Annotated in this window: 216 protein-coding genes, 10 pseudogenes and 1 riboswitch (2 of these 227 running past the window's edge); of the genes and pseudogenes, 87 read left to right on the top strand and 139 right to left on the bottom strand. The window is 58.7% G+C overall.

The genetic code is table 11. From position 1 onward, the window contains the following. The 7 genes from P3T18_RS05885 to P3T18_RS05855 form a co-directional block, all read right to left on the bottom strand. On the bottom strand, positions 1-597 hold the 5' portion of the coding sequence (locus P3T18_RS05885; protein ID WP_429298959.1) for a glycosyltransferase family 2 protein. It extends 225 nt beyond the left edge of the window; the window shows 597 of its 822 coding nt (coding positions 1-597); the start codon lies at positions 595-597; its stop codon lies beyond the left edge, outside the window. Beyond that, the gene (locus P3T18_RS05880; protein WP_429298958.1) at positions 598-1,665 is read right to left on the bottom strand and encodes a hypothetical protein; all 1,068 of its coding nucleotides are present in this window, start codon (positions 1,663-1,665) and stop codon (positions 598-600) included. Next, positions 1,658-2,752 (bottom strand): glycosyltransferase, encoded by a 1,095-nt coding sequence (locus P3T18_RS05875; protein ID WP_429298957.1) that lies wholly within the window; start codon positions 2,750-2,752, stop codon positions 1,658-1,660. Before P3T18_RS05875 ends, P3T18_RS05880 begins: the two co-directional genes overlap by 8 nt. Before the next feature lie 31 nt (positions 2,753-2,783). Further along, on the bottom strand, positions 2,784-3,173 hold the full coding sequence (locus P3T18_RS05870; RefSeq protein ID WP_429298956.1) for a hypothetical protein: 390 nt from the start codon (positions 3,171-3,173) through the stop codon (positions 2,784-2,786). 946 nt (positions 3,174-4,119) lie between these two features. Further along, entirely contained in the window at positions 4,120-4,668 is a 549-nt protein-coding gene (locus P3T18_RS05865; protein ID WP_429298955.1) for a hemerythrin domain-containing protein, read from the bottom strand. Between the two features lie 44 nt (positions 4,669-4,712). After that, positions 4,713-5,222 carry a ferritin-like domain-containing protein gene (locus tag P3T18_RS05860; protein ID WP_429298954.1) on the bottom strand — a complete coding sequence of 170 codons (510 nt, stop codon included), beginning with the start codon at positions 5,220-5,222 and terminating at the stop codon, positions 4,713-4,715. A 103-nt stretch (positions 5,223-5,325) separates the two neighbouring features. Next, the gene (locus tag P3T18_RS05855) at positions 5,326-6,204 is read right to left on the bottom strand and encodes a manganese catalase family protein (protein WP_429298953.1); all 879 of its coding nucleotides are present in this window, start codon (positions 6,202-6,204) and stop codon (positions 5,326-5,328) included. A gap of 290 nt (positions 6,205-6,494) precedes the next feature. On the opposite strand from P3T18_RS05855, the gene P3T18_RS05850 reads away from it, so the two are divergent. Both P3T18_RS05850 and P3T18_RS05845 read left to right on the top strand, forming a co-directional pair. Next, entirely contained in the window at positions 6,495-6,752 is a 258-nt protein-coding gene (locus tag P3T18_RS05850; protein WP_429298952.1) for a hypothetical protein, read from the top strand. Positions 6,753-6,831: 79 nt separating this feature from the next. Further along, complete coding sequence (locus P3T18_RS05845; protein ID WP_429298951.1) at positions 6,832-7,089, top strand: hypothetical protein; 258 nt, start codon at positions 6,832-6,834, stop codon at positions 7,087-7,089. Between the two features lie 303 nt (positions 7,090-7,392). Here the strand turns inward: P3T18_RS05845 and P3T18_RS05840 are convergent, their stop codons facing one another. Then, positions 7,393-7,569 carry a DUF2934 domain-containing protein gene (locus P3T18_RS05840; RefSeq protein ID WP_429298950.1) on the bottom strand — a complete coding sequence of 59 codons (177 nt, stop codon included), beginning with the start codon at positions 7,567-7,569 and terminating at the stop codon, positions 7,393-7,395. 1,270 nt (positions 7,570-8,839) lie between these two features. Here P3T18_RS05840 and P3T18_RS05835 point away from each other — a divergent pair. The 6 genes and pseudogenes from P3T18_RS05835 to P3T18_RS05810 all read left to right on the top strand — a co-directional run bounded on the left by P3T18_RS05835 (position 8,840) and on the right by P3T18_RS05810 (position 15,551). Continuing rightward, on the top strand, positions 8,840-9,604 hold the full coding sequence (locus P3T18_RS05835) for a glycosyltransferase (RefSeq protein WP_429298949.1): 765 nt from the start codon (positions 8,840-8,842) through the stop codon (positions 9,602-9,604). 410 nt (positions 9,605-10,014) lie between these two features. Then, positions 10,015-10,236, top strand: coding sequence for a hypothetical protein (locus tag P3T18_RS05830; RefSeq protein WP_429298948.1), 222 nt, complete (start codon positions 10,015-10,017; stop codon positions 10,234-10,236). 118 nt (positions 10,237-10,354) lie between these two features. After that, positions 10,355-12,862 (top strand): DNA ligase D, encoded by a 2,508-nt coding sequence (ligD, locus tag P3T18_RS05825; RefSeq protein ID WP_429298947.1) that lies wholly within the window; start codon positions 10,355-10,357, stop codon positions 12,860-12,862. Between the two features lie 148 nt (positions 12,863-13,010). After that, positions 13,011-13,945: pseudogene (locus P3T18_RS05820) on the top strand (Ku protein). After that, positions 13,942-14,784: a tetratricopeptide repeat protein gene (locus P3T18_RS05815; RefSeq protein WP_429298946.1), complete on the top strand. Its 843-nt coding sequence runs from the start codon at positions 13,942-13,944 to the stop codon at positions 14,782-14,784. Before P3T18_RS05820 ends, P3T18_RS05815 begins: the two are co-directional and overlap by 4 nt. Positions 14,785-14,990: 206 nt before the next feature. Further along, on the top strand, positions 14,991-15,551 hold the full coding sequence (locus P3T18_RS05810) for a lipocalin family protein (protein ID WP_429298945.1): 561 nt from the start codon (positions 14,991-14,993) through the stop codon (positions 15,549-15,551). Positions 15,552-16,257: 706 nt separating this feature from the next. Here the strand turns inward: P3T18_RS05810 and P3T18_RS05805 are convergent. The 6 genes from P3T18_RS05805 to P3T18_RS05780 form a co-directional block, all read right to left on the bottom strand. After that, entirely contained in the window at positions 16,258-16,521 is a 264-nt protein-coding gene (locus P3T18_RS05805) for a hypothetical protein (RefSeq protein WP_429298944.1), read from the bottom strand. A 559-nt stretch (positions 16,522-17,080) separates the two neighbouring features. Continuing rightward, positions 17,081-17,500 carry a hypothetical protein gene (locus P3T18_RS05800; protein WP_429298943.1) on the bottom strand — a complete coding sequence of 140 codons (420 nt, stop codon included), beginning with the start codon at positions 17,498-17,500 and terminating at the stop codon, positions 17,081-17,083. Further along, entirely contained in the window at positions 17,484-17,888 is a 405-nt protein-coding gene (locus P3T18_RS05795) for an NUDIX hydrolase (protein ID WP_429298942.1), read from the bottom strand. The genes P3T18_RS05800 and P3T18_RS05795 overlap by 17 nt, the downstream gene beginning before the upstream one ends. Before the next feature lie 642 nt (positions 17,889-18,530). Then, the gene (locus P3T18_RS05790) at positions 18,531-19,862 is read right to left on the bottom strand and encodes a Gfo/Idh/MocA family protein (protein WP_429298941.1); all 1,332 of its coding nucleotides are present in this window, start codon (positions 19,860-19,862) and stop codon (positions 18,531-18,533) included. Between the two features lie 326 nt (positions 19,863-20,188). After that, the gene (locus P3T18_RS05785; RefSeq protein ID WP_429298940.1) at positions 20,189-21,091 is read right to left on the bottom strand and encodes an SDR family oxidoreductase; all 903 of its coding nucleotides are present in this window, start codon (positions 21,089-21,091) and stop codon (positions 20,189-20,191) included. Between the two features lie 1,394 nt (positions 21,092-22,485). Continuing rightward, positions 22,486-22,830: a response regulator gene (locus P3T18_RS05780; RefSeq protein WP_429298939.1), complete on the bottom strand. Its 345-nt coding sequence runs from the start codon at positions 22,828-22,830 to the stop codon at positions 22,486-22,488. A 261-nt stretch (positions 22,831-23,091) separates the two neighbouring features. Here P3T18_RS05780 and P3T18_RS05775 point away from each other — a divergent pair, with 261 nt between their 5' ends. The 3 genes from P3T18_RS05775 to P3T18_RS05765 all read left to right on the top strand — a co-directional run bounded on the left by P3T18_RS05775 (position 23,092) and on the right by P3T18_RS05765 (position 26,841). Beyond that, positions 23,092-23,607 carry a hypothetical protein gene (locus P3T18_RS05775; RefSeq protein WP_429298938.1) on the top strand — a complete coding sequence of 172 codons (516 nt, stop codon included), beginning with the start codon at positions 23,092-23,094 and terminating at the stop codon, positions 23,605-23,607. 378 nt (positions 23,608-23,985) lie between these two features. Further along, a complete protein-coding gene (locus P3T18_RS05770; RefSeq protein WP_429298937.1) occupies positions 23,986-25,785 on the top strand; it encodes a RecQ family ATP-dependent DNA helicase in 1,800 nt (599 codons plus the stop codon). A 573-nt stretch (positions 25,786-26,358) separates the two neighbouring features. After that, positions 26,359-26,841 carry a phasin family protein gene (locus P3T18_RS05765; protein ID WP_429298936.1) on the top strand — a complete coding sequence of 161 codons (483 nt, stop codon included), beginning with the start codon at positions 26,359-26,361 and terminating at the stop codon, positions 26,839-26,841. Positions 26,842-27,405: 564 nt separating this feature from the next. Here P3T18_RS05765 and P3T18_RS05760 read toward each other — a convergent pair. From P3T18_RS05760 to P3T18_RS05750, 3 genes are all read right to left on the bottom strand, one after another. Next, positions 27,406-27,852, bottom strand: a complete 447-nt coding sequence (locus P3T18_RS05760; RefSeq protein ID WP_429298935.1) for a response regulator — start codon at positions 27,850-27,852, stop codon at positions 27,406-27,408. Between the two features lie 157 nt (positions 27,853-28,009). After that, complete coding sequence (locus P3T18_RS05755; protein ID WP_429298934.1) at positions 28,010-28,288, bottom strand: GlsB/YeaQ/YmgE family stress response membrane protein; 279 nt, start codon at positions 28,286-28,288, stop codon at positions 28,010-28,012. A gap of 24 nt (positions 28,289-28,312) precedes the next feature. Continuing rightward, positions 28,313-28,867: a DUF4142 domain-containing protein gene (locus P3T18_RS05750; protein WP_429298933.1), complete on the bottom strand. Its 555-nt coding sequence runs from the start codon at positions 28,865-28,867 to the stop codon at positions 28,313-28,315. Positions 28,868-29,367: 500 nt separating this feature from the next. Between P3T18_RS05750 and P3T18_RS05745 the strand changes: the two are divergent. Then, positions 29,368-29,704 (top strand): annotated as a pseudogene (locus tag P3T18_RS05745) (manganese catalase family protein); the annotation flags it as partial. Between the two features lie 132 nt (positions 29,705-29,836). Beyond that, positions 29,837-30,094 carry a hypothetical protein gene (locus tag P3T18_RS05740; RefSeq protein WP_429298932.1) on the top strand — a complete coding sequence of 86 codons (258 nt, stop codon included), beginning with the start codon at positions 29,837-29,839 and terminating at the stop codon, positions 30,092-30,094. A gap of 75 nt (positions 30,095-30,169) precedes the next feature. On the opposite strand, the gene P3T18_RS05735 is transcribed toward P3T18_RS05740, so the two are convergent. The 4 genes from P3T18_RS05735 to P3T18_RS05720 all read right to left on the bottom strand — a co-directional run bounded on the left by P3T18_RS05735 (position 30,170) and on the right by P3T18_RS05720 (position 34,095). Then, the gene (locus tag P3T18_RS05735) at positions 30,170-31,720 is read right to left on the bottom strand and encodes an ATP-binding protein (protein WP_429298931.1); all 1,551 of its coding nucleotides are present in this window, start codon (positions 31,718-31,720) and stop codon (positions 30,170-30,172) included. Between the two features lie 88 nt (positions 31,721-31,808). Then, on the bottom strand, positions 31,809-32,147 hold the full coding sequence (locus P3T18_RS05730) for a response regulator (RefSeq protein ID WP_429298930.1): 339 nt from the start codon (positions 32,145-32,147) through the stop codon (positions 31,809-31,811). 130 nt (positions 32,148-32,277) lie between these two features. Further along, positions 32,278-32,634: a response regulator gene (locus P3T18_RS05725; protein ID WP_429298929.1), complete on the bottom strand. Its 357-nt coding sequence runs from the start codon at positions 32,632-32,634 to the stop codon at positions 32,278-32,280. A 12-nt stretch (positions 32,635-32,646) separates the two neighbouring features. Next, positions 32,647-34,095 carry an RAD55 family ATPase gene (locus tag P3T18_RS05720; protein ID WP_429298928.1) on the bottom strand — a complete coding sequence of 483 codons (1,449 nt, stop codon included), beginning with the start codon at positions 34,093-34,095 and terminating at the stop codon, positions 32,647-32,649. Positions 34,096-34,432: 337 nt separating this feature from the next. On the opposite strand from P3T18_RS05720, the gene P3T18_RS05715 reads away from it, so the two are divergent. From P3T18_RS05715 to P3T18_RS05705, 3 genes are all read left to right on the top strand, one after another. Then, on the top strand, positions 34,433-35,971 hold the full coding sequence (locus tag P3T18_RS05715) for a PAS domain S-box protein (protein ID WP_429298927.1): 1,539 nt from the start codon (positions 34,433-34,435) through the stop codon (positions 35,969-35,971). An 84-nt stretch (positions 35,972-36,055) separates the two neighbouring features. Continuing rightward, complete coding sequence (locus P3T18_RS05710) at positions 36,056-36,721, top strand: HAD family hydrolase (protein WP_429298926.1); 666 nt, start codon at positions 36,056-36,058, stop codon at positions 36,719-36,721. Positions 36,722-37,191: 470 nt separating this feature from the next. Next, positions 37,192-37,437 (top strand): RNA chaperone Hfq, encoded by a 246-nt coding sequence (locus P3T18_RS05705; RefSeq protein WP_429298925.1) that lies wholly within the window; start codon positions 37,192-37,194, stop codon positions 37,435-37,437. Positions 37,438-37,786: 349 nt separating this feature from the next. On the opposite strand, the pseudogene P3T18_RS05700 reads toward P3T18_RS05705, so the two are convergent. After that, a pseudogene (locus P3T18_RS05700) lies at positions 37,787-38,230 on the bottom strand (low affinity iron permease family protein); the annotation flags it as partial. Positions 38,231-38,651: 421 nt separating this feature from the next. Here P3T18_RS05700 and P3T18_RS05695 point away from each other — a divergent pair. Beyond that, on the top strand, positions 38,652-39,134 hold the full coding sequence (locus P3T18_RS05695; RefSeq protein WP_429298924.1) for a hypothetical protein: 483 nt from the start codon (positions 38,652-38,654) through the stop codon (positions 39,132-39,134). A gap of 217 nt (positions 39,135-39,351) precedes the next feature. Here P3T18_RS05695 and P3T18_RS05690 read toward each other — a convergent pair whose 3' ends face one another. Beyond that, on the bottom strand, positions 39,352-39,753 hold the full coding sequence (locus tag P3T18_RS05690; RefSeq protein ID WP_429298923.1) for a hypothetical protein: 402 nt from the start codon (positions 39,751-39,753) through the stop codon (positions 39,352-39,354). Positions 39,754-39,997: 244 nt separating this feature from the next. Here P3T18_RS05690 and P3T18_RS05685 point away from each other — a divergent pair, with 244 nt between their 5' ends. Then, positions 39,998-40,438 (top strand): Hsp20/alpha crystallin family protein, encoded by a 441-nt coding sequence (locus tag P3T18_RS05685; RefSeq protein WP_429298922.1) that lies wholly within the window; start codon positions 39,998-40,000, stop codon positions 40,436-40,438. A gap of 23 nt (positions 40,439-40,461) precedes the next feature. Then, a complete protein-coding gene (locus tag P3T18_RS05680; protein ID WP_429298921.1) occupies positions 40,462-40,869 on the top strand; it encodes an Hsp20/alpha crystallin family protein in 408 nt (135 codons plus the stop codon). Positions 40,870-41,092: 223 nt separating this feature from the next. Here the strand turns inward: P3T18_RS05680 and P3T18_RS05675 are convergent, their stop codons facing one another. After that, complete coding sequence (locus tag P3T18_RS05675) at positions 41,093-42,262, bottom strand: zinc-dependent alcohol dehydrogenase (RefSeq protein ID WP_429298920.1); 1,170 nt, start codon at positions 42,260-42,262, stop codon at positions 41,093-41,095. Positions 42,263-44,155: 1,893 nt separating this feature from the next. On the opposite strand from P3T18_RS05675, the pseudogene P3T18_RS05670 reads away from it, so the two are divergent. Further along, positions 44,156-45,192 (top strand): annotated as a pseudogene (locus P3T18_RS05670) (PDDEXK nuclease domain-containing protein). Between the two features lie 557 nt (positions 45,193-45,749). Here P3T18_RS05670 and P3T18_RS05665 read toward each other — a convergent pair. From P3T18_RS05665 to P3T18_RS05635, 7 genes are all read right to left on the bottom strand, one after another. Continuing rightward, positions 45,750-47,414: an ATP-binding response regulator gene (locus tag P3T18_RS05665; protein WP_429298919.1), complete on the bottom strand. Its 1,665-nt coding sequence runs from the start codon at positions 47,412-47,414 to the stop codon at positions 45,750-45,752. 1 nt (position 47,415) lies between these two features. Further along, positions 47,416-48,408: an ATP-binding SpoIIE family protein phosphatase gene (locus tag P3T18_RS05660; RefSeq protein WP_429298918.1), complete on the bottom strand. Its 993-nt coding sequence runs from the start codon at positions 48,406-48,408 to the stop codon at positions 47,416-47,418. Beyond that, complete coding sequence (locus P3T18_RS05655; RefSeq protein WP_429299047.1) at positions 48,393-48,803, bottom strand: anti-sigma regulatory factor; 411 nt, start codon at positions 48,801-48,803, stop codon at positions 48,393-48,395. The genes P3T18_RS05660 and P3T18_RS05655 overlap by 16 nt, the downstream gene beginning before the upstream one ends. Next, a complete protein-coding gene (locus P3T18_RS05650; RefSeq protein ID WP_429298917.1) occupies positions 48,791-49,174 on the bottom strand; it encodes an STAS domain-containing protein in 384 nt (127 codons plus the stop codon). Before P3T18_RS05650 ends, P3T18_RS05655 begins: the two co-directional genes overlap by 13 nt. A 1-nt stretch (position 49,175) precedes the next feature. Continuing rightward, positions 49,176-50,045, bottom strand: coding sequence for an STAS domain-containing protein (locus P3T18_RS05645; protein WP_429298916.1), 870 nt, complete (start codon positions 50,043-50,045; stop codon positions 49,176-49,178). A 513-nt stretch (positions 50,046-50,558) separates the two neighbouring features. Continuing rightward, a complete protein-coding gene (locus P3T18_RS05640; RefSeq protein WP_429298915.1) occupies positions 50,559-50,906 on the bottom strand; it encodes a phasin family protein in 348 nt (115 codons plus the stop codon). A gap of 14 nt (positions 50,907-50,920) precedes the next feature. After that, a complete protein-coding gene (locus tag P3T18_RS05635; RefSeq protein ID WP_429298914.1) occupies positions 50,921-51,283 on the bottom strand; it encodes a hypothetical protein in 363 nt (120 codons plus the stop codon). Between the two features lie 128 nt (positions 51,284-51,411). On the opposite strand from P3T18_RS05635, the gene P3T18_RS05630 reads away from it, so the two are divergent. Further along, positions 51,412-51,711, top strand: a complete 300-nt coding sequence (locus P3T18_RS05630) for a hypothetical protein (protein WP_429298913.1) — start codon at positions 51,412-51,414, stop codon at positions 51,709-51,711. Between the two features lie 245 nt (positions 51,712-51,956). Next, complete coding sequence (locus tag P3T18_RS05625) at positions 51,957-52,802, top strand: formate/nitrite transporter family protein (RefSeq protein ID WP_429298912.1); 846 nt, start codon at positions 51,957-51,959, stop codon at positions 52,800-52,802. A 98-nt stretch (positions 52,803-52,900) separates the two neighbouring features. Here the strand turns inward: P3T18_RS05625 and P3T18_RS05620 are convergent, their stop codons facing one another. The 3 genes from P3T18_RS05620 to P3T18_RS05610 form a co-directional block, all read right to left on the bottom strand. Continuing rightward, a complete protein-coding gene (locus tag P3T18_RS05620; RefSeq protein ID WP_429298911.1) occupies positions 52,901-53,755 on the bottom strand; it encodes a Gfo/Idh/MocA family oxidoreductase in 855 nt (284 codons plus the stop codon). A gap of 709 nt (positions 53,756-54,464) precedes the next feature. Further along, positions 54,465-54,803, bottom strand: coding sequence for a type II toxin-antitoxin system RelE/ParE family toxin (locus P3T18_RS05615; protein WP_429298910.1), 339 nt, complete (start codon positions 54,801-54,803; stop codon positions 54,465-54,467). Beyond that, a complete protein-coding gene (locus P3T18_RS05610) occupies positions 54,800-55,036 on the bottom strand; it encodes a type II toxin-antitoxin system ParD family antitoxin (protein WP_429298909.1) in 237 nt (78 codons plus the stop codon). Before P3T18_RS05610 ends, P3T18_RS05615 begins: the two co-directional genes overlap by 4 nt. A gap of 323 nt (positions 55,037-55,359) precedes the next feature. On the opposite strand from P3T18_RS05610, the gene P3T18_RS05605 reads away from it, so the two are divergent. Together P3T18_RS05605 and P3T18_RS05600 are read left to right on the top strand one after the other, a co-directional pair. Continuing rightward, positions 55,360-55,767 (top strand): DUF2384 domain-containing protein, encoded by a 408-nt coding sequence (locus P3T18_RS05605; RefSeq protein ID WP_429298908.1) that lies wholly within the window; start codon positions 55,360-55,362, stop codon positions 55,765-55,767. Further along, positions 55,764-56,285 carry an RES family NAD+ phosphorylase gene (locus tag P3T18_RS05600; protein ID WP_429298907.1) on the top strand — a complete coding sequence of 174 codons (522 nt, stop codon included), beginning with the start codon at positions 55,764-55,766 and terminating at the stop codon, positions 56,283-56,285. The genes P3T18_RS05605 and P3T18_RS05600 overlap by 4 nt, the downstream gene beginning before the upstream one ends. A gap of 55 nt (positions 56,286-56,340) precedes the next feature. On the opposite strand, the gene P3T18_RS05595 is transcribed toward P3T18_RS05600, so the two are convergent. The 3 genes from P3T18_RS05595 to P3T18_RS05585 form a co-directional block, all read right to left on the bottom strand. Further along, positions 56,341-56,610 carry a DUF1488 family protein gene (locus P3T18_RS05595; protein ID WP_429298906.1) on the bottom strand — a complete coding sequence of 90 codons (270 nt, stop codon included), beginning with the start codon at positions 56,608-56,610 and terminating at the stop codon, positions 56,341-56,343. 613 nt (positions 56,611-57,223) lie between these two features. Beyond that, positions 57,224-57,394: a hypothetical protein gene (locus P3T18_RS05590; RefSeq protein ID WP_429298905.1), complete on the bottom strand. Its 171-nt coding sequence runs from the start codon at positions 57,392-57,394 to the stop codon at positions 57,224-57,226. 37 nt (positions 57,395-57,431) lie between these two features. Next, positions 57,432-58,151 carry a Crp/Fnr family transcriptional regulator gene (locus P3T18_RS05585; protein ID WP_429298904.1) on the bottom strand — a complete coding sequence of 240 codons (720 nt, stop codon included), beginning with the start codon at positions 58,149-58,151 and terminating at the stop codon, positions 57,432-57,434. Between the two features lie 578 nt (positions 58,152-58,729). Here P3T18_RS05585 and P3T18_RS05580 point away from each other — a divergent pair. From P3T18_RS05580 to P3T18_RS05570, 3 genes are all read left to right on the top strand, one after another. Beyond that, complete coding sequence (locus P3T18_RS05580) at positions 58,730-59,032, top strand: hypothetical protein (RefSeq protein WP_429298903.1); 303 nt, start codon at positions 58,730-58,732, stop codon at positions 59,030-59,032. Between the two features lie 79 nt (positions 59,033-59,111). Then, positions 59,112-59,663, top strand: coding sequence for a general stress protein (locus tag P3T18_RS05575; protein ID WP_429298902.1), 552 nt, complete (start codon positions 59,112-59,114; stop codon positions 59,661-59,663). Between the two features lie 41 nt (positions 59,664-59,704). After that, positions 59,705-60,994 carry an NRAMP family divalent metal transporter gene (locus P3T18_RS05570; protein ID WP_429298901.1) on the top strand — a complete coding sequence of 430 codons (1,290 nt, stop codon included), beginning with the start codon at positions 59,705-59,707 and terminating at the stop codon, positions 60,992-60,994. Positions 60,995-61,011: 17 nt separating this feature from the next. Here P3T18_RS05570 and P3T18_RS05565 read toward each other — a convergent pair whose 3' ends face one another. The 4 genes from P3T18_RS05565 to P3T18_RS05550 are packed head-to-tail and all read right to left on the bottom strand — an operon-like array spanning position 61,012 to position 65,324. Next, positions 61,012-61,317: a chaperone modulator CbpM gene (locus tag P3T18_RS05565; protein ID WP_429298900.1), complete on the bottom strand. Its 306-nt coding sequence runs from the start codon at positions 61,315-61,317 to the stop codon at positions 61,012-61,014. Next, a complete protein-coding gene (locus P3T18_RS05560) occupies positions 61,314-62,357 on the bottom strand; it encodes a DnaJ C-terminal domain-containing protein (RefSeq protein WP_429298899.1) in 1,044 nt (347 codons plus the stop codon). The genes P3T18_RS05565 and P3T18_RS05560 overlap by 4 nt, the downstream gene beginning before the upstream one ends. Positions 62,358-62,390: 33 nt before the next feature. Next, on the bottom strand, positions 62,391-63,911 hold the full coding sequence (locus P3T18_RS05555) for an amino acid permease (protein ID WP_429298898.1): 1,521 nt from the start codon (positions 63,909-63,911) through the stop codon (positions 62,391-62,393). Between the two features lie 27 nt (positions 63,912-63,938). Beyond that, positions 63,939-65,324 (bottom strand): glutamate decarboxylase, encoded by a 1,386-nt coding sequence (locus P3T18_RS05550; RefSeq protein ID WP_429298897.1) that lies wholly within the window; start codon positions 65,322-65,324, stop codon positions 63,939-63,941. A 298-nt stretch (positions 65,325-65,622) separates the two neighbouring features. Between P3T18_RS05550 and P3T18_RS05545 the strand changes: the two genes are divergently transcribed. Beyond that, complete coding sequence (locus P3T18_RS05545) at positions 65,623-65,895, top strand: hypothetical protein (RefSeq protein ID WP_429298896.1); 273 nt, start codon at positions 65,623-65,625, stop codon at positions 65,893-65,895. 59 nt (positions 65,896-65,954) lie between these two features. Beyond that, on the top strand, positions 65,955-66,479 hold the full coding sequence (locus tag P3T18_RS05540) for a universal stress protein (RefSeq protein WP_429298895.1): 525 nt from the start codon (positions 65,955-65,957) through the stop codon (positions 66,477-66,479). Positions 66,480-66,504: 25 nt separating this feature from the next. On the opposite strand, the gene P3T18_RS05535 is transcribed toward P3T18_RS05540, so the two are convergent. From P3T18_RS05535 to P3T18_RS05505, 7 genes are all read right to left on the bottom strand, one after another. Continuing rightward, positions 66,505-67,542, bottom strand: a complete 1,038-nt coding sequence (locus tag P3T18_RS05535) for a zinc-dependent alcohol dehydrogenase family protein (protein ID WP_429298894.1) — start codon at positions 67,540-67,542, stop codon at positions 66,505-66,507. A gap of 165 nt (positions 67,543-67,707) precedes the next feature. Beyond that, a complete protein-coding gene (locus P3T18_RS05530; protein ID WP_429298893.1) occupies positions 67,708-67,947 on the bottom strand; it encodes a hypothetical protein in 240 nt (79 codons plus the stop codon). A 255-nt stretch (positions 67,948-68,202) separates the two neighbouring features. Continuing rightward, complete coding sequence (locus P3T18_RS05525) at positions 68,203-68,802, bottom strand: acetate uptake transporter (RefSeq protein WP_429298892.1); 600 nt, start codon at positions 68,800-68,802, stop codon at positions 68,203-68,205. A gap of 54 nt (positions 68,803-68,856) precedes the next feature. Beyond that, positions 68,857-70,830, bottom strand: a complete 1,974-nt coding sequence (gene acs, locus P3T18_RS05520; protein ID WP_429298891.1) for an acetate--CoA ligase — start codon at positions 70,828-70,830, stop codon at positions 68,857-68,859. 1,216 nt (positions 70,831-72,046) lie between these two features. Beyond that, on the bottom strand, positions 72,047-72,466 hold the full coding sequence (locus P3T18_RS05515; protein WP_429298890.1) for a hypothetical protein: 420 nt from the start codon (positions 72,464-72,466) through the stop codon (positions 72,047-72,049). Between the two features lie 46 nt (positions 72,467-72,512). Beyond that, positions 72,513-72,788 carry a hypothetical protein gene (locus P3T18_RS05510; RefSeq protein WP_429298889.1) on the bottom strand — a complete coding sequence of 92 codons (276 nt, stop codon included), beginning with the start codon at positions 72,786-72,788 and terminating at the stop codon, positions 72,513-72,515. Next, positions 72,785-73,009 carry a hypothetical protein gene (locus P3T18_RS05505; RefSeq protein ID WP_429298888.1) on the bottom strand — a complete coding sequence of 75 codons (225 nt, stop codon included), beginning with the start codon at positions 73,007-73,009 and terminating at the stop codon, positions 72,785-72,787. Before P3T18_RS05505 ends, P3T18_RS05510 begins: the two co-directional genes overlap by 4 nt. A 531-nt stretch (positions 73,010-73,540) precedes the next feature. Here P3T18_RS05505 and P3T18_RS05500 point away from each other — a divergent pair. From P3T18_RS05500 to P3T18_RS05490, 3 genes are all read left to right on the top strand, one after another. Then, entirely contained in the window at positions 73,541-74,410 is an 870-nt protein-coding gene (locus P3T18_RS05500) for a fumarylacetoacetate hydrolase family protein (RefSeq protein ID WP_429298887.1), read from the top strand. Between the two features lie 248 nt (positions 74,411-74,658). Then, positions 74,659-75,243, top strand: coding sequence for a winged helix-turn-helix domain-containing protein (locus P3T18_RS05495; protein ID WP_429298886.1), 585 nt, complete (start codon positions 74,659-74,661; stop codon positions 75,241-75,243). 946 nt (positions 75,244-76,189) lie between these two features. Beyond that, positions 76,190-76,594, top strand: a complete 405-nt coding sequence (locus P3T18_RS05490; protein WP_429298885.1) for an NUDIX hydrolase — start codon at positions 76,190-76,192, stop codon at positions 76,592-76,594. A gap of 41 nt (positions 76,595-76,635) precedes the next feature. Here the strand turns inward: P3T18_RS05490 and P3T18_RS05485 are convergent, their stop codons facing one another. Beyond that, positions 76,636-76,920, bottom strand: a complete 285-nt coding sequence (locus P3T18_RS05485) for a hypothetical protein (RefSeq protein WP_429298884.1) — start codon at positions 76,918-76,920, stop codon at positions 76,636-76,638. A 362-nt stretch (positions 76,921-77,282) separates the two neighbouring features. On the opposite strand from P3T18_RS05485, the gene P3T18_RS05480 reads away from it, so the two are divergent. Then, a complete protein-coding gene (locus P3T18_RS05480; protein ID WP_429298883.1) occupies positions 77,283-77,672 on the top strand; it encodes a response regulator in 390 nt (129 codons plus the stop codon). Between the two features lie 849 nt (positions 77,673-78,521). Here P3T18_RS05480 and cysS read toward each other — a convergent pair. Beyond that, a complete protein-coding gene (gene cysS / locus P3T18_RS05475) occupies positions 78,522-79,928 on the bottom strand; it encodes a cysteine--tRNA ligase (protein WP_429298882.1) in 1,407 nt (468 codons plus the stop codon). Positions 79,929-80,656: 728 nt separating this feature from the next. Continuing rightward, a complete protein-coding gene (locus tag P3T18_RS05470; protein ID WP_429298881.1) occupies positions 80,657-80,941 on the bottom strand; it encodes a hypothetical protein in 285 nt (94 codons plus the stop codon). 86 nt (positions 80,942-81,027) lie between these two features. On the opposite strand from P3T18_RS05470, the gene imuA reads away from it, so the two are divergent. From imuA to P3T18_RS05445, 5 genes are all read left to right on the top strand, one after another. Further along, entirely contained in the window at positions 81,028-81,735 is a 708-nt protein-coding gene (gene imuA, locus P3T18_RS05465) for a translesion DNA synthesis-associated protein ImuA (protein WP_429298880.1), read from the top strand. Further along, the gene (locus P3T18_RS05460; protein WP_429298879.1) at positions 81,665-83,134 is read left to right on the top strand and encodes a Y-family DNA polymerase; all 1,470 of its coding nucleotides are present in this window, start codon (positions 81,665-81,667) and stop codon (positions 83,132-83,134) included. The genes imuA and P3T18_RS05460 overlap by 71 nt, the downstream gene beginning before the upstream one ends. Before the next feature lie 6 nt (positions 83,135-83,140). Continuing rightward, on the top strand, positions 83,141-86,290 hold the full coding sequence (locus P3T18_RS05455) for an error-prone DNA polymerase (RefSeq protein ID WP_429298878.1): 3,150 nt from the start codon (positions 83,141-83,143) through the stop codon (positions 86,288-86,290). A gap of 132 nt (positions 86,291-86,422) precedes the next feature. Beyond that, the gene (locus tag P3T18_RS05450) at positions 86,423-87,385 is read left to right on the top strand and encodes an SOS response-associated peptidase family protein (RefSeq protein WP_429299046.1); all 963 of its coding nucleotides are present in this window, start codon (positions 86,423-86,425) and stop codon (positions 87,383-87,385) included. 113 nt (positions 87,386-87,498) lie between these two features. Beyond that, the gene (locus P3T18_RS05445; protein WP_429298877.1) at positions 87,499-87,825 is read left to right on the top strand and encodes a DUF2471 family protein; all 327 of its coding nucleotides are present in this window, start codon (positions 87,499-87,501) and stop codon (positions 87,823-87,825) included. A gap of 140 nt (positions 87,826-87,965) precedes the next feature. Here the strand turns inward: P3T18_RS05445 and P3T18_RS05440 are convergent, their stop codons facing one another. Beyond that, positions 87,966-88,136, bottom strand: a complete 171-nt coding sequence (locus P3T18_RS05440; protein WP_429298876.1) for a hypothetical protein — start codon at positions 88,134-88,136, stop codon at positions 87,966-87,968. A gap of 445 nt (positions 88,137-88,581) precedes the next feature. Between P3T18_RS05440 and P3T18_RS05435 the strand changes: the two genes are divergently transcribed. Next, the gene (locus tag P3T18_RS05435; protein WP_429298875.1) at positions 88,582-89,499 is read left to right on the top strand and encodes a tyrosine-type recombinase/integrase; all 918 of its coding nucleotides are present in this window, start codon (positions 88,582-88,584) and stop codon (positions 89,497-89,499) included. 74 nt (positions 89,500-89,573) lie between these two features. Next, on the top strand, positions 89,574-90,041 hold the full coding sequence (locus P3T18_RS05430; RefSeq protein ID WP_429298874.1) for a hypothetical protein: 468 nt from the start codon (positions 89,574-89,576) through the stop codon (positions 90,039-90,041). Between the two features lie 219 nt (positions 90,042-90,260). On the opposite strand, the gene P3T18_RS05425 is transcribed toward P3T18_RS05430, so the two are convergent. The 3 genes and pseudogenes from P3T18_RS05425 to P3T18_RS05415 form a co-directional block, all read right to left on the bottom strand. Beyond that, a complete protein-coding gene (locus tag P3T18_RS05425) occupies positions 90,261-90,614 on the bottom strand; it encodes a hypothetical protein (RefSeq protein WP_429298873.1) in 354 nt (117 codons plus the stop codon). A 971-nt stretch (positions 90,615-91,585) separates the two neighbouring features. Further along, positions 91,586-92,075 (bottom strand): annotated as a pseudogene (locus P3T18_RS05420) (transposase); the annotation flags it as partial. A gap of 18 nt (positions 92,076-92,093) precedes the next feature. After that, entirely contained in the window at positions 92,094-92,294 is a 201-nt protein-coding gene (locus P3T18_RS05415) for a hypothetical protein (protein ID WP_429298872.1), read from the bottom strand. 493 nt (positions 92,295-92,787) lie between these two features. On the opposite strand from P3T18_RS05415, the gene P3T18_RS05410 reads away from it, so the two are divergent. The 13 genes from P3T18_RS05410 (at position 92,788) to P3T18_RS05350 (ending at position 105,748) form a co-directional block, all read left to right on the top strand. Next, positions 92,788-92,913 (top strand): hypothetical protein, encoded by a 126-nt coding sequence (locus tag P3T18_RS05410; RefSeq protein ID WP_429298871.1) that lies wholly within the window; start codon positions 92,788-92,790, stop codon positions 92,911-92,913. Positions 92,914-93,081: 168 nt separating this feature from the next. Next, a complete protein-coding gene (gene moeB / locus P3T18_RS05405) occupies positions 93,082-94,242 on the top strand; it encodes a molybdopterin-synthase adenylyltransferase MoeB (RefSeq protein WP_429298870.1) in 1,161 nt (386 codons plus the stop codon). Next, positions 94,239-94,868 carry a DUF6445 family protein gene (locus P3T18_RS05400; protein ID WP_429298869.1) on the top strand — a complete coding sequence of 210 codons (630 nt, stop codon included), beginning with the start codon at positions 94,239-94,241 and terminating at the stop codon, positions 94,866-94,868. The genes moeB and P3T18_RS05400 overlap by 4 nt, the downstream gene beginning before the upstream one ends. After that, positions 94,869-95,135 carry a hypothetical protein gene (locus P3T18_RS05395; RefSeq protein WP_429298868.1) on the top strand — a complete coding sequence of 89 codons (267 nt, stop codon included), beginning with the start codon at positions 94,869-94,871 and terminating at the stop codon, positions 95,133-95,135. Positions 95,136-95,137: 2 nt separating this feature from the next. Continuing rightward, a complete protein-coding gene (locus P3T18_RS05390; RefSeq protein WP_429298867.1) occupies positions 95,138-95,713 on the top strand; it encodes a hypothetical protein in 576 nt (191 codons plus the stop codon). 3 nt (positions 95,714-95,716) lie between these two features. Beyond that, entirely contained in the window at positions 95,717-96,562 is an 846-nt protein-coding gene (locus tag P3T18_RS05385; RefSeq protein WP_429298866.1) for a multinuclear nonheme iron-dependent oxidase, read from the top strand. A 2-nt stretch (positions 96,563-96,564) separates the two neighbouring features. Further along, entirely contained in the window at positions 96,565-99,627 is a 3,063-nt protein-coding gene (locus P3T18_RS05380; protein WP_429298865.1) for a carbamoyltransferase C-terminal domain-containing protein, read from the top strand. Continuing rightward, positions 99,624-100,775 carry a YcaO-like family protein gene (locus P3T18_RS05375; protein WP_429298864.1) on the top strand — a complete coding sequence of 384 codons (1,152 nt, stop codon included), beginning with the start codon at positions 99,624-99,626 and terminating at the stop codon, positions 100,773-100,775. Before P3T18_RS05380 ends, P3T18_RS05375 begins: the two co-directional genes overlap by 4 nt. Then, a complete protein-coding gene (locus tag P3T18_RS05370) occupies positions 100,756-101,439 on the top strand; it encodes a TfuA-like protein (RefSeq protein ID WP_429298863.1) in 684 nt (227 codons plus the stop codon). The genes P3T18_RS05375 and P3T18_RS05370 overlap by 20 nt, the downstream gene beginning before the upstream one ends. 14 nt (positions 101,440-101,453) lie before the next feature. Further along, on the top strand, positions 101,454-102,794 hold the full coding sequence (locus P3T18_RS05365) for an MFS transporter (RefSeq protein WP_429298862.1): 1,341 nt from the start codon (positions 101,454-101,456) through the stop codon (positions 102,792-102,794). Between the two features lie 35 nt (positions 102,795-102,829). Continuing rightward, the gene (locus P3T18_RS05360; protein WP_429298861.1) at positions 102,830-103,408 is read left to right on the top strand and encodes a GNAT family N-acetyltransferase; all 579 of its coding nucleotides are present in this window, start codon (positions 102,830-102,832) and stop codon (positions 103,406-103,408) included. Between the two features lie 59 nt (positions 103,409-103,467). Next, on the top strand, positions 103,468-104,544 hold the full coding sequence (locus P3T18_RS05355) for a sugar-transfer associated ATP-grasp domain-containing protein (protein ID WP_429298860.1): 1,077 nt from the start codon (positions 103,468-103,470) through the stop codon (positions 104,542-104,544). A gap of 562 nt (positions 104,545-105,106) precedes the next feature. Further along, positions 105,107-105,748 carry a JmjC domain-containing protein gene (locus P3T18_RS05350; protein WP_429298859.1) on the top strand — a complete coding sequence of 214 codons (642 nt, stop codon included), beginning with the start codon at positions 105,107-105,109 and terminating at the stop codon, positions 105,746-105,748. 366 nt (positions 105,749-106,114) lie between these two features. Here P3T18_RS05350 and P3T18_RS05345 read toward each other — a convergent pair whose 3' ends face one another. The 7 genes from P3T18_RS05345 to P3T18_RS05315 all read right to left on the bottom strand — a co-directional run bounded on the left by P3T18_RS05345 (position 106,115) and on the right by P3T18_RS05315 (position 113,414). Then, positions 106,115-106,336 carry a hypothetical protein gene (locus P3T18_RS05345; RefSeq protein WP_429298858.1) on the bottom strand — a complete coding sequence of 74 codons (222 nt, stop codon included), beginning with the start codon at positions 106,334-106,336 and terminating at the stop codon, positions 106,115-106,117. Positions 106,337-106,411: 75 nt separating this feature from the next. Further along, a complete protein-coding gene (locus P3T18_RS05340; protein ID WP_429298857.1) occupies positions 106,412-108,736 on the bottom strand; it encodes an SMC family ATPase in 2,325 nt (774 codons plus the stop codon). Then, on the bottom strand, positions 108,724-109,311 hold the full coding sequence (locus P3T18_RS05335; RefSeq protein WP_429298856.1) for a hypothetical protein: 588 nt from the start codon (positions 109,309-109,311) through the stop codon (positions 108,724-108,726). Before P3T18_RS05335 ends, P3T18_RS05340 begins: the two co-directional genes overlap by 13 nt. A gap of 209 nt (positions 109,312-109,520) precedes the next feature. Next, positions 109,521-110,912: a metallophosphoesterase family protein gene (locus P3T18_RS05330; protein WP_429298855.1), complete on the bottom strand. Its 1,392-nt coding sequence runs from the start codon at positions 110,910-110,912 to the stop codon at positions 109,521-109,523. A 225-nt stretch (positions 110,913-111,137) separates the two neighbouring features. Next, on the bottom strand, positions 111,138-111,569 hold the full coding sequence (locus P3T18_RS05325) for a hypothetical protein (protein WP_429298854.1): 432 nt from the start codon (positions 111,567-111,569) through the stop codon (positions 111,138-111,140). Between the two features lie 181 nt (positions 111,570-111,750). After that, positions 111,751-113,151: a hypothetical protein gene (locus P3T18_RS05320; protein WP_429298853.1), complete on the bottom strand. Its 1,401-nt coding sequence runs from the start codon at positions 113,149-113,151 to the stop codon at positions 111,751-111,753. Continuing rightward, complete coding sequence (locus P3T18_RS05315) at positions 113,148-113,414, bottom strand: DUF7696 family protein (RefSeq protein ID WP_429298852.1); 267 nt, start codon at positions 113,412-113,414, stop codon at positions 113,148-113,150. Before P3T18_RS05315 ends, P3T18_RS05320 begins: the two co-directional genes overlap by 4 nt. A 630-nt stretch (positions 113,415-114,044) precedes the next feature. Between P3T18_RS05315 and P3T18_RS05310 the strand changes: the two genes are divergently transcribed. The 3 genes from P3T18_RS05310 (at position 114,045) to P3T18_RS05300 (ending at position 116,035) form a co-directional block, all read left to right on the top strand. Continuing rightward, on the top strand, positions 114,045-114,575 hold the full coding sequence (locus P3T18_RS05310) for a DUF1845 domain-containing protein (protein ID WP_429298851.1): 531 nt from the start codon (positions 114,045-114,047) through the stop codon (positions 114,573-114,575). Between the two features lie 162 nt (positions 114,576-114,737). Beyond that, positions 114,738-115,628, top strand: coding sequence for a hypothetical protein (locus tag P3T18_RS05305; protein ID WP_429298850.1), 891 nt, complete (start codon positions 114,738-114,740; stop codon positions 115,626-115,628). A 14-nt stretch (positions 115,629-115,642) separates the two neighbouring features. After that, complete coding sequence (locus tag P3T18_RS05300) at positions 115,643-116,035, top strand: bactofilin family protein (RefSeq protein ID WP_429298849.1); 393 nt, start codon at positions 115,643-115,645, stop codon at positions 116,033-116,035. Between the two features lie 96 nt (positions 116,036-116,131). On the opposite strand, the gene P3T18_RS05295 is transcribed toward P3T18_RS05300, so the two are convergent. The 14 genes from P3T18_RS05295 to P3T18_RS05230 form a co-directional block, all read right to left on the bottom strand. Beyond that, positions 116,132-116,851, bottom strand: coding sequence for a hypothetical protein (locus P3T18_RS05295; protein ID WP_429298848.1), 720 nt, complete (start codon positions 116,849-116,851; stop codon positions 116,132-116,134). Positions 116,852-116,914: 63 nt separating this feature from the next. Continuing rightward, the gene (locus P3T18_RS05290; protein WP_429298847.1) at positions 116,915-118,606 is read right to left on the bottom strand and encodes an ATP-dependent helicase; all 1,692 of its coding nucleotides are present in this window, start codon (positions 118,604-118,606) and stop codon (positions 116,915-116,917) included. Between the two features lie 14 nt (positions 118,607-118,620). Beyond that, a complete protein-coding gene (locus P3T18_RS05285; RefSeq protein WP_429298846.1) occupies positions 118,621-119,490 on the bottom strand; it encodes an ATPase in 870 nt (289 codons plus the stop codon). A gap of 333 nt (positions 119,491-119,823) precedes the next feature. Then, positions 119,824-120,429: a DUF4400 domain-containing protein gene (locus P3T18_RS05280; protein WP_429298845.1), complete on the bottom strand. Its 606-nt coding sequence runs from the start codon at positions 120,427-120,429 to the stop codon at positions 119,824-119,826. Next, complete coding sequence (locus tag P3T18_RS05275) at positions 120,419-120,703, bottom strand: hypothetical protein (protein WP_429298844.1); 285 nt, start codon at positions 120,701-120,703, stop codon at positions 120,419-120,421. Before P3T18_RS05275 ends, P3T18_RS05280 begins: the two co-directional genes overlap by 11 nt. Beyond that, the gene (locus tag P3T18_RS05270; protein ID WP_429298843.1) at positions 120,660-121,178 is read right to left on the bottom strand and encodes a hypothetical protein; all 519 of its coding nucleotides are present in this window, start codon (positions 121,176-121,178) and stop codon (positions 120,660-120,662) included. Before P3T18_RS05270 ends, P3T18_RS05275 begins: the two co-directional genes overlap by 44 nt. A 10-nt stretch (positions 121,179-121,188) precedes the next feature. Further along, positions 121,189-123,060: a conjugative transfer system coupling protein TraD gene (traD, locus tag P3T18_RS05265; protein ID WP_429299045.1), complete on the bottom strand. Its 1,872-nt coding sequence runs from the start codon at positions 123,058-123,060 to the stop codon at positions 121,189-121,191. Next, a complete protein-coding gene (locus P3T18_RS05260) occupies positions 123,060-124,406 on the bottom strand; it encodes a TraI domain-containing protein (RefSeq protein ID WP_429298842.1) in 1,347 nt (448 codons plus the stop codon). Before P3T18_RS05260 ends, traD begins: the two co-directional genes overlap by 1 nt. Continuing rightward, positions 124,403-125,356 carry a type IV secretion system protein gene (locus tag P3T18_RS05255; RefSeq protein ID WP_429298841.1) on the bottom strand — a complete coding sequence of 318 codons (954 nt, stop codon included), beginning with the start codon at positions 125,354-125,356 and terminating at the stop codon, positions 124,403-124,405. The genes P3T18_RS05260 and P3T18_RS05255 overlap by 4 nt, the downstream gene beginning before the upstream one ends. A gap of 78 nt (positions 125,357-125,434) precedes the next feature. After that, positions 125,435-126,169: a type VI secretion protein gene (locus P3T18_RS05250; protein ID WP_429298840.1), complete on the bottom strand. Its 735-nt coding sequence runs from the start codon at positions 126,167-126,169 to the stop codon at positions 125,435-125,437. An 18-nt stretch (positions 126,170-126,187) separates the two neighbouring features. After that, positions 126,188-128,647, bottom strand: a complete 2,460-nt coding sequence (locus P3T18_RS05245) for a VirB4 family type IV secretion system protein (RefSeq protein WP_429298839.1) — start codon at positions 128,645-128,647, stop codon at positions 126,188-126,190. Beyond that, positions 128,641-128,952 (bottom strand): VirB3 family type IV secretion system protein, encoded by a 312-nt coding sequence (locus P3T18_RS05240; protein WP_429298838.1) that lies wholly within the window; start codon positions 128,950-128,952, stop codon positions 128,641-128,643. The genes P3T18_RS05245 and P3T18_RS05240 overlap by 7 nt, the downstream gene beginning before the upstream one ends. After that, positions 128,945-129,322 (bottom strand): TrbC/VirB2 family protein, encoded by a 378-nt coding sequence (locus P3T18_RS05235; protein ID WP_429298837.1) that lies wholly within the window; start codon positions 129,320-129,322, stop codon positions 128,945-128,947. The genes P3T18_RS05240 and P3T18_RS05235 overlap by 8 nt, the downstream gene beginning before the upstream one ends. A gap of 19 nt (positions 129,323-129,341) precedes the next feature. Beyond that, a complete protein-coding gene (locus tag P3T18_RS05230; protein WP_429298836.1) occupies positions 129,342-130,391 on the bottom strand; it encodes a CpaF family protein in 1,050 nt (349 codons plus the stop codon). 256 nt (positions 130,392-130,647) lie between these two features. Here P3T18_RS05230 and P3T18_RS05225 point away from each other — a divergent pair, with 256 nt between their 5' ends. Together P3T18_RS05225 and P3T18_RS05220 are read left to right on the top strand one after the other, a co-directional pair. Continuing rightward, entirely contained in the window at positions 130,648-131,112 is a 465-nt protein-coding gene (locus P3T18_RS05225) for a hypothetical protein (RefSeq protein ID WP_429298835.1), read from the top strand. 99 nt (positions 131,113-131,211) lie between these two features. Beyond that, positions 131,212-131,532 carry a hypothetical protein gene (locus P3T18_RS05220; protein WP_429298834.1) on the top strand — a complete coding sequence of 107 codons (321 nt, stop codon included), beginning with the start codon at positions 131,212-131,214 and terminating at the stop codon, positions 131,530-131,532. Positions 131,533-131,920: 388 nt separating this feature from the next. Here the strand turns inward: P3T18_RS05220 and P3T18_RS05215 are convergent, their stop codons facing one another. The 13 genes from P3T18_RS05215 to P3T18_RS05155 all read right to left on the bottom strand — a co-directional run bounded on the left by P3T18_RS05215 (position 131,921) and on the right by P3T18_RS05155 (position 142,599). Next, entirely contained in the window at positions 131,921-133,201 is a 1,281-nt protein-coding gene (locus tag P3T18_RS05215; RefSeq protein WP_429298833.1) for a vWA domain-containing protein, read from the bottom strand. Between the two features lie 7 nt (positions 133,202-133,208). Then, on the bottom strand, positions 133,209-134,159 hold the full coding sequence (locus P3T18_RS05210) for a hypothetical protein (protein ID WP_429298832.1): 951 nt from the start codon (positions 134,157-134,159) through the stop codon (positions 133,209-133,211). 109 nt (positions 134,160-134,268) lie between these two features. Further along, a complete protein-coding gene (locus tag P3T18_RS05205) occupies positions 134,269-135,294 on the bottom strand; it encodes an ATP-binding protein (protein ID WP_429298831.1) in 1,026 nt (341 codons plus the stop codon). Between the two features lie 124 nt (positions 135,295-135,418). After that, on the bottom strand, positions 135,419-135,664 hold the full coding sequence (locus P3T18_RS05200; RefSeq protein ID WP_429298830.1) for a DUF3717 domain-containing protein: 246 nt from the start codon (positions 135,662-135,664) through the stop codon (positions 135,419-135,421). Positions 135,665-135,917: 253 nt separating this feature from the next. Then, positions 135,918-136,376: a hypothetical protein gene (locus P3T18_RS05195; RefSeq protein WP_429298829.1), complete on the bottom strand. Its 459-nt coding sequence runs from the start codon at positions 136,374-136,376 to the stop codon at positions 135,918-135,920. Positions 136,377-136,386: 10 nt separating this feature from the next. Further along, positions 136,387-137,901, bottom strand: coding sequence for a hypothetical protein (locus P3T18_RS05190; protein ID WP_429298828.1), 1,515 nt, complete (start codon positions 137,899-137,901; stop codon positions 136,387-136,389). A 90-nt stretch (positions 137,902-137,991) separates the two neighbouring features. After that, on the bottom strand, positions 137,992-138,399 hold the full coding sequence (locus P3T18_RS05185) for a hypothetical protein (RefSeq protein WP_429298827.1): 408 nt from the start codon (positions 138,397-138,399) through the stop codon (positions 137,992-137,994). Between the two features lie 215 nt (positions 138,400-138,614). Beyond that, positions 138,615-139,088, bottom strand: coding sequence for a hypothetical protein (locus P3T18_RS05180; protein WP_429298826.1), 474 nt, complete (start codon positions 139,086-139,088; stop codon positions 138,615-138,617). A gap of 8 nt (positions 139,089-139,096) precedes the next feature. Then, positions 139,097-139,489 carry a hypothetical protein gene (locus tag P3T18_RS05175; RefSeq protein ID WP_429298825.1) on the bottom strand — a complete coding sequence of 131 codons (393 nt, stop codon included), beginning with the start codon at positions 139,487-139,489 and terminating at the stop codon, positions 139,097-139,099. Positions 139,490-139,579: 90 nt separating this feature from the next. Continuing rightward, positions 139,580-140,041, bottom strand: coding sequence for a glycine zipper 2TM domain-containing protein (locus P3T18_RS05170; RefSeq protein WP_429298824.1), 462 nt, complete (start codon positions 140,039-140,041; stop codon positions 139,580-139,582). 73 nt (positions 140,042-140,114) lie between these two features. Then, entirely contained in the window at positions 140,115-140,504 is a 390-nt protein-coding gene (locus tag P3T18_RS05165; protein ID WP_429298823.1) for a hypothetical protein, read from the bottom strand. Between the two features lie 106 nt (positions 140,505-140,610). After that, positions 140,611-140,895: a hypothetical protein gene (locus P3T18_RS05160; RefSeq protein ID WP_429298822.1), complete on the bottom strand. Its 285-nt coding sequence runs from the start codon at positions 140,893-140,895 to the stop codon at positions 140,611-140,613. 813 nt (positions 140,896-141,708) lie between these two features. After that, positions 141,709-142,599, bottom strand: coding sequence for a LysR family transcriptional regulator (locus P3T18_RS05155; protein ID WP_429298821.1), 891 nt, complete (start codon positions 142,597-142,599; stop codon positions 141,709-141,711). A gap of 140 nt (positions 142,600-142,739) precedes the next feature. On the opposite strand from P3T18_RS05155, the gene P3T18_RS05150 reads away from it, so the two are divergent. The 15 genes and pseudogenes from P3T18_RS05150 to P3T18_RS05080 all read left to right on the top strand — a co-directional run bounded on the left by P3T18_RS05150 (position 142,740) and on the right by P3T18_RS05080 (position 161,153). Beyond that, positions 142,740-143,711, top strand: coding sequence for an ABC transporter permease (locus tag P3T18_RS05150; protein ID WP_429298820.1), 972 nt, complete (start codon positions 142,740-142,742; stop codon positions 143,709-143,711). After that, entirely contained in the window at positions 143,708-144,619 is a 912-nt protein-coding gene (locus P3T18_RS05145) for an ABC transporter permease (RefSeq protein ID WP_429298819.1), read from the top strand. Before P3T18_RS05150 ends, P3T18_RS05145 begins: the two co-directional genes overlap by 4 nt. Before the next feature lie 8 nt (positions 144,620-144,627). Continuing rightward, the gene (locus tag P3T18_RS05140) at positions 144,628-145,605 is read left to right on the top strand and encodes an ABC transporter ATP-binding protein (RefSeq protein WP_429298818.1); all 978 of its coding nucleotides are present in this window, start codon (positions 144,628-144,630) and stop codon (positions 145,603-145,605) included. Then, the gene (locus P3T18_RS05135; RefSeq protein WP_429298817.1) at positions 145,602-146,645 is read left to right on the top strand and encodes an ABC transporter ATP-binding protein; all 1,044 of its coding nucleotides are present in this window, start codon (positions 145,602-145,604) and stop codon (positions 146,643-146,645) included. Before P3T18_RS05140 ends, P3T18_RS05135 begins: the two co-directional genes overlap by 4 nt. Further along, positions 146,642-148,255: an ABC transporter substrate-binding protein gene (locus P3T18_RS05130; RefSeq protein ID WP_429298816.1), complete on the top strand. Its 1,614-nt coding sequence runs from the start codon at positions 146,642-146,644 to the stop codon at positions 148,253-148,255. Before P3T18_RS05135 ends, P3T18_RS05130 begins: the two co-directional genes overlap by 4 nt. After that, the gene (locus P3T18_RS05125) at positions 148,252-150,195 is read left to right on the top strand and encodes a CocE/NonD family hydrolase (protein ID WP_429298815.1); all 1,944 of its coding nucleotides are present in this window, start codon (positions 148,252-148,254) and stop codon (positions 150,193-150,195) included. Before P3T18_RS05130 ends, P3T18_RS05125 begins: the two co-directional genes overlap by 4 nt. A 183-nt stretch (positions 150,196-150,378) precedes the next feature. Next, positions 150,379-151,479: a porin gene (locus tag P3T18_RS05120; RefSeq protein WP_429298814.1), complete on the top strand. Its 1,101-nt coding sequence runs from the start codon at positions 150,379-150,381 to the stop codon at positions 151,477-151,479. Positions 151,480-151,637: 158 nt separating this feature from the next. After that, positions 151,638-151,730, top strand: a riboswitch (glycine riboswitch). Positions 151,731-151,903: 173 nt separating this feature from the next. Further along, positions 151,904-152,324, top strand: a pseudogene (locus P3T18_RS05115) (FAD-dependent oxidoreductase); the annotation flags it as partial. A 725-nt stretch (positions 152,325-153,049) separates the two neighbouring features. Then, on the top strand, positions 153,050-153,421 hold the full coding sequence (locus tag P3T18_RS05110) for a hypothetical protein (protein ID WP_429298813.1): 372 nt from the start codon (positions 153,050-153,052) through the stop codon (positions 153,419-153,421). 220 nt (positions 153,422-153,641) lie between these two features. Then, positions 153,642-154,106, top strand: a complete 465-nt coding sequence (locus P3T18_RS05105) for a GFA family protein (RefSeq protein WP_429298812.1) — start codon at positions 153,642-153,644, stop codon at positions 154,104-154,106. Between the two features lie 173 nt (positions 154,107-154,279). Beyond that, positions 154,280-155,731, top strand: coding sequence for an IS1182 family transposase (locus P3T18_RS05100; protein ID WP_429298811.1), 1,452 nt, complete (start codon positions 154,280-154,282; stop codon positions 155,729-155,731). 222 nt (positions 155,732-155,953) lie between these two features. After that, positions 155,954-156,433, top strand: coding sequence for an ASCH domain-containing protein (locus tag P3T18_RS05095; RefSeq protein ID WP_429298810.1), 480 nt, complete (start codon positions 155,954-155,956; stop codon positions 156,431-156,433). Between the two features lie 560 nt (positions 156,434-156,993). Continuing rightward, positions 156,994-158,679 carry an arylsulfatase gene (locus tag P3T18_RS05090; protein WP_429298809.1) on the top strand — a complete coding sequence of 562 codons (1,686 nt, stop codon included), beginning with the start codon at positions 156,994-156,996 and terminating at the stop codon, positions 158,677-158,679. 96 nt (positions 158,680-158,775) lie between these two features. Then, the gene (locus tag P3T18_RS05085) at positions 158,776-159,855 is read left to right on the top strand and encodes an HAD family hydrolase (protein WP_429298808.1); all 1,080 of its coding nucleotides are present in this window, start codon (positions 158,776-158,778) and stop codon (positions 159,853-159,855) included. Positions 159,856-159,869: 14 nt separating this feature from the next. Then, on the top strand, positions 159,870-161,153 hold the full coding sequence (locus P3T18_RS05080) for an anaerobic sulfatase maturase (RefSeq protein ID WP_429298807.1): 1,284 nt from the start codon (positions 159,870-159,872) through the stop codon (positions 161,151-161,153). 353 nt (positions 161,154-161,506) lie between these two features. Here the strand turns inward: P3T18_RS05080 and P3T18_RS05075 are convergent, their stop codons facing one another. Continuing rightward, positions 161,507-162,418 carry a LysR family transcriptional regulator gene (locus tag P3T18_RS05075; protein WP_429298806.1) on the bottom strand — a complete coding sequence of 304 codons (912 nt, stop codon included), beginning with the start codon at positions 162,416-162,418 and terminating at the stop codon, positions 161,507-161,509. A 383-nt stretch (positions 162,419-162,801) separates the two neighbouring features. Here P3T18_RS05075 and P3T18_RS05070 point away from each other — a divergent pair, with 383 nt between their 5' ends. Further along, positions 162,802-163,455, top strand: a complete 654-nt coding sequence (locus P3T18_RS05070; RefSeq protein ID WP_429298805.1) for an enoyl-CoA hydratase/isomerase family protein — start codon at positions 162,802-162,804, stop codon at positions 163,453-163,455. Between the two features lie 420 nt (positions 163,456-163,875). Here the strand turns inward: P3T18_RS05070 and P3T18_RS05065 are convergent, their stop codons facing one another. Both P3T18_RS05065 and P3T18_RS05060 read right to left on the bottom strand, forming a co-directional pair. Further along, on the bottom strand, positions 163,876-165,189 hold the full coding sequence (locus tag P3T18_RS05065) for an MFS transporter (protein ID WP_429298804.1): 1,314 nt from the start codon (positions 165,187-165,189) through the stop codon (positions 163,876-163,878). Between the two features lie 170 nt (positions 165,190-165,359). After that, positions 165,360-166,619: a sensor histidine kinase gene (locus tag P3T18_RS05060; protein ID WP_429298803.1), complete on the bottom strand. Its 1,260-nt coding sequence runs from the start codon at positions 166,617-166,619 to the stop codon at positions 165,360-165,362. 412 nt (positions 166,620-167,031) lie between these two features. Between P3T18_RS05060 and P3T18_RS05055 the strand changes: the two genes are divergently transcribed. After that, a complete protein-coding gene (locus P3T18_RS05055) occupies positions 167,032-167,535 on the top strand; it encodes a cupin domain-containing protein (protein WP_429298802.1) in 504 nt (167 codons plus the stop codon). Between the two features lie 57 nt (positions 167,536-167,592). Here P3T18_RS05055 and P3T18_RS05050 read toward each other — a convergent pair whose 3' ends face one another. Together P3T18_RS05050 and hmpA are read right to left on the bottom strand one after the other, a co-directional pair. Further along, positions 167,593-167,961 carry a hypothetical protein gene (locus tag P3T18_RS05050; protein ID WP_429298801.1) on the bottom strand — a complete coding sequence of 123 codons (369 nt, stop codon included), beginning with the start codon at positions 167,959-167,961 and terminating at the stop codon, positions 167,593-167,595. A gap of 266 nt (positions 167,962-168,227) precedes the next feature. Further along, the gene (gene hmpA, locus P3T18_RS05045; RefSeq protein ID WP_429298800.1) at positions 168,228-169,439 is read right to left on the bottom strand and encodes an NO-inducible flavohemoprotein; all 1,212 of its coding nucleotides are present in this window, start codon (positions 169,437-169,439) and stop codon (positions 168,228-168,230) included. Positions 169,440-170,734: 1,295 nt separating this feature from the next. On the opposite strand from hmpA, the gene P3T18_RS05040 reads away from it, so the two are divergent. Then, on the top strand, positions 170,735-171,499 hold the full coding sequence (locus tag P3T18_RS05040) for a hypothetical protein (protein WP_429298799.1): 765 nt from the start codon (positions 170,735-170,737) through the stop codon (positions 171,497-171,499). Positions 171,500-172,098: 599 nt separating this feature from the next. On the opposite strand, the gene P3T18_RS05035 is transcribed toward P3T18_RS05040, so the two are convergent. From P3T18_RS05035 to P3T18_RS04985, 11 genes are all read right to left on the bottom strand, one after another. After that, on the bottom strand, positions 172,099-172,902 hold the full coding sequence (locus P3T18_RS05035) for a PRTRC system ThiF family protein (protein ID WP_429298798.1): 804 nt from the start codon (positions 172,900-172,902) through the stop codon (positions 172,099-172,101). Beyond that, the gene (locus P3T18_RS05030; RefSeq protein ID WP_429298797.1) at positions 172,899-173,534 is read right to left on the bottom strand and encodes a PRTRC system protein A; all 636 of its coding nucleotides are present in this window, start codon (positions 173,532-173,534) and stop codon (positions 172,899-172,901) included. Before P3T18_RS05030 ends, P3T18_RS05035 begins: the two co-directional genes overlap by 4 nt. Next, the gene (locus P3T18_RS05025) at positions 173,531-174,259 is read right to left on the bottom strand and encodes a PRTRC system protein B (protein WP_429298796.1); all 729 of its coding nucleotides are present in this window, start codon (positions 174,257-174,259) and stop codon (positions 173,531-173,533) included. Before P3T18_RS05025 ends, P3T18_RS05030 begins: the two co-directional genes overlap by 4 nt. Before the next feature lie 13 nt (positions 174,260-174,272). Beyond that, entirely contained in the window at positions 174,273-175,415 is a 1,143-nt protein-coding gene (locus P3T18_RS05020) for a PRTRC system protein F (protein ID WP_429298795.1), read from the bottom strand. Positions 175,416-175,511: 96 nt separating this feature from the next. Beyond that, a complete protein-coding gene (locus P3T18_RS05015) occupies positions 175,512-175,730 on the bottom strand; it encodes a PRTRC system protein C (RefSeq protein WP_429298794.1) in 219 nt (72 codons plus the stop codon). A gap of 10 nt (positions 175,731-175,740) precedes the next feature. After that, positions 175,741-176,199, bottom strand: coding sequence for a PRTRC system protein E (locus P3T18_RS05010; protein ID WP_429298793.1), 459 nt, complete (start codon positions 176,197-176,199; stop codon positions 175,741-175,743). Positions 176,200-176,284: 85 nt separating this feature from the next. Next, positions 176,285-177,967 (bottom strand): PRTRC system ParB family protein, encoded by a 1,683-nt coding sequence (locus tag P3T18_RS05005; RefSeq protein ID WP_429298792.1) that lies wholly within the window; start codon positions 177,965-177,967, stop codon positions 176,285-176,287. 256 nt (positions 177,968-178,223) lie between these two features. Next, positions 178,224-179,276, bottom strand: coding sequence for an N-6 DNA methylase (locus tag P3T18_RS05000; RefSeq protein ID WP_429298791.1), 1,053 nt, complete (start codon positions 179,274-179,276; stop codon positions 178,224-178,226). Further along, the gene (locus P3T18_RS04995; RefSeq protein ID WP_429298790.1) at positions 179,273-179,653 is read right to left on the bottom strand and encodes a hypothetical protein; all 381 of its coding nucleotides are present in this window, start codon (positions 179,651-179,653) and stop codon (positions 179,273-179,275) included. Before P3T18_RS04995 ends, P3T18_RS05000 begins: the two co-directional genes overlap by 4 nt. 70 nt (positions 179,654-179,723) lie before the next feature. After that, positions 179,724-179,945 (bottom strand): hypothetical protein, encoded by a 222-nt coding sequence (locus P3T18_RS04990; protein WP_429298789.1) that lies wholly within the window; start codon positions 179,943-179,945, stop codon positions 179,724-179,726. Between the two features lie 650 nt (positions 179,946-180,595). Continuing rightward, a complete protein-coding gene (locus P3T18_RS04985) occupies positions 180,596-181,630 on the bottom strand; it encodes a PDDEXK nuclease domain-containing protein (RefSeq protein ID WP_429298788.1) in 1,035 nt (344 codons plus the stop codon). 363 nt (positions 181,631-181,993) lie between these two features. Here P3T18_RS04985 and P3T18_RS04980 point away from each other — a divergent pair, with 363 nt between their 5' ends. Beyond that, positions 181,994-182,665, top strand: a complete 672-nt coding sequence (locus P3T18_RS04980; RefSeq protein WP_429298787.1) for a Lar family restriction alleviation protein — start codon at positions 181,994-181,996, stop codon at positions 182,663-182,665. Positions 182,666-182,992: 327 nt separating this feature from the next. Here the strand turns inward: P3T18_RS04980 and P3T18_RS04975 are convergent, their stop codons facing one another. The 6 genes and pseudogenes from P3T18_RS04975 to P3T18_RS04950 all read right to left on the bottom strand — a co-directional run. After that, on the bottom strand, positions 182,993-184,135 hold the full coding sequence (locus P3T18_RS04975; protein ID WP_429298786.1) for an integrase domain-containing protein: 1,143 nt from the start codon (positions 184,133-184,135) through the stop codon (positions 182,993-182,995). 1,123 nt (positions 184,136-185,258) lie between these two features. Next, a complete protein-coding gene (locus P3T18_RS04970) occupies positions 185,259-186,563 on the bottom strand; it encodes a TrbI/VirB10 family protein (RefSeq protein WP_429298785.1) in 1,305 nt (434 codons plus the stop codon). An 8-nt stretch (positions 186,564-186,571) separates the two neighbouring features. Then, positions 186,572-187,468 carry a TrbG/VirB9 family P-type conjugative transfer protein gene (locus tag P3T18_RS04965; RefSeq protein ID WP_429298784.1) on the bottom strand — a complete coding sequence of 299 codons (897 nt, stop codon included), beginning with the start codon at positions 187,466-187,468 and terminating at the stop codon, positions 186,572-186,574. Continuing rightward, complete coding sequence (locus P3T18_RS04960; RefSeq protein WP_429299044.1) at positions 187,465-188,166, bottom strand: type IV secretion system protein; 702 nt, start codon at positions 188,164-188,166, stop codon at positions 187,465-187,467. The genes P3T18_RS04965 and P3T18_RS04960 overlap by 4 nt, the downstream gene beginning before the upstream one ends. 1,126 nt (positions 188,167-189,292) lie before the next feature. Then, positions 189,293-189,766 (bottom strand): annotated as a pseudogene (locus tag P3T18_RS04955) (RES family NAD+ phosphorylase). After that, positions 189,763-190,048, bottom strand: a pseudogene (locus P3T18_RS04950) (antitoxin Xre/MbcA/ParS toxin-binding domain-containing protein); the annotation flags it as partial. The pseudogenes P3T18_RS04955 and P3T18_RS04950, both read right to left, overlap by 4 nt. Before the next feature lie 274 nt (positions 190,049-190,322). On the opposite strand from P3T18_RS04950, the gene P3T18_RS04945 reads away from it, so the two are divergent. Together P3T18_RS04945 and P3T18_RS04940 are read left to right on the top strand one after the other, a co-directional pair. Next, complete coding sequence (locus P3T18_RS04945) at positions 190,323-190,478, top strand: hypothetical protein (protein ID WP_429298783.1); 156 nt, start codon at positions 190,323-190,325, stop codon at positions 190,476-190,478. Between the two features lie 662 nt (positions 190,479-191,140). After that, positions 191,141-191,719 carry a hypothetical protein gene (locus tag P3T18_RS04940; RefSeq protein WP_429298782.1) on the top strand — a complete coding sequence of 193 codons (579 nt, stop codon included), beginning with the start codon at positions 191,141-191,143 and terminating at the stop codon, positions 191,717-191,719. A gap of 69 nt (positions 191,720-191,788) precedes the next feature. Here P3T18_RS04940 and P3T18_RS04935 read toward each other — a convergent pair whose 3' ends face one another. Continuing rightward, on the bottom strand, positions 191,789-192,178 hold the full coding sequence (locus P3T18_RS04935; RefSeq protein ID WP_429298781.1) for a DUF3455 domain-containing protein: 390 nt from the start codon (positions 192,176-192,178) through the stop codon (positions 191,789-191,791). Positions 192,179-192,203: 25 nt separating this feature from the next. On the opposite strand from P3T18_RS04935, the gene P3T18_RS04930 reads away from it, so the two are divergent. Continuing rightward, entirely contained in the window at positions 192,204-192,416 is a 213-nt protein-coding gene (locus P3T18_RS04930; RefSeq protein ID WP_429298780.1) for a hypothetical protein, read from the top strand. Positions 192,417-192,418: 2 nt separating this feature from the next. Here P3T18_RS04930 and P3T18_RS04925 read toward each other — a convergent pair whose 3' ends face one another. Further along, a complete protein-coding gene (locus P3T18_RS04925) occupies positions 192,419-193,030 on the bottom strand; it encodes a superoxide dismutase (protein ID WP_429299043.1) in 612 nt (203 codons plus the stop codon). Positions 193,031-193,323: 293 nt separating this feature from the next. Here P3T18_RS04925 and P3T18_RS04920 point away from each other — a divergent pair, with 293 nt between their 5' ends. Next, positions 193,324-193,548 carry a hypothetical protein gene (locus tag P3T18_RS04920; protein ID WP_429298779.1) on the top strand — a complete coding sequence of 75 codons (225 nt, stop codon included), beginning with the start codon at positions 193,324-193,326 and terminating at the stop codon, positions 193,546-193,548. On the opposite strand, the gene P3T18_RS04915 is transcribed toward P3T18_RS04920, so the two are convergent. The 4 genes from P3T18_RS04915 to P3T18_RS04900 form a co-directional block, all read right to left on the bottom strand. Further along, entirely contained in the window at positions 193,545-194,837 is a 1,293-nt protein-coding gene (locus P3T18_RS04915; protein WP_429298778.1) for a HipA domain-containing protein, read from the bottom strand. The two genes, P3T18_RS04920 and P3T18_RS04915, sit on opposite strands and share 4 nt — an antisense overlap. Next, entirely contained in the window at positions 194,827-195,114 is a 288-nt protein-coding gene (locus P3T18_RS04910) for a helix-turn-helix domain-containing protein (protein WP_429298777.1), read from the bottom strand. The genes P3T18_RS04915 and P3T18_RS04910 overlap by 11 nt, the downstream gene beginning before the upstream one ends. A gap of 395 nt (positions 195,115-195,509) precedes the next feature. Beyond that, positions 195,510-196,382 carry a hypothetical protein gene (locus P3T18_RS04905; protein ID WP_429298776.1) on the bottom strand — a complete coding sequence of 291 codons (873 nt, stop codon included), beginning with the start codon at positions 196,380-196,382 and terminating at the stop codon, positions 195,510-195,512. Between the two features lie 304 nt (positions 196,383-196,686). After that, a complete protein-coding gene (locus P3T18_RS04900; protein WP_429298775.1) occupies positions 196,687-197,103 on the bottom strand; it encodes a nuclear transport factor 2 family protein in 417 nt (138 codons plus the stop codon). A gap of 253 nt (positions 197,104-197,356) precedes the next feature. On the opposite strand from P3T18_RS04900, the gene P3T18_RS04895 reads away from it, so the two are divergent. Both P3T18_RS04895 and P3T18_RS04890 read left to right on the top strand, forming a co-directional pair. Then, positions 197,357-198,298, top strand: a complete 942-nt coding sequence (locus P3T18_RS04895; protein ID WP_429299042.1) for a LysR family transcriptional regulator — start codon at positions 197,357-197,359, stop codon at positions 198,296-198,298. Positions 198,299-198,771: 473 nt separating this feature from the next. Further along, positions 198,772-199,403, top strand: a pseudogene (locus tag P3T18_RS04890) (LysE family translocator). A gap of 128 nt (positions 199,404-199,531) precedes the next feature. On the opposite strand, the gene P3T18_RS04885 reads toward P3T18_RS04890, so the two are convergent. The 3 genes from P3T18_RS04885 to P3T18_RS04875 all read right to left on the bottom strand — a co-directional run bounded on the left by P3T18_RS04885 (position 199,532) and on the right by P3T18_RS04875 (position 203,051). Further along, positions 199,532-200,254: an alpha/beta fold hydrolase gene (locus P3T18_RS04885; protein ID WP_429298774.1), complete on the bottom strand. Its 723-nt coding sequence runs from the start codon at positions 200,252-200,254 to the stop codon at positions 199,532-199,534. Positions 200,255-200,706: 452 nt separating this feature from the next. Continuing rightward, the gene (locus tag P3T18_RS04880; RefSeq protein ID WP_429298773.1) at positions 200,707-201,885 is read right to left on the bottom strand and encodes a M24 family metallopeptidase; all 1,179 of its coding nucleotides are present in this window, start codon (positions 201,883-201,885) and stop codon (positions 200,707-200,709) included. A gap of 8 nt (positions 201,886-201,893) precedes the next feature. After that, positions 201,894-203,051: a branched-chain amino acid ABC transporter substrate-binding protein gene (locus P3T18_RS04875; protein ID WP_429298772.1), complete on the bottom strand. Its 1,158-nt coding sequence runs from the start codon at positions 203,049-203,051 to the stop codon at positions 201,894-201,896. A gap of 232 nt (positions 203,052-203,283) precedes the next feature. Here P3T18_RS04875 and P3T18_RS04870 point away from each other — a divergent pair, with 232 nt between their 5' ends. Continuing rightward, the gene (locus P3T18_RS04870) at positions 203,284-204,213 is read left to right on the top strand and encodes a LysR family transcriptional regulator (protein WP_429298771.1); all 930 of its coding nucleotides are present in this window, start codon (positions 203,284-203,286) and stop codon (positions 204,211-204,213) included. A 352-nt stretch (positions 204,214-204,565) separates the two neighbouring features. Here P3T18_RS04870 and P3T18_RS04865 read toward each other — a convergent pair whose 3' ends face one another. Next, on the bottom strand, positions 204,566-205,738 hold the full coding sequence (locus tag P3T18_RS04865) for an MFS transporter (RefSeq protein ID WP_429298770.1): 1,173 nt from the start codon (positions 205,736-205,738) through the stop codon (positions 204,566-204,568). A gap of 900 nt (positions 205,739-206,638) precedes the next feature. On the opposite strand from P3T18_RS04865, the gene P3T18_RS04860 reads away from it, so the two are divergent. Beyond that, a complete protein-coding gene (locus P3T18_RS04860) occupies positions 206,639-207,334 on the top strand; it encodes a mobilization protein (RefSeq protein ID WP_429298769.1) in 696 nt (231 codons plus the stop codon). Positions 207,335-207,403: 69 nt separating this feature from the next. Here the strand turns inward: P3T18_RS04860 and P3T18_RS04855 are convergent. From P3T18_RS04855 to P3T18_RS04840, 4 genes and pseudogenes are all read right to left on the bottom strand, one after another. Continuing rightward, positions 207,404-207,607, bottom strand: a pseudogene (locus P3T18_RS04855) (integrase); the annotation flags it as partial. A 520-nt stretch (positions 207,608-208,127) separates the two neighbouring features. Beyond that, the gene (locus P3T18_RS04850) at positions 208,128-208,967 is read right to left on the bottom strand and encodes a phytanoyl-CoA dioxygenase family protein (protein ID WP_429298768.1); all 840 of its coding nucleotides are present in this window, start codon (positions 208,965-208,967) and stop codon (positions 208,128-208,130) included. A 36-nt stretch (positions 208,968-209,003) separates the two neighbouring features. Continuing rightward, positions 209,004-209,780: an ABC transporter substrate-binding protein gene (locus tag P3T18_RS04845; RefSeq protein WP_429298767.1), complete on the bottom strand. Its 777-nt coding sequence runs from the start codon at positions 209,778-209,780 to the stop codon at positions 209,004-209,006. A gap of 101 nt (positions 209,781-209,881) precedes the next feature. Further along, positions 209,882-211,045, bottom strand: coding sequence for a M20 aminoacylase family protein (locus P3T18_RS04840; protein ID WP_429298766.1), 1,164 nt, complete (start codon positions 211,043-211,045; stop codon positions 209,882-209,884). A gap of 181 nt (positions 211,046-211,226) precedes the next feature. On the opposite strand from P3T18_RS04840, the gene P3T18_RS04835 reads away from it, so the two are divergent. Beyond that, positions 211,227-212,177 (top strand): LysR family transcriptional regulator, encoded by a 951-nt coding sequence (locus P3T18_RS04835; RefSeq protein ID WP_429298765.1) that lies wholly within the window; start codon positions 211,227-211,229, stop codon positions 212,175-212,177. Positions 212,178-212,322: 145 nt separating this feature from the next. On the opposite strand, the gene P3T18_RS04830 is transcribed toward P3T18_RS04835, so the two are convergent. The 14 genes from P3T18_RS04830 to P3T18_RS04765 form a co-directional block, all read right to left on the bottom strand. Further along, entirely contained in the window at positions 212,323-213,330 is a 1,008-nt protein-coding gene (locus tag P3T18_RS04830) for a GlxA family transcriptional regulator (protein WP_429298764.1), read from the bottom strand. Positions 213,331-213,423: 93 nt separating this feature from the next. Beyond that, on the bottom strand, positions 213,424-214,185 hold the full coding sequence (locus tag P3T18_RS04825; RefSeq protein WP_429298763.1) for a CbtA family protein: 762 nt from the start codon (positions 214,183-214,185) through the stop codon (positions 213,424-213,426). A gap of 11 nt (positions 214,186-214,196) precedes the next feature. Continuing rightward, positions 214,197-214,406: a CbtB domain-containing protein gene (locus P3T18_RS04820; RefSeq protein WP_429298762.1), complete on the bottom strand. Its 210-nt coding sequence runs from the start codon at positions 214,404-214,406 to the stop codon at positions 214,197-214,199. Between the two features lie 35 nt (positions 214,407-214,441). Beyond that, positions 214,442-214,783: a nitrile hydratase accessory protein gene (locus P3T18_RS04815; protein ID WP_429298761.1), complete on the bottom strand. Its 342-nt coding sequence runs from the start codon at positions 214,781-214,783 to the stop codon at positions 214,442-214,444. 10 nt (positions 214,784-214,793) lie between these two features. Next, positions 214,794-215,417, bottom strand: coding sequence for a nitrile hydratase subunit alpha (gene nthA / locus P3T18_RS04810; protein WP_429298760.1), 624 nt, complete (start codon positions 215,415-215,417; stop codon positions 214,794-214,796). An 18-nt stretch (positions 215,418-215,435) separates the two neighbouring features. Beyond that, the gene (gene nthB, locus P3T18_RS04805) at positions 215,436-216,179 is read right to left on the bottom strand and encodes a nitrile hydratase subunit beta (protein WP_429298759.1); all 744 of its coding nucleotides are present in this window, start codon (positions 216,177-216,179) and stop codon (positions 215,436-215,438) included. Positions 216,180-216,209: 30 nt separating this feature from the next. After that, complete coding sequence (locus tag P3T18_RS04800; protein WP_429298758.1) at positions 216,210-216,713, bottom strand: DUF1097 domain-containing protein; 504 nt, start codon at positions 216,711-216,713, stop codon at positions 216,210-216,212. Positions 216,714-216,745: 32 nt separating this feature from the next. After that, positions 216,746-217,714: a CobW family GTP-binding protein gene (locus tag P3T18_RS04795; protein ID WP_429298757.1), complete on the bottom strand. Its 969-nt coding sequence runs from the start codon at positions 217,712-217,714 to the stop codon at positions 216,746-216,748. Between the two features lie 1,166 nt (positions 217,715-218,880). Next, positions 218,881-219,558 (bottom strand): type 1 glutamine amidotransferase domain-containing protein, encoded by a 678-nt coding sequence (locus tag P3T18_RS04790; protein WP_429298756.1) that lies wholly within the window; start codon positions 219,556-219,558, stop codon positions 218,881-218,883. Between the two features lie 557 nt (positions 219,559-220,115). Further along, entirely contained in the window at positions 220,116-220,994 is an 879-nt protein-coding gene (locus P3T18_RS04785) for an alpha/beta fold hydrolase (RefSeq protein ID WP_429298755.1), read from the bottom strand. A gap of 719 nt (positions 220,995-221,713) precedes the next feature. Further along, entirely contained in the window at positions 221,714-222,817 is a 1,104-nt protein-coding gene (locus P3T18_RS04780; protein ID WP_429298754.1) for a LacI family DNA-binding transcriptional regulator, read from the bottom strand. 70 nt (positions 222,818-222,887) lie between these two features. Continuing rightward, positions 222,888-224,324, bottom strand: coding sequence for an alpha-glucosidase/alpha-galactosidase (locus tag P3T18_RS04775; protein ID WP_429298753.1), 1,437 nt, complete (start codon positions 224,322-224,324; stop codon positions 222,888-222,890). Positions 224,325-224,379: 55 nt separating this feature from the next. Beyond that, positions 224,380-225,663 carry an ABC transporter substrate-binding protein gene (locus tag P3T18_RS04770; protein ID WP_429298752.1) on the bottom strand — a complete coding sequence of 428 codons (1,284 nt, stop codon included), beginning with the start codon at positions 225,661-225,663 and terminating at the stop codon, positions 224,380-224,382. Positions 225,664-225,782: 119 nt separating this feature from the next. After that, entirely contained in the window at positions 225,783-227,546 is a 1,764-nt protein-coding gene (locus P3T18_RS04765; protein WP_429298751.1) for an ABC transporter permease subunit, read from the bottom strand. Positions 227,547-228,122: 576 nt separating this feature from the next. Between P3T18_RS04765 and P3T18_RS04760 the strand changes: the two genes are divergently transcribed. Further along, positions 228,123-228,812 carry the 5' portion of an enoyl-CoA hydratase/isomerase family protein gene (locus P3T18_RS04760; RefSeq protein WP_429298750.1) on the top strand. 51 nt of this gene lie beyond the right edge of the window, so the window shows 690 of its 741 coding nt (coding positions 1-690); it begins with the start codon at positions 228,123-228,125; the stop codon falls past the right edge of the window.

Raw genomic sequence — 228,812 nt, 5'->3', positions numbered from 1 at the left:
AACAAGTCGTATATCTATTCCTTTTGCTTGCGCTCGAAAGGAAAAGTCGGTGTCCTCACCGCCATATCCAATATACGCTTCGTCAAATCCTTCGATACTGGTGAACGTGACGCGACTGCACGCGAAGTTCAGTGACCAGAATAGTTCGTGCGGAAGTACAAAGCCTGCGGCACGATCCACGAATACCGGATGAATTTGGCCGATGCGGTCCAGATGAGCCTCATCCCAGTCGCGCAGATCAGTAGCCGGAAGATATTGGACGCGGCCCTGCAGCAGGCTGTTCGCGTTCTGTGCCAAGCCTTCCTGATAGCTAGAGAGGAGGGACCGGGAAGGAATGCAGTCGACGTCGAGAAAAACCAGCTGCGCAGCTACGGACGAAGCGACGGCCAGATTACGTGCGCGCGCGAGTGGAAGCGCATCATCAGTTGTCTGCACAGAAACATTGATGATGGGAAACGAATCGCTGTGCCAGGGATGAACCGCCTGATTCATTTGCACGATAACCAGATGTTCAGGCAGGATGAGGGAACGCTCCAGCCCAGTTATGAGATTCGTAAGATGATCGGCTCGCCCATGTACCAGTGTCAACACGTCCATTCATATCACTCCGGAAGGTCGCGGGCGAAACTCTTCGCTGGCAGTCCGTTGGATCTGGGTCGCCGCCAACGCAGCGCCACCCTGATCGACGTCGATCCATCTGTCCGGGGTAAGTCGCATGGCACGATGTAGCAAACCTTCCCACTCCCCAAATGCAGGAAACGCGTTGCAGACGATAGCCTGACCTGTTTTGGCAAGCAGCCTGGCGGTGGCCTCCTGTTCGCCAAACGGTCGTTCCTCGGGAATACAGACAAAGCGCGAGCGCAAATGTGCAACTTCGCTCACCACGCTATCGCCTGCGGATCCCACAACGACGTCAGAACGCAGAAGAGGACCGCGAGGGTTCTCTACCAGTCCCATGAATGTGATGTTGCCCGCATCGGTTACCACTGCGGAATCCTCAATTGGACCCAGAACAATCCACGTCCAGTCCGGACATGCCCGCGCCGCCTCTCGAAGTCCTGCTTCGGAGAAACGGGTGCCGCCCGAGCCGACTATGACGGTGACGATTTTCCGGGCGTCTGCAAATTTTTTGCGTTCGGTGGTGAGGGTGCTTCCGTAGCGGGAAATCAGGCCCGCGTAGTCGGTTTTTAGCTTCCAGCTCTTGGGTACATCGGGCAACTCCCAGCTTTCCGGGTAGGGCGCAAGTAGCTTGCTTGCGGTTTCATAAGCACACTCATGCGCGGTATCGGACCGAATTCCGCGTTGTCGAACATAGACGACCGGAACTCCGCACAACCGGGCAAACGCAGCTATCTCTACGGACACGTCGACGACGAGTAAGCATGGCCAATGCTGTTCGAACCAGTGGGACAGTATCGCCATGCGCTTCCTGATGCCGCTGGAACGTAGGGGCGCATAGTGAAAATGCGAAAACCGCGCGGGCACGGTGTTTTCGTCGTGATCGGCCGGCAGTGCTCGATAACTCACTCCGTTATTCTGCCGATCGCTCACCAGAGAACTGAAAATCGTAACGGGACCCTTGATGTGCGATGCGATGGCTTGCGCACGTCGGAGATGTCCACTGCCATGGTGGTGAACATAGAACGCCACGTTTGTCTCAGGCATTCAGATTACCTGCGAAGGTTTCTGCACGACTGCAGCTGATCCGCTCAAGAAGCGCCTCATACTGCGTTACCATGTTTTCAATGTCCCAGAGCATTTCGGCCCGAACCCGGCATTCCCACCGCGACATGCTCATTGCGATCCTGATCGCGTCTGCGAGCGCATCGACGTTGTCGGGCTCCGCAAGCGCGACGGTTTCCGGCGATGCGAGCTCTTTGATCGCTCCGCGAGCAAACGCTGCGACGGGGGTCCCGCACGCCAGCGATTCCGCAACCACGAGCCCGAATGGTTCGTCCCAGCAGGGCGTCACCACGCTGACCGCCGCGTGACGAACGTGCCGGGCCAGCTCATCGCGGGAAAGATGTCCAAGATATTGAACCTGCGCATTGAGGCGCGGTTTTATCTGGTCGTTGAAGTAACCTTCGTCCGTAACGAGTCCGGCGAGTCGAAGCGGCACACCGGCCCGGATTGCCGCGTCGATGGCATGATGCGCACCTTTCTCCGGGACGAACCGGCCGCTCCAGATCGCGTATGAACGGTCAGGCGTGTCCGTGGGAGTCCAGACATCCAGTGCAATGCCGTTCGGTATGATGCTGCACTCTGGAACCTGTTCGCGCCAGGCGTGTGCATTGAATCGGGAAACCGAGCAGTAGTGACCGCCACCTCGCTCATGCTGCGCAGTTGTGGCATTAATGAGTTCAAAAAACGGGGGTGTGTGAATAACGGTTAGCATCGGCGTACGAATCATCCCGCCCATTGTGATCGGCACATAGTGCAGGGAGTTGTTGAAAATTACGTCGAACTGCAGGTTGTCGATCGCCTGCATGCAATTCATGTAGGCGTGATGCTCAGCGATGTATTCCGCGCTTAGCTGATCGTGCATCTGGCGGGGTGAATTCGTACGAGTGGGAAACCGGATTGTTATCGGCTCGACCGGAAGGCGACCGTCCGTCCCTGCAAGCGCGAAAAGGCGCACATCGTTGTCCCGTGCCGCGAGGCGATGAGTGATCTCGTAGGTGAAGGCTTCCAGACCGCCGGCGAACGGCTGAGCGATGGGATGCTTTAGATGCGCGAGTATGGCTATTTTCATTTGGTGTGCTCATTCGATTGAACCGACGCGTTTATCCGGCGTTTCCTTTGAAATCAGACCTGCAACGCGAAAAACTAAGTTCCTCATTGGCGGTCGGACGATCCATTTTCGTGCCCGGATCGTCCTCAGGAGAGAGTTGCGTAAAGTAGAAGCACGAAGTCCCCAGTTCGCCTTGAAGGCCGCGAAACCGTTCACGAAGAAGGTTCGCCAGGCGTGAATTTGGCGTGTTTACGCGAACCGTATCGCAAAAGCTGCTTATGGGACGATATAACTCTCCGTTTTTTGAGGCTAAGCGTTCTTTTGTGCGCGGCGTTCCGGTCGGACGGTCAATCGCCTCGCATTGCGGAAACGCCGCCCCGGCAGTTGGATGTCCAGGAATCCAAGCAAGAAACTGGCGGCGGACTCCGTCGAGCCCTGCCAAACCTCCGCCTCCCGTCGGTCGGGCTGAAAAGTGGCGCGACGCTGTGCCATTCGTCGTCGGTCAAAGGCTCGTAGGGCATGGTACGTGGGTGTGAGAAAACTGCAGGTTTTTATGTCCCATCATTTAACTGCACGCTCCCTTTTTATTGCAAGTCCTCCGCGACTATTACGCAGGCGCGTCGCCGCCCTGCCACTCAGAAGACTCACCATTGGTTCCCGCCTACGGCCGAGCGCTAGCGTTCAACGTGCTTCGCAGGCACCGTTATAGTCGACCGGCGTAACCGCGTCGGCATTAGGGCACGGAGTGGCCGGCTGGGTTGTGCTCGCGGCGGTTTTAGATGCCGTTCAATGCCACGCGGTGGCCGGTCCAGGGGCGGGGTGCGGGTGAAAATTTACTCTGGCGATAGCATGGAAGTACCCTCCTGTGCAGCATCGAGCACGGCACTTGCCCCCAGACACAGGGGCGTGAAAGGGAGAAACGCTGGCTCGCGGGACATTGCCCGGGCAACCCGGAGAAGGATTGGCCAGAGTCGCGGCAAACCAGACCTGTTTGCCGGGCAGACAGTTCAATGCGGATCAGCCTCTATTTGCGCCATGTGCGCCCGCCAGCCGTTTGTGAAGCATCCGGAGTGAAATCAGTGACGTGATCAGCCGGTCCATGTCCGCATCGTCTTCGCTATGTCCAGTGCCCGGCTTCATCACGCGGCGCATCAGATCCGGATAGGTGTGCCGGATTCTGAGTTCGCTCTGACGCGGAACCTCCCGGTCTATCCAGAGCATCCGCTCTTTCGGATCATCGTTGTTCTGCGTGACGTTTTTCGGGAACTGTGTATGGAGCTAGGCAGAAGAATCCGGTGTTTGCCAGGCACGTTCTAGCCGTAGTTGATCGCGTTGCCGTCCGGGCCGGCGTCATCCGCCGGCCGGCCATCGTTACGTGCTACATCCGGCTAATGGAGCCGCGTCGTGCGATCACCGACGTCTTTCGAGAGCTTTGCTTCAAGCGCAGTTTTACGCTTTTCAATCTCTGCTCCAAGGGTCTCTAGGTCGGCCTTGGACTTTCGCAGTTCCGGAAAAAGTTCCGACTCTTCTTCCTCGATATGGTGGTTCACCATTTCCGTAAGGACCTTGAAGGTTGCGTCGAACCCCTTATCGCCCGGTTTAAGTGTGGTGAACTTGTCGATCAGTACCTTAACGAGGTAATGCTCGACATACGCTTCTTCCACGTCCGGGCGTTGATCCTCATCGAGTGCTTCCTGAGCGGCGGGGTAAAGCAGCTCTTCTTCGAGAATGGTATGGATACTCAACTCTTCGCACGCCCGCCGGACCAGCGTGCCCTTGCGATCCAGATCATCGTCGCCGGCTCTTTTGAAGGCATCAAAAAGACCCTGCACTGTACGATGATCGGCGACGAGAATGCTGAGCGCGTCTTTTGACGCCGGAGCGGCTTGGCGCGTGGAGACATTTTCCTGCTGGGACACTTTATTCTCGGATTTCATTTTAGTACTCCTTCTTTAAAGAAGCGTTGTCGGGATCTGCTTGCTTACCGTTTGGCATCATCGCGTTCGCTGGCCGAACGCAGCAGAAACTTCGAGACCGTCTGCGGGAGGTTTTCGTACAGCCACGTGGCCATTGCCTGCTCCTCAACCAGTGTCGACTCGCACGCCCGGACGGTTTCCTGATCGCCGACCGTCTGCGCAGCAGCGATGAGGGTGCGATACATTGCAATCTCCGTATGCTCGAACACGTAACCCGCCAGGCCGCCCTTGACCACTTCGTCGGACATGACCATTCCACCGGCGCCCTGGCCGAAGGCCGCCATCCTGCCCATCAGATCCTTCATAGCCGATGGACTGGCGTCATACCGGTTCAGGCACTGCTCAAGTAACAGCTGCTGGCCCATCGTCTCCTGAAGATGCTGCTCGATGCGGAGCTTCAGATCGGGATAGTGTTCCAGCCTGCCCGCCTGTGCTTTAAGCATCGTTTCAGCCTGCTTTTCCATGGCGTACGCGTCGCGCAGCCAGTCAACCAGATGTTCCTGTGGGGTCGTCATGGCGTTACTCCCTGGCCGCCCAGCGGCCTGATCGATCAAGATGTAAGTTGGCGGGATCACACCGGCCGTCTGGCCGTCTGCCCCAGACGGCCGGCGGATCGCACTAGATCTTGCTGGTTGCCTGGCCCGAGCCGAGATCGGCGCCCGTCGTGGGATCGATATCCGTCGCCGATGCCGTGCGGGCCGCCATGCCTTTCAGCACCTCAAGATCCTGCGTATCTACGTTGACCTGGGCGGTGCCGTCTCCGCCGTCAACAGCCGGTTGCGGCGATCCGTCAAACTGCCATTCAGGCCCTTCGTTCCACGGGCCGCGCATGTCGTCACCCTTCGACAGGTCGTAGTAGACGCTGGTGAAGCGCGGATCGCCCGGCAGTTTCCCCTGCGGGAAATTCGGTTGAATGGAGTGCAGCGCCTTTTCAAACGACTTCTGATGCGCGATTTCCCGCGTCATCAGAAAGCCCAGCGCTTCCTTGATGCCCGGATCGTCGGTGACGTTGATGAGCCGCTCATACACGATCTTCGCGCGGGCCTCGGCAGCAATATTGGAGCGCAGATCGGCAGTCGGTTCGCCGATCGTATCGATGTAGGCGGAAGTCCACGGTACGCCTGCCGAATTGGTCAATGCCGGACCGCCGCCATAGAGCAGCGCAGTGGTATGCGAGTCATTGCCGCCCGCAGTCAGCGACCGATAGAGCTCCGCTTCCTCTTCGACCGCTTCGGCTAACTGACCTTTGGCACCCTTGTTCAGCATGGCGACGATTGAGCCGATGATCTCAAGGTGACTGAGCTCTTCGGTGGCGATATCGAACAGCATGTCCTTCCGGCCGGGGTCATCCTCAGCTACCGCCTGGGTGAAATAGCGGCACGCAGCCGCCAGTTCCCCCTGGGGGCCGCCAAACTGTTCGAGCAGAAGATTCGCGAGGCCCGGGTTCGGTGCGGCGACGCGGACCGTGTACTGCAAACGCTTGTTGTGGGTAAACATAAAATCTCCTTTTTCGAGGCAAAACGTTCTCCCGGTGCGCAGCGCACCCGGTCAAACAGTTGGTTTCCCGGACATGGCACGTGCAGGAGGTGCCCCCGCCATTCGGGTGTCCGGGTCTCGAAGCCAGCGATTCGTGGACTTCGGCCAGAAAGCGGTGCGACGTACCGCGGAAGAGAAATGCTCGCGTTGACGATTCAGCATGGAGCGTGCCGCGGACTGGGGCTCTCTGCAAATGCTTTGGGTTCACTCCTTGCTGCACCTATCGAACACGACCCACCAAAGGAGGCCTTATGCCTGATCCGACCACCAGCAACAATCATCCTGACCCCGAGGACAGTAATACGCCGGAGGAGCATTACGCGCCCACGAAGCGGGTGTCGGACGAAGACGCCCAACACGCGCTGGATGGGGGCGATAAAGAAAAGATTGACCGTGCGCTCGACGAGCTTGACGTATCGACTACCAAGTCTGGCGCGGACCAGTCGGCGATGCCAGACACGGAAGGTTCCAATTCATCCAGCAAGAATCTGGACAAACAGGATGACTAATTGACGGATGCGCTTACGAACAGGGCTATCCATATCGGCGAAAGCTGGAAATGATTTACAACTGATTGCTGGAGACTTTATGAACCCTGAACCGTCAGATCCCGTTGAGCGGGCCGATCAGCGCAGACAGGCGTCGGTTAACGCCGACGTGAAAGAAAAACCCGATGGCACCGTCGAACAGCAACCACACGGCAACATGGATGAAACGCGCGTGCCGAAGGGCAAGGACCACCCTGAATCGGGACCTTACGTGCCGGAACATGATCTCGTCGATCCGGATAGCAGCCCCGACGCCGGCAGTGATCATCCGCGGGGCAAGCCGGATTCTGAGGCATGATACGTGTGTGCTCCATCTTCATGGCGCCGTGGCGAAATAACCGTGGCAACCGGGACACAGGTTGCCAGGCGGAAACAAAATTGCTGCCCGTCGCACGCTGATCCGCGCAAACACACGCGCTACAGAGAAAGGGAATCTATTAATTTCGAAAAGTGTAGACGTTAGCGAATGGCAGGCTGCGAAGCACGGTCGACATCTGAGTGATCGATCATCTTCGCAAATCGATCATTGCTAGGGCGCTTGTTGACAGCCGTTGGCGTTAATGACGCGCCAGCGGCCTGCTGTGACCGTACAGGAGGTCAATCACGGAAGTTGCCGATCACCGTCATCAGAAGGATCGTCGGATGAGTTCCCCTCGACGCCAAGCTGCTGGCGGGCCTTTTCCCAGAATTCGTCCGCCTTGCCTTCCGGACTTCCAGCTTCTTCCCAGAGCGAAAATGCCAGGGTACGGATCTGTTCTTCACTTAACGGTGTGTTCATTCTGACCTCCAAGGTCATACGGGAAAACGGCGTGGTTAGTAAAACACAAGTGCTCGGGCGAGGCCCGCAGATTATTGCTCCTCATAGCTACCCCTTCTGGAAAAAAATAGCTCGATGAAACTGTCACTGACATAGATCCTGTGCCCTGCCAATTCCGAGATCCGTGGGGTCTTGCGCCTGATCGCAGGTCGGAACGGGATCGTTGTCCAAGATCCCCGCTCAAGATGTCAGATCAACGAACAATGCGGGCGTCTCCTTGTCGGGCACCCGCAGATTCCCCGTCCTCATCGTCTCATTGTTGATCATTGTTGCCAGCGCAAAATCGGCCTTGTGCGAAGCGTGCGGCACAGAATACAAACGGACCGTAAAAAGCGGCTGGCCTCGCGATATGGTTGCGGATCGGCCCTTACCTAAACCCTTCCTGTTGCCGGCTTAAAAAACCATGTCAGCACATGCAAAGATGTCGAAACATTTTTAATATCCTCACGCTCCCGGTCTGCGTTTGATCTGCCCGGTAAAGCTGCCATAGAACACACCAATAGACCCGCCGATGCCGGCCATAGCGGAATGCTGGCCGATCCCGGACATTTCGCCGGAATGCGTCCAGCTTGATGTTAAGGGACATAACTGGCGTGCAGCATCCGGTATGCTGAGCTGGTTCGTCACACGCGGGAGGAAAGCAGGATTGAAGCGTTCCACTCCTGCGACTGTATCGTACCAGGCCCCTCGGACACCTTCCCCGCTGTAAGTGCCTATGAAGGCGACCAAGTTCGGTTTTGTCGACGCTAAGCGTCCCGCCCGGTGACCACTGCCAGCTTTCCAAATCCACAGCAGTCGCGCCTTGAAATGCTTTCGACGGTTCAGGCAGTCTCAGAAAGCAAAACGAGAGTTATAGATCAGCCGATCAGCTCAGCAGATAGGTTGCAACCTGACGCAGCAATACACCGGATCCCACCGCGACAATCGTCAAACCGCAGATCCTCCTGAGCTGTTTCGCCAGACCCCCGCGGACTTCTGGAAAGCATGTCAGCTGTCGCATTTTCATTGAAGCCTCCTGAGCTTGAAAAGGGAAGCGACATTTGCAGCACGCCATCCCGCCCCTGCCAGTTAGCATGACGCATGCCGTGCGTCGTTGCAGGGATAAAAATGTCCGCCGGAGCCCTTCTTCTTTTCGAGAGAGGCGTCTTCGTCCCGCTTGGGGGCCAACTCCGCTTTTTTGTCATGGGGAACATGTCGTGCCGCATAACTGGGCGGAGAGAGGTCGTTTTGCATGGTCCGGGACTTGCTGACGCGCTTCTTATCCAGAACCGACAGGGTGTGCGCTATGCTTGCAATAATAATCCCCGCTCACAACGAAGAGGCGCTGTTGGACGCGTGCCTAACGTCGGCCCTCCGGGCAGCGGGGGACCCTGCGCTGGCGGGCGAACACGTGCAGATCATCGTCGTCGCTGATAACTGCACAGATGGCACCGAGGCTGTCGCGGAACAGTTTCCCGTCATTACCCTTGTTATTTTCGACCGTAATGTCGGCGCCGCGCGCGCTGCCGGCGCGGACTACGCTCTGGCGCTGGGAGCACGCTGGCTCGCTTTTACAGATGCTGACACGACCGTGCCGTGTGACTGGCTGTCCCAACAACTTGCGTGCGACGCCGAGGTTGTCTGTGGCGTGATTAACGTTGATGACTGGATGCAGGAGGACACGGCTGTCCACCGGCACTTCGACGAAACATATACTCCCGTCGACGGGCACCGGCATATCCATGGTGCAAACCTGGCTATATCAGCGGATGCCTACCGGCGCGTCGGCGGCTTTACTCACCTGCAGAGCGATGAAGATGTGGACCTGGTCGGCCGACTGGAGCGAATCGGCGCTTCGATATGCTGGTCCGCGCAGACTCGCGTGTGGACCAGTTCGCGATCGGAATATCGGGCGCCCAATGGCTTTGGCGCGACCCTTGCGAAGGTGCGTTCTGTGATTGCGGACTCGTTCCGGGTGGACGAAGATACGACAGCGCTTTCCCAGAAATTAGCCTGACACGCATAGTGGCCGACAGCCGCGCGGCTTCAGATCATGGACGCGTCCCACCGTCGGTCACCCCGCCTCCCTGATCGATCGGCGGTCACTACATTGAACGGCGGTGACGAGATGGGCATCTTGCGGCTCGCGTTGCGAACCCGTAATCCGGCGCTAACCGCAACGAGTTTTGCTCCATCCTGGATGAGATGAGGCGGGAAGTTCACTTGCCTTGCGTTATCGAGAATCGGTCCCGTCCACTTCGCCGGACGCAGCTAGAAACCTTTCACTGTTTCGCGGTGCCCCCGCAACGAGGTCGGGTCAATCTGACGCGCGGTATTGGTCCAATGGAATACAAGTGCCGCGCGTTTTCCTGGCGCCGGAACGCCGCTTGCTGCAGGACTTTTTCGCACATCTCACAGGGGAAAATTATGGCAGGCGATACCGCGTACAAACCGGGAGAAATCGTAAAGGTTTCTGGCATCTATTCCGTCGTTCACGATGATGGGAAGGACACTTTTGAGGTCACCTGCGTCGAAGGCGAGCATTTCCCGCCTACGCGCAGCGGCAAAGGCGCACACTTTGAACTGAAATATGCAGCGACCCACGCGCATACGCACGCAGAGCTACAAGGCTCCGAGGCCCGGACATGATTCTTGAGGCGATACAGACAGAAGGGCCAAGCTGAGAGCAGGGCGGCCCAGAGTGCTCGATGACGGTCAGGACGCCATCTGTCGCCGCCTTACCTTCGGAGTCGCACCGACCAGTGTTATGGCAAATAAACCCGCCGCAGCAGCCCCGGCACTTTCCCGGTATAGGTCAAAGCGTAGCTTTGATGTTACCCCTGAACCAAGGCCGGTCTACCAGCCAGCCACCGCAGCCGCGGATTCATTAGGCTTCGTCATCCAGAAACACTGGGCGAGCCGGCTGCATTACGACTTCAGGCTCGAGCTTGACGGTGTGTTGCTGTCATGGGCGGTCCCGAAAGGACCCTGCTGCGACCCGAAGGAAAAAAGGATGGCCGTCCATGTGGAAGACCATCCGGTCGAGTATTCGACATTCGAAGGCACTATCCCACCGAAGCAGTACGGCGCCGGCACCGTCATTGTCTGGGACCGCGGGACATGGGAGCCCGTCGGCGATGCACGGAAGGCAATGGTGGCCGGCAAGCTGGTGTTTCGCCTCCATGGCGAAAAGCTCGCGGGTCTGTGGGAGCTCGTGCGGATCTCTAAACCCGGCGACAGACAGGACCAGTGGATACTCTTCAAGAAAAGGGATGAGTGGGCGCAACCGCTCGCCAGGTACGACGTTATCAAGGCGCTTCCCGACAGCATTACGGTCAAGCCGCTTGGGCTGATTGAAGACCGGGAGCGCAAAGCCGAACCGGGGCCGAGGGGGAATGGGCTGAAGCTGGACCTGTCCGCTGCAGTCAGGGCTCCGCTTCCCGCGAAGCTAGAGCCTCAAAAAGCTATTCTCGCGGCCACGCTACCTTCGGGCGGCGACTGGATAACTGAAGCGAAGCTCGATGGATACCGCATGCTCGCTCGGCTCGAAAAAGGCCGCGCAAGGCTATTCACGAGCGGCGGTCACGACTGGACAAAGAAGCTGACCAGCCTGGCAGGCGAGGTTGAGCGGCTTCCCGTTGCCAACGCGTGGCTGGACGGCGAGATCGTTGTGCTCCGGGATGGCCTGCCCGATTTTGCCTTGTTGCAGAACGCGATCGACGCCCGTAACAACCGGAGCATCGTATTTTTCATGTTTGACGTGCCGTTTCTGGATGGCAAAGACCTGAGGGGCGTACCACTCTGGACCAGACGAGCGTTGCTCGCGCAGCTCCTGGAAAGCGGAGGTGACCGGATTCGTTTCAGCCAAAGCTTTGAGGCACCCGCGGCGCAGATGTTCGAAGCCGCAGCGGAGCTCGGGCTCGAAGGGCTGATGCTCAAGCGTCGGGACGCGCCATACGAGTCGGGCAGGACGCAAACCTGGTTAAAGGCGAAATGCCGCCTTCGGCAGGAGTTCTTCGTATGTGGCTTCACCGCGCGAGGAGGCAAGGATGGCGAGGTCGGCAGTTTGCTGCTTGGCTATTACGACGCCGCCAGACTTCATGACGCTGGCAGTGTCGGCACCGGCTGGAACGCGCGAACTGCTCGTGAACTGTGGAGCCGTCTCGCGCCGCTTGAAGCCGGCGTTGCGCCTTTCGACGTTGTCGTGTCTAAGTCACGTCGATGGTCGCGGCGTGCCGCTGGCAGCGAGCGGTGGGTTACGCCAAAGCTGGTCGTCGAGGTCGAGTTTGCCGAGTGGACCGGCGATGGCGTGATCCGTCAGGCGTCGTTCAAGGGACTGCGCGTCGACAAACCAGCTCGCCGGGTCATCCGGGAAGGCGGCCCAGCGCTCAGGCCCATCCCGTCATCTAGCCTCAAGCTCACTCACCCTGAGCGGGTCGTTGACTCCGATAGCGGCATTACAAAGCTCGAGCTAGCCCGATACTACGAGAGCGTCGTGGACTGGATGCTGCCTCACCTGAAGGACCGGCCGCTTGCGATGGTTCGGGCGCCCTCGGGCATTGCAGGCGAACTGTTCTTCCAGAAGCACGCGGAGAAAGCCGGCATGCCCGGTCTGAAGGCGCACGACCGAAGCCTTTGGCTCGATCATCCGCCGGTACTGACCATCGACACCGTGGACGCGCTAATGTCGGCGGCGCAAATGAATGTCGTCGAGTTTCATACGTGGAATTCGACCGTTCGCAAAATCGACATGCCGGACCGCGTCATATTCGACCTCGATCCGGGCGATGGCGTTAAATGGCAGGAAGTTCAGGAAGCCGCGCTCCTCGTGCGCGCGCTACTTCAAGAACTTGAGCTGCAGGCCTGGCTGAAGACTAGCGGCGGCAAGGGACTACATGTGGTTGTGCCGCTGACGCCGCGACTGGACTATAAAAGTGTGAAGGACTTTTCGCAGCTGTTTGTCCGGCATCTGGCGAAGACAATCCCGGACCGGTTTTCGGCGAAATCGGGCGCAGCGAACAGGATTGGCAAGGTCTTTGTGGACTATCTTCGCAACGGGAAGGCGCAGACCACCGCGACCGCTTTCTCGGCCCGGGCACGCCCGGGCATCGGCGTCTCGATGCCGGTTTCATGGGAACAACTGCCGGACGTAAGGAGCGGCGCACAGTGGACCGTGCAAACGGCCCGGGAATATCTGAGTTTTCAGGCGCATGCCCCCTGGAGTACATACTGGTCGACAGGCCAGTCGTTGACGGCGGCAATCAGCCGCCTCTGATGAGTCCGAGCATGCTTCGAAGCCTATTCGCGGTCGGTGGGTCCACAGGCATACGGCATGCTACAACCGCAGCGGGACTCCTCATCCCTCGGGCATCTCACTCGGCGGTACGCGACGTGCCCTCGTCGCCGGCAATCAGGAGAATTCCATGGCAGCGCGCTCAATTGCATCCCTGACCCTCTCTTCGGCCTCGTCTCGATACCCGTCAAGCTGTATTCTGCGACGGATAGCGCAGCCGGCGTTGGCTTCAATCTGCTCACACCCGAGGGCGGCCGGGTAAAGCAGCAGTACATCTCGGAAGCCAGCGGGGAAGTCGTCGCGCGCACTGATATGAAGAAAGGCTATGAGTTTGAGAAAGGTCGCTTCGTGGTCTTCGAGCCGGACGAGCTGAAAGCGCTTGAAGAAAGCGCGAGTCATGTTGTGGAAATTGTGTCATTCGTTCCGGAGCAGTCCATCGACCCGCTTTTCTATGACAAGGCGTACTTTATCGCCCCCGACAAACGCGGCGGCAAGCCGTACAGCCTGCTTCAGCAGGCGATGCGGGAAAGCGGTCGATGTGCGCTCGCAAAGTGGTCCTACAAAGGCAAGACGCGCATTGTTCAGGTCCGGCCAGCGGAAGATGGCATGGTCTTCCAGCAGCTTCTTTTTGCAGACGAAGTGCACGCGCTCAGCGAGCTGCACATCGAACCGGTGACCGTCACCAAAAGTGAGTTGCAGCTTGCGCTTCAGATCATCGAGCAGGTATCTGACGACGCATATGACCCGGCGGCGTACGAAGACGAAGAGAAGAAACGGATTCTCGAGGCCATCGACCGGAAAATCGCCGGCAAGCAGATTGTTTCGCCACAAGAGCCCGCCGAAGAATCAGGAGGCCAGGTTATCGACCTCATGGAAGCGCTGCGGGCGAGCCTGAAGGCCAATAAGACCAAACGGGCCTCTACAACGAATGCGACAGCGGCGAAGAAGGCAACGCCCACTGCCGGAGAGGTCCTCGCGACGAAGCCACGGCGCCCTGTTAAACGGGCTGCGCCTCGCCCGCAGGTCGAGGAAGCACCGCCGGCGAGGGCTCGGGCACGCAAGTGACAAGACGCGCTCACTCTCACGACTACTCGCTGCGCAGCCTTCAGTCGCTGCTGGGCGTCTCTCGCCGGGTGGTGACAGGGCTGATAGATGCTGGCTTCGTGCAGCCCGCGCGCGGGCGCCGCAACGAGTTGCGATTTTCATTTCAGGACGTTGTGGTTTTACGCACTGCGTTCCAGTTGCAAACAGCAAAAATCGCGTCGCGCAAGATTCTTCGTGCCATCGCCAAACTGAAAAAAGAACTTCCGCAGGAGCTTCCGCTTTCGGGTATCCGCATCACCGCTGTTGGCGACAACGTTGCCGTGAGGTCGGGACCTGCACAATGGGACGCCGCATCTGGTCAGCACCTGCTCGACTTCGAGGTGGCTCCCGTGCAGGGAGAGGTCGCGTTCCTCGACGCGGCTCCGCAAAACTTGAGGAATCGCGAGCAGCAGGCGGACGAGTGGTTCGCGCTCGCTGAGCAGCTGTTAGAAACGGATGTTGTAGGCGCCGAGCAGGCTTACCGGAAGGCGGTGGCGTTAGCCCCCCGATCGCATTACGACGCATCTATCAACCTCGGCGTACTGCTATGTGAGGCCGAGACGCGGTGCGAGGAGGCCCTGGACGTCTTCGACAATGCACTGACGCATTTTCCCGACGATGCGCTGCTGCATTTCAATCGTGCCGTCGTTCTCGAAGAACTCAAACGGTACGACGCGGCATTCGACGCTTACGGCCGATGCATTGAGTTAGATCCAACACATGCCGATGCTCATTTCAACATGGCCCGACTCAGCGAAATTTGCGGTGACAATGAGGGGCTGCTTCGGCATCTAAGCGCTTATCGCAGGCTCATCGGATAGTCAGCTGATTTTACGGCCAGCTGCTGACAACGCGAAATACCGAAATTGCGAATATCTAGCCGGTTCATTTTCACGCTTCGCCAATGTGGTAACGAAGACATCAATCGGTCTCTCTCTTTGGGACACCTCGTTGACCGTCGCATGATCTGCTGCCTGTGCAATGAAGCAAATGCCTAAATTCGCCGCCTGTTCAAGGATACCCAACCATGCAAAATAAGATTATCGTCGCCGCGCTAACAGGGACAGCGTTACTTTTGGGCGCCTGCGCTTATGTCTCTCGCCCCGGGCCGGTCGGCAATCACGCCGTGCCTCAACCGGCCAGAACAGTCGACCTGAGCAAATACATGGGTCGATGGTACGAGCAATTTCGCTATGAGGCGTCGTTCGAAAGGGACATGGATGACGTTACAGCGGAGTATTTTCTCAACGACGATGGCTCGGTACGGGTTATCAATCGCGGCCGCAAATCGGGCGGCTCTGCCGAGTTCAGGCAGGCGGTTGGTAAAGCGAAAATCGCTGATGCCACCACGAACGCAAAACTGAAAGTCTCTTTCTTTGGGCCATTCTATGCAAATTACTGGATCCTGGACCATGGCGACAACTACGACTGGACGATCGTCGGCGAGCCGTCAGGTCGCTACCTGTGGGTACTGACGCGCACCGCACACCCGGCCGCTGAAGTCCTGGGCAGTCTGGAGGCTCGCGTGCGAGCACTTGGTTACGATTGGTCGCTTGTCAGAGTGACAAAGCAGAGCAATTTGGATTGAAGATGATGATCCGGTGACCGCGTGGCACCGGACGCTCATATCGGTTGGACATTTGCCGACCATCGTCGAGCAGTAGCGCACGGTTTTCAATCCTGCAACGACACTGATTTTAATTTCGAGCGGGCCCGATGGTCCTTCACGGTGAACAGCTATGACAGTCAGTTGCAGTCAATGGTCCCGTGACCCATCTGTGTGAACCACTCGCCGGTTGCTTACGTTAGCTCACGAAGACAACCTGGCTTGTCAAAAGATCGGAATAGCAAAAAAAAGCGACTTGACCGCGCCGAAGCTCGCGTAAGATTTCTTGAATTCCCGCGAGTTCGACGCCGTCTTTTCGACGCCCGGTGACGTCGAGAAGATTGCTCTCGCTTCGTTCCCCCCGGATTCGGATGAGACGGCGTAACGCGCCTTCTCGCGTAGTGAAATGTCGATCCATATCTGGTCCTCGCGCTTCCCATTTGGCTGACGTTCTGAGCCCGGCCGCCATGAGACCGCTCTGTTTCCGCGCGGACACACCAATGCCCCGCGATGTCTTCCGGTTTTTTCACTGCAGTATCGCAGTGTAAGTTTGGCGTAGCTGGCACCGATCCCGCATCAACCCTGCATGCTGGTGGCGCTATCTACTGATCGGGCCGTAGACCAATGGCAAGGGACTGGAAGTTTTGAACCAGTGAGCGAGCCCAGAACGGTTCGGCGCAGAGACCGCCTACGCAGCCAGCGGCAATCCTTTGACAGCGGACTCTGCATTCGCCGGGTGATACTCGATCCGCGTCGCGACGACCTCGCGCTGATGTTGCCAGTAGGTCATTTCGCGGACGATCGGGGCGAGCTCGGCTTCGAGCGTCTGAGTGTCGGTGCCGAGCCTTGCCAGCAGATCGATTACGCCGCATTGGATGCGAACGTCGTTGTCGAGCAGAGCGATCCGGCGCTGGATTGAGTCGAGTCGGGAATGCAATTGGGCGATTTTCACGATAGCTCCTTCAAGGTCGGGGCAGATAAGCAAACCGTGGGCCTGACAGACGAGCCCAATGAAAATGGCGGTGGCGTGAGTTCTCAGGCTGCTGACGACGGCCATCATAAGGGCAAGCCTTTAACGCGTGCCTCCGCATTTGCAGTCCAGTGAGAGGATTCCGGCGTTCCTGCTGCGGGCGAATCTGCATTCGGACCCGCGTCTTCGTCGGTTAAGGTTTTATGGCTTGAGCCGAAGCCTTTGGCTTCCGCCCGTCATGGGACGACAGGCGGCCATTACCCGCCGGTCGCTGTCGACCGTCCAAGTTGAACAGCCGTGGTGTCGTCCGCCCTCGCTTAATGGCCCGTTCCCGGCGAGCGGATAGACGGTGGCGCAGCCTCGTCGCGACCCGTCCACCGGTCGGATGCTCGGCCGGTCGCACGCTCAGGTTTCAGCTCACGTTCAGAGGGGGCGCTCATCGGCTCTCAGCTTGGGTCGCCGCAGTCGTGACGGTGGTTTGGCCGGCAAGCGCAGATGGAAAAATTTCAACTGACGGTCAACCAACTTCATCAGGCGGTGCTTACGGAGTGAATCTGTTGTAGGGTTTTTGGAGGCACGCAACGACGATTGCCGAATTAGAACCTGAGAGAATCTTGCGGACCGGCTTTACCCGATAGGGGATCGCCATCGTTCTCGCGTTTGCGCACGGCATCAGAATTGGAAGAGGGCTAATCAGACGGCTGGTTGAAATATCATCAACGATTTTTTTAGTCGCGCTGTAGCCTCCCATTAGGGCGTCAGCTTCCGTGATAAAAGGGCGCCCCCCGGTATCGCCAAATCTTAGCGGAGAAAAAAGAGCGACCGCCTGACCGGCCTGGAATACTCTCGCCGTCGCAACAAAGCCGGTCCGTCTCGCAGGCGCGGGGACTTGCTGCCAACTGAGGTCGGATTCCACACCGACCTCGAGGGAAAATCCCTCATATTCATACGTGCGATTCATGCGCTGCTTCCTGATCCTTGCGATGACTCCCGATCTGCACGAACAGATCCACGATCGCACGCGTGGGCACGCTGGCCGAAAGGGTCGCCACCTTGGTTGGGCTAAACCAGCGACATTGCGAGATTTCATTACCGGGCTCGGGCAGGGCCTCTGGCGAAAGCTCCACGGAAAAGACGTGATGCTGCTTGTTAAGTCCACCAAACCGGAACAGATAAGTCAGGTCCGTCACAGCGAGGTTCGTTTCCTCTATCAGTTCGCGTCGCGCTGCATCTAATGGTGACTCAGTCGCCTTGATTGTGCCGCCGGGCAACGACCAGCGGGAGCGTGCGCGAGCGACCAGCAGCACCTTTCCACTCTGGATGCATACGATTGTGGACCGATCTTTCATGCCTTGTGCGTAAAGAATACGGCTTCAGGGGCGAACGCCAGATTATGAACCAGCGAAGTAATTGAAGCGCAGCATAGCCTGCGCCTACGCAACATAGGCAGCAGGTCAAAAAATGTTCTAGGCTGAAGAAATAGAAATGACGCCACGGGGTCGACAAAAATATGAAAGCTCGCTCGCCCGTTACGATCTGCCTGCCGCTGACGCTGTTCGTTGGGGCCTGCCTGTTATCCCTTCCAACGTTTGTGCTGGCGGTTGTCTGGATGACCATTGGCGTGATGACCCTGGGGCATCGACCGCTGGAGAGTTTTCCTCCCGCCGGTATTCCTCGAGGATGGCTCCGCGGCTACCGATCAGCGTGCGTGTGGTTCTTTCATCTGGCGTGGTGGCCGTGGTACATGCGCTCGTCTTTCAGTAACATCGCGAGCAGAATCAAAGGCGCAGGGCGAGAAGCAAAGGAAGCTTGGACCGGGCGACGCAGAGAGGACCGTGATCGACCTTGTTGTCAAAATTTGCGTTAAAACGTTTGATTTGTTGTGGTCAGTTCTTGAATTTGCGAACAGTAGCAGGACGCCTGAGTTCAGCTTTGCAAACGCCTGACTAAGTTTATGTGCGGCGACGCCACGCGTTTGACCCGCAAACCATTCAGAATTCCTCTTCCTCGGGTTCCGGCCCACGCGTTGGACCCGGGGGCGCCGCGATCTTGACAGTACGGCCCGTGCGCGCCGATTCATAGATCGCTTCTACAATCCGCTGATCCTGCAGACCCTCTTCGCCAGGCGTGTGAGGCGTCTGTCCTCGTACTACGCATAGCGACATGTGGTCGATCTCTCTGGCGAATTGGTTCACTGGGTCGATCGTGATTTGCGTTATGGCGTTTTTTCCGTCGAACAGTTCGCCCCTGCGCAACTGCAATCCGTTGTAGCCGAATGCCGGATTCATTTCGGCCCAGCCATGTGCGCCTTGCAGGCGGAAAAAGCGCGACTCGTGACTCGCGTAACTCGACATGCAGGTGGCCGTAAAGCCGCTCGGAAAACGTAGAACGAACTGCACGGACTGTTCGACTTCCGTGAAACGCGGATCATCCTTCGGCTGCACTGTCATCGCTGTGACTTCGAACGGCTCTTCGCCACTGAGGAAGCGTGCTGCGTTCAGGCAGTAGATACCGACGTCGGGCATCGGTCCGCCTCCCGCCAGAGCCCGTTCTAGACGCCACTGCTTGGGGTCGCCCGCGTTCTGCGAGTTGCCCGCGATAAATTCGTGCAGTTTGCCAAGCTGGTTCTCGCGCACCCACTTGGCGATCATTCGATCCATCGGCTCATACTGGCTACGATAGGCGATCATCAACAGGCGTCGCGCGCGCCTGCATGCGTCGATCATCTTCTGGCACTCGGCGCTGCTAATCGCCATCGGTTTTTCGCACAGAACGTGTTTGCCGATGGACGCCGCGCGCATTGTGTATTCAGCATGCATTCCATTGGGAAGCACGATATATACGACCTGCGCGTCCGGATTGTCGGCGAGTTTCTCGAAGGACGAGTAATCGTAGATGGCCGTCTGGCGCACGCCATACTGACGCGCGATCTTCCTTGCCTTGTCTGCGTCGCCGCTAACCAGTGCCACCACTTTCGAGTATTTGCAGGCCGACAACGCAGGCAGGATCTGATTCAAGGTGAGACGTCCGAGCCCGACAATCGCATAGCCGACACGCCGATCCGGTTCAGCGTTAGGATCGGGCGTGTTTTCAGCCTGCTCGGTGGTCGTGTCCTGAATCAAGGGCAGTTTGACGCTGTTCGGCGTGCCGGGCGTTGAGGCTGTGGCCCATGCCGTGCCGCTGGCTCCAGCCATGAATACAGCAGCGACGCCGGAACCAGTTTGTTGCAGAAAGCCGCGTCGGCTTCTGGCCACAGTGGGCGAGCCGCTCTCGCTGTTTTCGCTTGAAGAATCGGCGCTGCTTTCAATGATTTTGGTAGTCATAGAAATCGCTCCGTGCAGATAGGGTGTTTGCTTATAGGCCAACCGGAAAGGTCACGACACGCCGCGAAGTTTCGTCGGGAACCGGCTGAGTTGCACAGCGTCGCACTGTCCGATAACGCGCCGCGACTGCACCCGCCGAACACAACGCGTTGCTGAGTGCGCCCGACATCCCGGCTTTACTGCACCTGCTCGTCGGATGCGGTAAAGAGTTTCCGTTAGGCAGGAAAAGGTAGCTGCGCTAAGGTCGCATCAGACGACCGTAGCGCTGCTGTGTCCATCATCCATTCGACCAGTGGCCCGCTGCGCTTTCCACCGCACGGCTGCCGTCAAGGCAGATGGTTACCGCCCGTCACGCCATACACTTCGCCGGTGACGAAGCTCGATTCCTGCGAAGCCAGCAGAACATATATGGGCGCCAGTTCCGCCGGCTGACCGGGCCGTTTCATTGGTGCTTCAGAACCAAACTTTTCGACTTTCTCCTGCGGCTGACCTCCGCTCGGCTGAAGCGGCGTCCACACAGGTCCCGGCGCGACCGCATTCACACGAACGCCCTTACTGATAACCTGCTTCGCGAAGGCGTGGGTGAACGCAGTGATCGCGGCTTTGGTGGAGGCGTAGTCGAGCAGCCCGGGACTCGGCTGATAGCTCTGGATCGACGTGGTGTTGATGATGGTCGCGCCGGGCGGCAGGTGAGGAAGGGCAGCCTTGCACAACCAGAACATCGCAAATACGTTGGTACGGAAGGTCGCTTCGAGCTGCTCTGTCGTCAGATCGGCGATCTCTTCGACGTAAGTCTGCTTGCCTGCGACATTAACGAGAATATCCAGACCGCCGAGCTTTTTCACGGACTCGCTAACGAGCTGCTTGCAGAACGCTTCATTGCCGATATCGCCCGGCAGCGCAATGGCTTTGCGACCGGCGTCCTCGACGAGCTTGACGACCTGACGGGCGTCGGCTTCTTCGCTCTCCAGATAATTCAGCGCCACATCTGCGCCTTCCCGGGCGAACGCGATCGCAACCGCGCGGCCGATGCCGCTGTCGGCGCCCGTAATCAACGCGCGTCGACCATCTAAACGTCCAAAACCCTTGTAGCTTGACTCACCGTGATCCGGCTGCGGCGTCATGTCCTTCGCGAGGCCCGGCGCCGACTGTGGCTGCTTTTCGAAGTCCGGCTGCGGGTACTGCGTACGGGGATCACGCATTGAAAACTGATTATCTGCATTGCTCATCGCTTGTCTTCCTCGAAATTGTGTGGAGCGGGGCGCTGGCCCAGGCGGCGTATCTGGTATGAGCAAGGGATATGCCTCGCAAACGTCGATCACGCCACCATTCGCGCGGATCAATACGGATACGGGTAACACAGCCGGCAACAGCGATTAGCCATTCAATTTACTGGCTTACAGGAAAAATCTGCTCGTCCTAGGCTATCTGTCTCAGCCGTGAAATCAACGACACATGTCGATGCGAAGCGAGGGACCGGATGTCGTACGGGGCAACTGGCTGCCGTGCGGAGGCGCATCTCGCGAAATTTCGTATCGAGGTTGCCGCGAAGGCCACGACGCGTGCCAAAAAACTGCCTATGACAGACAGCCGTTGTCCGGGAGCTTTCGATAGTCTTTCAGGGCGACGTTGTTCGCAGGATGAATCTCACGGGAGTGGTCGACGAGGCACATGATGCGGGCTTTGTCCTCGGCGATCAGACGAACGACGAACTCATGGTTATCGTGCTCGCGAGGCGGCGCCGTGCAACACTGAGCACGGTGCAAAGGCGCACCATATGCTCTGGGTCAGGTCGCAGCCTCATTCGTTGCAGGACATTTTCCAGCGAACCGTTCTGATGGTTTAGCACGTTTTCTCGGTGGGTCCATCTGTCAAGCTTTTCTCGGCGCGTTTTACTATCATCGCTGGCACGCGTCGATAGCCGATGTCATAACCGACGCGTATGTTGTTGATGGCAGCTATTGCTCGGACGCCAAAGCGGAGCGCGAAGGAACGAAGGGACTTAACAACCCGCCGGGCTACATCACGGTCTGGTAAGTTGGGCAATTGTGGTGATCTAAAACCATAATCCTGCCATCGGTCACATGACGTGTGCATTCGTGCGAATGGCGGGCGTGTCGTCCTGTGTCATCGTGACGTTGCCTGACATTACCTGAACAACGGCGACGAGCCAGGTCTATTTCAGTACGGCTGCTGACGTGCAACCTGTATTTCGAAGGGGACGTAATCATGCAGTTTTTGCCGAATCCGCCGTTCGACGATTATGCTGCGCCAGTAAGGGTGGATAGCCAGATTGCCGCTGCGCGCTGGTCGCCCTGAAACGCCGCTCCTAACGGGTCGCGGCCGGTCACGAATGGAGTCGCAGGTCCGGTATGCTGACCTGCAGAGCGGACGTAACACCTGTCGCCCGTCTTACTGAGCGGCCGTCCGTCTGCGGCATGACGTCGGGTAGCGCACATCCATGAGTAGCCTTTCCACCGCGAGCGCCAAGCCACAGGCAATCGAGACATTTGCACTGCCGCAGCGATAGGGCGATCAATCACGAAGCAAGCGGCACTGACGTTGGGCCTGCAGCCTGATCTCCCCCTGGCATGCCGGGGATAGTATCGACCACACTTCCGGATCAAGACGTTAGCAGCTCTTCGAGGCGATCAAATTGCAAAGGCTTTAGCACATAACCGTTGAAGTCGCCCAGGCTAACGGTTTGTTCCAGCCCGACGAACCCCGTCATTGCGACAATGTGCGCGTTTTTTGAACGTCCTTCAAGCCTGATTTCCGCACACACAACCCGGCCGTCGCGGTCACCGAGCTGAAGGTCAAGGAGTATGAGATCAAAAACCGTCGCGCGTGCCAGTGAAACCGCAGTATGTCCATCATATGCCACGGAAGCCTCGTGACCCAGCGACGTTGCAAGAAGGGTCAATGCATCTGCGGCGTCTACGTCGTCGTCCACGAATAAGACGTTCAAGAAATGTCTCCTCTGCCTGGGCTAAGAGCCCTATTTTAGACACAAGACTCGCCCCCTTGGATTCGCCGATATATATAGCTGCCTGGAGTGCAACGAGACGCGTCTTCCAACGCCTGTTTGCTGAGAATCGCGAGCCCGGAGGATGGGGCATCATTCACCGGGAGCTTTGCCTGCCACCCTCTACGCCTGGCGGGCGGTCGGTCCGTGATCGACCGTTCTTTGCAGCAGATGCGGGGACCATTGTAATCACGGGGAATCTTCATGTCCAAACGCGCAGCGTACCCATCTTTCCGAATTGCCGAGCGCGCGGTGATCAGTCTTTATGACGGCGGAGTCCTGTCACCCGCGGTGCACGAACGAGTGATTGGCGCGTTCGTGCCGGCCGGTGTCGACTGGAGGAGCACGCCGAAGTTGCGTTCCGTTGACGACCGTTCGCTCCACGAAATTGTCGTGTCGACGATGCTCCCCGGTGCCTCGCCGGATTCAATGCTAGATTCGTTCCTTGCCGTTGTGACGCAACTCAGCGGGACCGCTGAACGCGATATGCGTGACCAACGCGCTGTGGCGGGCGGAGTTGCAGATGACGACGATAACGAACTTCTGGCCCAGTTGTCCGGCAACGCAAAGCCGCGAGCGTGTCGGCAAGCGAAGGAGGCGTCTGCCAGACGCACCGTGACGTCCCCGGCGTTCAATCCATTCCTGAACGCCGCGCTGCCCCGGAAAAAACGACACTGCTGCTGTAGCCGCAGCCCAGCAGGTATTGCCCGACAGCGATAAGGTCGACGTTGAGGAATGCGACTGACCGTGAACCCGTCAAGCGCCGATCGGCGCCTGACGGGACGCGCAGCGACTCTACACCGCGGTCTGCCAGTATTGATCTGAACGACGCGATGGGTGCGCGGACCGTCGGCACATCGGCTACGTACGTTCCTGTCAGCCGAGCAGAAATGAAGCGTCTGCCGGCAATAGCCGACTGGTCGGCCGTAAAGGCAAAACCGGACCGGCAACGGCGGGGCCGGTACGGCCTTCGCTGTGCGCCCATGTTGCAGCACACCTGCGGCATGGCGGTTGCTTTTGAGACGGCACGGTCGTCCACAGTCCTCAACACGAAGCTGTGCTCGACTCAACTCACTCCTTCTTCCGTTTCTGCAACGTATGACCGTCGACCAGCGAATTCGAAGCATGCGCAAGACCATGCGTGATATGTTCGGCATCACGCGACTGCGCGCCGGGCAGGAAGATATCATTCGCAGTGTCCTCGCTCGGCACGACACGCTAGCCACGATGCCTACCGGCGCGGGCAAGTCGCTCTGTTATCAGCTACCGGCCTTGCATCTCGACGGGACGACACTGGTTGTGTCGCCGCTGATCGCATTGATGAAAGACCAAGCGGACAAACTTCTCGCCGCCGGCATCGACTGTACGCTGGTCAACAGCACACTGCGCAGCCGCGCGGAACGCGCGGCGCTGCAACGCGTCGCGGCGGGCGAGGCCGGTATTGTTTTCGTCACCCCGGAACGCCTCGCCCAAGCAACGTTTCTCGACATACTGCGCTCGCATGGGGAGCACCGTGTCGGGCTTGTGGTGGTGGACGAGGCGCATTGTGTCTCGCAATGGGGACATGATTTCCGCCCCGCTTTCCTCGAAATCGGCAGCGCGGTGAAGTTGCTTGGACAGCCTCCCGTGCTGGCCCTGACCGCGACGGCGACTGCTCACGTCCTTGACGACATCATCCGTTCGCTGGGTCTGCGGGAGCCTCGCGTAGTCCGCACCGGCACGCTGCGCGACAATCTTCGCTACCGTGTCGCCCAGGTCAGTACTGCTGGCGGCAGGGACGGCAAAAAGCGCGCGACCGAAATCAAGCGTGAACAACTGCGGGAGCTGATAGCGTCGCTGGTCGGCACCGGCATCGTGTATGCCGCGACGATTGCGGACGTCGAGCGCATTTATGGCTGGCTTGTCGAGGCAGGTGAGTCGGTGTCGCGCTATCACGGGCGCCTCTCTCCAGCCGCGCGTGAGCAGTCGCAGGAGGAATTCATGTCCGGTGCGACCCGTTTGATGGTCGCCACCAACGCGTTCGGAATGGGGATCGACAAGGCGGACATCCGATTCGTTATTCACTATCAGATGCCGGGCAGCCTGGACGCCTACTACCAGGAGACGGGGCGCGCCGGTCGCGACGGCAAACCAGCTGATTGCGTGCTGCTGTTCGATCTGAATGACAGGCGTATCCAGCAGTTCTTTCAGGCTGGCCGCTATCCCACCCTTGAGCTCGCACAACGCGTTTACAGGGTTCTCGAGACGCAGTGCGACACGAACGTCCAGGGCGTAACACTCGCGGCTCTCAGGCCACACCTTTCCGATGTCGGAAGCGGCAAACTGGAGGTCGCATTGACGATGCTGGTTGACGCGCATCTTGCAGGACGGGACCGCCAGCGGCGGTACCGGTTGCTTGGACGGACTGCGGTCGCCGGGCCGACAGCCGTCTCGGACAAGGCCTACGAGCAGGTGGAGAAGGCCGCTGCGCGGTTTGAGGGGATGAGTGCGCACGACAGGGAAACACTGCAACAGATGATCGATTATGCGCAAACCGGCGGTTGTCGCTGGCGCGCGATCCTGGATTACTACGGCGACACACCGGAAATGGAACGCTGCGGCGTGTGCGACAACTGCCTGCACCCGCCGCGGATCACTCTCGAGCGCGATAACAGACCGGACGACGACATCAACGTCACAGCGTTTGACGCGCCGGGTCGCCATTGCGTGGGTGCGCGCGCGCCGAAAACGCCGGAGCCGCACCGATGGTCGGCCGGCGACCCGGTGGTGGTGCCGCGCTACGGCGCGGGGGAAATTGCACTGGCAAACGGCGAACAGGTAGCCGTAATTTTCCCCGACGGCCGCACCCGGAATTTCATGTCGAGCTACGTGCGATCGCCGCGGCGCAGTCAGAAATAGCGATACCTGATCGGGTCATGTGCTCCTGTTGTTCAAGACATCACGCCGTGGCTCCCCTCGACGGGGTCGGCGACGAGGTCCTGAAACTTTACGGCACGCGACTGGACGAACCGCTGGAACTGTTCTTTTTCCCGATCATCCAGAACCCTCGGTCAAAATCCAGGCTTCTTTTGCAATGGCGCCCGTCTGGCCATTCAGACGGCAGTAGACGACACGATGGCTGTGCCAGCGCGATTAGGTTGTCTGTCAGGTCGGTGGCTACACCCCGCATCAGCTCGCAGACAATTCTTGTAATGCTCTCGGATCGTCATTCGCATACACCTTGTTGCGTGTGGGCATGTAATTCCGCTTGCAGTGAATGCAGTGCCAGGCATGCGGCATGCGCCAGCAGCGATGGAGATGATTTTTACGGGCATTTCTCCGTGCCCATTCGCCCCAATGCACACCCTTCGCCTGCGCGGGTATGTAGTGCATAGGTCTGCATCGCCGCGCGGTTTCTTTACGGGTAGCGGTGGCGAACCGGCTGGCATATTCTCGCAGGCACGAGCTAAGCAATCACAGACGGAGTTCCTGATGGATTCAACCCTCGACTCAATCCCGACTCGCCCGAACTACACTTCAATCGACGTCGCCCACAAGTGCATCAGTGAGGCCTTTGCCGGTTTGGAGGCGCTCGTCCAACTGAACATCCAGACCGTGAAGACGACGTTATCAGAGCAGCAAGCACTGGTGCATGCTGCTCTTTCCGCACAAACACTTTCAGAAGTCATCGATCTTCAGACGCGACAGCTTCCGGCCGCGACTACGAAGACTTTCGCGTACTGGCGGCATGTGGAAGACATTGCTGCTCAAACCGGAAGCAACACCTTTTCGGTAATGCACGAGCAGGCCGGAAGTCCGCTTCACTCGGCACCCACAAGCCTACACGTTGCGAATGGCCGGCTTGATGCGTGGGACCGATCGAGCTCAAGCCAGCCATCCGGTTCGCAAGCGGCTGCCGGCAACGCGACGGCCCCGGCAATCGTGGACAGCGCTGGCAACCCTGTGGCGTCCTGAGGCGTTGCTCGAAACGGCGCGCGTCTAATTGCGCGCGCCCTGTCGCTGCTGGACGTCACGTCCGCGAAGGAAAATGCAGGACGGAGCAAGGTTGCGCCAGCCCGTCGAGGCCCCGGCTGTTGACGCTGCTCAGATCCTGCGTCCCTGAAGGGACCACGTAGAGGGGAAGGGGCTCTGGAATGTACAGTTGACTCATTTGTCCAATGTCAGAGTTTTCGCGACCGTAGGTGAGGGGGGCAACTCGCGGCGGCGAAGCTGTACCCGGTCAGCGTGCGAGGTGCCGACACCCGCTGGTCACAGGCGATCAATGTCTGGATCGATCCGTATCGCCTGCGAGCCTTCGATCAGATGAGAATTTTTTGGGCGGCTTATACATTGCAGGAGGTGCTGGCAAGCAAGAGGCCAGAGTCTCGTGATCAAGCTGAGCTCCGGATTTCCAGACCGCTGCTGACCCGCACGCTCGCCAGTTAGCGAAATACGCTCGGGGCTGGGTTTGGCGCAATGCCTTACTGCCGTCGGTCGGGCCAGAAATCAAATTGGCGGAAATGTTTCACTGTTGCGCCGTTAGCGATTCCCAGCCAGGCGCAGTATCCATGCTTCGACTAGCAGGAATTCGTCTGGTTTCCGGAAGATTGCATCGAACCCTACCGACGCCATCTCATCAATGTGATCGGTGGCATCAAAGGCGGTGTACGCGAGCACCGCGGCGTCCGCTGCCAAGCCCGTCCGGCGTAGGGTCGCTGCGACGCCAACACCGGAGAGGCCTGGCATCGCAATGTCAAGCACGATGCAATCTGGTGCCCACGTTCTCACCTCCCGCAGCGCGTCCGAGCCGTTATAGACGGCGCGCACGGTAAGCCCGCCCGCCGCAAGGTAGGCACACAGCCCGTCAGCGGATAATCGATTGTCGTCGACAACGAGCACGCGGAAGTGTGTCAAATTGCCGGGGTTGGCGGCCTTTGCCGCGAAGAGGGACCCAGCCGGTACTGGCTTGCGGTTGTAGTAGGTCATGAGGTGTCTGCCATACAGAGTCGGCCGTGACTGCGCAATCTGGGAACCCTGTACACAATGGTTCGACGTTCAAGCGAGCCTGCCGCGCCACGCGCTCGGACTGGCGGGCAGAGGGGGGCGAAGCCCCCGGACATGGCTTGGCAGGGCGTGCAATGGATCAGAGTGGGCCTCCGGCCCTGCCCCTTCCGATCAGCCGGACGATAGCCAGGAGGATGATCGCACCGAACAACGCAGTGAGGAGCGAGCCGATGATCCCACTCCCAAGATGAAGCCCGAGCACGCCGCCTAACCAGCCTCCGATAAAGGCCCCGACAATTCCTACAATGATGTCCACGACGATGCCGAACCCGCCACCGTCGACAATGCGGCCCGCGAGTGCGCCGGCGACACCGCCGATCACGAGCCAGAAAATAATTCCATGCGATACCGGATCCATATCATTCTCCCTAGAAAAATGCTCTCACTTGACGATGCCTTTCCTGGTGGCCAGTTGCTGGGCCATCTGGTAATGTTGCCTGATGGTCGGTAGCGCTTTTTGTGCTGCTTTTTTCAGATCGGCGTTCTGCCCGTCCGTAATCTCTTTCTCGAAAGCCGCGACTGCCTGATGGTGACCTTCCACACCGACCTTCGTTATGTAGGCCTTGTCGAACTCCGCACCCTTAAGATTCTTCAGCGAATCGATCACTGAGGCATCCGAATTGTCTTTTGGCACGACGACACCGTGCGGCGCTGCCATTTTCAGCTGGAGGGTCAGCTTCGTATGGTCGACCATCATGTGATACGCAAAGGCTTTCACGTCGTTATCCGTCGAGTTACTGCTCGCCAGTTTTGACGCATCGATCTCGGTCGAAGATGACATGGATGCAGCCTGTACGAAATCCTTATCCACTTGCGCCAGTGGATTCGCGGCTGTGGTCGACGCGGCCTGCGTCTGCGCGCTCGCGCCCGGAAAGAAAGCCGTTAATCCCGCTAGAACAGCGCTGAACGCCGTCAGTTTTTTCACGATGTCTGCCATCGTCAGGTTCCTCCATGTGGTGAGTGTCGGCGTCAGGATGCACATTGAAAAGCTGGGGCAAACGTCGGCCTCGCGATTGGGGGCGACTGGCAAAAAGACGGCCCGCAGTTGCGGGCCGCAACGAAAACCCCACAGTCCCCTGCGCCGGGGACCCGTACACCAGAGCAAGGCGTGTGCCGCATTACTGGACCGTTGGCGACGACAGAGGGATAGCGTCCTGGGTTCCTACAGTGCACCGGAGTCGGCCCGACGGGTGCCCAGGGAGAACATCAAAATATCAGGTGGGAAGGCGGGCACGTTGCTGCGGCGCGCCGACGACAGGTGTCGTTCAGTGCCTTCTGCGCGCACCACGATACGCCGGATCACTCGCTCCGAGACCCGAAGCCCGCGACATTCCGCGCAAGCGTTCGTCATCCTCCTCAGCCTGTAATCCGTCGAAACGATCCGGCCTGATATCTCTCCCGCGGGGCAGAGCGGCGTCGGGCGGAAACTCACCTTTTTCTCACCAGAAGTCATTTGAGAAGCACTGCATTCCATCCAGCCGCACTTCCCCAAGGCAAGCTCCCTGGCGTTCCAGAATTTACAAACATGTACTACAAAATGTCGGACGACGATGACGCGCCGCGCGGTCGGTGGAATGAGGGGCCGGGCTGAGGTTTCGTTGAGGACCCCCAACCTGCTGTAGATGGCGGCGATGGTCTGGCGAGCGTTCGAGTCTCCGGGCAGGATGTTTCGGTGCTCCGCGCGATGGCGTCGCGCACGGCTTCCGCGCTGGATACAGATTCCGTCGCCGGCGCCAACCTCGGCGCGGGTCGGCAAGCTGCGGTGGCGAAGTAGAGCAGCGGCAGCGGGCGGCGTAGGGCGGCTGACGATATCGCTGAGTGCACGGTCGCAGGCGCAGGAGGTCGTAGTGGCAACGCGCCTGCTCACTCAAGTATCAATGTTAAGCAACGAAGTCTGGAGATAGAAATGAACAGCGGGCCGTCTGATCAAGTGGAGCGTGCTGACGATCGTCGTGCGACGCTTGGCAATGGTGACGTCAAGGAAGAGTCCGACGGCATCATTCGGCAGCGTCCACACGGCAACATGGACGAGACCCTTGTGCCAAGGGGGAAGAGCTACCCTGAGCAGCAGCCGTATGTGCCGGAGCACGATGTCGTTGGTCCGGATTCAAGCCCGGACGCAAGCATCGAACATCCTCATGGAAAGGAGGATATCGGTCTCTGACAGAGTCGAGGCAGCTCTGCCGGCGGTCGGCCGCCGACTTCGGTTTCGCCGTGCAGTGCCCGCACCTACAGCCCGTTACAGAAGAGGAAGAGATACTGTGAAGGTCGCTCCGCAACCCGCCCCCTCGCTCTTCGCGGTGATAGTCCCTTCATGTCCGGCGACGATATGTTTTGCGAGCCACAGTCCGAGTCCCAGACCCCCGACTCGGCCACTGGACTGGGGGGCAATCTGCTGGAACCGGTCGAACAGAAGGGGGAGCGCCTCAGGTTCAATGCCCCGCCCGGTGTCGCGGACCGACAGTATCGCGCGATCTTCGAGGACAGTGACCAGCAGCTCGACGACGCCTGCGTCAGTGAATTTGATAGCGTTGGCCAGCAGGTTCCAGACGACCTGTTTCAACCTGCTTTCATCTCCCATGATACGGCAGGGTGCGATACTGCTGCTGACCAGATGAAGGCCTTTGCCCTGTGCGGTTTTGCGTACATCCTCTGCTACCAGCGCTGCGAGCGCGCCGAGATCCACCGGCTGGCGGTTCATCGACAGTTTTCCTGTCGCCAATGCCCCACTGTCGAGCAGATCGTCGACCATGTGTGCGAGCTGCCGCCCGTTGCGTCGGATGGCCTCGCCGGCCCTTGCGATGTGAGTAGGCTCTGTCGCGAGCTGAAGAAGTTCACCCCACGAAATTATTGCGTTCAAGGGGGAGCGGAGCTCGTGACTGACTGCGGCGACAAACTGGTCCACCGTTCGCGCAAGCGCTTCACTACGTTGCCTCGCCGAGCGTTCGTTCTGTACGAGGGCGTCCAGCTCCAGCTCGTGAACCTTGCGCGATGTGATGTCCAGGGTAATGCCCGCCACGGACCGGAGTGCGTTTCCTTGATCCGGGTATCCCAGCCCTTTAATGAGAATCCAGCGGGTTCCTACCGCGCCGACAACCTGCAGCTCCCGTTCATACGGGCAACTATCTGATTCCATCCATGGGAAGGTCGCCCCCTTCTGTTCAGGTCCAATGAGCAGGTGCGTGAGTTCGATATCGCTAGCGGCGCGAACACCCAGATCGCGCAGGCACTGATCATTGCATCGCACCTCTTCTGTATGCAGATCGATCTCCCACGCTCCCAGCCCGGCCAGATCCAGAGCACGTTCGAACTGGGAGTTCCCTGCGGCCCGCTGCGCGAGCAGTTGCTGATGAAGGCGGCCTCGTGCGTGATTGCATGCTCTCTTCCGGCCCTCGACTTCTTCAATAGCCGGACGGCCAGTGGCATCCTCATACCGCAGACAGACCAACGGCGCTGCCGTGTCTGTGCCGGAAATATGCGACGCTACTACCTGCCAGCAGTGCGCATTCTCGCGGGGGGACTCGTGAGTCGCGCAGTCCAGGCGGACGACCGGCGAGCGCCACGTCTTACCGTGCCGCAGATTGCCTGCAACGGAATCAATCAGGCTCAAGTGCGGTCCGGCCAACTCTGTCACGGCCGCCGGCATAGCCGGGGACTGGGCTCCGGCGCCGCCGAAACATGCGTGCCATGCTGCGTTCGCTAGTATCGGCTCAAATCGCTCGTCGAGGATCAGGTGAGGCTCCGCGAGGCGGAGGAACAGCTCGGCTGTTTCGGTCAGGCGCTTCTGCATGATGCCTCCGACGACCGCCGACTGAAGCGCAATATTCTTGCGCACGTTGCGTTAGCAGCTCCCGGCGGATAGAGGTGACCATCCATTGTTATCTCCGCCTGAGGGTTTCGATCGTATGGAGAAGCACCTCCAGCTGGGCGGGCTTCCGAATGACCGCGTCCCAAAGCCCTGGCGCGCTCGCGGTGGTCACACGCGCCGAACTGTGGAGGATTACAGGCAGGTCAGCCCAGTCAGGATTGCTCCTGATCGCTCGACATAGCTCCTCCCCGTTCATGCCAGGCATCATGAGATCAGTAATCACGAGATCGGGAGTCTGCCGCTGCAGCGACGCGATCGCATCCCGGCCATCGCTCGCCCGTTCGACGATAAAGCCCGAATACTCTAACGCGAAACTCCACGCTTCGAGCATTTCGGGTTCGTCATCCACTAGTAGTATCTGCCCCATAAATCGTCTGTGGCTAACTGGTCATCTGCTGCGAGGCATCGTTCATGCCCGGAGGCGGCGAATACGCTTCCGCAACGAGGCAGGGCCCGCATACCGGGTACTGCTGTGCCCGCTAACGGGCGTGATGCGCTACGAGACTGACGAGGATGGCGGGAGGGTAAGGTTTGCGAAGGATCGCGGTAAAAAGATGTCGATCCTCGGCCGTTACCGGGTCCGGTACCCCGCTGCAAAGGATGATTGGAACAGGGCGTACCTCATGCTCAAGCCTGAGTTGCCGAGCAAGCTCCAGGCCAGACATGATGGGCATCATGAGGTCAGTGATGATCAACGCTGGTCGCACCCGGCCCACCAGCTCTAACGCCTCCTTCCCGTGAGCAGCAGCGTGAACCGAGTGTCCTTCCCGCTCAAGCAGGAAGGACAGAAAATCGGTTACGAGGGATTCGTCATCGACCACAATCAGTGAAGCCATGGGCGACTCCGGCTAACAGTCCGCCGCGTCACGGCCATTTGCGTTCCGGTTCGCCTCTACGGGGACGGTGCTGATCACATGCAGCCCGGTTCCCGAGTCGGAGATTCCGACTTCTGCAACCGACGTGTCAAACAGACTGTCGCGCACCTTGAGAACCGACAGCGTGCGACGGATCACGCCACCGCTCATCGCATGTTGCATTCCGATCACGTTGTCGATCTGACTCAGTATTTCCGGTGATGGATTGGTGACCCATGGACCCGACAGTTCCTTCACCTCCCATGTACAGACGGTTGTTACGCCGAGGGAGCGGAGCTCATTGGTCAGGGCGGCGAAAAACTCGACCATCCGGTGCGGTTCTACCGACGCGCGTTCAAACCCGGCCAGCCCGTCAATGAAAAGTCGTTGCGCCCGCGTCTCGCGCACTGACCTGAGCAGGTCATACGCAAGTTTGTCCAATAGGTTTTCCGTGAGCGGTCGCCAGATGAGCGTCAGCGCGCCCGACCGCACGAGCGCCGGCAGATCGATGTCTAGCGCCCGCGCTTTGGCGCAGAGTCGTTCCGGCGTCTCATAGAATCCGAAATGAACCGCCGGCTGGGCGGTGGAGGCGAGCCGGAGAAATCCAATGCCGAAGGTAGTTTTACCGCTGCCCGCCGGACCCACTATAGCGGTGACCGAACTTCCGGGAATCCCGCCCTGAAGCCTCGCATCGAGTCCAGCTGTACCTGTACCAAGGCGATTGGTGCTGATGCGGTCTGACCCGGATGGCCTGGCCAATGCAGCCTCCAGCCGGGGAAAGATCTCAATACCGCGACCGCTGATCTCGTAGGTATGTGGACCGCCAAGCGCACTGCTACCGCGCGATTTCGCCACCCGGATCCGCCGCACCGTGCGGGAGGCAAACAGGCCTTCCTCGAGCTGGAGGACGCCGTCGACCATCGTGTGTTCCGGGCTGGAGTCATCGATTCTGGCGCTGGTCAGGAACAGGACCGTGCACCCGGTGAATGCCGCATGCCCTTGCAGTTCGGCAACAAACGTCTTGACGTCGAGGTTGGTCTGGCCGATCTCCCGGGCGTTAAGAAGGCCGTCCAGCACCAGCATGCTGGCACCAAGACGCACCAGTTCGCCGCGTAATGTCGCGACCAGTGCAGGAAGGCCTTCCTCCCGGAGCGTCTTGAAAAGGCTGATGTACGTGATCTCATGCCCGAGGAGGGCGGCGTCGTAAAAGTCGAGTGTGGAGAGGGACTGGAAAAGCCGGTCATGCGATTCGGCAAGAAGGGTAACGTACAGCACCTTGCGCCGCTCGCGCGCCTGTGCGAAGGCGATCTGGTTCGCGAGGATTGTTTTGCCCGCGCCGGGACGCCCCTGAAAAATGTACGACGACCCTGCCACCAGGCCGCCACCGCAGATGTCGTCGAGGCCGGGAACCTCGCTTTTTAGCCGCGTAAGCGTATTGTCCATTTTTGCCTGAGTCCATGATGATGGAGAATTGCGAACGAACGGGAGCGTGTGATTGCCGCCCAAGCATGGGCAGTCAGGCTCGCGACGGCCCCTCGGAAAACAAAAGTCTACCTGAAATGCTCCCGGGTAAGAACGGCCGGCCAGATGGCCTGCACTCCAGCGATTGATCTGGGCGTCAGTCAGGCTGGCGGACAATGTAGGCCGTCCTTCATCGTTCGTCGATTGCCCGCCACGGGCTGAGGAAAACAAGCGGCACGCCCCGTGCTTGAAAGCAGGCTTTCCGGTTACGGCTGGAAGTCTGTTTCCGCACCGCGCATTTTCTATTGTCGAATATCTTATGAACCAGCCATCAGACAGGACTCACGGACTGAGCGACGCCCAACGCTTTGAGCTGCTTGTTACAAGCGTGAAGGATTACGCAATCTATATGCTAAACCCCGCTGGCGTGGTTGTTAGCTGGAACACTGGCGCTCAAAGGTTCAAGGGTTACTCTGCCAAAGAAATTATCGGCCAGCATTTTTCCATCTTCTACACGGAGGAGGACCGCCTGGCCGGGGTAGCAGACCGCGCTCTCGCCACCGCTGCCGCGATTGGAAAGTTCGAGGCGGAAGGTTGGCGCGTCCGGAAGGATGGCGCGCGATTCTGGGCTCACGTGGTGATTGACGCCATCAGGGACCCGGACGGACACCTGGTCGGCTTCGCAAAGATCACGCGCGATATCACCGAGCGCAAGGAGGCAGCCGCTGCAATGGAGCGGGCGAATCTCGCGTTATTCCAGTCGCAGAAGCTCGAGGCCATCGGACAGTTGACCGGCGGTATTGCACACGACTTTGACAACCTCCTGGCCGTGGTATCAAACGGGCTCCAGGTGCTTTCGACGCAGTCGCGCACGCACCTCGACGCGAAAATGATCCAGAGCATGCAACGCGCGGTGGACAGGGGGGCTTCGCTCACCCAACAGTTGCTCTCGTTTGCCAGACAGCAGCCGCTCCGGGAGGAGCGTTACGATGTCAACACGCTTATCCGCGATTTTGAGCCGATGCTGCGTCGGGCCGTGGACCGAAGCGTAGCGATCGAACTTCAACTCGGCCAGGATGAGATGAACGTGCTGGTCGACGGGCCGCGTTTTGAGGCAGCACTTCTGAACCTTGTGGTCAACGCTCGGGACGCCCTCCCGGCGGGCGGCCAGATCCGCATCCGCTCGGAAGTCGTTGAATTGGGCAAAGGAGCGATCGGCACGCTGCAGGAAGGCCGGTATGCGCGTGTGTCGGTCAGTGATAATGGGCAAGGGATGCCCGCCGAGGTTGCAGGCCGTGCGCTGGAACCATTCTTCACCACAAAGGAGCCGGGAAAGGGTACAGGCCTTGGACTCAGTCAGGTCTACGGCTTTATCACCCAGTCGGGTGGTGAGATAGCCATTGCCAGTCAGGAAAATGTGGGCACCACCATTGATCTTTATCTTCCGCTCGTGATGACGGAATCAGCTGATGCGACTGATCACCACGCCGGACTTTCAAGTGAAACGCTTCTGCTGGTCGAAGATGAACCTGACCTTCTGCAGGCGGCGGCCGAAATGTTTCGCAGCATCGGATATGAGGTGCTAACGGCCAGCGACGCGACACAGGCGCTTCGGCTGCTCGCTGGGCGCGCCGACATCGATATTGTATTTAGCGACATCGTCCTGCCCGAAGGTATGAATGGCGTCCAGTTTGCACGTGAGGTAAAAAAACTTTATCCGTCGCTTCGGATCGTGCTGACTTCTGCCTATCCTCTCGCTACTTTACGTCGCGAGCACGGCGAAATTGCCGAGTTTGTATTCGTCCATAAACCGTATCGTCTTTCCGATGTCGCCAGAGCGATTCGCACGGTTCGTTAAAGTCGTTGCCCGCGACAATCGGGCGATGCGCAATTCCTTCAGGGGTTTATCGGTCGGGCGGTAGACAACCTTACAGAGGCTATCATGGACATCGCAGCCATATTTGATATCGACGGAACACTTGTCGATTCCGTAGACCTCCATGCGCTTGCGTGGCAGGAAGCATTTGCCCGATTTGGGCATGACGTTACGTTCAACCAGGCTCGGTCCCAGATTGGCAAAGGCGGCGACCAGCTGCTGCCCGTGTTTCTGACTGCCGCAGAGCGTGCCGACCACGGCGAAGAACTGGAAGCCTGGCGTGGCGCACGGTTCCGGTCTGAATATCTTCCTATGGTTCGCCCGTTCTCCGGCGTGCCCGAGCTGCTTCGGCGGTTACGGAGAGCTGGCATCTGGGTGGGGGTGGCCTCATCCGCGAAGCCTGCCGAGCTGGAGGCTTACCTCAAGGGTGCTGACATCGCCGACCTGGTGGACGAGCGCACTTCGGCGGACGATGCGAGCCGATCAAAACCCGCACCCGACATATTCGCCGTGGCTATCGACAAGCTCGGAGTGAAAGCAGCAAACTCGTTTGCCATCGGTGACACGCCGTACGATGCCCAGTCAGCAGGTCGGGCGGGTATCCGGACGATCGGCGTGCTGTGTGGGGGCTTTTCTGAGGATAGCCTGCGAGAGGGCGGATGTGTTGCAGTCTATCCGGGTCCGGCAGCATTGCTGGCCTGTTTTGAAAATTCGCTATTGTCGAAGAAGTGAAGCCGGTAAGGGCGATCACTCATGCAATCGGGCGAGGCCCTCTGCATTCATATGCGCGTTTCGCTCTCGTCATTTTCATCATTTTCGTCGGTCTCGCCGGGGGCAGTGTCCGGGTGGCGTTGAGCGTACGGCACTCCTGACGGTCGAAAGAGCGGCAGGCCGGGGGCATCCGTCCTCGGCTCCCGTAGCATCGCCGGCCTGATGCAAGCCGAGTGTCCGGTCCGACCCTTCGAAAATTGAAACTGCACGGTGGCCCGCCGCATGGATGTCGCGCTCTCGCGTTCTCGGAGTGTTGCTCGCACCTTGTTGCGGGGCCGGTGAGTTATGTTCGGGACCGAACATAATGTGCAGGGTTAAGCTTCCGGGAAGGTAATTCAGATAGGTAGTCTTGCTGTTGAGTAAGATTCCGCCGTCATGCGACGAACGCGATACGCGCCCGCTCGTTCGACTGTCATGCAAGGTTGATCCGTATGTCCGAAGTTCCACCCGACACCGATACCGACACCCAGACCCAGTTTCTGCGCCGAGCCGGCGGACGACTTGTGTGGATCTTTTTGATCAGTGGCATACGGCTGACGGGTAAGATCGTTTTTTCGGACCGCTACACCATTTTTCTGCAGTCGCCGCACGGCGTACTTGTGATATTCAAACACGCAATAGCGAGTGTCTCAGAGCCTCACGCTCCACTCTTCACGCCACGAAAGCGGTCAATTTAGCCGACCGACAGCATCTCACTATTTCAAACCCGCCCGTGCGAATTGAACGGTCACTCACGCGCCGGTCGGGACGAGGACCGATCGGCGCACGCGTCTTTGCTAATGGAGTGCTTGTACCGGCAACGCCCACCCCGGTCGCATACCGGATGGGGTTCGCGGGCTCGTCTTCGGCAGGTCGATCGAGGCAACCGACGAAGCTCCGGTGACATTCGTGGTATTCGCAAGATTGCAGGCCTCGCGTTGGGAAGGAGAGGGCACGTCCTTGCCTGAGGATGCCCCCAGCGGAGCGGCAGTACAATGCTCCAGGCTGCCTGAGCCACCCGGCAGCAGTTCTGGACAGGCTCGTTTGGCCGGCCTCTTTCACGAGCCTGAGGTATGCCGCTGCGATGCGGCGCAGGTCGTCCTCAGACGCGTCTTCGATCCCGATCAACTGGTTGCTCGCCGCACGGTTCGACGCAAGCAATTCGTTCAGTTTCAGGTGCAAGGCGACACTATCCTTGTTCTGGCTTTGCTGGATGAGAAAAACCATGAGAAAAGTAATGATCGTCGTGCCCGTGTTAATGACCAGTTGCCAGTTCTCCGAGAAGGCAAAAAGCGGCCCGCAGACGAGCCACGCAAGAACGGACATAACCGCAGCACCGAAAGCGATGGGTGACCCGGCCCAGCGGGTGACCGCAGCGGCAAACTTGTCAAACGCCATGGTAACCGGATGCCGCGACGCAAACGCCGGGCTAGAGGCGTCGGGGACGGAATCCAGGCGGTCGGTCGGCTGCCTGTTTCGCGGAACTTCCATAAGTCCTCCAGAGAGAAGTAAATGGCGTGCGATGTCACTTCACAGAACGCCGGCAATCTGCGGCCCATCAACTCGGCCGTAGCAATATTCGAGCCTGCTCAAAAATGTTGTCGGTGTCTCATTCCGCGTCGCGCATAGGTCCGGCGCCCAGTTTGGCGTGCAAATTTTGGTCTTCGGCCGGGTCGCATCAGATAACGGCGGTCCGCGAGACGCACAACGCGGGTGACCGGGTCGGTGCCTCTGCGGACGCTACGCAATGCCCGCAGGAGCGGTCTCTCAGAGAGGTTTCGCCAGCAGGGGCGGAACGAACCGTTGCGACACATAGAATTCTCCCCCTCAATTTCCGTCGGAAAACGCCGATAAGAGAGGCGACGTGACGTCGTCAACGACGTCCCGACAAACCGACAATCGAGGAAAACCTATGGATCAGGCAGGAATGCAAATAATCGAAGCAGGACCGCGAACGCTCGCAAGAAAATCATGGACCGCATACGTGAGCGTTGTCCTGTTCGCTTTCGTTGGGTTGCGAATCAGTTCGGCAGTTTTTGGCTGGTCGGCTCTTGCAGGGATCATTTTACTGGTTGCTATCACCGGCATTAGCGGCTACCGCATTTTGGAGATCCGCAATGTCGAACTGTATTGTGATGATGCGGGAGTGTGGCTTCATTCGGGTGTTTTGCCTTGGAACAAGGGGATCCGTGGCGTGAAGTGGCGTGACATCGAGGGTGCAGTGTTCTATCAGTCTATGGGAAGCTGGTTATTCAAGTCCTATAAGCTCCGGATTGCTCATCGGTTCACTCGCACCTCCGAGATTCTAGTCTCCGGCATGGGGCGGGGTAACGATGCCGTGGAGACTATCAATCGTCTCCATCAGCAGATGATCCAGAGCGGGTCCTTGAATTAACAGTGAACCCTACTGCAAATGCGACCGTCGTTGACTGTCAACGCCTTGCGGTAGGCGCCGTCGCTCAGGTAAGGGCGCGACGTTCGAAGCCGGCCAGACTTTGTCGAGGGACCGCACATCAGAACTGGCGCTCGAAAATCGTCGGGAAGAGTTGAGGTGCGGCCCGTCCGTTCTGCACTGGCTGCCGAATCCGGTCGCACCGATCACCTGCTCCCGCTCATGAAGGCGACGTTTGGCGTTCGAGAGGTGGCAGACCGGCGATTTTCTCGGCCAGCATTCTCTCGTAGGCGCCGAAGTGAAGATCGACTTCGTCCTGCGTGACCACCGTCACGATGATGCGCACCTGCCTTGGCAGCAACCCGAGCACGACCGCGATCGCCGCCTCAAGTTGCGACGCGCATAGCCGGTCATCCGCGAAGGTTGTGCCGACCGAAAGCTCGTACGTTTTCTCTTCGCGTACCGCCACGTCCACGAGGCGCGCCCGGGCGCTCATATTGTTCTCGATGGCAAGACGCATTACGTCTAGTCCCATGCGCATGCGCTCGGTCGGAAAACCTCTCGGCGAGCGCAGACGCACCCGATGTCTGCCAAGCGTCATCCAGTCTGAGTCGAAGTCCATTGTTATCTCCCGCAAACAGATTGACGCGGAGAGTAAGGTCGAAACCCGCATCTTTCAAGACGCAAAAATTTTTTCGCGGCACCCTTGAAATTCCTGTGGCAACGTCTATTTTTCATTTCGCTCCGGCAGCTGCGCGAGTCGATCGCCGCGCATTGCGTGTTTCGATTTGTTGTCCGCAGTGGATTGACGGATGGAGCGCATAGCCTGTCCGTCTCCTCCATCGCGCTTTTTCGAGGAAACGACCATGAGTGATCTCTACTTCACGACCGATCTGTTCAGTCAGCTCGATCGTCTGCATCAGCAGATGGCGGCGCTGTTCAGCGGAAATCCATCCAGCATCCGGACCGACCGTTTGTCGGCCTTCCCGCAGGTCAATATAGGGACGACGGATGACACCATCGAGATCGTCGCCTTTGCACCAGGCGTCGACCCGGCGCAACTGGACGTGTCCATCGACAAGGGGCTGTTGACCATTGCCGGTGAACGGCTAGCCGACGCTCGCGAGGCCGGTGAGGCGTCGCGACACTATGCGCGGGAACGATTCAGTGGCCAGTTCCGTCGGGTAATCGAGCTTCCCGAGCATGCGGATCCTGATCGCGTCGAGGCCCGTTACCTTAATGGCTGCCTGAGCATTACGGTTGGCAAGCGGGAGTCCTCGAAACCTCGGGCTATCACTGTCCAGTGACAGAGATTAACGGAGAGCTGATCATGAGCGACACGACTCAACTTACGCAAACCAAATTAGGGGCGGCGAACCGCACAGAGACGGCGCGGGCCGAAAAGCGCCTCGCAGTTAGTCCGGCCGTGGACGTTATTGAGGACACGCGCGGCGTGACGCTATGGGCCGATCTGCCGGGCGTGACGCGGGATCGCCTGGAAATCAGGGTGCTGGATGGCAACCTGCGCATCGAGGCCTCTGCGAGCGTCCCGACCCGGGAGGGACTTCGACTGTTGCATGCTGAGGTTCGCGCGCCGGATTTTGCGCGTTCATTCACACTCGGACCAGAGTTCGATACGGCGAAGATTGAGGCGAACCTTAAGGATGGTGTATTAAGGCTGCTGATCCCACGCCGCGAAGAGGCTCGGCCGCGACGCATTGAAGTGGCCGCAGGCTAGTCGCAAGTTGGTAAAAGGGGGGAGTCGATGTGCACAGCTCCCCCTGAAACCTGACTGGAACGGTTTTTAAGGCTCTTCTTACCTTGAATGGAAAAATGCAGCCGGTGCCCACATGCGATTACCCGGGCAAGCGCCAATGACTTTGCAGCCCTGACGCGTTTCCCGTCGCTTATCTAACGTGCGGCGCAGCGGAGGCCTCGACATTCAACGCTCGGGAGCTGCGTCAAGGTTTCAGCACGACTTTAATGCAGCCGTCTTCTTTGTCGCGAAAAGTCTTGTACATGCGAGGTCCATCTTCCAGTGACACCGTATGGGTAATTACGAAGGACGGATCGATCTGACCTTCCTCGATCCGCTTCAGCAGATCGTCAGTCCATCGATTGACATGGGTCTGGCCCATTTTCCAGGTGAGCCCCTTATTCATCGACGCGCCAAACGGGATCTTGTCAATTAGACCGCCATAGACCCCCGGCACCGACAGGGTCCCGGCCGGGCGGCAGACGTAGATCATTTCGCGAAGCACATGGGGACGGTCGGTCTCAAGCATCACCGCCTGTTTTACGCGGTCGTACACCGCATCGAAAGAGCGTGTTGCGTGCGACTCCATGCCGACGGCATCGATGCATTTTTCCGGCCCCTTTCCGTTAGTTAGCTCCTTGAGGCGGTCCAGCACACTTTCGTCGTCGAAGTTGATCGTGATTGCGCCACCAGCCCGCGCCATGGCGAGCCGCTCCGGAACACGGTCAATAACCACAACCTGTTTGGCCCCCAGCAGCACGGCGCTGCGGATTGCCATCTGGCCTACTGGGCCCGCTCCCCAGATCGCGACCGTATCGGATGGCTCGATGTCACAATTTACTGCGGCTTGCCAGCCCGTCGGAAAGATGTCGCCGAGAAAAAGGACCTGCTCGTCGGTAAGTCCATCGGGGATCTTTACGTGGGTGCTGTCGGCCATCGGCACGCGGACATATTCGGCCTGTCCGCCGGGATATCCGCCGGTTAGGTGCGAATAACCGAATAGCCCGGCGGTCGTGTGACCAAAAACCTTGTCGGCTTTTTCCCGGTTTCGGTTGCTGCGTTCGCATACGGAGAAATTGCCGCGCTTGCATTGCTCGCATTCGCCGCAAAAAATTGTAAAGGGCACCACGACACGGTCGCCCACTTTAAGCTTGGTATTTTCCTTGCCGACCTCGACCACTTCACCCATAAATTCGTGACCCATAATATCGCCGCTTTCCATGGTCGGCATGAATCCGTCGAAGAGATGCAGGTCTGATCCGCAGATTGCGCAGGTTGATACCTTGATGATCGCGTCGCGGCCTTCTTCGATAACTGGATCGGGGACCGTGTCGCATCGAATATCGTGCTTTCCATGCCAGCGAAGTGCTCTCATTTGACTCTCCTGAGTGGTGGCCAACCTGCGCATCAGGCGTGCAACCTGATGCTGCATCGGCCCCAAGGAGCGAGCAACGGCTGTACCAGCAGGCGAAGGCGCGGGGCGGCCGACGCTGTGACGACCGCCGCGATCTCGACGCTTCCTGCATACGGACGGCAACTACTTTCAGGCGCGGCATTCCAGGGGCTTGGGGAGGTGGCCTCTGGTGGCGTTGTCTGCCGCCGACCTATGTGCTTTACTCGCAAATCGGGAGAGGCACCTGCAGGAAATCTCGTATTCCCCTCACATTCAGGCGGAACTGGCGCCCTCAGTGCTTTCTCCGTTGAAATGGCCGAAGCCTCGCACTCGCCGGCATCCCGCTCGTACAATCTAATTGGTAATTCTCTTTCATGCGATTGATGCAACTCGAGATCGCGATGCGTCTTGTTTGCCGCCGCAATTGCATCCCGGTCGTTCGGCCTGTCTGGCTCGTTTGTCCACCTCTGTCAAAGACTCATGACACGCCCTGACGCATTCGCTAAACCGTTCATTGCCAACGGCGACGGTGTTCATATCGGAGTGAGTGGGGCCAACAGCACTTCTTTACTAAGGGCCACCCGAACGACCGCTGGCCTTTGCCTGATAGAGATCCAACAGAAAGTCATCCATCACGGCGTCCCAGACCGGGGTGCCGGGTGCGATGTCTTCCGGATTTTTTTTGCCCTGCGCCCGTCGGATCGCTCGCACGGCCTGCTCAATCGCGATCCCTTGGCTATACCGTGTCGGTAGCACGCCTAGGTAACGGTCCAACTGCCTGAGCCGCTTCTGAACGCCCGGCCGGCTTAGGTCATGCGCTACCAGTTTGCAGGCACATATACTCAGCAGACTTTTGGCAATGGGAGATTGCAGGTCTATTTGCCAGGCACGGGTAAACATGCTCGATAGAATGCGTAGATCCTGTAATCCGGGTGTGGGCAGAACGCTTTCGGCGACTCTCACAGACATATGGCCGATACTTATCCGTTCGAATACGGAGCAAAAATCGCGGCGCGCAGTTGTCCAGATTCGGATCGATTCGACAAGGTGATCGGTCCGTAGCCAATGGCGCGTGCGGGCACGCGCAAGGAGTTGCGCTGCGACGAGATAGCATAGTAGCTCAGCGCGAACCTCGTCGCCCTTTGCTGCGCTGCCACTCGATGGGCTTTCCATCAGATTTGACGCGTACCGCTCGTCTCTTTGAGTACTCCTGAGGCAACGAGGTGCAGGCGCACAATCGCCTCGCGTATGGCGCACAGCTCAGGGTATGCGCCAATCGACTCTGCTGCGTCCATCATGGCGGCGCACGCCCGGATGGCGTCGACACAGCCATGGTCAACTGCTCTGGCAGATCGAAACAACTCCTCGGAAGATGTCTTGGGCGCCATAAAGACCTCGGAAAACTTAGATTATCCGTCGGACATTATAAATCGCTTGAACGATTTTCCAGATAAAGCCGCAGACTCCAGCAACTCAAGGATGGTCATGCCGGGCACCTTCCCGGGCGGGGGACTACGATGCGGTCATCTGCCGTCACCGAGCTTTTCGCGCAAGGATGACCACTAGTACATACTGTTATGCCAAACGCATCTCGGTTCTGTGACGCATGTTATAGAAAGGATGGCGACGTGGCCCTTAGCCGCGGAAACTCTGTTCGAGAAGCGGATTTCGCTTATCGCCCGTCAATCCGACAACGTCTTCGCACGTCGCGCGCCTAATTTGACATAAGTAAAGTTATCAACTTTAAATTCAGGGTGCGATGGTATACTTGGCGTCGCGACGGCTCGTGAGCTAGTTAAAGCCGCGCCGGCACGATAACCTCGTTCAAATGCGATCCTTTTTCGCACCCAACTGATCCAACGCATGACCAAGGACATGAATTCTCCAGCATGGGCTGAGGATTACCGCCACTGGCTTGCCGAGCTCAAGGAGCGCGTCGAGCGCGCCCGCCAGCGCGCCATGGCCAGCGCGAATCGCGAGCTCGTCACGTTGTACTGGCAGATCGGCCGCGATATCCTCGACAGGCAGCAGCGTCAAGGCTGGGGAACTGGCGTCGTCGACCGGCTCGCGCGCGATCTGAAGGCAGCGTTTCCCGACATGCGGGGCTTCTCGCCCCGTAACCTTAAGTACATGCGCGCGCTGGCACAGGCATTCCCGCAGTCGGAATTTGTGCAACAGCCCGTTGCACAATTGCCTTGGTCCCACGTCGTGACCCTGCTTGACAAGCTCGACGATGGCGCCCAGCGGCTCTGGTATGCCGAAAAGTCGCTTGAGCACGGCTGGTCGCGCAGTGTGCTGACCATGCAGATTGAGACGGCCGCCCATGCACGTACCGGAAATGCCGTGACGAATTTCGCGCAGCGGTTGCCGCCACTGCAGTCAGATCTGGCACGCGAAGCGCTTAAGGATCCCTACATCTTCGATTTTCTCGGCCTCGCGGAGGACGCTCAGGAACGAGACATCGAGCGCGCGCTTACCCAACACATCACGCGCTTTCTCCTCGAACTCGGCGCCGGCTTTGCGTTTGTTGCACGCCAGTACCGACTGGAGGTTGGCGGCGACGAGTTTTTCGTCGACCTGCTTTTTTTCCATCTCAAGCTGCGTTGCTACATCGTCGTTGAACTGAAAACGACGCCGTTCAAGCCTGAGTATGCAGGCCAACTCAATTTCTACCTGTCTGCGATCGATGCGCAGGTCAAGGCGCCCGAGGACCAGCCGACCATTGGCCTGTTACTTTGCAAGGAAAAGAACCGGCTGTTAGCCGAATATGCATTACGCGGTGTAAACAAGCCGATGGCGTCGCTGAATATCAGCTTCTGCGGCATGTGCCTGAGCCGCTTAATGGCGGTCTACCGTCCATCGACCAGATTGAGGCGGAACTCAGGCCTGATTTGACCGACACGTCGGAGTAGGCGATCAGCCCGGATGTCGGGACAATACGTCCAGATCAAAACGCGGCGGTCTAGCCTTTCACACCGGCGGCTACAGCCTCATCCGCGGTGACCGGCCTGGTGGCTCGATGCGCCGATTAAACCAGCAACCACGCAAGTCACAATAAAATCCTCCCGCAGCGGCGACCAGAAGCCGCCCTTGCTAGCCACCTGTTAGATCGACGACCGGATCGGCCGTGACCTGGCAACTGACGAGCGTCCAGGTGGCATCAACGGTGGGTTAAGACTCCGTGAAAATCAACACCCAGATTTCCGTTGCCGTTCAGGTCCTTGGCTACCGTGACAATATGGCGGCAATCTGCCGTTCCCTGCGTCTGCCGCCGCTGGTGCCGGAACTTGCGCAGCGGCTGTACCTTCGCTTAGGGACGGTCAACCATGTGCCTCTGAGGCCTGCCAAATGTGTGAACAGATCCACGTCAGCACTCCAGCCCGATGAGGCGTGCCGGGCAGACAGCAGGACCACCCCCAACTGACGCGCCACGGCGCGCGTTCGTGTGGACGTTCGCTGCTCGGGCCGGTTATCTCGACGCCAGGTATTCGACCAGTTCCTCGATGGCGACCGGCTTCACGAAGAAGCGGGTAAATCCCGCTGCATGAGCTTCAATCTGGTACGACGCCGCAGAGTATCCGCTTAACGCCACCAGGGTGAGTTGCACGGCTCCATGCCGGGCAAGCAGCGCTTTCGCCACGTCGAAGCCAGGCATATCGGGTAAGCCAAGATCGACAACGCCAATTGTCGGCGCGAAAGCTTCCGCTATGTCGATAGCCGAGCGGCCATCGTAGGCAACACGGCACTCATGACCATACATGCCCAGCAAGTCGGCAAGTGCATCGGCAGAGTCGCGATTGTCGTCTACCAGCAGAATCCTGTGTCCCGCGCCGGGTACGATAGTGTCGACAATCAGCTCCGGCTCGCTGAGCGCCAGTTCCTCGTGCACGACGGGCAGCGTCACCACTATCCGCGTTCCTTTACCGACACCCTCGCTATAAGCCCGCACCGCCCCGCCGTGATCCTGTACGAGCCGCAGAACTACAGTAAGTCCGATACCTAGTCCCGCATCCTGCCTGCCGATACCGGCACCGGCCTGGGCAAACAGATCGAACACACGCGGCAGCATCGCAGGATCGATTCCGACACCGCGATCCGTGATCGCGACGCTTACCTCGTTTGCCGTGCTCGTCACCGAGATGTCGATCGTGTCCGGCTGTGACGTGTAGCGTGCCGCGTTGTGAACGATATTGTTGAAGACCTGCTTGAACCGGGCGACGTCGACGCGAACTAAAACCGGCTCAGCCGGATACGAGATTTTCACTTTATGCCCACGACGCCGGATCTCGGCAGCGGCCATTTCGACGCCGCCATCGATCAGCGTATCCACGCGTACGACTTCAGTGTGCAGCTCAACCTTGCCGCGCGTGAGCCGCGACACGTCGAGCAGATCTTCAACCATCCGCGACAGTTGCGCGGTCTGGCGTCCGATCACGGCCAACGTCTTCTCCGGACGACCCTCAGCGGTCCGCGCTTCCAGTTCGAGTGCAAGAGAAATCGCCGCCAGCGGATTGCGCAGTTCATGCGCCAGCATCGCGAGAAATTCGTTTTTGCGCACATCCGCATCTTCGAGTTCGGAACGCTTGCGGCGTAGTTCCTCAAGCGCGAGCAGCATCTCCCGGTTCTGCTTTTCAAGCTCCTCTACGGGGCTCTGTGGCTTGCGTCGTGTGAGCTGTTCAACCAGGTTGCCAAGCTCGCGCACTGTAAGCCGTGGTGTTCCGCGCGGTAGGAACATTTCCAGGGTGACCGTGGTGCCCCCGCCTGCTTGCGACTGGATGAAAAAGCCATCCGCCATCCTTCGGCTGCCCGATATGCCCACACCCTGCTCGCCCGGCCTGTGAATCGCCTCAAGCATCACCGCATCCAGATTGGCGATACCCGGACCTTTATCGCTGATCTGGGCGACGACACACTGCGTGTCGGCCGAATCGGTGGCGTCACCAACGAAAAAAGTCAGGATGCCGCCGCCCGCGAATTGCACTGCATTGCGCGCGATTTCGGAGACGGCAGTGATGAATCGCGTGCGTTGCAGGTTGTCGAGCCCGAACAGCTCGCCGATCTGACGCGAACGGTCGCGCACCGCAACGAGACTGAGGTTGGAGCTGACCGGCGTCGCGAGAATTCGATGTCGCATATCAAAGCGCCTTTACGACTACGATCGTAGCGTCGTCCGCATCGCGCGCGAAGTCACGATGCAACACGCTGGCTATCAGGCTCGGATGCCGGCTCAATAGTCCGGGGTGACGGTTCAGGTTCCATCGCGTCGATACGCCGTCGGTCGTGGCAATGAATACGCTGCCTTGCTGCCACGCGGTTTGCGTCGGGCGCACCGCACGCATGTTGTAGCCGACGGTCCCGTCGGTGGAGAGCAGGTGCTGCGTGCCATCGCCACTGCTGACAATGCTCACGATATTGCCGACGCCGGCAAACGAAAGGGTCGCGTTCACAGGCTCGAATTTCGCGAGCGCCATCACGGCACCGCGCGTCGATTTGATGCCCAGGTGAACGTTCCGCAGAAGGTCGGCGGGCGTGATGCCAGAATTGGCATCCATGAAAATGTTGACTGCCTTGCGTGAAGCTTCTGCCGCGAGCGGCCCGTGGCCGAGGCCGTCGAGCAAAGCTACCCAGAGCATGTCGGGGGCAAAGCGCACGGCCCAGGCGTCGCCGCTTACGTCCTGACCGAGTTTCGGTGTGGACCTGGCGCCGATCAGAAACGGTGGGCGGTTGGGCGCAGGCGCCTCGCCGATGCGCGCCATGACCGCAGTACCCGCACCGGCGACCGAATAAATGTCGAACAGCGTGGAATGACGCGCGATGGTGCCAAGCCCCGCTCCAAGGCTGCCCCCCGTGGAAAACCCGTCCGAGCAGGCCGCGCCGAGATTGGCGATGCCGGGGCCGCGGTCGAGTGCGATGACGTCGAGACTGCTTACTCCGCCCTCGTCGCTTCCTTTCAGAATGATCTCGCCATGACCGGCATATTTGATGATGTTGGTCGCGACCTCGGTCACAATCAAAGCCGCATCCGCCTGGAGCCGCTCAGCGAGTCCCAGGCTTTGCGCCATCTGCATTGCACGTCTGCGCGCGTCCGCAATGCCGCTCTTGTCGGCCAGACTTAGCGTCGTTTCCATTGAATAATGCTCACTTTCGTCCCCACGCCCACTGCCGACGAGATGTCGAACTCGTTCACAAGCCGGCGTGCACCGCCCAGTCCCAATCCCATGCTCTTCGCAGTACTGAAACCATCCTGAAGTGCCTGCTCGATATCCGGAATACCCGGTCCGGCATCTTCGAATACGAGCTTGATACCCATACGTCCCGCGCGCTCGATTTCAGAAATCGTGAGCGTTCCACCGCCGCCATGCACAAGCGTATTGCGTGCGAGTTCACTCGCCGCCGTCACGAACTTGGTTCTGTCGAGCGTGCCGAACGCCAGCCGTGTTGCCCAATCCTGAACCGTCTTGCGAGCCAGGTTGACCTGATCGGCTGAGCGAATGTCCAGAGTGACTTCGCTTAGGGAAATGATGGGGACTCTCCCGCGTCATCCAGCGATTTGCGCAGCAAGGCCATGCCTTTGTCGACGTCAAGCGCAGTACGAATACCGTGGAGGGACATGCCGAGTTCAACGAGGGTGATCGCAACGGCAGGACGCATACCGACCAGCACGGTCGTTGCGTCCATTACTCGTGCCATCGCGGCTATATGTCCCAGAGTTCGGCCAATGAACGAATCGACGATTTCCAGCGCGGAAATATCGATCAGCACACCTTTCGCACGGGTGCGCTCAATCCGCGACGTCAGATCATCCTGCAAGCCCAGGACCAGCTCGTCATGCAGTTCGACCTGAATCGAAACAAGCAGAAACTCCCCGAGCTTGAGAACCGGAATTTGCTCCATCTCAGTTGTCCTGCTTGACGGCGGAGATCTTGGCAACGGTCATGCCCACGCGCCGCAAGGCGACCTTCAACGCCTCGGCAAGCGTTGCCTTGGTGACCACATCGCCAAGATCCACGCCCAGATGAACGATAGTCTGCGCAATTTGCGGACGGATGCCGCTGATGATGCATTCCGCGCCCATGAGCCGTGCCGCCGCGACGGTCTTCAGCAAGTGCTGCGCGACCAGCGTATCCACCGTAGGCACGCCGGTGATATCGATGATGGCGATCGCTGCTTCGTTCTCGACGATGGAATCGAGGAGGCTTTCCATGACGACTTGGGTGCGTTCGCTGTCGAGCGTGCCGATTAGCGGCAATGCAACGATCGAATCCCACAGCCGAACCACGGGCGTGGTCAGGTCGAGCAGTTCCTGCTGCTGGCGCTCAATGATCTGCTGACGGCTTGCCTGGTAGGCTTCGGTAGTAAGCAGCCCAAGGTTGTCCAGCGTCTGCGTGAGTTTCCAGAACTCTTCGGAAAGCAGTTCGGCGTTCTTGCCAAGCGCTTTACGCAGCGCGTCGAACAACGGCTTTTTCAAGGACAGAATGAAAGTCGCCGTTTCGACCGGGGAAAAACCCTGAATAACCCGCTCTCTTGACAGCGTTGTCAGGTGCGAGCGGATCGGCTCCCATGCTTCGCCGACGAGTTGCTCGTCATAGCTGGCTTTGATTGCACGTGCAAACAGAGTGAGAAAGGCCCGCGATGATTCGCGGATATCGGCCTCAGAGATGACGCCCTGGCGGATTCCGCCCGCCAGTTGACCTGCAACCCATGCCTTCAGAACGGCTCCCTCGTCTTTCTCGAGGATGGCTGACAGTTCAGTTTGTTCGCTCAAAGTCCGCTCCTAATTAGTGTCGACGTGAACAGGAGCACATAATACACGGTGGGCGCCCGCAGTACGGCGCTCCCGGGAGCGCCTAGGACTCGCATCCGACTGCAATGTCCTTCTAACGACGCAAGGCTGCCCGAGAAGACATGGGATTGCACAAGTCCAATGGAAAAACCCAATATGATTCCGTGCAGTGCCCACCGGTAGGAATATACAGGGTGGTGACAGGCACCAGCGATTCGCCTAGAGCCATAGAGCGCTGGCGAAGGGCTGGAGGGGGCACCGATATCACATGCCTGTCCCAAACAAAGCAAGCGCTGCAAACCGCTCGGAGTTGGACCATGCCTGCTCCGCGAACCGCCCATGATTGAAAGGCTCGTTACCCTTGGGCGATGGTCGCTGCCAGCGGGGTCTCACGAGACTGGATTGCCGACGCTGTCGACTATGTCACGGCCCCTCGCGTTGTCAACCGCCAGTTGCGATCCGGGCGGCAAACTTAAGGCCAGGTGCTGTTAGGCGTCAAGCGGGAATTCGCGACGTGGAGACTCCCTGCCATGGTCTGAAGCGGGATTTCAGACGCTCGTGCGCTGCCGAGACAACGTGGATTCCCATTTGGACAGATATGTATTCCACGTGCCGCCAGTATGCAAAAGTTTTCGTGACAGCGGCGGAGAGTTGCCAAGTCGAAAGATCAATCACTTCTGAAAATGTCTCTGCGGAAAGCGCTGCGTCCGCCACCGCGCGCTGCTCGGAAAGCGAGGTTCGTATAGTCTGGTTATTCGGTTGAACAAGCGCCTCGAAACCGGCGAAGGCCTCGCTGATGCAGTTATAGGCGACATCGAACGAGGCATCGATAAGGTGGGGCAAGGACTGACTCGTGGTCAAAAAATAAAAGCTCCGGTTGCTGGAAAAGGATAGATACCGCTCGTGCGCTGAAACTGCCGGCAGTACACAGAAGCCTGCAATTTCTCTGTGGCCGTCACAGATGACTTAGACTGGGCAATTCCTCGCGAGATTGCATCGTGAGACAGCATGGCAATGGTAAATACGTCAGGTAAAAATCCGCGTGCCATGCAGGTGCATGTTTCACATCCACCACGAACTTCTCGAGCGTGCTCCACTGCTGGACGAACAAGCGCAAACTCGACGGAAAATGGCGGCGGGTGACTGAGCGAATGCAGCATGCTCGCCGCGGCATCCGTCCCGCTGGTCGGGAACCGCATCGCATGTCTGGAAAATTGCATGTGTCGCCGTCATCGACCAAGATGCGGCTTAAGGGACCGCCTTGTTGCTGCCTAGCCTTATCGCTCACCCTATCTGTCAGGCCCGCCGATTGCGTACAGCCCCGTCACCAACACCAACGGGAGCCAACATGCGCTTGACAATCGATCAGTTCAAAGCCCGGTTAGGTGAGTTGCTCCGCGACCTGATGCCGTGCACTGCCGCCGACCTGACAGACAACGTGGTTGCTTATTGGGATGGGCGGCGTGTGGTGTATTGCTATCTGGATCCGGAAACCGATCTGATCGAAGAGGAGTTCGATCTTGATGGGGGGTTCTGGAAAGATTGGGAAGAGTATCTGACGGAGTGGCTAGCGCAACCGCAGTTCAGTGTCAGGCCCGAGTTGCGTGACCGGCTGAATAAATTGCACGACAGCGCGACCGATAGCTAACGCAAGACTGAGGAAGGCCCGTCATCCCCCTACGCCGGCTTCCCTGCAGGAAGCGCTGATAAGTGCTTGCGACCAATTTCCGACCTGGGAACGGACTGCCGGCATTCCCATAAAAATTACGAGATATTGGATTCGCCTTTCCGCAGATGGGTACGTCCGCGAAATTCGGCGAAACCGATAGTTCAAATCGGCGCGCGCAGATGCAATCTCTGCGGCCCGTCGCGAAACCACCTTATTAAACCGCCATGGCAGCCTCCGATACTGGTTCCAATTCTCCACATCTCGACGACGGCGAACAGCGACAGGCTGCTCAGCATTCCTCTCCCCGCGCACTGGTCATCCATGAAGTTATACGGGAGGAAGGAGAAACCGCCATGGAGAGGACGACTGCGGCGCTGGCGATGTCTGCCCTTGCAGCCGGGCTGTCGATGGGATTCTCTTTCCTAACTCAAGCTGTGATCGAAAGTTCGCTACCTGATACCCCATGGCGCCATCTGATTGCGTCGTTCGGTTATACCGTTGGATTTGTCATTGTCATTCTTGGTCAGCAGCAACTTTTTACCGAGAGCACCCTGAGTGCTGTGTTGCCTGTCCTTACCAGGAGAGACTTCGGAACCGTACTGAAGACGGCCCGGCTTTGGGCAATCGTGCTCACCGCCAATATTGTCGGTACCTTTATCTTCGCGGCAATGCTTCTTATCCCGGGCATTTTTGAAAAATCTGTCGTCGAAGCGCTCGCACACGTCGCCGCGCAACCATTCGCCGGGACGTTCGTGGTGACAGTCGTTCGAGCCGTGTTTGCAGGATGGCTCATCGCACTGATGGTCTGGCTGCTCCCCAGCGCACGGTCGGCTCGACTTGTCACGATTCTGCTGATTACCTACGTCGTAGCCATCAGCAAGTTGTCGCATATCATCGCTGGCTCCGTTGAGGCGAGCTACGGTGTGATGTATGGAGCAGCAACTATGCGTGACTATTTTGGCAGCTTCTTCGGGCCCACCCTGCTCGGCAACATGATCGGCGGCATCTCGCTCGTAGCGATCATTAACCATGGCTCAATCGCTGCGGAAATCCGCGAAATAGGGCAGTAGAGGCACGCAGCGGCTGAAGCCGTGTGAGGGCAATGAAACGGGCGTCCCTTCACTTGATACGCCCAGAGCGAATAATCCTGGCGAGACGAAAGTTGTTTTCAGGAACGGTTCAACGGCCGGTTGAAAATGCTCGTTGCCGCACCGACTTGACATAGCTCGACTTGAACGTTCGAGTACGGCCGTCGGGAGAATGAACGGCCACCTGTGTACCGTTTTCCCGGGCCACGTCGCCGACATCGTAGCGCGGTGCGGGACATTACCGCCTGGCGAGCATCCGCGCGGCCTTGACTGATCGAGTGCGCCCCCTGACGGGCGAGGACAGCGTACTCACCGCAGTGGCGTCGATGTCGGCTACCGTGCAGGCAACAAGTGAGAATTGCGCGCCATCGATAATGCCAGGTTGGTGTGTGGTCGATCACCTGTCGCCGTGTCTCCCTGCCGTATGCGCTCAAACGCTCGAACCGTACCGCGGCCTTCCACCAGTTCGCGCGCCGGGCCGGCAACGGTCTTGGTTGCATGCGTAGCCGGTTCGAGCAACCGGTACCGCCGCGGGCAAGTCGCGTACGGCGATGCGCGAGGTCAGGGTCGGGATAGCGACTGGCTTGGGAACACCGCTGAATTCGCCTGTCGTTCAGATCGAACAGCAGCACGCCGCTTGCCGGTTCACCATCACGACCGGCACAACCTGTCTCCCGGTAATTGTTGGTAGCTTCGATCACCCGTGCACGGCCCAACTCGCCCGATTGCGCAAAGCGTGCCGCCTCGCGATTGAAAGGCTCTAACTGACAGCGATAGGCGATCATGAGCTTGATCCATGCTTGCGCGCATGCATCGACCATCTGGCGTGCTTCTTTTGGTGTATTCGCGATAGGCTTTTCACACAGCACATGTTTGCCGGCGTTTGCGGCAGTCTGTGCGTGAGACAGATGCAATCCGTTGGGCGTCAGACACACACAGCCTGCACGGCAGGGTTGGCAGCGAGCTTTCCAATGTCGTCATAGCCATCAATCGCGCCCGGTAAGACGCCATACTGCCGCGCGACTACGTGTGCCTTCTCCGGACTGGACGACACCAGCGCAACACGCGCGCGCAAGCTCTGTGAGAATGCCAGCAGTATTTCTTCAAGTGGGAGGCGTAGATGGCCGATAACCGCGAAGCCAGTATGCATAACGTGCATCATCTCCGGCAATGGGGGAGATCGATTCATGTTTTCGTCATCAGGCCACAACCCTTGGAACGCCTCTTTGTGTTGCCGTCGGTCGGACGCTCCTAGATTCCAAGGAGTCAGTTTCCTGCGGGCGGGCCGATGCTATGGCCAGTGCGGCACCGTCTTGTATGCGCCATGTCCGGTTGCCAACGCCGGCATGGCAGTCAGGTTCTGTTAGTCGGCCCGATAATTTGGCATAAATTAAATGGTCGAAGTTTAGTTCGTATTCCTATGGATAGGGGGCGAGCGTGTTACCAATTTGTGCAGCAGCCTGCTGCACAAATTCGGATTCGGCGGTGCGCTCAAGTTGCGCGGTGACCGATCTTCCAGCACAGCGCGATTAGTTTGCGAGTATCGACACTGCTGGTTAGATGCATTGACCGTGCACGATGGGTCTCCAAAAAAGGGGGGAAGTGCATGAATGCTCCTCACAGACCTGATGCGTGCAGAGGCTGTTACTGAGTCGCGCCGTCGTTGCTCGCCAGCCAGGTCGGAATATCACGCTTGCCGTTGAGCACGCGCCAAACTTCCACATGAGCCTCGCGCTCAATATAGAAGATCAGGTGCGGATAGCGATCCAACGGCCACGACCGTAGGTCTGGGATATCCAGCTCATACGCGTAACGGGGAGACCCGATGTTCGGGTGCCTGGAGAGTCGCTCGTAAGCCTGCTCGATCTCCGCGATGAATCCGAGCGCGGCCTGCTCCGAGTCTTCGTCTACGAGGTAGTGCGTCACCTCGTCCTCTACGTCCTGCCTCGCCAGCCTCGTCGGTATGACAGGCTTGGCCCTCATTTGCGAGAAGTACGCACGCGAGCGCGCAGCGATTCGAAGTAGTCGGCATCAACAGGGGCAGTGACGCCGGACGTCGCGCCCTGCAGGAGTATTGCGCGCAGACGCTTGCGATCTTGATCTTTTCGGATCAGTTCGCGGACGTACTCGCTACTCGTTCCATAGCCGCCCTCACCAACCTGTTCGTCGACGTAGACCTTCAGCGAATCTGGTAGGGAAATGTTCATAGTGGTCATGAGACCACTCTAGCACGCCTTGGCAAATTTTGCCAAAATGACGCGGTGTTACCAGGCGGCGGGCAGCGAAGGACTGCTATGACTTTTCGGCGCATAGACAATGGACGCCGGTTGGCGTCAGGTGACCAAAGAGACAGTTATGGAGCCATGCACACAGCTTTCTGCCGCACACTTGGTCACCTCAGACAATCCAATTGGACATAATGTTAATTATCACCTTTTGTGTTGTAGCCAGTTAAAACATAGCTGGGCGCTGTCGCGGCGGTCTGCGGTGCGCACATCTTGTGCTATTGTTGTGCATATATTGTGCATGGAGTAATGCGATGAAACCGGATTCCGCGCTCGCCGGCGCAACAACCAGCGCCAGTTTTGACCAGTTCATGGCTTCACTGCGCGATCCCGACAACCCGGCGCCCATCCTGTCAGCGCGCCGGTTCGGCGAGGTGCTGCACATCGATCTGCAGACGCTCGCCGAGCAGGCGCACGTGCATCGCAATACGCTTAGCCGGCAACCGGGTTCGGAAAGCGTTCAACGCTTCCTGCGCAACGCGCTCCGGGTGATCCGGGCCGCCACGGATATCTCTGGCGATGTCAGTCAGGCCTTGTTCTGGTACAGAAACGAACCCCTGCCCGTTTTCGATTATCGGACGGCCGAGCAGCTGGTCTCCGATGGCCGGACCGACGATCTGCTGCGATATGTGTCCTCGCTCGAGGCGGGTGCAGCGGGATGATCCTCACCACCCTGTCCGCGCTTACGGCTTACCGGATGCACGTGCCGAAGTGGGCTGTAGCGCCAACCAGCGGTGCCGGCGCGGGCCGACACGGCGGTCGCGTCAACCGCATCGGACTGAACGCCCTCTATCTCGCCCTGGACGCCCAGACCGCGGTGTCGGAGTACCAGCAGGTTTCCCCACTGATGCCGCCGGGGACGCTCGTCAGTTATCAGGTCACGGTCGGTCCGGTGGTCGATTTCACAGGTGGCTACAAGAGCGGACTCTGGTCGCCACTGTGGGAAGATTTCTATTGCGACTGGCGCAGGTGCTGGTTTAACCAGCGCATCGAACCGCCAAGCTGGATCATCGCGGATGAAGTGGTGGCCGCCGGTGCAAAAGGCATTCTTTTCCGATCGAGCCTGTCAGCCGACGGAGTCAACCTCGTCCTATTTGTCGATGACCTGGCTCCCACGGACCGCCTTGACGTTCATGACCCGCAACGTTCGCTTCCCCGGGACCAATCGTCCTGGACGTAGGCAATGGCTGATCTTCGGCTACGGCTGAGCCAACCGGACTTGGAGACCACCCTGATCATCGGATGACAAAATCGGGGGCGCCAAGTCGTACCGCCGCATTCCGGTGCGCCAGCCACTTCCTTCGGGCGACAGCAACAATCCGCTCGCGGCCATCCTCAAATGTCCGAAGCGTACGCGCTGCGTCCGCATTTGCGGGGAGCCAGAAATACTCCTCCAGCACAGAACGGTCGATCACACCTTCGATCGGGTGGTCGCCCGCTGACAGAGTAAAAAACACTGAACGATCATCTGGCGAAATGGCGGCCGTGTGATCCAGAACGTCCATGAAAAACTCCTCGCGAAACCATGCGCGGCTATTCTATTTATGCCTGACCGTCGTCTTCAATTTACCAGAATTGCGCTAACTCGGCCTTCATTAGTCGCCATCGCGAGTCGGCAGGACAGGAAGTGCTCACCCACCTGAACCGCGGGCCTTTCAGAGGATGAAACTGACAGCACGAGTTCCCCGGGGTTGTCACCGATCTGGCTTGATGCCCCCTCCCGATCGATATGGCCCAGCGAGGATGGTCCACCGCGTTGTGGCAAGGTTAGGACGGCCCTGACGGCTTTTTGGACATCAAGATTTCCTGATGATCTTGGTCCTGCCTTGCTGCACTCAAGCGATACGCTTGGAGTTGGGTCTGAAGTCGTTCCTCCGTCAAGGCAAGGACAATGCAACGCAAGCTGCGGCCGATCTGAATTGCTCTGCTGACATTCGTGACTAACCATAGCCGAAGCTCGGCACTCGTTGATGACGAATGTCTTGTGGCGACCCACAACTGCCGTTCTGAGTTTCCACACCGCCACGACCGCTTCCGGAGTGCAGCGGACGCTCGCCTCGCTGGTTTGCTCGGTGAGTTATCGGCCATTGCCGCCATTGAGGCGGCCTGTGTTCTTCGTCAGCAATGTGGCGGATTGCTCACTGCTGCGGCGTCGAGCAGCCCGACCGGTGCTTGATGCATTGACAAACTCGTCGACTCGAATCTCCCCGTTTTAATGACTTCGTAATGCGGCGCAAAGCGGCACCACAGCTGCAATGCTTTTCTTTGCTCCCCGTCCAGCTCTTTCATGAAACTGAATTTGCACTGAGGCGCGCTCACGCCATTTCTATAGTGCTTTCAAAGCGGGTAACAGCCGGTCGAACTCGCGCTTCACAACGCCGTAGCATTCGCACACTCGTGTTTCCAGTCCCGGTCTGTCCAGTACCTCGATGTGCCCGTGGCTGTAGCGAATCAGGCCTGCATCCTGCAATTTCAACGCGGCCTCAGTGACACCGGATCGGCGCACGCCCAGCATATTGGCGATCAGTTCCTGCGTCATTTTCAGTTCGTTCGAAGAGAGACGGTCGATACTGAGCAGCAGCCACCTGCACAACTGCTGGTCGATTGAATGATGTCGGTTACACACAGCAGTCTGCGCCATCTGGGTGATCAGCGCCTGCGTATAGCGGAGCAAAAGGCGCTGGACAGGACCGGCACGATGAAATTCGGCCTTCAGGATTTGAGCGTCCAGGCGGTACGCGTTGCCCGCGCTTTGGACGACCGCCCGGCTGGGCGTGGTCTCGCCCCCCATGAAAAGCGCGATGCCGATGAGCCCTTCGTTGCCGACGATCGCGATTTCGGCGGACGCACCGTCCTCCATCACATACAGCAGTGACACGATGCAGGTGGTCGGGAAATAGACGTAGTTGAGGCGATCGCCGGATTCGTAGACGACTTTGCCGAGCGGCATATCCACGGCCTCCAGATGGGGATGCACACGTCCCCACTCCAGGTCTGGCAACACCGCCAGCAGATGGTTTTCGTGTTGGCGATGATCTTGAGACATTGCGCACTCTCCGCAGTTCGCCCGGAACCACGCCACTTTCGCCGACGATTCCCTGACGGGTACGTATGGATAGGAGGAAGAATGCTCCGAGACCTTTGCCGACTCTACCGCAGCGCGTCACCACGCGGCAATCGTCGCGCCAATCGAAATCTGGCCGATACCCGGGAGATTATAAGTCACGCCGAAATTACGCGCCGATCCGCGCCCTAGCATGACTATGCGTTGCGGCACACCTGTCCGTGCGCACTGCACGAACGCCGACAATCAAATTGGCAAGAACAACCAAGCTGCACAAAACACCGTGACGTCGAATCTAGTCTGATGATTGCGGCAAGCGTCCGAGAACCGGAGGCTGCCTGCTATCAGAAAAAGTCCGTGGAGATCAAGGCGGATTGTGCGCTTGAACATAGACAGGTCTTTGTACGCTGTCGTACCGCTTTCTCTCTCGTGTGTGCGTATCGTGTTTCATATTGCCGACCAGCGGGGAAAGGAAGGCTTGGACGAAGAGTTTTTTGAGGCACGCACGGATATTGACCCGATGCCAGTGCCGACAGCCGAGTCGTAGCAGATTGATAACAATGCTGATGGTTTTCGACGAACCGCAAGCTTTACCGGCAGCGACGACGGCGGTGTGGCTGCCGTTTAATCAAACAGGCGACGCCATGGCAGACAGAATTCTTTCAAGCAAGACACACGACGCTTACATGACCGTTAGGAACCATATTGCCGATGGTTGGATAGCGAGCGTGTGTGTCGTCCCGAAAGGTGCAGCCAAGAAAAATGAACTCATCGTCAAACTCGACACTTTCTTTGAATGTGAAGATGTCGCATGGAAATCGGCTGAGACGCTTGCACGTGCCGAGCTCAACAATCTGAAATAGCGCGGGGCCGCACGTCCCAATCTTACTGTGAGCAGTCGCAATAGTTCGCCTACTTCCTATCGTTTCAAGGATCAATCGCATGACTCCCTATGACGTCGTAATCGCGGTCTTCGATGACCACCACAAAGCCGATGCTGCCGTGCGCAAGCTGATAGACAGCGGCTTCGATATGAAAAATTTCAGTGTGGTCGGCAAGGGCTATCACACCGAGGAAAAGATCGTCGGTCTCTATACGATCGGCGATCGTATGAAGATGTGGGGCAAGTACGGCGCGTTCTGGGGCGGCCTGTGGGGTCTGCTGATGGGCGGCGTGTTTCTGACGATTCCGGTGCTTGGCCCGATCGTGGTGCTGGGCCATCTCGCTGTTGTCATCGTGTCGGCGGTCGAAGGGGCTGTTGTTGTCGGCACCCTCAGTGCTTTAGGCGCAACACTCGTCAATGCGGGACTGCCGAAGGAAAGCGTGGTCCACTACGAGGCCGCCATCAAAGCCAATGGATTCATCGTGATGGCCCACGGCACGCCGGATGAGATGGCGCGCGCAAAAGCCGTTCTCGTGACCCATCAACCGGCCCGTCTCGATTCGCACGAAAACGTCACACCCACCGAGCCTGCCACACCCGAAACTGCGTGAGGGGCCGGTACGGCCTCGCCAGCCATCAGGAGCACCCTTTCATGGATACACTCACCCGCGAACCGGTCAAACAGCCGACGCGCCCAAAGCTTTTGCAGGTGATGGGCCCGGGGCTCATCACCTGCGCTTCAGACGACGATCCGAGCGGTATCGCGACGTATTCGCAGGTCGGCGCGCAATTCGGCTATGGCCTTGCGTGGACACTCCTGTTCAGCTATCCGTTGATGGCCGCGATCCAGGAAATCAGCGCACGCATCGGGCGGGTGACTGGCAGCGGCATCGCAGGCAATCTGCGTGAGCACTATCCGCGATGGCTTTCGACCACCGTAGTCGCATTGCTGCTCGTCGCGAACATCATCAACCTAGGTGCGGACCTTGGCGCGATGGGTGCGGCGCTCAAGCTGCTGATCTCGGGTCCCGCACTACTCTATGTGTGCGGATTCGGGCTGCTGTCGGTGGTGCTGGAAGTGTTCACGCGCTATGCACGCTATGTCTCGGTTCTCAAATGGCTGTGTCTGTCGCTGTTCAGCTATGTGGTCTGCGCCTTTGTCGTCAAAATTCCGTGGAATCAGGTGGGCTGGGCTGTCTTGCTGCCGCCGTTATCCATCAAGCCGGATTACCTCGTCGCCATCGTCGCGGTCATGGGTACGACAATCAGCCCCTATCTGTTTTTCTGGCAGGCCGAGCAGGAAGTCGAAGACGAAAACGAACGACCCGGCGCGCATCCGTTGACCCACGTGCCATGGGAAGCGCCCGCGGAGTTCGCGCGGATTCGCATCGACACCTACCTCGGCATGGCGCTCTCAAATGTGATCGCGTTCTTCATTGTCGTGACGACGGCGACGACTTTGCATGCACACGGGGTCACCGATATTCAGACTTCCGCTCAGGCAGCGGAAGCGCTGCGTGCCATCGCAGGACCATTCACGTTCGTTGTGTTCGCGGCCGGCATTATCGGCACCGGTTTGCTGACACTGCCTGTGCTGGCCGGATCAGGTGCCTATGCGGTGGGCGAATTGTTCGCATGGCGAGTGGGCCTTGCGCGTCTGCCGTTGCAGGCGAAGGCATTCTACGGCGTGATCGCCGTGGCGACGGCAATCGGTGCCGGCCTGAACTTCACATCAATCGATCCGGTCAAGGCGCTCTACTGGAGTGCAGTCCTCAATGGTATCGTCGCGGTGCCCGTCATGATCGTCATGATGCATCTCTCGATGCGTACCCGCATCATGTCCGGCTTTACGCTGCCGCCCGTGCTACGTACCCTCGGCTGGGTAGCGACCGGCGTAATGGCCGCAACCGTCGTGGCGATGGCTGCCACCTGGATTGGGTGAGGAACCGCCGTATCGCCTCAGATACTGCGCGCTCGCAAGGCTGCGATTTCGTCAAGCAGATCGAGTGCGAGCGCGATGCCCGCCGCGTTGATCTCGAGATCCTGCGCGAGACGGCGAGCCTTGCGGGCGCGGCGCAATGACACTCCGTCGAAGTGCGGGCCATCGTCCTCGCTGACTGATTTAGGCTCAATCGCTCCTTGCTCAATCCATTCTACGAGCTGAACTTCAGAAGCGCCGGACACCCGGCACAATTCGAGTAGCGTGAACTCCACCTGCTCCTCGACGATCAGGCATTCGAGCCAGGCAGTGCGCGATTCGTTCATGATGTATCACCAGAAAAATGCGCGCGCGGGTCGAAGTCGCACGCCTGTCGTAGAGTCTCGTAAGCCGCGCGTGCCTGCTCGCTGTCAGCCGGCGGCAAAACAATGTTCAACTGTGCATAGAAGTCGCCCGGTGTACCGGCCGCACCGCTCGCTGGAATTCCCTTGCCTTTCAGGCGCAAGCGTCGGCCTCCGCTGGAATCTTTGGGTATGGCTATTTCAACGGCGCCGTCGGGCGTCGGCACGGTAATGCGCACGCCAAGCGCAGCTTCCCAAGGGGCGACAGGCACGACGATCGTCACGTCGCGGCCGTCGACGCTGAAAAGTTTGTGCTGGCGCAACGTGATTTCCAGGTACAGATCTCCAGCGCGCCCTTCTCCGAAGCCCGTCCCCCCTTGGCCGGCAAGCCGCAAGTGCTGCCCAGTGTGCACGCCCTTCGGAATGGAGACATCGAGCGTGCGCGACTTCAGCATGGCGCGGCCGCTTGCATCGAGCACCGGCGTCTCCAGCGAAATCGTGCGCTGCGCTCCGCGATAGCTATCCTCCAGATCGATCACCACTTTGGCGTGATGATCCTCACCGGGAACCGAGAAGCCGACGCCGGCATAAGCATCTTCCAGTTCCTGATCTGTCGCGCGTCCATGACCGGCACCGGCAGTGTGCCGTGCCTGGCTGGTCGACGCACGATCACCACCGGCTTCCCGGCCACTGAATAGGGCGTCGAAAAACTCCCTGAAGCGCGCATCCTCGGTGCCGGGGTTGTCCGCGCCGCTGAATTCGAAGCCTTCGTCCCACTGCGGCGGAGGCTCGAAGTCCTGACCATTGCGCCACTGGTCGCCCATCCGGTCGTAGGCCGCGCGCTTCTCTGTGTCTTTGAGCACGCCGTACGCCTCGCCTACCTCCTTGAAGCGCGGCTCCGCATCGTCGATTTTGCTCAGGTCCGGGTGATACTTGCGGGCGAGCTTGCGATGCGTCCGTTTGATGTCGTCCTGCGTCGCGCTGCGCGGCAATCCCAGCACTTCATAGTAATCTCTGTATTTCATATCGAGGGCCTATAAGGGAATTCGCCCGCCCACCTATTCCAGTGGTATCGCGGCGGGACGAACCACTGGCGCGTCGTGAACAGTCGCCCAATCGCTGGTGCGCACGTGGTGAATAATCAACGGAATGCCCGCGAACACGATGATCCCGAGAACGACCAGCCCCGTGTAAAGCCCGGGCGAGCCGACCGGCAACTGGTCCGGCGGGAAGAACGACACGACGAAACTGAACAGCACCCCCGCAAAGCCAATACCGGCCGTCAGCCACATACCGGCTATGCCGCCAGGCACCGTGAACGGTCGCGGCAAAGCGGGTGCGGAATAGCGCAACCTGATCGCCGCCGCGTACATCAACATGTAGGCAATCAGGTAAAGCGAAATCGTCATCGCGGAAATCAGGAAGAACGCGACCGATACATCCCGGATCACAAAGTAGAAGCAGGAAATGACCGTAACGATCAGACCTTGCACGAGCAGAATATGAGTGGGCATACCCTTGCGATTCTTCGCCTGAAGGATCGGCGGCAACTCGCCCTCATGTGCGGTCTCGAGCAAGCCGCGCGATGGACTACCGAGCCAGGCCAGCACCCCACTGATTGCACCCACGCCGACCAGCAACGACAATACCGACACAGCCCAGCCCATGTGCCAGATGTCCGCAAGCACGGCACCGAATGCGTCGAACACGCCGGATTGCAGCGAGATCTTTTCGTACGGCAAGATTGCCGCGATCGGCAAAGCGCCCAGAGCGAAGATCAGCACCGAAATCAGCGCGCCCAGTCCGATGGCCGTCGGATAGCCGCGACTCGGGCTGCGCATGTCGATCACATGAACCGCTTGCACCTCGACACCGGCGAACAGCAAGACGATGCCGGCAAGAAACGAGATCGTGCCAAAGCCGTGAATCGCGGGCCAGAAGCGGGCATGGCCATCCTGAGACAGTGCTGCATCGTTCAGGTGTTGCCAGCCGAGCGGGTGGCCACTCCCGATCCAGTAGCCGAGTAGCGCGAGCAGCACGATGCCCGGCACGATGGTGCCGATCACGAAGGTCCAGTTGGCAATCTTCGCGAAGACTTCCACGCCTTGCAGTACGACCCACGTCGCGAGCCAGTATGCAACGATGCAGAAAATCCCGACGTAGACACCGTTCTTCGCCAGCTCCGGTCGGCCGATCGTGTACGCGAGCGCCGCCGCGCCGAAGGTCAGCGCGACCGGAAACCATACGACGTTCTGAATCCACTGAAGCCAGATCGCGAGAAAGCCCCAACGTGTGCCGAATGCTTCCGCAACCCACGTGTAAATCCCGCCGCGCCGGTCCGCAAACGCGCCGCCCAGTTCAGCCGAAATCAGCGACGCGGGGACCAGATAGAAAACGACGGTAAAGGCGAGATAAACGAACATCGTCATCTCCTCCTTCGCGAGCAACGGAAGACCACGCAAGCTGGTGACAACTGCGGCGGCCGTCATCAGGCCGATAGACGTGACGCTCAGGTATTTGCCGCGCTTCGCGGCATTCGCCGCGGGCAGCGATGCCGCGGTGGTAACGGTGTTATCCATTTCATGCGCTCCTGTGAAGAGGCGACATCAATCGTGATGGAAGGTAGGGCCGGCGGTCGAATGCGGCACCGGATTCTTCGTCAGATGCGCGACGGCGTGCCGGATGTCCGTGAGCAGCATCGCCGCCATGTCGCGGGTCACGCCTCGCCGGATCAACACGCGTTGCACGATGGTCTCCTCGCGTCCTGCTGGCAACTCGTACGAGGCGATCTGCCAACCGCGCATGCGTGCCTGGTCGGACAGATCGAATAGCGTGAAGCCCGCTGTTTCTGGATGCTTCAGTTTGTAGCAGACAGCCGGCAACGCGCCGCGTCCGTCGTAAATCATCTCTAGTGCGTCGATCTTCGCCAGCCCGTCGGCCAGCGCTTGCGCGGTGTCGGCACACTCCTGCTGGATACGTCGATAGCCTTCACGGCCAAGGCGCAGCAGCATGTAGTACTGCGCGATGATCTGTCCGGCCGGCCGGGAGAAATTCAGTGCGAACGTCGGCATGTCGCCACCCAGATAGTCGACGCGGAAGATCAGTTCGTCGGGCAGGTCTTGTGTGCTGCGCCAGACTACCCAACCGACCCCGAGCGGCGCGAGCCCGTATTTATGACCCGACGCATTGATCGATTTGACGCGCGGCACGCTGAAGTCCCATTCGAGGTCAGGCTGAATGAACGGTGCGACGAAGCCGCCGCTGGCAGCATCGACGTGAATCGGGATATCGAGCCCGACGTTGGCTTGCAAGGCGTCTAGCGCGCCCGCCAGCGCCTTCACCGGTTCATAGACGCAGGTGAACGTGATACCGAGTGTGGCCACGACGCCAATTGTGTTCTCGTCGCAATACTGGGCCAGATCTTCCGGCCGTAGTCCGGTCGCGTCGCCGCTGAGCGGCACCTGCCGCATCTCAACGTCGAAGTACCTCGCGAATTTCGCCCAGCACACCTGCACCGGTCCGCAGACGAAGTTCGGCTTGTCAGTCGGCTTGCCTTGCGCTTGCCTGCGCTTTTTCCACTGCCACTTCAGCGCGAGACCACCGAGCATGCAGGCCTCGCTCGAACCCGTCGTCGAACAACCAGTGGTCTTCCACGACTTCGTGGCATGCCACAGATCGGCGAGCATATGCACGCACCGCATCTCTATCTCGGCGGTTTGCGGATATTCGTCCTTGTCGATCATGTTCTTATCGATCGACAGATCCATCAGGCGCCGAACTTCGTCGTCGGCGTAAGTGGTGCAAAACGTCGCGACGTTCTGCCGTGAGTTGCCGTCCATGAATAATTCGTCGCGCACCAGATCGAATACGGCGCGGCGGTCGGACGATGTCTCCGGAATCCGGTACTTCGGGAGCGAAGAGCCGGAGATCGTCGCGGCGTATTCATCAGCGACGGCGTCGGGCGTGGATGGCGGAGACTTGAGAAAGGTCATGACGTGACACTCCAGACTTGAAATGAGCGCGACAGGTACATAGCCGAGTACCTGAGCGAATGGATTGGCGATATTCGGCAGACGGAGGAGCTTCCCTATTCACGGTGCGCGCAGGACCGGTCGAAGTCGGTACGGTGCCGTACCGCACTGCGGTATTCCAGGCGATCCGTTCGTTGCATTACGCCGTCATTGAGCGCAAGGTAGTGCTATTCACTGTGCTATTTCCGATTGTCTGTTACGCCGTCGATATCCGGGCGGAGCCCAGCGGAATAAACCGTTCGTCAAGGAGCCCGTCATCATGATCATCCCCACTGCGACATACAACGGACACGAGTTACGTGCCTACGCGAGCCAGCAGTTCCCGCCTTTCGACGACCCGTATGCCACGGGCGCGCGGCGCTTTTCCTCGGTGGTGCGAATCGACACGATCCCGTCGAACGACGCGGGTGCACGACGCTACTCGACGGTCTTCGACGCAGCGAGCCCCGCCACGTTCAACGACGCGATCGACCTTGCCATGCAGTTCGGCAAGGACATCGTGGACGGCAAGGTTCAGGCTGCGGCGCTGTGAGCGCAAGCATTCCAATCCCGCGGCGGCGGCGCCGTCCGAAAGAACTCTTCGAGGCCAACATGTATAAACGTATTCTGGTAGCGATCGACGGCAGCGAGACGTCTGAACACGCGTTCGACAGTGCTCTGCAACTCGCACACGACAATGACGCGCAGTTGCAGCCGCTCTATGTCGTCGACAACCCATTGATGGCGTACGACGCCTCCGGCTACGATCCGACGATCCTGCGTGACGCGTTCGTAGAAGAAGGCCAGCGTTTGCTGGCGAACGCACTGGCACGGATGAAGCACGAGAACGTGGCAGGCGTGCCGCGGATCGTCGACGTCGCACCGATCGGCGAGGACATTTCCGAGCGTATCCGCATTTCGGCCAACGAATTCAACGCAGACCTGCTGGTGCTCGGCACACACGGGCGACGGGGTTTCAAGCGTCTGTTTCTCGGCAGCGTGGCCGAACGTGTCGTGCGCAGCGCAAGCCTCCCAGTGTTGCTGGTGCCGAGCCGGCAAGCGCAAACCAGTGTCGTGGACGCCGCCAGACACGGACATGCCGACGTCGCCGCGGCAGTGTACGAACTGCCCCGCTAACCGGCGTCCCATGCATCGCTGCAAGCTAGGCCGCGATGATCACCTTGAGCGCGCGCGTGTCGGCCGCGCGCGCAAAGGTGTCGTACGCATCGAGGATCTGCGCGAATGTAAAGCGATGGGTAATCAGAAGCGTGGGATCAAGCTTGCGGGAGCGCAACGTTTCCAGCAGCATAGTCGTGCTCACGGTATCGACCAGTCGCGTGGTGATCGTGATATTCCGGTCCCAAAGGTGTTCCAGATGCAGATCTACCTTCATGCCATGCACGCCGACGTTTGCAATCGTCCCGCCCGGCGCGATGATCGCCTCGCACAATTCAAAAGTTGCAGGTATGCCGACCGCTTCGATGGCAGTATCCACACCACGTCCAGAGGTGAATTTCATGATCGCCTTCGCTGCATTGCCATCCGCGCTGTTGATCACCGCGGTCGCACCGAAACGCTTCGCGGTCTCCAGCCGGTTGTCGTCCAGATCGACCATGATGATTTCAGCGGGAGAGTAGAAGCGCGCCGTGAGCAATGCCGCTAGACCGATTGGCCCGCTTCCGACAATGGCCACAGTACTGCCGGGCCGCACTTTCCCATTGAGCACACCGCACTCGAAGCCCGTCGGCAGGATATCGCTCAGCATCACTAGTGCTTCTTCGTCAGCATCGTCCGGAATCCTGTAGAGACTGGTATCCGCGTGCGGAATTCGCACGAACTCGGCCTGCGTACCGTCGATCCTGTTGCCAAGAATCCAGCCGCCGCTTACGCAATGGGAATACATCTGCTTGCGGCAATACTCGCACTTTCCACACGAGCTGATGCAGGAGATGAGGACGCGCTCCCCCGGCTTGAACGCAGTAACACCTGAACCGACCTGAACGATCACGCCGGTGCCTTCATGGCCCAGCACGCGCCCAGGCTGGCAAGTCGCGACGTCGCCTTTGAGAATATGCAGGTCTGTGCCGCAAATCGTGGTCTTTGTGACCTTGACGATGGCGTCGGTGGGCGCCTCGATCTCCGGCTTGGGCCGTTCTTCGACGGCCTTCTTGCCAGGACCAAGATAAACGAATGCTTTCATTGTCGATAGCTCCAGTTGATTTAGATCGGTGTCTGCGCAGCGACATATGTTTTTTTGGGTGGTTGAACTGACGCACGGCTTTCATCACCTGAAAACACTCTGCAGCGTCGTTGGGATGCTGAGTTCGCCTGGTGGAAGCAGCGCTCGCCGGGAAACGCTGCGCCGCTAGCCGGCGTTAATCGTGTTCGACGTCGTCAACGCAACCCACGACATGCCTGCTCTCAAGCCATCCAGCACAGCCTCCTGCGGCGTACTGAAGGTTCGGTCGTGCGTGAATTCACGCACGACAACCCCGGCTGGCGTGGCAATGCTCATGCCGATCAGACAGCCGAATTCAGCGCCGCTTTCGCGCGCGCTAGCCGTGACCGTCCAGCCGGCGCCGTCCACTTTTCCCGACAAGTTCATAACGTTTGGCCTCCCGCATAGGCAACACGGTTGGTGTCCGACGCCCGCGATTCACGAACGGATGGCCAGAATTTCTCAAGCACCATTTGCCATCGGCGCACCTGCGGTACGCTTCAGTGCTGCTCAGACCGTCATTGATTGCTACATCCGGCTGGCTTGCCGCTTTAATGATCGGCCCAGGTGCTACTACATCCGTCACGCTCACGCCCACTTTCACGGCCCGAAACAATCCGCTGTCGGCGCCCCTTGCGACGATCAGAGCGCCACAGCATGCCGGCTAAGTATCCGTGGATCGCCGACCGGGAGAACGACCCGTCCATGCACTTCGTTGATTACATCGGCTGCGGACAGATAGAACGCGAGCGCTGCGGTGACGAGCCCCATATAGCCGCCTGCCATCCGCACCAGACCTGAACCCGTCCACTCTCCTCCAGCCAGCAACCCCAAGGTGATCCATAGCGCCAGAAAAATGAACTGCAGCGCGCGAGGCGAGCGAAAGGTGGCCAGCCACATGTAGAACGTGAAGACACCCCAGAGGAACAGATACCAGCCGACGAACGCGGGAGGCACCTTGTCGTGTAAAAAAAGCACGAACAGTGCAAACGACCACCAGAACGCGCCATAACTAAGAAACGCTGTCGCGCCGAAGGTATTGCCGCGCGGCAATTCCATCACCCCGGCAATGGCCTGCGCAGTTCCACCATAAGCGAGTGCACAGGCAAGCACGAGACCCATCGACTCGCCTGAAAACCAGCCGGCGTTGATCATGCTCAGCAGCCACGTCGTCAATGCAAAACCGGCGAGACCCAGTGGCGCGGGATTCGCAAGCGTGGTTCGGATCGGTGCGCTGGCCATGGCCTGCCCCTAAAAATAAAAAAACGTTCTGGCAATCTCGCGGTCTTCGAACCATCACCCGAGCTGATCGAGAATCGCCGGATTTTCCAGCGTGGATACGTCCTGCGTGATTTCTTCTCCGGCCGCCAGCGAGCGCAGCAAGCGACGCATGATCTTGCCCGAACGCGTTTTCGGCAAATTCTCGCCGAAGCGGATTTCTTTCGGCTTCGCGATCGGCCCGATCTCCTTGCCGACCCAATTGCGCAAATCGGCCGCGATCCTGGTCGCCTGATCGCCCGTTGGCCGCTCGCCCTTCAACACCACGAACGCAATGACAACTTCGCCAGTCGTCTCGTCTGCACGGCCGACGACCGCGGCTTCCGCCACCAGTGGGTGCGCGACGAGTGCCGACTCGATCTCCATCGTGCCGAGCCGGTGGCCCGATACGTTGAGCACATCGTCGATACGCCCAGTAATCGTGAAGTAGCCGGTGTCCTCGTCACGCACCGCGCCGTCGCCGGCGAGATACAACTTGCCGCCGAGTTCTTCTGGGAAGTAACTCTTCTTGTAGCGTTCCGGATCGCCCCAGACGCCGCGCAGCATCGACGGCCATGGCCGTTTGATGACAAGAATGCCGCCCTGTCCGTTCGGCACGTCCTGCCCGGTTTCGTCGACGACCGCGGCCATGATGCCCGGTAGCGGCAGCGTGCACGAGCCCGGTACCAATGGCGTCGCGCCAGGCATTGGTGCAATCATGTGACCACCCGTTTCCGTTTGCCACCAGGTGTCGATAACAGGGCAGTGGCTATGGCCGACGTGTTCGTAGAACCACGTCCATGCGGCGGGGTTAATCGGTTCGCCGACTGTGCCGAGCAGACGCAAACTCGACAGGTCGTAACGGTTCGGATGAACTTTGGGATCGGACTCGGCCAGCTTGATAAGCGAACGGATCGCGGTCGGCGCGGTGTAGAACACCGTCACTCGGTGCTTCGCGATCATCTCCCAGAAACGGCCTGCATTCGGGTACGTCGGCACGCCTTCGAACACGACCTGGGTCGCGCCGATCGCCGTCGGACCGTAGGCAATATAGCTGTGGCCGGTAATCCAGCCGATGTCGGCGGTACACCAGAAAACGTCGCTGCGCTTAGCGTCGAAGGTCCACTTCATGGTCTGCGCGGCCCACATCAGGAAACCGCCCGTACTATGTTGCACGCCCTTCGGCACCCCCGTAGAACCGGACGTATAGAGAATGAAGAGCGGATGTTCCGCAGCCACCCATTCCGGTTCACACGTGGGTGCTTCGGCTTGCGTGAGCTCGTGCATCCACAGGTCGCGTCCCTCGTGCCACGCCACCTTGCCGCCCGTGCGTCGATAGACGATGACACTCTTCACTGCTGCGCAACCACCCATCGCGAGGGCCTCGTCCGCGATACTCTTCAACGGAAGCGCTTTGCCGCCGCGCATCTGTTCGTCACAGGTGATCAGCGCGATCGCGCCTACGTTGACAATCCGCTCATTGAGCGACTTCGACGAAAAGCCGCCGAACACGACGGTATGCGTCGCGCCGATGCGCGCGCACGCCTGCATCGCCACGATGCCTTCAATCGACATCGGCATGTAGATCACGACGCGGTCGCCCTTCTTCACACCGCGGGTTCGCAAGGCATTGGCGAAGCGACTGACCCGTTCGAGCAATTGCCGGTAGGTCACGTGCGTGACAGTGCCGTCGTCCGCTTCGAAGATCACCGCGATATGGTCGCCGTTACCGGCTTCGACGTGGCGGTCGAGGCAGTTGTACGACGCATTGAGGGCGCCGTCGTTGAACCATTCATAGAACGGCGCGCGCGATTCATCCAGAACCGTCGAGAACGGCTTTTTCCAATCGAGCGTCTCGCGCGCCAGGCGCGCCCAGAATCCGGCGTAATCGCGTTCAGCCTCGGCGACCAACGCGCGGTAGGCATCCATGCCGGAGATCGCCGCATAAGCCGCTACACTCGCGTGCGGAAGGAAGGCCTGCGGCTCCTCCAGAATCGAATCGGTGGTTGACATTGTGTCTCCCTTGCACGCTTTCATGCGCGCTTGACAGGTGCTTCCCAGTTACTGACGGAGCCCCTGCTGCGCCGTGCGTGACGATGCGATCCGCGGAATCGGTCCAGTGACAAAAGATAAAGGGCTTGCATTAACGATGCTCGCGCAACGGCGGGAAGTCGGTACGGTGGCGTACCGGCGGGAAACCGCGATGGGTATACAGTCAGCAGGCGGGTCGCGCTCAGCGCCCCCTTCTTCTGGAACCGTCATGCAATCGCAACTCAGAGTTGCACCACGTACGACTGGCAAAGTGAGCGAGTATGCTCTGTCGCGCGAGGCTCAAGCACTCGTGCTAAAACAGGCGGATAGTGCACGGGCGGAATCACGACGCGCCAATGACGCGCGCATTGATCCCCATGCAAGCAAGTGGCGCTATTCAGCGACATTCGTGAAGGATTGATGCATCGATTCCGGAGTTATATATCTCAGACGGTTTAGACATCGTACATGGGAGGAATGTGTCGCATCATCAGTTTGAAAAAGATCTCACCCATCTCGAACGCATAGTCCCCCAACTCGTTGTGGACAGCGCGTTAGGACTGGTCTATTGGCACCGACGTATTGCAGTGCTGAGAACGAAGCAGGCCTTGCTTCCAGATGGTGCCCGGCGCGTGATGCGTCTGATATTGATGCTTGACCAGATCGAAAATAGTTCGACTTGCACGTAGGGGCAGTGTGAGCCGCTTCGCGCCGAACGCGTATTCACGACAATTACATTTTCTAGTCGGACCATGCTCAAACGAAAGGACAACCCGACTATTCTCCGTCTCCTAGCCCATGAATGTCACATCCCGGCCCGCAAATCGGACGGCGCGCGCAGCCGGGGCCAGCGGAATGTTCGGTGTAGTTCACAGCCAGGCCGCTTGTCGCCGGAACGGTGCCAATGGACTTCGAAGCAGTCTTTCACAGAAACCGCTTCAAGGTCTCAATATGGCCAGGTACGCGTTCGCTAACCTTGCAACCCGACGCTGGAAGTCCCTCATGTGTCGACGGTAGGAAAACGACATGGAGTTGTCTCACCCAATTCGAAGTCTGAACGTCCGCAACGGCCAACGGCGCGACGTACATCATCGGTGGTCGAAGGGCCGTTGACGGAGCGAGGCGGCCGCACGAATGTCCAAACGGCGGTGGCATCGGGTGTCGCTTCATGGCCGATCGGAGCCGATAACTTCGGCGACTACGCGTGAGGGCGACCAACTCTCCGAACATCCAACGGACCGAGCAGATAATTCGCGCATACGTCGAAGACACCCCGGACAATCGGATTCCGATAATCCAAACGCCGACTATCGGCAAACATGGCGGTTAGGGAAGCCAAGTCCTTCATCATCGGGATCGCCAACATCTCGAACGCTACTTTAGACGAGTCCTGGCCCAATCGAAGACGCTCGGCTACGTCACAGTTTCCGCCGTTCGCCTTCAGCCATATGTTTTCGGATTCCCCCAAGTGTTCAGGCGTTAGCCATTCGCCTGATCGGGCCCGGGCAACAAGCTGGGAGACAACCAGATAGGTCAGCAGTTCGCCGCGCGCTTCTTCGTGGATTTTGTACAGCAGTTCACCGATATGCTCAGGTCGCGGCACTCGGGCAAGGGCCATCGACGCAAATAGCCTCCAAGGCTTGGCCCAATACCATCCATGTCGATCAATATTCGTCCGGAAACAGCAGTGTCGTCATGCTGCGATCTGCTTCCGTGATAATCCCGACGCGTTTGCCCGCAATGTCATAGCTCGAAAGGATGCGCGCACCATACTCGATCGCAAACCGGTTCGCCGCTGCATCCTCGGTTGACACCATCCCCCAGTCGCCGCAGGCGTGACGCCTCAGATATGAAAAGGCCGCGATGCGGTGATATTCAAGATGCGCGAAAACGCCGCGCGTCGCAACAATCTCGCCGATATGAAATAGTGGCTGCATCATTCTCCGGCCCCGCCATACAGGGCCCACGCCGACTCGATCAGCGCTGACGATGCCCCGCCAGATTCATATCCCGGCACATCCTCAAGAAACAACAGCAGCTTGTCGTTAAACTGTTCGCGAGAAATGTTGCTTCCAAAAACGTCGCGAATGGCAGCGGCCAGATCGTGAATCTGACCGGCGCTAAGGGGCAGGAAATCGCCGTGGGGTTGGATATCGTTCATGCGAAGACTATCCCTGCTGTGCCGCGCTTTGGGCAACTGGTCGGAGGCTATTCGCTTCGGCGGACAAGTTGTCCTGATTCGCCCCAAAACCACCGGTCGTCGTTGCGTAGTTGCGATGAACGCTCCTACCATAAACCGGCCTTGCCTTAAAGCCATCGCAAGGCGCTCTGCGTAATCTAAAGGCGCGATTAGCCGTCGCTACGGACTTCAACAATCGATGCAATAGTCTCCCAAAGTGTCAGGTGACCGAGATGCGGCGAACATAGGCATCAAGCGTCCGTCCCGCGACGGTCTCGGTGCCGCCGCTTTATTGGCTGATTACGCGAATACATTGGCCTTTTCGTATTACCGCGATTGATGACTGCGCGGTAACCTTGATGCATCAGACATCGCCCTTGGCTCGTGTAGTAGCGACCAGCGGAGCAGCTGCCAAGATAATCATCATTATTTCGCGGTCGCGGGTTGCACGATAGCAACCGCACTTTCATGCGTCGGCTTCGCATGCAACGCTTCGACTCCAGGAGGCCCACTATGCGCTTCATCAGTTATCGTCGCGACAACACCTCGGGCATTGCCGTCGGTCTCGTAGACGGCACTTACCGTGGTCTGGATCAGACAGACGACGGTTTTCCTGGCAGACTCAGCCAGCTTCTGCGTGCCGGGTCGGATGCGCTGAGCGAAGCGGCTCGCTCTCTCGCCAGCAGTGGCAGGATCGTTGATCCTGCCCGACACACTGTGATGCCGCCGATTACTGCTCCCGGCAAGATCGTCCGCGTGAGTCCAAGCTATCCAGACCAGTCACGCGAAGCAGGCTGCGAAAAACCCGCCTGCGCAAAACTTTCCATATTGTCCTGCCTCAATCTGATCGGCCCGAATACGCCACTGCGGCCCGCGCGCGGGAACGCGCGTGTCGGCTATGAAGGTGAACTCGTCGTAGTCATGGGCCGTGCGGGCAAGTGCATCGCTAGCAACTTCGCGCTCTCCTACGTTGCTGGATATACCATTTTCGGCAACCTAGGCCTACGCGACAGACAGGACTCTTCCCCGGGTCAAAAAACTCCGCACCCTTTTGACGGCGATGGAGCCATGGGCCCAGCCTTAGTTACCGTCGACGAAATTCCGGATGGTGCGGCCGGATTGCGGATTCTGACCAGTATGAACGGGATGGCGCTTCATGACGTGAATACCAACGACCTTGCGTTCAACGTCCCCTCCGCCGTGTCGCTAGTCAGCACTGCAATGGTACTGGCGCCGGGAGACTTGATCGTTCTTGGCAGGGCATGTCCCTCCGTCGTGACTCGCTTACCCACTCGCGCGCCGAAGCTTGGCGACGTGTGTGAAGTGGAAATCGAACGGATCGGCATCCTTCGGAACGCGATCGGAGCGCACCAGCCCCTGTGATCACGTTAGTCATTCACGGCCGGCTTGCGCGGGTCGCAGTTGGTCAACGGCCCTAATTCGCCTACAGACGGAAGAAGGGCGATGACTCCATCAAAGTCAAAACATGGCCAGATGTTCGTGCGGAGCTGTTGCGCTATTCGCAACGTCAGATTGCGCATCACCGGTGTTTTAAGACGAGCAGAGATCCCCATCTCCGATCATATTTGAATTGGCGATTGGTGGTAATCATGAGGATAGGTCGTTTTTATATGGACGTCGAAAAACGCCGGCTGATGTTGGAGCGTGAAGACATGGAGCTCGGATCGCGGGCCTTCGATATTCTTCTTTTTATCGTGGCTGCGGGCGGCAGACTGGTCTCGCGAACTGAACTCCTATGCGCGGTCTGGAAAGGCGTCGTCGTTGACGAAAGCAATCTCGACGTACACCTATGCCGCATCCGTAAGAAGCTCGGCGCCGATCGCAAGCTGATTGTTACGGTGCCGCGGCAAGGTTACTTTTTCGCATCGTCACGAAGCGCTGTCGATGAGCTAACTCGTGCGGAACCGACTGCTCGCGAATTCTTCGCCGGCCCTGCCCCTGCCGTTCGAACCGAACTTGCGATTGCGCTTCTCCGCGCCAACCTGCGCAGCCCAGCGCGGAATTCCAGCAAAGCGATAGCAGGAACTTCGATTCAGGTCGTGACAGCACAAAGAACTCAAGCCTGGCATATGCGAATCGCCATGTTGCGAAGCGGCCGCGTGCGCGCGCGGGCGGCACGACCGGCCTCGCCCGGAGTCTCCGCCGCCAGTGCGCTTCGCTGCAGTCATGCGACTCCCGTCCGTCGGTTTCGGTAAATCCGGAACAGATGCGAGCCGGCCTCACGACAGTCGCATATCGAATCGTACGTTGGCTTTAATGCGGCCGGCAGTTGTTCAAGGTGGCGCGGCCCTGAGACGGGTCCGTGTCACGTGTGAACTACAACGGGCCAACAAGCGGTGTTTTTACGACGGGCGAGCCGTGCGCGTATGCAGTTCAGAACTGTACACACTAAATTGATGCACTAAGCTCGGTTCCGGCTTTCTTCCGAAGATCATCCCCTCTCGGCGCAAGTCGCCCTTAGCCCCAACCGACGAACTTCTCTAATCGACCCGTTGCCGCCATTCGTACCGTTCGCGCCCGACGGCGATACGCGACCCACAAGAGACAGTCAGCTGTCCGCAAAGCAAGACTCACACGTCCACTTTCAGCCGATTCAAAGACTGAGCGCGATGGATCAAATTCTTACCGCAACGTCAGGCAATGAGCGTTCAATCACGGCTCTTTCTGCGTCGCCCGGTCCGCGCTTGCCTCGCCTGACTCCTTGCATCTTTGATCCTGCGCGCGGTGGTCCGGAAAGACGCGCGCATGTACCACGGCCACCACGCCAGGTGATAGAACCACACGCACGCCGAACGATAGCCGCGGAGCCATCCCCTAGGAATGCCGGCAGGAGGAAAACTCTCCAGCGGTCGATGTCCCAGTGCCATCACGCCAATCGTCATCCAGACAACCGCCAGCACAAACGTTGGAAGGGATAACAGACAGGCCCCGACGAACAGCGCCAGCGGCAGGCAGATCGTTACGGGCGAGCGAGCTTTCATATTTTTGTCTACCCCGCGGCGTCATTTCTATTTCTTCAGCCTAGAACATTTTTGACCTGCCGCCTACGTTGCGTAGACGCAGGATATGCTGCGCTTTAAAGACGTCACTGGTTCATAATCTGGCCTTCGCCCCTGAAGCCATATCCGTTACGCAGAAGGCATGAAAGATCGGTCCACAATCGTATGCATCCAGAATGGAAAAGTGCTGCTGGTTGCTCGCGCACGCTTCCGCTGGTCGTTGCCCGGCGGCACAATCAAGGCGACTGAGTCACCATTAGATGCGGCGCGACGCGAACTGATAGAGGAAACGAACCTCGCTGTGACGGACCTGATTTATCTGTTCCGGTTTGGTGGACTTAACAAGCAGCATCACGTCTTTTCCGTCGAGCTTTCGCCAGAGGCCCTGCCCGAGCCCGGTAACGAAATCTCGCAATGTCGCTGGTTTAGCCCAACCAAGGTGGCGACCCTGTCGGCCAGCGTACCAACGCGTGCGATCGTGGATCTGTTCGTGCAGATCGGGAGTCATCGCAAGGATCAGGAAGCAGCGCATGAATCGCACGTATAAATATGAGGGCTTTACCCTCGAAGTCGGTGTCGAATCCGACTTCAGCTGGCAGCAAATCCCGGCACCTGCAAGAGGGACTGGATTTGTTGCGACGGTGAGAGTGTTTCCAGGCAGGTCAGGCGGTCGCCCTTTTTTCTCCACAAAGATTTGGTGATACCGGGGGCCGGCCGTTTGCCACAGAAGCCGACGCCCTGATGGGCGGCTACAGCGCGGCTCAAAAAATCGTTGATGATATTTTCAACAAGCCGTCTGATTAGCCCCTCTCCCAACTCCGTTGCCGTGGTCAAACGCGCACACGACAGCGCGGATCGGTTGGGTCGGTCCACAAAATTCTCTCTGGTTCTATTTTAGCAATCGTCATCGCGTGCCTGCAAAAACCTTACAACAATTTCGTCATGTAAGCAACGACCGGCGGCGTTAGTCGGCCTTCAACAGAAATTTGGTCCATCCGGGTTTGGCGGGCAAAACACCGCCACAAGAAAGCCGAGCATAGCGCGATCGTGCCAGATATTCCGACTGCTCCCCGCAGCGAAACCGGGCGCGGGTGGCCCGCATTTTCTCAAACATGATCATCTGAGGTCGGACCTGCAATATGATGGACCTCGTGACTAATGTGAAATACGGTCGCTAAGAACCTGTCGTTGCGCGGGCCAGTCACCACGGCTTCCGCACTGCGCCGACGAATGGATTGACCAACGGCCTGGGAATCAAACTCTTGATGAGTGCACGGAAAACCATTCTGCTCGTTGATGACGATCGTAGCGTCCTGACGGCCTGGATGCGTCTCCTGAAACTGTTGGGTTATCGTGTGGAAACGGCAGAAGGTGGGGCCAAGGGATTCGACGTCGCGAAACAGGTGCAACCCGATCTCATTGTTACCGATTGGTTAATGCCTGATATAAGCGGTATCGCGCTGTGCCGACGATTCAGGAGCGACGCGACTTTGGCCAAGACCCCTCTCATCCTGGCTACGTCCGAGCATCGAGTCGTGTTTGACGCACCCATCTGGGACGATCTTTGGCAAAAGCCTGTGCCCGTCGCGACGATGCGCGAGTCAATTGAGCGCCTGCTAGCGTAATGAAACGTCGGTTCTCATGGCGACACCGCCCGGGATGTTTGTGCGCGAGTAACGAACGGTCAACTAGCCGAGTCGGTAGGCGAGACCGTATGTGCGGACCAGGTGGCCGACATGCGAAACTGAAAATTGAATGCCGAGACGCCGAAAGATCACATCACGTAACTGTCTTCTGCTCCAGGTAGGTCCTGGATAGCCGTACAGGCTGGGTGAGTGTTTGATAGTGCTGACAAGCCAGCTTTGCGATGCATCATCCAGCCTTGGGGTATTTCCGTGAATTCGGAGGCGAGTCAACGCGTCAGGACCGTTCCTTTCGACAAGAACCTTGTATTTGCTCACTGTGGGAATACTTAGGTTCGTCATCCTTGAAACCTCGCTAATCCCCATTCCCTCCAGTAAAAGCCCGGCAGCAAGAGCCCTTCGCTCCGGCAGAGACAGACCTGAACTCCCACTATCCATCGGCATATCTCCAGTTGATGTTATATCGCGGCCGGGCATTTATGCACCACAAAAAGCCATTCGAGTTCGTCGAACTCTGCGCTACCGCCTCGCACAAAAACGGCGGCACGAAGTTTGATTTTAGCGTCCGACCGACCGGGCATTCAACCAGCGGCTAATGGCCGATGCCCCGATTGACATCTTTCGCGCACGACGGTCTGTTGTCTGGACGGAGCCGACGGTCGAACGACCGTATGAAAACGTGCGCGAACGTCCGTAGACGGCCGGACAGCGTCCGACGCGGACCGAGATCAATCGCCAATCGCAACAGTGATGCAAAAGGCAGAGACCGACCCTGAACGGTCAGTCGAACTCGTGCAGACCGGACACTCAGTTTGGCGCCAATTGCAATAATCACTCATGCCCAATATCTGTCGCGCCCGTAGTGATTCCGATAAGGCGTTGCCCTTCTTTGCTGTCCTCGACTCTCCAGCCTCGCGCGGTCAATGTCTTCCGTATGTCATCGGCTTTTGCCCAATCCTTTTTCGCTCTGGCCTGCTCGCGCTCGCTCAGTAAGACCTGGATGTTTTCCGGAATGTCGGACACAAGCGGTTTCCAGTCGCGTAGCCCGAGTCCTAGCACCGAGTCAAAGTTGTCCACGGTCGCTCGCAAGGTAGCCGGCGGCAGAGGGCTCTTGACTAGTTCCCAAAGCACGGCCAGCGCTCGCGGCAGATTCAGGTCCTCATCCACTTCGACGTTGAAGCGTGCGACGAAATCCGGATCGATGCGACCACCGTCCGGCCAGCCGGAATAGAGATGCCGTAGCCGGTTCAAGGCTATCTGCGCTGCATCAAGAGACGCCCAACTGAAATGCAGTTTGCTTCGGTAGTGGGCCGTCAGGCACAGGTAACGGTATGCGATTGCATCGATGTTCCGGTTCTGCAAAGTCTGCAGACGAATGAAATCGCCGCTCGACTTTGACATCTTTGTATGGGAATCGAGCGTCAGAAAGTGTCCGTGCATCCAGAAATTCGCGAGCCGAGTGCCGTGGGCCGCCTGAGTCTGCGCAATCTCGTTGCTATGATGCACGGCGATATGGTCTTCGCCACCGCAATGAAGATCGAACCAGTGACCAAGGTATTTCGCCGACATGGCCGAGCATTCGATATGCCAGCCCGGAAATCCTCGTCCCCATGGGCTATCCCATTCCATCTGGCGCGTGATGTCAGGCGGACTGAACTTCCATAACGCAAAATCCGTGATATTTTTCTTGTCGCCTACTGCGACGCGTTTGCCCGCCTGAAGGCCAGCGCGATCGAGCCGAGCCAGAAAACCGTAATCGTCCTGCTTACCTGTGTCGAAATATAGACCGTCACTGGTCCGATACACGTAACCGGCCCGCTCCAGTTCGCGGATGAACGCGATCTGTTCAGCGATGTGATCAGTCGCGCGGGACCATACCGTCGGCTCCAGCAGGTTAAGAGCGCGCCAATCGGCGACAAACGCCTCGGTGAAGCTCCGCGCAATAGCCCACGCCGATTTTCCGGCCCGACGGCTTCCTTTTTCCATCTTGTCTTCGCCTTCGTCAGCATCCGAAGTCAGATGACCGACATCGGTGATATTGACGACGTGCCTGACCTCATATCCGTTGCGTGTCAATGCGCGGCGCAGGATGTCCTCGAACACGTAGGTTCTCAGATTGCCGATATGTGCGTAGTCATAGACGGTGGGACCGCAGCAATACATGCCGACCTTACCGACGAGTATTGATGTGAACGGACGCACGGTACGCGACCAGGTGTCATACAGCGCGAGCGGCATGGAGTTTCCTGTCGAGAAAGTATTGGGACAAAACAAAAAAAGCCGCCGGTTTTGCAACGGGCGGCCAGAAGGCGATTGATTAACGTGTAGCTAGATCGCTAGACGCAACTTCCCCCCGGCATGTTTTGACAACATGCATGGACCAGCGAAGGGAGGAATGTCTTGAGACTCAGCATAGAAGCAATCCTAGCGTCTGTTGATCGGACAGGTCAATACCGTCGAATGGCCGATTGTCGAGGATCCAGCTATCATCATCGAACGTCGCTTCCTGGCCGAATTCGGAAATTCCGTTAGCCAAGCTTCAAGCCACTTCTCTGGCTTTATCGCGACAAATTCCAGACCTTTACTGGTCTATTTGAGCGCGTGCTTCGCCTGTGCCAACACGCAGAATATGCCCCTCGGGAGTGATCTGCCACGGAATGTCTGCGACGTCGGGTTGGGTCAGTCGCGGCCGGTCCACTCCCTGACCGTGTTTTGATGCCAGTTTTGGCAATGCTGCCGCCGACTGTCGCGGATGAAACCGGCCTGGTCGCGGCGATGCATGACGGGACATTGACCTCATTGATATTGTCCGCAGCGGAGCCGCTTGCCGTGCCGCACCTCGTGCCTCAGGCGGATTCGACACCTCGATATAGCGCTCGCCCGCCATCACCGACGAAGCGAACGTCAGCAGCATTGCCCCCGCTCTCAGTAATCGACGCATGCATTCTCCAGAGTCATCGTTCAACTTACGCTTTACACGAATTTTCGGTGCCTACGCACGCACCGTCACAGCCGGCGCAATAGTGCCGGTCTCGTAAAGAAGAATCAACTCGCCAGTTGTTGATTTGATCCGACGCCGGCGTTCCCACTGAACGGCCATTTTCGCGTGCGTAGAAAGTCGGCGCTCCCGCCTTGCCACGGCATATTGCATCATCAATCTCTGCAGCGCAAAAGGCTGCTTTCATAGCCGCGACAAAGCCCGCAATCTCAGGCATTGGATGCCCTTTAGGCTTTCGCACGCGCATGTCCATTCCGCTCTCCCACAAATAAGTGCCAGTTCACCGCGACGAAAAAACATGTAGGATACTGTACATCCATACAGGTATTTTCAGCAATCGTGACTCTGCCACTACCCTCTCCGGAAGCCATCCACCCGTCCTTGTGGCGGGCGGCGCAGCTCGCCCGCGGACATGGGCGGGTCGTGGACACGGGCTACCCGGCGCTGTCAGAAGAGCTTCCTGGCGGCGGCTGGCCCATCGGCGCGCTGGTCGACCTGCTGGTGCAGCAGGCCGGTGTGGGAGAGATGCGACTGCTTCGCCCCGCGCTCAGCACGCTGGGCAACCGCCCAGTCGCCATGGTTCAGCCACCGCATGTCCCGAACGGGCTCGGTCTCGAGTACATCGGCCTGGCGCCAGAGCTGTTGCTGCAGATTCGCGCGTCAAAGACAGCAGACGCATTGTGGTCGGCAGAGCAGATCCTGCGCGCAGGAAGTTGCGGCGCCCTGCTTTTCTGGTCGCAGTACGTCAAGACGTCGTCACTGCGGCGGCTTCATCTGGCTGCCCAGTCGTCGGAGACACTGTTTTTCATGGTGCGGCCGCTGGCTGCGGCACAGGATGCATCGCCCGCCGTTCTCCGGCTCGCGTTAAGACCGGAACGCGACGGCCTGACCGTCGACATTGCGAAGCGACGAGGTCCAGCACGCGCAGAACCTCTGTCCATTCCTCTTCAACCCACACCTGTCCTGTTTTCGCACCATGCGCGTATTTCTCGCCGTCCACTTGCCCCGGTTGCAACTCGAGGTCTTCCGGCCAAAGTGGCTGCCTGAGCCAGCGCATGGCAGTGTGGTGCTCGAGAAAGACAAGGTGCTGATCGTCGACAGCATCGCCAAAGCTGCCGGCATCCGGATTGGCATGAAGCGCGGTGGTGTGCTGACGCTCGCACCTGAGGTCCAGATGTACGAGCGGGACACCGGGCGGGAACACGCCACGCAGCGTGAAGTCGCAGTCGCCCTCATGCAGTTTTCCCCCGACGTCGCCCTGCTGGACGAAGCGGTCGTCGTGGCGGATATCGGCGCGAGCTTACGGCTTTTCGGCGGGCTACTCGCCATCTGCCGGCAGGCGAAAGCCATCCTCAAGGCAATCGGACTGACCGCGCGGATCAGCGCCGCGCCCACCGGCCAGGGTGCGTGGCTGCTGGCCAGGAATCGCAACCGGCGCGTACTGAAACTGGATTCGCTGGAACGGCAGCTATCGGACCTGTCACTGCTGTCCGTGCCTGAAGTTCGCCCGTTTGCAGACTGGTTCACGGGACTTGGCTGCGCGACGATCGCCGACGTTCGGCGGCTGCCACGGGCGGGACTGCAGCGCCGGTGCGGCGAGCACCTGCTCGATTCGCTGGACCGGGCGTTTGGCACCGCGCCTGAGCTTTTCGAGTGGCTCGAACTGCCACCCACGTTTTCTGCGCGCATTGAAATGCCCGATCGTATTGAGCACGCGGAGGCCGCGCTCTTTGCTGCGCACCGGTTGATTGTGCAGCTGTGCGGCTGGCTGTGCGCGAGACAACTGGCACTGACAGGCGCCGCCCTCTCGCTGGAGCACGAGCGCGGCAGACAGGCCATCGAGCCAACCTCGATTGCGATTGCTCTGGGCGAACCCACCTGGCGCGAAGAACACCTTGTGCGACTCGTCAAGGAACGGCTTGGCCGCATCGAGCTGACCGCGCCGGTCATCGCTTTACGGCTCGATGCGACAAACGTGCAGCCCGCCACGCCCACATCTGACACGCTGTTTCCGGAACCGGGTGGAACGGCCGAAGATCACGCGCGCCTTCTTGAACTGCTCGTCGCGCGGCTTGGCGAAGACAACGTGCTGCGCCCTGCCCCAACCGCAGACTATCGCCCCGAGATTGCCAACCGGTGGGTACCGGTTGCCAGTGCGTCAAAAGGCACCACGCTGCCCGAGGGGTTACCGCGCCCGACCTGGCTGCTGGAGAACCCCGTCCGGCTGCTCATGCGCAAACACCGACCGTTTTATGGCTCGCCGCTGCGCATGGTGTCGCCCGGCGAACGCATCGAGGCAGGCTGGTTCGACGGTGAACTGATGACGCGCGACTACTTCGTGGCACAGGGCGACGAACAGAGCTGTTTCTGGATCTATCGCGAACGCGTCAGCAGCCGCGACGCCGAAGATGACCCGCGATGGTTTCTTCATGGCCTGTTCGGATGATGCGCGATGGATGCCACCTTCGCTTCATTACCGGATTACGCCGAGCTCTTCTGCTTTTCGAACTTCACGTTCCTGCATGGCGCCTCGCATGCGGAGGAACTTGCCCAGCGCGCGGCACAACTCGGCTACTCGGCGCTGGCCGTCACCGATGAATGTTCCGTCGCCGGCGTCGTGCGGGCGCACGTGGCAGCCAAAGCCGCGAAACTTCCGTTTATCGTTGGTTCGTATTTCCGGCTGGTGAACGCCGACGGCTCGCCGGCGTTCGGACTGATCCTGCTCGCAAGGAACCGCGAGGGCTACGGCAACCTGTCGGAACTCATCACGCTTGCCCGCACGCGTGCCCCCAAGGGCGAGTACCGGCTGACGCCGCAGGACATCTCCCGCCCTGACCGGGAATACCGGCATCTGCTTGGCATGCCCGACTGTCTGGCGATCCTCGTACCCGACTTTCCTGCCCGCGAAGATTCGCTGGATGCGCAGGTCCAATGGCTCGACGACACGTTCACCGGCCGCGCGTGGGTGGGTCTGGTTTTACATCAACGGGCGATGGATGACATCCACCGCGGCGCAGTCGAATTTATCGCCCGTCGCCGTGAGGTGCCCGTGGTCGCACTCGGCAACGTCGTCATGCATGTGCGTTCGCGCAAGCCCTTGCAGGACACCATGACCGCGATCCGGGTCGGCCGGCCGGTTCACGAATGTGGCTATGATCTCGCGCCCAATGCGGAGCAGCACCTTCGCTCGCGGCTCAGACTGGCGAATCTGTATCCGGATGACGCGCTGGCGGCCACCGTCGACATTGCCGCCCGTTGCACGTTCTCACTGGATGAGTTGCGCTACGAGTATCCGGACGAATTGGTGCCGCCCGGGTTCACGCCTGCAGCCTATCTCCGCCAGGAAACGTACATCGGGGCGCAGCGCCGTTTTCCCTCAGGCATTCCGCACACGGTGCAGGAACAGATCGAGCACGAACTGGAGCTGATTGCAGACCTGCAGTACGAGCCATATTTTCTGACGGTGTACGACATCGTGCGCTTTGCCCGCAGCCAGCACATCCTTTGTCAGGGCCGGGGCTCGGCGGCCAATAGCGCGGTCTGCTACTGCCTGGGTGTCACGGAAGTCGACCCCGCGCGCGGCAACATGCTGTTCGAGCGCTTCATCAGTAAGGAGCGCGGCGAGCCACCGGACATCGACGTTGACTTCGAGCACCAGCGCCGCGAAGAAGTCATCCAGTACATCTACCGCAAATACGGCCGGGACCGCGCAGCGATTGCCGCAACGGTGTCGACCTACCGGCCGCGCGGCGCGCTGCGGGAGACGGGCAAGGCGCTCGGTGTCGATCCGCAGATTGTGGACGTGGTCGCGAAGTCGCATCACTGGTTCGATACCAGCCAGGACCTGCTCAAGCGCTTCGCGGAATCGGGGCTCGATCCGGAGACACCACTGATCCAGGCGTGGGCCAGGCTCGCCTCTCAACTGCTGAACTTCCCCCGTCACCTGTCCCAGCACTCAGGCGGTTTCGTCATCAGCCGCGGCAAGCTCACCCGGCTCGTGCCTGTCGAAAACGCCGCAATGGCGGACCGGAGCGTGATCGAGTGGGACAAGGACGATCTCGAATCACTGGGACTGCTCAAGATCGACGTGCTTGCGCTCGGCATGCTCTCGGCCATCCGGCGCACGCTGGACCTGGTGTCGGAGCAGCGCGGCGAGCGTTTCGAAATGCAGGACATTCCGCCTGAAGACGAAGCGACGTACGAAATGATTTCGGCGGCCGATACCGTCGGCGTGTTCCAGATCGAATCGCGCGCGCAGATGAGCATGCTGCCGCGGATGCAGCCCCGGACGTTCTACGATCTCGTCATCGAGGTTGCGATTGTCCGACCAGGGCCCATCCAGGGCGGGGCCGTTCATCCCTATCTGCAGCGGCGGCAGGGGTTTGAGCCTGTAACCTATCCAAGCGACGCACTTAAAACCGCGCTGGGCCGGACACTGGGGGTGCCGATTTTCCAGGAACAGGTGATGCAGGTCGCTATCCTCGCCGCCGGCTTCACCGCCGGCGAAGCTGACCAGTTGCGCCGCGCCATGGCCGCCTGGAAGCGTAAGGGAGGCCTTGAGAAATACTACGATCGCATCGTGCTCGGCATGCAGGAGCGTGGCTACGAGCTTTCGTTTGCCGAGGCTATCTTCGAGCAGATCAAGGGATTCGGTGAGTATGGTTTTCCGGAAAGCCACGCGGCAAGCTTTGCACTGCTGGTCTACGCCAGCAGCTGGCTCAAGTGTCATGAGCCTGAGGCGTTTCTCGCGGCGATGCTCAACAGCCAGCCGATGGGTTTTTATTCGCCCTCGCAACTCGTGCAGGATGCGACGCGCCACGATGTCAAGGTGTTGCCCGTCAATGTGACGATCAGCGGATGGGATTCAGCGCTTGAGCGGAGCGCTGATGCAACCCGGCCGGCCGTCCGGCTCGGGTTGTCGCTGCTGCGCGGCATGAAGGACGGCTCGGCAGAACGGATCGAGAACGCCAGAGCTGTCCGGCCATTCGGTAGCGTCAACGATCTCGCACGCCGGGCCCAACTCGACAGGAAGGATCTGCAGGTGCTGGCGGAAGCCAATGCGCTGGCATCACTCGCGGGGAATCGTCGTGAAGCGCTCTGGCAGTCTGTCGCGGCCGTCCCCGATCGGGACATACTCGCGGCAGCGGCTATCCAGGACGAAACACCGGAGCTCGGCGCGCCGACAGAAGCGCACGACATTGTTGCCGACTACCGGTCGGTCGGGCTGACGCTCGGCCGGCATCCGCTCGAATTACTGAGGCCCCAGTTGCTCGCCAACCGGCTGATGCCGGCTTCGACGCTGCGCACCTATGGCGATGGTCGTCTTGCACGCGGCTGCGGGCTGGTTACTGTGCGTCAGCGACCAGGCACGGCGAAGGGCGTCATGTTCGTGACGCTCGAAGATGAAACCGGGAATGTGAATGTCATCGTGTGGCCGAGCCTGCTGGAGAAACAGCGAAAGGAGGCGCTGGGCGCGTCGCTGCTCGCCGTGTACGGGGTCTGGCAGTGTCAGGGCGAGGTTCGCCACCTTGTTGCGCAACGGCTCGTCGATATGTCCGATCTGCTTGGCGGCCTGCATACGGCTAGTCGCAATTTCTGCTGAGGGCTTGTAGCGGGCCAACGCCACACAATGATCAGCGGCGACAGTCTGCCCTCCCCTGCGACCGCCATCGCCAGACGCCGGATTTCCGTCGCATCGGACAATGCGTATCATGGGAGTGAAACGGAGGCGCTCATGTGCTACTCGGCTCAGATCCAGGCTGACTACCGGAAGTTCGTGCGTACGTTCGGTGCGCTAATGGACATCGAGGAATTCGCGCGGCTGTTCTTCGAGCGCGCCGAAGGTGTGAGCAAGGCGAAGATTCCGAAGGCGATGGAAGATGCGTTCGCCGAGCCGGATAACGACGCTGGACGCGAGATAAAGGCACTTATCGACCGGTTCAATGTCGGTCAGGCCGCGAAGTTCGAGGAAGACCTGTTCAGGCAACGCAAGCGTCTGGCAGACGCAGAGCGCTCGCTCCTCACGAAAGTTACGAAGGCGGCAACCGAAAACCAGCGCATCGCGACCGACAAGATCGCATTGGCTCAAAGCCGGCTAAAGGACATTTTGCGGACCGAACCGAAGGCCCGTGATTCCCGCATATTTCCAGGTCACTACGCGCCCGTCATGGTCATGGAGAATGGCCAGCGTGTCGTGAAGCCGATGCGTTACCAGTGTCGTATCGCCGGCAAGCCCGCATCGTACGATGTGAAGTATCCGGGCACCTACAACGCGCGTCGCGACAATCTTGAAGGCTTCTGGAAGCCGTGCTTCGGATACACGCACGGGATCATACTCGTCGATGTGTTTTACGAGAATGTCAGCAGGGCAAAAATGGAAGGCACACTGCTCGAGACTCATGAACGTGACGAGAATGTCGTGCTGGAGTTTCGGCCGGCCAACGGCGAGCTGATGCATGTCGCCTGTCTGTGGTCGCGATGGAGCGCGCCCGGTGAGCCGGACCTGCTCTCCTTCGCCGCGATTACCGACGAGCCACCGCCAGAGATCGCGGCAGCTGGCCATGACCGGTGCATCATTCCGATCAAGCCCGAAAACATTGACGCGTGGTTGAATCCGGATGCGACTGATCTGGCGAGTCTGTATGCGATCCTGGATGACAGGGATCGTCCGTACTATGAGCATCGATTGGCCGCTTGATGAGTTACTCCTTGACCTGCGACCGTCAGTTCTCGTCGCCATTTTCGAATCGAGCAACCACGATAAGAGCCGCCAATTCGCCACCTACTGTGGCACGTGCGGATAATAATTCGATGGCCACTAATACAGGAGACATGATGCCGGATTTCAGTAACGTGCTTTTTGATGCCGAGGCCGCTGTGCGAGATGCGGTACCGGCCGTTGTCCGACGATATCGCTCCGAAGGGTTTCTGACGTGGGCACTGATACACAAAATTGAGTCTGAAGTACTGGCTGATGTCGAGGCGACCGGCAAATTCAGCAGGCGACTCCTTGATATGATCCGGGCGCCGTCCGCACTGGCTTACCCGAACGATGACCGGCCCGTTTCCTTTGAAGGTCACGACTTCGTACCAATCGTGTTCGGGGCTATCGAGCGGGCCTGGCGGCAAGTTAGCTAAGTTCCGGCTATCACGGTCGTCGCCTGAGGAGGTTACCGCGAGAGTCAGCTGGTTTGACTTTCAGAAGGAACTGCTACCTTGATAGATGAGAAAACAGCCAAGGAATTATTCTGACTCATCTAATCGTCGGCAGATGGGAATCACCATTTGCGTCCGAGCCCTTTCTTGCCGTCCGTGTCGTAATTGATGTCCGGGAGCGGGCGATCCTTATCCTCCATCAACGTGTTGACCACTCGTGGATTCATTTTTCCAGCGACGAAGATACGTATGTACGAAGTGTGATCAGCGCCCAGCTTGACGAAATTATCCACGACCCCGCGTCGTACGGCCTGCGACGCACTGACCAGCTACCGCCCGCCTGGTTATACGACGAGGCACATCCGGGAGAAGTCAATATTGGCCTCCCGGCCGGACAGCCAGAGCCTGTTTGCGATTTTTTCTTCGAACGCCAAGGCCATCGTAAACTCCACCGTTGAAGTCACGGAAACTCGACCCCATGACCGGCAAAACTTCGAAGAACCAGTTTTTTGCCTTTCAAGTTCGATCATCATTTGCGAAAAAATGGCAACTTGTGCATTCCGGATAACTGAAGCACCACACCATATCTCCCCTTGCGGCTCCTGCCCAGGCTTAAGTCCGCAGTATTGGTTACACGCTGTTCTCTATTCAGGAGGCGCCCCCTTCCTGAAGGCAAATTGACGAATCGAAGATTCGCGTCGGAGTGCGCGGCACGCAAATTCAGTATATAAGGTGACAATGGATATAACTTCTTTGTGGCTGTCGGCGCCATCAGATGCATATCGACTCTGGCAAGAAACCGAGGCGATCGGAGCTGACCGCAAGCCCTTCTCTGAACGTTCGCGCGTCCAACACGCTGCAATGTTCGACCGTTTTTTGCGCCATATCCAGGCACAAAAAGCGACGGTGGCCACCTTCGACCCGGCACACGTCGAATCATTTTTTCGCGACATCGAAACTCGCTCGAAGCCCGGATCGTCGACCAGCTTGCGGTACGCGAAAATGTTACGGCGCCTGTGCCGGCACCTGGTCGAGATCGAGCTTCGCACCAGCGACCCCGCGTCAGAGGTGGGGCTATTCGAACGGTGGCCTGAGGATGAGCCACTGCCGTTGTTCCTCGACGAGGAAGCGGACAACCGCCTGCAGACGTGGGTCATGCAGTCCGTCGGCGATGATGTACGGATATTGCGGAATCGAGCTGTGGTCGCCCTTTTTCTTGGTGCCGGCATATCCGCCGTCGAGCTAAGACATGCGAACTACGGCCACGTCGTAACAGAAGGCGCAAGGCCTAACGTATATGTGGCAAAGCGGGCCCCGCGCGATGACCGGAGGGTTACGCTCCCGTCGTTTTCGCTGCCGGCTTTGCGACGTTGGCGAGAAGCAGGCCCATTTGTCGATGACGATCTGCTGTTCCCTGCGCCAGGCCGGACTGGCACGATGAATGATGTCCTGCTCGGCGCGATCGTGAGAGATGCTCTTGAGGACATTGGGTTCATGGCACCCGATATGAGCCCACGCATCCTGAGGAACACGTTCGCACGGCGCCAACTGCTGCTCGGAAGGAGCAACGAAGACACGAGTCGACTGCTAGGGCTCGTCAGCCAGCGAACCGTCACCCGGCTTAGAGCCACCATTAAGCAGCTGACGTTGCCTTGACATCCTGCGCGGTTCCGTAGGGTGAGTTGTACCGGTCTGCTTGGACCGGCATAACTCAACTCCGTGGAGCTTGCATGGCGTATCAAACCGAGTTTGCCGACATCGCGTATCCGGACGAGTCGGGGCGCCCCTGCGCGCTCTTATTTCGTCTTGCCTTTACTACCGTGGGCGTACGCCTCGCGATCGTTCACTTGCGCCACACTAACGCTGAATTTCAAGGGCCGACGAGTTCATGCATCATTCGTGATCGGATCTTGAACCGAATATTGGACGATCAATTGCGAGGGGTTCTCCTCAGTTCCATGCGACTGGTGGTCAAAGACGGTGACGACACAGCAATGTTCCAGATTGACGTCGATTACAACGACTGCATCGAGCGCAAGAATCCACACGAATCGACGTCCGTCACCACCGGCCGCGGGCTCATTACTCAGCGTGTAACAATCCGGTCGGAATCTGTGCTTGCAGGTCTAACCCGCGTTCACACCAGTCATGGCCATCCACTGCCTGTTCCGAGAGAGATCAGTCGCGCTTTGCGGTAACGCGGCCCACCCGGGGGCGTAAAAACCGACTCCATTCGGGACCTACAGGCGATTGGCGTGTTTGGTGCTGTAGGTCGTCACTGGTCGTCGGCGCGGGCTTTTTGTAGCTGCCGTACATCCTGGATTACCGTTTCGAGGCGCGGAGGAACTCGCGCACCAAGTACCGCGAGGCGCGCCGCAAAATACGAAATCATTTTGGTCCATTCGCTTTTCCGTTGCCTAGCGGTCGACAGCGACGAAGTTGTCGGAATCGATTTGGTGAGAGCCGTACCGTAATTCATAAGCGTGACCGAAACGGCCCGCTATGCGCTCTGCATCCTCTTCCGACGCGTATATTCCACCGAAGTGCCACGGCGAGTTTCTGACAACGGCAAAGCCAAGCACCCATCCTTTGTTGCTCGGGTCGGCGGGCAGTTTGGTGAAATCAGGCAATACCTCGCCGGCAAATTCCTTGAACTGTTTCTCTGCGTCCTCGTGGGTCGCAAAGTGCGCCGGGCTGGTGAAAAAAGCCCGCTTCGCGTCCTCTGGGTAAAAAACTTCAATAAAGACCTTGCCGGATACTGGATCGGTCACGCTTTCGCATCGATATTTCGTCACTCGCATTCTCCCGTTTGAATTGTTGATGATCGCGGCTTGACTCGCCGTTCCCCTAACCTATTTGCGCCGTCTGTAGGCGTCAGCGGCTTGGTCGTGATCGGTGAGTGAGCGCACAAGAGTGTAGGCTTGCTCGCATGCCTCGCCCTGAAACAGCGTTTTGTCCGCATCGGTAAGCGGAGCCCCGCGCGACTCATACCAATGGATTTCGCGGATAGGCTCTAGCTGCAACTCGTCCCACACGCGGTAAGTGCCACTGTGAAGGAACAATAGAGTTTGACACATGGCACCCTATAGAGTCAGGGGCCCAGCGACACACACGAGCTCATTCCAGAGAAATAGAGTTCGACACAAACGCACCGTAACTCGAATCGGACAGAAATCTTGCGACAATAGAGTTTGACACAACCTATTAGCCGGAGGGTGCCATCGAATCGCCCGGCTTGCATCGACACGTTCAATTGGTGGCCCCCGGCCTAGTCGCGAACTGCTGAAACCTCCTCCTCTGACGCGACCGGCAGTATTCGGTAGAGCCGAGATGACGGTCCGACACGTGTCGCCGTCTGCCTTGCGTGAAGCGGCATGTAATAGAAGGTAAAGCTCTTTCTTGGCTTGTCACATTCATCATTCGAACTTTGGAGGTTGAATCCGGAACTGTTGTACGGCCGGCAGTTGCCTACTTGGACACGCGCGATCGGAGACTGTCGGGTACGGTATGAAGCTCTGACGCAAAGTACCTTTCCGTTGGAAGGTTCGCCGATCTGACCGGTAGCGGTGTGGCTGTCGAGCCTAGCATGCTGTTGAAAAGCGCCCCTTCATGAAGATCGGTGCAGTGTTCACGAGGTTTCCGCATATGATTGGCTGCAGAATTGCTGGTTCGCCGGGAGGTTTTTGCAGGTGACGCGCATGTTTGCAGCGCCCACGCTGTGCCGTCGCCACGCCGTCGCGGCTCACCGCGCCGCTCCTTGCAGCACCACACCTAGCATTTGCGCCATGCGGGTCAGATTGCTCGCAACCATCGTCAGATTGAAGTGGTGGTCGACGCGCTTGATGCCAAGATAAACCGTCTGCCGAATCCGACCGACGGTCTTACTCCAGCCGAAATGCTCCTCGATACGCTTGCGGATGATCTGGCTGATCCGGTAGCCCGCGTGCCGCAAAGTGCGACCGTCGATTGCGCTGCCGCGAGAACGTTCGTCGATGCGCGCGACATGCGGCGCCACATTGCGGGCGTGGCAATCGTTCACGACGTCGCGCGTGTCATAGGCCTTGTTGGCACCACTGTCTTCGCATGAGCGCCGAGCATGCGGTCGAGCAGTTGCAAGGCGCTGGCACGCTCGGCAAAACCTTCTGCATGAGTCTCTACGGCGCCGACGTCAGCCCCGAGCAGTTCTCCATCAGGATGTGCCCGTGGTAGCACAGGATGGCCGGGGCGGCACGGATAATAATGCAATGAATTTATAACTCACGACATACGCATGCTGTTGAATTTGCGTCCCATGTAAACGGGGTCTTGTTGTCCATCCCTTGGGCACAGGCCAGCACGATGCGCGCTCGCAACGCCAACGCCTGCGTTGTCTTGCGCCTCATCGTCAGCGCCTTCAGTTGCTCGCGTTCTGATTCGCTCAGCACGAGCTCCCTTTTGGGACGTCCGCTCATCGCCGCCTCCTCGTAGGAAGTGCCCTACTGAGCACGGTAGTACTCGACGGCAATTATTCAATCAATTTCTAACTCAGGACGCTAGAGGATCGTTCTGAGGTCTGTCGGCTCGTGTATGAACCTCTGCAAACGCGGCCGTGTGCGTGCCCCTAAGGGGCGACAAGCGCCCATTCAACCACGCGGTTCAATTTTTGAGAGGGCGTCAATACCAGCTATGTCTTGATTAATCGCATCGCAAGAGTGCGGTGGCGTTCGATGAATGTTAGATATTTGAAGGAAATATAACGGATTTTGTGTTTAACACATCAAAAACATGATGACTGACCTTTTGGCGCGCAGAACTTAGTGTGAAACGTCTAAGATTTATATGCTTTCCTCATACAAAAGTATTGTTTTCAAAAAAACCCCCTTCTAGACTCATTTCGCCTTTTAGGGAATCCTTCCGCGGATTTTCAATAGGCATTCAAATCGACTTTCCCTTATCGGAGAAATCATGAACGAAGAAATGCAGTCGGCCCTCGAACAAGATGCAAAGGTACTCGAGGCCGAACAGATCGCTGAAGACGAGCTGACGCTGTCGCTCAGCCAGCTGATTTCGAACAAGGAATGGCAGGAATAAATTTATCCGCGACCTAGGATAAATGCAGGCGCGCCCGGGCGTGCCTGTTATTACAATATTGCGGGAAAACTTCGGATTGCCGTGAGATTAAATCCGCAATTGGCTGCCAGATTTATTATTTAGTCGAGAGGCTATTGTTTTTGCTGCGTCTGCAAATCGAGTAAAGCAATGACTCCAAAAATACTGAATGATTTTTTGATAAGAACACGTAATGTCGTGCCCGAAATATCTGTCGCCGACGCGCAAACGATGCTTCTCCAGTCTGTTCCTCTTTTTGACGTCCGCGAAGAAAGTGAAACCGAACAGGGAGTGATTCCCGGCGCATGCGTGCCGGGGCGAAGTTTTTTGGAAATGAAGGTCGCAGAACAGATTCCGCATCCAGCTTCGCCGATCGTGCTGTATTGCGCGAGCGGTGTACGTTCGATGATGGCTGCTGCTTCGTTGCGGGCGCTTGGGTACGTCAGTGTCATGTCACTAGCCGGCGGATTGTCCGCGTGGAAGGCGGCTGGGCTTTCGGTCGAAAAACCATCGACGCTGACCAGCGGCGAACGCAAGCGCTACGCCCGCCAACTTATTCTTCCGCAGGTAGGAGTTGCCGGACAGGAAAAACTTAAGGGGGCCAAAGTCCTGGTGATCGGCGCTGGCGGTCTGGGCGCACCATGTTTGCTTTACCTTGCCGCGGCCGGTGTTGGCAGTATTGGCATTGTGGACCACGACGTGATCGATATAAGTAACCTGCAGCGTCAGGTGATCTACAGCACCGACGACATCGGGCGACCCAAGGCGGAGGTCGCCCGCGAAGTACTGATGCGCATGAACCCCGACCTGCGGGTTAGCGAGTTCGCGGAGAAGCTCGATCCGTCCAACGCGCTGCGCATCTGCTCGGATTTCGATGTCGTGGTCGATTGCACCGACAACTTCTCAGCCCGCTACCTGATCAATGACACAGCCCTCTCGTTGTGTCTGCCAATCGTGCATGGTTCGGTTTTCCAATTCGAAGGCCAAGTGGCGCTGCTCAACAGTCAAGGTGGTCCCTGTTATCGCTGTATCTACCCGGAAGCGCCGCCAGCGGAAATTGCACCGTCCTGCTCGGAAGCCGGCGTGATGGGGGTCGTGCCCGGACTGATCGGGCTCTTGCAGGCCGCCAAGGTAATCAAGGTTATTTTGGGGATCGAGGCTGACGCCTGTTCGGCACTTGTGTACCACGGGCTCGACGACACATTCAGCCAACGGAAGCTGCATAAGCGTCTCACCTGCGCCTGCGGGCGCGCCCGCACCGCGCCAGCGGTCACTCCAACTGCTTCGCGGATCGAACTGGAAAGCCTATGAAAACGCGCTCAGTGTTGATTCTCGACGACTACTACGAGGATCCCCAAACCGTCCGCGACCTCGCCCTGAGTCTGGACTTCCGTCCTAAGGAAGGCGCGATGTATCCCGGCGGAGAAGCTTGGTCCGACGCAATGGACTGGGAGGCTGTACGTCAAGACATCATGACCGAACTCGGCATGGGTGCACACGAGACCCCGATTGCCGGTAAGGATTTCAGGCAGGGCAAGTTCCGCCTCGCGATGAAGCATCACGAGGCGACGCGTCCCGACGCCGTGCATCAGGACGCACAGCGATATTCGGCGATTGTCTATCTGGCGGAAAACCGGCACTGCACCGGCGGGGTCGGGCTGTACCAGTGCAAGCTGAGTGGCGAAACTTCGATGAACCGCCGCTGGTTCACCGCGTTGAGCGAGCGGTTCGACATTGGCGCCAATGATCCAGAGTTTCCGAGCCTAGTTCGCAGTTACTGCGCCGACTGGTCCAACTGGTTGCAGATCGGCGAATTGCCGATGCGATTCAACCGGCTCATCGTATTGATGGCTCGTTGCTTCCACGCGTCCACCGGCATTTTCGGCGTGAATCCCGACAGCGGCCGGCTCACCCAACACTTCGAGATCTACTTGTAAATGGCCCAGATCACCGTTTCCCTGCCCCGTTCGATGACGGACGACCAGCACCTGATTGTCGATGTAGCGAATGTCCAGCAACTGTTCCGGCAGATCAGGGAAGTGAATCAACGTGCTTTCAACACCCTTTTCCGGGAGCTCAATGCTGAGATAACGCCCAAGGCGTTTGTCGCGATGTTCGTCAACGACGAACAGGCGTTCGATGTTCACGTTCTGTTGAACGACGGTGACACCGTGACGTTCGGAGTCGCAATCGCTGGAGGTTGACGGTGGACGCAAAAAAAATCCAGCAGGTTTACCTCCGCGCGATGTACTCCGGCACGCCTGACGTGCCTGCGTCGGCTGAGGAGGCGTTTGTCGTTAGCCATCTTTCGCATGACCGCCTGCAGGTGGAGAGGGCGGCCCGGGTGAGGAACCTGCGGACCGTGCTGCATGACGACATGCGCCTGCTGAACAGGAAGCTCAGCAAGGCCGAACTTCTACCGTATGTGCAGGACTACGCAAAATCGGAAGGGTTCTGGATGCATCGCGGACGTACGCTAATCGAAGACTTCAGCTTGTTTTTCGTCGAATGCACAGCCGCGTCGCCGGTCCTCAAACTCCTCGCGCGGATAGAAGGTGTGTACTCGGGTCTGTCCGTTTCGATCGAAGCGGACACCCCTTGGAACGCTCATTTGAAATGGTGCGAGGGAAGTGAGACGCTTGAGAGCTTCGTCGCTCCGTTCTCCCTCTCTTTCGACAAGGTATTTGGCGAGCAGTCCGACTATCAGCCGGCTCAGCAGGACGTCAACTGCGTGATTCGCAGGAGCGGCCAGAACATCCATGTGAAATTCCACGGCGCGTAGAACATGCAAGCAATCGGCGTAGGACTCGACTTCCAGCACCGTTACAGTTACGGCAAGCCACTCGGGGATCTGCTCGATTCTCTGGCCGCCCGCTTATCCCACGTCTCGATCGTCGGCCTCGTGACCGATCGGGAAGTGCTGTCATTCAAGGAGATGACGGCGCTACCGATCCTGCATCACTTTACCGGCGTCGCGCCCGGCGGCGTTGAGGGCATCAACCTGAACGTGCTGCGGCGTCAGCGCGACATTAGCGACGCGCTCGGTGCGCTCTGGTGCCTGGAAGATATCGGGATCTGGAATATCGGCCCGTACAACATCCCCTACTTTGCTCCGCCGCTGCTGTGTCAGGACGTGCTCGATCAAACCATCGCAGGCGTGCGGGCGGTGCAAAGGGAAACGTCCGTGCCATTTCTCGCCGAATTGCCCTCTTGCAGTTTCGTTGCCGGCAATATGACGCTTGAAGCATTCTTCGGCGTGCTGATCGCGGAGACTGGTTGCGGCATGGTCCTCGACGTGAGCCACGTGTTTTCGTATGCGATCTACTTCAACAAAGAGCCGCTCGACGTACTCACGGCGTTGCCGCTCGATAGCGTGGTCGAAATTCACGTGGCGGGCGGTAGCATTCATCCGCAGCACGGCTGGCGTTATCGCGACACGCATGTCGAGCCGATCCTCGACGCGATTTTCCCGATTCTCGAAGCAGCGATCATGCGCTGCCGCAACTTGCGCGCAATTACCTACGAAATCGGCCTTGGCATCTCTCTGGATCTGGTCGATCGGGAGATCACCCGTCTCCAGCATATCGCAGATGCAGGTGGCTTCGTCCCACGTCTTGCCGGGAGGAATTAGGCATGAATGCGAATCTGCTGGCGACCGCCGGGTTGCCTTTCAACGGTGCGGGCTGCCGCATCGCGGTCTACGACGAGGGGCGCCGTGGCGAGGTGCGCCAGCTCAATCAGGCGGGCGAAGCCGACGAACATGCACGTCGTATCACCGGATTTCTGACTGATACCCGGCTGCAGGGTTTCGCGAGCGGGTGCGAGCTTCTTTCAGTCAGTTTTCACGACTGTCTCGAGCGAGGTTACGACGCCGTCAAGAAACAACTGGTCGCTGAACATGGGCCGGTGCATATCGAAGCACATGCGTATTCCTGTCCTGCCAGTAAAGCAACGGCGCGCTACGAGCAACAGATCGCCCGGACCGCGCGAGATCCGGATCTACGCAGCCTGATACTGTGCTCACCCGGCCATGACCCGCACCGCGTGCGTTTCCCAGCCACGTCGAGCGCCGCCGTGACGGTCGGCTTATTGCGCGCCGACAACAATCTAGTCGGCGCTGGCCCTGGTGAACTACTGAAGCCTGCGCTGCTGGTCGCCGATCAGCCTTTCCCCGCATTTGATGGCGAAGATCGGATTGTCCCGGTGAGCGGTACGTCGCCCGCCGTGACTTTCGTTGCCGGGCTGGCCGCGCTAATTCATGAGCAGTTGCAAAGCCCGGACAGTCCGCTGCAATTGCATGCAGCACTCCTGCTGCTGTCGACTCCATGCAGGGACACGTATCTGCTGGACCGCATCGATGTATTGCGTCAGCCACTGATGGCGCAGACGCTCACTCCCGGCAAGGGACGTCGGCGCAGCGTGAGGCTTCGCGTCCAGCGCAACGCAGACGCATTCTGTCGCGTCGCCATTGCCGCCGACGCCTGTGGCTTCGAGCCGCTAGCCCAGGGCCATCGTTTTGCGTTGACGGTCGACGCCGACATCGACGGCACAATTCAGCATGTGGCCGACCACCGCTTGCTATTGCCTCTGAATGACCTTGCGGCAGACGAGTCACGTGAGATCACGCTACAGATCGATGGACTGGCCGACGCCTGCGCACTGGCCTGGACGGGCGCCCGAGTCGAGGTGCTGGCCGACAACGTCACACCGGTCAAAACCGACGACGACACGGTGGTCGTCGGCATTTCGGCGAGTCACGATGCATCCGCCGTGCTTGCCCTGAACGGACAACTGATCGCCGGGATCCAGCTCGAACGGCTCACCCGGGTCAAGCACGATGGCCAGTCATCGCTGAGTCACGATGAGGCGATCCGTTATTGCCTTGATGTCGCTGGACTCTCGCCCGACGATGTCGACATGTTCGCGTTCAACGTGCAGGCGCTCACACCGAGCTACGTTGGACTGAGCCAGCCGCTTGCGCGGGACAGCTTTACAGTATTCGACCCGTTCGGTCCAAAGTCGTTGTTCGTCAGCCATCACTTGTGCCATGCATTCGCCGGCTACAGCGGCAGTGAATTCGACGACGCTACCGTTGTAGTGGCGGACGGGTCGGGCGGTGTGACCGTGGGTTACGACGATTTGGTGCTGGACGGAGAGCAACTCGGCGCGTACTTGCGTCGTGGTAAAGGCGCCGACGCGCTGAAACTGCACACGTTCTCGGTCTACGAATTCAACCGGCAAGGCTATCGGCTCAAGCATCGCGAGTACGCGAGTTCGTTCAATGTGCGCAGCGGGAGTGAGTCGCTAGGCGAGACGTATGCCGCAGTCAGCCAGTTCGTGTTCAACTCGTGGCAGGCGTCTGGCAAGCTCATGGGACTGGCTCCGTACGGAACCGCCGCACAGCAGGATACCTATCTGCAACGTGGTGCCGATGGGGAACTGAACTTCTCTTTTGACTGGAAGCTCTCCGCGAGCCTCGCGCCCGCCGGTCACGACGTCATGCGTTTCGCGAATCTCGCTGCGCGTATCCAATCGGATCTCGAAACCGCTATCCTCGACCGCTTCGGGCGCCACATCGGCGGCGGCATCGATCTCGTCTATTCGGGCGGCATCGCGCTGAATTCGGTGGCGAACTATCGTATCCGCTCGGAGATTCGTCCGCGGGCGCTATATCTGCTGCCAGCGCAGCACGACGCCGGCATCGCGATTGGGGCTGCCGCGGCTGCGCTGCATCGGTTAGGCGGCCAAACGCCTAGCCACCTTTTTCGGCATGATTTCCTCGGTTACCGCTATAGCGAGCGCGATGCCGCATTGGCTATCAATGAATTTGCAGACCGTTTGCAGGTGCGGCGCGTGACGCCGTTTGAAATCGCGGCCCAAATCGCGGACGGTGCCGTATTCGGCTTTTTTTCGTTGAGCAAGGGCAGCGAATTCGGTCCGCGCGCATTGGGTGCACGGTCCATTCTCGCCGATCCGCGCAAGCGATCAGTGTGGAATTTCGTCAATAAGTGGGTCAAGTACCGCGAGGAGTTCAGGCCCTTCGCGCCGATGGTGGCAGCCGAAGCGCTAACGGATTATTTCGACGCGAAAGGCCGCTTCCCATACATGCTAGAAGTAGTGAAGGTGCGCGAAGTCTTTCGTGCGGGCCTCGCCGGCATCACGCACGTCGACGGGAGCGCGCGCGTGCAGACGGTATCGGCCGACGAGGATCCGGAAATCCATGCGCTGCTCGTTGCCTTCCAGTCAGTCGGTGGCGTTCCGATCCTGCTGAACACGTCGTTCAACGTACGCGGGCAACCGATGGTTGAGCAGCCGAAACATGCGCTCGAAATGCTTTTGAGCACGCAGTTGAGCGGTGTGATCTTCGGCGACCTGCTGGTCGAGGTGGCGGACTGCGCAAACGATGTGACCGAGGACGATAGTCTGGGATTTTCGCCAGGCACTAGCTTCGAACTTACCGCAAGCCAGGATGGCGTGCAGGGTGTGATGCGCGTGCGCAGCCAGGGCAAGGCGATCCAACTGCACGGCGCGATGAGTCAGGTAATGCAGGCGGTAGCTGCTGGCTGCGATGTAGGCGCCGCAATTCTCCGCGCTGGGACCGGACAAGAGGCGATGTCTCTCGAGACGCTGCGCCGTTTCGTCCGCCTGCGCATGCTAAACCGGCTGCATCCGACAACGGGGCGAACTAAACCATGAGCTTCCGCGCGCTGACACCGAAACAGGCTACCGCGTTGCTGCTGGCGAAAAAGGAGGCGCTCGGCATTTCCCGGCTGGCGAACCTCAGTCCCTTCGTCGCGCTCAAGGTCTGCGTGGTGCAGGCTGTTCGCGTCACGCTTGTGAAAGGACAGGTGTCTGCCACCACTGGCAAAGGCTGGAACCTTCAGCAGGCCCTGTGCGGGGCTTTAGGCGAGGCGCTCGAGCGGTACTGCGCGGCGCATCCACCGGCACTCGAGGCAATGCATTACGTTCTGCCACGGGTCGAGATACTGACCGGCTGGGGGCATCCGGACGGTTTCACGCCGCAGGACGTGTGCCGGGCGCACGAACTGCTCGCGGGTCGATCATGCCTTCTGCCCGCAGTGGACGTGCACTTCCCGTATCACGGGCCAGACCTGACGAAGACGCCAGTGCGTCCTCATACGTCGGGCCTCGCGAGCGGAGCCAGCCTCGACGAGGCAACGCTGTTCGGTCTGTTCGAAGTGATCGAGCGGCACGCCTCTTCGGGCTTTTTCAAGCGCTTCCGAAGCGCGGCAACGGGCGCACTGATCGATGCGAACAGTATTGTTCATCCGCGAATCCGCACCACAGTCGACGACCTCCGGCACAAGGGCTACGAAACTTTGATTTTCAGAATCGATGCGCTGCTGCCGGCCTACTACGTCGCGATTCTGGATGCAGCCAACCTGGGGCCAAAATTCATGGTGGCGGGCGTGGCCGCCCATATCGACGAGTGCGACGCACTTGAGGGAGCGTTCCTAGAAGCCATGCAGGCGATCGTGATCGCCGCACAGGGGGCGCGTGAAGACCTGATCCGCTTCGCTACCTCGTATCGCGAACAAGAGGCGGGCGAAAACAATCCGTTTTACCGGATACGGCAACTGCTGGCTCGCATGAATCCGACGCGAGCTTTCCCGGCGGTGCCGAACGCCCCGTCGCAGTGCAGCACTAGCGACGCGCTGCGGTATCTTCTCGAGCGTCTGCGCACTGCGGGAATTGGTGCCGTCTACCGCTGCGACTTGTCGCAGCCGGAATGGCCGCTGCGCGTGGTGAAAGTGATCGTGCCCGGCATGTTCGACACGCATATCAATCCGTCGAGGCACAACGATGCTACTACAACGGCGTAAGCCACCCATCGTATTCGGTGGGCCTTCGCTGCGTCTCGCCCGCGATTCCTATCCGCGCGGCTTCGAGTACCGGCCTCCAGTACGTCGCGGCGACCTGCACCTGTTGCTCGAAGAAAATCCGGGGCGTCGCGGCTGCGTGCTGATTACCGACGGCGTCTTTGGCGAAAGCATGTCCGTTTCGCCCTGCGAATGCATCGATATGTTGCAGGCAGGCTGGCTGCTTTTGGGTGCCTCGAGCATGGGCGCTCTGCGCGCGGCCGATTGCAGCAATGTCGGAATGGTCGGCGTGGGGGACGTTTTTTTCGGCTACCGAACCGGCTACTTCCATTCGGATGCTGATGTAGCCGTGCTATATCAAGCCGCCACGCACGAAGAGATCAGCGTTTCGCTGGTACATGCGGATCATGTCGTGCGCCACTTCGCGAGCCGCCAATCCATCAGCAGCGTTGAGCGGCACTTGCTGCTGCGCGACTTGCGTGCAATTCCATGGTACGAGCGAAGTCCGGCTCTCGTCGGCCGGCTCGTTGCACGCCGCTTCGGCAATCCGGGGCTACAGACGGAATTTATGACGTTGTGGCGCGAGCCCAAATACAACCCGAAGGTACGCGATGCACTTGCCGCCTGCAGCATGTTGTCCCAGTACTTTCTGAAAAACCTCATTTAAGCCGAAGGATAATCATGGACTGGATCAAACGACTGGGATACTTTTACAACATTGCGAGGGGGAGCGAGTCGATATCGAATCAGATGTCGCATCTCATCGTTGGGGTACTGAGTGGCCTGCCTACCTTCGCCGTTTCGTTGCGCGTGAGCATTGCGTTTTACCTCGGCGCGCTGCTGGAATTGCCTACCGGTGTGCTCGCCGACGTGCTCGGTCACCGCCGTACACTGATCTACGGGTATGCGATCTCCGCGTTCGCGAGCCTTTGCCTGTTCTTTTCCTGCCACTACAGCCGCACTCCGGCATCGCTGCCGATACTGGTGGCGAGCAGCGTGTTGAGCGCGGTAGGCGTCGGCCTCGTTTCGGGCTGTCTGCAGGCCTTCATTCAGGATTATATCGATCAACAAGTGACGAAATCCGGAGAGACCGGGCAGCAGGCCGAAGAAACCCGGGCAAAGGCACTCGCCCGCTCCCAGGCCTATGGGAATTTCTTTTCCGCGTTTGTACCGACGCTGGTCCTGGCGGGCGTGCTTGCGAACTATTACCTCACCCGTCGCAGCGAATGGGCGTTGTTGGTTCCCGTTATCGTCTACGGTGCGCTTGCGACGCTCTTCTGCGTGGTTCGGATCGGCGATGAAAAACATGCACCCGGAAAATCGTTTGCCGCTCATTGTGTCGAGTACGGCCGACAGCTCGCATTGTTCCGCACCGGGTTCCGACAACAGAGCCGCGCCGGCCAGTTCAGGTTGGGCCTGTTGTGTCTACGCATGGTGCTCTCCATCCTGACCGTGATTCATGTCCATACCTATCTGATGGTTTCCCAATTGCGCCAGATCGACCTGCAGCACGGCTCTTTGAAAGCGATCATCATGGGCTTCATGGTTCTGGCGGCCTTCGATCTTGCCCACTATCCAAAAGGCCTGATTGCCCCGATCGTATCAAAACGGCTCAGTGCGAACCACCTACCGTATTTCTCGCTGATAGCTCAATGCGTACTGGGCCTGCTGGCGCTTTTCTGCTTTCACCTAGGTTATACCGTCGGCGCGGTGATCGGCTTTGCTCTGCTGTTCAACGCGACCTTTTCCCCTGGTCACACGACCTTGCAATCCAAACTGCTCAACGAAGTGCCGGAACATCTGCGAGCATCGGTTTTCAGCGTCGTGCAGGTCGTGGTGTTGGTCGCCTATGGCTCGTATTCGGCACTGCTGGCGGCCACTGGCGTCGGCGTCGACCGGCCGGACCAGATCTTTGTCCAACTGCTATCGCTGACGGGCCTCGGCATAGTGCTGGCGGTGGTATTCGATTGCATTGCCGTCAGTCCGCTTGCTAGCGTGTTCATCGACGACGCGCAAGCCTGAGCCCCAGTTCCATCCATCCCAATCTGAACATCACTATGTCGATCCAGAAATTTCCGGCCGCTGGACTGCGAACCGAACGTCTGATCCTTCGGTGTGCCCGCCGCGAGGACGCGCCAGACCTGCTCGCCTTTTACCTTGAAAACCGGAGTCATCTGCAGCCTTGGGACCCGTTGCGTGCCGATGACTTCTACACTGTCGCCGCGCTGGAGCATCGACTCGCAGGCATGGAGCAACAGATGAGCACCGACAGCGCGCTACATCTACTGATCCAGCATCCCGCTGGTGATACGGTGCTGGGCGAATGCAACTTCACAAATATCGTTCGGGGACCGTTCCAGGCGTGTCATCTCGGGTTCTCGATCGCAGCGAAAATGCAGGGTCGAGGCTTGATGTACGAGGCCTTGTCGCGCGCCATCGAATTTGTCTTCGATTCATATGAACTGCACCGGGTGATGGCGAACTATCGCCCAGAGAACGTGCGCAGCGGGCGGCTGCTGGAGCGCCTCCGGTTCGAGATCGAAGGCAGAGCACGCGCCTATCTCAAGATCAACGGCGAATGGGCCGATCACGTGCTCACTTCCCGAATTAACGACGAGGCGAGAAAAGCGATATGAGGCCACCGTCTCGCGCAGAAAACCGACCGATACAGCAGCGATCGCTCCAGTCGCATCCCTTGCTTGTCCGTTACGAGCATTTCCAGTACCGGATCAACGAATTCCTACGCAATCGCGTTATCTGGACAGGCTATCGAAAGCAGCTACGCAAACTGGTGGACATGCCATCGCTGCCATTTTTTTCGGACTGGACCGCGTCGATGCACGCAGACGCCGTGGCTTATGTGCGTCGCTACAGGTCGCCGCCAGTCAGCGTGCTTTGGCACCGTGCTTTCCATGCCGCTACAGGACTGCACGACCAACGCTACGTCAGTGACCCGCTGTTCTTCAGCCGCATTGAGCCCCGGCTCTCTCAACGCACCCGTATTGGAAAATATTTCGACAAGAACTTTTACGGCCGCCTGCAGATTACGAGCGAACCCCTGGTACTGGCTCGGGTCATTGCCGGCAGACTAACCGCCGCCGATCTATCCGGCATCGACGTAGAGCGGTTGCAGGCGATCGTGGCGTCGCATCGAGAAATTGTGGTCAAGCCGGCGCTTGATAGTGGCGGAGGCAACGGGATACATTTCGTCAAGCCGGACAACTTGGTGTCGCTGCTCGCGCAACTGAAACGGCAGGGTATCTACGACCTTGTCGTTCAGCAGCCGATTCAGCAATGCGCCGCGCTCGCTTCGCTGAATCCTGACTCGGTCAACACTTTACGCATTCTCACAATGCGCTTCGGCAAGCGGATCATCAACCTGTCAACCGTATTGCGCATCGGGCGCGCCGGCTGTCGTATCGATAATCTTGCTGCGGGCGGCCTTTGTGTGGGAATGACCGGGCAGGGAAGGCTCAAACACCATGCCTATGATCACCATTTCATCCGCTACGAACGTCACCCCGATAGCAACGTTCTATTTGTGGATTATCCCGTCCCAGCGTTTCAGGCGGCAGTCGACCTGTGCTTCGAGAAGCATGCAGTCATTCCCGACGTCGACCTGATCAGCTGGGATGTGGCGGTGACGTCGGAAAAGGTGCCAGTGGTGGTGGAACTTAACATGAATCTCCAGGGAATCGCGTTACACCAACTCTGTAACGGGCCGCTGTTCGGCGACCTGACGGAGCTCATGTATGAGCGCTATTGCCGGTGAAAGCGCACGCGGCTCCGATCGAACCAATGTGATCGCCGCAGGGGAGGACGTATACGTAACCCGCCTTAGTGGGCCGATCTATCGCGTGCCTTCACATTACGGGAAATTGCGGACCCACAAAGTATAAAGCAGCGTCAACGAAAATTGGGCCTCGATGCCACAAATCGACTGATTTGTTAATTCACCTTTCCAAGTGAAAGTGAAAACGTTTCACTTACCGATTCAATACAACCGATATTTTGAGGTATTTCAGATGAATGAGGATGACGCAATGTTCTTGAACGAATTTGTGCAGCGAACGCTACTTACAGCGGCTCGGGAATGCGCTCCACGTTATTTAAGTGGACTTTGCAGATCCTGCATCGACATTTTGCCATGGTCTAACATCAATGATATTGTTTCGAATTTTAGATTTGTTCCTCCGAGAGTTCGCCTTGTGGAGAGCGGAAATAACGTCACACTTGATCATTACGTTTCTGTGAACATAGCGCAAAGCGGTCGGTTGCATAGGTCGCTAGACGTTAGAAGGGTCGAGGAGCGATTGTCAGCAGGAGCGACCCTAGTGATTGACGCAGTCGATGAACTGACCAAGTCTGTGCGGAGATTAGCCACACAGTTGGAATTTCTATTCCATAGAACGACGCAGATCAACGCATACATTGCTGTCGGATCAACGCATGGCTTCCCAGTCCACGCAGATCCGCACGACGTCATGGTCTTTCAAACAAAAGGAAGAAAGCTATGGCGTGTATATGAATATTGCGACAGCGAAACTATATCGCCGAATAAAAAGTCGTCGCCGAAGGCGTTGGCGTTTGAAGGCATATTGAACGAGGGGGACTTGTTATATATCCCTAAAGGATGGGAACATGAGGCCATTCCCCTCGGAGAAGCGACTATCCACTTGAGCGCTGGAGTTGATCAGCCAAACGCAAAGGACTACGTTCTTTGGGTATTGAATCGGATGGATCACACAAAGCTGTTTTCTAGCCCAATTTCTTCTGTTCAAGGCGTGGCTCCTGAAAAACCTTACTCCGATGAGCTTCTGTCCGCCCTTGCAGACGGCGTCGGACGCTTTTCTGTTGATCTTTTCTTGACTGAGTATGCGAAAAAATCAGCTCGCGAGCGCGTGCAGATGAGTCTGCCTACTTTGCCGCTTCCTGTTTTCAAGCGCGGTGAATCTCTCAGTAGTATTGAAGAATAGCCACAATAGATTCCATATTCCCAAGTACGTAATTGATTGCATTGGATATATCGATGTCTTGGCCTATTGGCCGGATTCGGATATGCTCTGTGTGGAATACAGATACACTCATAAGGTGACGCTCTCACACTTAAATGGTTCGGCGCCGATAAGAGCGCCCACCGATGGCTCGCCCGATCCACGCTGGTGGGCCATCCCATTTTGGTGTAATTCCCAGTTCGGTAGGCTTCACCACTGCATCGAACTTTCCGGCAAGTGGCAACAAAGGTTCCCATCCACAGTGTTCAACGATTGCCTAGACTGCGTTATAACCGACACCCGACATAATCGCAGCTTCGTTCGCTACCAGTGGGTCTCCACGCACACTCAATGCAGCATACGCCCACCAGACACGTCGCGCGCGGAAATGCCACGTCGATTCGAGGGGGATGCTCGTGTGAGCGTTACCCACTTTCCATCGACCAGAGCGTCGCGCATCAACGTGCCGTTCAGGACGTAAGTGTGGGAATTGCCAACACGGCGGGTTGCGGCACGGATCGAAACCGTGACGGCCTCGGTGCGTGCATACAGATTCTGTGTCGATTTCATAGCGTTCCTCGTCAGAAAAAAGTCGAGGGAACGCCCCGGTGGGGGCGATCCCCACCGGGTTAAAAACAAGACTGGTCAAGCAGCGGCCAGAGCGGCGACGTCAATCACCGCATCAGCTTCTGCGACAAGATCGGGCGTCTGCGAGATAAAAAATTCCCGCTCGTACCCGCCCTGTCGCAGCACTTCCCGCTTCATCCGCATGAACTGCAGCTTGCGCTGCGGATCAAGAGGACCATCGGACTCGTCGCTGAACAATGACTGGTACGGTTGACCCGCATTACTCGCCAGATACAGGGCGATGCCGCGCGTCAAGCACTCGTTGATCCACACCTTCTGGCCACCCGACATGAACGTGACTGCCTTGTTGCTGTCGTGATCGGCGTCATGCACCAGGATTTCGAAGCCCTCGCGCAGTTCGCCGCTGGCCAGCGTCCGCTGAGTCTGGATCTCGACCGTGAAGCGCATGCCGTAGCATGCAAGCAGAAGGTCGTTCACCATCTTCGTCAGGGCTGGTCCCGCATCGTCGATCGTCAGGGCAATCACACCTTCATTACCGAGACCTTTCGCGAGCAGTTTCCAGGACGCGATTTCATCCGAGATGCTCTGAGCGCGAGCCTGTGTCGCATCGAATCCCGCAAAGTCAGCAGCGATGGCTTGCCGCTCCACCTCCCGGGTGGCCTGGGAACGGATCAGGAATTCGATCCGCGCCTCGGCCGCCACGATGGCTTCCCGACATTGCGTAAGCTGACGGTCGACGTCGGCGATAGGACCTGTTACGTCGTCGACGCCAAGGCGCGCGACTTCCGCGTCAAGTTCCTTCGCTTCCGTTGTCAATTGCGTTTGCTGCGCCTCCCGGCGTGCTAACAACGTTGCTTCTTCCGTCTCGAGCGCGGCCAGTTCTGCATTGGCCTTGCCCAATCCATCAGTCGCGCCATCCAGCAATGGCTTGCGTGCGGCGAGGTCAACGGCCTTCTGCAGTTCGCGACGGGCGCTCACGATCTGGTCATTGACCGCCTTGAGCTCCGCACGTTTGGCAGCGAGCTGCTGTACCTCCGGCGTAAGCCGCTCAACAGCGTCCCGTTTCGCGCGATATTCAGCGCGCAGCGTGCTGAGCGAAACGCGTTGCTCCTGCACCGTGGTATCTGAGTTACGTGCCTGCGCAAGCAGTGGACAGGTGGCATGCATGTCGTGACCGGCGCAAGGCACGGTTGCGATCACGCTCGCCTGCTGTTCGAGCGATGTCAGCAGCGTCAGCCTGGACGAACCTTCCGACTCCAGCCCTTTGAGCCGGGACGAAGCGGAGGTCAGTTCAAGCTGTTTTGCTTCCAGCAGATCGATAGCGTTCTGGATCGGCAGGAGACGCGCCTCTTCCGCGGCAATGCGGGCCTGTGCGGCGTCGCGTGCAGCAGTTGCACCAAGAATCGCCTCCCGTTGCGCGATCACCGCAGTGTGTTGCGCGATCGTCGTGCTCAACGAGGTACGACGCTGGCTAAAGCGCCGGGTATCGGCGGTCGCGTCTGTCGAAAGCACCTGCAAGGCCGTCGCAACCTGACTGCGTCGCGTGCCCAGTTCCCGCAATCGGGCCTGCGCGCTCGCATTAGCAGTCTGCCTGGCAACCAGCGTCGCGCGTTGGTCGGTCAGAGACGCGGTTCTCGTGTTGAGGACGTTCCTGCTCTCCCGCGTCGACGCAATTGACTGGACATCGGAAGTGATAGCCTGATCAATCTGGACAACACGATCGCGCCTCGCACCAAGTGCAACCAGTTGCTGCTGGGTTGTGTCCAGGGTTCGGCCAAGCACCTTCGCAACTTCTCCCGCTCGCGCCGACAACGCGCGAAGGTCATCAATATGCAGCAGCTCAACGAGCAGCCCCTTGATCTCGCTTGCACCGTAGGAGGCAAGAGGACGCCGGTTCTGTGCCGAAAACACGCTGGTAAAAAACGACTCCAGCGACCCACATACCGATTCAACGCACAGGTCGTAGGTATCCGCCTTCCCATCCGACACACTGCCGTCACCGGCCTGCATCGGCTGCCAGCAACCATCCGCATCGCGCCAGGCCAGAAAGTACTCGGCTTTACCCGTCTTACCGGGCTTGCGGAATGCGAACGATGAACGGTAGCGAACGCCGCCGTGCTCCCATTCGAACTCCTTTTGCGCCTGAGCGCCAAAGACGTGATCCCAATAGGAAAACCCGTCGACAGAGAGCTTGGTCGCGTGCGACGGCATGATCCGGTACGGATGCAGGTTGTCCATGATGGTGGACTTGCCGGCGCCGTTCGGACCCGTGAGCGCGATCAGACCATTGGGCAGGGACTCGAGATCGAGCGTGACGCTCTCGCGCTTCATCCCGTCCCGCACACCGATAAACCCGGTGAGTGTCAGTTTCAGTGGGCGCATGGCTGGACCTCCGAGTCGTCGAAGAAATATTCAGACGGGAGCCACGGCGCATCGTCGTCGTTGGAAAACATCCGTCCAATGACGGGATCGGGCGTCGCAACGCGGCTCGCAGCGTCGGCGTTCGCCTGTTCGGCGGCGGCAGCAGCTTCAGCCGCTTCGAGCGCCCTCTTTTCGAGGGAGCCGTCGACCGCATCGCTGACGTTCTGGCAGACCGAGGCGTACTCGGCACTGGTTCGCTGGATCAGCTGAGTCCAGTTGTCCACGCCAGTCAGCGCGAGCAGCTCGCGCGGCCCCCACTGATTCGCATATCCCGTTTCGAACGACCAGAGCAGGTTCTGCATCTGGACGTCCGGCACGACAGCCAGTTCAGCCTTGTTGACGTTTACCGCAGCCGCGAGAATCAGGAATCGCCCAGATTGGGCAACCACTGCGCCGCGATGCTCGCCAAACGGTGTATGGAAGATTCCCGCGTTGAAACCGGCGTGGCCCGTCAGGACCTTGCCAATCTCACGCGGCGCGCGGTTTGCGCTGAAATGCCGGACCCATTGGGCGCCAGCAGGATAAAGACCGAACATGATGACATTCCACGATAGATGGGCGGAGTGCATCCCCTGGAGGGATGATTCCCCGCCAGGGTTAATAGAAAAAAATGGATGCAGCGTACTGCGATCGATGCGTCAATGACGCGGGTAAAACCTTGTTCCGATAGCACACGAAAGCGCGCTATCGGAACACGGCTGTGTTCCGATCGGGAGTGCCGCGAAGGCCACTCCCGTTATGGCGGCTAAGCCGCAAACAGATCATCGTTGAGCCAGTCGAGTGTTACCGGTGCTGCCACCGTGACCGGCAGGTTTCCAGTCGGTTGACCGGCACCCGTGGCTTCTCCTGCTTCGGCAGTCGTCGTGGCTGCCGGATGGGCCAGCACGACAGCGAGAGCGGGCTGATGCGCCTGCGCATCAAGGCGCGCCAGCACACCGGCCGCGATTGCTTCAGCGTCGCCCACGGCAAGCAGTTGCAATCGCTCCTGTAATGCCGGCGCGCCGACACTGGCCACTTCACACCAGCGTGCGAGTTTGCCCTCGACAGTCGTTTCCAGGCTGATGCCCTGAGCACGACTACGAACAACAGGCAATATCCGCGCTTCGACCTTCAGATCCGCCGCACCTGCGAACATCGCCCTGATCGCTTCGCGATCGACAATCTGGCGATGCTCCTCGTCGATCTGCCAGCGCACCCGTACGAATTTGTCGCCGGCGGTCGCTGCAATCTCTTCGAGGCGTGTGAGATCGGGCGGGCCATCAAAATCAATACAGATCATCTGACGCGATGGCGTCGGCACCAGCGATGCCGCCGCGCATCCCGCTTCGACTTCCCAAACGAGATAACCTTTATCGCCTTCCTCGCCGTAATGGAACCGCCCGATGGAGCCTGGATACGCGATGAGCCTGCCGTCGCGCTCCCACTGCTGCTCCTTGTGGATATGCCCGAGCATGAATGCATCGCAATCGGCCTCGAACAACGCCGTCAACGAGAACTCATGATCGAATCCAGCCATCACCACGCCGTGCTCGGTCGTGCATCCCTGGACGGTGCCGTGTGAGACACCTACGGTCCTGATCCCTGCAGCCCGAAGTTGCCGGTTGACACGCCCTGCCGCAGCCAGAAAAGCAGCGAGGGTATCGCCCAGTTCCGTACCAGCAGCCAGCGCTCCCACGCTCACGGCCAGTTGGCCTTTGTTGACCGTGGGAAGACAGGTGAATACGACCTCTGGTTTCACAGGGATGAACCGGGCAAGTTCGTCTTCCGAGAAAACCGGCCCGGCCGACGCCCAGAAACGGCCGCCGATCAGAGCGACCTGCGCAATGCGATCAGCAACGAAGACCGGATACGTACCACCCATCAAGGCAAAATTATCGAGCGTGCCTGGAGGCTCGTGCGAAAACGTGCCTTGTAGCATCAGCACTGGCATGGCGTTGGCCAGACGATGCACCTGCGTGGCCAGTGCATGCAGTGATGGTGCGTGAGCGTCGAGCCGATGATCGGTCGCGTCACCGGAGATGACACCGACGGCGGCACCACGGGCGATCGCATCGCCGACCGCAAAGCCGAAACAACGATCCGACTCGGCGAGGTTGTCTGGCGCGTAATGTAGATCAGAGAAATGTGCGATTTGCAATTTCGTCTCCCAAATAAAAATGGCCACCTCAGGAGGTAGCCAGAATGAAATTGACGTCCGGCAGGACGTCATGAGCAATTGCAGAAAGACGGCCGTGACTTACGGCATATTCGATGCGCAGGATGCGCAGTCGAAAGCGTTTGAGCAAACACAGGCTTGCTGAAGCACTTTCTCCACGAAGGTCAAGCCAATCCGCGAGGGTTGGCATTGACCAGATGCGGCCGATCAGTTCATCAGAGCCTTGCCGGATGGCGAGAACTGCGCGACGGCACCTTTCCAGTCGAGAGAGTTGATTGCAGATTCCAATGCTTCGTAAAACAGCTTATTGGCGACATCCTGACTTGGCACCAGTTTCGTGTTGACCTTGGTCGCGATGCCGCTCTTCGAAGCAATGACCCGATCCGGATTCACCAGCGAAACGTGAGCCCAGGCGAGATTGACCCCGTCAAGCACCATCGCGTCACCCTCGACATACAGTCGCAGGTGGTGACCGTTGAGCAAGGCGCACTGCGCATCGCTGATCGGATATCCACCCTGCTCATCGACGATGTGACGCAGCCCGTCAGTCGTGCTCTCCGGAACTGCGCAGGAGAACACCGACGTAGCGGACAAACCGACGATCGCAGTCGCGAGCAGATGTTTAAAAAGTTTCTTCATGGTTCCTCGTGGTTGAAATAGCCTTAGTGGCATGGATGACCGCCAGAGCGGTATTTTTCGATGCGCCAGAGCGCGTTCGAAAACATTTGAGCAAACGCTGGCTTGCTTAAATGCTCTCTATCGACGACGAAATGGAAAACCAGCCCCGAGGGGCTGGCAAGAGTTGAAGGGCTGAGGAAACTCAGTCCAGAAACGTCGGCTGTCTCGCGTCGTCGATCTCCCGATCGAATGCTGCGGGGTCAGTCAGCGCTCTGGCGAGTCGCTCATTCATCTGGTCGACATCGGCAACACGATCTGTCCATCCGCGCCCATACGTTGTGTGAGCGTAGACACGGAAGGCCTGTTTGCGGCTATCCGCGCTCAAGCCCAATCGCTGAAGCAGATCCGACATGCGATCGCGCTTGTCCGACAGCGACTCGGGTCCGTCTCCGCTCGCGACTCCCGTGTGCGACGAGACGGTTTGCGGAAGAGGACGGGGAGTCGATTGCTGCAAGGCTGACTGGTCGTCAGTCGCCGGTTCTACCAACTTCTGAACGGAACCCGCGCTGTCGACGTCGGTGGCGTCGAATGACTGCGACATCGCAACGCCCGGCTGATGTATCGTGCCGAGCGGGACGACGTTGCCGCCGGCTTCGAGTAGCGCAACCGCCTGATTGGCTGCGTCCAGAGCGGGCACAGGATCGTCAGCTGCATCGAGCAGCGCGCCGATATCAATGTCCGCATCGAGTACTGTCAGGGGCTGAGTGGTCCGTACCGCATCACCGTTTTCGTTGATGCGTGTGATGTCGAACTCCCGCTTCGTAATCCAGAACCGGGTGCCCGTGAGCTTGCCGCGCGCGAGCTGAACGGTCTGCATCGCCGAGTAGGCCTTCTGGAGCACGTAGATCGAGTTGGTAGGCAGTTCGATGAGTCCGAGGCCCTTGATGTCCGGCACGGCGAAGATGAAGCTCGCCGACAGATTGCACTGCCGCGCCTGATACTGCGGACACTGTTCCGGGTCGCAGATGCCGTCGGGAATCGCGTCATCCTGACGACGGATCACCGTGCGTCCGCCGAAGTGCCGCACCGCGCGTTGAGCGCGGTCGTCGCGGGTCACTTTGGCATACGTCATGCAATACCGTATGCCGTCGCGTTCGTACTGCGACCAGAATTTCCGGCCGTTCGTACCGTACACGGTCATCTGGTTCGGCAGGTTCTGCATCCAGTCGTTGAACGCAAACAGGACCGGGAACCGGTAGAGCTTTACGCCATCTCCGCGATCCTCACCGTACAGCTTGAGAATCTCATCGGCGACGTCGGGGTTGGTTAAGTCCGAGCGGCGACACGTGAAATACGGCGTGTTTTTCGGAACCAGCCCACCTTTCAGGCTGCATTTTAATTCGAGCGCGTTAGCGATGGTTTCGAACGAATCACCTGCTGCCACCATCGTGTTGTACAGCTCGACCGCACGGGGATTGCCACGGGCTTTCGAGGTCAGCACCTTGATACCGGGGCGAATGTGCCCGATGACGGGTGGGCGCAATGCGCGCTCCTCAACGACGCTGCGCGCAGGGCCGTTGACCAGATTGACTACAGCATTCATGAGAGTTTTCTCGCTAGAAAGAAGATGGCCGTGGTACGCAACTCGCTGGCCGACTGCTCCAGGTCGTGTGCTGCCGCCTCGCCGCGGCGTTCGGCTACGTGGGAAAGGAAAATGCGGCGGTCCGGATCGCTGTACTTTGCGACCTGGGCTACCTCGCACCGCGCGCGCCACGCTGGCGATGCGGTATCTACAGCTGTGCGCTCCTCGGCGATCGTGTAACTGATCGCTTCGGCAATACGCTCATCAAGACGGTCTGGAAGCAAGACATACCTCCCAGGAACAGAAACAACAGGACGAAAAAAAACGCGCTCCCCGGAATGAGGAACGCGTTGCTGGATTCGATGAAAAATGACCCGAGCGCCACAACCCTTTCGGGGTCGTGGCGCTCAGGGAGCCGCAGGGCTCAGATACGAGGGCGTAAGTCGCCCTCGCGCAGCATGGTCACGCTGCGCAACAGCCCATTATCGGAAAATACATTCCGCCGCAGGATCACGGTTCAGTCCACTACGATCGTTCTACCCAGACCAGGCTCTGGAGAGAGAACACCCGATGCCCGGGTCCGAACGATGTCGCGGCGCAAATGAATGCGGCCGGCGACGAGTTTGATGACTGAATGGATGGGGAGCGCGGGCTAGGCGCTCATCAGAAGAAAATTCCACACCAGTTGCCAGCTGGTCGGAGCATGCTCAAGGGCACGGCTTGTACAGAAGATGGACTCCGGGCTGGCCGGGGTCAGGTCGATGCGTCAGTGACGCATAAAGTAGAGTCAGTATTGCGCAAAACCGGCGATGCGCACACCGGAAAGATCACGAAAAGAGCGCAGCTTTTGCCTATTTATCGTCTGACATGGGCGAGCAAAATGGCCGGTGAGAGAGACCACCCGAAATAATCACATGGCCGCCGTTCTAGAACAGACACCGGAGCCGGACCCGCGTCCAGCGCCGCGCGTCGACCCGCAACCAGATCAGTCCGCTACCGCGGCACAGGGTAGCGGACTCAAACCCATTGATCGTCTGACCAGCGATTCGCGCCTGGCCCGGATCAATCCGGAGTCCGACGCAAAGACCGTCCTGCGATATTCGTCGCAGTTCGCGCGGGATTTCATCCGCTCCGATTACAACTTCTGCGCAGCGAAAATTGCAGTCGCGCGCGGCGGGAAGGTACGCGCGCTCGAAACCTCCCTGCGCGAGACATCGGAGTGGCTGCGCAAAACCGAGATATGGCTGCTGCGTCATCAGGTCCGTCCAGTCGAGCTGCCACACGATCTGATTGAACTGACGATCACCCGACCGCTGGCCGGGTTGCTCGTGCGCTGCCTCACGCAGTACGACCGCGTGTACGCCCGGGCGACCGAGCGCTGGCTGACCGGCAAGATCACCAGCGACGACCGGGCGGGCATTCTCAATAACGCTGACGGCGTCTGAAGCAGATCGTGCAGATCTGCATGCCAGACAACGATCAATACGACTTCGACGGCGAACGGCGCGAGCTATAGCGCGTCACGTTTCCTGGCAAATCACGACAGTTCTCCGCGCAACTTGACAACGCTGCGTGGTGGCCAGGCTCGATATGTAGAGGGAGAGACGATGGACCTAAAGGATATTCAGGCGCTGCACGCGCAATACACCACGCAGCCTGTCATGATCGATATCGCGAGCCACGCCGCGGCGATGCCTGCGCTGCCTTCGCCAGAACAAGGTGCGACGACCGGTGCACGCATCGGGAATCTGATTGGTGGCCTGCGAAAAGCGACAAAGCCAACGCTGATCGCGCTCGCGATCGCAGCCGTGGCAGCCGCGAGCGGTATGAGCATTGCGCGTATCTGGCATGTCATGCATGAGGCGGTGAGCACGCCAGCGCCTGTTAGTGCGCCCGTCGCGACGAAACACGCCGCGGCTCCCGCCAGTGAGCCAACCGGCGAACAACCCGTCGACTTCAATCCGCCGCGCCCGCTCACGTCGAGTGACTTCGATCTTGGCAAGACGGGACCGCACTCTGCGCTCTCAAGCGTCGACGCGCGAACTCTGTCCACAATGGCCCCTGCACCCACCGCCAACCATGAAACGTCGGCTGCGCGTCCTGCAGAGCAGAATGTTGCGGCGGCCTCACCTATCCGCGCACAACTCGCGGCACCACCCAGTTCACCACCCGTCGCCGCTCCGGTAACGGCGCCGGCAGCACCGACGCCCGCACCGCCTGCGGCTGCGGCCGCAGCACCGGTAGCACCCGTTGCATCCATTACGCCGGCAGCGCCGGTCACCGCTACTGCGCAAACCGCGCCATCGCAACCAAAAACGGCGGCCACCGCGGCGGCGCAAGAAACGGCTAAGACCGACGCGCGGCCAGTGTTGCGCCCCTTACACCACATCACGCGGCACCCGACAGCGCCGACAGGCAATGCTTCGTCGCCAGAAGCCGCCACTCCCCCGCAAACCAAAGCGCAGCCCGGCAAGACGGGCGACGTTCAACTCTTCTGATGAGGCTCTATCCGATGAAGCCCCAACCGCTTAGCGTCACCCTTCTCTCCCCCGGTCTGTCCATCCACGGGAACGTCATTCTCGATCACGGCATCAGTACGTTTGGGATCGTCGATGGCAACATCGTTTCGAATGCCGGCCTGCTGCATATTGGCCAGGGCGGCATGGTGAAAGGTCAGGTTGAAGGAGAACACGTGCGTGTCGACGGAATCGTCGAAGGCGATGTGCACGCGCGCGGCATCCTGGAAATCAATGGCCGCGTGAAAGGGAATGTCTATTATTACGGGACCATCCGACTCGGCCCGCGAGCGTCGCTCGAAGGCCAGATCAAACGGAAGAGTGAGTTGACCATAGAAAACGCCGCAAGTAATGTGCAACCCCTGTCCCGTACAGCAGCACCGCTCTGATCGAGGCGCGTGAAAGCGCGCCCGTCAACCTTGGCGGACAAACCGCTGATCCGTTAAAAAAGGGCGCTCGTGCCCTTTTCTCATCCTGCCCGTCAGTCAGGGCCAATATTCCGCATCACTTCGAAAGTAAAGCGCCTCATAGCCCGGAACAAACACGGTCCGCTCCTGATGGTCGACTTTCAGGCCACGGGATTCAAGCCATAGGGCGAGCCACTCGACTACCCGGTCCAGCACATGCTCATTGGTCTGCGAAGCGAGCCGGAAGCTGTGATGCATGCCGAGCATGTTGTACGCGGGCGAATTTCCAAGCTTCCTGAACGGTGAGACGAGATGGTATCGCTTCCACGCAAGCGCAAAGAGCTCGGCCATTTCACTCGCGCTGACGAGCGGTACCACCGCCCGTTCGTCGCCAGGTGCTGATGCTGCGCTATACGCCTCCATGCTGCGGTCGACGTTGGCGCCGAGCCCATTGAGTGCCACGCGATTGGCGGCATACCACGAGGCCAACGCGGCGTGGGGAACCCAGACACGCGCGCGCAACGCTTCATCGAGCCATGCCCGGCACTGGTCGTTCTCCGACAGATAGAAACCCGCGACCGCGAGCGGCACCCAGTCGTCCCGGCCAATCGCGTAATGGAACCCTTCTCCGTCCTTGTGCCAGGCGCATAGTGCGTCCATCTCTGCACGACCACGATCAAAGCCGTCGGCGTGCAATTGATGCAGTGGGGATTCTGGGGACTTTGCGGCACCATCAGGAAGGAGGCGCATCGACGAAGCTGGCACGTAGCCGAGCTTCCGGAAAAGGCGATCAAGCATGGAATTCTGGACTCGCTAACTGGGTTCAACCTGCTCAAGGATTCAGACAACGGTTGTGATGCATTACTGGACCGCGGATTCAATTAAAAACCGCGACACGGGATTCTTCTTGATCGTTGCGATGGTGAGGCCGTCACGTGCGCGGGTCATGGCGACATAGAACAGACGGCGCTCTTCCGACACCGTGCTCTTCTCATCGGGTACAACGCCCTCCTCAGCGCGCGAAATCCACACGTGATCCCATTCGAGACCCTTTGAACTGTGCATTGTCGTCAGCACCAGCACGTCGTCGGCCGGCTTGTTGTTATCCCGCTTCAGATATTCGACGCGCTCGCCGAAGGTCCCGGACAGGCGCGACAGCACATCGTAGGTTCCCTGAATCGCACGGGTCGCCTGATCGTTCTTCGCGTAGGTCATCATCAGTTCGAGCACGCCGTCGAGGACCAGCGAATAGAAGCGTCGCCCGCACATCTCCTGCCACTCGGACAGCCGCTTCATGAAACTTCGATAGACGGTCGCCGTGTCCTCGGGCAGGCCGAGCGCAACAAGATCCTTTTTCAGCCGTTGCACAAGGACCGGACCCATGTCGCGATGCAAAACCGCGAGCAGAGGCGTGCTCATCCCCATGTAGCCGAGCACCGCATCCAGTCCGTTCTGTTTGCGTCCCTCAGCAACTTCGAGCAGATTGCACATGAGCGCACCTTGCGGGCGGTTGAGAATCGAACTGCCAGACGCGCGAAAATACGGCACGCCATAGGATCGACACACCGCTTCGATTGGATCGAGAATGCGGTTCGTGCGCGCAAGAATTGCGCAGGATTTACCCGCCGTCAGCAACGGCTGCAACGTCTCGATGGCCGCTTCGGCGTCGGCGTACTCGTCGTCGGAACGCTTTGCCGCGACGAAGCCACCCGGGCCGCGATCGGCCATCAGGATCTTGGCGATCCGGTCGGTGTTGTTGCGAATCACCCGGTCGGCAGCGGAGAGAATCTCGTCGTAGCACCGGTAGTTTTTGCCAAGCACGACGCGTTGCGCGTTGAACGTTTCCGCAAAGCTTTCCATGCCACGGAAGCCGAGCGCCGCGCGAAAGCCGTAGATGCTCTGATCGTCATCGCCGACGACGGTTACCTGTGCGCCCGCCTTCGCGTGCAGCTCGACCCACCGGTATTGCAGCGGGTCGGTATCCTGAAATTCATCAACGAGCAGATCGGTGAAACGGTACGGCGCGATATCGCTCCTTTCCATGCCGGCGACGGCGAGCCGCAACATGTCCTGGAAATCGATCTTGCCGTTTCGCTCCAGTGCGTTCTGATAGGCGGCGTAGATCTGTGCGTCGGGAGTGCCCGCTTCGACCCGCCCGAAATTGGTCTTGATGCGCTCAATGACGGGGACCACCTCCTCAGGCTTCCAGTTCAGGCCGAGTTCGGCGATAACCCGCGCGATCAGCGCCATGCGATCACCGTCAGTCGCAATGTCGCGTTTGCCGAGTTGCTTGAATGCCAGCGAGTGAAATGTCCCAGCGATCAGCCGCTTTTTCGCACCGTCTCCGGCAAGCGTCAGAATCCGGTCGCGCAGTTCGACTGCCGCGTCCTTGCTGAAGGTGACGGCGCCGACGATCGCGGCCGGATTGGACAGTAGCAGCGCTGCCTTCGCCGCGATGGTCTTCGTCTTGCCCGCACCGGGGCATGCGATCGCAACGCAGTGCTGGCGCTGTTCTGCTACCTCACGTTGCTGCGGATTGAGCCCATCGAGCATGGCGGCAGATCCCGTTATCGGCCGCGGACCGTGGTCATCAGGCGCAGGTGGGTCATATAGCCCCGCACGCCGACCGGATGGAACTTGCGCAGGAAACGGGTCGTTTCTTCGTCGACGTCCGACTGGTCGCGCACGCCGTTCCAGACGAGGAAATCGAAATGGTCCATCACCTTGTCGAACTTCATCAGGAGCGACAGAAGGCGCATCGAGAAACGCGAGTACGCTTCGACTTCAATTTCCAGCGAAGGCTTGGTGACGCTCGGGGCAAAAACGATGTCGCCCTGATCGCGAAGCCGCGTTTCCGTCTTCTCGCGAAAGCCCTGTGCCACGCTTAGCTGTTCGTCGACATACGCTTCCAGTTCACCGACCTGTTTTTCGAAGAAGGCCGTCACCGTACCCTGATCCTCCGCACCGAACGTCGAGCGACCGAAGCGCTGCATGTTGATGCTCATCCGGTTCAGGTACGGCCACCATTGTTCGAACAACGGCTTCAGACGCGTGTGATTCAGGCGAACGGCGGCTTGCACGACCGCGGCGCCCGACAGCTGGCGGCTCATCAGTTCGCGACCAATTTCGCGGCGGCGCTGCACGATGGCCACGCGCTCCGCCGGCGACAGTTCGCGGAATATCTTGCGCGTACGTGCGACCTGCTCACGCTTCTCCGTGGCTTCCGCCTCGCTGATCATCCCTTCCTTCTGGAGGGTGGTCGCAGCGTCCTCCATCTGTTGCAGCTCGAGCTCGATCTCGCCACCGTCAGCGCCGTCCGTCGTCGCCGGGGCGGCTCCCACGGGAGCGGCAGCGTCAGCATCGATGGCCGTGTTGGAATGCGCGGCAGCGGGATTGCTGACAGCTTCGATGTTCGTCTCTTCCGTGATGGTGGTCATAGTGGTGGGTCCCTGTGGAAAACGCGCGCACACGCGCGCGGTATGACCTTATTGTTACGACCTCACGCAGCGAGATGTCTCCGAAACATGGTGAATTTCGATCTGCTTTCCGGGCAAACAGTATTACGACGCGGTCAGAACAGCACGGCCCGCATGTCTGTCAGAAAGACAGGAGGTTGAATGTGCGACGGGTGCGACCGTTGAGCCGAGACAAGCGAAGAGAGAGGGGTTACCGAACGCGGTGACGTTGGCCGGAGAGCCGTGAGCCGTGAGCCGGCTCAGGGTCTTAACCCGGAAAGCTACGTGGTTTGCCGCAGCTTTCCGGGGAAATTGTTACTGGAATGAGGAAGAAGCCTTCCAGAGCAGCGCACCGAGAATGGCCGCGACGGCGATCCAGTACTGCGCGAGAACGGGAAAGGGAGCTGCCAGTACTGCGAAGGCAACACCGAACACGAGCAGGATACCGTGTCCGGCGAGGTGAAACGATAGCGGGCTGGCGAATCCGGCCGCGGACGCCTTGATCTTGCGTCGGACTGAACCGTCGACGAACGCGGCGGCACAGAAGACGGCCGTACCAATCAGCCAGAGCTTCATTACGCTTGCGCGGTAGATCACGCGATAGATTTCCAGCCAGAAATTGTGAATCCAGCCATGCGCAAACTCGGAGACGCCCCCCTCTTCAATCTCGCCCGATCCTGATGCGTTCAGCGTGGCACGGATGACGCCGGAATCCACGAACCAGCGCCGGAACCGCGCGTTGGTCAGCGTGACCACTTCTTCAGCGCGCGCCTCACCCGCCACGGTCTGTAGTGATTCCGCCTCTTCAGGCGGAACCGAAAAAAGCGACCTGTCGGGAATAGCCGGCATGACGAAGAGCGCGAGCAGCGGCACGAGAAAAAACCACCACTTGATGTGAGCGGCGAAACGGCTACCGGCCATAAGCATGCATCCCCCATTCGATCAGAACAGGCGCAAGACGTGACAGGATGTACAACGGGAAGAGGATCAGACCGAACATTCCTAGATAAAAATGGACGGGACGGCGTGAGACGAATAGCGCCATGCCATAGGCTCTCGCGCCCGCGCCTCGGGAAAACTCGGCCGGACGCGACTCATCCATTACATCCTGCGAGCGCGCCGTGGACAGCGCGCGCCGCGCAAGCTCGTCATCAACCCGCGACAGCTTCGCTATCAGGAAAGGCGTGAGCGACATCGTAATCCTCAAAGTAGAGCCGGAAGTTCTCGCCAGTTAGCGCGCGCGCGGCGAGCTGGAAGGCAACGGAGCGCTGGGTGACCACCTCGGGACACCGCTCATCCACCATTTCCGTCGTGCGTCCTGCATACCGTTGCTCAAACTCGGTCACGGGTTCGAGCATGGTCGGCCACACGTGATATCGCTCGCCTTCACGCGCGATGTACCGACGGGCATAGAGCCGATGCGCGAGACTGAACAGACCCTGCATGAACGCGATGTGCGGATTGCCCGTCTTGCGCGTGCGTTTGAACTCGGCGATAGCGGCGTCGAGCATCTCCTTGACGAGCGGCTCAGCCTCACCCATGAAGTTTTCCCCGATGAAGTCAGCCACGCGTGCGCAGGCAAGCTCAAGCTCTGGCGCCAACGTGAAAACGGGAGTCAGGCGGGACGACAGCTTGTGTTCGCGAATAATTTTTTTGAATACGGCAGACATGCGTAGGTTTTCAGCCTTGAAGGATTGGAATGCGGCCCTGGTACACGGCGGCGCCCGAAATGCGCATGAAATATTGCAGGTTGGGCAGACTGTGAATCAGGCGGGTTGGAATCAGCGGCGCTTTCTCCAGTTGAAGCGAACGCGAAACACCACCGGTAAATTCACCGATATGGGCTTCGGTTCCCGTACTCGTACTTCCAGTGATCGTGATATTGCGAATTGCAGTCTCCCCGACCTTGTCCGAGAACCACTGTGCCGTATCGGTATCTTCGAGTCTAAGGATGATCTGGTTGTTCAGATTGCCCAAAACCTGCAACATTTTTGCGGCGTTTCCGAGTTTCGCCTCCAGGTCAGCCCGTGTCTGGAAGGCGACAAACGCCTTGAAGCCGGCGCCACGCCCCTTGTTGAGAATCTGGATCACCTGTTCGTTGATGGCTTCAGCCACCTCGTCGATGATCAGCACCACATCGGGTGGCGTCTCGTAGAAGTTGTAGATCGAGCCGCAAACGGCTGAGACGTCCGCCAGCAGCATCGACGCGATTGCTTTTGCCACGATGCTGTTCGAAAGCGAATCAAGACCGATGTGCAGGATCGCCTTCTGACGGATCACCTTCTCAATGGTCCAGACTTCGCGCTCGTCGTCGAAGTCGTCGACCTTCGGCGCGAGCATGAGACCGGTTTCTCCCGTTGCCAGCATCTGGAGCAACGGCAGCGCAGACGCGATGATGCGCATGTAGTGTTCGCGATCGTGCGTATGCGTCGCAATCAGACCGTCGATCGCTTCATGACCCTGTTCGAGCGCCGCGAACCGCGCGCTGTACAGGCCGATCATTCCGTCGACCAGCGTCGCGCCATTGTTGCGCTGGCTCTGGCGGGTCGCTTCCGTCGCAACCTGCTGTTCCCAGTCGGCCATCCCCCTCTCCATGAAAAAGCGCCGTAGCGCCTTTTCGAGAAGCGGTGCGATACCGCCCTGCGCGTATTTCAGGATCGAACGCAGATTGGGCTTGTCACCGATGTACAGCTCACCGTTGACCGACCGGCTGATGAACAGATAGGCGAAGTCACGGAAGGGCCCCTCTTCCATCAGTTGGGCGATCCGCGCCGGAATTTCAGACGGCTGCGACCAGCTGTCGAGTGGTTCGAGCCGCACCGACTCGGAAGGCTTTGCCTGATTGAAATACAGGAATTTCCGTCCGGTGCGCGTCGCTTCCTTCTCCGCGCGCAGCTTCCAGTCCTTGTCGTTCTTCGGATCTACATTGATCAGCACGTCGCCGAGGTGGATGACCTGCGTCGATATCACCTCGTAGGTGCGCGTCTTGCCGGAACCGGTCGTGCCGCCGACCGCAGTGTGGCCACCCATCGACTTGTAATGGAAAGGGACCAGCGCTTTCTTCGGTTCCAGTCCGTGAATCCAGGAGGCGCCTTGGGGCATCCGGTCGCGAATGCTGTCTTTTGGCGCGAACAGGCCTTCGATCGCGTTTTCGATCTTGCGGCCTGTCTTCGTTTTGTTCAGCCATTTCGGCAACCCCGGGATATCCGTTGTCGGCATGCGCAGAATGTCGTGAGCAATCTGACAATGCTTTTGCGTCCACTCAAACCCGATTCCCAGATACATCGAGTTCGCTTCCTCGCGCATGCGCTTCTGGATCTGCAGCAGCTTCGGAATCGGGAGGGTCGTGAGCCACTTGGTCGAAATCGCCATGCGGAACTTCAGCGCCCGCCATATCTGGAAAGACCGCACCATCAGGAACGCGAGGCCGACGAGCGCGAACATCCACGCGTAGGGCATGCCCGACAGCGGCAGCATGACGATGGCCGCCAGCCAGAAGGTCGCGGCGCGCAGTTCGTAGATGGGGCGGAAATGATTGATATACGGAGTAATCATGCCGGTCGATCGAGAATGAGTTGGCCCGCGCGCGGTGTAAGCGTGATCTGGGACGCCTCGTCGGCGACCATCAGGCCGCGCTTGCGCATATGCTCAACGAGCGTGCTACTACTCACGCCGTAACCTCCGACGAGTCGCTTGGGTAGCACCAGCCCCTTGTCGTTCCACTGCACCGACGCTTTGCCCGCAGTCACGTCTTCGCGCAACGCCTGGAACAGTTCGCGAACAAGGTTCGGCACGCCCTTCAGCACATCGTCGAAAGCCGCCGGGGGCGCTGATTCGCGCCGATCGCCGGCCGTCTGCGAAGGAGTCTTCATGGCGGCCGGATCGACCGCGGGCGGCTGCGGTATGGCCAACGGCATCTCCAGTTGGGCGGCACCCTGCACTTCGTTCGCAGTCTGCGCGGGTGCCCCTGCTGGCGTAGCCGCCGTGGCCTCCTGGCTGGCCACCGGTTGGGGTGCCGGATTTCCTGATGCGGGCTGGAGTGTGGACGCCGGTGCTGGTGCTGGTGCTGGTACGGGGGCGGGCGATGACGCGGCTGGTGCTGGCGACGGCGCAGCAGGTGCAACTGTCGGTACCGGCGCAGCGGCCACCACCGGCTCAAGCTCCGCTGCCACATGAACAGCAGACGGGACATCGAACTGCACGGGCGCGAACACTGCGCGCTGGGCCTTGCGATCGAATTCGTCGGCGGTGCCTACCCCTTGACGCACAACCTTGTGGAGAAGCGACTCGGCGCCGAGCGGCTGCATGCTTGGGTTGATCGCGCCGAACAGATCCGACTGCACGTCACCGTCCAGTTCGGAAAGCAGTGTTGAGCCAACGAGTATTTGCGCGAGCATGCCAGTGCGCATGCGTTCGATCGCCAGCGGTTGCGCCCGTCGTATGACTTGATAGGCGCAGCCGCCAAGCCACGGCCCGACCGCACCATGGATCGACGGATTCCAGGCCTGCTGATCCCGGTCGCGCTCGATTACGAAATGCCGGTAAGGCTCATCAAGCCTCGAGCAGATCGCCGCAAGGAAAACCGCGTAGTTGTATTGCGGCTCGATGCGCCGACGCCGCTCGGACGGCAGATTGGTGCCGAACTTCTGGCCGCCGGCGAGCCGCATCGAATAGAACGCGGTTTCCACGGTGCAGCGAAAAGCGCCGCCCGGCTCCCGGTACAGGTCCGGACTGAGCGGCAACGAGGAAAACCATGCTGCGCACGAGTCCAGCACGCTCATCCATTTGCGCGTGAACTCGGGCTTGCTGACTTCGTTGGCACATTGGGCAATCAGGTCGACGCGACGCCGATGCTGTTCGAGCAGGATGTCGCCGGTCATCGGCGCGTGCAGCGTCATACCGCCGCTCCGGCCGCCGACTTGGCGATTTTCCCGACGATGCCGCCACTCGCGTTTGCGCCACCGCCAAACATGCCGGCGATTTTTGGAATCTCGAACGAAACGAGAAACACGAAGAAGGCAAGATCAAACACCTGAGCCGCCGCGCCTGTGGTCGTCAGGCCGAGATTTGCCGCGTCCTGCACAGCGTTCACCATGTTATGCGTGACCAAGCGCATCAGGATTGCGGCAACGACGATATACATGCCGGCGCTCACCATGTAATCCAGCCACGTCTTGAAATAGCCGCGCGTGAAGGACGAAAAACCGAGCGCGAATGCGATCTGGCCCATCACCACGCCGGCAGCGAACTGCAACTGTCCGATGTTGATGAAAAACACGAAGATGATCGCCGTCACCGACAGGAGCGCCCACGCGAGGAACAGCGGAATAGTCGCGATGATGATGTCGGGAATCATGGTCAGGTGGATACCGATGCCCGACCACGCCTGCACGGCGGAATCGAAGACCTGCCCTGCGGCATTACCCATGATGCTCAGCGCGCTGGTCATGTTGGCGCCGCCGATGTCGTTGGCCATCGAGACGAACCACTTGTAGAAGTTCGGAGCCCAGCTCGCGAAGCCGACATAGATTGAAGCGAAAATGCCGAGAATCCCGAGTTCCTCGCACAACGCGACCCACGCCATAACGGGATCTCTCGTCGCCGCAAAGCGTACTGCTGCGAGAACGATCGTGATGACCGCGAGGCCGCTTGCGAACTTGTCCGACTCTTTCTGGATACTCTGGGATGCGGCGACCGCTGTATCGATGATCGACGAGAACAGCGCGGAAATCTTGTCGATTGCGCGCGCGTTGCCCGCGGCGGTTTCGCCCGCGCTGACGTACGGATTGGCGGCGGTTCCGCTGGCGGCCGCCGGCGCGGCCGTGTCGGCGAATGCTGGCAGAGCCATAATCGAAACGAATGCCAGAAATAAAACGACGACCAGATTTTTAAGCTTACGCAGCATGATGATTGACCCGGAAATCCATCAATTGCCGTAAGCCGCGCGCTCGGCCGCCTGCTGGTCAAGAAAGGCTTTCGCATTCGCCGAGCGCGTCTTGTCTTCCGCGTTATCCGTCGATTCTTTCTGCGCGTCCTTCTGCGCCTTCCCTGCCGCCATCTGGAGCATGTCGCTCATCTGGCTCGACACGATGTCCAGATAGTGCGTCGTCACTTCAGCCGTCGACTGCGCTGTTGGAGACAGCTGCACCTGATCCTGCAGTTCCTGCCGGCGCTTTGCGTGCACCTGAATATGCTGGATGACGTTGTTGCCGGTCTGCAGCAGCTGAGTCGCCTGGTTATCGCGCTGGTTATAGAGCGTTGCCATATCCGCGAACCACTGGGAATTCGATTTGCCGGAACGCGAAATCAGGGTCTGCACGTGCGATGCCCATTGCGCGCCGTTATTCAGGTCGCCATACAGGTCGCCAGCCGTCGAGATAAGCTCGGTGTAGACCTGTGAGTCGCTCTTGATCTGGTCGTACTGGGTTTTCATTGCCGCAGGATCGATGCCAACGGCCTGCAGCATCTGGTTTGCCATCATCTTGTACTGGTACGCGATGTTGCTGTCCTGATAGGCCTCCGTCTTGACTGCTTTGAGCGCCGTGATCGTGTTCTGGATCAGGTTCGTCGGGTCGATAACGGTCAGCTGCGCAAACGCTGACTGCGTCGCGCAAAGGGTCAATCCGGCCAGCAGCGCCAGGCGTGCAAAGATTTTTTTCATGGTGGTTCCCGTTCCGGGTCAGTCGAGAGTCATCATTTCAGCGAGGTAGCCCTGGCGCCAGTTCTCTGCGCCCGACGTGACGTGCCTGTCGAGCACCGCCTGGGCGCGGCCGTCGGAGCGCAGGACCGCGAGTGTTTCCTTCGGGAAGCTCGCCTGCAGCATGCGAGTCTGATCGGGCGTGACCCACAGGTAGTCGCGATTGGGCGACGCCTGCGCGATCATGTCGATCTGGTCGAGCGTGAGCCCGAACTTGTCGCGATAAAGGTGCAGGTTGTTTTTCGCGTCCGGATTGGGCAGGTAGACGATGTTGGGAATGTTTTCCTTCAACACCTCGAAGTCCGCGATCCGCGCGACTTGCGCGAGCGACTGGGTCGCCATCATCAACGTGGCATTGAGCTTGCGAATCGTCACCGCCCAGATTTCCAGCCGCTTGTAAAAGCGCTCGTTCTGGAAGAAGAAGCCCGCCTCTTCCACTTCGATGACGGTGTAACGCTTGCCGTCGAGCCACTGCGCGATGCGGTAAAACGCGTAATCCATGAACAGGGCGGCCGCGACCGGGAAATTGTTGAACAGGTCGCCCATCTCGATCGAAATGTCGTCGGACAGCGCGAACGCGTCGTCGACGTGATCGAAAAAGCGTCCGTTCTTCTCGCCCTGTGTCCACACGGCCAGACGCTCGCGAAGCTCGATCGGCAGCATCGTGTTGAGGTACGACAGCGTCCAGAATTCCGGCCCGTAGCCATCACCAAGCGTCGAGACGACTTCGAAGATCTCCCGCTCCTGCGCTTTGCTGCAACGGAACGAGTCATCGTCGATAGCCATCTGCACCCACTCGGCGACGTACGGATAATGCTTTTTGTCGTGCAGCAGCGAAAGCGGATTGACCGATGTCGCATCCTCGAAGCGACCTGTTGCATCGACGAACCGTCCGCCGGCGAGCACCGTCGGAATACGTGTGGAGCGGTCCTTGTCGAAGCGCACGCGGCGCGCGCCGTGGCGCCCGGTCTGCGACATCAGGAAATTCAGGAAGATCGATTTACCCATGCCGATCGGGCCGAGCACGAGCAGGTGCGACGCACCGCCTGGACGATGCAGATTCACCCGTTGCAGGGTTTTGTGCCGGGTTGGCAGCATGGTGAGCGGACCGGTCTTCTGTCCGGACTGCTGCGTCAGCCACGCGTTGACCGTGCTACCTTCAGCGACGCTACGCACAGGAGCGATATCCGAAACGGCGGGCGTCTCAACGAACTGCAGTCGCCTCTGCTTGTCCCATCGTCCGGGTAGCGTGGTGTTCCAGGAGGCAGCGAGGTTCTCGCGTTCGAGAACCATACCGAAGCCCGCGTTGCCGATCCGGCCGATCACCTCACGCGTCGCGTCGTCGCACTCTTCAGCGGTGTCGCCATAGACGATGACTGAGACATTGGCGAAGCCGTATTGCTGCCCTTCAGCCGTGATTTTGGCGAGCGCATCCTCAGCCTCGTCCGCAAGCACCATGCGGCCCTTCTCGTTCTTCTGCTCTTCCTTCGCAAAAAAGCCCTTGATGATCGCCCAGGGGCTAAACGCCGCAATCTTGTAGAAGCTGCGGATTTTTTCGATGTACTGCTTGGCCTTGCTCGTATCAAGAAAGCGGAACATCACACACACGTCCAGCTCGGCGTCCACCTCCGAGAGCACGTCCAGCGCGGCCTCCTGAAAGCCCAGCCATTCCTTGACCGCCACGATCTTGGCAAAGCGCACGCCGTGCGCCGATTCGAACATCAGATGCTCGGCGCCATACGTGACGGTGCTCTCCGTCAGGTGGGTATCTAGCATCGTGACTGGGTATCGGACGCGGCGCGGCGGCACTGAAGGATTGGCAGTCTGATGCAGGTATGCCAGAAGGTTCTGCAGTTCAAGCCGCTTCATCCTCAGCCGGGTCACGCCGCCCTTGAAGGCATCAAGAACGGACTCGAACCGCTTGATATCCAATGTCATGCGCTCCAGATCGAAGACGAACGCACTGCGTGCAAACAGGGTGTCCTTCACGGTCTCGACGAGCGCCACAGGCAAGGACTTGCCGCCAACCGTCATGTGATAGGCGACTTTCTCGAATACCTTGTTGATCCCCGTTTCCGGTGTGAAGGCAAGTGAGAGTGAATGCGTGTTCCGGAAGTACTTGCCGCTCCCCACATGCTCGCGGTTGATCCGGTCGACGTACGAGTCGATATCCGACGAAAACTCACCATCGATCGTGCCCTTCACGCGCCGGTGCGATAGTCGCCACCATGCGGTGATGCGGTGATCGAAGTTCTTGCACGCGTTATCGAGGTTGGTGCGAACAGATGAAATGTCGCCCACGTTTGGCGAATCAGCGTCGACCCCATCGAAGGTGTAACAGGTCAGCAGCGACCCGTCCTTGTCGAGCACAAGCTCTGGCGTGACCATGGTTGCCCACGGCGCAATTTCCTGCACCGGCCGGCGCACAATTCGCTTCAGCATGGAAGATCCTGATCGAACCCGTAAGGGCGTTTGAACCGCGTCGAAAATTTGGCAGACGGAATAGGCTCGTGCATGTCGGGATAGTGGTTGTAGACCAGCATGACGTCGCGCCACCATGGATCGCGGTTGCTCTTCCAGCGAAGCACCCAGTGGATGACGATTCCGACGACGAGAAACGCCGGGGTCGTGCTGGAATAGCAGAGCAGCAACGTAAGCGTGCCGTTCGCGATCGCAAGCCCGCGATCTGCCCCACCCATCTGGCGGGGCAACGACAGGCCGCGACTGACCTTGACCGGGTTACGCACAGGTGTACGAGATATTCAGATGGTTTTTCACGATAGGTACGGCGCACGAAGCGAGGCCGAGACCCACCAGAACCGTTGAAATGAGCTTGCCGATCGTGCTTTCCGAACTTGCGATTGCAACTGCGCCAACGATGATCAACACGATGCCGATGCCGTACAGCCACGGGCCGCTAATATACGCGGAGATAAGACAGATGACGTCGGTTGCGCTGCCCAGATCGCTCAGGCTCACCGCCGATGCAAACGGCGCAAAGAAGGCCAGCGATGCAGCGACAATCGTCGAGCGGATTTCCCTGCGGCTCAGGAACCGGCGGAAAGCGTTGACTGCGATGGCTCGCAGATGCGACTTGAGATACTTGATGAATTTCATGGGAAAACTCAGGTGGTAATTAAAAAACGCGGTTGAGGACATAGTCCCCATCCTTGAACCCCTTGATCTCAACGATCTCGGAGAGGTGTCGCAACTCGCCTGTTCGGCGCAGATGGATGACGTAGTGGAAGCAGTCGGCGATTGCCTTGCGCATGTCGGCAAGGTCCCACCGGCTGCCGGGGGGAATCCCCAGCATGGCGAGGCTCTCAAGACGACTGAGGCCACCGCGTGCGTCGTTCGAGTGGATCGAGCCGAGGCCGCCGTCGTGCCCGGTGCTCAACGCCTGAATAAAGTCGAATGCCTCGCCTGCGCGCACCTCGCCAACCAGAATCCGGTCGGGCCTGAAGCGCAGACTTAGCGCCACCAGTGCCTGGGTAGTGACGCCTTTGTCCGGATTGGAGAGGAAGCGCACGAGATTTGGCACCGCGAGTTTCAGCTCCATCGTGTCTTCGATGGTGATCACCCGCTGGTCATCCGGAATCTGCGTGGCCAGTGCGTTGAGGAAGGTCGTTTTCCCAGTTGAAGTACCACCAGCGACAAGCACGTTCCGGCGTCGAACAATGAGTTCGCGCACGGCAGCCATCAGCTCTTCGTTTTCAATTCCGGGATGGAAGATTTCGTCGTCGTTGTGTTCGCGTGCTGCATGCACACGAGAGAACGCGCCGTTGGTGACGTAATCGTCCAACGTCAGCTTTTTCTCGTTGTGCTTGCGGATGGACAGTGCGTGGCCGTCGATCGCGGTCGGGCGCATGACGGCTGCGATACGCAGCCCCTTGTGCCCCGCGTTGATGATGCCCTGCGCGGTCCCGGCCCTGGCGGATTTCTCAACCGACGCGGCGAGCGCGAGAATAGCGCCGTTGAGCGTGGCCTGATTGAGCGTGAGGTTCAGACGGTGCATCTCGCCGCGGCGCTCGACCCACACGTTGTCGAAATTGTTCACCATGATTTCGGCGACATCGGGCGCGGCGAAATACTCGCGCAGTGGCGCCACGGACGCGAAGAAAAGCTGCACCGCGCTTTCTTCGAGCGGGCGCACCTGGAGCAGGGGATTTTCGGTAGCTTCATACATGCTGCTATTTTTAGGTCTGGGCAGACCGGTAGCAGACCGAAAGAACGATCAAATCGACGAGCTTTCGCCAATACGGCGCGTCCGGGTCTCGATGAAGATGTAGAGCGCCCTTGCCGGAGCCGAGGCAGTCGCCGGAGCCGGCTCCGGCTACTAACCCGGAAAGCTGCGGTAAAACGTATAGCTTTCCGCCAGGCGCGATCTCCCTGGCTGTGATGTACGATCCCGTCGCGACGCATTACACGATGCACACTAAACGATGACCCGAACGATTCCGTTTCCCCGCTCAGCCAACGCAGCGCGCGCGCAGCGAAAGAAGACCCTGCTGCTGCCGATGCCGCACCATGAGGCCGACCGGCTTGCTCTGCATGTTCATATCGCACTCGACGCCATGCGCCACGCGATGGGCAATGTGCATGCTGCGCAAACCCTTTGTCAGGCAATGATCCTGACGGGCCTGCTGGCCGAGACTGGATACGGCGCAGCCACGTTTGAGCAGATGCGCGACGCCGAAAAAGTCATCGCGACCGCGTTCGATCAGGGCCGCGACCGCGATGTATGGGCGCTCGACGAAGATGGGTTCGAGCAATTTGCTACCATTGTGTCGACCTATGACTACCAGTTGCGCCGCGCGCCGCTTGCCGCGGTTGCAGACGCGAGTGATCGGCTCGACCGGTTCCGTGCGGGCGAATCATTTGACGACGTCGCGCGCAAACGGGCCTAGCCGCGAGACGCGCACCAGTATCCGGAAAAGCGGCTGGAGCGCGCGTCTCCGTTCCATTGCCATGTTCTCAACATCACGACCACACGAAGCGCCTGTTTCATGAAGGGAAAAATAGCTGACGGCGAAGCCCGCGACCGGCTGATCATCTGGATTCGCCGCCGGATGGCCGAATTCGGAATCACCCCTGAGGCGTTGGCTGAATCCATCCAGTATGACCTCGACCACCCGGCCCTCTATCGCGATGCGAAGGGCAACGAGTGGAACGGGCTCGGTGACGCGCCGCACTGGCTCCGCGCGGCTCAGAACGCGGGTGTCGATCCAGACTTCTTCAGGATTGCGTCTCCTCAACCGCCCCGCTCGGCGGACCCTATGGTCAACGACACAATCGTTGATCCACGCCAGCTTGACCTCTTTGCCTGACCGGATAGCTCATGCATCCCTCTCGGCAGCAGAAGCAGCGCGATTCGTAATTGAAAATGCCCCTTGTTAGCATTTTTCCTGAAAATCCCCATAAATCCTCCCAGATTGAGAGAAATTACGTAAATATAGGTAGCTAGAATGGGTCACGCACACCATTCTGTTGCTCAAATTGCAATATGAGCCTGATCCGGCTCAGGCTCCTTTTCGCCTCGACCGCCGCCTCAAAAACAAGAGAAAGGCTTGTAAGTGCATGAATTTACTTTCGATTCCACTTTTCGTTCGCCAATCCTTATCCAATCAGTCACGTGCAACGCGTGCAATTGGTTGCTCAAAAAAAACCCCAGCACGTAGCTGGGGTTTGGGTCAGATAACTGGGCAACTTCGCCCCCTAACAGATCACTTCAATCGCCTCACCGAACGGCGCTTTCCGCGCTCGCTTCAGAAGCGTCGTCGATGCCCACAGCACCGGGTAGTCCGGCGCTTCGTCCGGGAATGAACCATCCATGTCGGTGAGATAGACCAGAAATGCCGGTCGGATTCCCTCCTTCGCCAGACGTTCAAAGGGATCGACGAACGACGTTCCGCCTCCACCGCGCACCGGCAACAGATCGAACTCGACCGCGTCGCCGCGCTCGAATGTCTGCACCTGTGTCACGCGGGTGTTGCAGTCCATCACGATCAGGCGACGAGGCCGCACGCCGGCGTTCACTGCGATGATTTCTGCAGCAAACTGTGCCTGCGTCTCATCCCACACCGAGCCGCTTGAGTCACGAACGAACACGGCATCGCCAACAGCTGGCTCGTTCAACGACGGCAGGTACAGCCCCATGTGGAGATAGCGGCGATTCGGCATCGCAAAGCTGTAGTCCGTCGGAGACGATTCCTGCGCGAAGCGATGCAGGAGCGGCCGCCAGTCGACCACAGGTTCAGTGGCATCCGTCGCCATGGCTTCCAGCGCACCGGGCAACGCCCCGCGCATTCTGGCCGCTTCCGCTGCCTGCAGCACCGCGACCTTCCATTCCGCTTCCTTCAGCGGCTTGTCGTCGCCAACGTACTGACGAACCTCGCCACAGGAGGGAGCGGTGTCGGGACCCGCACCAGGTTCAGGCTTATCGGACGGAGTGTTCGCGCCGTTCGCGTTTGAGGACTTCGGCGGGCTACCGCCCCCGGGTGCACCGTCTGGCTGTGTCGGCTGTGAAGCCGATTGCTGGCCCGACTGCGAACCCGGTTTGCCACCGTCCTGCTTGCCCTTCCCCTGCTGCCTGTCCTTTTCCCGCTTCTCCTGCGCGAGGATGCCGTAGATCTCTTCCGCCGACTTGCCCTTGAACCGTGGATCGACGAGCACACCCTTTGGTAGCAGCATGCCCGCATCGAGCACGATCGGATTGATCGCGTAGTCGCACGCGTCATTCCAGAGCTTCGGATCGCGGTCTCCCTGACGCCAGCAGTGGCCATTGGCCACGTGCAGAACTTCATGGGCCAGCACGCCACGCGTTTCAAGGTCGTTCAGACCACCGAGGTACGTTGGGTTATAGCCCAGCGACTCCCCATCGGTCCAGAACGTCTTGCACGACGCGTCTTCGACCACCTTCAGTCGGAGCGCGAGTGCGCCAAAGAATGGCTGATCAAGTACCAGCGCAGTGCGCTGTTTCGAGATTCGCGGGTCCATGACCACCTCAGGCAACGAGGCGCAAAAGGGGTGTCGGCTCCGGTTGCAGGAGCGCTTGCGCCGGCGCGAACGCCAGCTCGCGATCAGCCATCGGCTCCAGTGCGCCGCCCATGAACGCCGCCATCAGCCCCTCGATTTCCGTGGCCTTGGCAGCGACCTGCGAACGCAGCACGTTCGACTCCTTCAGATCCGCACCCGTGTGCACGGCAAGATGACGCTTTGCCTGCTCAAGGATGTGATTGAGCTTCGGATCATTCGTGAAGTTGAGCTTCGGCAGCAGATCGCACAGTTCACGCACGTTGTTCGTGACATCCAGACGAACGTTCGTGGCACCGTACAGCCGGTCAGCGAGCTTGGAGACCGCTTCGAACAACCGGCCGACCAGGTCACTGTTCGCCGTCGAGATCGACGCGAGTACGTGCTGATCGATTTCTGTGCGCAGGTCGGTCAGCACATCAGGCGACAGATCGACACCAAACTGGCTGGCATCCGGAAACGGAAGCACCGCGAGCTTGACGCCGAACTTGCCCGACATCGCAGCGAGCGTCGGATAGTCCGCTTCGTTGTACAGGTCTTTCTGCTCGTCGCGCGCCTTTTCCTTCAGGTCCAGATAGTCCGTCAGGAAGACCGACACGGCCAGATCGAACTCGTCTTTCATCTTGCGCAGATGATCGGCGACGTCCATGTAGATCATCGTCGGCAGAAGACGTACGCCCAGTTGTTCATATTGCAGCGTGTGGGCGTAATAGTACGAACGGATGCGATTACCAATCGAGATGACCTCGTGATAACTCGGCGCATGCTCCGGCAACAGGCGCTTGTTAAAGCGGCCGATGCCCTTGGTCTGATGCTTCGCCTCCACCGCTTCGGTCGCTTTCATATCGAAGCGGCGACCCTGCCAGGCGGAAACAGTGACAGACGACAGCATGACCTTCGACTTCAGTTCAGTGATGTTCATGGAAAACTCCAGAAAAGATAGGGAATGGATTCAGCGGAAAGAAAAAAGCCACGGGCCGCGCGTGGCGGCCCGTGGCAAGGGAAAAACAGGTAAAGGGTGAAATGCGCGCTTACTGGCCGCGGATGATCTGACCGAGCGGACCACCCTGCGCACGAATGAACGCATGGGTGTTCTGCAGTTCGGGAGTACGACGTATGGCGTCGCGCGCGAGAAGCGCCGCAAATTCACGGTGCCCCGCGTCGATCAGCCGGTCGTTGTAGGTCAACACGCGGTCGAAGTTGTCTTCCCTCGAATGCGCAGCCAGTGCCGTACTGATTCCGTAGAGCGCAGCGGCCTTTTCAGGAATCGGTGCGGTATCCGGCGAAAGCAGGATGGCGTCCGGCGACGGAAGGTGACGGTAGATGCCGAGAAAGGCGATCAGCTCGCTTGCGGCCGCTTCGCCAACCGACCCCGCATACGAGATCAGTTCGAGTTCGGGCGGTACGACACCCATCGTCTTCGCAACGAAACCCCAGGTGCGGGGACTCGGCGTGTTCTCGATATCGCGCGACTTCTTCTGCACGGACAACAGATCGGGCCGGAAGCGCAGAAACGCGATCAGCTCCGGCGGCACGTTGTTACGCACCGCCCAGGCCGTCCAGTCGTCTATCGTCGGCGCGAGTTCCACTACCGTTGCGAAGCGGGAGATAACGGGATCGAGGATGCCCGTCACGCCGGCGTTATCGCTGCGCCGGTTAGTGGCCGCAACGAAGGTGACATGGGGCGGCAACTCGTGTTCACCGATACGACGCGCAAGCAGCAACTGCATTTTCGCTGCCTGCACGGCGGGCGAAGCCTGGCCCAGATCGTCGAGAAACCACACGGTCGGCACCGCGGCGTTCATGGCGCGCTGCAGATCGCCAAACGGCAAGAACTTCGCTGCGTTTCCATCTGCAGACGGAAACGGCAGACCCTTCGAGTCTGTGGGATCTTCAACGACCGGATGGCTGATCAGCAACTCATGGCCGGCATCGCGCGCGGCCTGCGCGACGATATCGCTCTTGCCGATCCCCGGGCTGCCGGTGATGAGAACCGGAAGGCCGTTTGGAATGTAGGCGGAAAGCAGTTGACCGAGTTGCGAAGGATTGATTTTCATGGGGTACCTGAGAAGGAAAAGCCCCACGAAACAACGCCCTATGGGACGTGGTCCCAGTGGGGCGATTGATGTGTGCCGCTGACGCGGCGTGCGATGCGCCGGATGGCGCGGTGGATACTACTGGTCAGGCTTCTGCGACGGTCAATGCATCCAGTTGATGCTCCGACAGCGCATCGAGCGGAATGCTTTCCAGTCCGTTGAAAATCATCATGCCGTAGATATCGGCAAGACACCGGCTCTCGTCGTCGAGCGCAAGAATCTCCGGTGTATCCGAAATCGTGGCCTGTGCATTGCGCCACACGTTAATCGCGTGTTCTATGCGAGCGATAGAGACGCGCTGGCCATTGGGAATGGGGGTTGAATGTGACATGGGGTCCTCATAGCGTGGTACCCCGGCGTCACCCGTGAAGGAAGGGCATCCCCCAGGGCAGACCTGTTTGCCGGATACCGGCGGTTCGATGCGTCAAAGACGCGGTTGATATAGCTAGTCTATGCCGTGACTTCGCCGCAATCTCGCCGAATCATGCGCAAAACGGCCACGCTTAGACCGGTTGGCGTAAAAATCGCAGACGAAAAAAAACCGGCGCGAGGCGCCGGTTGTGGGTTAAAGAAAATGTGATCCGTTACAGCAGCGAAGTCTGTGCACGCCACGCATTGTCGATCCGCGCAAGCATCGCGACTTCCTGCTCACGATATCTGCGCGACTTTTCGGTCCCTACGCCGTTATGCTTTTCGAGCACGTAAGCGAAACAGACCGGATTGGCGGGACCACGCCATGACTTCCATTCGCTCATGGTCCGTTCACGCACTTCGACCGGACAGGCGAAGAATTCGCGACGCAAGCGCCGCCACTGACCTGCGACGAGATCGCGCATGCGTTGCTCGCTGCGCTCGTACATGCGCTCCCGGCGCGCCTTTTCATCGTCGACCGACAGCGCTTGAGGTGCCGCGATCTGGTCTGCGAAAAGCGGATACGCCTGAGCGATCTTTTCCGCAGCGCGGTCCTGCCGCCGCAGGTGCAGCGTCTCCATGCGGGAGGTCCAGCGGTAGCCTTCGTAGCGCGGATAACGATCGAATCGCATGATCGCTCCTTTACGCGGCGAGGCGTTCAAGCATTGCCCGCGCGTACTCCAGCGTGCCGTCCTTCGCACGTAGCGTTCGCGCCTGTCCCAGCTCAACATTCACCAGGGCGTATTGCTTACTCGCTCCCTTGCGCCAGTCGCGGATCTCACGAAAGCCCTCTTCAATTGCGGCGTCGACGTGCGCTGCCCCGTCAATGACCACTCCATCCGGTCGTTGATACTGGGCTCGCTGCGCAACTTCCTTCGCGTGCTGCGCGTCCGCTGCCTTCCGTGCAGCAACCGCTCGCTCGGCATCCGCGGTTTCCCACGCTGCTTGCGCAGCTTCGTCCATCCCGCAAAACGCGAAAATCGCCCGACGTCGGCCCTTCGCGTTCATACCACGCAGCCTGACGCCGTAATGCTCTTCTACGGCACGCTTGCTACTGCGGTTACGCGTGTCCGGACTATCGAGCACCTGAAGCAACATAGCCATATCGCGACTCTCAATTGCCATCGCCATGCGATTTGCCCATTCGAAGGTCTCACGACCGTGCGAAAGCATCGCCATTTCGCGCTCAAGTTTGTGCCTGCGCGCAGTCATCCGCCCTTGCGTTCGCTCCATATCCGCGTGATCCAGCGCAGCCTCCCGGCGCGAGTCGGCCAGAATCTGACGCAGCCGCCCAGCAAAGGGGTTCATAGGCGTGCCCAACGCCACTGACTCGCTGAACATCGGTGGTAGAGCGTCAGCCGGGATAACGCCTGCCGCGAACAATGCATCGTCCACCTCGACAAACCCGCAGTTAGCCGGCACATCAATGAGTGCCGCCACGATGGCGTCGACATTGCCCGCCGTGATCGGAAGCTTCGCGGCACGCATGACGGAGGCAACCCAGGAGTGCTTCTCCGCTGGGAACCGCCCGCGCAACTCGGCAACATTGAGCAGGGGTTCTGCCCATTCGAGATCGTAGCGAAAAGCTCGTTCCATCTTGCGATAGTCGTCAAGCACAGCCTCAGGAACAGCCTCGTTGCGAAGAAGTGCGTAGGCGACGTGTACTTCATGTCGGCCATTCACCCCGCCACCCGGCGCCGCCGGACCGCCAGCGCCGAAGCCAAAGCGCTCGACTGCCGCACTATGGAACAACGACGAAAGGTTGAAGAACTGGCGTGCATCGCGAGCAGCCGAACGTTGCTCGTCGATCTGGCTGCTCGAGAGGAAGCACTCCGGTGTACGCGCAAGATCGAAGAGGTTGAACAGTTCGTCCCAATGGGCCGGGCGGATCTGCCACGGCTTCGGGTCCGAACCATACTCGGCCAGCCAGTGCGCACGAATTTCACCGGTTAGCGCTGCGACAACGTCAGCGTCGGTACCCGGAAAGCGCAGGGCGAGTTTGCCGTTGTAGCGCGTCACACTTGCGATACAGGCATCACCATCGAGCGCGATCAATGCCGTTTCGGTCGCCTGAACCCGCTCGTCGCGAAACAGGGCGAGCACGCCGGCCAGTGTCGTTACAAAAAAGGTTTCAGCAGGAATAGTCAGCTTGTACATGAGGTGTTGATTCCACAAAAAAATGCGGGGCCAACACCCCAAGCGGGGACGTTGGCCCCTAGGGGATTAAAGAGAAAAAGGCGATTCGGATCAGTCGAGATCGAGCATCCGCGAAACGATGGCTGCGACCGACCACGCACGCGAACGCGACAGGCTCTTGATACGCATCAGCCCACGGCATTTCCAGAAGCGTGTCTCATCCGCGGCGATCAATTCAACGAAATCGACGCGGACAAGCCAGCCTTCGGAGTTGCCCCGTTCGACTGACAGGCTGACGCGACTGATCGAACTGTCTTCCGGCCACGGGGTCTTCCCCAGCAGGCCATGCAGGTCGGTATCGGCATCGTCGACAATATTCGCCTGGGAGACCCATTCGGGCTCGTTTTCGGTTTGACGCAGCGCCCGCTCCACGTGGGTCACGACTTCGCCGACCGTCTTTCCCGCCGGGTCGAACGGAGCCGCTGCCAGGGCAACAGGCAGATCAAGGGTTTCAGACATGGTGGGTCCAGAAAAGCAAAAGGCCACACCCGAAGGTGCAGCCGTTGATGAACGACGGGCTCGATGAACTTCAGCCCGGATCGAATTTAACGTCTAACGCGGGATGCGCGGAAAGCGCCGCTCGCGTTTGATCTTGCGAGCGTTGTGCTCCATCAGCGAGCCAATCCCGCACATGGCCACGGCAACGCCCAGAACCAGAAAACTGATATCCATGCCTATTCTCCCTTGATGGAAATCATGCCCTGAATGAACGTTAGCACAAAACTCGCGACCAGACTGGCTTCGAGCTTGACGTCCGCGAGTGTCCAGACCTGCGTCGAATGCCATACGCCGACGGCCCCCAGGAAAGCGGCGGCTGCAAGCGTGTGACAGAACCGACCCAGTTGCTGGCGTTGATCCTTCGTTGGGTTGCGCAATGGCTGCAGGAGCAGCCCGATAAGGCTGTCCTCGTTTTCACCCCCTACAGGACCACCGACCGAAAAGTTGCCGTCGGTCCTGATATCCATCTCCACCGTCACGCCATCGATAACGGCTGACGCTGCCGGTGGCGCTTCGCTGATGCTGAACTCGCGAATGACCGCCTGTAGGCGTTCGGACGGATAGACCTGACCAGCGTCACGTAGATAGCTTGCGCGATCACTGATGGTCATGCCGGACGGATACTCAACGACAATATCGATGATCTCCATCGCACCTCCTACCGGCGTTCGCCGTCCAGACCTGCGGCGAGCCGCAAGCCCGTAAGCAACTGGTCGTACCCCTCGCGGGACGTCAGCTGCTCGAGCGCTACCGCGTTGTCGGCGCCGCCCGACAGATCGGAGCGGCCCCGACGGGTGCGAAAGGATACGGCAACCTTCTGCCGCGCGGGGGTGTCGGCGACCTCCAGCATGACCGCCGGGGTGCGGAGCGTGACCCGACAGCCGCGACCGCGGCGCGCCGGTTCGGAGACGATCTCATGTTCGCCATGGCGAAGACTCAGATCGCGAGCGACACGACGCAGCATTTGCGTCGCCTGGTGAGTGATAGCAGCGTCCGATGCGGCGCCCGCACTGCGACGGTCAGCATAGAACAGCTTCGGAACCTTGAACATTGAAGCCTCTGGAAATAAAAAAGCGAGGCGCCCTTTCGGGACACCTCGCGATGAAGGATTGGCCGGCAATGCCGGCGGCTGCAGGACAGATCAGTGCGTGACGCGCAGACCTGAGTTAGTGGAAACGAGAAGAACGTGCTCACCGGGTACGAACTGCTGGTCGTCCGGTTGAGCGATGACGACGTTGCCGCCCGAGCTCTTGCGCACGATGATCTCGAGGCCAGCGTGGTGCGACAGCGCCTGCGAAACTTTCTGTGTAACAAAACCCGATGCAGCGCCTGAGAGCGCACCAGCTATGTAACGGCCAGAGCCGTTACCGATGGTGCGGCTGCCGAGGAAGGCACCAACGCCCGCGCTGATCAGTGAAGTCAGGCCGGAGTTATCTTGGCTGGCTTCGATCGTGATCGCGCGAGTGCGGATAACTGTGCCCTCTTCGACCGTGCCCGCGCGTTGTACGTCATAGCGCTGGTACGTATTTGGCGAACCGAAATCGACACCGGCGCAGGCCGAAAGCATGGATGCGAGGACGAGACTGACGATGATCTTGAACATTTGATTGCCTCAACGAGATGAGGGGCAACCATCCCGTCAGGGAGGTTGCCCTGACGGGAAAGAGATTTTTCAATCAGTGAGCAGCGGCAAAGCGAAGTCGCGTGTTCATGCTTCGATCGCGCGCAACCAACCAGCGCACTGCGGTGAGCAGCGCAGCCGACAGCGGTGCGAGAAAGAAGACGAACCAGAAACCAACGCCCTGCAGAAAAGCGCCATATGCGTAGCCGTGTCCCGTTCCGGACTCGAGCATGAACGCGGCGTACGACAGTTGATGCGAATCGACGTGCGCCAGATAGGCATCGACAGCAGGCGGTCCAGATGCACGCATCAGGTCAAGCTGGCTTTGCGCTTCGAACGCACAACCGAAAATGACCAGCGCGCAGCCGGTTAAAGCGAGAACGGCAGCAACGATCAGGACGAACTTGAACGAAACTGCCATGACCGCATGAGTGCGATTCAACATGAGCAGCTCCTCGAAAAGCGGGAGCCGGTTCCCGTTGGGATTGGCTCACAACAAGATTAAATAAGTGCTTCAGGTGGGTTACACCTGAAGCCTTGAACAGACGCTGTTACGACGAGATGCGAGTGAGGTAATGTAGATCGACGCGACCGCTTTTGACGAGCTCGCGCTCGGCGCCAAAGGAAATGTCGAAGTCAAACTTCACAGTTGCCGTTCCATCTTCCCAGACGTACAGAATGGTGCCGGGGAATGTCTGGATAGGCAGTGTTGCGACAGCTTGTGCGACGACACGTTGTTTTGCCTGGAATCCCCATTTCTCCGAAACCTTGAGAGGGCTGGCAGGAATTGCCTGAGCCTTGACGAGTTCCGGTGAGCGAGTGATTGGCTGCAGCATGGTGCGGCTCCTAAAAAAACGGGAGCCGGTCCCGTTGGGATGGCTCCCAACAGGATGACAGACGGATTTGATCCGTCGTGGACGACCGGCATTTGCCGGTCAAAGGTTTGAGCACTCCAGCAAGCTGGAGTGCTCAGTCGATGCGCGGAAGCGCGGGTGATAGGTTGAGTCTAGGGCAATTGGACGCGCGAGTAAGCCTTGAAACATCGTCAAATCGCCCTGGCTTTCGGGCGATAACTGCCACGCGGACAAAATTATGGCGCTTCGAGGATGCCGTGCGAGGCGCTTTGGTCTGGACGCGGCCAAGAGCGGGCGGTCACACGCGTCGCTGCGCGGACGTTCAGGCGTCTCTCCGCCCTGTGACCGGCGATCCAATCCTGAAGGACGGACGCTCGCTCATCGGCCTTTGTCGTCATTGGGCCGATCGCCGGTCAAGGGCCGCGACGGGTTGCTCTTCAGTCGCTGGACCACCGCTTACTTAAATGACAGATTTTGACCTGCGCGATGACAGATCGGTCGCCTCCGGTCGTTCACACCGAATCGGCTCCGCCAGGCACCAGAGGTCGTAGCGGTGCCTCGAGTGTTGATGCTGGCGACGGTGGTGCCTACCAGGCCGCGAACTGAGGTGGTCGAGCTGGCGACGGTCTAACCCAAGGGGCGAGCGAAGGACGGAGGGGTGCTACCGACACCCTTCTTCCGCATGAGTCTCCCTGCGGACGTGTTTTCATCCAACAGCCACGTTGAGTTATCTCACTGGAGTGGCAAAATATGGACGAACACTTCCTTGCCAGCAGACTCTGGCATCTCCAGAGGTCAGCGGTCATCCAGCGCTTCGGCGAGGCATGCGGCAAATGCCTGGCAAGTTCCACTGATCGGATCGGATTCCAGGGACGCGATCCCTGTCTCGAAGTTGATCGTCGGCACGAACGGCCGCATCACGAACTGTTCCGTTTCGCAGCACTGCGCGATCAACCGGTTGACGATCGCCACGCCAACTCCACGTGCCGCCATCGCGCAAGCGACGCTCACCGAATGCACCTCGGCAACCACGTTCTGCGTCACCCGTGCGCTGCGAAACGCCATGTCGACTTCATGGCGCAGCGCGCTCTGGCGCCATAGCAGCACGAGCGGTACGCCGTCCATATCCCGCGGCGAAACTGTCGCGTTCTTGGCGAGCGGATGGGAGCGTGGCATCACACACACCGATTCACTGTTGAAGCGCCATTTAACTGAAAAGCCAGACAGACGCGTCGGCAGTCGCACGAATGCTAGATCGACCTCCCGGCTAAGCAAGGCGCGCTCTGACGCGTCGTAGGTGCCCGAAAAAACTTCCAATACCGCGTCGCGATGCGTTTCGTAGAAATGCTGCATCACAGCGGGCAGCAGAAACTGGGCAAAAGTATTCGGCACCATGATGCGTATCAGCTTGCGCTGCGTGCCGGCCAGCCGCAGTTGCTGGGCATGCCGTTCGAGGCACCGCGCCGCTTCGACGATCTTCTCCACCTCCTGCACCAGCGCGTCGCCCTCACGCGTTGGCGTCAAGCGTCCCTGTTCGCGCACAAACAAGCTCAGGCCGAGGTCCTCCTCCAACTGGCTCAGCAGACGACTCACCGCCGATTGCGAACAGCCCAGCCGCTGCGCGGCCGCCGTCGTCGTATGCAGCGCTGAAATCGCCGCAAAAGCTTCGAGTTGCTTGAGGTTCATTGCAGGTTCCGCATAGGGGTATGTGGATTCGACATAAGGTTGCGGACAGTTTTTTGCCGTCGAATGATCGGGGCGTTGCATGAGCCCGGTGCCGCTTGCGCCGTACCCCCGCATTTTCATCATTTGAGGTTTCACACGCAATGATCGCCTTCATCATCCGGCGGCTCATCCAGAGCATCAGCGTTTTGCTGCTCACGTCAGTGCTCGTCTTTTGCGGCGTGTTCGCCATCGGCGACCCGATCGCGATTCTTGTCCCGGCCGATGCGACCCGGGCCGAAATCGCCCAAGCCGTGCAATCGCTCGGACTCGACCGGCCGCTCTGGCAACAGTATCTGCATTTCATCGGGCGAGCACTGCACGGCGATCTCGGACGCTCGTTCGTGTTCAACCAGCCGTCGATCCAGCTGATTCTTGAACGCCTGCCGGCAACGCTGGAACTGGCGTGCGTGGCGTTGCTGCTGGCACTGATAGTCGGTCTGCCGCTCGGCCTGATCGCCGGGCTGAAGGCGGGATCGGTGCTCGACCGCACGGTGATGACGGGTTCGATCCTCGGCTTCAGCCTGCCGAACTTCTGGCAGGGCATCATGCTCGTGCTGATCTTTTCGGTCACGCTGGGCTGGTTGCCGTCGGCCGGCCGCGGCCAACCCGGCATCCTGTTCGGCATCCACACCAGCCTCGCGACGTGGGACGGCCTGCGGCACCTGCTGCTGCCCGCGCTGAATCTGTCGCTCTTCAAGATGTCGCTCGTCACGCGTCTCACGCGCGCCGGCGTGCGCGAAACGCTGCCGCTCGACTACGTGAAGTTCGCCCGCGCCAAAGGCCTGCGCGAGCGGCGCGTGATCTTCGTGCATGTCCTGAAGAACATTCTGATTCCCATCGTCACGGTGGTCGGCATGGAATTCGGTTCATTGATCGCCTTCGCCACCGTGACGGAGACGATCTTCGCGTGGCCTGGCGTCGGCAAACTGATCATCGACAGCATCACGAAGCTCGACCGGCCGGTGATCGTTGCGTATCTGCTAATTGTGGTCGCGATGTTCACGCTACTCAACCTGCTCGTCGACATCATCTATTCGCTACTCGATCCGCGCGTGCGGCTGGAGGCGGCATGAGAAACAGCGCCACCGTTTTCGCATGGCGGCCTGACCGCAACACCATGTCGGGCATCGTGCTGCGCAGCCTGTTCGGCAACCCGGCCGTCGCCGTGGCGACTTGCGTGTGTCTTCTGCTCGTCGTGATCGCGCTGCTCGCGCCGTGGATCGCACCGCAGAATCCGTACGATCTTGCCGCACTCAATCTCGTGGACGGCCGCCTTCCACCCGGCGCGCGCGGCGCGCACGGTCATCTGTATCTGCTCGGTAGCGATGCGCTCGGGCGCGACATGTTCGCCGCCATGATGTACGGCCTGCGCATCAGCCTTGGCGTGGGCCTGCTGAGCGGCGTCTTCGCGATGTCGCTCGGCACGACGCTCGGTCTTGTGGCCGCGTACTTCGGAGGTCGCGTCGACACACTCGTGATGCGCGCCGTCGATCTGATGCTCGGCTTCCCCACGATTCTCGTCGCGCTGATGATGCTCGCGATTCTCGGCCAGGGTGTCGACAAAGTGATCCTCGCGTTGGTGGTCGTGCAGTGGGCGTATTTCGCACGCACCGTGCGAGCTGTCGCCGCTGTGGAGCGCCGCAAGGAATACATGGAGGCCGCGTTTTGCCTTGGCCTGAGCCACCGGCGCGCGCTATTCAGCCAGTTGCTGCCGAACTGCCTGCCGCCCGTCATCGTCATTGCCCTTGTACAGATTGCCGCTGCCATTTCAGCCGAAGCGACCCTGAGCTTTCTCGGTATCGGCCTGCCGGTCACGCAACCCTCGCTAGGTCTGCTGATCGCAAACGGCTATCAGCAACTGATCGCGGGCTTCTACTGGATCAGCGTCTACCCCGGCCTGTTGCTGCTCGTGCTGGTGTTCAGCATGAATATCGTCGGCGACAGTTTGCGCGAAGCATTGAACCCGCGTCTGCAGAAATAGGATTTCGCATGTCCACCCCTACCCTGTCCGTGCAGAATTTGCGCACGCATTTCTTTACCGGCGCCGGCGTCGCGAAAGCCGTCGACGACACGAGTTTCGATGTCGCGCCAGGCGAGATCGTCGGCCTCGTCGGCGAATCCGGCTCCGGTAAGTCCATCACCGGCTTCTCCGTGCTCGGGCTGATTGACGCGCCAGGACGCATTGTCGGCGGGCGCGTGCTATTCAAAGGCGAAGACCTGACGTCGCTCACGCCTGAAGCACTGCGCCGCTTGCGTGGCAATCGCATCGCGATGATCTTCCAGGACCCGATGATGACGCTGAACCCGGTTCTGCGCATCGACACGCAAATGATCGAGGCGGTCTTGGCCCACACGCGTGTATCGAAGCAGGCAGCGCGGCAACGGGCGCGTGACGCGCTGGCGTCGGTCGGCATTCCGTCGCCGGACGAACGCTTGCTTGCGTATCCGCATCAGTTGTCGGGCGGCATGCGGCAGCGGGTGGCGATTGCGATCGCGCTGCTGCACGACCCGGAGTTGATCATCGCCGACGAACCGACCACCGCGCTCGACGTCACGATTCAGGCGCAGATTCTCGCGGAAATGCAGAAGCTGTGCGCCCGCTCGCATACCGCCATGGTGTGGGTCAGCCACGATCTCGCCGTGGTCGCGGGACTGGCGGACCGCATTTGCGTGATGTACGCCGGCCGGGTCGTCGAAACGGGCAGCGTCGACGAGATTCTCGAACAACCGCGCCACCCGTACACGATCGGGCTGATCGACTCATTGCCCGAAAAGGCCCGGCGCGGCGAGTCGCTCAAGCAGATTCCGGGCATCGCGCCGAGCGCGCTCAAGCTGCCGGTGGGCTGCGCGTTCGCGCCGCGCTGTTCCTACGCCACTTCATTGTGCCGCAGCGCCGAGCCTCCCGTTGCCGGCGAGGGCACGCATCTGTATCGCTGTTTCCATCCCCGTTCCGGAGCGCCCGCATGAACGCACCCCATGTCATGGCGCCGCTGGTCGAAGTCGATCACGTGTCGCGCCGTTTCGTACGACGCCTGAACTACGCCGAGCGGATCGCCGGCTGGCTCGGCGCGCGCGCTGAGGAACAGATCGTCCATGCCGTCGATGATGTCAGCCTGACGATTCATCGCGGCGAAGTGGTCGGTCTGGTCGGCGAGTCCGGCTGCGGAAAATCGACGCTTGGCCGGATGCTGGCCGGGATCGGCATGCCGTCGAGCGGCTCGATCCGCACAATCGAGAAGACCGCCGAACCATCGGCACCGGGCGGCGAACTTGACGGCACTCGCGCCGGACAGCGCACTCCGCGCCACCGGCTCGCGACCCAGATGATCTTCCAGGACCCGCTGTCGTCGCTCAATCCGCGCAAGCGGGTGCGCGACATCATTGGCGAGGCGCCGCTCGTACACGGAATCGTGGAGCGCAAACAGCTGGACGCCTATGTCGTCGATGTGATGGAGCGCGTCGGCCTGAATCCGGATTTCCGCGAACGTTTCCCGCATCAGTTTTCCGGCGGGCAACGTCAGCGCATCGGTATCGGCCGCGCCCTGGCCGTGAAGCCGGATTTCCTGATCTGCGACGAATCGATCGCGGCGCTCGACGTGTCGATCCAGGCGCAGATCATCAATCTCTTCATGCAACTGCGCCGCGATCTCGGTCTCACGTACCTGTTCATCAGCCACGATCTCGGCGTCGTCGAGCACATCAGCGATCGTGTCGCCATCATGTATCTTGGCCGTATCGTCGAAACCGCGCCGACCGTCGAACTGTTTGCCAATCCACAGCATCCGTACACGATCGCGCTGCTTGCGCAGGTGCCGCGCCTGTCGAATCGCAAGCGCCAGTTCGAGTCGATTCAAGGCGAGATTCCGTCGCCGCTCGCGCCGCCCGACGGCTGTCATTTCCATCCACGCTGCCCTCACGCGACGCAGCGTTGCCGCACCGAACGCCCCTTGTTGCGCCAGAGCGGCGCCGCCCATCAGGTCGCGTGTCATCTGGTGGAGGTGCAATGAGCGCGGTGATTCCATCCATGCGCCGACGCGGCCTCATACGCACGGCGGCAATCGCGCTCGCGTGCGGTCTGAGCTTCGCCAGCGCAGCCACCAGCGTTCAGGCGCGCTCGCTGACGATGGCGCTCGCGTCCGAGCCGCAATCACTCGATCCGCTGTTCTCGCGCACGCAGAACAATATGCAAACCGCCGAGAACATGTTCGAGCGGCTGATCGAACAGGACGACAACCTGCAGGTCCGGCCCGGCCTCGCGGTGTCGTGGCGCGCGCTCGATCCGCTCACATGGGAATTCCATCTGCGCCCGCACGTGCGCTTCTCGGACGGCTCGACAATGAGTGCCGACGACGTCGCGTATTCACTGCGCCGTGCGCGGTCCGTGCCGAACAGCCCCGCGCCGTATTCGGGCGCGGTCGCGAACATCGAGCGCATCGAGGTTGTCGACCCGCTGACGCTGCGCATTGTGACGAAAACGCCTTCACCCGCGTTCGTCGAGCAGATCGGGCTCGTGTATATCGTGTCGCAGCACGCCACGGCCGGTCACGCGAGCAATGACTACCGCCTGCCCGCCGTGGCGGTCGGCACCGGTCCATATCGTCTCGCACGCTGGATTCCGGGCGATCGTCTCGAACTCGTGCGCAACGACTACTACTGGGGCAAGCGGCCTGTTTTCGACACCTGCACCATCCGTTTCGTGTCGAACGATGCCGCGCGACTGTCGGCCTTGCTGTCCGGCTCCGTCGATCTGATCGACAACGTCCCGCCGGTCACGACCGGCCGCCTGCGTCACGAACAAAACGTGACGCTCTTTTCTGGTCCGTCCGCGCGGCTCATCTATCTCGCACTCGATTCGTCGCGCGACGCTTCTCCGTTCGTCACCGCCGCCGACGGTTCGACGATCGCGCGCAATCCGCTACGCGACGTGCGCGTGCGCGAAGCCATCTCGAAGATGATCGACCGCGATGCCATCACGCAGCATCTGCTGAACGGTGCCGGACTGCCGGCCGCGCAAATCGTGCCGCCCGGCATGGGCGGTTATGACCCGCAGCTCCAACCGGATCGGTACGACCCTGCCGGCGCGCAACGCCTGCTTGTCGCGGCCGGCTATCCGAACGGCTTCCGGCTGACGATCCATTCGTCGAACGATCGCTTCGCGAGTGACGGCGATCTCGGCCAGGCGCTTGGCCAGATGCTCGCGCGCGGCGGCATCGCCGTCAACGATGTCATCACGCAACCGTACAACGTGTATGCAGGCGCTGCCGCGCGGCGCAGCTACAGCGCGTTCGTCTTCAGTTTCGGCAATACGACGAGCGATTCCGCGATCGCGCTCACCAACGTGCTCGAAAGCTATTCACGTGAGAGCGGCACGGGCGCCTTCAACCGCACTCGCTATTCGAACCCGACACTCGACCGGCTGCTGCGCGAAGCCGCGGCGACCTTCGATCCGGCGCGGCGCAAGCAGTTGCTGCAGCAGGCCGCGCACGCAGGCTTCAGCGACTACGGCATCGTGCCGCTCTACTTCCCGGTGGACTACTGGGCGGCACGCAAAGGCGTGATTTTCCATCCAAACAAATCTGAACGCACCTCGCTGCTTTTCATCGAGACCCAACCATGACCCACGCTTTTTCCCGCAGCGGGGCACTTCCCGCTGATTCGACGCGCAACCCGTTTTGCGACGTCATGGTGCCGATGCGCGACGGCGTGCGGCTCGCCACCGACGTGTACTTCCCCGCCGGTTACCTCGTCGGCATCGACGCGCCGCTGCCCACGATTCTCGAACGCACGCCGTATGGCAAATCCGATATCTCGCGTTCGGAAATCCATCACGGCCAGCCGCCCGCGAATCGTGCCGACGTGGCCCGCTATTTCGCCGCGCGCGGCTATGCCGTGGTGCTGCAGGACTGCCGAGGGCGCTACAACTCCGAGGGCACGTTCACAAAATATATCGCCGAAGGGCCGGACGGTTTCGACACGATCGAATGGATCACTCAACAACCTTGGTCGAACGGCAAGGTCGGCACGATGGGGCTCTCGTACGCGGCCCACACGCAGCTTGCAGCCGCCTGCCTGAATCCGCCGGGACTCGCGTGCATGGTGCTGGACTCCGGCGGTTTCGCCAACGGCTATCGCTGCGGCATTCGCCAGGGTGGCGCGTTCGAACTGAAGCAGGCGACGTGGGCCTTCAACCGTGCAAAGAACAGCACCGTGGCCGCCGGGAATCCGCTCGTTGCGGCGGCGCTGGATGCGAGCGATCTGCGTCAATGGTTTGCGCGGATGCCCTGGCGGCCGGGTCACTCACCGCTGGCGACGGTGCCGGAATACGAGCGCTATCTGTTCGAGCAATGGACGCACGACGTGTTCGACGACTACTGGAAACAGCCGGGCATCTATGCCGAGGGCTATTACGACACCATGACGCGCGTGCCAACGGTGCTGATTTCGAGCTGGTACGACGCTTATGTGCGCAGCACACTCGATAATTTCGCCGCCTTATCCGGCACGCCCGGCGCTCCGGCCTATCTGATCATGGGTCCGTGGCTGCACGGCGACCGCAACGTGTCATACAGCGGCGATGTTGAATTTGGACCCGACGCGGTGATCGAAGGCCAGATTGCGAAAGACTGGCTGGCATTCCGCGCCGACTGGTTCGACCGCTGGCTGCAACCGGACGGCGCGTCGAACGGGGCAGGCGATGCCATCGCACGTATCTTCGTGATGGGCGGCGGCAGTGGGGCGCGTAATCCGCAGGGCCGCATGGAGCACGGCGGACGCTGGGTCACGTCAACGCAATGGCCGTTGCCTGGTACGCGCTTCACGCCGTTCTATCTTGCCGATGACGGCTCGCTTTCAGCATCGAATGATGCTTTGCACGCAGCGCCCGCCGCGACCTCGTATTCGTTCGATCCATCCAATCCGGTGCCGACGATAGGCGGAGCGCTGACCTCGGGCGCGCCGGTTTTCGAAGGCGGCGCGTTCGACCAGCGCGAGGACGCGCGCTTCTTCGGCACGCGGCACATAGGCATGCCGCTCTCGGCACGCGCCGATGTTCTCGTGTTTCAGACGGAGCCGCTCGAAGAAGATGTTGCTGTAATCGGTCCGATTGTTGTGAAGCTGCGGATTTCGTCCGATGCGCCCGACACCGACTTCACTGCGAAGCTGATCGATGTCTATCCGCCGAATGCGGATTACCCGCATGGTTACGCGATGAATCTGACCGACGGCATCTTCCGCTGCCGCTTTCACGAATCGTGGACCGAGCCGCGCCCCCTCAAACAAGACCGCGTCTACGCGATCGAAATCGAACCGTTCGCGACGGCGAATCTGTTCCGGCGCGGCCATCGCATCCGTCTCGATGTCTCGAGCAGCAATTTTCCGCACTTCGACGTCAATCAGAATAGCGGCGAGGCGCCCGCGCTGGCTCGCACGCCACGCATTGCGGTGAATCGCGTGCATTTCGGCGCGGGTCAAGCGTCGCACGTGGTACTGCCGATCGTTGCGGTGGCTTCGCTCGAAGCCATGCAGCCGAACCCGGCGGATAGCCGAAAAGCCGGCTAGAAGCCCCTCCGCCACACCCCAAGTTTCGGGTCATTGAGGCGTCGCGTTCAGCGCGACGTCCGGGCCCCTTTTCGCCCGGGTTTTCTGCGAATGCGCGGAAGCGCCCTGTAAAGGCACGACACCTTCCGTTTGTTGCGCACACCGATTTTTAACAGCAGGTCTAACTTCAAGAGAAACAGCGCCATGCGCAAACAGACACTTCCGAAGACACTATTCGTCATTGGCGCCATCGGACTCGCGGCCGGCACGGCACATGCACAGTCGAGCGTCACGCTGTATGGCATCGTCGACGGTGGCTTCACTTACACCAGCAATCAGGTCGGCAAGTCGAATTACCAGGCGACGGCCGGCAGCGAACAGGGCTCGCGCTGGGGCCTACTCGGCAGCGAAGACCTTGGCGGCGGCAACCGTGCGGTATTCCGTCTCGAGAACGGCTTCAATCTTATGAACGGCACGGCCAGCGCAAATGGGCGCATCTTCGGACGGCAGGCATGGGTCGGATTATCGAGCGACCGCTACGGTACGTTGACGTTCGGCCGTCAATACAATGCCTCGCAGGATTCGCTGGAGCCGCTGCAAGTCGCCACCGATACAGTGCAGTACGGCACGCATCCATTCGATGTCGACGATATCAATAACACGTTTCGCACCGACAATTCGATCAAGTACGTGACGCCGGTTTTTTACGGTTTGCAGATCAACACCATGTACGCGCTGTCGGGCAATCCGGGCAATTTCGCGACGAACCGTTCATACAGCGTCGGCGCGACGTATGCCAATGGTCCGTGGCACCTGGGCGCGGCCTACGTGATGCTCGATCATCCGGCCACCGACACAACCGGCGCGATTCCATCCGATAACTACTTCACGTTTCTCAAAGGCATCAGCCAGCAACGCATTTATGGCGCCGGTGGGCTATACGACATCGGTAATGCGAGCGTCGGGTTGATGTATACGAACACACGGTTCGAGCTGACACCTGCGAGCCAGTATCAGACTTATCAGAACGCTGAAGCGAGTCTGCGTTACCGCATCACGCCCGCCTTGCACGCGGCGGTTGGTGAGACTTATACGAATGTATCGACGAATGGAGCGGTAGACTCGTGGCATTACTGGCAGACGACGGCTGCGTTGCAATACTTCCTGTCCAAATCAACCGACGTCTACATCGATTTGCTGTATCAACGCGCCACAAACGCGGTCGCACAGATCGAGGGCGCGTCCGGCCCGTCGAGTACTCACACGCAATTTATTGCCGTCACGGGTATTCGCCATAAGTTTTGATCAACCGGCGAATGCTCAGGTACTACCGATGCATTCGCTGCCGTCGTGTCGAGTCGCGAGACCACATTTTTGCCGAGTTGGAATGTGCTGCTGGCAAATTCCAACTCCAGAGACAGTTGCGGCGAAAACGTCTAGCCGGTATCGTTTAACCCGTTCTGCAATGCAGCGCGGGAGAGATCGCCAGAAATTGTGACGACGCCGACGGAGCAACCGCCCCGGAAACTCTCAGGCAAAAGGACCGTGCTGCGGGAACATCCGGAGAGCGGCGCCACGCGCGCCCACCGAAGGGGATTCCTCTCACTTGGGATGATGCGCACGGGAAGAAACTCTCAGGTACATGGACAGATGGGGCGTCGACGCCGGATTCGATGAAGCAATCGGACACCGAAGCCGGCGATGCTCACAACTTGCTCTGGACAATGTCATGTCACGAATCGCCATCATCGGCGCCAGCATTACCGGCGTCACTACTGCTCACGCACTCGCCCGACGCGGCCACCAAGTCACTGTATTCGAAGGTCGCCGCTATGCGGCGATGGAAACCTCGTTCGCCAATGGTGGCCAAACGTCCGCGGGCAACGCCGAAGTCTGGAACAGCGTGGCTACGGTTATGAATGGCCTATGCTGGATGCTCAAGCGCGACGCCCCGTTGCTGCTCAATCCGATGCCCACGTAGCACAAGTACTCGTGGATAGGCGAATTCCTGCGGCAGATTCCGCGTTATGAAGCGAATACGGTTGAAACGGTGCGGCTCGCGATCGCGGCGCGCGCATCTCTTCTCCATAGCCGAGACCGAAGGCATCGACTTCGATCTAAAGCGACGCGGCATTTTGCATATCTACAAGACACCACAAATCCAACGTTGGCCGTCGCGCTGGAAACAGCCTTGTAACTAAAGTCGCGGCCACATGAATGTCGAAACCGAGTGATAAGTGCGACTCAGCCGGTCACTCGGTTCACCTGCGGCGACGTCCGTCTTACAGTATTCGGCTCCAGAATGCCAAAGTGTTGAAAATCCACGATGCCACGAGTAGGCTCACTGGCAGAAAGCATCGCTATCTTGCGCGAGGTAAGCCACCTGCGCCTCGCGATTTCGTTGCTGAGCTGTGCGGTTGCGTGAAGCGCTACGCCGGCGACGAAGACGTGGTGCAGCGAGTTGAGGCAGCTAGACTGGAAAAGATAAATTAGCTCATCCGCGAAGAGCGCGGCCTCTTCTAGTTCCCGCAGTGCCGCTTCATGGAGTGCTTCGTCTCAACGAATTCTCACGCCGGGTAGCGCTCATTTTGACCTCCCCATTGCAACCAGCAGAATACGGACGTCCCGCACGCACAGAACGGTTGCGCTGTCTTTCATCTGCTCCCTGCCCGCTTGATCGTACGAACATTACTCAACCCCGCGTTGATCCAACGCCGGCCGCCAGTAACGCGCACATTTTAAGTGCTCGTCGAAATGCTGCGCGCAGCATGGGCGGTTATCTCGTCGGCGGTCGTCTCAGTTCGGCCAACAAGCGACGCTGGACCGGAAATGCAGAATCGCTAACAATGTGCCGTCGGTCTGGCCGGAGCTAGAAATGAAAAGCAAATATGCATCGCGCATTGGCTGGTATGTCGCGTTGGGATTGATAGCCATCGCTGTTCTTTGGATCCGCGCTCCGATATTAGGAGCCGCGTTTTTTTCTGCCGTGGCTTGCTATGTTCCGGCATCACTCCTTTGGATGCTATTAGCGCCGTTGCTACAACGGGGTTGTCCGCACGGTAGGAAGCTATTTGGAATCGAAGAACGGACTTTGCAGATTTCCGTTTTCTTGGGCGGGGTCTGCGTGACAGTGCTGTTCGCATTTCTAGAGCAAGCAACGATCGCAAGCTTTGGAATTGTGGCAACGCTGGGTGGAATAGACGGTCTAATTCTCTCAAGCGAAACTCGTCCCGCTACAGCAGCTTAAGCGGCCGCTTTGGCGAAAGTTGAACGGCACTTGGGGGCGCCTGCAAAAGTTCGTCGACCGAGATAATGCGTTGCGCATACCCTTTCGATGAATTTCCGCGTTCGGCGAAACCGGTCGTTCGACATTCGTCGGCGGATCGTCGACAATTCTCGCTGGCTCACGCACGTTCCGAACTAACAAAATTTCCCGTTTTTCAATCTGCGGCATTTAGGAGCCTTGTATGCCCGCACCCTACATCGGTAGCTGCCTCTGCGGTCAGATCGAGTTTGAGCTCCGGCACGAACCACTCACTTTTTATGTTTGTCATTGCACCACCTGTCAACGAAGAACAGGCGGCGCTGCGCTGCCTGTGATGTGGGTCCGTCGAGCCGATTTGCATGTCCTAGAAGGTGAGCCGATCATGCTGACCTTTGACTTTGGTCGTGGGAGGCAGCGGCGCAGCAAGGCATGCGCGCGCTGTGACACGCGGCTTTGGGCCGAGCCCGTTGATCAGCCCGATCTGGCTATGCTCAGACCAGGCACACTGCAAAACCAAAGCGAATTTTCCCCGATAGCGCACATATTCACCCGTAGCAAACAGCCATGGTTTTTGATTCCAGATGGCACTCCTAGTTTTGAAGGAAGTGTCGGCGAGCAGGATGAATTGCTTCGCTTGTGGCGCGAACGGAAGATCGACGGGCGCTAAGAAACCCGGAATTAGCGCCGAACGGCGCAGTGCTCAGATCTCTCGTCGCCATTTGGCGAGCCGGCCGCCTGTTTCAACATGATCCAGTCGTCTTCGGGCTCATCCCGGCCGAGGCCGTGTAAAAACTCGCGCGATCTCCTAGACTGAATCAACCTGTGGCGCGAGAGGCGGAGATGGGGCGATTTGTGGAAGGTGCAGACCGCAATCAGACAACGTTGCTGCCAGAATGTCTCGAAGACTTTATTGCTGAAGACAATCCCGTGCGGATCGTCGATGCATTTGTCGACGAGCTCGATCTGGCTTCCATGGGCTTCGAAGGCACTACGCCGGCGATCACGGGCCGACCGTCTTACCATCCGTCCGTTCTGCTCAAACTCTACATCTACGGCTATCTCAATCGCGTACAGTCGAGCCGACGTCTGGAGCGCGAGTGCCAGCGTAATGTCGAACTGATGTGGCTGACCGGTCGCCTCGCACCGGACTTCAAGACGATTGCGGAGTTCAGACGCAGCAATGGCGCCGGCATTCGCAATGTATGCCGCCGCTTCGTGGTGATATGCCGCGACCTTAAGCTGTTCACCCAGGCAGTCGTTGCCATCGACGGCAGCAAGTTCAAGGCGGTGAACAGTCGCGACAACAACTTCACACCCAACAAGATCGCAAAGCGTCAGGAGCAGATCGAGCAAAGCATCCAGCGCTATCTGGATGCGCTGGAAACTGCTGATCGCACGCAACCCGCAGAGGTCGAAGCGAAAACCGAACGGCTGCGGGAAAAGATCGAGACGCTGCGCGAGCAGATGCGCGATCTGGATCGGGCCGCGGACCTGTTGAAGGATTTACCGGAAAAGCAGGTTTCGCTGACTGATCCCGACTCACGTTCAATGATGTCGCAAGCAAAGGGCACAGGCGTGGTGGGCTACAACGTTCAGGTAGCTGTTGATACGAAGCATCACCTCATCGTGACACACGAAGTGACGAACGTCGGTAGTGACCGCGCTCAGCTCAGCCCGATGGCCAAAGCCGCGCGCGAAGCGATGGGCAAGAAAAAGCTCAAGGCGCTGGCCGATCGCGGGTACTACAGCGCCACGGAAATCAAAGCATGCGATGACGCTGGTATTGCAGCGCTGGTGCCAAAAACACAAACCTCCAGTGCAAAGGCTGATGGACGGTTCGATCGGGCCGACTTCATCTACATCGCCAAAGACGACCAATACCTATGTCCAGCGGGACAACGGGCGATTTACCGATTTACTTCCGTCGAGCGCGAAACTCCGATGGCCCTGCGTACCTACTGGAGCAGCGCTTGCCCGAAATGCCCGATGAAGAACAGGTGCACGCCCACCGACTACCGGCGTATTCGACGATGGGAACACGAAGCGGTGCTTGAGGCGATGCAGTCCAGGCTGGATCGCCAACTCGATGCCATGACGATGCGACGGCGCACGGTCGAGCACGTGTTCGGCACACTAAAGCACTGGATGGGGACAACGCACTTCCAGACGCGCGGACTTGGCCATGTCGCCGCTGAAATGAGTTTGCACGTGCTGGCATACAACCTCAAGCGAGTCATCAGGATCCTCGGATTCGCAAAGACGATGGGAGCGATGAAGCTGGCAGACGCGTGAATGCGCGCGCCGACGCTGTTTGCCAGTAAATACGATCACCTCATTTGCCTGCGTCACGTCCTAACTCAACTGTGCCCACGCCGGGGGGGATCGGTCGGCCGTTCTGCGCGTTTTTACACGGCCTCGGCCATTTTGAGACGTTCGACACGCCCTTACCAATAGTCGACAATCAACGCCCGTGAGGTTTCGATACACCGGATGTAATCCAAGGGGCGTCGGCATATGGGCAAAACTGTAGGAGAGCTAGTCGCCGAATTGGCCGAGAAAGGTATACATCTGCCCGAAGGGTGTGTCCGAATTGGTGGATTTGGGGATTCGGAAGCTCTTTCTGCATCGCTTATTGCACTGATTCTTACTGGTGTGAAGCGTGGCACATGCAGTCTGGCTTGGTCTTGGGATTTTGACGGTGAGCCGATTCCAAAGGTCAATGACATGGAAATCGTGCTCGACTGGGATGGTAGCCCCGCGGTCGTTCTACGAGTCACCGAAGTGCAAATCGTCCCATTTGACCGCGTCGGTGCTGAATTCGCCGCTAGCGAAGGCGAAGGAGATCTTTCGCTGGCATATTGGCGAGCGGAGCATTGGCGCTTCTTCACGGCTGAGTGCAGCCGAATTGGTCGGGTTGTTGACCATTCAATGCCTCTCGTATGCGAAAGTTTTGAGGTTCTTTACACGCTTACGTCCGTCCTGCCGACCGAATGACTGTTCTTAGACGGCACGGAACGTCTCTTCCGGGTGGATCATCTCCGCTGCATAAAGCGCGAGTCGGGCCTGAAACGTCGACTAGATCGTTAGACCGTGCGCGGCCAGGAGCCGTCGGTCGAGGTCACCGTGCAATTTGAACAACCATGGTCTCGTCAGCCCTCACTCAATGGCCGGTTTCCGGCGAGCGAATAGCCGGTGGCGCTGCCTCGTCGCGGCCAGGAGCCGACGGTCGAGGTCGCCCTCCAATTTGAACAGCCGTGGTCTGGTCCGCCCTTGCTCAATGGCCGGTTTCCGGCGAGCGAATTTCCGGTGGCGCTGCCTCAACGCGGCCGGTTGCTGACAGTCAGTCCAGCGAAACCAATGACCGCTTACAACGGTGTAAAGGTCTCTCAGCGCGAGACCGAATGTTCGCAGTGGTGGCGCTTGACTTCGTTGTTTTGCCCCTCGGGGCAATTTGATTGCCCCTTGCCCTAATGTTCAAAGCATTTTCCCCGTAGAAGAATCGGTGCGATGTATGGAAACTTTCGGTCCAGAAATCGCTACCTTGGGGAAAGAGCATGCAGCTTGCGGCACACATTGCAGGACTGGCCAGGCCTCTGGCACATGCACCGTTCGCGCTCGCGGCGGCCGGCCTTCTCAGTTTCGCGATAACTGCACAGGCGCAGACAGACTCGCAGACGCAAACGCGACCAAACATCGTACTGATAGTCGGTGATGACGTCGGCTATGGAGATCTGGGTGTTTATGGCGGAGGCGAAGGTCGTGGCATTCCGACACCGAATCTCGACAGAATGGCCGACGAAGGCATGACTTTTTTTGACTTCTATGGCCAGCCGAGCTGCACTCCAGGGCGTGCCGCCCTTCAAACCGGACGCAACCCGAATCGCAGCGGCATGACAACCGTTGCCTTCCAGGGCCAGGGCGGCGGCTTACCGCACGCGGAATGGACCCTCGCATCGGTATTGAAGCTCGCGCATTACAACACTTATTTCACGGGTAAGTGGCACCTTGGTGAAGCGGACTATGCTCTTCCGAATGCGCAGGGCTATGACGACATGAAATACGTCGGGCTGTATCACCTGAATGCCTATACGTATTCCGATCCAAAGTGGTTCCCCGATATGGATCAACAAACGCGCGACATGTTCATCAAGGTGACGACAGGCATGCTTTCCGGCAAGGCCGGCGAAAAAGCGCATGAGGACTTCAAGGTGAATGGCGAGTATGAGAACACGCCCGAGAAGGGTGTCGTCGGCATTCCGTTCATTGACCGGTACATCGAAAAAGCGGCACTTGACGATATCGACGACGCTGCGCAAAAGGGTCAGCCGTTCTTCATCAACGTGAACTTCATGAAAGTCCACCAGCCAAATATGCCCGACCCCGACTATATCGGCAAGTCGCTCTCGAAAGCCAAATACGCAGACTCGCTAGTTGAGCTGGACGCGCGTGTCGGCCACATTCTCGACAAGCTCCGCGAGAAGGGTCTCGACAAGAACACGCTGGTCTTCTTTACGACCGATAACGGCGCCTGGCAGGACGTCTATCCGGATGCCGGGTACACGCCGTTCCGGGGCACCAAGGGAACCGATCGTGAAGGCGGCACACGCGTTCCGGCGATTGCATGGTGGCCAGGCAAGATCAAGCCGCACAGCCGAAACTACGACGTTCTGGGCGGTCTCGATTGCATGGCCACCTTCGCCAGCGTGGCGGTCGTCGATCTGCCGAAGAACGATCGGGAAGGCAAACCGATCATCTTCGACAGCTATGACATGTCGCCCGTGCTGTTCGGTACGGGAAAGAGCAAACGTGACGCGTGGTTTTATTTCACCGAGAACGAGCTAACTCCCGGCGCGGTTCGAGTGGGTCAGTTCAAGGCCGTATTCAACCTCCGTGGCGACGGAGGCGCGGACACAGGAGGCCTCGCGGTCGACACGAACCTCGGCTGGAAAGGTCCCGAAAGTTACGTGGCGACAGTTCCACAAGTGTTCGATCTGTACCAGGACCCGCAGGAACGCTACGACATATTCATGAACAACTATACGGAGCACACCTGGACGCTTCCGAAGTTCAACATTGCTGTCAGTGAATTGATGAAGACATACGTCAAGTATCCGCCGCGCAAGCTCCAGAGCGAAGGCTACTCAGGCCCGATCACGCTGACGCAGTATCAGCGGTTTGGCTATATTCGTGATGAGCTGCAGAAGAACGGCTTCAACATTCCGATGCCAACAGGAAACTGACAGGCCCGACGTTCCGCACAAGTGGCTTGAGGTTGCTGCCTGGGCGGAACCGGTAGCGCGATCCGCCGCGCACCTTGCTGATGACCTGGTAAAGCTATGCGCACGATTGAGTCTCCGGTGCTTTTGGCGGGCGCATTGCGCCGCCTGCTGACCTGGCTGGTTTGCGCATGCGTGGCGCTAGGCGCTTGCACGAATCCCGGTGCGACGCCTAGCGTATCAGCAGGGTCGCAATCGACCCCCGCCATTGAACCGGCAACTCAGGTCTTACCCTCCTGGCAAGACGGCGCGGCACGCACTGCAATTCTCAGATTCATTGCTGACGTCACGCGTGAGGGCAGCGCGTCCTACGTGCCGCCCGAGGGCCGCATCGCTGTTTTCGATAACGACGGTACGCTGTGGAGCGAGCAGCCGGTGCCGTTCCAGCTGTTGTTCATGATCGACCAGGTGAAGGCGGCCGCGCCCCAACACCCGAAGTGGCAACGCGATCCAGCTTTCCAGGCGCTGCTCGCTCACGATACCACTGCGCTTGCCCAGAACAGGAAGGCCTTGCTCCAACTGCTCGCGGTCGCCAATAGCGGCATGAGCGCTGACGAATACGATCGATCGATACGCGACTGGCTCGCCACTGCCAAACATCCCACTTTGCAGCGCCGCTATACAGAACTCGTCTATCAGCCTCAGCTTGAATTACTGGCCCTATTGCGGGCAAATGGCTTCAAAACGTGGATCGTCTCTGGGGGCACAGCAGAGTTCATGCGCGTCTGGGTGCAGGAGGCTTACGGCATTCCGCCGGAACAGGTGGTCGGGACCGAAGAGAAACTGGCGTATGAGGTTCACGACGGCAAGCCTGTGCTGATGCGCAAACCCGGCTTCGCTTTCGTCGACGATGGCCCCGGCAAACCGGTCGGAATTTTTCGGGCGATCGGCCGGCGTCCGATCCTTGCGTTTGGAAATTCCGACGGCGATAGGGAAATGCTCGAATATACGGCCACCGGTCCGGGTGAAACCCTTGCGCTGATTGTTCATCACGACGACGCCGAGCACGAGTTTGCGTACGACCGCCAGTCGCAGCTTGCGCGGCTCGACAAGGCGTGGGACGAAGCCGTCGCGCGAGGCTGGGTTGTCGTGAGCATGAAGCAGGACTGGAAGACGGTTTATTCCGCACCGAAGCCTTAGGGTCAGGAGTCGTTATGCACGATAGCAGCAATGTACAGGCGCAGCCGATCACCTTTGTGCCGACGCAGCATTCAGGCCTTGAACCAATCGTACCGTCGCAAAAAGGTCGCTTTCACACGATGGCAAAACCCATCGGCTCCACATGCAATATCGACTGCACGTATTGCTACTACCTGCATAAGGAACATCTTCTCGATCAGCATCGAGGTCGTAGGATGGAGCCTTCGATGCTTGAACGCTATATCCGCCAATACATCGAAGCGCAGAATGGCGACGAGATCATTTTTTCGTGGCAAGGCGGCGAGCCGACCATGCTCGGTATTGAGTTCTTCCGCGATATCGTCGACATTCAGTCGAGGCATGTGCCTAAGGGACGTCGCATCTCGAACGATCTGCAGACCAACGGGACGTTGCTCGACGAAGAATGGTGCCGGTTTCTGAAACAGAATGACTTTCTGGTCGGACTCAGTATCGACGGACCCCGCGAGTTGCACGATGCGCTTCGTGTAGATCGCAAGGGTCAACCTACTTTCGACAAGGTGATGCGCGGCGTTGAGCTTTTGCATAGGCACGCGGTGAGCTTCAACACGCTCACCGTAGTCAACCGGGTCAATGCGAAGCGCCCACTGGACGTCTATCGGTTTCTGCGGAATGAACTTAATTCAACGTATATTCAGTTCATTCCGTGCGTCGAGCCCAAAGTTTTTCGTGACGTCGCGCCACAGCACTGGTCAGAAGACATGATGCCAATGCTAGGGACGAGCGCGGCAAAGCCAGGTAATGCTGATTCAGTCGTCACAGACTGGTCAGTGGATCCCGACGACTGGGGCTATTTTTTGTCGCGAACCTTCGACGAGTGGCTTAAGAAAGACGTCGGCCGGGTGCTCGTCAACCTGTTCGAGACAGCGGTTGTACAGACCATGGGAAAGCCCGCGCAAACCTGTGTGACGGCAGAGTTTTGCGGCAAAGCACTGGCGATCGAGCACGACGGCGAGGTCTATTCGTGTGACCACTATGTTTATCCCGCATGGTCGCTGGGCAATATTCGCGACACGCATCTTGGCGCGATGGCTTTCTCGACGCAGCAACAAGCTTTCGGTTATGCCAAGCGCGACTCTCTTCCTGCCTTTTGCAGACAGTGCAAACATCTGAAGTTGTGCTGGGGCGAGTGCCCAAAGAATCGCTTCGTACGTAGCCCAGCTGGAGAACCTGGACTGAATTACCTGTGTTCCGGCATTCGGCGATTTCACGACCACGCAGGTCCGGCGCTCAGGCAACTCGCAAAGCAGTCGATTTAGCCATTTTGGGTGCCTGCAACGCGCGGCCACTGGGCTAACAGACGGCTGCGGGTCACGTTGCTGGAAGGTCGGTTACTAGCAAACAAGGTTTTTCCAACGACCGTTTACGGGGGTGTATCTGACTGTCGTGGAGTCGGGCCGAAAGGCCGCAACGGGTCGGAAAGACGCATTGCCGAGTGGCCGCTTCTAGGCAGTTGGATTCCACTGACCGCTTTCCGGCGATGAGTTTGAAGTGTGGACGGACTCAGCCCGACCCACTTCAGTCTTTCGAACCGACGGGATCCCAAGGGCGGCTTTCAAGGTACTTCAGCCCTTCGCTAGGCCAGGTCGAAAATATCTGATGTCGCCCCCGTCTACTCTGCTTTGACGAAGGCCGTCCAAGAAGACATCGCTTCAGATAATTGTTCCACGCAAAGCCGTACAGCAGGTGCGAGAGTTCGCCCTCGATGCACGCACAGCCTCATTGGCCAAGGCTCGATTCCGGGGCCCGTGAGTGGCACGTATTTCATCCCAGGCGGCGCGCTCGAATTGTCGCTGACTATAGCCACACACACACCAGTTTGTGCCACTGACCGCGTCAACTCATAAGAGTTTGTCACGAGAGCGAGTCGTGGCTTTATCTGCGATTGAGCAAACATGCGCACATATACAGCTCTGTTCCCCATCGTCTCGTCCGGGAACGCAAAGTCGAGATCACCACAATCGCTTAGCGTAAGAGTTTTCTTGCTTGCGAGGGGATGCGTTGCCGAAATCAGCAGGCGCTGCTTAACAAAAATCTCTTTGACAATTGAAAGGTCAAAAGAGTCCGGTCCACCGTACACAAGCATGGCGTCCAATGCGTCTTGTATAAGCATTTCGGAAAGGCGCAGCGCGCCATAAGTAACAACATGAAAAGAAATTCCCGGATATTGGTCCCTGAAGTTTTTGATGAACGCCGGCAGAAACGCACGTGTGAAAGCCTCAGATACGCCTAATCGAACCGTGCCTCGCTGCAGCAAGTTGACCGCTTGAATCTGTGTGCGTAGCTCATCCCATTCGTGATCGACCATACGCGCATATTGGAGCATCAGCTCACCGGCCGCTGTAAGCTTAAGTGACTTCTGCCCCGGATGACGTTCAAAAAGCGGTGCTCCTACTTCCTCTTCAAGCAATCGCACTTGTCGTGAGATGGCCGACGCGGCAACAAACAACTGCTCGGCCGCTTTTCTAATTGAACCAACATTAGCGACACCCATAAAATATCTAAGCTGAATGTTATTGATCATGTGATCCACGCGAAATAGTAGTTCGAAAACGTCCAAACTGGACCGATCAACGCTGGGCTCGAGCAGTCTTTCGTCAATCTTACGATGCCGGGCAGCGCCTGCAAGCGGACACCTCGCGGGCCAAAATCGAAAATGTAGCGCGGGGTGCTCGAAATTCGATACGACCGCGCTCCGCTGTTCGATGTAAATTGCGGTTGATATAACGAACCGAGTCGTGACGTAATCAAATCGTTCTGGCTGACGGCAAAACCGCATCGCCCAAAGCAGTTAGCTTATCTATCTACTTTCCGTCTGCGACTGCGTACTACATTTTCTCCCCCCAGCCGCCGCCTCTTCAGCTAAGGGTCGTGAAACTGGCACCCTGCCACCCGAGGTAACGATACATGACTTGCATTGTTGCTGAAGACCGGAATCTATGGGAGTACACGGATGGCCTTCACGTCCAGATTGACGAGGCACAGTCGCGCGCGGACCTGGTCCTCGACAGGGCGTTATCTGCTTCTGGATCGGCTGCTCAATATGAGCAAGTGCGACATGTATTCGACGATCTGGATACTCATCCAGGCGTTCGAGTGATTGTCGTACGCGTAGAAGGCGACCATTTCTCCACCGGGAGTGACGTGGGATGCACAGCCATGCAGCAAGCATGGGATATGAATGCGCCGGCACGCTGTAGAAAATTGGTGATCGCAGTCAATCGCGGACACTGCTTTGGGGCGGCGTTTGGATTTTCGCTAGCGTGCGATTTGCGGATCGTCACGGAAACCACGGTTTATGCACTTGCTCAGCCCTTATTATCAAGCGCCCTCTATAGAAATTGCACAGCGCTGCTTTCTCATATAGTGGGTCCAGGGCGTGCCAAAGATATTGCGCTGCGTTCGCGTTACATCTCAAGCGCAGCGGCATATGAATGGGGCATTGCGACCGAGTTCGCTCCAGATTGCGAACTCAACGACGCAATTGATGCAGTGGTGACCGGACTCATTAGCGTCCCGCCGGACGTACAACTCAAGACTAAACAGTTCTTTAGCAGATAGGCAAGCGGTCAACTGCCAGTCACCACTGACATTAAAGATTGGAGATTTGCGAGATGTGTTTAGATAGAGCAAGATTTACGCGCGAAATAAGCCTACCGCGGCCCCAAAACTCGCCAGGATTTATTGGTTGATGTAGCTGAACGATCCGGCGTCGTCGGTGCGGCCTGGCGCGGAGGACTTTCCAATAGATTTGATCAAAAACTTCGTGTCCGACGTTGGGTTGTACGCCGATTGGCAAGAACTGGATATTTTCAGATGTAGTTGCGGCGGTAAGGACGATAGCGAAATTGCTACAATTGTTCGCGAGGGAAAACGAAGTTCGGAACGGCTTGCGTGTAATAGTGACAAACATTCCCGCTACACTCATTGATTCTTGCCTTGCCGAACCTGGGCACCCGATGAAAGTTCAGTTCACAGGCGCTAGTCGATCCGCTTATCGTATGTATCCGGGGCGACCAATGAAGCAGCAAGCGTGATCGCCGCTAGCGCAATGATCATGATCGAGATGGGCCAGGTCTTACCCTCACTTTCACGCATCAAGATCGCCGCAATCAGCGGCACAAAGCCACCCGCGAGCGCTCCCCCGACCTGAAACCCCATCGAGGCACCCGTATAACGCAGCTGGGTAGGAAACAGTTCCGACATCCAGGCCGACTCAGCCGCGAACATACTGGCGTGACCGAGATTGACGGCAATCACAACCGTGATTGCGATGGTTAACGGATCGCGCGTGTCCAGCAACATGAACAGCGGAAATGCGAAGCCAATCGTAAATACACACCCGGCAATGAAGATAATTCGACGGCCCAACCGGTCTGACAGCCAGCCGAACATCGGTATGGTAACGAGTTCGAGTAGCGCGGCCATCACAACGGCGTTCAGGATCACATCTTTTGATAGCCCGAGGTGTCCGGTGACGTAACTGATCGCGAACACGGTCAACACGACTACCAAACCGATTTCAGATAGTTTAAGGCCGACCGCCAGGAGAAATGAGCGCCGCTGATCCTGAACGATAGCTAGCAGGGGTACGCGCTCGAGCCGGCGTTCTGAAAAGGCATTTTTGAAGGCCGGCGTTTCAGCCACACGCAGTCGTATGAACAGCGCGAGGACCATTAAAATCAAACTCAACCAGAACGGAATGCGCCAGCCCCAACTCAGGAAAGACGCGGAATCGATCGGCGCAAGTAGCGCGAAGGCGCTAACCGAGGTGACGATACCCAATGGCCACCCAAGCTGGACGATGCTTCCAAAAAGGCCGCGCCGGTGGCGAGGAGCGTGTTCGATTGCCAGAAGTACAGCGCCGCCCCACTCACCACCGAGTCCGATTCCCTGAACGACCCGCAGAAGCACCAGGAGAATCGGCGCGGCTACGCCAATCTGCCCGTATGTCGGCAAGCAGCCGATAAGGAATGTGCCGCCGCCCATAATGGCAACTGTGAGCGCAAGAGTGGTGGTTCGACCGAAGCGGTCACCGAAATGCCCAAAGATAATCGCACCGACCGGACGTGCAACGAAGCCAGCCGCGTACGCGCCAAAAGCGGAGATGATGCCGACCACCGGCTCGAACGAAGGAAAGAAGAGCTTGTTAAACACAAGCGCTGTGGCAGTGCCGTACAGCAGGAAATCGTACCATTCGATGACCGAGCCAAGAACGCTTGCAAACAGTACGGTAGTCGCACTTGAATGGCGCGCACGATCTCCTACGGTCGAATGCGAGACAAAGTTTGTCATATCGGTTTCTCGCCGGGGGCTTGCCGATGCGTTGGCTGATGAACAGTCGCATGCGCTACAAATGAAGATCGTGGCAGAGATAGTCTTTGCCACGCCGCGAGTTACATTTTTGCCTTACCGAAACGCCTGCTTCTTTGCGAGGCAGCATTATTCTCACTGAAAGCAAAGCGTCACGTAGAAGCAGGCAGAGTGAAATAGAATGTTGCGCCATACTTCGCGTTATTGAGTGCCCAAAGTCTGCCGCGATGTGCTTCGATCACCGTGCGGCAAATCGCGAGCCCCATACCCATTCCGTCGGCTTTAGTCGTGAAGAAACGCGAGAACATCAAGGGCAAGTCCTGCACTCTGAAGCCCGTTCCGCTGTCTTCCACCATGACCAGAACTTCTTTTCCTTCTGACATGCGCGTCGCAATGAAGATCTTCCTTTTGCGATCCCCCACTTCCGCAAGCGACTGAACCGCGTTGCTGAGCAGATTGATAAGCACTTGCTGCAACTGGGTGCGATCGCCGGAAATAGCGGGAAGTTCGGGCGCAAGCGAGGAGGTACAGATGATGTGGTTTTGCTTGAATGTCTCGCCCAGCAGATCTATCGAGCTTTCGACAATCTCGTTGACGGAAGCATGAGCCGTTGCTGGCTTCTCGCCGCGTGCAAGCCGGCGGATTTGCTGAATCATGTCGGTAGCGCGATGGCCGCTATTGACGATGCGCTGCACGCAATCTTTGGCTTCATCCGCCCCAGCGATTCCCGTCGACATCCATTGCATGCACGCGTGGCCATTCATGACGATAGAGCTAAGCGGCTGTGCCAGCTCGTGCACGACCCAGGCGCCCATCTCGTCTAAAGATCCAGGGCGTTTCTTTCGCGCAAGTTCCTGCCGTGAAGCGTTGAGCTCAAGTTCGCTCAATGCGCTAGACGTGATGTCTATCGCGACTCCAACGTATCGACCAGATAAGGGATCGCGCCGCTCGGGGTGCGCGCAGACACGAACATAGCGCACGCTGCTGCCTGGCAGGATGAGACGCAGGCGCAAGTCCGTGTCTCCCTTCTCTTGAGCCGAGCCTTCGACCGCCTCACGCAGCAGCGAAACGTCTTCTTCACGTATCCGTTTATATACATCGGCTATTACCAACTCGGAAGCCGCATCAAATCCGAAAATCTCATACGTGACCTTGGACCAGGTCACCTCTCCGGTACGAGTATTCCAGCCGAAGAATCCGGCGGAATTGAGCGCCTGGATATCTTCGACAAATTCGTTCACAGGCTCGAGCAAGCTGATGACCTTGTTCGAAAGCGGAGCCTTTACCTCCTGACTGACCACTGATTTTTCGGCATCGCACGAACGGACACGTCGTCCTTCTTTTTTGCTATCGGAAGGGCGTTGCTCGGCTTTGCGTGAAGCTGGTTCCTGTCTGTCGCGAGATCCGTTCATGCCGTGTCTTTTGCCGCAGTTGCGCAAACCGCTTGAGCGAGTTATGTGTGAGGAAACCTCATTCGCTGACCGTACTCGCGATGTTGTCAATTATGCATTCAGTTTCGCAGATGCAACTAATAATTGATGGCTCGTTAGCTTCCCATTCCGAGCGTCGGATAGGCGAGTTGTCTTTCAGGATACAGCGCCGTAGACTTTCGTCATCCGAAGCAGCACGACCGAGAGACGAACGGCGATGGGTCAGACAAATACAGACACGAACCCGCTCCCCGCAGAGCACTCGTTCGTCGTAAAGCGGAGTTCCGGTGCGCGAGCGGCGACACACGACGCCGCAGCCGAAGAAAAGCAGGTTTGCACTCGCTTGAGCGCCTTATTGCGTGACCGAGGACTGACACTCGAGAGTTTAGCCAGCATGTCAGGGCTCAGCGAGGAACACCTTACTAGGGTTATCGATAGCACTGAGGCTCCCCCTTTCGCTACGCTGGCGCGAATCGGCTATTGCCTCGGTGAGGACCTGAGCTATTTCTTCGTCGACGCCCCGGATGATGCTCAAGCAGGCGCCAAGGACTCGCAAGTCTCGATCGTGCACAGCTGGGAGCGACGCCCCGTGTCGAAGGGAGGCGTCGCTTACGGGTTCGAGTTCGTCACGCTTGAACACAATATAGCCCACAAAAAAATGGAGCCATTCCTGTTCACGTTCGCGGAAGGAATAGAACACGAGGAGTACTTCCAGCACCCGGGCGAAGAATTTCTCTATGTGATGTCGGGGTTTATCAAATTTGAGGTGAAGCTCGATGGCCATTTAGAAAGCTGGCAACTGGAAGCCGGTGACTGCCTTTATTTCAATTCGGTTACACCGCACCGCGTGACCAGTCTCCGCGGCACGTCGCAGGTCATGATTATCGTGACCGGCTAAAACGTGATCGCGCCCAATGCTAGCGAAAACCGCAGGACGCGAAAATGCACGCGACAATTAAAATCGATCGTCAACCGGTTTCCACAGCGGGCACATCCAGATCGTGCATCCCGTACCCAGTGCACAAGCCAAAGCACATGCCTGGTGACTTCCTTCGACGGAATAATCCACTCCGCAATACCAGCCGAGGAACAGAACGAGCAATGTAGCGACGAGACTCCATACTGGTCGAGCAGATCGGGAAACACCCACCCGTACTGAGGCCTCGGTCGCGCATAGGAAGACAAATAAAGCGAGTCCCGCCAGTATTGCTTCGGTGATCCAGAGGGCCTGGTCACCACCACGCTGAAGGAAGTTGAGTCCAGTGTACCGGCCAATGGAAATGAGAAGAACAAAGGTAAGCGCAGGCGCCAGCAGCTTCTTCACTTTGATCTCCACTGTAGGGCAGAAAGATCGGGCATCGGTCTAGCGTATTCTGATACCAAGGCGCGGCCTTGTGAATATCCGACTGCAAATTAACTGTGTGCCGCGCGTAATGGAGTCGCGGCAAAGGTCGTTGCCAACCCGTCGACGATCCAAGCTGTGCGGCCACCTTCGACCAGCGTCCGGACCCTATCGCAACGATGGCGCGAGGTTGATCTGGAAGCGCCAGATCGAATCTCTTACTGGTGTAGAGCAGAAAGAGCTACGTCTCATTCGGCAAGGGAATCCGGGCCAAACACTTCGTAGTGGATACGCGTCTCATGGATTCCCATGGCTCGCAGCGAATCGTGTTGCAAACGCATAAAGGAAATTGGGCCACAGATATAGTAATCAGCATCGATGAGCAAAATGGCATTTTTGACAACGTTAAGGTCCACGTGCCCAAAAACGTCATAGTCGACACCTTTGACATCCTGAGGGAGTGGCGCGTCATAGAAGACGGTCAAGCTGAAGTTGCTATGCGCCTTCGCGACCTCCTGCAGGCGGTTGTGCATCGCCTGAAGGCTGCTGTTGCGCGCGCCGTGGATGAAGACCACCTGCCGTTTAGGATCCTGAATTGCGCGGTTAAGCATACTCACCATCGGGGTCAATCCGACGCCCCCGCTGATGAGCACAATCGGGGTGCCGGCGTTGACGTCGATGTAGAAGGTGCCGTACGGCGCCGCTAATCTAACCTCGGTTCCGACGCTGACGTGATCGTGCAACATGCATGAGACGTAGCCTGCCGGCTGAGTAGGAGTGCCGGCCTCACGCTTGACTGAAATGCGGTAGCTATGGCCATTTGGCATGTCGGATAAGCTGTATTGGCGAATTTGTTGTAGCCCCAAGGCGGGAATATCGATCCCGATACTGACGTATTGCCCTGGTTCAAAATTCTCCACCGGACCACCGTCCGAAGGTTCCAGTATGAACGAGGTAATGACGCTGCTTTCAGGCTGCTTCTCGCGAACGACGAATGTTCGCCAACCTGTCCATCCGCCAAGCCTCACATCCGATTTTTCATACAGATCGCTTTCGATACCCATCAACATGTCAGCGAGATTTCCATAGGCCTGCGCCCACGCAGAAATGACCTCTTCAGTGGCGGCATCGCCAAGGACCTCCTTGATGGCTGCCAACAGATAATGGCCGACTATGGGATAGTGTTCTGGCTTTACACCAAGACTCGCGTGCTTATTAGAGATATTTTTAAGCACATGCATCAGACTGCTTGGGTCTTCGATATGTTCAGCGTATGCGTAAACTGCTCGTGCCAGCGACTGCTGCTGTCCCTGTTCCTGATGGGCCATATTAAAAATGTTTTTTAATTCGGGGGTTTTTTCCAGCATATGGCTATAGAAACACTTAACGATTTCGTAGCCGTGCTCGGTCAAGACAGGAACGGTGGCTCTTACGATGTCTTTTGTCTTTTGCGTCAGCATGATTAATCTCCACTAAAACGTTAAAAATGCGAATATACGGTTTGCACGCATAAAATATCTGCACAAACATCTAACGCGGCAGCCTTACGTTATGCCTTGTCATTGCCTTCCGAAGTCTTTCAAATGAATGGAGTCGTCACTGCGACGATGCTAACGAGCTCAGTCGATCAATTTTCCGAACGGACTGAGGAATCCGCGAGCGTTTACGCTAATTGAAACGATTGGATGCTGCTTTCGATCGTGCTTTAGCGTTATTCCGGTGAATTAGAAAATACAGTACGCAATGTCCGCCAAATTTTTGCGCTTGCCGAATACGTCGTGGTGCTCGCGAAGGGGCGGCCTCAAGCAAAACGGTTGTGAGGTGTACGAATGTCTTTTCAGGCCGCGTCGTCATTTTTGTAAATTTTTGTGACGAGGAATTGCGTTCGAGTTGATGGCCTGAATGGCAAGAGCTTTGGTGGTCGCAAAAGACAGCGCGTCGTGCCAGTAGTCGTCAGAAAGATTCCGAACGACCGCGTGCCTATGCGGAGAGGTCAGTCCCGGTTCAGACGTCTAGCGCTACGAACGTTAATTTATGGCCGGCGAGCGACCGCGCGCCGGCCATCAGCCGTCAGTCCTCTGTTTGCTCGGATGGGTAAGGTCAAACCAGGTGCGTAGAAGCAAAGAGAAGTGCCTGCCGTATTGGCTTCTCTGGACTGTGCCTGTCAACGATTTTTACTGATGTCCCTTTTGTGCCTTGATGGTGCGGCATAGAAGAGGCGTTGGATGACGAAACGATTTAAGGGCCTGCGAGCGAGTGACCGACTTTCAAGATATAACTGCCGCTTGAGTGTCCGCATAAAACTTCAATCGTGTGTCTGTTCATGGCCGATCGTGGGAGTTCGCCAGCGGCCGCTTACTGGCGCTCCAGTTCGCTGAACATGGATTCGGCTGAATGACCGGTTTGGAGGAAGCTGTCTGACCGGGTTGGGTCGCGTGCTGCCGATCAGCGTCCGGTAGTGGCCGGCCAAAACCGGACGTTCGACAGCTGCCCGTGATTCGTCGACAATCAAGCCGTAGGTTGCAAGTAGGCCTTCGGTTGGAACACACATAAAGATTTTGCGCGGCGTGCCGTAAGTAAGTGATTTGGGACAGTTATGTCGACGCCAAACGCAGTTGTGCCATCTTCATGGAAGTCGAAGGCAACTTTTCTGATCTCGATGGCCCTATCAGCCATGCTCGCCGCAATCGGAACATACTACTCGACTATGTACGCGAACCTAGCTTCATCTGAGAGCGACCAGGCGACGCGGTATGTGGACTTCCAGATAGCGAAAGAAAACAACGTGACTGGGTTTTTTCAGATTCCAGGCGTTATGCTCTCGTACAAAGATGAGAAGGGGAACTCCCTTAAGGCTTTGAGCCTTGTCAAAGTCGAACTGCAGAATTTCAGCGCGCGCGACATCGCTGGTATAGATCTTCAGATCGATGCGACAACGCGAGATGACTCTCCGCCGGCGCTACAGACCTTTCGTATCGGAAATGGTCCTGCAGAGGATTTCGACGCCGAGAAGAATGTCACGCAGACTATAAAGCATGGGACGCTTTCAATCTCCATTCCTTTGAAGAGCATCAACCGCACCGAAGCGTTCACGCCTGCGCGAACGCTCCTTCTCTATTTCAAAGGGGCGTCGGCGCCCGATGTGGTGGTCTCAACAAATGCTGCAGGGGTCTCCGCTAGGCCGTTCGCATATCAGCACTATCTGGATTCAGAAAATAACCATCAGTCATTCAGCCAGCGATATGGACCGCTGACCGGAACGGTCGGCACCGTCGCACTGCTTGCGCTTTGGTTTGGTTGGTTGGTCCTCGCTGGTCGGAAGCGCGAAGTCGCGAATATGGTTCATGCAGTAGCAGTAGCTGAGAACGTGATCCAAGCGCTCCCATCCCAGCCGATTCCGCCGGAGCAACAGCGTGACTTCGCGAAAAATTTGGTTTTCGAGATCTGGTGCGCAACATACCACCGGGCATGGCGCATCAACAGACTTCTCTCGGTAGCACCTGATCGATCGAAGCTTTGAAACAGCAACGGTAATTGGGAACTGGGGGGGAGTGCTGGCAACGAAGTCAGAGTCGTCCCTCTGATATAGCGGAAGAAGAACGGGGGTGTGGAACCCAAGCATCTTGCCAGTGCTAGGTGACGAGACGCTAGTAGTCAGGGCGACCGCACACTGCAGGCGTCGCCCCCCGCTCCGATCAAACAGTAATTGCAGCTATCTCGCTTTGGAGCTTTCAGTGTCTGCGCGGCGTGGAGCTTAGTTAAACGGAACGACGGGTCCTTCGATTCTGCGCACTTTCGAACGACCGCTTTCGGCATCGGCGTCGGTCCGTTCAGGGTCGAGATCTGCCTCCTTTTCCGTTGGTATCAACGAAGCTCCCATGAAAAAGGCGCCGCTCCCCGAAGGGACGGCGCCTGATTACAGATGTCATGCTAGAAGACCGTCAGACGTCCATCGGACTTATCGTCCCATTCAAGCGGGAGCTTCGCTGGCAATGGCTGGATATACGACGTCCTTGCATTGCTGGCATTCGACGGCGATGCGAATCTCCGCATGGGCTGTGAACAGGCGAAATTCAGTGCCTCCACAGCCGCCGCATCGCATCTCCTTGGCATTTGTCATCACGATGTGGTCCTCCGCCCTTTTCGTTGCTTGGCCACAGGTGCGTCGTAACCAAACCGCGCCCATGCTGCCGGGTCGATCGGAACCGGGTTAGTCCGGCCCGTTGCCAGATTCACGAAAACCGCCGAGTACGACAGCGAGCCCGTACGAAATAGCGTCCACAACAGATTGAATGCCTGTACAGAAATCGCCTGATTGATGACCAGCGACTGCTTGCGCAGCGCGTCTGCCATCGAGCAGGACGGCGTATCGTCGCCCTTGTCGTTCTTGGCGTTTAGCAGATCAGGAAATAGATCACCCACGTGGGGCAGTCTTTCAGGTCGCGGTTTGCCAAACTCGCCGAGAATCACCTGTCCACGATCGGTTTCATTGCCGCAATCAAGGTAGTAACCACACTTCCCCCGCTTTGCGGCCTGAACAATCGCGTGACGTGCACGACGCGAGTCCACACAGCCAATCACGATGTCCGCGTGTAATTTGATGGTCGAATCTACGCGGTGTGGCTCGGCGATCCAGCTCGTTCCCATCAGCAGATTCAGACGATTCACCAGTAACGTCGCCTTGTACTGGCCGACATCGTTTGGATAAAAACCCTGCCTGCCGACATTGAACTCGTTGACTGTATCGTCGTCATACACCACGCATTCGATCCCCCCCGGATGTCCGAGTTCGACCATTGCATGATGCAGACGCGCAAGGGACGGCAACAACGCACTGCCCGTCCCGCCCGCGCCAACCACAACAACCTTCCAGGCACGGCTCGCCATATGAGCAGGAGCAAGATGCAGCTTCTGTTCGTTCATACCGCCCCCCGCGCGAGCACTGCAAGCCAATGATCAGGAATGCCTGCCTGCAGTTCGAAACGGCCCTTGGCGCAGAGTCGCAGCGCAACGGATGGGGTTCGATCGCAATTTCCAAGTACCAGAGCCAGCTTGACGTCGTGCTGGTCGTCCTCATCGTCGGTCGACGAGAAATAAGCTTTGTCACGCCCGTGCGAATGACAGTCAACCACCAGCCATTCGCCCTCGCGTAGTGCCGGTCGCTCATACCAAAGATGCTCCGGTCCGTGCGACAGTGCAGTGAGCCGTTCCAGCCTGAATAGCCCCGTCATCGCGTCCCACACGATCCATGCTCCGGCTTCGTTGGGCAGCGCCACACGCGCGATGCGTGCAAATTCGGCCACGAGATCGGCGGAAATGGAACCGCAGCGCAGATCCGTTTCCTCTTCCACCCGACCATAAGGAACGGCGGTCTGCCACTCGAACGCGCCGAGGCGGCGGACAAATCGTATCCAGGGGCGATGAATTTCCAGAAACACGCCATTAGATGCGATCAGAAGTCGCTCCCCCGGCGTGGCCATCGGCGTGATTGCCTCACGCGTCGGAACCATCACGGACGGAAATGAACGTTGGAGGATAAGGTCAACCGGGTTCATGACTGCCCCCCGGCTTTTCCTGCCACCAGCTTGCCCGCCGTTACGCCCTTCATCGCCACGAGGGCGTGAACCGGAAACGCTTCAAACTTTCCGTCGAGCATATCGGTCCAGAACTTATAAAACCCGCCGCCGTATCGAACGCGGTTGCCTCCATGGTTGGGATGGGTGAACGCGGAGTTGAAAAACCCGTCCTCCCATCCCTTAATAGCGGACACCTCGATACGGCCAGGTACGTTGGCCGAGCCAATGCAGATACGCCCTTCGTTCCACGTGTTGAAGTACGGTGGCTCGAAAAGTGCCGTACCGGCTTCAGGCCGCGCGTCCCCTTTGACGGCGAAGACACGAAAGCCTTCAGCGCCAGCCTGGAAGACAAGTCCGGGATGCGGCACCACGGCGCTGCGTTCGCCAATCTTCTGGCAGCGGAAGAACACCCGCCGCGGGGCTGGTGGGCACCACCACGTCACCGCAGCGGAAGTAACACCCAGCACCGTCGACGGAAGGAACTCCGCCTTCGGCGCGGCATTGCGCTCAAGCTGCACCAACGTATCAATCAGCGCACGGCGATCCAGCGGACGACCGGCACCGATGACGGGGCGCCCCGAAACACGCTCCGACGAAACCGGATGCACGGTCGCGTAGTGCGAGCCGTTCCGGGCCGAATAAAGCAGCAGAGCCGACGACAGCGTCACGTCGTGACTTGTCTGGCCGATCTGAACACCATTCATAAAAATCTCCGTTTTAACCGCTCACAACCAGCGCCAACAGGCGGTCAAGGTGGTGAAGCATGTTCAAGGCGAGGCTCCACTGCGCGTACTGCTCGCGGATACCCTCTCTCGTGTTTGAAAAAGTGATGAAGTTCTCGTACACCGACGCTTCACCGTTCTGGAATTCACCTTCGAGATAATCGTCAAGCATCTCGCTGAGTTGCCCGGTCTGCTCGACGTAAAGCGTGCAGCCCGAATAAAGCGGCCGGGCGTTGTATCCATCGCCGAACAGAGGCCGTTTGCCAGCGCGCCGCAGCAGCCGCGCCAGTGCGAGAAGCTCGGTGCAAACCTGACGGAGCGGTCCCGTTGAACCAGACTGAAGTGCTGATAGCTCGCGTTCTGACAACGCCGGATTGCGGCTCCGTCGGCCAGCAGGCTTCACGGGAATCCGGATGTCATCGGGGCAGATAGCCGGCCGAAGAGCGGACGGCAAATAGCGCCCGAACTCTTCTTCGTCGTCGCCGTACATCTCCGCGAGCCACTCGCGTGATTCCTCATCGGTCGCATTTTCGTCGCCGTTCCAGTGCCGACAGGCCGTTTCAGAGAGAAACCAGCCTGGCGTGCGAATCAGAATGGTTTTTGCGGAAACACGATCGACGAGCGAGAACAGGGTCTTGAGAAGAAGCGGATGAGCGTCGCGAAGCGGCTGCGCACGCTCACCCATCTCATGCACCCATTCGTTTTCAAGCTTCAGGCCCAGATGCAGAGGCGAGGTCGGCTTGAAATCACTTTTCTCGTATTGATGCTCGATGACGTCCTCGACCGCGTTCGTGTCGAAAAGCTCGAGATCAAACGAGAGAAAGCGCAGCGGTGCTCTCACCTGGCGCCCGACCCAGGAAAAAAAAGCCTGCTGGAACGCGTCGACGGGATCTTTTGGATCAGATACGTCAGAGGCGAGCAACGGCCCGTGCCTGAACTGCTGCAGGACGATGCCGTCGAGCGTCGTGTCTGAGCGGTACTGAACAGTGGCTGCTTCTGGTACATCGGATGCGAAGGCCGGAAGCGTTAGAACACAATCGGAAGATCGATATCGGGCAACGGCAGTGCCAGGCGATTGCCCGGCCGCACCGGTGCCTTCTTCGACCGTTCGATCAACAAATGAAGGATCGAAGAGCATCTGCTCACCTCGTCGTTATGAAAAAAAAACGCCCTTCCGGGCGGTTCCTGATTGAACCCGTTTGCCGGGTCGGCCAGAGCCTTGAGCAGATCCTGCTTACGCATGTACGCCCTTTGCCCCCGCTGCGCGGACAAACTTCCAGATGGCCACTTCGCCCGAAACTTCCGGGCCGTCCACCGCGGCAGTCGTCAACTCGGGGTATTGCGCCGAATAAAGATCGCGTACCTGATCGGGTGAAAACGACGGACCCGGATCTGCGAAACGCATGCCGTTATAGGAGAACTCGCGAATGATCGTTGCGATGCTGATCGACATGAGGCCCCCGTTACAGAAGCGACAACAGATCTGTCTGACCAGCGCTACCAGCCGCCGGCACCGATGCTGAAGCATCGGCCGCCGGTTCGCTTGAAGCGCTGCCGTCTTCCATTGCTTCCTCTTCGTTGTCATCGGACCCGTTCGCCGACGCGGGCGCCGGCTTCGAACCCTTCGTGAGGGCTTTCTGTGCCTTACCCACCTGCGATTTTTCGGCTGCCTGCAGGATTTCGGTCGTCACGCTCACCTGTTCAGCCAGAGAGCGACGAGCGCCCTCAAAACGTCCGAGTGAATCGATGAAACCTTCGTCAAGCTCGGTCGGGGTCGCAGTCAGGATTAGCGGTTGCGCGAGCGCAGCCTCTTTCGAGTCATTGCCGGGCATAACAACCACCGCCATCTGATCACCGACCACCTTCAAGGTGAGCGTGACCTTACCGGTCGCACGCACCAACGGTTCAAGTTGCTGAAACATGGAAATACTCCAGAAAAGAGAAACGCCGCGCAGAGGCGGCGTATACATATAGAGAGGAATGGGACGCGATCCGCGTCCCTGGACTTCAGAACTTCAGAACCTTCGGCAGCTTGCCGTCGTAGTCAAATCCATCGACCTTGAGCAGCGCCTCGATAAGTTCCGGCTTCGACTTCGCAAAAACCTTCTTGAAGTTGTCGCCGAGCGCCGCGCGAATACCGAGTTCGTCGGCCAGCACAAGCATTTCGGACTTCGTTATCAACTCCAGAAACTCCTTGTCGAGCTTCCAGTGCTTCTTCAGGTCCAGTTGATGCGACTTGCACAGCTGGATGAGGTTGCTCACTTCTAGCCCCTCGATCGCGGCGAACAGCATCGCAATCATCAGGTCCGCCTGTTTGCCTTCACTCGTCGCCTGCACGAGGTCGATTGCTTTGGGTAGATTGGCCATGGGCGCCTCCGCCTCTGCGATTCGCTGGAAGAACTTACGGAACGCGCTATCGTCGAGTTGACGGGCGTAGCCACTGATCACGATCGATATCAGATACTGGCGAGCCAGTTCATGATTCATACCGATATCCGTGCGCAGTGCCTTACGCCACAGCTTGACGCGGTACGCCTTCACCCGGTCGGACTCGGCGATGACGGTCGCCACCGGACTGGAAGCTGCCGGAGCGCCGATGGATTTGCTGCCAGCACCCGTCGACTTCGGCGCCGGCGCGGACCTCGCACCTTCAGACTTCGGAGGCTGCGACGCCGCCTTATCAGCCTTGATCCGGGCGGCCACCTTCTGCATGTTGCAGACGGTATCGAAGCACTGACCACGATAGACCTTGCCGATTGAGTCAGGCAGACCGCTCACGGCCGCGCCGTAGTTTGCACAGGCATGGCAGGCTTTCGCCTGGTCCAGACCTACGCCATTGGACCCGTCGATCGCGAGCTGCACACGCGTGTTGTTGTCGCCAGCCCGTACGATACGCACGGTCTGGAACTCGTCACGCAGGCCTGCCGCCGTCGTCTCAAGCTGCTTCTCCGTTTTCTCGTTGAAGCAGGTGCGGTTCGTACAGTTGCCTGTACCGATCGCTTCGCCAAACATCTGCGCCTGAGTCGACGAGTTATGCGGGCAACCCGCACAATCCGCTTTGTCGAAAATGGCAGAGGCCAGTGCACACGAAGCCGATTCCACCAGCTTGCGTACATCAGCCACCGACCGCTTTTCAGCGACCACAACGGGCAGGACCTTGTCCTGATTCTCTTTCGAGAGCGCCGCGAGCAGCTCCGCGTGAGCGATGTTGATCTTCCGCTCGCTCAACGCGTCAAGCACAGCAGTCGAACAGTTGAGCAGCGCAAGGCGGCTATCCAACGTTCCGCGTGACCAGCCTAGAACTTTGGCGGTCACGTCGCGATCGCCGCCATGCAGGCCGAGGAGCTCCGCAGCGTCGCGGGCCTCTTCGGCGGGCGAAAGGTTATCGCGCTGGATGTTTTCAGTGAGCGCAATCCGCCGCGCTTCGGCTTCGTCGACGTCCTTTACAACGATGGGCATCTCGTAGTCTTCACCGTGGGCTTCCATGGCGCCTCGATAGCGACGGCCACCCGCGATCACCTCGTAGTCGATGTCGTCGTCGTCGACGACCGGACAAACAAGGATCGGCGTGTCGACGCCGTGTTCTCGGATCGATTCCCTGATTTCCGCCATTGACTTGGGATCAAAGTACGTACGGGGATTGCGACCGAGCCTGATGCGCTTGAGAGGGGCAGTCAGTTGTTGTTGCATTGCAGGTTCTCCAGAGAGGGAACCTGCCCCCGGTCGGGAGTGGTTCCCGATGGGGTCAAAGATGGATGCCGGGCGCGCCGGCGGTTCGATGCGTCAGAGACGCGGTAGATACAGTAAAGATATCGCGCGCCAGATGCGTGAGTTCGTGGAAAGCTGACGAAAACCGACCCGCTTTCGCACAGCCGAAAAAAAACCCGGCACGAAGCCGGGTTTGGACAAGGATATGGATTCGAATAAATAAGCAGGGGCGAACCTGTCAAAAGAGACTCATCTGATCGATCTTCTCGAAAATCGAGTTTGACGGTTTCTCACTGGATACGATTTCTTCGAACAGATCATGCAACGCGAGGCTTTCAGATAGAGGCATGACGTCCTTCGCCGTACCTACGTCAATGACCACGGGCCGGTCGAGAACAGCAGTCTCACCGTCGGCACCTGCATCGGCTTCAGGCTGCGGCTCGGACAGGGAGACCTCAACCGCGACTTCCTCACCCGAGGACTCCGCAGCTTGCTCGCCTGCGATGGCGAGAATCTCCGCCAGCGCTTTTCGCTCGCGCCGTTCAAGTTTTCTGCGCCATCCGCCCATGATGTGAGCCGGGGTGTACCACAAGCCCCAGACATCGAGCGTGAGTGCATTGCCATGAACGACGATTGCCGGGATGTGCAGCAACGACAACTGAACGTAGGCCATATGGACACAGCACGGATCGATGTCGATGCACGTCGCGTGCATGGCCTGCTGGTAGTTAAGCCCCGCATCGTGCAAAGACTCGGCTGCGGCAATCACCATACCGCCGGCGCCGCACGCGGGTTCCTGCAATCGCATGAACCCCGTTTCCCGAACTGCTGCGCCACCATCACCGATCGTCATCATCGCCATGAGACGTGAGACGTGGTAGGGCGTAAAGAACTGACCGGCCCGGGCGTTGCCCAGCTCAAGCATCATGTAGGTCTCGCCAAGAACATCGGTCAACCCACCTGACACCATTGCCGACCCACTGGCGCCCGCCTTGCCCATCGCCTGAACCCGGAGTTCGAGCGATTCGGTCAGCAGACCAAGCATTTCCGGAAAGCGTTCAACCTCTTCGCGCTTGTACTTGCCGACGATGTCGAGATAGCGCTTCTCACGAACCTCAAACTGCGTGCGGTCGACGCTGTTGCTAATAGCGAGCGCGCAGAGTTCCACGAAGTCGGAGAAAACCGAGTGAAGATGATGCCCGTGAGAGAACGACTGGATCAGCTTCACGAGGGCCTTCTGGCACGCGTCTGCGGTGAGGTCGTGTTTTCGTTGTGCGGAACTGCGACTCATCGTGCCTCTCCTGCCCGATCGCTCAGGACGGAAAGCTGAGCCTGCAGAACGCTCCACAATTTATCGAAATCCGGCACCTCGCCGCGCGCGAGGGACTGCTCAATGTCGAAGCCAGCGACCTTGAAAACGGTCTCCTGAAACAGAACCGGCCGGGCCGATCCTTTTGCGAAGTCACTGCGCGCCTTGAAGATCATCCTGTTGGCGAGCGCTTCGTACGTCCGGCGCAGTTCGTCCTCGATCTGCGTGGTTTGCAGAACGCGCACGGCCGGCTCACCGATCTGCCCGAAAAGCCGGGTCTCGGTAGCGGCGACCGCACGGTAATGACGCCGTGCTGCTGTCTGTGCGTCGATAAAAGTTTGGATGAAGTGATTGAACATGGCGAATTCCAGATGTGATCCGGAGCGCCCCCAAAGGGGCGCGCCCCAGTGGGTAGATGAGAGATGTGCGTTAAATGCCGTAGTGCTGGCGCACCAGCCGACGCCGTTCGGCGAACGGCCGGCCAAGCGTCACGGACAGTGGCGCGTCCATTACCAGATGTCGTAGTGCTGCTGCTCGAAAATGGGCTGAATACCGCTTTCTCGCTTTGACAATCCCGAGCAGCTGTTCATGCGAAAGACCATGGGTCTGCCAGATCATCAGGCCGAATCGGAGAATGCGTTGTCGGTGCATGGCGTGCTTCCGGAAATGACGGGTGCACGCCCGCCGGGTGTGGGACCCGTCGGGGAAAGTAAGAAAACGTCTGCCTTGGGCAAACGTTCGGTCGATGCGTCGAGGACGCGAGTGATGCACAGATGGTAGCGCCCACCCCCGGTTCGTCGACGCCAGAATGACCGCAAATTAGATACGGCTTTCGGCGATTACCCATCCGCCGCGTTGCGCCATCCTTATCCACACAAATCGCAGGATAAGTCTGTGGATTACTTTTCCAACGCCATGCGGGGCGTGGCTTGTGTCGGTGGTGCTTCACAATGAGGCAACGACGAGCCGTCGGTCCGGCTCAGCGTCTTAGCCCGGAAAGCTCAAGGAAAAGATATCGCTTTGTGAGAGGCCATGCGCCTGCACGATCGATGGATCGTCCAACAAAGCTGCAGCAACTTGTGCTATCTGAGACCGGTGTGAAACTGGAAACTCCGACAATTGCAGCAGACGCGCGTGCGGGTGCACCGGGGAGTTGAGGGTCCATGTGTCAAAACCCACGCCCTCTCAACAGGATCGGCTGAACCATCAAGCGCCGGTCCCGTTAAAGAGAAAATCGCAGCGCCTCGGTGGCCGTTATGCGATGTGCCACTCACCTTCACCTTGCCCGTGCGGTCGCGCCACTAGCGCTCGCTATCGTCCTGCATACGCGCGCGTGCGGCCTGAATTGACTGATGCAGTTTGGCTTCCAGTGCTTCGCGTGGCGGAAGGACCGTCAGGTATTCGGCGACGTGAATCCCACTCTTTCCAAGCTCGAGCAACTCGATCTGCTCCTGTTTTTTCCCCGCGCACAGAATGATGCCGATCGGTGGCTGCTCGTCGGGCTCCTGCTCATACCTGGCCAGCCAGCGCAGATAGAGTTCCATCTGGCTTTTGTATTCGGCTTTGAAGTTCCCAAGCTTCAACTCAATCGCGACAAGGCGCTTAAGCTTGCGGTTATAGAACAGCAGATCCAGATAAAAGTCGTCATCATCGATCTGCAATCGTTTCTGCCGGGCGACAAACGTAAAGCCCGCGCCAAGTTCCAGAAGAAACTGCTCCATCTCCCGAAGGATGGCATCCTCCAGGTCCCGTTCAAGATAGCGATCATTCAGCCCAAGAAAATCGAGGAGATAGGGATCCTTTAACACCAACTCAGGCGTCACCTGCTGCGCGCTCCTCAACTGCGAAAGCTCCTGCTGGATCACTTCCGTTGGCTTACGCGAGAGCGCGCTGCGTTCGAATAGCATTGACTGAATTCGCTCCTGCAGCTGACGCGAAGACCAGCGCTCGAGTTTGCAGAGTTCGATGTAGAAGTTTCGTTTGAGCTCGTCGTCTATATAGATCAAGGCCTTCAGGTGCGTCCAGCTCAATTCTCTCCGCACTGCGGAGAAAATCGCCTCATCGGGGAAGACTTCCGCCGCCCGGAGGCAGTGGCGCAATTGCTGCTCGCTCCATCCGCGCCCGTACTCGGCGGTCAGCCTGCGGGCCAGCGCGCCCACCAACTGCTGGCCGTACTCGGCCCGCTCGCCGTGCAGCACGTCTTCGCGAACGCGTCTGCCGACCTGCCAGTACAGCAGCGTTAGCTCGGCGTTCACCGATGCAGCCACTCGCGCTCGAGCGCCAGTGATCAGCGATCGCACGTCCTCGAACAGAGAGCTGGGAAGTATTAATGCCATGGATGAAGCCCGGTGTCGGAGGTTGGTTAGCACAAGTGGGCACGTTACCGGAAACACCGCCGGCCCGGAACACTCCCCGTTCGACCGCCGTTGAATTCTCTCCGCACCGCGGAGAGAATTCGTGCCGGTCTAACCTTCGCCATGCCAGCGCCCTTTCTGTCGACAAGGAACTCGAGCCAGTGGCCCCGCGCCTCCATCCCGACCTGACTTAAAAAAAGCCCAAATTCACCGATGCGATCATCAATTTCTTCAGACTATTCATTTTCCTTGAACAATTGCCCTTGCCAGTTGTAAAAGCCGCATCTCTCGCGTTAAATTCGACCGATAATTTCCAATAATGAAGATGTGCGAGAGATCGGTAAAATGTACGAACAGCTTTATCCATGTGATCACTGCGGCGGACGAGGGACCGTCGGCCTGTCCCAACGTGTCGTCGCAGAGATCGGGGACACCGGCTTTGATTACGGCCATTTCGGCCGACAGTCGGGTCCTCCCAAGCTCGGAGATACGCTCCGCCGGCCGCCATATGCGCCGCAAACTGAGCGACTGGCGTGCATTTACTGTTCCGAATGCGGGATGTCAACGCCCTGGTTTCCTTATTCCGAGAACGAATGCGACGCGTTGAAGGAAGCTGCAACAGTTTGGAACAGGCGTCTGGCTCGGCCCAAAGTCACGGAAGGGGATCTAAGAGATCTGGTCGAAAAGGAGCTTGGCGCGTGCGATGCCCAGATGGTCATCGATATGCTTGCCCGCAACACCGAGGATTGGCAGACTCGAGGCCCGATCTTCGCCATCCTTGCGCAAAGGCTCGTCGACGCGTCTGTAGCCACCATCGACAGTTGGCCCATCGAGCCTGTGCTGCGCGACGCTGCGCGTTACCGCAAGCTGGTACAGCTCGTGAAGTGGGTCGATATTGACGGAGACCGGAATATCCAGTTTCCCTTGATTCCGACGCCAGGCGAGCATTCCGACCTGATGTTCGAGGACCGGATCGCCCTTGCGATCGACGGGATGCCTGACCGCGACAGATGGTGAACACTATAAGTCGCGGGGCTTTTCGGAGGAGATTCTTCTTGCACCTGCACAAGTGCAGCGATCCGATCGACATTCCAGATCCCGAACCGGGGACCGCCTGGCCGCCCGGCAAGCCAGGTTCCCATCCCTGAATTAACAAGCAGCCTGGCGAAATCCTGGCCAAAAAAAAGCCGACCCTGGGAAAGAGTCGGCTTGCTAAAGAGTTCCGGCACATCCGAGGGCCAATGCCAGAACCTGAGAGAGAAATCATTGTGCAGCAGCGCTACTTACGTTGATCAGGCATATGCACTCTTGTTTATGCATCATTTGCGTTGGTGGACTGGTTACCTACCGATCGCTCGCTGCATTTCCGAGGATGCGATACAGCGCTTGACGCGAGATACCCAGCGCCTTTGCCGCATGGCTCTTGTTACCGCCTGCAGTCGCCAGCGCGCTATGCGCCTGGTCAAGCGTCGGAAGTCGCTTCTGCATCCGGTCCTGCATGGCGAACGTGGAGAGGTACGCACTCGACTTGTTCCGGCGTGAGTGACCCGCCGCCTCGACAACACGCCGCAATGCCTCTTCGTGTAACAGTGGATCTGGCCGTGCGTCGGCGCGCTTGATGGGCGCTGGTACGCCCGTTGTCTCTACGTACAGCGTCTGCAGATACTCGTGCCTCAGCCCGTGACTCGTCACACCCATTCCCCGTTTGGTCACGCCGTGCTTCTCCAGTACGTAGTAGTACCAGTCGCGCCATTGACTCAACGTCCGGTCGGCAGGCACCGTGGAACCGGTCAAGCCATTGCTGAGCCTTGCCGCCTCTTCCAGTATCTCGATTTTCGTCTCGATCGGAACCTCACGGGGGCGCCCCCCCTTCGTGCCGCGCGTTACGGCCAACAATTGCGGGTTACGCGCTGCCTCGGCCGGCCGAAACATGAAACTCTCCTCAATGCGCAAGCCGAATGCCGCCTGCAGCTTCAACTGCACTGCGGTATACGGGCATGTCTGGGCGACCTCCTCAATCTTCTCGACCGCGTCAACGCCGTGCGCCGCCCAAGATTTATCTTCGGTTGCGACATAGCTCCGCTTCAGACCAAGAGCTTTGCGGTCCGCATAGTCATCGAGAGAGCCGATCAGATTCGTCTTGCCCATCCATTGCGCGAGCGCGCGAAGGTACGTCAGCTTGTTTTCGATTGTGCCGCCGCTCTGTCCTGCTGCGATCCATGTATCGACCAGATGTTGAACGTGCTTTTGCTTAAGCGACCACGGCGTCTGCAATGCGAAACCACCGTCGCGTAGCTCCTTGAAAGCTTTACACAGTTTCGCCGCGCGATACTCCTGCGTCTTGATGGACAACGCCCGGTTGCTTATTCGCGTTGTGCTGTGAACGCGCGCGACGTTCTTGTCGAAGAGTTTGAGCATCGCATCCTTGAACTCACGACCGAAGCCATAGCCGTTGACGATCGCACGCACGTTGAGAATTGCAGCCATCGTCAGCTCCCTCGCGCGACGTTGAATAGTCGCGGTGCTTCCCGACGCCGGCAAATGATTCGAAGTGCCCGCTGCGTTACCGGAACGTGACGCTTATGGTCACCCACCCACCCTGCAACGAAATCCTGCAACCAGTCGGACCATTGATGCCATATGGCATATCGGTATCCATAGTGCTCCGCCGCCTCCCTCCCCATGCAGATGCTTTGGCATGCTGCTTCAGTCGCTTTCATGATTTTCCACGACAACATCTCATCCTCCTTGCTGCATCGCGATGCCCGCATAGTGTTACGGGCGTGCCGCGCTACCTGTTCGCCCGAATCCTGTTCACCTGTTTGCACCTGGCGGCCGGACGCATCCCTACCTGATGCCGCAACCCGCGCCGTCAGTGCCCGTCCGTTCGCCGCTTCAGCGGCTTCGCCTGTATCCCGGCGTTGGGTACTGCCTTCCTGTCCTTTAGCGATTCCATCCGATCGACCAGTTGCATGGGAAGAACATGCAATCCGACTGTCCAACCTGCTGCTTGCCAGCCCGAATCGTGCTTCGCACAATCCGCAACCGACTTGTTCCGCGCGGGCATCTCTGCCGTCGCGCTGCGCGGAAATACTCCCGCACCTTGCAGCTTCGTGGCTACCCTGCCAGCACGACGCTTGCGCGCCTCGGAGCCGCTTCCGCCTCGCGGAAACCGCTCCGTGCTAAGTGCCGGGCAATACCTGTACGCGTTTTGTGTACGGCCGCGCGCGCCGTGTCCTCTTCCGTCAGGGAATCGCGGTTATCCGGTATGTCCCGGTCCCGCAAGACTTCCCCCGCCCCCAAGTCGCTCATCTCCACCGCGGTGTATCGGGTTTCGTGAGCGCACCCAGCATTCGCTGTAAGGGCGTGTGCAGACGCTGCTGAGTCGTGGAAAGTGTCCGGTGTCCGGTCTCTCCACATGTCCTTAACGCGTCACAACGCGGCAAACCGCCGCCAATCGTATGGATATCGCGCTGTCCGGGTGTCGCCCTGTGCGAGAACGATGCTCGTGGGGCTGATGACTTCCGCGATCGTCGCGGCGCCTGCATCCCCGATGTGCAACACGGGCGCCAACACGATCGGAAAGACCATCCAGCGCCTGGCCAGGCGCTCAATCATTTCGGTACGGCTCCAGCACGATGTCGCGATTCACCTTCAGCATGAAGCGTCGTTCACCAGGGTCCGAGGTGATCGTGGGCGGGATGTTTTTGTAGCGCTCCAGGATCGATTGGGCGGTCTGTGCGGCAACCTGACCACCCGTACTACTGACCTGGGTGACGCCAAGGGGGCCGGTCGTCGTCGTAGCGTCGCCGTTGTCGTACTTGCGAAGCAGGATCGCAACAAGGAACGACGTGCCGAAGATCTTGAAGAAATGGTTGTTCACGTCGCCGGAGAAACCGGCCGAGCCGTCACCATCTGCACCTTGTGCGCCGAAAAGCGGAACGTGTTTTCCGTTTGGCAAACGCAACTCGGTCGCAGCAACCAGAATGCTCTCCTGACCGGGCTGGATGTCCGAGCTGTACGGTGCGGTGATGAAGCTGCCCTTCGGAATCATCAGGCAGTCGCCGCGAATGCTGTCGTACACGTCTTTCTCGACTATGAGTGAAGCCGTGCCGGGACGATCCGAGTTCATGCGCTCGGTCGACAGCACACCGATGTGGTGCGGGGGCGAGAGGACGCAACCACGGGCCTGCCCAACGAAGCCTGCGCGGGCAAAGTCCTGTTCGCTTCCTGACTGCGCGGACACGTTTTTGATGAACGCCGAGTCGTGATCCTGGCTCGAATACAGGCGTGCCGACTGCGGCTGGCTGCCCACACCCGCCGCGGCGAGCGCGGCTGACATGCGGTCCCCTGCCGCGCCCAGTTCGGCCTGTTGTGCGGCTGCCTGTTGCGCCGCGACCTGCTGCGGCGTCAATATCCCCGCCAGCTGGTTCGACGCCGGCGCCGCATCCTTGACCTTCAGGCCGGGTTTGAAGATTGGCGAAGCGTAGATCGCGTCCGAGTCCGAATCGGACTTGAGCTTCCGGGTCTGCTGGTCACTGATGAACCCATCCGCAGTCAATGCGGAGGACGAATCTCCGACATTCGGCGCGCTCGCTGCCGATGGCGAGCGCGTGGAAGCTGTAGCGCGCGCCTCCGATGCCGCCAGCTTGCGGGCCGCACTCAGTTGCTCTTCGATGGTCTTGTTGACGTCCTGCGGATTGTTCGACTTGTCGACCACCTCCGCTGCCTTGGCTTTTTTCCTGAGCGCAGCCTCTTCCTCGATCTGCGCGCTTTCCTTGACCTGATAGTAGAAGCCGAGCGACGCGATGGCGATGGCCGCCGCAACGCCCACTGCGAAGAGGGCGTTGCGGGGCGACTTCCCCTTGAAGAGGCTCGCGCGCTGATTGTCCGGTTGACCGTTAGGCTGGTTCATGGCGCCCCTCAGAAACCGAACAGACCCGGCCGGCGACGCGTGATGGTGACTTCCTCATTCGGCGCGCGCAACACGATTTCGTTGGCGATTTCCTGCACAACGATGTACTGGCCACGACGGATGAAGTTGGGGCTGACGTAATCGCCATGGTCCTTGACGACAGGCACTGCGAATGGTGCATCGGCTGGCAGTCGGAGCCACACTGCCTTGCCGTCGTCAAACACGGTCTCCGGCCTGAACGAGGCGGAACCGGACACCTTATAGTCGAAGTTGAGCTTGTCGGGCGAGACGCCGATCGGACCCGAGTCCGTCTGCGGCCCGGAGTCGTCACCGCGGGCGCCGCCGCTGCCGCCCATTCCGCCGCTCGCCTGCTCCCTCGCGCGAACCTTGGCCATCACGGAGCCGGGATAATTGAATCGCACCGTCTGATAGAACAGCCCGCCCATTGGCGACGAGACGAGCGTCATGTCGTACTCGCGAAGGTTCGTCGTGAGATGCAGGGTGTTGACGAGACCAGGCTTGACCGGTTTTACGAACACGTGATTCTCGCCGTCGGTGTCGATGATCCACTGGATCGAATCGCCCATCGCGGGGTCGGTCGTGAGTCGTTCGCCCTTGGCCAGCTCGATCGTAGTGTTCTTAAGCGGCGCGGTCATGATCCGATAGATCTGATCGCGGCTATAGGGAAACACCGCCATGCGCGCATCGCCTGGCATGGTGACAGGGTCGGAGCCTGCGTTATAGGGATTCACGGGGCTCATCGGATCGCTCAGCGCCGTGGCAAGATCGAACGATGCTGCGGAACTCTCCGCGCTTTTCTTCGCGGCAGACGCTGCCGAACATACGGCGACCGCGCACGCGAATGCGGCAACCCACGAAGTGAGCATGCGGGAAGCGCTCATCATTGAGTTTTCTGGATGGAATACAGCGGGTAGAAGACACCGAACGCGTTCGTGCCGAGCGCATCCTCTGCGGTGGGGGGAACGATCTGGTAACGCCAGGTAATGGCGTATCGCTGGACGACCGGTTTATCGGTCGGCGTTTGCGTGGTGCTGGTGCTGAATTCGACGACCGCAGTCGAGTCTTCTAGCAGCGCGATGTTGGTGACCTTGACCTCACGCACCAGCTTCGGATTGAGCGTGATGGTCTGGAATGGCGCATCGGCCTTCACCCAGTCACTGAACTGGTTGCGGGCATTGCCGACCATCATTGCCTTGACGGCGTTGATGTTCCGAGCCATCCGCGATTTCTGGATATCGTCGGTCAAGACCGGCTCGATCGTCCACCAGCGCTCGACCGTCTCTTTCAGCGTGGTGCGAATCGACTGGTCGTCCGGATGATAGGCCGCCAGCTGTGTGACGACCGGATGGCCGCTGATGTCCGACGACACGCCATAGGCCTTCACCACGGAGGGTGCGGGATTGCGCGAAAACACTGCCCCGCCGGCGATGATGACGAGAATAAAGCAGAAGGTTTTCCAGTGATTGGCCTCGGTACGCAGGCGCGCGCCCATGTCGAAAATGATCTTTTCGGGGTCTTCCTGGGAATAACCGCCTGGCGCGGTTGAGAGGGCAATCTGCTTTTTGCTTCGGAATAAACGCATGACGGGTCGATCCATTGGGGCCGACTCAATTCAATCAGTCTTCAGGTGAAGCTGGTCATGCAAAAGAGATGCGATTTATATGCGCTTTCGGGGGTACGCGCATACCCATCAAACTTAACGGAGCCGGCTCACGGTCTTAACCCAAAAAGCTACCGAAATACATGTAGCTTTCGGAGCAGTCATCAGAGTTTTCCGTCTTCCAGACTCCCGTATTGAATTAGCGCTTACGCGGGGGAGCCCAGGTCGAATCAGTTATTTGAAGTGGAAACGAAACTTGATGCCGATCGGCTTCACGAAGCGACGCTCACTGGTGCCATAGCGGTATTCCGAAAAAATTTGATCGGCCGAATCGGACATCGGCCGGTCGAAGATAACTCAACGCGCAATCGCTGGTCGACGAAATGGCGCCGTCGCCGTCGGGCCGTATCGCTGACACTCACTGACACTGATGAATTGAATTAACCGCGTATCGACATAGTTCAACGGAGCGTTCGACTTGGCGAATGCGAAAAACGCAAGTTGCTTTGCCCGTATCAAAGAGCTGTGTCTCCAAGAGCTTCAGCATGCTCGACGGCAATCCGTCCTAGTACGCGTAGCCGAGCCCCATGTCGGCTTGAGAGTGAAAATTTTCGACCGGAGCTGATCATGGCGGGGGTGCGAATCTAGACGCTTCGTCCCATATATCGAAAAAGAAGCGCCCCATCGGTAATATTCTCAATTAATTAGAAATTTTTGATAACCACTGCGATCAAAATTCGAGCCTCCAAATTTGTGTCCTGCCTCATCGCAGACTCCCGCACCGTCGCTGCAATGTGCCCGCTTGCCAGCGGTCAAAAACCCGACATCTGTCAATGACGAGAACCACGGCATCTGTAAATAGCCGGCGCTACTACATTCAGATCTGGTTTTGAAAAACAAAATATTGATCAATTATGGTATGTCAAATTGTCAGGGCAATTAATAGAAACGGACCGCCGTGTTGGCTTTGGCAATCAGGCATGGAGGATACAAGAAGCTGCACTAGCCATGGCGAGCGGCGATTGCGAACCAGACTAGAAGTCACGTCCCGGTCATTTCCGTCGCGGAGCAAAGCGTCAAGGCGATGCTAGTCAATCACCATCGTAATCTACGAGTGTCCGACCGTCGGCATCATAAAGAGGCGTTCGTCCCACATGACGGGCTGCGGCTCGGTCACGGCAACCCGCGTCGCGTCGGGGTGTGCAGGATTGACCAGCACGTTGAACTCTGCACGGACGACGACGGAAGGTACGATCAGGTGCGCGGCACGCGACTCGAACAGCCAAGTGTCGCTGAATGCCGTTGTCGCCTGCAGTGCTGGCGCATTCCATCCCTCGGGCAACGATTCGGCCAAATGGCGTTCGACGCGAATATCGTCGGAAACTGCTACTTCAACCTCCGTGTGTCTTCGGTATTTTGCCGATTCGCGCATGAACAAGAACCTCGTGCATCGCGCCGGCGAAGCTTGAGACGGCCTAGATGACCGGTCGCCTAGGGCTATTGAAGCGGCCCCGCCCACCAGAATCGCGCCGGTGCCACTCCAGACCGTGTGTCGACTGTCGGCGATTCGAAACAACTTCACGCCGGCAACCCATAAAACAGTTTCCGGAGCAGCTCTTCGACCCGGCGCGCGCCGAGCTCGGTCAGCGCAACATCGAGTGGCGGCCGCCCGTCGAGCTCCGGATGCGGCGTTGACAGAAATTCCCGCGTGTCCTCTTCGTGATTCCAGGCGTACGCCGTCGTCGCGACGATCCTGGTGAGCCGCTCGGTCTTTTCCGATTCCGTCTGGCGTCAGCCGATCGCGACGCCGCTTATAAGTCGCTTCGGGGATGATGCGGGCGAGTAGCGCACGGCGGGCGTGAGCAATGGCTGAGACAATTAAGCATTCGCTCGCGACGGGATGCCGCACTGGGCATACCGATAAACCATTTACACTGCATTGCACAAGCCCGCAAGATCAGTAGATGCGATCTCAGGATCGTGTTATATTGCACTGCACAAAATCAGTCCGATTGGTAGATGCGATCTGACGACCGCGTCCGGCGTTGCCGGTTTGCGGACAGAGATGTCACTGAAGTTAGTCGGCACCCCTGTCAGCTACATCCAGTTTCTGTCCACATCATCAAAATTAGGTCCCTATGAGATACCTTACCCGCATCGCCGCGTCTGGAGCACTCCTCGTCGTCGCTCTCGGTGTCGTCACATTCGCCCAGATCAAGTTCGCACCGCAATCCGCAGACAACAACCCGGTCGCACGGATCGTCCTGAACGTCGAATCGCAACTGAACGGCTGAGCGACTCCATCGTCGTTTGTAGCCTGCGCCCGGCAGGCGAAGAAAAACCCGCCAGGCTTCAAAGAAAACTGGCGGGTTGAGCTACCGATTTCGGTTTCACATGCTAGGCGATGGCAACAGAGTTGACCCAGCCCAGGTTCATTCAGCGACCGGTCGGCCTCCATGTCCCCAGCATCCAACAACCTGGTTGGCCACCAATCGTCCATTCGAGACGCTTCATCGTGGCCGCGTGAGACAGGCAATCTCCCCCTTCGACGTTTCGATTATCAGAAACATGAAGAGCGTGTCTCCGCATTGATCCGGCGCCAGCCGGCCCTCCCCGCCCTGCGCAAATTGTCACCTCGCAACCTGAAAGAATGGGTGAATCCGGGCTTTGTGCAGCAGCCCCCGGCACAAATTGAAGTCTCTGCAGATTTGTAAATATAGGAATGTAAATTCAATTTACTTTAACTACGTCAAATTAATAATCAGTCGACGCTACTACCCTTCTCATCGATTCAATAAACACGCGCCGTGTGAAGCGGACGATCGAGAAATTGTGCTGGACCAACTGACGCGCGAAAGAGGCCAGTCACGGCGCGCCATGCGCTTACGAGCACGAGAGAAAGCAGCCTGCGCAGCGCTACGAGTCCGCGCAAGGCTGGCGCGTCGAACTGCTCGCGTTGCTCGATACGCTCACGGCGCGGATCGATCCGGACCAGACCGTGGTGGTCACGCCACTTGTACGCGAGGGGCTCGCGCCACCTGCGAATGCAACCGCTGCGCACGCAGCGCCGCTCGCGTGGCCGCCGGAATTGCTTGCGCAGCTCGAACGGCGGCTCGCGAGTCATGTCGGGCCGGTGGCGTCGCGCCTTGTGCGGCGCGCCGCGGCGCAGGCCGCGGATTCGCACATGCTCGCGGCCCAACTGGCGCGCCATCTTCCCGACGACGCCGCGCGGCACGAATTTACGACCTTGCTGGCGCGGCATGCGAGCGCATCAGGTATCGTCACGCCGCGTGCCGCACGCCTCGAAAGCGGTGCACGACACGCGGGCGCGGCGATCGATCCCGCGCGTGTCGAACTGGCCGCGCGACGGCTCGCCACACATATCGGGCCCATTGCACGCATCGTGGCGCAGCGCGCCGCGTTGGGCGCGGATATCGCGGCTTTTCACGCACGCCTTGCAGATGCGTTGCCCGCGTCGGTGGATAAACGAGCGTTTCTCGACACGCTCGACACCCCCAACGCGCCGGACAATTGACGCGTTCAAAGCAGAACAGACGTATGCGGCCACCTGAATGACGGTGACCGCATACGTCCTCAGAACCGACTACTTGTAGAACACATATTCCGCGAGATACGGCGAGCTGCCGCTCTGTCCCGCGACCGTGCATGGCGCGGACGGCATCACACCGCCAACGGTTTTCACGCGCTGCACGTAACGCACCGCCGATAACATGCCGTCTCCCGCCGTACTATGCGTTTCCAGCAGCAGTTGCGGCACGCTCGCCGGCGTGTCGCTCGGCCGCTGCGCGATGGCGCGGCCGACGATACGGCTGCCGTCGTCCGCTTGCCACGACGGTCCCGCTGCGTGCCTGAGTACTGCACGGCCACTCGCATCGAACAGCGTCGCCAGCGGGCTTTTAAACACCCAGGCAAGGTGCTGCTGCGCGTCGGCTTGGCACACATAAGTCTGCACGCCCGATGCCGTGAGCGCCATGAAGCGCTGACCGTCCGGCGGATTAATGGAGGACGGCGAAGCGGCGGCCGTCGATGTGGTTGCTGGCGATGTGGTTGCTGGCGATGTGGTGGCCGGCGATGTGGTGGCCGGCGATGTGGTGCAGGCGGCCAACGTCAGTGCGCCGCAAGCGATCACAGCGCGCGATTGCGCAAGTGTGATGAACATGAATGCCCCCTCGAATAGATCCCGAAACGCTTCACATGGAAGCGCATACTAGAATCAGACACGCTCGAAGTTCGCCGAAGCGAACACCCAGTTCAAATGCTTCGATACGGTCGCCACCAGATAGTCGGGGCGGCAATTCTGATAGTCCAGGTAGTACGCGTGCTCCCAGACGTCGACCGTGAGCAACGGTGCGAGTCCTCGCGTGAACGGTGTTTCCGCGTTGCCGGTTTTCACCACCGCGAGTTCGCCGCGATCCACCACGAGCCAGCCCCAGCCGCTACCGAATTGCGATGCCGAGGTGGCCACCAGTGCTTTCGAAAGCGCTTCGACCGAGCCGAATTTGCGTTCGATCGCGGCCTGCAGTTTCGCGCTCGGTGCGCTCGCTGCGGAAGCGGGCGTCAGCGAGTTCCAGTAAAAATTATGATTCCATGCCTGCGCGGCGTTGTTGAACACATCGGCGAGCGCGGGCTGGTCGTGCGACTGCACGATGATCTGTTCGAGCGATGCCTGTTCGAGCGGCGTGCCGGCCAGCAGCTTGTGCAGATTGTCGAAATACGCGCGGTGATGCTTGCCGTAGTGGATGCCCACGGTACGCGCGGAAATGGTCGGCTCCAGCGCGTTTTCCGCATGTGGCAGCGGCGGCAATGTCTGCGGCGAGACACCCAGATACGCGGGCACGATGCCGAGTGTAGGCTTGGCGTCGGCGGAAGCGTGGGCGGAGGAATTCTGACGCGTGTCGCCGAAAGCGAGGCGCGAAAGACCGACGCCGAGCGAAGCCAGCGAGCCGGTTGCAATGAGACGACGGCGGGAAATGAGCGAATTGAGCATGACGAGTACCGTAAGTGTGGAGAAAGCGCAGCCGCCGCCCGTGGGCCGGTCGATCATGGCTACCCACCCATAACAGTTGATGAAGCACGGCTATTCCATCGGACTCGAAGGCAATTTTCCGACGGATCGTCATGTCTAACGACATCATTGCCCTGCTCAAGGGCTTCAGGCTGAACGGCATAACGAGCAGCCGGCTGGAGCTGCTGGCACAGGCGCGTCGCACTGGATTCGATCCGGAATGCTTCATGAAGCGGCTGTTGACGGCAGGAGCGCTCGATAGCGCTACTAGATGGAAGCACCTGCATGTCATCTCCATCGCGCACGTTGGCCGGGCGCGTCGACGCCTGTTGCTCTAGGCCGCGAGCGCGCGCGACATTTCATTGATGGGCATTGAGCGAATCGAGTTCAGCAGCCGTCGCTCTCCTGCGTCGGGCATTGCGATGCCCAGTACGGCATCCGAAACCCCATCGAGCCGACCATGCAGCGATTCGAGCATCGCGTCGAGCAGGCGCACTGCGCCCCGGCCGGGCAGACCCAACTCGTCCGCGAACCTGAGCATGTTCGGACGCGACATATCCGCAAAGTGCGTCGCATCGCCAATGGGCATGGTCAACTCGCAATCCGGCCACCGGTCTGCGCGCTCGGCCTGATAAGTCGCCGTGTGGTAAACCGCGGTGCTCACGATGTCATAGAAAGGCGCCAGCATGTATCCACGGGGGGCCACGAAGAACGACAGGTTTTTCATGTGTGCGTCGCCGTTGCCCACAAGTACGTTGAAGACCGCCCACCGGAAAATCTCGAGACGGGCGTGAGCGCGCGTATGCGTGGTTCCGATCGCCTCTCTGAGTTTCTGCGCGTTAGCACCGTCGTATTTGAAATCCTTCGCAAAGTTCAGGAGTTGCGCGGCGTCGACGACGTGCAATCTGCGCGGCGGCTGCGTCGAGGTATCGCGGTCAAAGCGGTTGATGATGTAGCACGGCGTCGGCACGCGCAGGAAGTACGTTACAGGCACGTTCAATCCTACGGCGCGTGCAAGCTGCATGCAGAAAAATTCGTTGACGGCCGAGTGCGGGTATCCCTCGGCGCGCGCATCCGGTTTCAGCAGTTGCATCGAAGGCTCGTTGCCTTCGGGCTCAAACAGTTCGCACGCGGGCGGCACGCCGCGCATTGTCACGAGCAGCTTTGGCTGCGCGCCCGCGGCGGACATACGTTTGGGCGCATCGGCTGTCAGTGGACGCTGCGGCATTGACTGGATACGCCGCTCAAGCTCATCGAACGGCAGGGGCGACAACGCACCCGCCGGTTCGTTTTCGTCAGGTGCGAGCAACGTGAGCGCGCCGGCCGACTCGCGACCGTAATAGCGGAGAAGGCCCCATGCATCGTTCCTGTCGACTTTCGCTTCTCGCGAGAGCGCGATGCGCATGCCCTCTTCAGGCAGCAGGTTGTCGAAAAACCATTGCACCGGACGGTTCGTTGACCCGTCGACGAATGGCTCTTCGCGCAATGGAAATGCAGGCGACAGCGGAAAGGCCTGTTTCGACGCCACCCACTTCGCGTCGTAGGCAAATGACCAGATATCGTTCTCGTCCTGCAAGACCCCCATGCGCTCGCCGTTTGCCCACGCGATCAGTTGTTTAACCGGCATGAGGGCTCCTGCGCGTGCGGCGCGCCTGGTTGGCGACCTTTGATGAAATCGCCACCGAGGTCTCGGCGCGCAGCGCGATGCCCAGTTCCGAGAGTAAGACGAAGACTTTGCCAATCTGCGCCGTTGGCTTGCCCGCTTCGACGTGCGTGATGAACTTGGGCGACAACCCCGTGGCGTTGACAAGATCGTCGCGCGTGAGGCCCTGCGCGATGCGGGCGGCGCGCACTATTTTCCCAAGCGCGTCCACGCTGGCCACCTCAAAATCACTTTGATCCATGGTCCCGCCCCTTCGTTTCGTACCCGAGCGGATACATAGTACCAAAAACTGGGGTGCGTTGAACGTAAAGGCTCCGATCGGGTACGAAACACAGGGATATTTGCTATCTGGTCGGCTTTAGTACCCGAGCGGATACGAAGGCGTGGTCTTGCGGTGGGTTCGCTGATAAAAGCTCCGCTCGGATACCACGGGCGGGGAAGTGCTCTTATTAGACTTAATGGTATCCGGTCGGGTACGAGATTTAAATATTCCGGTGCGCCTGTGGCGCCCAGCCCCAAGCGCGTCCGCTCCGTGGTCCGGCTGCTCGATTGCCAGGATAATGTCTCGTTCGCCTCGCACCATGTAGCCGAGCGCTACGACCGGCCGTACCCCGTCCTACAGACGACCATGCGTATTCAAGATGATTTCTTAACTTTATGCATCAACTCGCCATCCAGGATGGAATCCATCGCCACGCCAGTGATATGGTCCGTGGTCTGCGGTAGCGATCTGATAAATCTCCGAACTGCGTCGGGTGCCATGTTGTAGGTAGGCTTCCTTACCCGTAACGCGTATCCGTCATCACTTAGCGGTGCAAGGATCTCGTCCAGACTTTTCTGAAGGACCAGGCATCTGTCTTTCTGGTGGACCCCATTGGCCGGTACCGGTGCGAGTTCATCCCTAATGATAAGCAGCATGTCGACGTCAGGGATGAGTTCTGGAATCCCGTCGCCCCATACTACGACCGTGCGTAGTTCACCGTTGATCAATAACGGCATGATTCGCGGAACAAAAAGAGATTCACCGAATAACGCCTGAGTCGACGCAATCGAGAAGTTCCATCGCCACACCCGTTCAATCTCGTTAGCCGGCAACGTATAGAACTTGTGCGATGGTGCCTGCATCGTCAATGCTGCTTCATAGGCATATTCATTTCCCGTGTTCCAGCCCTTCAAAAAGCCATTAGTCGAATAAGGTCCATCCCCCATGCCGTCCTTTTGAAGATCTTGCACACGAGCCGAGAATCGCTCGACAAACGAACGAACCTCAGGTTCAGCTTCAAGTGCGAAGACATGCGGTCGGAAGAAGTTCATGTTGAAGGCAGACCTTGAGACCGCTCGGCTTTCCACCGCATCAGCAGACCATGTAAATTGGAAGTAAACGCCGGTTGCCTGGTTTTGATAGAACGCCCCGTTTCCTGATTGGTAGTTGGGACGCGTCGAAAAATATCGATTGAGCTCTTCTGCCTGGATGGGCGATTGGAACTCAAAGAAAAGGTCGTAACTCATGGACAGCAGGGCTCCCTCACTTTCGGCGAGGAGATATTTTAATGTCCTTGATAATGCAGAAGTGGAGTGTTGACGATCTGGGTGTCGGTGTCGGCCGTCCGGTTTTTGGCCGTTGTCGCCCGACGCGTTTTGGCTGAAGTCGGCCCCTACCGGTCGTTCAACCGCCTGGGCGACCCAAGACCGCTTTGGAGGCGAAAGCCGCCAATCGTTCAGACTGATCCCACCGTCAGCCGTCACGACCGATCCACGCACCGTCCCCATGCGCAACTAACGCCGCCATGCCGTTGCGTTCAGAATCCATGATTCAGGCAGATTGATCCAGTGGAACCAGCATCATCGCCTTACCGCCCAATTTCGGAGCAAGCTTCTGCTGGACCGCCACGACCGATGGCAGCGGGCGCCATGCCACGGTCATGCTATCGACGAGGCCCGCGTCGTTCAAATGCATGTGATCCATTCCGTCGATCACGTGGTCGCCGAACCGGATTGTGAACACGGCGACAAAGTCAGCTCCGTCGCGTAAGAGGAGCTTCGGCTCGAAGGCGTCCACCGTGTCGAGAAGTTGCGTCAGGATATCTGCGACATGCTCCTTTCCCTCGAACGGGGCAGGAACGATTGGACTTCTAAGGACAACATCATCTGCCATATGAACCTTCGTCCCTTCGACGTCGCGATTAGTCATGGCTTTGAGGTAAGCGTCGAGATGTTCAGTGGTAACCATAACAATTTTCTCCTGGTAGAGCCGATGCGCCGGCACGGCGCGTCGAGTTGTCAAAACGCTGGCGCCCCCGTTCTTCCATCACTGCAAACAGGCTCGCCAAGGACTGGGTGGAGCGCGACCGGCATCCTGCAAGGGTCTAGCACCCTCCAAACTCATCGTAATGCCGTTGACCCAAATTCATTAACTAGGGTAGCGTTCACATCGGCCATGACAAAAATGTCACTAATACTGAGCGAGGTCTGAAGTGGAAAATCTGAGCGCACTGGGCGGCCTGGAAGTTTTTGTCCACACCGCGCGAACGCGGAGTTTTGCCGCGACCGGGCGGGAGCTCGGCATCTCACCATCGGCCATCAGCAAAAGCATTTCCAGACTTGAAGAGCGCGTTGGCGTGCGACTCTTTCAACGCAGCACGAGAAGCATATGCCTCACGTCCGAAGGCGAAGTGTTTCTGGAAAGGTGCAGGCGCATTTTCGGGGAGATTCAGGCGGCCGAGGATGAACTCAGCGCGATGACCCGACATCCGCGAGGGAGGCTAAGGGTGGGGTTGTCACTTTCGGCGGGACTACCATTTCAGGTGCTTTCAGACTTTATGGAGCAGCATCCTGAGATCGAACTCGATCTTGATTTCACTGATCGGCTGGTCGATGTAATCGAAGAAGGATTTGATGTCGTCATTCGCGGCAGCAAGCTTCGCGATTCACGCCTGGTATCTCGCCCTCTGGGTCGCTGGCGCGCCTGTCTGGTCGCCGCGCCGGATTATCTGCAACAAAAGGGGACCCCCGCGAATCCGGAAGAGCTTTTGGATCATGCATGCTTGCATTACCGCTGGACACCCACTGGAAAACTGTACCAATGGCCGCTGCGGCATTCAACATCCAAAGCGGCAAGCTCGTCGCTGCCTTTGACGATGGTGTGCAACAGCCTGGATGTTATGCTTTATATGGCGCTGGCGGGACGCGGAATCGCCTGCGTGCCCGACTTCGCTGTCAAGAACGCGCTCGCCGATGGACGGCTCAAGACTGTCCTGGACGCTTATGTGACAGACTCCAACAGTATCCACGTGGTGTGGCCCAGCAGTCGAAAAATGACGCCAAAGGTGCGGGTGTTCGTGGATTTTGTGCACGCCCATTTCGGCAAATACCTGGTCACTAAAGCAGATGGCTCGAAACGGCAAAAGGTTCGGCCACCCGCCTGAATAGAAACCTCGAAAGAACGGCGCACGAGGGTAAGTCATCGCGTGCCGCCGGGCTGTTTGCGACGCTAAACGTAGAAAAGAACTTCGTCCACTCGTCGGTACAGTTCCAGTTCGTCATCGGCCAACTTTTGTCCCATCAGCTTTCCCTTATATCACTACTCGCTCATCAAGAGACGGACACGGAAGTTGTCCGCAAAATAGGCGTCGGCGTCGACCGACCGTTCATGGCCGGCCGCGGACTCTCGCGTAAACGTACCGATAAGGCAAAGTGATGCCCGATCTGGCAGGCACAAGTCGACCCCGAACGATCCCCAGTATGTCTCCAGAATAAAAATCTAGGCTTCACCGGTCACTTTGGTTCGATCGACGGCATCGCCCAAGCGGCGCGGGAACGTAGTAAAGCTGGTTGACCCCATGAAAAGCGTTCAATAAACTGAGATTCCTTTTGCGCCAGGCGCACAAAGGGGACCTTCATGCCTAGCCTTGCAACTCTCAGCCTCTTTTCAGGGGCCTGCCTCGCGCTAACGATAACGCCAGGCCAGATATGCTCCTCATAGCATCGAGAAGCGTCGCTCCGGGGCGATCTGCTGGCTTCGCATCCCTTGCCGGAATTCAGGCTGGAACCTATTGCCACGCAATGCTGGCAGCGTTCGGCCTATCCCAGTTGTTTCTCGCAGTTCCAGTAGCCTACGATGTCGTCCGTTTCGCCGGAGCCACTTACCTGCTTTACCTCGCGTGGAAAACCCTTCGCGCGTCCCCTGCGCCGACTTCAACTGCAACCGGCGAAGCTCGCTTTTCCATTCAAAAGATTTTCAGGCAGGGCTTGCTGACTAATTTGCTGAATCCGAAAATGGCGTTGTTCGTTCTTGCACTGTTTCCGCAATTTGTGAGGCCGCAAGATGGGGCAATCGCCGTTCAGATTATGACGCTTGCGACCGTGCTTAACTTCATCGGTCTGATTGTGAACGGTGTCGTCATACTTACTGCAAGTCAACTTAGTCAGCGATGGGCGCGCCAACGCCGGCAGTCGCAGGTCCCGCAATATCTGCTTGCATCGGTTTTCGGCGGATTAGCGGCGAGACTTGCTGTCGTGAGCCGACACTGAACACCGAGACGGAACACGCGCTATGATGCGGCCCAACAGCAACTGCCAGCAATGCAGGCACCTCAATTAAATGGCTCAAAATGCCCCGACTGCCGCCCTACATAATCCGCAGCAACCAACCTATTCAGTCAGAAATCGCTTGATCGCTGCTGAAAGGCGACCTCGTTGTCGAGCATCATCAGATGGCCGCTGTTGGATAGTGTGTGATCTCCAGCGCATTTTTTTAGCGCCCAGTGTGGGATGTTCCAGCCTTTGCGTGAATGCTCACCCGAAAGCAAATACACGGGATGCCGATCGAAAACTTCTTCGAGTGCCGCGAGGTAGTGATCGTCGCCTGTTGTCGTCACAACCGACTGCCCCATCGCGCGAAGCGTGGACGCTGGCTGGTGAGCAAGCCAGCGGATCGCGACCTCGCGCAGATGTAGCGCCGGTGCGGTAACGAAACCATTGATCCAGGCTAACGGGTCAGAGCGGAACCGGCTCATCATGGCGTCGGCGTCGCTCGAACTCATCCGCCCGACCGACGCCGACCAGAACGCATCGCCCAATGTGAAGTTCCCTTCGACATTGACAATCCTGCGGACGCACTCAGGGTACGTATGGGCGAACAGCATGGCGATGGCACCGCCAACGGAATGACCCACTATGTCGACGGGCTCGCTTCCAAAGCGGGCATCAACAAAGGCTCGTAGATGTTCGACCTGCCCGGGTAGCGAGATGGTATCCAGCGACGCGGATTGGTGCTCGCCATAACCAAGCAGATTGGGGGCCGCGTGCGGCGACTCATAGTTGGCGACATCCAGTGTTCCGATGAAGCCATGAATAAAAACGACCGGAGATGTATTGCTCATGCTTGTCAGATGGGAACTCTGTATATGCGATTGGACCGGTACACGCGACCGTACATGAGATGGAACCGTTGCGCAGATTGTCATCAATCCTGGCCGCTGTGTCGACCGTCAGCTTTTGGCCGACTGCTGACCACCGCCGTACCCTTTCCCTCACGCGACACGCGGTCGACGTTTTCTCGTGATTTGTGCAGGTTACTACAGCAGCACCCCGATTTCCGGATTCGGCCCCTTGCCGCCGCTTGAGCGACTGCCTTGGTGCGCCCAATACTGGCTTACGGAACGAGCGCGTATAACCCCGGATGTGCAACCGTGCAGAAACTTTTGCTGACTTAAACTAAGTCAAATAGTGAGATGACATTTGTATCATGACCACACTATTACAGGTCAAACTCCAGCCCAATATGCGTTGACCGCGAACCAGCAGTAAAACGCGGCCAACGCCCACAATGGAATTACAAAATCGCAAGTCCCCGCGGATATTGCGTCAACAACTCATAGCCCCGCTCGGTAACAAGCGCCATGTCACCGAGCGCAGCCCCCGCAACCCCATCAACGAACACATTGGGGTGCAGTTCGAATACTTGATTCGCCATAAACTTGATCTCGCCGCGATAAGAAGGCTCGTTTTCGTAACGTTGAGGAAATGGCGCAGCATTCTGCGGCAGCGGATCATCGTAGGCGTAGCCGAGCGCATGCCCATACCGGAACTCGAACGTTGGCTTTTGTGCAAAATAACGGTCGCGTACATTCTCCGCCGCGCTTTGCACCGCCGCTACTGGCGCACCCGGCAGCATGTGAGTGAGCATCGCGTTGTGCATGCCCTGCACTGCTTCATACACGCTACTTTGCTGAGCATTCGGCTCACCGAGTTGCGCCGTGCGGATGCCGTGTCCCCAGCAGCCTTCGTACGTCACCATTACGCCGATCAGAAACTGATCACCCTCTTTGGGCACCCGTCGGCATTCAGCGAGCAATGATCGCGAGTAATCCGCAATCGGCTGCACGGTCAGCCAGGTCGAAGCAAAGTCGCAGCCCGCGTAAAGCGCGTCACGTTGCAGATCTGCGCGAATCTGAAACACAGGCTTACCGCTGCGAGCCGCTCGAAACGCACGCTCGAATAGTTCATCGCAAATCTCCGCAGCCTTGCGATGCGCCACGATCTCGCTGGTACTGCGCTGTACGCGGACGGTATTGGCGATCGATTCGAAATCGAACAACTCGCGCGCCACGCAATGCGTGGTCAGCGCCGCCCAAATCGGTTGCGACATCTCGGTGCGTCCAATGTAAGCGATACGTGCACCCGGGGTTGTCCGGGCAGCCAGATAAGCTGCCGCCGCTTCACCGCTTTTGTCGAAGCGCACGTCGAGATCCGGCGCGTATTGCGCGGCCATCTTTGGCAGGAAAATGTTCGGCGCGAAAATCACCGGGCGCATGCCGCGCTCCAGCACGATGGTAGATGGATAGGCACCGCTGTCGAAATTCGCGACATAGCGCGCCCATGCATGCGTACGCGTCGCGATGCCGGCCGCGCTGCCCTGCGCGTGGATCGCTATTATGCTGGCGTCTGCGTCAGTGGCGAGCTCTAGCAATCGTTCGCGCCGTTGCGCGTAAATCATCGCTGAATCGGTCACGTTCGGCCTCAGTTGCGGATCACATCGGCGACGGTCTTTTTACCGTCCTTGAAGCGATAGATCGTGATCGCTGCACTGCTTAGATCGCCGTGCGTATCGAATGCGATCGGGCCGGTCACACCATCGTATTTCGTCGTCGGCATCGCGGCGAGTATTTTCGCGCGATCTGTCGAACCGGCGCGCTTCATCGCATCGACAATCACATGGACTGCGTCATATGTGAACGGTGCATATGCATCGATCGCCGTCTTGTATGTCTCGACATAGCGCTTTTCGAATGCGGCGCCACGCGGCATGCGCGTGATCGCGAGTCCCGCTTCCGAGCACACGAGATTTGTGATCGCGTCCCCCGAAAGCGAAAGCATTTTATCCGTGCAAGCTCCATCGCCCGCGAGGATGCTGACCTTGATCCCGAGATTCGCCGCCTGCTTGACGAGCGGTCCAGCGGTCGCGTCGGACCCGCCGTACATGATCACGTCCGGCCGGCTACCCTTCACTTTTGTAAGAATAGCGCGAAAATCGGTCGCTTTGTCGTTGGTTGCGTCGCGCGCGATGATCGTGCCGCCTGCCGCACGCGCGGCCTTCTCGAACTGATCGGCGAGGCCTTGCCCATAAGCAGTCGAATCGTCCACCACTGCGATCCGCTTCGCATGTAATTCGCCGATTGCGTAGCGCGCGAGCGCAGGACCTTGCATCGCATCGGTTGCAACCAGCCGGAACGCGGTCTTGTAGCCCTGCAGGGTGTATTGCGGATTGGTCGATGCAGGCGATATCTGCACCACACCCGCTTCGCTGTAGATGCGCGAAGCTGGAATCGACACACCGGAATTGATGTCGCCGACCACCGCAACAACGCCTTCGTCGACGAACTTCTGCGCGACCTGCGTACCTACGCGCGGGTCGGCAGCGTCATCCTGCGAATCGAGTTTCAACGTGACCTGCTTGCCACCGATCGTGAGACGTTGTGCGTTGATCTCATCGACGGCAAGCCGAGCCGCGTTCTCGCTGTCCTTACCAATGTTCGCGAGTTGCCCGGTCAGTGGCGCCGCGTGTCCAATGACGATGACATCGGCGAACGCGAACGTTGCCGGAAGCGCGGTTACACCTGAAACGACGAGCAAGCCCGCGAGATGACGATAGCAAATCGGATGCACGTTTAGCCTCATGAGATTGTTAAATGAGTGCGCCCGTTCGTGTCGATGTTATGGTCAGATCATTTGCATCGTTCTGGACGTCGAGCGGCTGTGGAAGTCAGTATTCAATTGCCGAAATCCGCTGTCCAACGACAAATTACTGTTGCAGCCAATAAAAAAATCTTGATGCTTCTGTTTTTTTCCCGAATTCCAGATCATTGGATAGCGCATTACACTCATGCGATCCAACAGCCCATGAACTGTCATGAACATCCGCTTTCTGGAGACCTTCGTCTGGCTCGCGCGCCTGCGTAGCTTCCGGCTCACCGCCGAGCGTCAGCACGCCACGCAAGCGGCCATCTCGAGCCGGATTTCGGCGCTCGAAGTGGAATTGGGTGTGCGTCTGTTCGAACGCGGGCCCAAGGAGGTATCGCTCACTCAGGAAGGTACCAAGGCACTCCCCTTCGCCGAACAGATCGTACAACTGAATCGCGCCATGATCGAAACAGTTGGCGATCGCACGAAGGTCGCCGGCCTGCTTCGGCTGGCGTCCATTGAATCGGTTGTGCATACGTGGTTGCCCGAACTGCTCAAGCGTGTGCGCGAAGAGTATCCGAACGTGACTGTCGAACTCACTGGGGACACTTCCGCGAATCTCGCATTGGAGATTGCGCATGGCCACGTCGACACGGCCTTTCTGACGGCTCAAGTCAACGGCGCGGATGTCGGCAACATCCTCCTTGGCAGTCTTCCCATGTGCTGGATTGCAAGTCCGACGCTCAATCTGCCCGACGAGCCGTTGACCGAACATGAACTGGCAGCATTCCAGATCGTCGGCTTCGCGCGGCATTCACAGCCACACAACTATCTCGTGCAGATGTTCGCAGCCGCGGGGGAAACGGCCGTGCAGATCAATTGCCTGTCGTCTGCTGCGGCGATAATCCGGCTCGTCGTCGACGGCTTCGGTATCGCCGTCGTTCCTGCAGCGTTCGTCATGGGTGAACTCGCCAACGGGCAGTTGCAGGCACTGAAGGTCACTCACGAAGTGCCGGCGCTTCCACTTTATGTGTCGTACCGGCGTAGCCCCGACAGCCTGCTGCCGGAGTCGATCGCACGGGTCGCGCGCGCCGTGATGTTCGATTACAGCACGCGACACGGCAAGCAGTTTGCGCGTGCGACGGCATCCGAAGACTGACTGGAGCGATGCATTCCGATTGTTCATGGCGTGCTCGACGACGCTCGCTCGACCGTCTCAAGCCGCCACGGGTGCACGGGTGCACGGTCAGATCGGGCCTTGCGGGGTGACATCGAGTTCCTCTTCGAATGGCATAGCGTCGTTTAAACCATAGACTGCGGCGGTGATGGCAGGAGAAACGCACAGCTCAGCCTCGACAGCGTGCCGTGCGGCCCACAATCGCCTACGTGTCAGCATCAGGCAGGTCTCCCAGCTACCGTATTTGGCCACTTCATCGCGTCAACACACGTTGATGTTTGATAAGCCTGGACGCATTAGCGCGATCGAAAAAGCGTGGCAAAACAGTCTGATCTCACTCGGAAACCGACCCGTCATAACCGATGCGCTTTCCTGCGCCAGCATAGTCGGCAGTCGCGTCCGGTTCGATGGCACTTGTGACTCGGGAAAGTGAGTAGACCAGTACCGGAATTGCAATCGCTAAAATACCAACAATACTGAGCGACCATGCGAAACCGGCGTCGAAACTTTCGCGTGCGGCACTGACCAAAATCGCTTTCAACGGCGTGCCGAATGGTTTGGCAGCGTGCTCCAGGTCGCCTGCAAGAACTTGTGAGAGGAAACTTCTTTCATCGACTCCGTTCAAGGCCAGAAGCGCCGCAGGATGTGAATCGAACGACGATCGTGTCCGCGACACAAGAACGGCGCCAATTACTGCAACCGAAGCGACAATACCCGTAAATCTTGTGGTTGTGCTTATTCCTGACGCCATGCCTGTTCGAGTTGGAGGCACGCAGGACACGATTGCCTTCTGCGTGTTTCCGTTTAAGGTGCCGGCACCGATACCGGTCAACAACATTCCTACGGCAAAAAGCCCGTACCGGTTCAAGCTCGCTGCCAACGCGGTCAGCAAGTTACCAATACCCACTAAAGCGAGTCCAACTGACAATATCGAATAAGTAGACAACCAACCACCTAGTGTGGCTCCCAGATACGGACCAGCTATCATTGCAAGTGCAAAAGGCAGCATCCCCAAGCCTGCCTGGACCGCCGATAAGCTGAAACCGGTCTGAAGATAGAGCGGCAGAAACGTCATCATTACCTGGGCGCACGCTGCATAGCCAAACATCGACAACACTGCCGCCACGAAGCGTGGCTGACGAAACAGGCTGAGATTGATCATAGGGCTACGCTGCAAACGTTCAGCCCAGTAAACCGCCATGAGCAAAGCTACGCCAACCGCGATACGAATTAACGTCGCCAGACTTCCCCATCCGTCCACGGGCGCGGCAATGAAAGCCCACATACATACCGACAAACCTGCCCCGAAAAACAGACTACCAATCAGATCGACCGGTCCAGCCTCCTTATTTCGGGAGTCACGAATACGGAAGAAAACACAGACGCCAAGAATCGCGCAGATTGGAATATTTAGTAGAAAAATCCATCTCCAGCTAATCCATTGGGTAAACTGAATACTAGTTGGCGTAACGTAAGGGGGTATTGTTAGTCTGCCCGGGTTCTCCACCGAAACTGCTCACCGCAGAGATAAGCGAAGATTTCAAAAAGCATTCCCCGGGCAAGCGCAGAAGACGTAACCTGACCAACCGACGCCAGTTCGTCGCCTCGAACATTAAGGACGCGTACCTGAGCGAAACGTTGAGTAAATACGTCTCCCTGCATGGGATTTTCTGACTATGAACCGACCCGAGTAGGCAGACCTCCTGCCCCCACCCACCCTTGTCAGTCAGAGACGACAGCAATGCGAAGCATCACATATCGAAAAATGATCGAGACTCGTCGCTTCGTGCTGCGCATTCCAGTGACCGACCAGCTGCAGTCGGTGCGTGAGGAACGATTTCCCACCCGCAGGGGCAACGACATGAGCTTTCACGTGCTACGTCTCCTTCATCTGGCGCACAGGTGAACGGAGGCCGCGGGCCGCCGTGCGAGCGTGATTCCAAGCCCCGCGCCAGCAGCTAGGCAGAAAGCGATGCAGAGGATCGCGACGATAAAGGCGTGCGTGATGGCCGCCGGATCATTGCGCGTGCCAAGAACGGTGTAAAAAATCCCGCCGGTCACCGCGACGCTGAGTGCGACGCACGTTGATCAAGCGGCAGCGCCATCATTAATTGCAATCGAGGACCTCGATCAATTACTGATGCTTCCAGCCTTAACACTGCTGCAGGTTGACGTACAACGCTATCGCCCCGAACCACGAACAGGTCAATTTCTAATCCAGCCGTGAGGTGTCAACGGTTCTGTCATCTTCGACTGACATGATACTTTGACCTTTGTTCGGTCCGTACGGCACCCACAAAGAGAAAGAAGAAGCAAACAGCACGAACGAATTTTGCCCGTGTAGTCTTTGCGTAGTTTGACCACATGCGGCTGACAGGCCCTGTCAGGACAACAAGGAACGGAACCCATGAGCGTTGTGCATTTTATCGGTGGAGAAAAAGGCGGCGTAGGCAAATCCCTAGTCGCACGCGTACTGGCGCAGTATTTCATCGATCACAATCTGCCCTTCGTTGGGTTCGATACCGACCGCTCGCACGGCGCGCTATTACGCTATTACGGCGAATTCGCCGCGCCCGCAGCGCTTGATCGTTACGATAGCCTTGACCCGGTTATCGAGTACGCGCTTGAACAGCCCGAGCGCCACATTCTGGTTGATCTTGCCGCGCAAACGCAGCAGTCGGTCTCGAAATGGTTCGACGACTCCGATGTGCTCGGTTTAGCGCAGGAAAGCGGTATTGCGCTCACGTGGTGGCAAGTGATGGACGCAGGCCGGGATTCCGTCGACCTGCTGCGGCAATGGCTTGATCAGTTCGGCGGCAAATTGCGTCTGGTGATCGTGCTGAACGAAATTCGTGGTGAGCGCTTCGAGTTGCTGGAAGCGTCCGGCGAGCGCCAGCGTGCGCAAGCGCTCGGCGCCGAAATCGTTTCGCTGCGGCATCTTCCCGACACGATCATGCAGAAGATCGACCAGAAGGATTCAAGTTTCTGGGCAGCCGCGCATCATCCGGATCGCGCGAGCATCGGTCTTGGGATACTCGAGCGCCAGCGAGTGAAGGTCTGGCTCGGGCGGGCTTATGAAGAATTTGATAAGGTCATGCGGTAGACAGAGATCGACTCACTGTCCGATGTTTGGCACGCCGGTTGTTGCAATAAACCCGAATTTCCTAACCGACACCCGCAATTCTGTGAGATCGCAAGCTCGGGGTTTGCTGTCAATCGCCAGGTTGAACATCGCAAGCTCGCGAGTCTTTGCCGCAAGCTGCAGGCGGATTCGAATCGCCCAAATTTCCCTGAGTTTCAGTGGAGGTTTCTGGCCCGTTAGTTTTCCCTTATTCCAGGGCACGCGCCGCACGCTTCCAGCATCAATCGATTCCATGACGGTTCTCCTTTGCCCGGAAGGAAAGACAGTCTGCGCCAACCGCCGACGGGCGATCCACGAGCCGTTACAGTCACTGAGAAATGATAGCCGAGGGTCCGATTCGGAATCGCATAGCCGACATCTATATCGACAGCGATAGGAGGTAGTCGGCTCCACCACCGTCATCGGTCCACGCGTCTGTCGCCGCGCTTTCGATCCAAGGCGTGGTTTCCTGCTGAATCCGAGTGACCCGCCAATCGACAAAGAGACTTGGCATGCCTTGCATCCGAAGCAAACGCTCTTTGCAAAAATACGGGTCGATATCGATGCATACTCTGCCTTGCACTCGCTGTCCGACAGTTGCAAACCCTGGTGGTCTCGACTCGCAAAAAACCTTTACTCCGTAGTCGATGACCCACACTTGAGGTGTCGGGAAAATAACTTTCTCGACCACGTCGTATTTCGAAGTGCCTTTGTGTTGGCACCGCCAGGAGGAACTCAGCGTTAGCCCGAAATTTCAGAGCTACTCTGCCTTCCTCTAGCCTCTGCGGGACCAAACCACCGGAAACAGAGGACTTTCCATCTCTGCCCCTTCCCGTAGGGTTTCGACGAGGCCGGGAAACTCCGGCGATGTGCGCCACTTCCGCGGTGCATGACGGATATCGTCGCCAATGAAGCGGACCGAAAACGCGCGGCGTCGCGAGGCCCCGCCGACGCCGCCCGACGCATGCAGCGTCAGCATGTTGAAGCACACCATATCGCCGGGCTCGAGCGCCCAGCCGATGATCGGAAACGCGTCCCGGTTCGCTTCGATATCCGGCAGATCGGCGAGACTTCCTTCCGGAAACCACTTCGCCTGATTGTCCATGAACGTGCGCGGCATCAACCAGGGCCCGAGATGCGAACCCGCGACAAATTCGAGCCGCGACGCTTGCGCGACCGGATCTACTGGAATCCACATGCTGACGTTGTCGCCGCCGCTGATGTTGTAGTACGGCTGGTCCTGATGCCAGGGTGTACGCTGCCGCGTGTTCGGTTCCTTCACCAGCAGATGATCGTGATATAGACGCACCGTTTCGCTGCCCGTCAATGCGGCGGCGACCGCGGGCGCGGCCGAGTCAAAAATGAAGCGGCGGTATGCGTCGATTTCCGACCAGTTGCAGAAATCTTCGAAGAACCAGCCGGGGTCGTCGGGACGGCTCGCCACTTTCGCGCGCGGACTCGGCGAAGCGATATTGCTCTCGATGCCGGTGCGCAACAGGTCGATCTCGTCGGCGGTGAATATCTGCCGAACACACACTGCACCATCGCGGCGAAAATCGTCGATCAGCTGTGGCGTGACCGCACGCGCGATGCGCTCGTTCAAAGACTCAGCCATTGTTTGTCTCCTCCTGAAATAACGTGGCCCAGCGGTTCAATCGCCGTAGATATTGAAGTTGAAGTATTTCGCGGCGACTTTCTGATAAACGCCGTCCTGCCGGATCGCCACGATCGACTGATTGATCTGCGTCGCGAGTGCAGTATCGCCCTTGCGCAGGCCGATCGCGACATCGCCTGCCACACGGCTGTCGCCAACCGGCTTGCCGACGAGCGCGAAGCCCGCACCACGCGGCGTTTTCAGAAAACCGAAATCCGCCTGCACGGCTGCCTGGAACGCCGCATCGATCCGGTGCGTCACCAGATCCTGATAGATCTGATCCTGCGTCTGATACGCGACCACCGTGACGTTTTTAGGCGCCCATTCGGCGTTCGCGTAACTTTCCTGCGTCGAGCCCTGCACCACGCCCACGCGTTTGCCCTGCAGCGCCTGCGCCGTCGGCTGAAGACTCGAACCCGCAACTGCGATCAGCGCCGAGCTGCTCATGTACAGGCGATCGCTGAAGTCGATCTGTTGACGGCGCGTCGGTGTGGCCGACATCGCCGACAGGATCGCGTCGAATTTGCGAGCCTTCAGCGCGGGAATCATGCCGTCGAAATTCTGCTCGACCCATACGCACTTCTTGTGCAATTGCTCGCACAACGCGTTGCCGAGATCGATATCGAAGCCGACATACGATCCGTCCGGCGCCTTCGATTCGAACGGCGGATAACTCGGATCGACGCCGAAGCGCAGCGTCTGCGGATCTTGCGCATGCGCGGCGAACGACGCCATCGTCAGCGCGCAGAGGGTTGAGTAGATCGCGTTTTTCATGGCATTCCCGGTGAGGTCGTGTCGAAAGTGAATGGGCATCCATCCGCCTGCGGCGCCGGATAGCAAGCAGCGCAACAAACTGGACAATGCAGGCATACGGCTCAAACGAGAAAGTGCTCGACCAGTTCGACCCAGTAGCGTGCGCCGGTCATCAGAATGCTGTCGTTGAAATCGTATCCCGCGTTATGTAGCATGCAACTGCGCTCGCCTTCGCCGTTGCCGATGATCAGGTAACAGCCCGGGCATTGCTGAAGGAACCACGCAAAATCTTCGCTGCCGGTGAACGGCTCTACATCGTTAAGCACAGCGTCGGCGCCGAACGCTTCGAGCGCGACATCATGAGCAAAACGTGTCATGTCGGCGTCGTTGACGAGCAGCGGATAACTACGCTCGTAGTTCAGCTCGGCGTGCGCGCCGTACACGGCGGCCTGCGCATGAATCACTTCGATGATGCGGCGCTCCAGCGTTTCGCGCACCTCCGCGCGCAATGCGCGCACGGAAATCTTCATATGCGCTTCGCCAGGAATCACGTTCGACACTTCGCCCGCGTGAATCGAGCCGACCGTGATCAGCGCCATGTCGAGTGGCGGGACGTTGCGCGACACGATGGTCTGCAACGCGAATACGATCGCCGCACACACCACGACAGGATCGACGCTCTTGTGCGGCATCGCGCCGTGACCGCCGTGCCCCGTCACGCGCACCGTCACCTGATCCGCCGACGCCATGAACGGCCCGGCGCGAAAACCGAGCTTGCCGGCCGGGAATCCCGGCATGTTGTGCATCGCGAACACGGCGTCACATGGATGCTGTTTCAGCACGCCCTCTTCCAGCATGCGGCGCGCGCCCGCCAGTCCTTCTTCCGCGGGCTGGAAAATCAGGTTCAGCGTGCCGTTGAAGTTGCGCGTTTGCGCCAGATGCGCGGCGGCGGCAAGCAGCATCGCGGTATGGCCGTCGTGACCGCATGCGTGCATCTTGCCGGGATGCACGCTGGCGTACGGTAAACCGGTTTTCTCGGTGACCGGCAGCGCGTCCATGTCGGCGCGCAATCCGATACTGCGAGCGCCATCGCCTGCCTTCAGCGTGCCGACGAGACCGGTCGCGCCGAATCCGCGTTCGACGCTGTAGCCCCAGTGCGTAAGGCGCTCCGCGATCAGATCGCTGGTCATGAACTCTTCGTAGCCGAGTTCGGGATGCGCATGGATGCGCTGGCGCAGCGCAATCATCTCGTCGCCGCGGGCGAGAAGATCGGGGGTAGAGGCCATTCGCGTTGGGTCGCCTTGTTTCGAAAAGTGAACACGTAGCGCTAACGTAGCCTGTCAGAAAAAGGTCCGGGAGAGCTAGAATCGTGAACGCGTCAACCAAAAGTGAACACTTCGTCGCCCGCGGTTTGGCGCACGGCGCGCAGGTCGTCTGGCTGCCGCCGGGTCCTGTTCAAGGAGAAGCATGAAACTGCACCACCTGCGAACCCTCGTCGCGATCGCCGAAGCTGGCGGCGTGCGCGGCGCGGCGCGCGCGTTGAACGCATCGCCGGCTGCGATCACGAAGAATCTGCGGCAGCTCGAAGAAAGCGTGCAAATGTCGCTGGTTACCCGGACTTCGTCCGGTGTGACGCTCACCGAGAGCGGCCAGACGTTGCTGGTTCATGCACGGCTGATGGTCGGTCAGCTCGCGCGTGCGCAGGAAGCCATGGATACGCTGCGCGGTGTCACGCACGGCAAACTCACGATCGCGGTGACGCCGTGGATCGCGATGACGTTCCTGCCAGACGCCGTGACGCGCTTCTGCGAGCGTATGCCGAACATCCGCCTCGAATTCTTCGAGGGCTTGCTGTCCAATGCCAATCCGCGTTTGCGCGATGGCAGCCTCGATCTGTTCATTGGCCGCCCGACGCCGGGCGCATCGAGCACGGAATTCGACTGCCGCCTGCTGTTTTCGTCGACGTGTGCGTTGGTCACACGCGAGCGGCATCCGCTCGCCAACGCACGCTCGCTCGCCGATCTGGTCGATCTCGACTGGCTGTTGACGTGGGATCCGGAGACCGACACGCCCGGTTCCAACTCGATGTTCCACCGCTACAACGTGGCGACGCCGCGCAAGATTCACGTCACACATTCGTTGTCCATCGCGCTGTCGCTGCTTAGAAAAACGGACATGGTCAGCGTGTTTCCGTGGCCGCTGGTCGAGGTGACCGCGGCTCGCGAAGGACTGTGCGCCATCCCGCTGAGAGAAGACGTCGAAGACGCGATGGTCGGCGTGATTTTCCGCAGCGGCCATCCGCTGAGCGCCGCATCGACGTGCTTTCTCAATTGCATGATCGAGACGATTCGAGAGGGCGTCGCATCGACCTCATCGGAGACGCAGCATGTTCTGCGATCGGTGGAATTGTTGATCTGATTTCGACCTGGCCTTGGCGATCCAAGGCTTTAAGACGTGTGCAGTCGCTGTGTCACAGCGTCGATGGAAGGTCGCGGATCGACTTGCGCAAGTCAGCAACAACCACTGGCAACGACTGTCAACAGACAGTCAGTTGCGTTGTCCATCATCGTGACGCTCGAGCATGCTCGGCGCCGTCGCGTCGCACCGTCTTCGATCGGAATCTATCGCGGTAATCCATAGGATTGATTTGCAGCCGGCGATTGAATACTCGACGAAACCCGATAGTCCCTTCAAAACCACATCGGCTTGCAATTTCCCGGAGCGAAAGGTCAGTTGCCTCCAGAAGCCGCCGTGCGGCGTCAATTCGTGCATTGGCGAGGAAGGTCATTGGCGTGACGCCACACTCCTTTGCGAAGATACGGGACAGATTGCGCGCGCTCATGTGAACTCGCTCAGCAAGCGATGCCACCGTGTGCGGTACATGCAGGTTTTCGAGAATGAACTGCTGCACGGCAACCATATTGGAATCCGACGCTGCCTGACTCTCCAGTAGCGGACTGAATTGCGACTGTCCGCCCGCTCGCCGAAGATAGACGATCAGGTACTTCGCAACATCAATAGCCATCTGGCGGCCGAAGTCATCTTCGATCATGGCCAGAGAAAGATCGATGCCTGCGGTCACGCCGGCAGTCGTGTAGATGTCGCCATCCCGCACGAAGATGTGATCCGGCTCGACCTTTGCTCGTGGAAATGTCTCCAGCAGTCGCGGCACATCCATCCAGTGTGTGGTCACCACCTTATTGTCGAGAAGCCCCGCGGAGCCAAGCGCGAAGAGTCCGTTGCAGATCGCGGATAACCGCCTGCAATGCTTGTGCTGGCGCTTGAGCCAGCTGCTGAGCGCGGGATCGTCGAATGCGTCGAAGATGCCGAGTCCGCCGGGCACGATGATCGTGTCGAAATCGGGGCACTCGTCGAAGATCGTGCGGTCGGGCATCGTGGTGAGTCCGCTCGACGATTGCACCGCGCCGCGCGTCGTGCCAACCGTCAGCATTTCGTACTCGCCCTCGCCTTTGCTCAACACTTTCACTTCGGCAAATGCGTCGCGCGGCCCGGCGATATCGAGCAACTGGAAACCGGGGAAGACCAGCATGCCGACCTTGATCCGTTTCATCACAGGCGTCCAAATCCGCTGAAAGACGGGCGCCCGCGTCGGCGGGCGGAATGAAAGCTCAGTTTACATGCCAACGTGGTGAGCGCCGAGTGATCAAAAAGCCTGCTTCACGGCGCTGGCGTCGCCCGATGTGCGCAGCGCCCGCGCACTGGCGCGTTCAGTGCGTTCGGCAAGCGCGCCGAACAACGCGCCCAGCGTGGTCCAGATCACGGCTTGCATGCCGATCGCGGCGACGCGGAATTTCCACAGCAGCGTCGCCGGGAAGGCGGCCGGAACTTCGTCGATGACCGGCAACGCGGCGAGAACGACGGTCAGCATCACGACGAATGCAACAAGACCCGCCAGTGCGCCGTTCCATTGCCCGAAACGCCGCGCGGCGACGGCACGCACATTCAGCGCCAACGCCATGATTGCAACTGAGATCGCAATCGTCAGGAAGAACAACCCCGTGCGGTAGCCAATCGTGTCCGGGTCACCGACGGACGGCGGGTTTGCGGGATACTTCAAATTTGGCACCACGACGAAAGCGACGAACGCGCCCAGTGCGAGCCATGCAGCCAACGGTCTCGCGCCGAGCTTGCCGACGCGTCCCCATGCGTACGCGAACGTCAGCGCGAACAGTCCGCCGAACGCAGCGCCATACGCGACAACGCCCGTCAGCAGGCCAAGCCCCGCCTGGGTATCCCGGCTCACAAGTTCGGGCTCGGGCGCCTCACCTTCCATCGCATGCACATGTTCCTCGAAGGCAATCGCGCGCTCGACCTGCGGTTCGCCCGCTACTTTCGCGAACCCGAATGCAATCAGACCCGCGACGACACCCGCGAGCATGCCGCGCATCAACAGTTTGCCGACCATGATCGTCTCCTTTAATGGCAGGGGAAGCCGAGCAGATGCCGGCCATCGTGCACGAATTCATGCACGTACATTCCCGGCACGATCGATGTCGCGCCTTGCTCTGCGCCAACGAAGTAGAGCACGAGCAGCATCATGAGACCGCCGAAGGCGATCCACGGCAGCAGTTCGCGCAGCGGAATGGGTGTGATTGCGTCTACGGGTTGGAGTGCAGCTTCGCTCATAAAAGACCTCTCTAAAATAAATATTCAATGGACGGTCATGCCGCGGCGCGGCGTGCCGTGATGACCTTTTTGAGTTCATCGCGCGACAACACGCCGTGCGCTTCGACCACATTCAGCAGCGCCTCGAGAAAACGCTCGTAGTAGTCCCAGCGCGGCTGGTTCTCGCAGCCGGCCGTTTCCCACTTCGCAATTGATGCAATCAGGTTCTGGCGGAAGTCTTCCCATTCGAAACAGCCCGCTTTCGACAGCGACAACGCGAGACCGAACACGTCGCGTTCCCAGCGATTGGTGAAAAACAGCTTGCCGTCCAGACGGGGCGGCGAGTCCGACGTGCCAAGCATCGATGCCGCGGCGTATTCCTCGAAGCGCGTGAACATAGGAACGACCTCAAGCGGTGGGCGCGGCGACGAGCGCGACGCCCATCATCGATTCTGGCGTAACGAGCGCGGCGAGTTCCGCCTCGCTGAGATGTTCGGTGTTCGCAGGACGTTCCGGCACGACGAACCAGCGGATCTGCGCACTGCTGTCCCACACCTTCACTTCTTTTTCTGCGGGCACGCTCACGCCGAACTCCTGCAATACGGCGCGCGGTTCTCGCACGCCGCGCGCGCGAAACACCGGGTCCTTGTACCAGTACGGCGGCAACCCGAGCACCGGCCACGGGTAACACGAGCACAGCGTGCAGATGATCAGGTTATGGACATTCGCGTCGTTGGCGACAGCGGCCATGTGCTCGCCTTCCGCGCCCGCCATGCCGAGCGGCAACGACAGTTCGGCAATCGCCTTCGGCGTGTCTTCAACCAGACGCTGCTTGTACGCCGGATCGACCCACGCATGCGCGACGATCTTCGCGCCGTTGAACGGTCCCGCCATCGTCTCGAAGTGCGCGAGCACGGCGTCGACCGAATCGCTGCCGATCACGCCTTTCTCGATCAGCAGCGCTTCGAGTGCGCGCACTTTCGCGGCGCTGGACGCTTCGCGGTCTTCTGGAAATTCGAACAGTTGGGTCATGCTGATCTCGCTATCGGTTCAATTGGCAGGTTGGACATAGGCTTCGTACAGGTCCGCGTATATGGTGGTGTTGGCTTCGCTCTTGCCCTCACCCCAGATGTCGGCGGCATTGAAGGCGATCCGATAGACCGGCATCGGCTCACCAATGCCGTCCACGCCCGTCGATACGAAGTACGAGAACGCGCCCGGGTAGACGAGATCGACAACACCTGTCTTGTTGCGCAGATAGCCCGGCAACCGGGTGTGATCGACGGCCTCCGGGTCGGCGATGCGCACCATGTCGCCTTTTGCGAAGCGTGCTGCGTGCTCGGGCGTGTGATAGCCCGAATCGCCGTTCAGCAGATAGGCGTCGATCTGCGTGAAGAGTGCGGCATCCGGCTTGTCGGGCAAGGCGGCGTCAGGGTTCCCTCGATAGTGCGCGGTCTTGTCTGCGAGTTCTTGCGCCGTGATGTAACCCTGATCGACGAAAAACTGCGAAATTCCGCCGAGCCACTTTTCGTAGTAGCGGTACTTGAAGTATTCGAACGGCTGCATGTCTTCGGCACCCGTGCGCAATGACGCCCATGTCCAGTCGCTTTTGAACGAAGTGGGCAGCGCGTCGACCGGATACGCATGCAACGCGTCCTTCAGATGCGCGCTCTCGGCCATCATCACAGTGTGAATGCCGAAGATGCGCTTCTCCCATGGTTCGACGAATACGCGCTTTTCAGTGCTGACGGGGCCAAGATTCTCGATGCCGCCTAGGTGATGCTGTAGTTTCACGGTTCACTCCGCGCAGTGATAGAAGGGGATTCAACCAAGCCGCGGTTCGCGCTTGACTGCAAGCGCTTCGCCGACGATTTCCGATACGAAGCCAAACACGGCGCCCGTGACGAGCGCAGCCGCGCCGACGAGCGCAGGGTTTCCCATGCCCGCAGTCGTAATTGCGTTGCCGGTGGCGACGCTAGTGCCGACTGTCGATGCAAAGCCCCACACGATCGCGGGCAACACGTCGAGCAGCTTGAGCTTTGACGCTTGCACCATCGCCGCGCTGCCCATACCAACCAGTACGGCAACGGCCAGCGCACTGCCGCTCGTCGTCGTGATGCACAGCAAAGTCAGCGAGGCGATCACGAGTCCCGTCAGATTGGACGCGACGCTTTTAACGAAACCCGCGCGTCCGCCGCCCAATACGAAAAACGACGCCCACGCGATGAACGTGACCCAGACCGGAACGGGAAGCAGCGTTCCCGTGAGATACGTATCGGCGACAGCAAGAACGCCGATGCTCAATGTGTACGCTTCAGCCTTTTTCATGTGCGTGCTCCTTGGATCAAAGATGGAAAAAATCAGTGCATGCAGCCAAGAAGACCGGCACGCATCTGTTCGGCGTCGATGTTTCTGCCGATCATCACGAAACGGTTTTCGCGGCTTTCTTCGCGCGTCCATGCCTTGCCGAACTTCGCATCGAGCAGCATGTGAACGCTGTGAAAATGCAGGCGCCGCGCTTCGTCGTGCAGATTCAGCACGCCTTTCATGCGCAGCAGTTGCTGGCCTTGTGTCTGCACGAGTTGGTTTACCCACTGGTTGAAGCGCTGCGCGTCGATGACACCCGGCACGACGAATGCGCAAGACGCGATCGAGTCATCGTGCTCGTGATCATGGCCGGCTTCGTCGAGCAGGTCGGGTTCGACCGCGAGCAGGTTGTCGATCGAAAAAGTGCGCACGCCGAGCAGCGTTTCCACGTCCACCGCAGAGTGATTCGCAAAGTCGATTCGTGCGGTGGGATTGAGTCGTCGGATGCGCTCGACCAGTGCAGCAACAGTCTGCGGTGATGCGACGTCCGTCTTGTTGACGATGATGCGATCGGCGAACACGACCTGTTCCCGCGCGATGTCGTCGTCGAGTTGCGCGTTTGCATGCAGTGCATCGATCACGGCAACGACGGCTTCGAGTTCGACGCGCTCGCGCACGTCGGGATCGGCGAGAAACGTCTGCAACACCGGCGCGGGATCGGCGAGTCCCGAGGTCTCGACGATCAGCCGCTCCAGCCGGTCGCCAAAACGCGCCAGTAGATCGCGCACGCTCGCGACGAGATCCGTGCGCACCGTGCAGCACACGCAGCCGTTGTTGATCTCGATGACGGCTTCTTCGTCGGCGACGATCAACTGGCCGTCGATACCGACTTCACCGAATTCGTTCACGACGATGCCGATCTGCATGGGCCGCGTCGAATCGAGAATGTGATTGACGAGCGTGGTCTTACCGGCGCCGAGAAAGCCGGTCACGACGGTCGTGGGGATTGTCCTGAGTCGCATCGAAGTCGTCCTTGGCACTCGCCTTTAGGCGGTGCACGAGTTGTGATTGCACGATTTCTAGCGACTTCCAGGCCCAACTTTTCGACTTGTCCGCGCCATGCAGATAGTCGTCCGGGTCATTCACGTCCAATGTCCGTTCTCGTACAAGCGCACCAAAACAGACACACCTTCCTCCGACGACCCCGCTTCCGGCTCGCAGGCGTAGCCGCCAACGTGGTGCACAAACGCCTGCAGATAGGGAGAGTTTCGATCCGATACTGTGCGGCGGACTTCCGGATCAGTGTGATAACCGGAAGCGAACACGATAGCGGAAAGCGTCTTCCCGTGCGGTATTCACCGTGCGATTCTCCGATCAAGCAAAGCGCCGTGTTTTCGTGAATGTACGAAGGCACACACGCTTTCAGGAGGTCTATAGCTGGCTGCACGAAGCCCGACAACGATCGATCCACAGGATACACGTGTGCCCTATACCGACGCCGCTGCTTAAATCGCGGAACCGGCACGAGTTTCGACAGAAAGAATCATGCCGTCTATCCCGGCAAGCACTCCTACGACTCCTAACCTGGCGAGCGTCGGTTGCCCTAGAATTAAGTACAGTGCGCTGACGCAGACTCCGCCGAACATGACGGAAATCAGCAAAGTGCGCTCTTCGATTCCAAGGAACCTAGTGCTGCCCAAACGCGCTCTTTGGATGAGCGGTCCCAATAGCATCCAAAGAAGTGACGCCGGGAGGTAACAAGCCAGTGCCGAAAAATAAGCAACTTCCAGTGTCGGAACACGAATCCAAGCAAGACGATGGAAATCAACACCAAGGCGATGTACCAGCCGATCCGAACCGAATACTTTTTCTTATCCACAACTCCATCACGGTTTTGTAGTGAGTTGGTCGATCCAGTCAGACCCACAATGGCCAGTCGTAATTCCCCAAAACCATCTTGGTGATTTCCGACTCTCTTCGATTGGTCGGAGCTTGCGCGCACGACACCCCTGGTTCATTGACGGACCGAACTCCGGGTGGATGGCTGCGCGCTACAGTGCAGGCAGCACGACCGGCCGGCTGAAATCGATCTGGGCGCGCGATCATCGAGCACAAACGTCTCCGTCATGTGCTGCAGGTCGCGCAACCCGTCCGCAAGCAACGACAATAATCTACTCGAGCGTAATCCTCATTTCGATTTCTGAAGCGCAGCAACGATGGCTTCGCCGACACCACCTGCCGACGCAGGATTCTGGCCAGTGATCAAGCGTCCATCGACCACGACCTTTGACTGCCATGGTTCCGTCGATGCGTACTCCGCCCCGGAAGCGCGAAGCGCCTCTTCGAGCATGAACGGCACGTCGGCTTTCGCGTAGCCCTCTTCTTCGGCGTTGGAAAAGGAAGTCAGGTGCCGCCCCTTGATCAGCGGTGTGCCGTCGTCGAGGTTGACGCCGAGAAACGCGACCGGACCGTGGCATACCGCCGAAACAATCTTCCCGCCGTTCCAGGCGCGTAGAACTGCATGCTTGACATCGGGGTCGCTTGCTATGTCCACCATCGGACCCAAACCACCCGGGAAGAAGATCGCATCGTAGTCGAGGACGTCGACCTCCGACAAAACGCGACTGTGCGCCATACGACGGATAGCGTCGCTCTTGCTGAACGCGCGCTGTGCGGCGTCCTGCTCATCGTAGCCGTCGAATGGCGGATTCCCGCCCTTCGGAGAAGCGAATTCCACCGCGATGCCCGCATCGTCGAGTACCTCGATGGGATGCGCCACCTCGGGATAGAAATAACCCGTGGGCCGTTTGTTTGGACCGATCTCTGCGGCATTTGTCAGAATGAACAGCACATATTTGACAGTCATGATGGACTCCTTTGATTTCAAACCCACATCAACGCGGCGGACTACGTGGATGACAATCTTTAAAGCCGTGGCTCGCTCCGTGGGACGCACGCGAGTTGCCGAGAATCACCATATTCATTCCTTGAAGCCAGCTCGGGCATGCCAATCGCGCAGAGAGCACGAGGTCGACGTAGCCTCAAATGGCTTTCGCAGCATGACCATGAAGTGCGATGAGCCGCGCGGCGAAGTTACAACAGTGCATTTCCATGACGAGAACACCGAGACTTCGGCGCAGGATGACGTTGTCCCGGTTAGAGCCGATTCAAGACTTGTTTTCGCAATTGAGGCGAGAACAACCATGACGAAAGCCTGCTCGAGACAAGAAAGATGGAAAACAACGTCATGACAGTAGCGTATGCCTTCTGTCAAATCTCTTTCAGTTGCCGTGCTTTCCGATAAATTTCGATGAAACTAGCAAAAAAACCGGTCTTTGCTTTACGGACGTCATTACCTGTGAATCAAGGTACCGCACGAGAATTCAGGCATGTGTCGACGCCAGATAACAGCGATCCCGGCGTTTACGACGCGCCGGTTGAACGGCCAAGAAAGTCGAGCAGCAATGGCGCGATCTCGTCAAGTTTGTCTTCCAGAGCAAAATGTCCCGTATTAAAAAGGTGCATTTCGGCACGCGGTAGGTCGCGCAGATAAGGGTGGGCGCCTTCTGCCGGAAAAATTTTGTCGTTCTCTCCCCAGACAATAATCGTTGGCGGATTGTAGTGACGAAAGAACGCTTGAAATTCCGGATAGAGCGGGATATTCGTTCCGTAGTCGAGGAATAGGTCCATCTGAATTTCGTCGTTGCCGGGGCGATCGAGAAGCACCTGATCATGTACCCAGTTGTCGGGGCTAATCCGGGAGACATCGGCGACGCCGTCCGTGTACTGAAAAATAGTTGTTTCGATCGTCAGAAGACTGCGTAGCGCTTCTCTATTGCTGGTCGATCTATCCGCCCAATACGCCTTGATCGGAATCCAGAACTCACGGAGACCCTCTACATATGCATTACCGTTCTGAACAATCAAGGCAGTAACACGCTCTGGACCTTTGAGCGCGAGCCGATAGCCCACAGGTGCTCCGTAGTCCATCACGTACATCGAAAAACGATCGATTGCCAGCCGGTTCAACAATTCATCGATCATGTTCGCGTACTGCTGGAACCCATATGCAAATTCGTTGTGCGCAGGTGCGTCGCTTTGGCCAAAACCGGGATAGTCGGGTGCGATTACGTGATACTTCGTCGCGAGAATCGGAATCAGATTTCGAAACATATGCGAGGAAGTTGGAAAACCGTGAAGCAGAAGGACGACGGGTCCATCCATAGGTCCCGCCTCTCTGTAAAACACATTGAGGCCGTCAATCTTCTCGTACTTGTACCGAACTACAGGAATGGAGTTCATGATGTGGTTCTCAATAAAATATGCTGATGACGCCGCGGCCCCAGAGGGCAATCGATAAAAATTAGCCGTTTGTCTTTGCAGCAGATAGTGAATACAGGTCGGCGAATCCGGCACCCGATGATGTCACTACGTTTTCCTTCTTACTGGTGTGAGTTCAGAGATGACACCTCCTTGGGCTTCGTTTGACTCCATGAATTCATGATGCCGAGACTTGCCTCAACTGCCAGCGAAGAGTGACGATCAGGGCTTGCGGCGGTCCGGTCTGAAATTACCTTGCGGCATGCCAAAACTGGTCGTTGCCATCTTCGCAATATTCCTCGTTGGGAGTGACGGTTATTCTTTGTCGATCATCTCGATAATTACGATATGCTAATTATCTGGATTAAAGTAAATTTCGGAACAGGTATCTGGCGCGTCATCATCGTATCTTCAATCCTGAAGTAACATCCGACTGCAGTTCGATTCTGCAAAAAGTCGAAGTAAAGAATCGCACTGAGTGCGTACGTCTATTCCCTGCCCTGCGCATCTTTATGTATAGAGCACTGAGTTCACCGCCCGCCGTCTCGCCGACCCGCCGTCACATCCATTACCGCGCAGATGAAACTGCTGGCTGTCCGGATTGCCATTCGCCGCCAATCACAAAAGGATCCAGTTCGCGCAAGCTTCGTTTCCTCCGCGAAGACTCCAATGTTGCCAGCACTATCTCGCGGCGGACATGCTTACTGTGGCCCGGCCTCAGTACCCGACTCGCCCGCCGCCGCCGCAGCAGGCACAACCGGCGAGCCGCAGGACTCGCGTATCACGAGCGGCACCGCCATCATCGAATGTAGCTCAGCCGGTCGCTCACCCGACATCAGCCTGACCAGCAGCGTGGCTGCCTCACATGCCTGCTCGTACGGTGACGTTCGCATGGTGGTCAATGGCGGCGCCGCAAAAGCGGCCAGTGGAATGTCGTCATATCCGACCACCGCGATATCTTCGGGAATACGTAATCCCGCTTTTCGCATGGCGGCCATCGCACCGAATGCGATGGTATCGTTTCCGGCGAATAGCGCGGTGAACGTCGGGCCGCATTCGAGCATCGCTTTCATGGCGTCATATCCGCTTTGCACACTGAAGTTTGCAAATCCGACTCGCTCGAACTCCGCGCCGAGGCCGAACTCGCGCATCGCATCGCGATAGCCGTAGAGTCGTTCCGTCACCCCGTGGTATTCGTCGGACGCAAAGCCGAGATAGGCGACCTTGCGGTGACCCAGCGAGAGCAGATGCAGCGTTGCGGCACGCGACGCCTCGCGCATGTCGACATCGATGCTGTAGAGGTTCGCATGCTCGACCAGTTTCGAGCCGAAGACTACGAGCGGAAAGCCTTCGGAGGCGAGGCGCGCGAGATGAACGTCATCGGAGCGCGGCGTGTTGATAGCGATGAGTCCATCGATACGCCGGCTGTCGACCATGTCGATAAAACCTCCGCCCGGACGCCCGGTGTCGATCACCGGCTCGAAAATCACCTTATAGCCGTATTTATGACACGTATCGTTGACGCCCGCCAGCATGCGTGGGATGAACGCGTCGACCTTGAGATGTTCGCTATGCGGCGTGACGATCGCCACGGTACGCGTTGCCCCGCTCACGAGCGATTGCGCCGCCGCGTTAGGTACGTAGCCTAACTGCCGTGCGGCGCTCAACACGCGCATGCGCGTCTCTTCACTTATCCCCATGTGCGGCACGTCGTTGAGTACAAACGAAACCGTGGTGCGCGAGACACCCGCGAGTTTGGCGACCTGGCTGCTGGTGACACGCGTTGTGGAAGTTTTCGGACTCATTCTGGAAACGACAACAGGATCAGGAAATCCTACATGTGCAGGTTCGCAGATGCTGGCTGAAAGGCCCGCGTCAAACTCCCACCTCGGCGCGCGAACGCTGGAGAAGACTTTCCGGCAGCCAGTCGCGGTGCGCTTCCAGCAGATCGTCGACGAGCGCCACGATCTGCTCCACGTCGAGTTCGGCCGCTGTATGCGGATCGAGCATCGCGGCATGATAGACATGCTCTCGCCGACCGGTAAGCGCTGCTTCGACGGTGAGTTCCTGCACGCCGATATTCGTTCGCATCAATCCGGCGAGTTGCGGAGGCAGTGCGCCGATACGCGTCGGCTGCACACCACTTCCATCGACCAGACACGGCACTTCGACGCAGCACCCTTGCGGCAGATTATCGATGAGCGCGGTGTTGGGCACGTTGCCGTAGATGACGTTCGGGGTGCTGGATTCGATTGAGTGGATGATCGTTGCGCCGTATTCGAGCGAGCGTGTAACCGTACGCAACGCTTCGAGACGGGCCACCGCACCGTCGTGCCGCGCGTCCATCACCTTGAAACCCTGATCGAGCAAGGCAGCTCGGAAAACTTCGGGATCTTGCGAGCCCGGCTCCCGAAACTCTTCTTCAATAAAATCTCGCGAAGCTTCATAGACCTGACAGCGCCCCAGGTACTCGTCAAGCGGGATATTGAATCTTTCGAGCAGATCCTCGCGCCCGCGCTTGATGAACCACGGCACGTATTCGCTGAAATGTTCACTCGATTCCGTGGGGAAGTAGCCAAGCAGGTTCAGCATTTCGTAGCGCACCCGGTTTGAAGCAGGAATGCGCCCTTCGACTCGCACACGATGCAACTCGGGATAGAGATCTTCGCCGTTTCGTGTGATCTTCAGAAAGAAGGCCATGTGATTGATGCCGGCGCACGTGTATCGGATCTCGGCGGGCGGCATGGCGATGTCTTTTGCGAGTTCGGCGGCCGTACCCTGCACGCTATGGCACAGGCCGATGGTACGAATCGACGATGCACGATTCATTGCCCAGCACACGATCGCCATTGGATTGACGTAATTCAGATGCAAGGCGTCGGGACATACGCGCTCCATGTCGGCAAGGAGCTTGAGCATCACGGGTATGGTGCGCAATCCCCGCATGATCCCGCCAATGCCGATCGTGTCGCCGATGGTCTGTTCGAGTCCATATCGCTTTGGGATCTCGAAGTCGATCACGGTGGCCGGCTTATAACCGCCGACCTGAATCAGGTTGAACACATAATCGGCGCCATCGAGCGCGCGCAGATGATCGGTCGTCGCGATGATCTCCGGACTCACATGCAGATGCTCCGCCACTCTTCTTGCGGCGAGCGCCGAAAGCTCGAGCCGCCGCGCGTCGATATCTTGCAGCGCAATGCGGGCGTTCGCAAGTTCCGGGTAGCCGAGCATGTCGCCGAGGAGATTGCGCGCGAATACGGTACTGCCCGCTCCGATCAAAGCAATCCTGACTGGCTTTCCCGATGACATTGAACTCATCTCCGTTGGGCGTGCATGGAAGGAATACCGGACGGCGCCGAGTTACCTAGCGGCGCGTCACCTCATTGATCTTTGCATTGGCATCCTTTAGCGCCGAAGTTGCATTGGCCCGCCCCAGCAGTATCGACTCGATGGTTGCATCCATGATCGCGTCGATCTGCGCGCCATCTTTCGCTATGGGTGGCTGGAACGTCGTGGCTTTCGTCATGTCGAGAAACGCCTGCGTATCTAGCTTGCGCCTGGCATGAGCGTCGATGGTCAGTCTGTCGAGATCCCTGATTGCAGGAAACACGACACCGCGCTGTGCGACGATCTTCTGGCAAGCCGTGGAACCTAAAAACTTCACCCATTTCCACGCTGCTTCTTTGTGCTCGCTGCCGCTCCAGATCGAGTCAGCCAGGCCATTGAACATCGTGACGCGTCCCGCTGTGCCTTTGGGCAGTACAGCATAGCCAACCTCGAATTTCGCATTCTGTGCGTACCAGTTGACCATCCATGACCCGTCGCTCACCATCGCGGTCTTGCCCGCTGCGAATAGTGCTGAACTGCCGAGCCGGCTGGCTTCGTCGAAGCGGGCGGAATAACCTTTCTTCGTAAGTCGCACGAACCACTCGAGCGTACCCGCCAGACGCGGATCGTCGTAATAGTAGTGTGTCGTCCACGGGCCATCGTTGTATCTGAAACCCTCTGACACGGCAAAGGTACTCCATTCGGTCTGGCCCATCATGCCGCCGGCGCGGCCGATCTGGTAGCCGCGCACTGCTACGTGCTGCGCATCGAATTGTTTCGAATCGCCACGATTGCCGTTGGCGTCGATGGTCAGCTTCGCAATGGCCTTCTCGAACGTACCTCCGTCACGGTCATTCCACGTCCAGTCGGGAATGGTAGTTGGCTGGATGCCGGCGTCCGCGAACATCTTCTTGTTGTAGACCAAAGCGACGGTGTCCCAGTCCTTTGGCAACCCGTATTGATGTCCGTCTTTCGACCAGTTCATCAACAACGCTGGATAGTAATTGTCAGTCGCAACCTTATCGCGCAGGAGATATGAAGTGAGATCGACCAGTTGCCCGTTGATCACCATCTCGGGATACTTCATCAAATGATTGGTAAAGACGTCTGGCGCTGTACCGGACACAAACTGCGTCGTGAGGACGGTCCAGTAGTCCGACCATCCGACCTGTGAAATCCGGATACGTATATCGGGGTTCTCCGTTTCGAACTGGGTGGCGCAGGCCTGATACGCAGGACGCTGATTCGCATCCCACAGGGCATACCGGATTTCCACGGTGCTGGCGTGCGCGTGCAGCGTGGTGACCAATGCAGCAACCATGGCAGCGAACCGCGGCGCTGGCTTTCGGCAGCAACAGCGTGAAGAGAGCCTCATGTTCATATCCGTTCCTAACACGATCACGCAATCCTGATAGTCGTCTGCAAGGGATATCGCATCGATTATTTCCTGCCGACGGACTGCACGGATTCGACGACATACCGGCCACAAACGAGTAGTAGAAAAATTGCCGGAACCATCGCCAGACATGTCGCCGCCATCAGACCCGTCCAGTCCGGCGCGCCTTGCGGCGCTTGCGATTTGAACGCCTGCAACGCAACGGGGAGAACCTTGACATCGTCGGCGTTCGCTACGATGAATGGCCAGAAGAATTCATTCCACGCGTTGACACCCGACAGAATCGCGACAGCCGCGATCGGCGGCATGCTGACGGGAACCACGACCCTCCAGAAAATCGTCCAGTACGACGCGCCATCGAGACGCGCGGCTTCTTCGAGTTCGCGCGGAATTGCCAGAAACGACTGCCGGAGAAAAAAGATCGCAAACGCCCACACGAGCATGAACGGCGCCACCATTCCGGCATACGTATTGAGCCAGCCGAGTTCCTTGATCAGAATGAAGTTGGGAACGAAAAGAACGATATTCGGCAGCATCAGGGAGACGAGAAACAGGGCGAACAACACTCCCCTCCCGCGGAACCGCAATCGTGCGAATGCGTAGGCGGCCATCGCGCTGAAAACGACCTGCCCGGCTACGACCAATCCTGTAAAGATCACCGAGTTCAGCAACGACCTCAGGAAGTCCACATTGCTACCCGATCCGCCATCGATGAGCGCGACGTCGCTGGCGACGAAGCCAAGTGCACGCCTGAAGTTTTCCAGCGTGAATGCGGGTGGCAGCCATGCGCCCGTTGAAGCGTACAGGTCGATGGAGGACGTGAGCGCCGTGCGCAGCACGATCCAGAACGGGATCAAGATGACGGCGATGAGTGCTGCGAGCACACACCACGCGAGCATGCGCGCTACGCCAATCCGTTTGAGGGTTCGCGGCGGCCTAGAGGTCGTATGGTGGGTTGTATCGAGTTCGACACTGAGAATCGCGAGATCTTCTTCGTTCGTACGAAAAAGCCGCATCTGCACTGCCGTGTACAAAGCCATGACGAGCAGCAATGCCATCGACATGGTGCACGCGTAGCCCATCTTATGGAATTTGAATGCGTTCTCGTAGATGTAGTAGACGATTACACGCGTCGAACTGGCCGGCCCGCCGCTAGTCGCCACGGCAATCGTATCGAAGATCTGGAAGGCTCCCGTGATGCTCGTCACGAGCACGAACAACATGACTGGCCGCAACAGCGGCAGCGTGATCGAGCGAAACAGTTGCCATTCACCCGCGCCATCCAGTATTGCTGCCTCGTAGAGACTTCGGGGAATCCGCTGCATGCCAGCCAGCAACAGCAGCGCGATCATGCCCGTGTAGCGCCACGTATTGACAGTCGCGACTGTCGCAAGCGCCTCGACGGGTGAACTGAAAAACGTGTGCGCGGAGGCACCTGCCGACAGGAGGCTTGCGTTGACCCAGCCAAGCGTCGGGTCGAGAAGCCACATCCATATCAATGCCACCAGCACATTCGAGAGCAAAAATGGCAGGAGCATGATTGCGCGCAGGGCAAGCGCCCGGCACAGACGGTCCATCAACACTGCCAGCAGCAATGCGACAACTGTTTGCAGCGGAACGTTGAAAAGGACATAACACGCAGATAGCGCGAGCGCATGCCAGAACTCGCCATCAGCGAAGATCGCACGATAATTATCGAAGCCGACATCGTGAGACGGGGACATGAGGTTCCAGTCGCTCATGCTGATGCCGAGCGCCCTCACCGCCGGCACGAGATAGAACACCACGAGACCGGTTAGTGAAGGCAAGATCATCAACCATGCGGTCAACGTTTCTCGATCGCAAAACCGTGATCCCAACTGCACCGATGCGATGAGCGGTCGAGCGCTGTCGACGGGAGTCGTTGTCATGACAATTCCCGGAGTAACACCGCTAACGCGTGTTAGTTAAAGACGTCAAAAAAAGATGCTGTCAAGCATCTTGGGCACATGAAGCGTCGGCACCGGAGGGACCGTTTTGAGCGTAGGTGATGCGCAAGAAACATTCAAGCGCTGGCTTCTCAAGACACGGACGATCAATAGCTGGCGAGTCGATATCAATTCCCATTTTTAAGCAAATACGTGCGATTCAAAACGACTCACGCGGAGTTTTTTACTACTTATTCTCATCGTGCTGGCGAATTCAACCGGTATTCGGCAACTTGGAACGGCGATCCACTTTTCGATTGAAAAATAGCTAACGCGTGTTAGATTGATCTTGGGGTTGTCCTTCCCGTAGCTAGCAAAGTCATGGGCCAGATTAGTGTGCGCACCACCGCGCAATGATCGTATCAATTCAACAACGGTCGCCGACGCGTCACGTTCAATATTGCATCAGAGGAATATATGACACGACTAGCTTTTGGCGGTCCCGAACTTCCGACGCACTTCGACGGTTTCCATGTCGATCTGAATGCAGAAAGCTCGCGCGCCGATATCGTGTTCGACCGGCCTCCATTCAATACGATGTCGCTCGCACAACATGAACAATTGCAGATCGTGATCGAGGCATTGGACATCGACCCTGCCATTCACGTCATCGTGCTGCGTGGTCTTGGCGAACACTTTTCCTACGGCTTCGAGCGGAGTGATCCAAATCATGGGTCTGCACTAGATTCGTCGAGGCTTGCGTTCGCTCTGGGTGCACCGTCGCGTTGCAGCAAGCCTGTGATTGCCGCAAACCGGGGGTACTGTTTTGGTAGCGCCTTCGAGCTGTCGCTGGCATGTGATTTCCGTATCGTTACGGAGACCACGCTTTACGCGCTGCCAACGCATAAGGCCGGACAGGTTCTCTGCTTCGATAGTGTCGCACGCCTGCACGGCATGATCGGCACCGGCAGAACCAGAGACATGGTTATGAGACCGCGCATCATACAAGGAATAAAGGCCTACGACTGGGGCATTGCAACGGAATTCGCGGTAGATAACGAACTCGAGAATGTCACCGAAGCAGTCGTCCGCGATCTACTCGCATCTTCACCATTGGACCCGCGGACGAGCAAAAAACTGCTGAACGATGTCGAAGACACACCGTTG

It is taken from the genome of Paraburkholderia sp. GAS199, from assembly GCF_050436585.1.
Lineage (GTDB): Bacteria > Pseudomonadota > Gammaproteobacteria > Burkholderiales > Burkholderiaceae > Paraburkholderia.
Note: the sequence above shows the minus strand (reverse complement) of the source record. Positions and strands in the feature narration are given on the sequence as shown.

What these genes read in the sequence shown, in the direction of transcription:
- P3T18_RS05880 (WP_429298958.1), bottom strand. Translation starts at nt 1,665, where the DNA reads ATGCCTGAGACAAACGTGGCGTTCTATGTTCACCACCATGGCAGTGGA.
- P3T18_RS05875 (WP_429298957.1), bottom strand. Translation starts at nt 2,752, where the DNA reads ATGAAAATAGCCATACTCGCGCATCTAAAGCATCCCATCGCTCAGCCG.
- P3T18_RS05865 (WP_429298955.1), bottom strand. Translation starts at nt 4,668, where the DNA reads ATGAAATCCGAGAATAAAGTGTCCCAGCAGGAAAATGTCTCCACGCGC.
- P3T18_RS05860 (WP_429298954.1), bottom strand. Translation starts at nt 5,222, where the DNA reads ATGACGACCCCACAGGAACATCTGGTTGACTGGCTGCGCGACGCGTAC.
- P3T18_RS05855 (WP_429298953.1), bottom strand. Translation starts at nt 6,204, where the DNA reads ATGTTTACCCACAACAAGCGTTTGCAGTACACGGTCCGCGTCGCCGCA.
- P3T18_RS05850 (WP_429298952.1), top strand. Translation starts at nt 6,495, where the DNA reads ATGCCTGATCCGACCACCAGCAACAATCATCCTGACCCCGAGGACAGT.
- P3T18_RS05845 (WP_429298951.1), top strand. Translation starts at nt 6,832, where the DNA reads ATGAACCCTGAACCGTCAGATCCCGTTGAGCGGGCCGATCAGCGCAGA.
- P3T18_RS05840 (WP_429298950.1), bottom strand. Translation starts at nt 7,569, where the DNA reads ATGAACACACCGTTAAGTGAAGAACAGATCCGTACCCTGGCATTTTCG.
- P3T18_RS05835 (WP_429298949.1), top strand. Translation starts at nt 8,840, where the DNA reads ATGGTCCGGGACTTGCTGACGCGCTTCTTATCCAGAACCGACAGGGTG.
- P3T18_RS05830 (WP_429298948.1), top strand. Translation starts at nt 10,015, where the DNA reads ATGGCAGGCGATACCGCGTACAAACCGGGAGAAATCGTAAAGGTTTCT.
- ligD (WP_429298947.1), top strand. Translation starts at nt 10,355, where the DNA reads ATGGCAAATAAACCCGCCGCAGCAGCCCCGGCACTTTCCCGGTATAGG.
- P3T18_RS05810 (WP_429298945.1), top strand. Translation starts at nt 14,991, where the DNA reads ATGCAAAATAAGATTATCGTCGCCGCGCTAACAGGGACAGCGTTACTT.
- P3T18_RS05800 (WP_429298943.1), bottom strand. Translation starts at nt 17,500, where the DNA reads ATGAATCGCACGTATGAATATGAGGGATTTTCCCTCGAGGTCGGTGTG.
- P3T18_RS05795 (WP_429298942.1), bottom strand. Translation starts at nt 17,888, where the DNA reads ATGAAAGATCGGTCCACAATCGTATGCATCCAGAGTGGAAAGGTGCTG.
- P3T18_RS05790 (WP_429298941.1), bottom strand. Translation starts at nt 19,862, where the DNA reads ATGACTACCAAAATCATTGAAAGCAGCGCCGATTCTTCAAGCGAAAAC.
- P3T18_RS05785 (WP_429298940.1), bottom strand. Translation starts at nt 21,091, where the DNA reads ATGAGCAATGCAGATAATCAGTTTTCAATGCGTGATCCCCGTACGCAG.
- P3T18_RS05775 (WP_429298938.1), top strand. Translation starts at nt 23,092, where the DNA reads ATGTCCAAACGCGCAGCGTACCCATCTTTCCGAATTGCCGAGCGCGCG.
- P3T18_RS05770 (WP_429298937.1), top strand. Translation starts at nt 23,986, where the DNA reads ATGACCGTCGACCAGCGAATTCGAAGCATGCGCAAGACCATGCGTGAT.
- P3T18_RS05765 (WP_429298936.1), top strand. Translation starts at nt 26,359, where the DNA reads ATGGATTCAACCCTCGACTCAATCCCGACTCGCCCGAACTACACTTCA.
- P3T18_RS05760 (WP_429298935.1), bottom strand. Translation starts at nt 27,852, where the DNA reads ATGACCTACTACAACCGCAAGCCAGTACCGGCTGGGTCCCTCTTCGCG.
- P3T18_RS05755 (WP_429298934.1), bottom strand. Translation starts at nt 28,288, where the DNA reads ATGGATCCGGTATCGCATGGAATTATTTTCTGGCTCGTGATCGGCGGT.
- P3T18_RS05750 (WP_429298933.1), bottom strand. Translation starts at nt 28,867, where the DNA reads ATGGCAGACATCGTGAAAAAACTGACGGCGTTCAGCGCTGTTCTAGCG.
- P3T18_RS05740 (WP_429298932.1), top strand. Translation starts at nt 29,837, where the DNA reads ATGAACAGCGGGCCGTCTGATCAAGTGGAGCGTGCTGACGATCGTCGT.
- P3T18_RS05735 (WP_429298931.1), bottom strand. Translation starts at nt 31,720, where the DNA reads ATGCAGAAGCGCCTGACCGAAACAGCCGAGCTGTTCCTCCGCCTCGCG.
- P3T18_RS05725 (WP_429298929.1), bottom strand. Translation starts at nt 32,634, where the DNA reads ATGGCTTCACTGATTGTGGTCGATGACGAATCCCTCGTAACCGATTTT.
- P3T18_RS05720 (WP_429298928.1), bottom strand. Translation starts at nt 34,095, where the DNA reads ATGGACAATACGCTTACGCGGCTAAAAAGCGAGGTTCCCGGCCTCGAC.
- P3T18_RS05715 (WP_429298927.1), top strand. Translation starts at nt 34,433, where the DNA reads ATGAACCAGCCATCAGACAGGACTCACGGACTGAGCGACGCCCAACGC.
- P3T18_RS05710 (WP_429298926.1), top strand. Translation starts at nt 36,056, where the DNA reads ATGGACATCGCAGCCATATTTGATATCGACGGAACACTTGTCGATTCC.
- P3T18_RS05705 (WP_429298925.1), top strand. Translation starts at nt 37,192, where the DNA reads ATGTCCGAAGTTCCACCCGACACCGATACCGACACCCAGACCCAGTTT.
- P3T18_RS05695 (WP_429298924.1), top strand. Translation starts at nt 38,652, where the DNA reads ATGGATCAGGCAGGAATGCAAATAATCGAAGCAGGACCGCGAACGCTC.
- P3T18_RS05690 (WP_429298923.1), bottom strand. Translation starts at nt 39,753, where the DNA reads ATGGACTTCGACTCAGACTGGATGACGCTTGGCAGACATCGGGTGCGT.
- P3T18_RS05685 (WP_429298922.1), top strand. Translation starts at nt 39,998, where the DNA reads ATGAGTGATCTCTACTTCACGACCGATCTGTTCAGTCAGCTCGATCGT.
- P3T18_RS05680 (WP_429298921.1), top strand. Translation starts at nt 40,462, where the DNA reads ATGAGCGACACGACTCAACTTACGCAAACCAAATTAGGGGCGGCGAAC.
- P3T18_RS05675 (WP_429298920.1), bottom strand. Translation starts at nt 42,262, where the DNA reads ATGAGAGCACTTCGCTGGCATGGAAAGCACGATATTCGATGCGACACG.
- P3T18_RS05665 (WP_429298919.1), bottom strand. Translation starts at nt 47,414, where the DNA reads ATGCGACATCGAATTCTCGCGACGCCGGTCAGCTCCAACCTCAGTCTC.
- P3T18_RS05660 (WP_429298918.1), bottom strand. Translation starts at nt 48,408, where the DNA reads ATGGAAACGACGCTAAGTCTGGCCGACAAGAGCGGCATTGCGGACGCG.
- P3T18_RS05650 (WP_429298917.1), bottom strand. Translation starts at nt 49,174, where the DNA reads ATGGAGCAAATTCCGGTTCTCAAGCTCGGGGAGTTTCTGCTTGTTTCG.
- P3T18_RS05635 (WP_429298914.1), bottom strand. Translation starts at nt 51,283, where the DNA reads ATGCAATTTTCCAGACATGCGATGCGGTTCCCGACCAGCGGGACGGAT.
- P3T18_RS05630 (WP_429298913.1), top strand. Translation starts at nt 51,412, where the DNA reads ATGCGCTTGACAATCGATCAGTTCAAAGCCCGGTTAGGTGAGTTGCTC.
- P3T18_RS05625 (WP_429298912.1), top strand. Translation starts at nt 51,957, where the DNA reads ATGGCAGCCTCCGATACTGGTTCCAATTCTCCACATCTCGACGACGGC.
- P3T18_RS05615 (WP_429298910.1), bottom strand. Translation starts at nt 54,803, where the DNA reads ATGAGGGCCAAGCCTGTCATACCGACGAGGCTGGCGAGGCAGGACGTA.
- P3T18_RS05610 (WP_429298909.1), bottom strand. Translation starts at nt 55,036, where the DNA reads ATGACCACTATGAACATTTCCCTACCAGATTCGCTGAAGGTCTACGTC.
- P3T18_RS05605 (WP_429298908.1), top strand. Translation starts at nt 55,360, where the DNA reads ATGAAACCGGATTCCGCGCTCGCCGGCGCAACAACCAGCGCCAGTTTT.
- P3T18_RS05600 (WP_429298907.1), top strand. Translation starts at nt 55,764, where the DNA reads ATGATCCTCACCACCCTGTCCGCGCTTACGGCTTACCGGATGCACGTG.
- P3T18_RS05595 (WP_429298906.1), bottom strand. Translation starts at nt 56,610, where the DNA reads ATGGACGTTCTGGATCACACGGCCGCCATTTCGCCAGATGATCGTTCA.
- P3T18_RS05590 (WP_429298905.1), bottom strand. Translation starts at nt 57,394, where the DNA reads ATGAAAGAGCTGGACGGGGAGCAAAGAAAAGCATTGCAGCTGTGGTGC.
- P3T18_RS05585 (WP_429298904.1), bottom strand. Translation starts at nt 58,151, where the DNA reads ATGTCTCAAGATCATCGCCAACACGAAAACCATCTGCTGGCGGTGTTG.
- P3T18_RS05580 (WP_429298903.1), top strand. Translation starts at nt 58,730, where the DNA reads ATGCTGATGGTTTTCGACGAACCGCAAGCTTTACCGGCAGCGACGACG.
- P3T18_RS05575 (WP_429298902.1), top strand. Translation starts at nt 59,112, where the DNA reads ATGACTCCCTATGACGTCGTAATCGCGGTCTTCGATGACCACCACAAA.
- P3T18_RS05570 (WP_429298901.1), top strand. Translation starts at nt 59,705, where the DNA reads ATGGATACACTCACCCGCGAACCGGTCAAACAGCCGACGCGCCCAAAG.
- P3T18_RS05565 (WP_429298900.1), bottom strand. Translation starts at nt 61,317, where the DNA reads ATGAACGAATCGCGCACTGCCTGGCTCGAATGCCTGATCGTCGAGGAG.
- P3T18_RS05560 (WP_429298899.1), bottom strand. Translation starts at nt 62,357, where the DNA reads ATGAAATACAGAGATTACTATGAAGTGCTGGGATTGCCGCGCAGCGCG.
- P3T18_RS05555 (WP_429298898.1), bottom strand. Translation starts at nt 63,911, where the DNA reads ATGGATAACACCGTTACCACCGCGGCATCGCTGCCCGCGGCGAATGCC.
- P3T18_RS05550 (WP_429298897.1), bottom strand. Translation starts at nt 65,324, where the DNA reads ATGACCTTTCTCAAGTCTCCGCCATCCACGCCCGACGCCGTCGCTGAT.
- P3T18_RS05545 (WP_429298896.1), top strand. Translation starts at nt 65,623, where the DNA reads ATGATCATCCCCACTGCGACATACAACGGACACGAGTTACGTGCCTAC.
- P3T18_RS05540 (WP_429298895.1), top strand. Translation starts at nt 65,955, where the DNA reads ATGTATAAACGTATTCTGGTAGCGATCGACGGCAGCGAGACGTCTGAA.
- P3T18_RS05535 (WP_429298894.1), bottom strand. Translation starts at nt 67,542, where the DNA reads ATGAAAGCATTCGTTTATCTTGGTCCTGGCAAGAAGGCCGTCGAAGAA.
- P3T18_RS05530 (WP_429298893.1), bottom strand. Translation starts at nt 67,947, where the DNA reads ATGAACTTGTCGGGAAAAGTGGACGGCGCCGGCTGGACGGTCACGGCT.
- P3T18_RS05525 (WP_429298892.1), bottom strand. Translation starts at nt 68,802, where the DNA reads ATGGCCAGCGCACCGATCCGAACCACGCTTGCGAATCCCGCGCCACTG.
- acs (WP_429298891.1), bottom strand. Translation starts at nt 70,830, where the DNA reads ATGTCAACCACCGATTCGATTCTGGAGGAGCCGCAGGCCTTCCTTCCG.
- P3T18_RS05515 (WP_429298890.1), bottom strand. Translation starts at nt 72,466, where the DNA reads ATGGCCCTTGCCCGAGTGCCGCGACCTGAGCATATCGGTGAACTGCTG.
- P3T18_RS05510 (WP_429298889.1), bottom strand. Translation starts at nt 72,788, where the DNA reads ATGATGCAGCCACTATTTCATATCGGCGAGATTGTTGCGACGCGCGGC.
- P3T18_RS05505 (WP_429298888.1), bottom strand. Translation starts at nt 73,009, where the DNA reads ATGAACGATATCCAACCCCACGGCGATTTCCTGCCCCTTAGCGCCGGT.
- P3T18_RS05500 (WP_429298887.1), top strand. Translation starts at nt 73,541, where the DNA reads ATGCGCTTCATCAGTTATCGTCGCGACAACACCTCGGGCATTGCCGTC.
- P3T18_RS05495 (WP_429298886.1), top strand. Translation starts at nt 74,659, where the DNA reads ATGGACGTCGAAAAACGCCGGCTGATGTTGGAGCGTGAAGACATGGAG.
- P3T18_RS05490 (WP_429298885.1), top strand. Translation starts at nt 76,190, where the DNA reads ATGAAAGATCGGTCCACAATCGTATGCATCCAGAATGGAAAAGTGCTG.
- cysS (WP_429298882.1), bottom strand. Translation starts at nt 79,928, where the DNA reads ATGCCGCTCGCGCTGTATGACACCTGGTCGCGTACCGTGCGTCCGTTC.
- P3T18_RS05470 (WP_429298881.1), bottom strand. Translation starts at nt 80,941, where the DNA reads ATGGACATGCGCGTGCGAAAGCCTAAAGGGCATCCAATGCCTGAGATT.
- P3T18_RS05460 (WP_429298879.1), top strand. Translation starts at nt 81,665, where the DNA reads ATGCGCGTATTTCTCGCCGTCCACTTGCCCCGGTTGCAACTCGAGGTC.
- P3T18_RS05455 (WP_429298878.1), top strand. Translation starts at nt 83,141, where the DNA reads ATGGATGCCACCTTCGCTTCATTACCGGATTACGCCGAGCTCTTCTGC.
- P3T18_RS05450 (WP_429299046.1), top strand. Translation starts at nt 86,423, where the DNA reads ATGTGCTACTCGGCTCAGATCCAGGCTGACTACCGGAAGTTCGTGCGT.
- P3T18_RS05445 (WP_429298877.1), top strand. Translation starts at nt 87,499, where the DNA reads ATGGCCACTAATACAGGAGACATGATGCCGGATTTCAGTAACGTGCTT.
- P3T18_RS05435 (WP_429298875.1), top strand. Translation starts at nt 88,582, where the DNA reads ATGGATATAACTTCTTTGTGGCTGTCGGCGCCATCAGATGCATATCGA.
- P3T18_RS05430 (WP_429298874.1), top strand. Translation starts at nt 89,574, where the DNA reads ATGGCGTATCAAACCGAGTTTGCCGACATCGCGTATCCGGACGAGTCG.
- P3T18_RS05415 (WP_429298872.1), bottom strand. Translation starts at nt 92,294, where the DNA reads ATGAGCGGACGTCCCAAAAGGGAGCTCGTGCTGAGCGAATCAGAACGC.
- P3T18_RS05410 (WP_429298871.1), top strand. Translation starts at nt 92,788, where the DNA reads ATGAACGAAGAAATGCAGTCGGCCCTCGAACAAGATGCAAAGGTACTC.
- moeB (WP_429298870.1), top strand. Translation starts at nt 93,082, where the DNA reads ATGACTCCAAAAATACTGAATGATTTTTTGATAAGAACACGTAATGTC.
- P3T18_RS05400 (WP_429298869.1), top strand. Translation starts at nt 94,239, where the DNA reads ATGAAAACGCGCTCAGTGTTGATTCTCGACGACTACTACGAGGATCCC.
- P3T18_RS05395 (WP_429298868.1), top strand. Translation starts at nt 94,869, where the DNA reads ATGGCCCAGATCACCGTTTCCCTGCCCCGTTCGATGACGGACGACCAG.
- P3T18_RS05385 (WP_429298866.1), top strand. Translation starts at nt 95,717, where the DNA reads ATGCAAGCAATCGGCGTAGGACTCGACTTCCAGCACCGTTACAGTTAC.
- P3T18_RS05380 (WP_429298865.1), top strand. Translation starts at nt 96,565, where the DNA reads ATGAATGCGAATCTGCTGGCGACCGCCGGGTTGCCTTTCAACGGTGCG.
- P3T18_RS05375 (WP_429298864.1), top strand. Translation starts at nt 99,624, where the DNA reads ATGAGCTTCCGCGCGCTGACACCGAAACAGGCTACCGCGTTGCTGCTG.
- P3T18_RS05370 (WP_429298863.1), top strand. Translation starts at nt 100,756, where the DNA reads ATGCTACTACAACGGCGTAAGCCACCCATCGTATTCGGTGGGCCTTCG.
- P3T18_RS05365 (WP_429298862.1), top strand. Translation starts at nt 101,454, where the DNA reads ATGGACTGGATCAAACGACTGGGATACTTTTACAACATTGCGAGGGGG.
- P3T18_RS05360 (WP_429298861.1), top strand. Translation starts at nt 102,830, where the DNA reads ATGTCGATCCAGAAATTTCCGGCCGCTGGACTGCGAACCGAACGTCTG.
- P3T18_RS05345 (WP_429298858.1), bottom strand. Translation starts at nt 106,336, where the DNA reads ATGAAATCGACACAGAATCTGTATGCACGCACCGAGGCCGTCACGGTT.
- P3T18_RS05340 (WP_429298857.1), bottom strand. Translation starts at nt 108,736, where the DNA reads ATGCGCCCACTGAAACTGACACTCACCGGGTTTATCGGTGTGCGGGAC.
- P3T18_RS05335 (WP_429298856.1), bottom strand. Translation starts at nt 109,311, where the DNA reads ATGTTCGGTCTTTATCCTGCTGGCGCCCAATGGGTCCGGCATTTCAGC.
- P3T18_RS05325 (WP_429298854.1), bottom strand. Translation starts at nt 111,569, where the DNA reads ATGAAGAAACTTTTTAAACATCTGCTCGCGACTGCGATCGTCGGTTTG.
- P3T18_RS05320 (WP_429298853.1), bottom strand. Translation starts at nt 113,151, where the DNA reads ATGAATGCTGTAGTCAATCTGGTCAACGGCCCTGCGCGCAGCGTCGTT.
- P3T18_RS05310 (WP_429298851.1), top strand. Translation starts at nt 114,045, where the DNA reads ATGGCCGCCGTTCTAGAACAGACACCGGAGCCGGACCCGCGTCCAGCG.
- P3T18_RS05305 (WP_429298850.1), top strand. Translation starts at nt 114,738, where the DNA reads ATGGACCTAAAGGATATTCAGGCGCTGCACGCGCAATACACCACGCAG.
- P3T18_RS05300 (WP_429298849.1), top strand. Translation starts at nt 115,643, where the DNA reads ATGAAGCCCCAACCGCTTAGCGTCACCCTTCTCTCCCCCGGTCTGTCC.
- P3T18_RS05295 (WP_429298848.1), bottom strand. Translation starts at nt 116,851, where the DNA reads ATGCTTGATCGCCTTTTCCGGAAGCTCGGCTACGTGCCAGCTTCGTCG.
- P3T18_RS05290 (WP_429298847.1), bottom strand. Translation starts at nt 118,606, where the DNA reads ATGCTCGATGGGCTCAATCCGCAGCAACGTGAGGTAGCAGAACAGCGC.
- P3T18_RS05285 (WP_429298846.1), bottom strand. Translation starts at nt 119,490, where the DNA reads ATGACCACCATCACGGAAGAGACGAACATCGAAGCTGTCAGCAATCCC.
- P3T18_RS05280 (WP_429298845.1), bottom strand. Translation starts at nt 120,429, where the DNA reads ATGGCCGGTAGCCGTTTCGCCGCTCACATCAAGTGGTGGTTTTTTCTC.
- P3T18_RS05275 (WP_429298844.1), bottom strand. Translation starts at nt 120,703, where the DNA reads ATGTCGCTCACGCCTTTCCTGATAGCGAAGCTGTCGCGGGTTGATGAC.
- P3T18_RS05270 (WP_429298843.1), bottom strand. Translation starts at nt 121,178, where the DNA reads ATGTCTGCCGTATTCAAAAAAATTATTCGCGAACACAAGCTGTCGTCC.
- P3T18_RS05260 (WP_429298842.1), bottom strand. Translation starts at nt 124,406, where the DNA reads ATGACGCTGCACGCGCCGATGACCGGCGACATCCTGCTCGAACAGCAT.
- P3T18_RS05255 (WP_429298841.1), bottom strand. Translation starts at nt 125,356, where the DNA reads ATGGCTCTGCCAGCATTCGCCGACACGGCCGCGCCGGCGGCCGCCAGC.
- P3T18_RS05250 (WP_429298840.1), bottom strand. Translation starts at nt 126,169, where the DNA reads ATGAAAAAAATCTTTGCACGCCTGGCGCTGCTGGCCGGATTGACCCTT.
- P3T18_RS05245 (WP_429298839.1), bottom strand. Translation starts at nt 128,647, where the DNA reads ATGCTGAAGCGAATTGTGCGCCGGCCGGTGCAGGAAATTGCGCCGTGG.
- P3T18_RS05235 (WP_429298837.1), bottom strand. Translation starts at nt 129,322, where the DNA reads ATGAAATTCATCAAGTATCTCAAGTCGCATCTGCGAGCCATCGCAGTC.
- P3T18_RS05230 (WP_429298836.1), bottom strand. Translation starts at nt 130,391, where the DNA reads ATGTATGAAGCTACCGAAAATCCCCTGCTCCAGGTGCGCCCGCTCGAA.
- P3T18_RS05225 (WP_429298835.1), top strand. Translation starts at nt 130,648, where the DNA reads ATGACCCGAACGATTCCGTTTCCCCGCTCAGCCAACGCAGCGCGCGCG.
- P3T18_RS05220 (WP_429298834.1), top strand. Translation starts at nt 131,212, where the DNA reads ATGAAGGGAAAAATAGCTGACGGCGAAGCCCGCGACCGGCTGATCATC.
- P3T18_RS05215 (WP_429298833.1), bottom strand. Translation starts at nt 133,201, where the DNA reads ATGGACCCGCGAATCTCGAAACAGCGCACTGCGCTGGTACTTGATCAG.
- P3T18_RS05210 (WP_429298832.1), bottom strand. Translation starts at nt 134,159, where the DNA reads ATGAACATCACTGAACTGAAGTCGAAGGTCATGCTGTCGTCTGTCACT.
- P3T18_RS05205 (WP_429298831.1), bottom strand. Translation starts at nt 135,294, where the DNA reads ATGAAAATCAATCCTTCGCAACTCGGTCAACTGCTTTCCGCCTACATT.
- P3T18_RS05200 (WP_429298830.1), bottom strand. Translation starts at nt 135,664, where the DNA reads ATGTCACATTCAACCCCCATTCCCAATGGCCAGCGCGTCTCTATCGCT.
- P3T18_RS05195 (WP_429298829.1), bottom strand. Translation starts at nt 136,376, where the DNA reads ATGCGATTCGATCGTTATCCGCGCTACGAAGGCTACCGCTGGACCTCC.
- P3T18_RS05190 (WP_429298828.1), bottom strand. Translation starts at nt 137,901, where the DNA reads ATGTACAAGCTGACTATTCCTGCTGAAACCTTTTTTGTAACGACACTG.
- P3T18_RS05185 (WP_429298827.1), bottom strand. Translation starts at nt 138,399, where the DNA reads ATGTCTGAAACCCTTGATCTGCCTGTTGCCCTGGCAGCGGCTCCGTTC.
- P3T18_RS05180 (WP_429298826.1), bottom strand. Translation starts at nt 139,088, where the DNA reads ATGGAGATCATCGATATTGTCGTTGAGTATCCGTCCGGCATGACCATC.
- P3T18_RS05175 (WP_429298825.1), bottom strand. Translation starts at nt 139,489, where the DNA reads ATGTTCAAGGTTCCGAAGCTGTTCTATGCTGACCGTCGCAGTGCGGGC.
- P3T18_RS05170 (WP_429298824.1), bottom strand. Translation starts at nt 140,041, where the DNA reads ATGTTCAAGATCATCGTCAGTCTCGTCCTCGCATCCATGCTTTCGGCC.
- P3T18_RS05165 (WP_429298823.1), bottom strand. Translation starts at nt 140,504, where the DNA reads ATGTTGAATCGCACTCATGCGGTCATGGCAGTTTCGTTCAAGTTCGTC.
- P3T18_RS05160 (WP_429298822.1), bottom strand. Translation starts at nt 140,895, where the DNA reads ATGCTGCAGCCAATCACTCGCTCACCGGAACTCGTCAAGGCTCAGGCA.
- P3T18_RS05155 (WP_429298821.1), bottom strand. Translation starts at nt 142,599, where the DNA reads ATGAACCTCAAGCAACTCGAAGCTTTTGCGGCGATTTCAGCGCTGCAT.
- P3T18_RS05150 (WP_429298820.1), top strand. Translation starts at nt 142,740, where the DNA reads ATGATCGCCTTCATCATCCGGCGGCTCATCCAGAGCATCAGCGTTTTG.
- P3T18_RS05145 (WP_429298819.1), top strand. Translation starts at nt 143,708, where the DNA reads ATGAGAAACAGCGCCACCGTTTTCGCATGGCGGCCTGACCGCAACACC.
- P3T18_RS05140 (WP_429298818.1), top strand. Translation starts at nt 144,628, where the DNA reads ATGTCCACCCCTACCCTGTCCGTGCAGAATTTGCGCACGCATTTCTTT.
- P3T18_RS05135 (WP_429298817.1), top strand. Translation starts at nt 145,602, where the DNA reads ATGAACGCACCCCATGTCATGGCGCCGCTGGTCGAAGTCGATCACGTG.
- P3T18_RS05130 (WP_429298816.1), top strand. Translation starts at nt 146,642, where the DNA reads ATGAGCGCGGTGATTCCATCCATGCGCCGACGCGGCCTCATACGCACG.
- P3T18_RS05125 (WP_429298815.1), top strand. Translation starts at nt 148,252, where the DNA reads ATGACCCACGCTTTTTCCCGCAGCGGGGCACTTCCCGCTGATTCGACG.
- P3T18_RS05120 (WP_429298814.1), top strand. Translation starts at nt 150,379, where the DNA reads ATGCGCAAACAGACACTTCCGAAGACACTATTCGTCATTGGCGCCATC.
- P3T18_RS05110 (WP_429298813.1), top strand. Translation starts at nt 153,050, where the DNA reads ATGAAAAGCAAATATGCATCGCGCATTGGCTGGTATGTCGCGTTGGGA.
- P3T18_RS05105 (WP_429298812.1), top strand. Translation starts at nt 153,642, where the DNA reads ATGCCCGCACCCTACATCGGTAGCTGCCTCTGCGGTCAGATCGAGTTT.
- P3T18_RS05100 (WP_429298811.1), top strand. Translation starts at nt 154,280, where the DNA reads ATGGGGCGATTTGTGGAAGGTGCAGACCGCAATCAGACAACGTTGCTG.
- P3T18_RS05095 (WP_429298810.1), top strand. Translation starts at nt 155,954, where the DNA reads ATGGGCAAAACTGTAGGAGAGCTAGTCGCCGAATTGGCCGAGAAAGGT.
- P3T18_RS05090 (WP_429298809.1), top strand. Translation starts at nt 156,994, where the DNA reads ATGCAGCTTGCGGCACACATTGCAGGACTGGCCAGGCCTCTGGCACAT.
- P3T18_RS05085 (WP_429298808.1), top strand. Translation starts at nt 158,776, where the DNA reads ATGCGCACGATTGAGTCTCCGGTGCTTTTGGCGGGCGCATTGCGCCGC.
- P3T18_RS05080 (WP_429298807.1), top strand. Translation starts at nt 159,870, where the DNA reads ATGCACGATAGCAGCAATGTACAGGCGCAGCCGATCACCTTTGTGCCG.
- P3T18_RS05075 (WP_429298806.1), bottom strand. Translation starts at nt 162,418, where the DNA reads ATGATCAATAACATTCAGCTTAGATATTTTATGGGTGTCGCTAATGTT.
- P3T18_RS05070 (WP_429298805.1), top strand. Translation starts at nt 162,802, where the DNA reads ATGACTTGCATTGTTGCTGAAGACCGGAATCTATGGGAGTACACGGAT.
- P3T18_RS05065 (WP_429298804.1), bottom strand. Translation starts at nt 165,189, where the DNA reads ATGACAAACTTTGTCTCGCATTCGACCGTAGGAGATCGTGCGCGCCAT.
- P3T18_RS05060 (WP_429298803.1), bottom strand. Translation starts at nt 166,619, where the DNA reads ATGAACGGATCTCGCGACAGACAGGAACCAGCTTCACGCAAAGCCGAG.
- P3T18_RS05055 (WP_429298802.1), top strand. Translation starts at nt 167,032, where the DNA reads ATGTCAGGGCTCAGCGAGGAACACCTTACTAGGGTTATCGATAGCACT.
- hmpA (WP_429298800.1), bottom strand. Translation starts at nt 169,439, where the DNA reads ATGCTGACGCAAAAGACAAAAGACATCGTAAGAGCCACCGTTCCTGTC.
- P3T18_RS05035 (WP_429298798.1), bottom strand. Translation starts at nt 172,902, where the DNA reads ATGAACGAACAGAAGCTGCATCTTGCTCCTGCTCATATGGCGAGCCGT.
- P3T18_RS05030 (WP_429298797.1), bottom strand. Translation starts at nt 173,534, where the DNA reads ATGAACCCGGTTGACCTTATCCTCCAACGTTCATTTCCGTCCGTGATG.
- P3T18_RS05025 (WP_429298796.1), bottom strand. Translation starts at nt 174,259, where the DNA reads ATGAATGGTGTTCAGATCGGCCAGACAAGTCACGACGTGACGCTGTCG.
- P3T18_RS05020 (WP_429298795.1), bottom strand. Translation starts at nt 175,415, where the DNA reads ATGCTCTTCGATCCTTCATTTGTTGATCGAACGGTCGAAGAAGGCACC.
- P3T18_RS05015 (WP_429298794.1), bottom strand. Translation starts at nt 175,730, where the DNA reads ATGTCGATCAGCATCGCAACGATCATTCGCGAGTTCTCCTATAACGGC.
- P3T18_RS05010 (WP_429298793.1), bottom strand. Translation starts at nt 176,199, where the DNA reads ATGTTTCAGCAACTTGAACCGTTGGTGCGTGCGACCGGTAAGGTCACG.
- P3T18_RS05005 (WP_429298792.1), bottom strand. Translation starts at nt 177,967, where the DNA reads ATGCAACAACAACTGACTGCCCCTCTCAAGCGCATCAGGCTCGGTCGC.
- P3T18_RS05000 (WP_429298791.1), bottom strand. Translation starts at nt 179,276, where the DNA reads ATGAGTCGCAGTTCCGCACAACGAAAACACGACCTCACCGCAGACGCG.
- P3T18_RS04995 (WP_429298790.1), bottom strand. Translation starts at nt 179,653, where the DNA reads ATGTTCAATCACTTCATCCAAACTTTTATCGACGCACAGACAGCAGCA.
- P3T18_RS04990 (WP_429298789.1), bottom strand. Translation starts at nt 179,945, where the DNA reads ATGCACCGACAACGCATTCTCCGATTCGGCCTGATGATCTGGCAGACC.
- P3T18_RS04985 (WP_429298788.1), bottom strand. Translation starts at nt 181,630, where the DNA reads ATGGCATTAATACTTCCCAGCTCTCTGTTCGAGGACGTGCGATCGCTG.
- P3T18_RS04980 (WP_429298787.1), top strand. Translation starts at nt 181,994, where the DNA reads ATGTACGAACAGCTTTATCCATGTGATCACTGCGGCGGACGAGGGACC.
- P3T18_RS04975 (WP_429298786.1), bottom strand. Translation starts at nt 184,135, where the DNA reads ATGGCTGCAATTCTCAACGTGCGTGCGATCGTCAACGGCTATGGCTTC.
- P3T18_RS04970 (WP_429298785.1), bottom strand. Translation starts at nt 186,563, where the DNA reads ATGAACCAGCCTAACGGTCAACCGGACAATCAGCGCGCGAGCCTCTTC.
- P3T18_RS04965 (WP_429298784.1), bottom strand. Translation starts at nt 187,468, where the DNA reads ATGATGAGCGCTTCCCGCATGCTCACTTCGTGGGTTGCCGCATTCGCG.
- P3T18_RS04960 (WP_429299044.1), bottom strand. Translation starts at nt 188,166, where the DNA reads ATGCGTTTATTCCGAAGCAAAAAGCAGATTGCCCTCTCAACCGCGCCA.
- P3T18_RS04945 (WP_429298783.1), top strand. Translation starts at nt 190,323, where the DNA reads ATGAGATACCTTACCCGCATCGCCGCGTCTGGAGCACTCCTCGTCGTC.
- P3T18_RS04935 (WP_429298781.1), bottom strand. Translation starts at nt 192,178, where the DNA reads ATGGCGCTCACGGCATCGGGCGTGCAGACTTATGTGTGCCAAGCCGAC.
- P3T18_RS04930 (WP_429298780.1), top strand. Translation starts at nt 192,204, where the DNA reads ATGGAGGACGGCGAAGCGGCGGCCGTCGATGTGGTTGCTGGCGATGTG.
- P3T18_RS04920 (WP_429298779.1), top strand. Translation starts at nt 193,324, where the DNA reads ATGTCTAACGACATCATTGCCCTGCTCAAGGGCTTCAGGCTGAACGGC.
- P3T18_RS04915 (WP_429298778.1), bottom strand. Translation starts at nt 194,837, where the DNA reads ATGCCGGTTAAACAACTGATCGCGTGGGCAAACGGCGAGCGCATGGGG.
- P3T18_RS04910 (WP_429298777.1), bottom strand. Translation starts at nt 195,114, where the DNA reads ATGGATCAAAGTGATTTTGAGGTGGCCAGCGTGGACGCGCTTGGGAAA.
- P3T18_RS04905 (WP_429298776.1), bottom strand. Translation starts at nt 196,382, where the DNA reads ATGAGTTACGACCTTTTCTTTGAGTTCCAATCGCCCATCCAGGCAGAA.
- P3T18_RS04900 (WP_429298775.1), bottom strand. Translation starts at nt 197,103, where the DNA reads ATGGTTACCACTGAACATCTCGACGCTTACCTCAAAGCCATGACTAAT.
- P3T18_RS04885 (WP_429298774.1), bottom strand. Translation starts at nt 200,254, where the DNA reads ATGAGCAATACATCTCCGGTCGTTTTTATTCATGGCTTCATCGGAACA.
- P3T18_RS04875 (WP_429298772.1), bottom strand. Translation starts at nt 203,051, where the DNA reads ATGAGGCTAAACGTGCATCCGATTTGCTATCGTCATCTCGCGGGCTTG.
- P3T18_RS04870 (WP_429298771.1), top strand. Translation starts at nt 203,284, where the DNA reads ATGAACATCCGCTTTCTGGAGACCTTCGTCTGGCTCGCGCGCCTGCGT.
- P3T18_RS04860 (WP_429298769.1), top strand. Translation starts at nt 206,639, where the DNA reads ATGAGCGTTGTGCATTTTATCGGTGGAGAAAAAGGCGGCGTAGGCAAA.
- P3T18_RS04850 (WP_429298768.1), bottom strand. Translation starts at nt 208,967, where the DNA reads ATGGCTGAGTCTTTGAACGAGCGCATCGCGCGTGCGGTCACGCCACAG.
- P3T18_RS04845 (WP_429298767.1), bottom strand. Translation starts at nt 209,780, where the DNA reads ATGAAAAACGCGATCTACTCAACCCTCTGCGCGCTGACGATGGCGTCG.
- P3T18_RS04840 (WP_429298766.1), bottom strand. Translation starts at nt 211,045, where the DNA reads ATGGCCTCTACCCCCGATCTTCTCGCCCGCGGCGACGAGATGATTGCG.
- P3T18_RS04835 (WP_429298765.1), top strand. Translation starts at nt 211,227, where the DNA reads ATGAAACTGCACCACCTGCGAACCCTCGTCGCGATCGCCGAAGCTGGC.
- P3T18_RS04830 (WP_429298764.1), bottom strand. Translation starts at nt 213,330, where the DNA reads ATGAAACGGATCAAGGTCGGCATGCTGGTCTTCCCCGGTTTCCAGTTG.
- P3T18_RS04825 (WP_429298763.1), bottom strand. Translation starts at nt 214,185, where the DNA reads ATGGTCGGCAAACTGTTGATGCGCGGCATGCTCGCGGGTGTCGTCGCG.
- P3T18_RS04820 (WP_429298762.1), bottom strand. Translation starts at nt 214,406, where the DNA reads ATGAGCGAAGCTGCACTCCAACCCGTAGACGCAATCACACCCATTCCG.
- P3T18_RS04815 (WP_429298761.1), bottom strand. Translation starts at nt 214,783, where the DNA reads ATGTTCACGCGCTTCGAGGAATACGCCGCGGCATCGATGCTTGGCACG.
- nthA (WP_429298760.1), bottom strand. Translation starts at nt 215,417, where the DNA reads ATGACCCAACTGTTCGAATTTCCAGAAGACCGCGAAGCGTCCAGCGCC.
- P3T18_RS04800 (WP_429298758.1), bottom strand. Translation starts at nt 216,713, where the DNA reads ATGAAAAAGGCTGAAGCGTACACATTGAGCATCGGCGTTCTTGCTGTC.
- P3T18_RS04795 (WP_429298757.1), bottom strand. Translation starts at nt 217,714, where the DNA reads ATGCGACTCAGGACAATCCCCACGACCGTCGTGACCGGCTTTCTCGGC.
- P3T18_RS04790 (WP_429298756.1), bottom strand. Translation starts at nt 219,558, where the DNA reads ATGACTGTCAAATATGTGCTGTTCATTCTGACAAATGCCGCAGAGATC.
- P3T18_RS04785 (WP_429298755.1), bottom strand. Translation starts at nt 220,994, where the DNA reads ATGAACTCCATTCCTGTAGTTCGGTACAAGTACGAGAAGATTGACGGC.
- P3T18_RS04780 (WP_429298754.1), bottom strand. Translation starts at nt 222,817, where the DNA reads ATGAGTCCGAAAACTTCCACAACGCGTGTCACCAGCAGCCAGGTCGCC.
- P3T18_RS04775 (WP_429298753.1), bottom strand. Translation starts at nt 224,324, where the DNA reads ATGTCATCGGGAAAGCCAGTCAGGATTGCTTTGATCGGAGCGGGCAGT.
- P3T18_RS04770 (WP_429298752.1), bottom strand. Translation starts at nt 225,663, where the DNA reads ATGGTTGCTGCATTGGTCACCACGCTGCACGCGCACGCCAGCACCGTG.